This is a genomic window from Enterococcus hulanensis (genome assembly GCF_005405485.1).
GTDB classification, from domain to species: domain Bacteria; phylum Bacillota; class Bacilli; order Lactobacillales; family Enterococcaceae; genus Enterococcus_A; species Enterococcus_A hulanensis.
On record NZ_BJED01000001.1, the window covers coordinates 229,005 to 459,690 of the forward strand.

203 protein-coding genes, 1 pseudogene and 1 other annotated feature (1 of these 205 running past the window's edge) are annotated in these 230,686 nt (G+C 41.6%); of the genes and pseudogenes, 155 read left to right on the top strand and 49 right to left on the bottom strand.

All coding sequences use genetic code 11. The features are described 5' to 3' along the window. The 13 genes from FFR60_RS01090 to hxlB form a co-directional block, all read left to right on the top strand. Positions 1-85 carry the 3' portion of a DeoR/GlpR family DNA-binding transcription regulator gene (locus FFR60_RS01090; protein ID WP_088934948.1) on the top strand. 692 nt of this gene lie to the left of the window's left edge, so the window shows 85 of its 777 coding nt (coding positions 693-777); its start codon lies beyond the left edge, outside the window; its stop codon occupies positions 83-85. Positions 86-117: 32 nt separating this feature from the next. Then, complete coding sequence (gene lacA / locus FFR60_RS01095) at positions 118-546, top strand: galactose-6-phosphate isomerase subunit LacA (protein WP_088934949.1); 429 nt, start codon at positions 118-120, stop codon at positions 544-546. Positions 547-572: 26 nt separating this feature from the next. Next, positions 573-1,088, top strand: coding sequence for a galactose-6-phosphate isomerase subunit LacB (gene lacB / locus FFR60_RS01100; RefSeq protein WP_137662635.1), 516 nt, complete (start codon positions 573-575; stop codon positions 1,086-1,088). A 12-nt stretch (positions 1,089-1,100) separates the two neighbouring features. After that, complete coding sequence (gene lacC, locus FFR60_RS01105; RefSeq protein ID WP_137662636.1) at positions 1,101-2,027, top strand: tagatose-6-phosphate kinase; 927 nt, start codon at positions 1,101-1,103, stop codon at positions 2,025-2,027. Between the two features lie 12 nt (positions 2,028-2,039). Further along, the gene (gene lacD / locus FFR60_RS01110; protein WP_137662637.1) at positions 2,040-3,026 is read left to right on the top strand and encodes a tagatose-bisphosphate aldolase; all 987 of its coding nucleotides are present in this window, start codon (positions 2,040-2,042) and stop codon (positions 3,024-3,026) included. 112 nt (positions 3,027-3,138) lie between these two features. Next, positions 3,139-4,011 (top strand): SDR family oxidoreductase, encoded by an 873-nt coding sequence (locus tag FFR60_RS01115; protein ID WP_249354923.1) that lies wholly within the window; start codon positions 3,139-3,141, stop codon positions 4,009-4,011. A gap of 268 nt (positions 4,012-4,279) precedes the next feature. Next, the gene (locus FFR60_RS01120; protein ID WP_137662638.1) at positions 4,280-6,337 is read left to right on the top strand and encodes a BglG family transcription antiterminator; all 2,058 of its coding nucleotides are present in this window, start codon (positions 4,280-4,282) and stop codon (positions 6,335-6,337) included. A gap of 165 nt (positions 6,338-6,502) precedes the next feature. Then, the gene (locus FFR60_RS01125; protein WP_137662639.1) at positions 6,503-6,973 is read left to right on the top strand and encodes a PTS sugar transporter subunit IIA; all 471 of its coding nucleotides are present in this window, start codon (positions 6,503-6,505) and stop codon (positions 6,971-6,973) included. A 24-nt stretch (positions 6,974-6,997) separates the two neighbouring features. Continuing rightward, positions 6,998-7,294: a PTS sugar transporter subunit IIB gene (locus tag FFR60_RS01130; protein WP_137662640.1), complete on the top strand. Its 297-nt coding sequence runs from the start codon at positions 6,998-7,000 to the stop codon at positions 7,292-7,294. 153 nt (positions 7,295-7,447) lie between these two features. After that, positions 7,448-8,701, top strand: a complete 1,254-nt coding sequence (locus FFR60_RS01135) for a PTS transporter subunit IIC (RefSeq protein ID WP_137662641.1) — start codon at positions 7,448-7,450, stop codon at positions 8,699-8,701. A 15-nt stretch (positions 8,702-8,716) separates the two neighbouring features. Further along, a complete protein-coding gene (rpe, locus tag FFR60_RS01140) occupies positions 8,717-9,361 on the top strand; it encodes a ribulose-phosphate 3-epimerase (RefSeq protein ID WP_137662642.1) in 645 nt (214 codons plus the stop codon). Positions 9,362-9,440: 79 nt separating this feature from the next. Next, positions 9,441-10,193, top strand: coding sequence for an SDR family NAD(P)-dependent oxidoreductase (locus FFR60_RS01145; RefSeq protein WP_137662643.1), 753 nt, complete (start codon positions 9,441-9,443; stop codon positions 10,191-10,193). A 16-nt stretch (positions 10,194-10,209) separates the two neighbouring features. Then, on the top strand, positions 10,210-10,761 hold the full coding sequence (hxlB, locus tag FFR60_RS01150; RefSeq protein ID WP_137662644.1) for a 6-phospho-3-hexuloisomerase: 552 nt from the start codon (positions 10,210-10,212) through the stop codon (positions 10,759-10,761). Between the two features lie 89 nt (positions 10,762-10,850). Here the strand turns inward: hxlB and FFR60_RS01155 are convergent, their stop codons facing one another. Then, the gene (locus tag FFR60_RS01155; RefSeq protein ID WP_088934953.1) at positions 10,851-11,381 is read right to left on the bottom strand and encodes a hypothetical protein; all 531 of its coding nucleotides are present in this window, start codon (positions 11,379-11,381) and stop codon (positions 10,851-10,853) included. 348 nt (positions 11,382-11,729) lie between these two features. Here FFR60_RS01155 and FFR60_RS01160 point away from each other — a divergent pair, with 348 nt between their 5' ends. The 12 genes from FFR60_RS01160 to FFR60_RS01220 all read left to right on the top strand — a co-directional run bounded on the left by FFR60_RS01160 (position 11,730) and on the right by FFR60_RS01220 (position 24,865). Continuing rightward, on the top strand, positions 11,730-12,398 hold the full coding sequence (locus FFR60_RS01160; protein ID WP_137662645.1) for a response regulator transcription factor: 669 nt from the start codon (positions 11,730-11,732) through the stop codon (positions 12,396-12,398). Beyond that, on the top strand, positions 12,389-13,480 hold the full coding sequence (locus tag FFR60_RS01165; protein WP_088934955.1) for a sensor histidine kinase: 1,092 nt from the start codon (positions 12,389-12,391) through the stop codon (positions 13,478-13,480). Before FFR60_RS01160 ends, FFR60_RS01165 begins: the two co-directional genes overlap by 10 nt. 53 nt (positions 13,481-13,533) lie before the next feature. After that, complete coding sequence (locus FFR60_RS22875) at positions 13,534-14,793, top strand: ABC transporter permease (RefSeq protein ID WP_249354924.1); 1,260 nt, start codon at positions 13,534-13,536, stop codon at positions 14,791-14,793. Next, positions 14,790-15,464, top strand: a complete 675-nt coding sequence (locus tag FFR60_RS01180) for an ATP-binding cassette domain-containing protein (RefSeq protein WP_137662646.1) — start codon at positions 14,790-14,792, stop codon at positions 15,462-15,464. Before FFR60_RS22875 ends, FFR60_RS01180 begins: the two co-directional genes overlap by 4 nt. 48 nt (positions 15,465-15,512) lie before the next feature. Further along, positions 15,513-16,988 (top strand): FtsX-like permease family protein, encoded by a 1,476-nt coding sequence (locus FFR60_RS01185; protein ID WP_137662647.1) that lies wholly within the window; start codon positions 15,513-15,515, stop codon positions 16,986-16,988. Between the two features lie 14 nt (positions 16,989-17,002). Then, on the top strand, positions 17,003-17,677 hold the full coding sequence (locus tag FFR60_RS01190) for an ABC transporter ATP-binding protein (RefSeq protein WP_088934958.1): 675 nt from the start codon (positions 17,003-17,005) through the stop codon (positions 17,675-17,677). Then, positions 17,670-19,079 (top strand): PASTA domain-containing protein, encoded by a 1,410-nt coding sequence (locus tag FFR60_RS01195; protein WP_137662648.1) that lies wholly within the window; start codon positions 17,670-17,672, stop codon positions 19,077-19,079. The genes FFR60_RS01190 and FFR60_RS01195 overlap by 8 nt, the downstream gene beginning before the upstream one ends. 206 nt (positions 19,080-19,285) lie before the next feature. After that, positions 19,286-19,660 carry a hypothetical protein gene (locus FFR60_RS01200; RefSeq protein WP_088934960.1) on the top strand — a complete coding sequence of 125 codons (375 nt, stop codon included), beginning with the start codon at positions 19,286-19,288 and terminating at the stop codon, positions 19,658-19,660. A 268-nt stretch (positions 19,661-19,928) separates the two neighbouring features. Beyond that, complete coding sequence (locus FFR60_RS01205; protein ID WP_088934961.1) at positions 19,929-20,789, top strand: PRD domain-containing protein; 861 nt, start codon at positions 19,929-19,931, stop codon at positions 20,787-20,789. Between the two features lies 1 nt (position 20,790). Continuing rightward, a complete protein-coding gene (locus FFR60_RS01210) occupies positions 20,791-22,635 on the top strand; it encodes a beta-glucoside-specific PTS transporter subunit IIABC (protein ID WP_137662649.1) in 1,845 nt (614 codons plus the stop codon). A 15-nt stretch (positions 22,636-22,650) separates the two neighbouring features. Then, positions 22,651-24,084 carry a family 1 glycosylhydrolase gene (locus FFR60_RS01215; protein WP_137662650.1) on the top strand — a complete coding sequence of 478 codons (1,434 nt, stop codon included), beginning with the start codon at positions 22,651-22,653 and terminating at the stop codon, positions 24,082-24,084. Between the two features lies 1 nt (position 24,085). Continuing rightward, positions 24,086-24,865 carry a histidine phosphatase family protein gene (locus FFR60_RS01220; RefSeq protein WP_088934964.1) on the top strand — a complete coding sequence of 260 codons (780 nt, stop codon included), beginning with the start codon at positions 24,086-24,088 and terminating at the stop codon, positions 24,863-24,865. Between the two features lie 45 nt (positions 24,866-24,910). On the opposite strand, the gene FFR60_RS01225 is transcribed toward FFR60_RS01220, so the two are convergent. Continuing rightward, on the bottom strand, positions 24,911-25,528 hold the full coding sequence (locus tag FFR60_RS01225; RefSeq protein ID WP_088934967.1) for a hydrolase: 618 nt from the start codon (positions 25,526-25,528) through the stop codon (positions 24,911-24,913). 68 nt (positions 25,529-25,596) lie between these two features. Further along, a complete protein-coding gene (locus FFR60_RS01230) occupies positions 25,597-26,466 on the bottom strand; it encodes a LysR family transcriptional regulator (RefSeq protein ID WP_137662651.1) in 870 nt (289 codons plus the stop codon). A 109-nt stretch (positions 26,467-26,575) separates the two neighbouring features. Between FFR60_RS01230 and FFR60_RS01235 the strand changes: the two genes are divergently transcribed. The 3 genes from FFR60_RS01235 (at position 26,576) to FFR60_RS01245 (ending at position 28,470) form a co-directional block, all read left to right on the top strand. After that, positions 26,576-27,136, top strand: a complete 561-nt coding sequence (locus FFR60_RS01235; protein WP_137662652.1) for a sugar O-acetyltransferase — start codon at positions 26,576-26,578, stop codon at positions 27,134-27,136. Positions 27,137-27,204: 68 nt separating this feature from the next. Further along, positions 27,205-27,945, top strand: a complete 741-nt coding sequence (locus tag FFR60_RS01240) for an SDR family oxidoreductase (protein ID WP_137662653.1) — start codon at positions 27,205-27,207, stop codon at positions 27,943-27,945. A gap of 51 nt (positions 27,946-27,996) precedes the next feature. Then, positions 27,997-28,470, top strand: coding sequence for a cyclophilin-like fold protein (locus FFR60_RS01245; RefSeq protein WP_171004839.1), 474 nt, complete (start codon positions 27,997-27,999; stop codon positions 28,468-28,470). Positions 28,471-28,606: 136 nt separating this feature from the next. On the opposite strand, the gene FFR60_RS01250 is transcribed toward FFR60_RS01245, so the two are convergent. Beyond that, positions 28,607-29,200: a histidine phosphatase family protein gene (locus tag FFR60_RS01250; protein WP_137662654.1), complete on the bottom strand. Its 594-nt coding sequence runs from the start codon at positions 29,198-29,200 to the stop codon at positions 28,607-28,609. 536 nt (positions 29,201-29,736) lie between these two features. On the opposite strand from FFR60_RS01250, the gene FFR60_RS01255 reads away from it, so the two are divergent. The 5 genes from FFR60_RS01255 (at position 29,737) to FFR60_RS01275 (ending at position 35,376) form a co-directional block, all read left to right on the top strand. Continuing rightward, positions 29,737-30,120 carry a hypothetical protein gene (locus tag FFR60_RS01255; protein WP_088934972.1) on the top strand — a complete coding sequence of 128 codons (384 nt, stop codon included), beginning with the start codon at positions 29,737-29,739 and terminating at the stop codon, positions 30,118-30,120. Between the two features lie 42 nt (positions 30,121-30,162). Further along, positions 30,163-30,834 carry a DUF2922 family protein gene (locus tag FFR60_RS01260; RefSeq protein ID WP_137662655.1) on the top strand — a complete coding sequence of 224 codons (672 nt, stop codon included), beginning with the start codon at positions 30,163-30,165 and terminating at the stop codon, positions 30,832-30,834. 194 nt (positions 30,835-31,028) lie between these two features. Beyond that, the gene (locus tag FFR60_RS01265) at positions 31,029-33,002 is read left to right on the top strand and encodes a HelD family protein (RefSeq protein ID WP_137662656.1); all 1,974 of its coding nucleotides are present in this window, start codon (positions 31,029-31,031) and stop codon (positions 33,000-33,002) included. Positions 33,003-33,012: 10 nt separating this feature from the next. Then, positions 33,013-33,768: a MerR family transcriptional regulator gene (locus FFR60_RS01270; protein ID WP_137662657.1), complete on the top strand. Its 756-nt coding sequence runs from the start codon at positions 33,013-33,015 to the stop codon at positions 33,766-33,768. 189 nt (positions 33,769-33,957) lie between these two features. After that, positions 33,958-35,376 carry a glycoside hydrolase family 1 protein gene (locus FFR60_RS01275; protein ID WP_137662658.1) on the top strand — a complete coding sequence of 473 codons (1,419 nt, stop codon included), beginning with the start codon at positions 33,958-33,960 and terminating at the stop codon, positions 35,374-35,376. A 92-nt stretch (positions 35,377-35,468) separates the two neighbouring features. Here the strand turns inward: FFR60_RS01275 and FFR60_RS01280 are convergent, their stop codons facing one another. Beyond that, positions 35,469-37,505 (bottom strand): FAD-dependent oxidoreductase, encoded by a 2,037-nt coding sequence (locus FFR60_RS01280; protein WP_137662659.1) that lies wholly within the window; start codon positions 37,503-37,505, stop codon positions 35,469-35,471. Between the two features lie 142 nt (positions 37,506-37,647). Between FFR60_RS01280 and FFR60_RS01285 the strand changes: the two genes are divergently transcribed. Beyond that, positions 37,648-38,616, top strand: coding sequence for an AraC family transcriptional regulator (locus tag FFR60_RS01285; protein ID WP_137662660.1), 969 nt, complete (start codon positions 37,648-37,650; stop codon positions 38,614-38,616). A gap of 53 nt (positions 38,617-38,669) precedes the next feature. Here the strand turns inward: FFR60_RS01285 and FFR60_RS01290 are convergent, their stop codons facing one another. After that, entirely contained in the window at positions 38,670-39,284 is a 615-nt protein-coding gene (locus FFR60_RS01290) for a GNAT family N-acetyltransferase (protein WP_137662661.1), read from the bottom strand. Positions 39,285-39,384: 100 nt separating this feature from the next. Here FFR60_RS01290 and FFR60_RS01295 point away from each other — a divergent pair, with 100 nt between their 5' ends. The 21 genes from FFR60_RS01295 (at position 39,385) to FFR60_RS01395 (ending at position 69,076) form a co-directional block, all read left to right on the top strand. After that, complete coding sequence (locus tag FFR60_RS01295; protein ID WP_137662662.1) at positions 39,385-40,368, top strand: helix-turn-helix domain-containing protein; 984 nt, start codon at positions 39,385-39,387, stop codon at positions 40,366-40,368. Between the two features lie 327 nt (positions 40,369-40,695). Then, positions 40,696-41,139 carry a PTS sugar transporter subunit IIA gene (locus FFR60_RS01300; RefSeq protein WP_137662663.1) on the top strand — a complete coding sequence of 148 codons (444 nt, stop codon included), beginning with the start codon at positions 40,696-40,698 and terminating at the stop codon, positions 41,137-41,139. A gap of 25 nt (positions 41,140-41,164) precedes the next feature. Next, positions 41,165-41,449 carry a PTS sugar transporter subunit IIB gene (locus FFR60_RS01305; RefSeq protein WP_137662664.1) on the top strand — a complete coding sequence of 95 codons (285 nt, stop codon included), beginning with the start codon at positions 41,165-41,167 and terminating at the stop codon, positions 41,447-41,449. A 26-nt stretch (positions 41,450-41,475) separates the two neighbouring features. Then, complete coding sequence (gene ulaA, locus FFR60_RS01310) at positions 41,476-42,738, top strand: PTS ascorbate transporter subunit IIC (protein WP_137662665.1); 1,263 nt, start codon at positions 41,476-41,478, stop codon at positions 42,736-42,738. Positions 42,739-42,798: 60 nt separating this feature from the next. Continuing rightward, a complete protein-coding gene (locus FFR60_RS01315; protein ID WP_137662666.1) occupies positions 42,799-43,422 on the top strand; it encodes an SIS domain-containing protein in 624 nt (207 codons plus the stop codon). Beyond that, positions 43,419-44,327: a 4-hydroxy-tetrahydrodipicolinate synthase gene (gene dapA / locus FFR60_RS01320; protein WP_137662667.1), complete on the top strand. Its 909-nt coding sequence runs from the start codon at positions 43,419-43,421 to the stop codon at positions 44,325-44,327. The genes FFR60_RS01315 and dapA (FFR60_RS01320) overlap by 4 nt, the downstream gene beginning before the upstream one ends. Next, positions 44,315-44,944 carry a bifunctional 2-keto-4-hydroxyglutarate aldolase/2-keto-3-deoxy-6-phosphogluconate aldolase gene (locus FFR60_RS01325; RefSeq protein ID WP_137662668.1) on the top strand — a complete coding sequence of 210 codons (630 nt, stop codon included), beginning with the start codon at positions 44,315-44,317 and terminating at the stop codon, positions 44,942-44,944. The genes dapA (FFR60_RS01320) and FFR60_RS01325 overlap by 13 nt, the downstream gene beginning before the upstream one ends. 21 nt (positions 44,945-44,965) lie before the next feature. After that, entirely contained in the window at positions 44,966-47,044 is a 2,079-nt protein-coding gene (locus FFR60_RS01330; RefSeq protein WP_137662669.1) for a BglG family transcription antiterminator, read from the top strand. A gap of 130 nt (positions 47,045-47,174) precedes the next feature. Further along, positions 47,175-47,576, top strand: coding sequence for a VOC family protein (locus tag FFR60_RS01335; RefSeq protein ID WP_088934984.1), 402 nt, complete (start codon positions 47,175-47,177; stop codon positions 47,574-47,576). 165 nt (positions 47,577-47,741) lie between these two features. Further along, positions 47,742-49,274, top strand: coding sequence for an AcpB/EbpR/MafR family transcriptional regulator (locus tag FFR60_RS01340; RefSeq protein WP_137662670.1), 1,533 nt, complete (start codon positions 47,742-47,744; stop codon positions 49,272-49,274). 111 nt (positions 49,275-49,385) lie between these two features. Then, complete coding sequence (locus tag FFR60_RS01345; protein ID WP_137662671.1) at positions 49,386-55,553, top strand: SpaA isopeptide-forming pilin-related protein; 6,168 nt, start codon at positions 49,386-49,388, stop codon at positions 55,551-55,553. 292 nt (positions 55,554-55,845) lie between these two features. Beyond that, positions 55,846-56,616 carry a Cof-type HAD-IIB family hydrolase gene (locus tag FFR60_RS01350; RefSeq protein WP_137662672.1) on the top strand — a complete coding sequence of 257 codons (771 nt, stop codon included), beginning with the start codon at positions 55,846-55,848 and terminating at the stop codon, positions 56,614-56,616. A gap of 95 nt (positions 56,617-56,711) precedes the next feature. After that, complete coding sequence (locus FFR60_RS01355; protein ID WP_137662673.1) at positions 56,712-57,959, top strand: MFS transporter; 1,248 nt, start codon at positions 56,712-56,714, stop codon at positions 57,957-57,959. A gap of 190 nt (positions 57,960-58,149) precedes the next feature. After that, a complete protein-coding gene (locus tag FFR60_RS01360) occupies positions 58,150-58,554 on the top strand; it encodes a pyridoxamine 5'-phosphate oxidase family protein (protein ID WP_137662674.1) in 405 nt (134 codons plus the stop codon). 223 nt (positions 58,555-58,777) lie between these two features. Further along, positions 58,778-60,454: a potassium-transporting ATPase subunit KdpA gene (gene kdpA, locus FFR60_RS01365; protein WP_137662675.1), complete on the top strand. Its 1,677-nt coding sequence runs from the start codon at positions 58,778-58,780 to the stop codon at positions 60,452-60,454. A gap of 15 nt (positions 60,455-60,469) precedes the next feature. Then, positions 60,470-62,500, top strand: a complete 2,031-nt coding sequence (gene kdpB / locus FFR60_RS01370; protein WP_137662676.1) for a potassium-transporting ATPase subunit KdpB — start codon at positions 60,470-60,472, stop codon at positions 62,498-62,500. 15 nt (positions 62,501-62,515) lie between these two features. Next, entirely contained in the window at positions 62,516-63,046 is a 531-nt protein-coding gene (locus FFR60_RS01375; protein ID WP_137662677.1) for a potassium-transporting ATPase subunit C, read from the top strand. Positions 63,047-63,111: 65 nt separating this feature from the next. Continuing rightward, positions 63,112-65,682: a DUF4118 domain-containing protein gene (locus FFR60_RS01380; RefSeq protein ID WP_137662903.1), complete on the top strand. Its 2,571-nt coding sequence runs from the start codon at positions 63,112-63,114 to the stop codon at positions 65,680-65,682. 10 nt (positions 65,683-65,692) lie between these two features. Further along, positions 65,693-66,385: a response regulator transcription factor gene (locus FFR60_RS01385; protein ID WP_137662678.1), complete on the top strand. Its 693-nt coding sequence runs from the start codon at positions 65,693-65,695 to the stop codon at positions 66,383-66,385. A gap of 224 nt (positions 66,386-66,609) precedes the next feature. Further along, positions 66,610-67,131: a class I SAM-dependent methyltransferase gene (locus tag FFR60_RS01390; RefSeq protein WP_137662679.1), complete on the top strand. Its 522-nt coding sequence runs from the start codon at positions 66,610-66,612 to the stop codon at positions 67,129-67,131. A 148-nt stretch (positions 67,132-67,279) separates the two neighbouring features. Then, a complete protein-coding gene (locus FFR60_RS01395) occupies positions 67,280-69,076 on the top strand; it encodes a heavy metal translocating P-type ATPase (protein WP_137662680.1) in 1,797 nt (598 codons plus the stop codon). A 62-nt stretch (positions 69,077-69,138) separates the two neighbouring features. Here the strand turns inward: FFR60_RS01395 and FFR60_RS22795 are convergent, their stop codons facing one another. The 4 genes from FFR60_RS22795 to FFR60_RS01415 form a co-directional block, all read right to left on the bottom strand. Further along, positions 69,139-69,705, bottom strand: a complete 567-nt coding sequence (locus tag FFR60_RS22795) for a hypothetical protein (protein ID WP_212741891.1) — start codon at positions 69,703-69,705, stop codon at positions 69,139-69,141. Between the two features lie 55 nt (positions 69,706-69,760). Next, a complete protein-coding gene (locus FFR60_RS01405; protein ID WP_137662681.1) occupies positions 69,761-71,194 on the bottom strand; it encodes a sensor histidine kinase in 1,434 nt (477 codons plus the stop codon). Beyond that, positions 71,191-71,874 (bottom strand): response regulator transcription factor, encoded by a 684-nt coding sequence (locus FFR60_RS01410; protein ID WP_137662682.1) that lies wholly within the window; start codon positions 71,872-71,874, stop codon positions 71,191-71,193. Before FFR60_RS01410 ends, FFR60_RS01405 begins: the two co-directional genes overlap by 4 nt. Before the next feature lie 100 nt (positions 71,875-71,974). Further along, positions 71,975-73,390, bottom strand: coding sequence for a phospholipase D-like domain-containing protein (locus FFR60_RS01415; RefSeq protein ID WP_137662683.1), 1,416 nt, complete (start codon positions 73,388-73,390; stop codon positions 71,975-71,977). A gap of 420 nt (positions 73,391-73,810) precedes the next feature. Here FFR60_RS01415 and glpO point away from each other — a divergent pair, with 420 nt between their 5' ends. From glpO to FFR60_RS01465, 10 genes are all read left to right on the top strand, one after another. After that, positions 73,811-75,619 (top strand): type 1 glycerol-3-phosphate oxidase, encoded by a 1,809-nt coding sequence (gene glpO, locus FFR60_RS01420; protein WP_137662684.1) that lies wholly within the window; start codon positions 73,811-73,813, stop codon positions 75,617-75,619. Positions 75,620-75,639: 20 nt separating this feature from the next. Next, the gene (gene glpK / locus FFR60_RS01425; protein ID WP_137662685.1) at positions 75,640-77,148 is read left to right on the top strand and encodes a glycerol kinase GlpK; all 1,509 of its coding nucleotides are present in this window, start codon (positions 75,640-75,642) and stop codon (positions 77,146-77,148) included. Positions 77,149-77,244: 96 nt separating this feature from the next. Further along, positions 77,245-77,967 carry an MIP/aquaporin family protein gene (locus FFR60_RS01430; RefSeq protein WP_137662686.1) on the top strand — a complete coding sequence of 241 codons (723 nt, stop codon included), beginning with the start codon at positions 77,245-77,247 and terminating at the stop codon, positions 77,965-77,967. 63 nt (positions 77,968-78,030) lie between these two features. Then, positions 78,031-78,570, top strand: a complete 540-nt coding sequence (locus FFR60_RS01435; protein WP_137662687.1) for a GNAT family N-acetyltransferase — start codon at positions 78,031-78,033, stop codon at positions 78,568-78,570. Between the two features lie 23 nt (positions 78,571-78,593). Next, the gene (gene dhaK / locus FFR60_RS01440; protein WP_137662688.1) at positions 78,594-79,577 is read left to right on the top strand and encodes a dihydroxyacetone kinase subunit DhaK; all 984 of its coding nucleotides are present in this window, start codon (positions 78,594-78,596) and stop codon (positions 79,575-79,577) included. A gap of 95 nt (positions 79,578-79,672) precedes the next feature. Continuing rightward, complete coding sequence (gene dhaL, locus FFR60_RS01445) at positions 79,673-80,251, top strand: dihydroxyacetone kinase subunit DhaL (RefSeq protein WP_088935005.1); 579 nt, start codon at positions 79,673-79,675, stop codon at positions 80,249-80,251. Next, positions 80,244-80,612: a dihydroxyacetone kinase phosphoryl donor subunit DhaM gene (dhaM, locus tag FFR60_RS01450; RefSeq protein ID WP_088935006.1), complete on the top strand. Its 369-nt coding sequence runs from the start codon at positions 80,244-80,246 to the stop codon at positions 80,610-80,612. Before dhaL ends, dhaM begins: the two co-directional genes overlap by 8 nt. Before the next feature lie 160 nt (positions 80,613-80,772). Beyond that, positions 80,773-81,939, top strand: a complete 1,167-nt coding sequence (locus FFR60_RS01455; RefSeq protein ID WP_137662689.1) for a M20 metallopeptidase family protein — start codon at positions 80,773-80,775, stop codon at positions 81,937-81,939. A 4-nt stretch (positions 81,940-81,943) separates the two neighbouring features. Next, on the top strand, positions 81,944-83,158 hold the full coding sequence (locus FFR60_RS01460; RefSeq protein ID WP_137662690.1) for an MFS transporter: 1,215 nt from the start codon (positions 81,944-81,946) through the stop codon (positions 83,156-83,158). A gap of 199 nt (positions 83,159-83,357) precedes the next feature. Next, complete coding sequence (locus FFR60_RS01465) at positions 83,358-84,914, top strand: C39 family peptidase (RefSeq protein WP_171004840.1); 1,557 nt, start codon at positions 83,358-83,360, stop codon at positions 84,912-84,914. 47 nt (positions 84,915-84,961) lie between these two features. On the opposite strand, the gene FFR60_RS01470 is transcribed toward FFR60_RS01465, so the two are convergent. Together FFR60_RS01470 and FFR60_RS01475 are read right to left on the bottom strand one after the other, a co-directional pair. Then, positions 84,962-85,654 (bottom strand): DUF2461 domain-containing protein, encoded by a 693-nt coding sequence (locus tag FFR60_RS01470; protein WP_137662692.1) that lies wholly within the window; start codon positions 85,652-85,654, stop codon positions 84,962-84,964. Further along, on the bottom strand, positions 85,644-86,498 hold the full coding sequence (locus FFR60_RS01475) for an RNA polymerase sigma factor (protein ID WP_137662693.1): 855 nt from the start codon (positions 86,496-86,498) through the stop codon (positions 85,644-85,646). The genes FFR60_RS01470 and FFR60_RS01475 overlap by 11 nt, the downstream gene beginning before the upstream one ends. Positions 86,499-86,681: 183 nt before the next feature. Between FFR60_RS01475 and FFR60_RS01480 the strand changes: the two genes are divergently transcribed. The 12 genes from FFR60_RS01480 (at position 86,682) to pnuC (ending at position 98,126) form a co-directional block, all read left to right on the top strand. Continuing rightward, the gene (locus tag FFR60_RS01480; RefSeq protein ID WP_137662694.1) at positions 86,682-87,056 is read left to right on the top strand and encodes a GntR family transcriptional regulator; all 375 of its coding nucleotides are present in this window, start codon (positions 86,682-86,684) and stop codon (positions 87,054-87,056) included. Further along, the gene (locus tag FFR60_RS01485) at positions 87,056-87,901 is read left to right on the top strand and encodes an ABC transporter ATP-binding protein (protein WP_137662695.1); all 846 of its coding nucleotides are present in this window, start codon (positions 87,056-87,058) and stop codon (positions 87,899-87,901) included. Before FFR60_RS01480 ends, FFR60_RS01485 begins: the two co-directional genes overlap by 1 nt. A 1-nt stretch (position 87,902) precedes the next feature. Further along, positions 87,903-88,559 (top strand): ABC-2 transporter permease, encoded by a 657-nt coding sequence (locus tag FFR60_RS01490; RefSeq protein ID WP_137662696.1) that lies wholly within the window; start codon positions 87,903-87,905, stop codon positions 88,557-88,559. A 375-nt stretch (positions 88,560-88,934) separates the two neighbouring features. Next, positions 88,935-91,706 (top strand): sigma 54-interacting transcriptional regulator, encoded by a 2,772-nt coding sequence (locus tag FFR60_RS01495; protein WP_137662697.1) that lies wholly within the window; start codon positions 88,935-88,937, stop codon positions 91,704-91,706. Between the two features lie 81 nt (positions 91,707-91,787). Continuing rightward, positions 91,788-92,207: a PTS sugar transporter subunit IIA gene (locus FFR60_RS01500; RefSeq protein WP_137662698.1), complete on the top strand. Its 420-nt coding sequence runs from the start codon at positions 91,788-91,790 to the stop codon at positions 92,205-92,207. Positions 92,208-92,228: 21 nt separating this feature from the next. Continuing rightward, positions 92,229-92,699 carry a PTS sugar transporter subunit IIB gene (locus tag FFR60_RS01505; RefSeq protein WP_137662699.1) on the top strand — a complete coding sequence of 157 codons (471 nt, stop codon included), beginning with the start codon at positions 92,229-92,231 and terminating at the stop codon, positions 92,697-92,699. 19 nt (positions 92,700-92,718) lie between these two features. Continuing rightward, a complete protein-coding gene (locus tag FFR60_RS01510; protein ID WP_137662700.1) occupies positions 92,719-93,507 on the top strand; it encodes a PTS mannose/fructose/sorbose/N-acetylgalactosamine transporter subunit IIC in 789 nt (262 codons plus the stop codon). Further along, positions 93,491-94,318, top strand: coding sequence for a PTS system mannose/fructose/sorbose family transporter subunit IID (locus FFR60_RS01515; protein ID WP_371852603.1), 828 nt, complete (start codon positions 93,491-93,493; stop codon positions 94,316-94,318). The genes FFR60_RS01510 and FFR60_RS01515 overlap by 17 nt, the downstream gene beginning before the upstream one ends. Positions 94,319-94,333: 15 nt before the next feature. After that, complete coding sequence (locus tag FFR60_RS01520) at positions 94,334-95,389, top strand: SIS domain-containing protein (RefSeq protein WP_137662701.1); 1,056 nt, start codon at positions 94,334-94,336, stop codon at positions 95,387-95,389. A gap of 19 nt (positions 95,390-95,408) precedes the next feature. Continuing rightward, positions 95,409-96,413 carry an SIS domain-containing protein gene (locus FFR60_RS01525; RefSeq protein ID WP_088935019.1) on the top strand — a complete coding sequence of 335 codons (1,005 nt, stop codon included), beginning with the start codon at positions 95,409-95,411 and terminating at the stop codon, positions 96,411-96,413. Between the two features lie 207 nt (positions 96,414-96,620). Beyond that, positions 96,621-97,328 carry a deoxynucleoside kinase gene (locus FFR60_RS01530; protein WP_137662702.1) on the top strand — a complete coding sequence of 236 codons (708 nt, stop codon included), beginning with the start codon at positions 96,621-96,623 and terminating at the stop codon, positions 97,326-97,328. Between the two features lie 54 nt (positions 97,329-97,382). Further along, on the top strand, positions 97,383-98,126 hold the full coding sequence (pnuC, locus tag FFR60_RS01535; RefSeq protein ID WP_137662703.1) for a nicotinamide riboside transporter PnuC: 744 nt from the start codon (positions 97,383-97,385) through the stop codon (positions 98,124-98,126). 56 nt (positions 98,127-98,182) lie between these two features. Here pnuC and FFR60_RS01540 read toward each other — a convergent pair whose 3' ends face one another. Further along, positions 98,183-99,085, bottom strand: a complete 903-nt coding sequence (locus tag FFR60_RS01540) for a hypothetical protein (protein ID WP_137662704.1) — start codon at positions 99,083-99,085, stop codon at positions 98,183-98,185. A 217-nt stretch (positions 99,086-99,302) separates the two neighbouring features. Here FFR60_RS01540 and FFR60_RS01545 point away from each other — a divergent pair, with 217 nt between their 5' ends. Further along, complete coding sequence (locus FFR60_RS01545; protein WP_137662705.1) at positions 99,303-100,760, top strand: ATP-binding protein; 1,458 nt, start codon at positions 99,303-99,305, stop codon at positions 100,758-100,760. A 114-nt stretch (positions 100,761-100,874) separates the two neighbouring features. Next, positions 100,875-102,590, top strand: a complete 1,716-nt coding sequence (locus FFR60_RS01550) for an ABC transporter ATP-binding protein (protein WP_137662706.1) — start codon at positions 100,875-100,877, stop codon at positions 102,588-102,590. A gap of 46 nt (positions 102,591-102,636) precedes the next feature. On the opposite strand, the gene FFR60_RS01555 is transcribed toward FFR60_RS01550, so the two are convergent. From FFR60_RS01555 to FFR60_RS01580, 6 genes are all read right to left on the bottom strand, one after another. Then, positions 102,637-104,184 carry a bifunctional metallophosphatase/5'-nucleotidase gene (locus FFR60_RS01555; RefSeq protein ID WP_137662707.1) on the bottom strand — a complete coding sequence of 516 codons (1,548 nt, stop codon included), beginning with the start codon at positions 104,182-104,184 and terminating at the stop codon, positions 102,637-102,639. Positions 104,185-104,273: 89 nt separating this feature from the next. Next, positions 104,274-105,077: a metallophosphoesterase family protein gene (locus FFR60_RS01560; RefSeq protein ID WP_088935026.1), complete on the bottom strand. Its 804-nt coding sequence runs from the start codon at positions 105,075-105,077 to the stop codon at positions 104,274-104,276. A 1-nt stretch (position 105,078) separates the two neighbouring features. Then, the gene (gene phnE / locus FFR60_RS01565) at positions 105,079-105,861 is read right to left on the bottom strand and encodes a phosphonate ABC transporter, permease protein PhnE (protein ID WP_137662708.1); all 783 of its coding nucleotides are present in this window, start codon (positions 105,859-105,861) and stop codon (positions 105,079-105,081) included. After that, positions 105,858-106,637, bottom strand: coding sequence for a phosphonate ABC transporter, permease protein PhnE (gene phnE / locus FFR60_RS01570; protein ID WP_088935028.1), 780 nt, complete (start codon positions 106,635-106,637; stop codon positions 105,858-105,860). The genes phnE (FFR60_RS01565) and phnE (FFR60_RS01570) overlap by 4 nt, the downstream gene beginning before the upstream one ends. Next, entirely contained in the window at positions 106,609-107,400 is a 792-nt protein-coding gene (gene phnC / locus FFR60_RS01575) for a phosphonate ABC transporter ATP-binding protein (protein ID WP_137662709.1), read from the bottom strand. Before phnC ends, phnE (FFR60_RS01570) begins: the two co-directional genes overlap by 29 nt. Positions 107,401-107,459: 59 nt before the next feature. Then, a complete protein-coding gene (locus FFR60_RS01580; RefSeq protein ID WP_088935030.1) occupies positions 107,460-108,386 on the bottom strand; it encodes a phosphate/phosphite/phosphonate ABC transporter substrate-binding protein in 927 nt (308 codons plus the stop codon). A 194-nt stretch (positions 108,387-108,580) separates the two neighbouring features. Between FFR60_RS01580 and FFR60_RS01585 the strand changes: the two genes are divergently transcribed. From FFR60_RS01585 to FFR60_RS01635, 11 genes are all read left to right on the top strand, one after another. After that, a complete protein-coding gene (locus FFR60_RS01585) occupies positions 108,581-109,261 on the top strand; it encodes a cyclic nucleotide-binding domain-containing protein (protein ID WP_088935031.1) in 681 nt (226 codons plus the stop codon). Positions 109,262-109,424: 163 nt separating this feature from the next. Then, the gene (locus tag FFR60_RS01590) at positions 109,425-110,477 is read left to right on the top strand and encodes a BMP family ABC transporter substrate-binding protein (protein ID WP_137662710.1); all 1,053 of its coding nucleotides are present in this window, start codon (positions 109,425-109,427) and stop codon (positions 110,475-110,477) included. 94 nt (positions 110,478-110,571) lie between these two features. Beyond that, positions 110,572-111,402, top strand: a complete 831-nt coding sequence (locus FFR60_RS01595) for an AraC family transcriptional regulator (RefSeq protein ID WP_137662711.1) — start codon at positions 110,572-110,574, stop codon at positions 111,400-111,402. 182 nt (positions 111,403-111,584) lie between these two features. After that, a complete protein-coding gene (locus FFR60_RS01600) occupies positions 111,585-111,734 on the top strand; it encodes a bL35 family ribosomal protein (RefSeq protein ID WP_137662712.1) in 150 nt (49 codons plus the stop codon). A 145-nt stretch (positions 111,735-111,879) separates the two neighbouring features. Then, the gene (locus FFR60_RS01605; protein ID WP_171004841.1) at positions 111,880-112,308 is read left to right on the top strand and encodes a hypothetical protein; all 429 of its coding nucleotides are present in this window, start codon (positions 111,880-111,882) and stop codon (positions 112,306-112,308) included. A gap of 356 nt (positions 112,309-112,664) precedes the next feature. Continuing rightward, the gene (locus FFR60_RS01610) at positions 112,665-113,147 is read left to right on the top strand and encodes a PTS sugar transporter subunit IIB (RefSeq protein WP_088935034.1); all 483 of its coding nucleotides are present in this window, start codon (positions 112,665-112,667) and stop codon (positions 113,145-113,147) included. A gap of 47 nt (positions 113,148-113,194) precedes the next feature. Then, complete coding sequence (locus FFR60_RS01615) at positions 113,195-113,986, top strand: PTS mannose/fructose/sorbose/N-acetylgalactosamine transporter subunit IIC (protein ID WP_137662713.1); 792 nt, start codon at positions 113,195-113,197, stop codon at positions 113,984-113,986. After that, positions 113,967-114,809: a PTS system mannose/fructose/sorbose family transporter subunit IID gene (locus tag FFR60_RS01620; RefSeq protein WP_371852613.1), complete on the top strand. Its 843-nt coding sequence runs from the start codon at positions 113,967-113,969 to the stop codon at positions 114,807-114,809. The genes FFR60_RS01615 and FFR60_RS01620 overlap by 20 nt, the downstream gene beginning before the upstream one ends. Positions 114,810-114,891: 82 nt before the next feature. Continuing rightward, positions 114,892-117,075: a glycoside hydrolase family 31 protein gene (locus tag FFR60_RS01625; protein ID WP_137662715.1), complete on the top strand. Its 2,184-nt coding sequence runs from the start codon at positions 114,892-114,894 to the stop codon at positions 117,073-117,075. 30 nt (positions 117,076-117,105) lie between these two features. Further along, positions 117,106-118,137 (top strand): LacI family DNA-binding transcriptional regulator, encoded by a 1,032-nt coding sequence (locus tag FFR60_RS01630; protein WP_137662716.1) that lies wholly within the window; start codon positions 117,106-117,108, stop codon positions 118,135-118,137. Positions 118,138-118,174: 37 nt separating this feature from the next. After that, the gene (locus FFR60_RS01635) at positions 118,175-118,594 is read left to right on the top strand and encodes a PTS sugar transporter subunit IIA (RefSeq protein WP_088935038.1); all 420 of its coding nucleotides are present in this window, start codon (positions 118,175-118,177) and stop codon (positions 118,592-118,594) included. A gap of 57 nt (positions 118,595-118,651) precedes the next feature. Here the strand turns inward: FFR60_RS01635 and FFR60_RS01640 are convergent, their stop codons facing one another. Further along, positions 118,652-119,119 (bottom strand): Rrf2 family transcriptional regulator, encoded by a 468-nt coding sequence (locus tag FFR60_RS01640; protein ID WP_137662717.1) that lies wholly within the window; start codon positions 119,117-119,119, stop codon positions 118,652-118,654. A 106-nt stretch (positions 119,120-119,225) separates the two neighbouring features. Between FFR60_RS01640 and FFR60_RS01645 the strand changes: the two genes are divergently transcribed. Continuing rightward, positions 119,226-120,071, top strand: coding sequence for an SDR family oxidoreductase (locus FFR60_RS01645; RefSeq protein WP_137662718.1), 846 nt, complete (start codon positions 119,226-119,228; stop codon positions 120,069-120,071). Positions 120,072-120,243: 172 nt separating this feature from the next. Here the strand turns inward: FFR60_RS01645 and FFR60_RS01650 are convergent, their stop codons facing one another. Both FFR60_RS01650 and FFR60_RS01655 read right to left on the bottom strand, forming a co-directional pair. Next, positions 120,244-120,909, bottom strand: a complete 666-nt coding sequence (locus FFR60_RS01650) for a response regulator (RefSeq protein ID WP_171004846.1) — start codon at positions 120,907-120,909, stop codon at positions 120,244-120,246. Positions 120,910-120,944: 35 nt separating this feature from the next. After that, positions 120,945-122,468, bottom strand: coding sequence for a Spo0B domain-containing protein (locus FFR60_RS01655; protein ID WP_137662720.1), 1,524 nt, complete (start codon positions 122,466-122,468; stop codon positions 120,945-120,947). Positions 122,469-122,615: 147 nt separating this feature from the next. Between FFR60_RS01655 and FFR60_RS01660 the strand changes: the two genes are divergently transcribed. Further along, positions 122,616-123,968 carry a 2-hydroxycarboxylate transporter family protein gene (locus FFR60_RS01660; RefSeq protein WP_371852617.1) on the top strand — a complete coding sequence of 451 codons (1,353 nt, stop codon included), beginning with the start codon at positions 122,616-122,618 and terminating at the stop codon, positions 123,966-123,968. 23 nt (positions 123,969-123,991) lie between these two features. Further along, a complete protein-coding gene (locus tag FFR60_RS01665) occupies positions 123,992-125,167 on the top strand; it encodes an NAD(P)-dependent malic enzyme (protein ID WP_137662721.1) in 1,176 nt (391 codons plus the stop codon). Positions 125,168-125,257: 90 nt separating this feature from the next. On the opposite strand, the gene FFR60_RS01670 is transcribed toward FFR60_RS01665, so the two are convergent. Next, a complete protein-coding gene (locus FFR60_RS01670; RefSeq protein WP_249354926.1) occupies positions 125,258-125,857 on the bottom strand; it encodes a uracil-DNA glycosylase family protein in 600 nt (199 codons plus the stop codon). Positions 125,858-126,065: 208 nt separating this feature from the next. Between FFR60_RS01670 and FFR60_RS01675 the strand changes: the two genes are divergently transcribed. The 3 genes from FFR60_RS01675 (at position 126,066) to FFR60_RS01685 (ending at position 128,467) form a co-directional block, all read left to right on the top strand. Further along, positions 126,066-127,127, top strand: a complete 1,062-nt coding sequence (locus FFR60_RS01675) for an ABC transporter permease (protein WP_137662722.1) — start codon at positions 126,066-126,068, stop codon at positions 127,125-127,127. A gap of 69 nt (positions 127,128-127,196) precedes the next feature. After that, positions 127,197-127,898: an ABC transporter ATP-binding protein gene (locus FFR60_RS01680; RefSeq protein ID WP_137662723.1), complete on the top strand. Its 702-nt coding sequence runs from the start codon at positions 127,197-127,199 to the stop codon at positions 127,896-127,898. Between the two features lie 32 nt (positions 127,899-127,930). Further along, positions 127,931-128,467, top strand: a complete 537-nt coding sequence (locus FFR60_RS01685; RefSeq protein ID WP_137662724.1) for a TetR/AcrR family transcriptional regulator — start codon at positions 127,931-127,933, stop codon at positions 128,465-128,467. Between the two features lie 44 nt (positions 128,468-128,511). Here the strand turns inward: FFR60_RS01685 and FFR60_RS01690 are convergent, their stop codons facing one another. After that, entirely contained in the window at positions 128,512-129,153 is a 642-nt protein-coding gene (locus FFR60_RS01690; RefSeq protein ID WP_137662725.1) for a hypothetical protein, read from the bottom strand. Between the two features lie 322 nt (positions 129,154-129,475). Between FFR60_RS01690 and FFR60_RS01695 the strand changes: the two genes are divergently transcribed. After that, complete coding sequence (locus tag FFR60_RS01695) at positions 129,476-130,054, top strand: TetR/AcrR family transcriptional regulator (RefSeq protein ID WP_137662726.1); 579 nt, start codon at positions 129,476-129,478, stop codon at positions 130,052-130,054. A 4-nt stretch (positions 130,055-130,058) separates the two neighbouring features. Continuing rightward, complete coding sequence (locus tag FFR60_RS01700; protein ID WP_137662727.1) at positions 130,059-130,658, top strand: hypothetical protein; 600 nt, start codon at positions 130,059-130,061, stop codon at positions 130,656-130,658. A gap of 52 nt (positions 130,659-130,710) precedes the next feature. Here FFR60_RS01700 and dapD read toward each other — a convergent pair whose 3' ends face one another. From dapD to FFR60_RS01720, 4 genes are all read right to left on the bottom strand, one after another. After that, positions 130,711-131,412: a 2,3,4,5-tetrahydropyridine-2,6-dicarboxylate N-acetyltransferase gene (gene dapD, locus FFR60_RS01705; RefSeq protein WP_137662728.1), complete on the bottom strand. Its 702-nt coding sequence runs from the start codon at positions 131,410-131,412 to the stop codon at positions 130,711-130,713. A gap of 51 nt (positions 131,413-131,463) precedes the next feature. Continuing rightward, positions 131,464-132,219: a 4-hydroxy-tetrahydrodipicolinate reductase gene (gene dapB / locus FFR60_RS01710; RefSeq protein ID WP_137662729.1), complete on the bottom strand. Its 756-nt coding sequence runs from the start codon at positions 132,217-132,219 to the stop codon at positions 131,464-131,466. Continuing rightward, positions 132,220-133,110 carry a 4-hydroxy-tetrahydrodipicolinate synthase gene (dapA, locus tag FFR60_RS01715; RefSeq protein ID WP_088935048.1) on the bottom strand — a complete coding sequence of 297 codons (891 nt, stop codon included), beginning with the start codon at positions 133,108-133,110 and terminating at the stop codon, positions 132,220-132,222. Between the two features lie 291 nt (positions 133,111-133,401). Continuing rightward, positions 133,402-134,037: a hypothetical protein gene (locus FFR60_RS01720; RefSeq protein ID WP_137662730.1), complete on the bottom strand. Its 636-nt coding sequence runs from the start codon at positions 134,035-134,037 to the stop codon at positions 133,402-133,404. 403 nt (positions 134,038-134,440) lie between these two features. Between FFR60_RS01720 and FFR60_RS01725 the strand changes: the two genes are divergently transcribed. From FFR60_RS01725 to FFR60_RS01750, 7 genes are all read left to right on the top strand, one after another. Beyond that, positions 134,441-135,583: an aminotransferase class V-fold PLP-dependent enzyme gene (locus FFR60_RS01725; protein WP_137662731.1), complete on the top strand. Its 1,143-nt coding sequence runs from the start codon at positions 134,441-134,443 to the stop codon at positions 135,581-135,583. 6 nt (positions 135,584-135,589) lie between these two features. Beyond that, on the top strand, positions 135,590-136,654 hold the full coding sequence (gene yedE / locus FFR60_RS01730; RefSeq protein ID WP_137662732.1) for a YedE family putative selenium transporter: 1,065 nt from the start codon (positions 135,590-135,592) through the stop codon (positions 136,652-136,654). Between the two features lie 21 nt (positions 136,655-136,675). Then, entirely contained in the window at positions 136,676-136,909 is a 234-nt protein-coding gene (locus FFR60_RS01735; protein ID WP_137662733.1) for a putative Se/S carrier protein, read from the top strand. A 163-nt stretch (positions 136,910-137,072) separates the two neighbouring features. Continuing rightward, positions 137,073-137,726 carry a response regulator transcription factor gene (locus FFR60_RS01740; RefSeq protein WP_249354927.1) on the top strand — a complete coding sequence of 218 codons (654 nt, stop codon included), beginning with the start codon at positions 137,073-137,075 and terminating at the stop codon, positions 137,724-137,726. Beyond that, the gene (locus FFR60_RS01745; protein ID WP_137662734.1) at positions 137,707-139,068 is read left to right on the top strand and encodes a HAMP domain-containing sensor histidine kinase; all 1,362 of its coding nucleotides are present in this window, start codon (positions 137,707-137,709) and stop codon (positions 139,066-139,068) included. The genes FFR60_RS01740 and FFR60_RS01745 overlap by 20 nt, the downstream gene beginning before the upstream one ends. 123 nt (positions 139,069-139,191) lie before the next feature. After that, a complete protein-coding gene (locus tag FFR60_RS23060) occupies positions 139,192-139,314 on the top strand; it encodes a hypothetical protein (protein ID WP_283205000.1) in 123 nt (40 codons plus the stop codon). An 18-nt stretch (positions 139,315-139,332) separates the two neighbouring features. After that, positions 139,333-140,142, top strand: a complete 810-nt coding sequence (locus FFR60_RS01750) for a metallophosphoesterase (RefSeq protein ID WP_137662735.1) — start codon at positions 139,333-139,335, stop codon at positions 140,140-140,142. Positions 140,143-140,205: 63 nt separating this feature from the next. On the opposite strand, the gene FFR60_RS01755 is transcribed toward FFR60_RS01750, so the two are convergent. Beyond that, positions 140,206-141,129 carry a LysR family transcriptional regulator gene (locus tag FFR60_RS01755; RefSeq protein ID WP_137662736.1) on the bottom strand — a complete coding sequence of 308 codons (924 nt, stop codon included), beginning with the start codon at positions 141,127-141,129 and terminating at the stop codon, positions 140,206-140,208. Between the two features lie 135 nt (positions 141,130-141,264). On the opposite strand from FFR60_RS01755, the gene metE reads away from it, so the two are divergent. The 6 genes from metE (at position 141,265) to FFR60_RS01785 (ending at position 148,698) form a co-directional block, all read left to right on the top strand. After that, a complete protein-coding gene (gene metE / locus FFR60_RS01760) occupies positions 141,265-143,508 on the top strand; it encodes a 5-methyltetrahydropteroyltriglutamate--homocysteine S-methyltransferase (RefSeq protein ID WP_137662737.1) in 2,244 nt (747 codons plus the stop codon). Between the two features lie 3 nt (positions 143,509-143,511). Beyond that, entirely contained in the window at positions 143,512-144,369 is an 858-nt protein-coding gene (gene metF, locus FFR60_RS01765) for a methylenetetrahydrofolate reductase [NAD(P)H] (RefSeq protein ID WP_137662738.1), read from the top strand. Positions 144,370-144,426: 57 nt separating this feature from the next. Continuing rightward, positions 144,427-144,650, top strand: a binding site (T-box leader). A gap of 45 nt (positions 144,651-144,695) precedes the next feature. Next, complete coding sequence (locus tag FFR60_RS01770; RefSeq protein WP_137662739.1) at positions 144,696-145,895, top strand: MalY/PatB family protein; 1,200 nt, start codon at positions 144,696-144,698, stop codon at positions 145,893-145,895. A 1-nt stretch (position 145,896) separates the two neighbouring features. Next, on the top strand, positions 145,897-146,994 hold the full coding sequence (locus tag FFR60_RS01775) for a PLP-dependent transferase (RefSeq protein ID WP_137662740.1): 1,098 nt from the start codon (positions 145,897-145,899) through the stop codon (positions 146,992-146,994). 14 nt (positions 146,995-147,008) lie between these two features. Beyond that, positions 147,009-147,911: a LysR family transcriptional regulator gene (locus FFR60_RS01780; protein ID WP_137662741.1), complete on the top strand. Its 903-nt coding sequence runs from the start codon at positions 147,009-147,011 to the stop codon at positions 147,909-147,911. A 67-nt stretch (positions 147,912-147,978) separates the two neighbouring features. Beyond that, the gene (locus FFR60_RS01785; RefSeq protein WP_137662742.1) at positions 147,979-148,698 is read left to right on the top strand and encodes an alpha/beta family hydrolase; all 720 of its coding nucleotides are present in this window, start codon (positions 147,979-147,981) and stop codon (positions 148,696-148,698) included. A gap of 57 nt (positions 148,699-148,755) precedes the next feature. Here FFR60_RS01785 and FFR60_RS01790 read toward each other — a convergent pair whose 3' ends face one another. Beyond that, complete coding sequence (locus tag FFR60_RS01790) at positions 148,756-150,804, bottom strand: VWA domain-containing protein (RefSeq protein ID WP_137662743.1); 2,049 nt, start codon at positions 150,802-150,804, stop codon at positions 148,756-148,758. Positions 150,805-151,179: 375 nt separating this feature from the next. Between FFR60_RS01790 and FFR60_RS01795 the strand changes: the two genes are divergently transcribed. Beyond that, complete coding sequence (locus FFR60_RS01795; RefSeq protein ID WP_137662744.1) at positions 151,180-151,563, top strand: hypothetical protein; 384 nt, start codon at positions 151,180-151,182, stop codon at positions 151,561-151,563. Positions 151,564-151,616: 53 nt separating this feature from the next. Further along, positions 151,617-152,294, top strand: coding sequence for a DUF2922 family protein (locus tag FFR60_RS01800; protein ID WP_137662745.1), 678 nt, complete (start codon positions 151,617-151,619; stop codon positions 152,292-152,294). 136 nt (positions 152,295-152,430) lie between these two features. Here FFR60_RS01800 and FFR60_RS01805 read toward each other — a convergent pair whose 3' ends face one another. Continuing rightward, positions 152,431-153,339, bottom strand: coding sequence for a tyrosine-protein phosphatase (locus FFR60_RS01805; protein WP_137662746.1), 909 nt, complete (start codon positions 153,337-153,339; stop codon positions 152,431-152,433). A 617-nt stretch (positions 153,340-153,956) separates the two neighbouring features. Between FFR60_RS01805 and srtB the strand changes: the two genes are divergently transcribed. From srtB to FFR60_RS01890, 18 genes and pseudogenes are all read left to right on the top strand, one after another. Continuing rightward, positions 153,957-154,625 carry a class B sortase gene (gene srtB / locus FFR60_RS01810; protein WP_137662747.1) on the top strand — a complete coding sequence of 223 codons (669 nt, stop codon included), beginning with the start codon at positions 153,957-153,959 and terminating at the stop codon, positions 154,623-154,625. Continuing rightward, positions 154,588-155,235 (top strand): hypothetical protein, encoded by a 648-nt coding sequence (locus FFR60_RS01815; protein WP_249354928.1) that lies wholly within the window; start codon positions 154,588-154,590, stop codon positions 155,233-155,235. Before srtB ends, FFR60_RS01815 begins: the two co-directional genes overlap by 38 nt. 26 nt (positions 155,236-155,261) lie before the next feature. Next, positions 155,262-164,501 carry a DUF6531 domain-containing protein gene (locus tag FFR60_RS23225; protein WP_137662749.1) on the top strand — a complete coding sequence of 3,080 codons (9,240 nt, stop codon included), beginning with the start codon at positions 155,262-155,264 and terminating at the stop codon, positions 164,499-164,501. Between the two features lie 13 nt (positions 164,502-164,514). Next, positions 164,515-164,925: a hypothetical protein gene (locus tag FFR60_RS01825; RefSeq protein WP_137662750.1), complete on the top strand. Its 411-nt coding sequence runs from the start codon at positions 164,515-164,517 to the stop codon at positions 164,923-164,925. A 348-nt stretch (positions 164,926-165,273) separates the two neighbouring features. After that, entirely contained in the window at positions 165,274-165,588 is a 315-nt protein-coding gene (locus FFR60_RS01830) for a hypothetical protein (protein ID WP_249354930.1), read from the top strand. Positions 165,589-165,853: 265 nt separating this feature from the next. Next, positions 165,854-166,579, top strand: a complete 726-nt coding sequence (locus FFR60_RS01835; RefSeq protein WP_137662751.1) for a hypothetical protein — start codon at positions 165,854-165,856, stop codon at positions 166,577-166,579. Between the two features lie 58 nt (positions 166,580-166,637). Next, positions 166,638-166,751: pseudogene (locus FFR60_RS22800) on the top strand (IS6 family transposase); the annotation flags it as partial. A gap of 336 nt (positions 166,752-167,087) precedes the next feature. Then, positions 167,088-167,336, top strand: a complete 249-nt coding sequence (locus tag FFR60_RS01840; RefSeq protein WP_137662752.1) for a CPCC family cysteine-rich protein — start codon at positions 167,088-167,090, stop codon at positions 167,334-167,336. Between the two features lie 218 nt (positions 167,337-167,554). Further along, complete coding sequence (locus FFR60_RS01845; RefSeq protein ID WP_137662753.1) at positions 167,555-167,809, top strand: DUF1129 domain-containing protein; 255 nt, start codon at positions 167,555-167,557, stop codon at positions 167,807-167,809. A gap of 138 nt (positions 167,810-167,947) precedes the next feature. Beyond that, the gene (locus tag FFR60_RS01850; protein ID WP_137662754.1) at positions 167,948-168,340 is read left to right on the top strand and encodes a hypothetical protein; all 393 of its coding nucleotides are present in this window, start codon (positions 167,948-167,950) and stop codon (positions 168,338-168,340) included. Between the two features lie 101 nt (positions 168,341-168,441). Beyond that, a complete protein-coding gene (locus tag FFR60_RS01855; RefSeq protein ID WP_249354931.1) occupies positions 168,442-169,209 on the top strand; it encodes a hypothetical protein in 768 nt (255 codons plus the stop codon). 223 nt (positions 169,210-169,432) lie between these two features. Beyond that, the gene (locus tag FFR60_RS01860; RefSeq protein ID WP_137662755.1) at positions 169,433-169,660 is read left to right on the top strand and encodes a PspC domain-containing protein; all 228 of its coding nucleotides are present in this window, start codon (positions 169,433-169,435) and stop codon (positions 169,658-169,660) included. A gap of 454 nt (positions 169,661-170,114) precedes the next feature. Then, a complete protein-coding gene (locus tag FFR60_RS01865; protein ID WP_137662756.1) occupies positions 170,115-172,082 on the top strand; it encodes a BglG family transcription antiterminator in 1,968 nt (655 codons plus the stop codon). Positions 172,083-172,215: 133 nt separating this feature from the next. Continuing rightward, positions 172,216-172,692 (top strand): PTS sugar transporter subunit IIA, encoded by a 477-nt coding sequence (locus FFR60_RS01870; protein ID WP_137662757.1) that lies wholly within the window; start codon positions 172,216-172,218, stop codon positions 172,690-172,692. A gap of 2 nt (positions 172,693-172,694) precedes the next feature. Next, positions 172,695-172,988 (top strand): PTS sugar transporter subunit IIB, encoded by a 294-nt coding sequence (locus tag FFR60_RS01875; protein WP_242551129.1) that lies wholly within the window; start codon positions 172,695-172,697, stop codon positions 172,986-172,988. Positions 172,989-173,009: 21 nt separating this feature from the next. Further along, the gene (locus tag FFR60_RS01880) at positions 173,010-174,401 is read left to right on the top strand and encodes a PTS transporter subunit IIC (RefSeq protein ID WP_088935073.1); all 1,392 of its coding nucleotides are present in this window, start codon (positions 173,010-173,012) and stop codon (positions 174,399-174,401) included. 123 nt (positions 174,402-174,524) lie between these two features. Beyond that, positions 174,525-175,670 (top strand): galactonate dehydratase, encoded by a 1,146-nt coding sequence (gene dgoD / locus FFR60_RS01885; RefSeq protein ID WP_137662758.1) that lies wholly within the window; start codon positions 174,525-174,527, stop codon positions 175,668-175,670. 13 nt (positions 175,671-175,683) lie between these two features. Next, on the top strand, positions 175,684-176,316 hold the full coding sequence (locus tag FFR60_RS01890) for a bifunctional 4-hydroxy-2-oxoglutarate aldolase/2-dehydro-3-deoxy-phosphogluconate aldolase (RefSeq protein WP_137662759.1): 633 nt from the start codon (positions 175,684-175,686) through the stop codon (positions 176,314-176,316). 277 nt (positions 176,317-176,593) lie between these two features. Here the strand turns inward: FFR60_RS01890 and FFR60_RS01895 are convergent, their stop codons facing one another. Continuing rightward, entirely contained in the window at positions 176,594-178,027 is a 1,434-nt protein-coding gene (locus tag FFR60_RS01895) for a 6-phospho-beta-glucosidase (RefSeq protein ID WP_137662760.1), read from the bottom strand. Beyond that, the gene (locus FFR60_RS01900; protein ID WP_137662761.1) at positions 178,017-179,312 is read right to left on the bottom strand and encodes a PTS sugar transporter subunit IIC; all 1,296 of its coding nucleotides are present in this window, start codon (positions 179,310-179,312) and stop codon (positions 178,017-178,019) included. Before FFR60_RS01900 ends, FFR60_RS01895 begins: the two co-directional genes overlap by 11 nt. 86 nt (positions 179,313-179,398) lie before the next feature. Here FFR60_RS01900 and FFR60_RS01905 point away from each other — a divergent pair, with 86 nt between their 5' ends. Continuing rightward, positions 179,399-180,244 (top strand): MurR/RpiR family transcriptional regulator, encoded by an 846-nt coding sequence (locus FFR60_RS01905; RefSeq protein WP_137662762.1) that lies wholly within the window; start codon positions 179,399-179,401, stop codon positions 180,242-180,244. 347 nt (positions 180,245-180,591) lie between these two features. On the opposite strand, the gene xerS (FFR60_RS01910) is transcribed toward FFR60_RS01905, so the two are convergent. Then, a complete protein-coding gene (gene xerS, locus FFR60_RS01910) occupies positions 180,592-181,701 on the bottom strand; it encodes a tyrosine recombinase XerS (protein ID WP_137662763.1) in 1,110 nt (369 codons plus the stop codon). Between the two features lie 218 nt (positions 181,702-181,919). Here xerS (FFR60_RS01910) and FFR60_RS01915 point away from each other — a divergent pair, with 218 nt between their 5' ends. The 5 genes from FFR60_RS01915 (at position 181,920) to FFR60_RS01935 (ending at position 188,534) form a co-directional block, all read left to right on the top strand. Next, positions 181,920-182,969: a bifunctional transcriptional activator/DNA repair enzyme AdaA gene (locus tag FFR60_RS01915; protein WP_137662764.1), complete on the top strand. Its 1,050-nt coding sequence runs from the start codon at positions 181,920-181,922 to the stop codon at positions 182,967-182,969. Between the two features lie 205 nt (positions 182,970-183,174). Then, complete coding sequence (locus tag FFR60_RS01920) at positions 183,175-185,391, top strand: hypothetical protein (RefSeq protein WP_137662765.1); 2,217 nt, start codon at positions 183,175-183,177, stop codon at positions 185,389-185,391. 252 nt (positions 185,392-185,643) lie between these two features. Further along, positions 185,644-186,285, top strand: a complete 642-nt coding sequence (locus FFR60_RS01925; protein ID WP_137662766.1) for a TetR/AcrR family transcriptional regulator — start codon at positions 185,644-185,646, stop codon at positions 186,283-186,285. Positions 186,286-186,400: 115 nt separating this feature from the next. Next, positions 186,401-187,639 (top strand): MFS transporter, encoded by a 1,239-nt coding sequence (locus tag FFR60_RS01930; RefSeq protein WP_137662767.1) that lies wholly within the window; start codon positions 186,401-186,403, stop codon positions 187,637-187,639. Between the two features lie 139 nt (positions 187,640-187,778). Next, positions 187,779-188,534 carry an alpha/beta fold hydrolase gene (locus FFR60_RS01935; RefSeq protein ID WP_088935088.1) on the top strand — a complete coding sequence of 252 codons (756 nt, stop codon included), beginning with the start codon at positions 187,779-187,781 and terminating at the stop codon, positions 188,532-188,534. Positions 188,535-188,609: 75 nt separating this feature from the next. On the opposite strand, the gene FFR60_RS01940 is transcribed toward FFR60_RS01935, so the two are convergent. Continuing rightward, on the bottom strand, positions 188,610-189,461 hold the full coding sequence (locus FFR60_RS01940) for an alpha/beta hydrolase (RefSeq protein WP_137662768.1): 852 nt from the start codon (positions 189,459-189,461) through the stop codon (positions 188,610-188,612). A gap of 155 nt (positions 189,462-189,616) precedes the next feature. Here FFR60_RS01940 and allC point away from each other — a divergent pair, with 155 nt between their 5' ends. From allC to arcC, 7 genes are all read left to right on the top strand, one after another. Further along, a complete protein-coding gene (gene allC / locus FFR60_RS01945; RefSeq protein WP_137662769.1) occupies positions 189,617-190,846 on the top strand; it encodes an allantoate deiminase in 1,230 nt (409 codons plus the stop codon). A gap of 15 nt (positions 190,847-190,861) precedes the next feature. After that, on the top strand, positions 190,862-191,647 hold the full coding sequence (gene allE, locus FFR60_RS01950; RefSeq protein WP_137662770.1) for a (S)-ureidoglycine aminohydrolase: 786 nt from the start codon (positions 190,862-190,864) through the stop codon (positions 191,645-191,647). A gap of 21 nt (positions 191,648-191,668) precedes the next feature. After that, entirely contained in the window at positions 191,669-192,733 is a 1,065-nt protein-coding gene (allD, locus tag FFR60_RS01955) for an ureidoglycolate dehydrogenase (RefSeq protein ID WP_137662771.1), read from the top strand. A 19-nt stretch (positions 192,734-192,752) separates the two neighbouring features. Beyond that, the gene (fdrA, locus tag FFR60_RS01960) at positions 192,753-194,510 is read left to right on the top strand and encodes an acyl-CoA synthetase FdrA (protein ID WP_137662772.1); all 1,758 of its coding nucleotides are present in this window, start codon (positions 192,753-192,755) and stop codon (positions 194,508-194,510) included. Between the two features lie 14 nt (positions 194,511-194,524). Then, positions 194,525-195,787: a YlbE family protein gene (locus tag FFR60_RS01965; RefSeq protein WP_137662773.1), complete on the top strand. Its 1,263-nt coding sequence runs from the start codon at positions 194,525-194,527 to the stop codon at positions 195,785-195,787. 13 nt (positions 195,788-195,800) lie between these two features. Continuing rightward, on the top strand, positions 195,801-196,676 hold the full coding sequence (locus tag FFR60_RS01970; RefSeq protein WP_137662774.1) for an oxamate carbamoyltransferase subunit AllH family protein: 876 nt from the start codon (positions 195,801-195,803) through the stop codon (positions 196,674-196,676). A 77-nt stretch (positions 196,677-196,753) separates the two neighbouring features. After that, positions 196,754-197,692, top strand: a complete 939-nt coding sequence (gene arcC / locus FFR60_RS01975) for a carbamate kinase (protein WP_137662775.1) — start codon at positions 196,754-196,756, stop codon at positions 197,690-197,692. Positions 197,693-197,722: 30 nt separating this feature from the next. Here arcC and FFR60_RS01980 read toward each other — a convergent pair whose 3' ends face one another. Continuing rightward, a complete protein-coding gene (locus FFR60_RS01980) occupies positions 197,723-199,357 on the bottom strand; it encodes a PucR family transcriptional regulator (protein WP_137662776.1) in 1,635 nt (544 codons plus the stop codon). A gap of 124 nt (positions 199,358-199,481) precedes the next feature. Between FFR60_RS01980 and FFR60_RS01985 the strand changes: the two genes are divergently transcribed. From FFR60_RS01985 to FFR60_RS02005, 5 genes are all read left to right on the top strand, one after another. After that, positions 199,482-200,693, top strand: a complete 1,212-nt coding sequence (locus tag FFR60_RS01985) for a pyridoxal-phosphate-dependent aminotransferase family protein (protein WP_137662777.1) — start codon at positions 199,482-199,484, stop codon at positions 200,691-200,693. A 164-nt stretch (positions 200,694-200,857) separates the two neighbouring features. Next, entirely contained in the window at positions 200,858-202,102 is a 1,245-nt protein-coding gene (locus FFR60_RS01990; protein WP_137662910.1) for an MFS transporter, read from the top strand. A gap of 272 nt (positions 202,103-202,374) precedes the next feature. After that, entirely contained in the window at positions 202,375-203,856 is a 1,482-nt protein-coding gene (allW, locus tag FFR60_RS01995; protein WP_137662778.1) for an allantoin permease, read from the top strand. Positions 203,857-203,883: 27 nt separating this feature from the next. Then, the gene (gene allB, locus FFR60_RS02000) at positions 203,884-205,248 is read left to right on the top strand and encodes an allantoinase AllB (RefSeq protein ID WP_137662779.1); all 1,365 of its coding nucleotides are present in this window, start codon (positions 203,884-203,886) and stop codon (positions 205,246-205,248) included. A 76-nt stretch (positions 205,249-205,324) separates the two neighbouring features. Next, positions 205,325-206,578 carry an MFS transporter gene (locus tag FFR60_RS02005; RefSeq protein ID WP_137662780.1) on the top strand — a complete coding sequence of 418 codons (1,254 nt, stop codon included), beginning with the start codon at positions 205,325-205,327 and terminating at the stop codon, positions 206,576-206,578. A 77-nt stretch (positions 206,579-206,655) separates the two neighbouring features. On the opposite strand, the gene FFR60_RS02010 is transcribed toward FFR60_RS02005, so the two are convergent. Both FFR60_RS02010 and FFR60_RS02015 read right to left on the bottom strand, forming a co-directional pair. Further along, positions 206,656-208,263: a PucR family transcriptional regulator gene (locus FFR60_RS02010; protein ID WP_137662781.1), complete on the bottom strand. Its 1,608-nt coding sequence runs from the start codon at positions 208,261-208,263 to the stop codon at positions 206,656-206,658. Positions 208,264-208,313: 50 nt separating this feature from the next. Further along, positions 208,314-209,072 (bottom strand): IclR family transcriptional regulator, encoded by a 759-nt coding sequence (locus tag FFR60_RS02015; protein ID WP_137662782.1) that lies wholly within the window; start codon positions 209,070-209,072, stop codon positions 208,314-208,316. Between the two features lie 177 nt (positions 209,073-209,249). Here FFR60_RS02015 and FFR60_RS02020 point away from each other — a divergent pair, with 177 nt between their 5' ends. Genes FFR60_RS02020 through FFR60_RS02040 form a run of 5 tightly spaced genes read left to right on the top strand, consistent with a single transcriptional unit; the run spans position 209,250 to position 214,403 of the window. After that, positions 209,250-210,920 (top strand): thiamine pyrophosphate-dependent enzyme, encoded by a 1,671-nt coding sequence (locus tag FFR60_RS02020; protein ID WP_137662911.1) that lies wholly within the window; start codon positions 209,250-209,252, stop codon positions 210,918-210,920. A 36-nt stretch (positions 210,921-210,956) separates the two neighbouring features. Further along, a complete protein-coding gene (locus FFR60_RS02025) occupies positions 210,957-211,859 on the top strand; it encodes a sugar phosphate isomerase/epimerase family protein (protein WP_137662783.1) in 903 nt (300 codons plus the stop codon). Between the two features lie 18 nt (positions 211,860-211,877). After that, a complete protein-coding gene (locus FFR60_RS02030) occupies positions 211,878-212,831 on the top strand; it encodes a D-2-hydroxyacid dehydrogenase (protein ID WP_137662784.1) in 954 nt (317 codons plus the stop codon). Between the two features lie 54 nt (positions 212,832-212,885). Beyond that, positions 212,886-214,028 (top strand): glycerate kinase family protein, encoded by a 1,143-nt coding sequence (locus FFR60_RS02035; protein ID WP_137662785.1) that lies wholly within the window; start codon positions 212,886-212,888, stop codon positions 214,026-214,028. 15 nt (positions 214,029-214,043) lie between these two features. Continuing rightward, complete coding sequence (locus tag FFR60_RS02040) at positions 214,044-214,403, top strand: cupin domain-containing protein (protein ID WP_137662786.1); 360 nt, start codon at positions 214,044-214,046, stop codon at positions 214,401-214,403. Between the two features lie 48 nt (positions 214,404-214,451). Here the strand turns inward: FFR60_RS02040 and xerS (FFR60_RS02045) are convergent, their stop codons facing one another. The 11 genes from xerS (FFR60_RS02045) to FFR60_RS02095 all read right to left on the bottom strand — a co-directional run bounded on the left by xerS (FFR60_RS02045) (position 214,452) and on the right by FFR60_RS02095 (position 228,916). Then, positions 214,452-215,594: a tyrosine recombinase XerS gene (gene xerS, locus FFR60_RS02045; protein WP_137662787.1), complete on the bottom strand. Its 1,143-nt coding sequence runs from the start codon at positions 215,592-215,594 to the stop codon at positions 214,452-214,454. 1,112 nt (positions 215,595-216,706) lie between these two features. Further along, positions 216,707-219,280, bottom strand: coding sequence for a LuxR C-terminal-related transcriptional regulator (locus FFR60_RS23165; protein WP_137662788.1), 2,574 nt, complete (start codon positions 219,278-219,280; stop codon positions 216,707-216,709). 47 nt (positions 219,281-219,327) lie between these two features. Beyond that, entirely contained in the window at positions 219,328-220,293 is a 966-nt protein-coding gene (locus tag FFR60_RS02055; protein ID WP_137662789.1) for an ABC transporter permease, read from the bottom strand. Further along, the gene (locus FFR60_RS02060; RefSeq protein WP_137662790.1) at positions 220,290-221,033 is read right to left on the bottom strand and encodes an ABC transporter permease; all 744 of its coding nucleotides are present in this window, start codon (positions 221,031-221,033) and stop codon (positions 220,290-220,292) included. Before FFR60_RS02060 ends, FFR60_RS02055 begins: the two co-directional genes overlap by 4 nt. A 21-nt stretch (positions 221,034-221,054) precedes the next feature. Next, on the bottom strand, positions 221,055-221,990 hold the full coding sequence (locus FFR60_RS02065) for an ABC transporter ATP-binding protein (protein WP_137662791.1): 936 nt from the start codon (positions 221,988-221,990) through the stop codon (positions 221,055-221,057). Positions 221,991-222,151: 161 nt separating this feature from the next. Continuing rightward, positions 222,152-222,568: a DUF3788 family protein gene (locus FFR60_RS02070; protein ID WP_137662792.1), complete on the bottom strand. Its 417-nt coding sequence runs from the start codon at positions 222,566-222,568 to the stop codon at positions 222,152-222,154. Between the two features lie 51 nt (positions 222,569-222,619). Then, entirely contained in the window at positions 222,620-223,513 is an 894-nt protein-coding gene (locus tag FFR60_RS02075; RefSeq protein WP_137662793.1) for a helix-turn-helix transcriptional regulator, read from the bottom strand. Between the two features lie 110 nt (positions 223,514-223,623). After that, a complete protein-coding gene (locus FFR60_RS02080) occupies positions 223,624-224,370 on the bottom strand; it encodes an ABC transporter ATP-binding protein (RefSeq protein WP_088935098.1) in 747 nt (248 codons plus the stop codon). 5 nt (positions 224,371-224,375) lie between these two features. Next, on the bottom strand, positions 224,376-226,694 hold the full coding sequence (locus FFR60_RS02085) for an ABC transporter permease (RefSeq protein ID WP_137662794.1): 2,319 nt from the start codon (positions 226,692-226,694) through the stop codon (positions 224,376-224,378). A 33-nt stretch (positions 226,695-226,727) separates the two neighbouring features. After that, positions 226,728-227,360, bottom strand: a complete 633-nt coding sequence (locus FFR60_RS02090; RefSeq protein ID WP_137662795.1) for a TetR/AcrR family transcriptional regulator — start codon at positions 227,358-227,360, stop codon at positions 226,728-226,730. A gap of 182 nt (positions 227,361-227,542) precedes the next feature. Continuing rightward, on the bottom strand, positions 227,543-228,916 hold the full coding sequence (locus FFR60_RS02095; protein ID WP_137662796.1) for a M24 family metallopeptidase: 1,374 nt from the start codon (positions 228,914-228,916) through the stop codon (positions 227,543-227,545). A gap of 174 nt (positions 228,917-229,090) precedes the next feature. Between FFR60_RS02095 and FFR60_RS02100 the strand changes: the two genes are divergently transcribed. Then, on the top strand, positions 229,091-230,644 hold the full coding sequence (locus FFR60_RS02100) for an AcpB/EbpR/MafR family transcriptional regulator (protein WP_088935102.1): 1,554 nt from the start codon (positions 229,091-229,093) through the stop codon (positions 230,642-230,644). The last annotated feature ends 42 nt before the right edge of the window (positions 230,645-230,686 follow it).

Here is a 230,686-nt window from a genome sequence, read left to right on the forward strand (position 1 = left end):
CAAGATTGATGCACTATTTACGGATTCTACTCTTTCAGCCGAACTGAAGAGTTATTATCAGCAATACACCAAGATCATTCAGTAAAAAAGGGACTTTATTAAGAGGAGGAAATAGCAATGCGTGTAGTAATTGGTTCAGACAATGACGGCATGAGATTAAAGGAAGTGATCAAGGCAGACTTGATCGCAAATGGATTTACAGTAGTAGACAAAAGTGAGACTGCTTCGGAGGATTTCGTGGAATCGACGTTGGCAATCGCCAATGATTTGAATGAAAACGAAGGCAGCTTAGGCGTAGCCATCGATGGGTATGGGGCCGGCAGCTTTATCACAGCAGTCAAAGTCAAAGGCATGGTGGCAGCAGAAGTTTCTGACGAACGTAGTGCCTACATGACAAGGGAACACAATAATTCCCGCATGATTACCCTAGGCGCAAAAATCGTTGGCGATGAACTGGCTTTGAATATTGTCAGAGAATTTTTACAAGCAAATTATGACGGCGGCCGTCATCAAATTCGGGTCGATATGTTAAATAAAATGGCGTAGGAATCAACGTTGAAAGGATGAATAGAATGAAAATCGCAATCGGCTGTGACCACATCGTCACAGATACCAAAATGGCAGTATCAGATTTCTTAAAAGCAAAAGGACATGAAGTGTTGGACATGGGGACCTATGACTTTACCCGGACGCATTATCCGATTTATGGGAAAAAAGTTGGGGAAGCCGTAACGAATGGCGAAGCGGATCTAGGTGTCTGCTTATGCGGCACCGGCGTTGGTATCAACAATGCCGTCAACAAAGTTCCTGGTATTCGCAGTGCCTTGGTGCGTGATATGACCACTGCTATGTATGCCAAAGAGCAATTAAATGCCAATGTGATCGGCTTTGGCGCCCGGATCACAGGAGAGTTCCTGATCTGCGACATTTTGGAAGCTTTCATTAATGCGGAATATCAAGAAACCGAAGAGAACAAGAAATTGATCGCCAAGATCGATCATGTAGAAAAAGCCAGCGCTGATCAAAGTGATCCGCATTTCTTCGATGAATTTATCGAAAAATGGGATCGCGGCGAATACCACGATTAAGAGGGCAGACGAATGATTCTAACAATTACGATGAATCCTTCGATCGACATTTCCTATCCGTTAGAGGCGTTCAAGCTTGATACTGTCAATCGGGTAAAAAATGTTCGCAAAACGGCTGGCGGCAAGGGCTTGAATGTTACCCGCATCTTAAAACAATTAGAGGCGGAAGTGACAGCCAGCGGTATGATCGGCGGATTTTTAGGAGAAGAGATCAAAAAGGACTTGGATCATAATAAGATCCCACACGACTTTTTGCCCATCAGCGGTGAAACGCGCAATTGTATCGCGGTGCTCCACGAAGGACAACAAACCGAAATCCTAGAAAGCGGTCCGGTCATCTCTGAAACAGAAGCGGCGGCGTTCTTAGAGCATTTCGCACAATTAGCGGAAAAAGCCGATATTCTTTCTTTTTCAGGCAGCTTACCAGAAGGCTTGCCGACAGATTTTTACAGTCAGATGCTGCAAGTCTGCGGCGGAAAACCAGTTGTATTGGATTGCTCCGGCGAGGCGTTGAAGGAAGTGCTCAAAGGTGCGGTGAAACCGCGCTTGATTAAACCAAACACCGAGGAATTGGCTGGTTTATTAGGACGAAGGGTTTCTAGTGATGCAGCTGAATTAAAGGCGGCCTTACTTGATCCGCTGTTCGCAGATATTGAATGGATCGTTGTTTCAATGGGCGGTGAGGGTGCATTTGCGAAGCACCATGATAAATTTTATCGCGTTACTATTCCTAAAATCGCGGTGGTAAATCCGGTTGGCTCCGGCGATGCGACGGTAGCTGGCTTGACTGCCGCGATCGAAAAGGGCTGGTCCGATGAAGCAATCTTGAAGCAAGGCAATGTGCTAGGCATGTTAAACGCACAGGAAGCCACCACAGGGCATGTTGAATTAGCCAATTATCAAACATTATTCGACCAAATTCAAGTAGAGGAAGTATAGGAGGATATGGAAATGAACGAAGAAAAACGTCAATTTATCAAACAATTGTGCAATGAAGATGGTGTGATCGGAGCTTTAGCTATCGATCAGCGTGGAGCCTTGAAGAAGATGATCACGAAATTCAAAGGCAGCGACGCCGAAGAAGCAGAGATCATTGAATTTAAAGAAATCGTTTCCTCTCAATTAACGAAATATGCCTCATCGATTCTATTAGACCCAGAGTATGGTCTGCCAGCGGCTGGTGTCAGAGCTGAAACGGCTGGGCTCTTGCTGGCGTATGAAAAAACCGGCTATGATGCTTCAACTCCTGGCCGTTTGCCCGATCTATTATCGATTTGGTCGGTCAAACGCTTGAAAGAAGCTGGCGCGGATGCCTGCAAATTCCTGCTTTACTACGACGTGGATGAATCTGACGAGATCAACGACCAAAAGCATGCCTTTATCGAACGAATCGGTTCGGAATGTCAGGCGGAAAATCTGCCTTTCTTCCTAGAACTGGTTTCCTATGACGCGAATATCTCAGATGCGACCTCAAGAGAATACGCGATCAAAAAACCACATAAGGTGATCGAAATGATGAAGGAATTTTCTGATCCGCGTTATGGTGTCGATGTGCTGAAGGTAGAAGTTCCTGTCAATATGAACTATGTGGAAGGCTATGCGACAGGGGAAGTCATTCATACCAAAGCCGAAGCTGCGAACTTCTTCAAAGAGCAGTCGGAAGCCACGAACCTGCCATTTATTTTCTTGAGCGCTGGTGTAAAGGCAGAGCTGTTCCAAGAAACACTGCGTTTCGCGAAAAATGCCGGCTCAACCTTCAACGGCGTACTTTGCGGCCGGGCAACTTGGGCTGACGGAGTAGAAAGCTACATCGTGGATGGCAAAGAAGCAGCGGTGGAGTGGATGAATACCCAAGGACGCAAAAATATCGAAGAGCTAAATGCCGTATTGAAAGAAACAGCTACCCCAGTGGACGTGTTAGCTGCAACATTGTCATAAGAAGAGGGGAATATGGGACCATGGACGAAAAATGTTCATGGTCTTTTTATATAATTATTTCCTCGAAAAAGCCAGCAGTGCTAAAATAATAAGTAAGGGGATACAAAATAAAATGGAAAGCGAGATGAACGAAATGATTTTAGTAACATCGGCGGCGGGCAACACAGGACGGATCATGGTGCAAAAGTTGGTAGAAGCAGGTTTTGACGTATTGGCGACGGATATCGATCCTAGGGTGAAAAAACTGCCGGGGATCAAAAAGGCTATGGTAGGAGATTTGACCGACTTTTACTTCCTTGATGAAGTGATGGAAGATGCAACGATGGTCGTCTACATTCCGCCTTTGTTCTCACCCGAAGAAACCTTGATCGGTCAAAAAATAATCGATAAGGCAATCGATTATGACATTGAGCACTTCATTTTTGTTTCTGTTATCCACCCAAACTTAACCAGCCTGATGCAGCATATTGCCAAACGCGATGTGGAAGAGCAGTTGATCTATAAAGGCATGGAAATTGAATTTTCGTACACGATTTTACAACCAATGCATTACATGCATAACTTCGATCCGCTGCTAGTCGCGAAAACCAACGAATATCGAATCTTTTACGATCTCGACAGCCCAGTCGGCTATGTCGCAACGGAGGATGTTGCCGAAGTAGTCATAAAAATCTTGAATGACCCTGAAAAACACAACAAGGCGACCTACGAATTGGTCGGCACGGAGGCCTATACGCCAAACGAGCTGGTCGATATGTTTAACCAGATAACAGGGAAGAAGGCGAAGGCTGTGTTCCTTTTTATCGATGAGTTCTTAAATGAAATCGATGCGACGGACCTCTATGTGCGAGCAGGCTTTAGACATTTAGCCTATGCGTACACATCTTGGGGATTAGACGGCAATACCAATGTGTTGACGTGGCTGCTTGGACGTGAACCGACTAGTTTTGAAGAGTATGTCAAAATGAAATTGAATAAGAAATAAAAAATAGGCTGAGACGATTTTGTCTCAGCCTTTAAAGTTGTTGTAAGTTTGTTTTGAGCATTCGCCTCAAAACAAACAGGAATTCTTGTTGTTATCTTTGTGAATTGCTTTTTTAAAATCAAACGCAGATCATTTTCCACTGCTCTTAAATACGCTTAGCAAACGACTCCATCCCAATCCGTAAATTTCTTTTTACAAATTTTGTGTGAAAAAAATTCGCTTTCTTCTGTAGGAGCGCTTATTATTTTTATGAGAGGAGTTGATGTCGGTGAGTGATCGCAATCTAGACATTCTGCAACAGCTAATTAAGCAGAGAAGTATCAAAGAGTCCGAGCTTTCTCAGTTGTTTGATCTGTCAGCAAGACAATTATCGTATAGTATCGATTCGATAAATGAAAAATTGTCAGAAAATCATCTGCCTATCATTGAAAAACGTCAAGGTTGTTATTATGCGAAAAATGAGGCTGCAGAATATTTAACTATCCAGCAATCAATTCAGGATATAATTTTTTCCAAAGAAGATCGTATATATTTACTTATTATTATGATTCTTGCACGAACTGAGGAATTGTCATTAGATCATTTTTGCATTGAATTACAAATTAGTAAAAATACAGCATTGTCAGATATTAAAAAAGCAAAAGAACATTTGACAAAGTATCAGCTAAAGATTGAATTTTCTCGGAAAAAAGGATATGTAATTTCAGGAAACGAGTGGGATAAGCGAATTGTCCTTTTCCACGCTATTACTAAAATCTATAAATATTATGGCGAAAAAGTGACGGAGGAGTTGCTGGAAGGATCAAAAAAAAATCTAGAACAGGTTAAAAACGATGTATTGAAAATCGAGAAATACATCGGTGTCAAATACACGGATGAAGATTTTTATCCGCTGATTTACTTCATTGCCTCGTTGTTTATCCGCATTGAACGAGAGCAATTGATCGATGGCTCCCGAATCGGTGACCGCGAAGAAATCGAGCGTACCAAAGAATATCAGTCGATTTCTTACATCACAACTGACTTTCCAAAATTACCGGATGCTGAAAAGCTTTTTATCGCTTTACAGTTATTAAGTTCAAATATTCGCAACAAAGGGATGGTTTCAGAAAAAGAACTGCCTCTATTAGCAAATTCTCTATGGGAATTTTTAATAGAGTTTGAAACCAATACTTTCTTGGTGCTGTCTGACAAAAAGGACCTGCTGAAAAAACTCTTGAATCATTTTAAACCTGCTTATTACCGAATTAAATATGATCTCTCGACGGAAAATGTTTTGTATGACAAGATTCGTTCGGAGTACAAAGTTCTCCATGATTTTGTTCGCCAATCAATCGGTCCGCTAGAAGAATTCTTTGAAACGGAAATTGCGGATGAAGAAATTGCCTATATCACGCTGTTTGTCGGTGGGCATTTGATTGGTAATGACCACAATGACTTGGAAGAGAAGATCATTAAAGCGGTGATTTTATGTCCTAATGGAATATCCATGTCCAAATTGATCGAGAAAAAATTAAAGGAAATTTTTCCCGAGTTTCTTTTTTATCCAACAAATTCAGTACGAGAGTATAAGAGCTTCGTTTTACCTCATGATATCGTTTTTTCAACCGTACCTGTTGAATCAGAGAAGAAGGTTTATTTAATCAGTGAGATACTCAGTAAAGGTGAACAATTAAGACTGCGGCAAGATGTGATCAAGGATTTGTATCACTTGGACTTTTCGGGGATTCGTTCGACCGACATATTAAATGTCGTCAAACAGTACGTGACTGTGAGCAAGAAAACAGAGACCAACGTTTTAGAGGCGTTGGATTCACTCCTGCTAGGTGAACAAAAAAGAACGAATGATGAAGGAATGGGTTCAAAAAGCGAATTGTCCCAAGTTATTATAAAGGAAAACATTCTGTTTATTGAAGATGAGGTTACGTGGGAAACGCTATTACGCAAAGCGAGCCAATGCCTGATTGAGCAAGATATAATTTCCTCAGAATACACCGATGCATTGCTAAAGGAATATCGTGATCAGCCAGCTTATATCATGCTGCGACAACGAATTGTTCTACCACACTTAGATCCTACGCTGATCGAACAAAAATTGGGCGTATGTTTCATTGTCTTAAAACAAGGTCTAGAATATCAAGACCAGAAGATCCATGTAGTGGCTCTTTTGACGACACCAGATAAGACGAGTCATTTGACGATTTTGTATCATATCAATCGAATGGCAAAGGACGCTGAATTTATTGAACAATTAATTGCTTTAGAGGACGAAATAAAAATCACAGAGGCGATTCAAGGATTTGCTTCAGATCAAGAGTATCAATAATGAAAAAAGTGACGCAAAAAGCGCCACTTTTTTTATTCATCACAATCGACCTCTTCAAACGAACATTATTTGGACAAAACGCAGATAGAATTATTTTTTTGAAGCACTTATGATTGAACTAAGGAGTTAGCAACTAACTCGAATATCAAAAAAGGAGTAGGATACATGCTAAAAGATTATGTGAAAGAAGAATTGATTTTTCTTAATCTGACCGTTTCTAATCGAGCCGAGTTATTTAAAAAGCTTTCCACGCTTTTTCTTGATAAAGGATACGTAAATGAAGGTTTTTATGATTTTATTGTGGAGCGCGAGGAAAATTATCCAACCGGATTGGATTTAGAGACGCATACGGTCGCCATTCCACATGGAGATCCAGAATATATCGAACAATCATTTATTTCAGTCGTGACGTTGACTCGGCCAATCAAAATGAAAAAGATGGAAAACGCTGATGAAGAAATCGATGTCGATTTGTTTTTTGTATTAGGTTTAAACGATGGGACGCAGCATTTGCAGATTTTGAAACAAGTTATTGGATACATTCAACAAGAGAAGTTTGTTCAATCAATGAAGGAGGCGAAGACATCTGAGGAAGTAATGGAAAAGCTCAGCGGTTTATTGGCTGGAAAAAAATGAAATAACCTAGAGGAGGAAACAGAGATGAAAAAAGTTAGTATTTTAGTTGCCTGCGGAAGTGGTGTCGCAACATCCACAGTTGCAGCAGATGAGGTCAAAGCATTATGTAAAGAAAACAATATTCACTTTAGTCTAAGTAAGTGCAGCATGACAGAATTACCAACACAAAGCCAGAATGCCGATATCGTCCTGACCACAAATAATTTCAAAGGAACTTTAGATGTACCAGTCATGAGTATTATGGGTTTTGTAACGGGAATCAACGAAGCGAAGCTAAAGAAGTCTTTAGTAGAAAAGCTGGAAGAAATCCAAAACGCATAAAAAAAGTATACTGTCCCACTTTTGCCTGAGAAACGAAGTGGAACTGTATACCTCTATAAAACATGTACTCATTTTAACATATTAAGAGAAAAAAAGTACCTCAATGGTATTTATTGGAAAAGAGATAGATGAGATGGGAGTAAGGAGAATAATATGAATAATTTAATTGAGATTGTACAAACAATCACAGGAATGGGTGCTTCAGCAATTTTACCAATCATTATTACTATTTTAGGATTGGTTTTCAGGATGAAATTAGGCGATGCGGTCAAAGCAGGGTTAACAGTCGGTGTTGGATTTATTGGATTGACCTTAGTGGTGGGCCTTTTGAACACCTCATTAGATCCAGCGGTAGATTATTATTCAAAGATGGGTTCAGGCTTTACGATCACTGATATTGGTTGGCCAGCAGTTGGTGCGGCTTCGTGGATGGCACCCTTTGCCGGACTAGCGATCCCAATCGGGTTAGTGTTGAATTTACTATTGGTTCGTTTGAAACTAACGAAAACTTTGAACGTTGACATTTGGAATTATATGCATTTTCTAGTACCGGGTGCGCTGGCCTATTTCATTTTTGATAATTTCTTTATTGGACTTGCGGTGACAGTTGCTTTATCTGTTTTGGCACTTTTCGTTGGTGATTGGGTAGCACCGTTGTGGCAGGAATATTATGGTCTAGAAGGAACAACTTGTACGACGATTATTCATACAGGATGGACCTTTGTAGTAGCGTGGCTAATGAATAAAGTGATTGATTTTATTCCAGGGCTGAACAAACTGGATGTTAGTTTAGAAGGAGTAAACAAACGAATTGGTGTAATGGGAGAACCTGTAATTATCGGGACAATCGTTGGGGTTCTTTTAGGAGTATTAACTCGTCAAGGAATTACTGAGATCATTCCGATGGGGATGGGAGTTGCTGGTGTTATGGTATTAATGCCGCGCGTTGTAAGTGTATTGATGGATGGGCTGTCTCCAATTGGAAAAGCAGCGAAAGACTTTATGCAAAAACAAATGGGTGAAGATGCTGACTTAAACATTGGGATGGATGTTGCTCTAGGATTAGGTGATCCAACGACAACGACAGTTACCGTGATTTCGATTCCATTAGTAATGCTGTGTGCTCTTGCTTTACCAGGGGTTAGAACGTTCCCAATCGGTATCTTGATGTCGATTATTTATATGTCAGTGATGACTGTCATGGCTAGCAAAGGGAATTTACTGCGTTCTATCATTACAACAGTTCTATTCTGTGTAATCGTGTTATATCTTGGCGGTTATGTCGCACCGGGGGCTACGGAGATGTTAAACGGTGCCGGTGTTGGTTTGAAAGGTCAGGGAACTGACTTCGTATTGACTGGTCCATGGAGTATTCTAATGTATTGGTTGAGTGCAGTGTTTGGTTAAAAAGGAGAAGACAATATGGCACAAATTTTACCCTCGATTTTTGGTGCAGATATTATGCATTTACAAGATGAAATTGATTTTTTGGAAAGAGAACAAACAAAGCTATTACACGTAGACTTGATGGATGGCAATTTTGTCTCTAATATCGCTTTTGGTCCAAATCAAATCGCTGAAATGAAACAGCATTCAAAAATGCTTTTTGATGTTCATATGATGGTCGACCATCCGCTGGATCATCTAGATGATGTAATCGCAACAGGTGCAGAGATGATTTCTGTTCATTATGAATCAACACCGCACGTCCATTCAATGCTTCAAAAGATTCGTAAAGCTGGCCGTAAAGCCGGTGTAGTGATCAATCCGGGTACTCCTGAAGCAGTTTTGGAATATCTGCTAGATGAGATTGACTACATTTTGATCATGACCATCAATCCCGGGCAACCTGGACAGACCTTCATTCGTAAAAGCTTGGAGAAAATCCGCAACACGAAAAAAATGATTGGTGATCGTAAAATTCAAATCGAAGTTGATGGTGGCGTGGATAGAGAAATTGCTAAGGAATGTGACGCAGCAGGTGCTGAACTGATCGTTGTAGGTGGAGCATTATTTTCAGGAAACAAAGAAGAACAATACAAAGCACTAAAAGACGCAGTTAAATAGTTAGTTCTTGATACGATTCCCACTTTTATGATTAGTGGGAATCGGAATTAGTATGTATTAGAAATGAGGAGAAGAATTAATGGAGAATTTTGAAGGAAAAGTAGCTCTGATTACAGGAGCGGCTCACGGAATTGGTAAAGGTATCGCAGAAAAATTTGCGGCAGCTGGTGCTCATACAGTGATTGTAGATTATAACCCCGAAACGGGAACAAAAACAGCAGAGGAAATTACAAAAAAACATGTTAAATCATTGTTTATCCAAGCAGATGTCTCGGATCCACAAGCGTTGGTCACTGCTCGTGAAATAGTTTTCAAAGAGTTTGGTCGAATCGATATCCTAGTCTTAAACGCTGGCGTTGCTTTTGCCAATAAGATGAATGACATCTCATTTGAGGAGTGGAATAAAACGCTAAATATAAATTTAACAGGATTATTCAATACAGTTAAGGCCTTTTACAATGATTTTCTAACAAACAATGGCTCGATCGTATATATTAGTTCAGGTTCGGCGTTGAGTGGAACAGGCGGCGGCGTTTCGTATCCAGCCTCTAAAGCAGGCGGGGAAGGGTTGATCCGAGGATTAGCAAAAGAGCTTGGTCCAAAGGGGGTCAATGTCAATGCTATTGCACCACGCTTAATCGATACAGGCGAAATGATGCGCGTTAACTATCCTACACAAGAAAGTTTGGATGGAGTCCTTCAAAAAATTCCTGTTCGTCGACTTGGTACGATCGAGGATGTTGCAAACCTGGCATTTTTCTTAGCAGATCCAGCGAACTCATATATCCAAGGTCAAACCATTTTGATGGACGGTGGTCGAACGATCGCGTAAAGGAGAAACTAATCGAATGAAAAACTATACACTAGATATTCTGAATGAACTGACTCAAAACGTGAAAAAAGTTGATTCAGATGAAATTGAAAACTTCATTAAGCAAATCAATTCTGCCAATCATATTTTTTTAAATGGGGCGGGACGTTCTGGAATCGCTATTCAGGCTTTTGCGAATCGGTTAATGCATCTAGGATTTTCTGTTAGTTTAGTTGGCGAAATCAGTTCGCCGCATTCAAAAGCAGGGGACTTGCTGATAATCTGCTCCGGCTCAGGAGAAACCGGCAGTTTGAAAAGTTTAGCTAAAAAAGCAAAACAAAGTGGAGTGAAGTTAGCGTTAGTAACGATGAAAAAAGATTCGACAATTGGTCGTTTAGCCGATGTAGTATTAGTGCTTCCGGGAACAACAAAAGAAGAGAATAAACGTGATGATGCTTTTGCTCAACCGATGGGGTCAGCTTTTGAACAACTAGCCTTTCTAACCTTTGATGGATTGGTTATGAACTTGATGGATGATACCGAAGAGTCGTCTGAGACGATGTTCGCCAGACATGCAGATTTTGAATAGAAAACAAATCCTCTAAGTGACTAGACTTAGAGGATTTTTTGTTAAAAAACCGCCTACCCAGTAATGGCAAGCAATTCCGAAAATTCTTATTATTGCAGCTTATCATAGGCGTTGAAAGCAACCCCTTCGTCCTTCCAGCCAACCTTGATTAAATGATCCCGTTCACTCTTGAGCAGTGTGAAGTGATGCGCGCCCGCTTTAGCGTTTGGATTATAAAGGCGATAGACTGGTTGCCCCTTACTAAAAGGCATGTGGAACCCGATATTATCATCGTGCCAGCCGACTTTCACCAAATACTCAGCTTCGCTAGGATCTGCGGTGTAATGATGGTCTCCAGCGTTAGGGTTGTACACGCGGCTAACGTACGCAGTTTTTTCAGTGGTATAGCCTTGACCGTAAAAACCGATGCCTTCGTCTTTCCAACCATAATTAATTAAGGTAGCGCGCTCAAAATCACTCGGAGTAAACAAATGCTCACCTGAGTTGGGATTATATAGCCGATTGATCGCAACTCTTGGAGCTTCAGCAGCCGCTGCTTTTGAACTTAAACCAAAGGTACCCAGTACACAAACACCAACGAACATAATCATCATGATAATCGATAGCTTCTTTTTCTTCATTCTTAACTCCTCCAATTTCATCTTTGAATGAGTGACGTTTCCAAAAATATTCTACCTGCTAAACGAATTTGTTCAATCAACAACAAAATTTCTTTTCTCTATCTAAAATTATAGCATATTGCTTTTATAAATTAATTTATTATCACTAAATATATTAATTTGACTGATAATTAAATACTGATGGTTCAATCAACAAAAAAATTTAAGCGATCATTGACACTGATAATAAGCTGTTTTTGACAAAAATCTCAAAATCTTCACAAAAAGGAAATGGACTTTATTAAACAGTCTGTACTATTCTAAAAAGAATAAGAAAGATTATTTTATCCAAATGAGGAGTGAAGATAAATGCGTGTATTGGTGGTCGAGGACAATCGTGAATTGGCTTTGTCGGTGAAAAAGGGACTAGAGCAGGAGAATATTTCGGTGGATCTGGCCTATGATGGCGAGCTGGGGGAAGAGAAGGCGTTTGTGACTCCTTATGACGGCATCTTGCTGGATTTGAATCTTCCTAAAAAGGATGGTCTAGCGGTTTTGCAGAGTCTAAGAGATTCCGAGGTGGAAAGTCCGGTCATCATCATTACTGCGCGAGATGAGATTGAAGAGCGGGCGAAGGGGCTGGATTTTGGCGCAGATGATTACTTGGTGAAGCCGTTTGAGCTGTTAGAATTGAAGGCGCGCTTGCGGGCAGTGATTCGACGGTATCATGGTCGCGCATTGCCGCAGATTGCGATCGGAGCGTTGATAGTTGACCCTGTTTGTCGGAAGGTCAGTTATCAGAAAAAGGAAATTTTACTGAAGCCGAAGGAATTTGATATCTTGCTGTGCATCGCGCAGCGACATCCCGCCGTGGTTTCGTCAGAGGAAATTTCTGAGCATGTTTATGATGAGGATTTTGACCCCTTTTCCTCGGTTTTGCGGGTCCATTTGGCTCGTTTGAAGAAGAAATTAGCTGAAGGGGCGGAAAAGGAAGTCTTGAAAACAATTCGAGCAAAGGGGTATCAATTATGCGACTAAATTTTAAAATGACGGTAACAATGCTGACCTTCTCACTGCTGATAACCGGCGTGATTTTAGCGAGCTTTTTCTTCCTGCGCAATAATGTGGCGAGTGTCAATATCGCTTCTACGCTAGGTGACGATATTTATTTTACGGAAGCGAAGATTCATTCGACTTCAGACGAGGATATCTCGGTGACTGGAAAAAAGGGACAGCTGTTGAGTACTTCGATGCTGGACAAGGCTTATCAGGATGAATTGTTTAAATATTTGCCGGCGATGGTCTTAGTGATTTGTTCGGCGGTTTTGTTGCTGACGTTTTTACTGTGGCTGGTGCTGCGGAAAATCTACAGCAATCAAATATTGGCCATCACCCACGATCTGAATTTCATTGATCAATTACCTAAAAATACCGTGAAGGACGAGGTGCTCAGTGAGGCCTTCAATAAATTAAAGGATAAATTTGACGGTCATTTAGAGGATTACCGCCGTTTGAACAGCTATCTGACTCATGAGCAAAAGAATGCCATCGCGATTTTACGGACGAATCTTGAAATCGAGCGCCAACAGGCCAATCAGGGAAATCTCGCACTATTGGATCGGCTGACTGACAGCATCGACGATATCCTGACGCTATCTAATAACACCGATGATCTAGGAGATGAGGTCGTGGATGTTTCTTTAGTCTGTGCTGAGGTGTGCGATGCCTATAAAAAGAATTATCCGGATTTGCTTTTTGAGTTCAACGAAGAGGAGACTACGCTGATTCAAGGGCGTGACCGTTGGATTTATCGCGCCGTTTCTAATTTAGTCGACAATGCAATCAAATATGGCGAGGGCAAGCTGGTCACTGTTACGATCGCAAACAAAAATGGAAGTGTGGTCATTCAGGTCAAGGATCAAGGCATCGGTATTCCCCAAGCGAAGCAGGCGGAGGTCTTTTCTCATCATTATCGAGTGAATGGACTAAAGCAAGACGGCTACGGTATTGGGTTGTCGGTGGTGTCGCATGTCTGTGATTTATGTCGCGGCTTTGTTTATTTAGAAAGTCAGGAAAAACAAGGCTCGGCGTTTTATTTGAGTTTTCCCAGTGTGGGTTAACATTCAGTTAACAGAGGATTTGCTACGATACGCTCATAGGAGGAGAGAAAGCGATGATCATCATCCGACATGCTTGGCTAAATCTTAAACGCAATCGTTTCAGTCATATGAAACTAGGCAGCTTTATTTTTCTGCTTCTCTTGATCGTCTTTTCGTTGGTGCAAATCTATCAGGTAGCGACGGGCTATTTTACCGATTACCGCGAGCAGGCAGCAACAGTCGTCAAGGGCGTGCAAGATTTAAATCAAACAGGACAAGCAATTTCATTAAAAAAAACCGATTATGAAAAATTGAAAGATCTACCTTACGTAAAAAAGAGTCAATTAAACGGGCAGGGTATTATTTCGTCGACCTTGGTTCCGCCTAAAAATCAAACAATCACTAATTACTCTAGTTTCTCAACAAATCAAACGAATGGGAGCTATTCACCAGTGACCATGCTGGACAACGATTCTTTAAAAGTACTTTTAACCGCTAAAAAAGAAAAGCTCCAAGGAACATTACCGCTGGAAAAAGACACCTGTGTCATTAGTCGGACACTGGCCAAAGAAAATAAGCTAAAGCTGAATGATACCATTTTGCTGGGAAATAAAGGACAAGAGCAAAAAGTAAAAATTGTCGGTATTGCAGAATTTTCAACGACCGACCAGATTTGCACCAGTGATTCCGTATTGATTAACTGGGAAACTGCCGCGGCGATCCAGCAAAATATCATCCAGCCGGATACGACTGTGATGTTTCAAATGACCAGTAAAAAGGCACTAAAAAGATTCGTAAAAGACTTTAAAAAAACAAAATCTTTTGAAGAGTACACATTAATTACTAAAAACTGGTCGCAGGGCTTGTTACAGTCAGCGAAGGATACTTTGGATTTAGTATTTAACGGCTTGATCGTCGCCCTGATTTTAGGCATCGTTTTGATCGCGGTTTTCTATCAGCTAAACATCAAACGGCGGCAAGATTTTTATACATTGTATTTGATGGGACTTGATCGCAAGACATTATCGCTTAGCAGCTCGTTGGAAAATTTGATACTGATTTTAGGCCTCGGACTGATGGCTGCTTTTACCTCGCAGCGGTTAAGCGGGTGGATTACTGGCGAGTGGCTGATTCAGCTTCAAAAGAATCTAGCAGAGCAGGAGCCTTTTATAGATTGGGTACTGCCTCATTTCGAGCAAATTTCTGCGACTAGCTGGTTAAATTACATCGGAATGATTTTTGCGGGCGCTTGTCTGTTTATCATGCTTTTGCTGGTGAACCTCCGCATCGCTCAGATCATACGTGAGCCGTTACAGGAGGTGGCGAGAAGATGAGCGAATGGATATTGGAAGCGGCGGATTATCGCTACGAGCATTCAGAGATAAAAACACTGGATAGGATTGAAGGCAGCTTTCAAACAGGAAGAAGCTACCAGTTTTTCGGTGATCCCGGCAGCGGAAAAACAACCTTATTAGCACTTTTTGCCGGATTGGCAGTTTGTACAAAAGGGTCGCTAATGTATGACAGACAGGAAATTGCTTCTCTTGAACGCCATCGTTATCGCGGATGTGAGGTCGCTTGTTTGTTTCAAACCGGCAGCTTATTAAAGGATTCGCCCATGGCAAATTTAGAGATGGAGGTCTTGCTTTCTGGTGAGAAGCCGGAAAAAGAGTCGTTGAAAAGCCTGCTGCTGTCGGTTGGGTTGGCAGAAAATCAGTTAAAGCTTCCCACCAATAGATTATCCGAAAGCGATCGCCAATTAGTGACTTTAGCCAAGCTGATGACCAAAAGCAAGGCCCAGCTGGTTTTAGTCGATGAACCGGAAAAAGTCTTTAGCGAATGTGGAGTTTTATTTGCCATGGCTAGCCTTAGAAGCTATTGTTTGCAACAGAAAAAATGCCTGATCTTTACCACTCAATCAACACAATCGGTTAATTTTGCGGATGAATTATGGGGACTTAATGGAGGGAAGTTACTCTTTATTAAGGAACAACGCCCCAGCTAAGATCGCGCTTTCCAACCATCCAAGTTCTTTAATAGGAAGGATACTACGATGAATTATTGGAAACGAGCGAAGAGCAGTATTTTTAGAACCAAGAGCAAGTCAGTGATTTTATTTGCTGTCATTTTTGTTTTAGGAAATGTGATTGCCGGAGCGATCGCTATTCAACAGTCAACAGCCAATGTTGAGAAAAAAATGAAGCAGCAGCTGGGAGCGACCGTCGCCCCAGAGTTAGATTTGAATAAATTATTGGAGCAAAGCGAAAATGGGGACACTCAGGCCTTGACGCGACCAGAAAATCTAAAAGAGGAAACCATCAAAAAAATGGGGAGTTCTCCCTATGTGAAGGACTATGACTACAGCTACCTAGCTTATTTGTATGTTAAAAAATTCAAAACCTATGAAATGAAGCAGCAGGGGAATGTCCAGTTTTCAACGGGCGAATACAAAACAATGAGCCTAAAGGGCAGCAACAGCAGCGAACCGATGGATTTTAAAAATAAGAAGGTCAAGCTGACGGATGGACGAATGTTGACAAAAGAAGAACTTGCCGGCAAAAAGCCGGTCGCCTTGATCTCGAAAAAGGTAGCAGACGAGAATGGGCTGTCTGTCGGCGATCAAATGGTCCTGGATACCGTCAGCTTGATACCAAAAGAAGACGGCACGTTGGATTCACAGGATTCGACGGAGCATGCGGTCAAAATCGTCGGTCTGTTTGAACCAATTAAACTGGAAAAAAAGAAAAGTGATGGAAAAAATGGTCAAGAGTCGATGAACCAGCAGATTACCGAGATGGAGCTGTATAATACTGCCTTTGTCTCTAACGGTCTGGTTCGTGAAATCAATAAAATCGAGGCAGAAAATCAGCCATCTGATTCAGAGGAAGAGATGCAAGAGGAAGTTGCGCCGATTTTCACGCTGAAATCACCAGACGATGTAGAGGCCTTCAAAGCGGAAATCAAACCGCTACTGCCGGAAGGATACAAAGCGGTTGCCTCCACTGATGAGTTTGACAAGGTAGGTGCCAGTGTCAAACGCCTGTCAAAAATTTCCGGCTATGTCGTATTACTAGCGGTTTTGGCTTCATTATTGATCATTTCATTAGTCGTCGTGCTCTTTATGAAGGATCGCCGTCACGAATGGGGCATCTATCTATCCTTAGGAGAACAGCGAAAAAATATCATGAAGCAGGTCGTCGCGGAAATATTTGTGATCAGTCTGGCTGCATTATTGCTCTCGCTTATCTCAGGGAATGTTTTAGGGAAAATAGTTTCGGAATCGTTGCTTGCGGGCGACACGATGGATCAAGCAGCGCAAAATGTCGGAAATCAAGTGGTCTCGATGGGAGGCGCTTCAGTTCTGGGGTCTTCACTTTCAAATCAGGATGTGCTAAGCAACTATGAAGTCCGTTTTTCACTCACGTACATTGCGACTTTCTTGATCGCCGGACTTGGGACGATTCTGTTAGCAGCTATTTTACCGTTGACCTACGTGATGCGGTTGAATCCGAAGAAAATCATGATGTAGAAGGAGAGAAGACGATGACAATTTTAGAGGCAAAAGATGTAAGTTATTTCTATCAAGATGGTGAAAAGCGTCGGATGATCCTGCAGGACACTTCGGTAAAATTTGAAAAGGGACGTTTTTACACGATTTTAGGTGAATCTGGTTCGGGCAAAACCACCTTCTTATCACTGATCAGTGCTTTGGATGCACCGAGCTCTGGTGAAATTTTATATAACGGCGAAGACATCAAACGGATCGGCTATGAACGCTTTCGCCGCGACGATGTCAGCATCATTTTTCAAAATTACAATTTGGTCCCGTATTTGACTGGACTGGAAAATGTATTAGTCGCAATGTCGATCACCGATAATGAAATGCCAAAGGATACTACGGAAATCGCGTACAACCTTTTAGATTATATCGGAATCACCAAAGCTAAGGCGGATCGGTTAGTCAATCAGCTTTCCGGCGGAGAACAGCAGCGAATCGCTATCGCCCGAGCTTTGGCAACCAATGTGGACATCATATTAGCGGACGAACCAACGGGGAATCTGGATGTGGGAATGGAGGAAGAAATCGTGACGATCTTCAAGGAATTAGCGACGATCCACAACAAATGTGTGATCGTGGTGACCCACTCGCGAGAAATTGCGGAACAATCAGACGAAACCTTCTATTTAAATCAAGGTGAGCTGCTGCCGTATGAGTGATTTTCTCTCGAATTTCAACAGCGATAATTATGACCGCCGCAAGGAAGAAAAGGAACCGCGCGAGCCGGATAAAAAAATAACCCATGAATCGAAGCAGCCAACCCTTTCCGCTGAAGAATCTCTTGAATCACAAACTAAACGAAAAATGCGCTCCCAGCAAGAAGCGACAGAGCTGGAACTTTCTTATCAAAAGCAGAAAAAAAGAAAACGTCGCATGATTCTCTTCGCTGTGGTCGCGGCATGTGTGCTGTTGGGGATCGTTTATTATCAGCAGACCCACGTCAAGGTACCGAATTTTGTAGGGAAAAACCTGACGGATGTGCAGGTCTGGGCTTCGGAGAATAAAGTAAAGCCCAAGATCAAACAGACCTATGATCGGGGAAAAGACGCCAATACGATCTTGGCGCAGGAACAAAAAGCCGGATCGCGAGTCAAAAAAGGCGGCGTATTAAACGTAACCAACAGTTTAGGAGCCGATCCTGAAGAGAAAATTCCGCTTCCTGATTTTATGAAGATGAAAAAGACTCAGGCAGAAAGATGGATCAAAGAGAACAAAGCCGAAAATCTTTCTCTGATTGAAGAATACAGCGATACGATCGAAAAAGGTCAGCCGCTCCGTTCTGAAATTGCCAACGCGGAAGTCACACCGGAAAATTACCGAAGAAAAGATGCCGCCAAAGTTTATTATTCAAAAGGGCCACAGACTTATCAAAAAGACATCAAGGTCCCAGACTTTCAGCGCAAGCCCCGCAGTGAGGTGGAAACGTGGGCGAAAAACAATGAGATCGATCTAACCTATGAGGAAAAAACCTCCAATGAGATTCCAGCGGATAATATCATTGACCAAAGTATCGCCAAAGACGAAAAAATCGCGAAAAAGGATAAAATGTCGGTCACTGTCTCATTAGGCAAAGGCTATGTCGTTCCGAATTTTTCTGAGTACAGCTTGGAAGATGCGAGTACCGCATTAGAGGGAGTGCAGGTACAGGCCAAAGGAGTCTATACGGATAATCTGCCTTATGGTCAATTAATCTCGCAAAGTGTCGAAGCGGGAAGAGTCTTGAGTGCCAAGGATGATTTAACGATCAAGGTTCTATACTCATTAGGTCAGCCCTACATGAAGGATTTGCGGGGGACGATGGTGGAAGGCGGACTGCAAAAATACTTCCACGATGAGTTCCAATCAAAAGGCGCGAACATCAATTATGTCATTCGCCATGTCGATTCAGACCAGCCAAAGGGAACAGTGGTAGGCATGAGTCACTTTAGCGATTACGTTCCGTTAAATCTGACCGTATCGATCGATATCAGTCTAGGCAATCTCGGCTCGGCCCCTACGAGCTTCCCGAATAATAATAATGGGGGCGATAACGGAGAAAATCAAGAAACACCAAGCGAATAGTTGGTTTTTAGCAGAGAATCCTGCTGTTCTATAACAAAACCATAAATTAAATTAGTATAAAATTGAATAACTTTTATAAACTCATTCGATAAATTGACGAATGAGTTTATTTGTGTTGGTTAATAAATAATTATTTGTGTTATAATGAGAATTATATAAATATTAAAATATCATTTGTTTGAATTTTTAAAATGGAGGCATTAAGCATGGATGGAACAACCAAAGAACAAGATAAGATTCGCAGAGGGACGCTGCTCATTTCACTTTTATTGCTAGTATGCAGTTTGGGAAGCTACTTCGTCTATCAGCATTTTTATCAGCCAGAGCTGCATGTGTCTTTTGTCAGCAAGAAAACTTTGCCGAATACTGGAAGTGTAAAGGACCCGGAAGATAAAAAAGCTAAAAATGTAAACAATTATTCAGCCAGCAGGAAAAACCAGCCCAATAGCACCTTGGAAAAAGAGCTGGAGATTGATCCGCTTAACCCGCTAATTGATAAAGAAAATTCGGAAAAAACGGTTCCTAGAAGTCCTTCTTCTAAAGTTTTTAAATTGAGTGACGAAATCGAAAGTTCGTACTAGGATTTGGACTTTTTAGAACAATCTGGAAACGTGAGGGCCATGCGTTTTCCTTAAAAAAATCGAGGCAGGGAAAATACTAACGAAAAGAAAGCGTTGACATTGTGATTTTCCTCCTTTACAATAATGATGAGAAAACTTAAATCAAAGCAACGGTGGTAGTTGCTGCTTTGAGTATGTTACTGATAATGCAGGCAGAACTCAAATTACCTTGGGATAAATACGCTATCCTTAGGTAATTTGGGTTTTTTTGTTTGAAAGGAGGGAAAGCATGATCATCAGTCAAATTTTGAACAATAATGTAGCCATTGTAAAAAAAGGGAGCAATAACCAAGCTCGCGGAAACGAAATCATAGTTTACTCTAAAGGCGTCGCTTTTAAACACAAAGCCGGCGACAGTATCGGGGAAAAAGATATTCAAAAGACCTACGTCTTAGATTCACATGATAAATTGGAGCACTTCAGCTATTTACTTTCTAACACTAAAGACGAATACCTTCAGATCGTAACCAAGACGATTGAATATGGTGAGGAAGTTATTCAGCAGGATGTTTCCGATTATCTCTATTTAGCCTTGCTGGATCACATCGATTTTGCCATCAAACGATTGCAAAAAGAGCAAATCGTCAAAAGTCCACTGGATTGGGAGGTCCGCAAGTTTTATCCGGAGCATTACCAAATCGGGCTTTACGCGGTGGGATTGATCGAAGAAACCACAGGCTTAGACTGTCCCCCAGAAGAAGCCGTCTCCATCGCATTGCATTTTATCAACTTACAGACCAAAGGCAGTGAGGACGATAATATGATGCGGATGATGGAAGCGGTGCGGAACATCTTATCGATTATCAAATATCATTATCGCTTGGATTTTGAAGAGGAGAGTATCAATTACATTCGCCTTGTCACGCATCTGCAGTATTTTATCATTCGGATGTTTAAGAATGAGACATTTACCTCAAATGAGACTGAGCTTAATCGGCAAATTCGCAAACTTTATCCAGAAGCATACAGCTGTGTCAATAAGATTCGCATCTATGTCAGAGACACGTTTGAAAAAGAATTATCAGATGATGAGGAGGCCTACTTAATGCTCCACATCCAACGAGTTACAAAACGAGAAGAGGAGAATTAAGATGAAATATCAAGAATTTTGCAACCAGCTGATCGAATTGGTCGGCGGTAAAGAAAATATTCAAAGCGTGACGAACTGTATGACGCGCTTACGTTTTAAATTGAAGGACCGCAATCTTCCTAAAACAGAAGAAATCAAGGAGCTGCCTGATGTGATCGACGTGGTCTCAAATGATGTGGCTTATCAAGTCATTATTGGTACTCAGGTACAGGACATTCGTCCAGAGATGAATCAGATTTTAGGCTTAGGCGGAGGCGAAGTTAAATCTGAAGCTGGGGAAAAAGAAAAATTCGTGACGATGGCCTTACGAATCTTGTCTGAGGCGATGGGTCCGATCTTGATTCCCATCATGGCAGCCGGGCTGATAGCCGGAATCTTGTCTTTGCTTTCTTTGACGGGATTAGTATCGGCGGAAAGCTCGACCTATATGATCCTAGATGCGATTCGGCAAGCAGTGTTCTTCTTTTTACCAGTGTTGATCGCGATTTCTTTTGCTCGACGCTTAGAGGTCAACGAGTATCTGGCGGTCACAGTCGCATTGACCTTAATGTCTGATGCGATTAATGGCGCGAAGGGACTGGATTTTCTGGGCTTGAGTTTACCAGAGACCACTTATTCAAATTCCTTTTTCCCAATTATTTTAAGTATCATCTTCATGAAATATGTTGGGAAATTCCTAGAGAAAATCATGCCGAAAGCGCTGCAATATTTCTTCAATCCGGTATTAATCTTGATTATTACAGTACCGGTAACGCTGATTTTATTCGGACCTTTAGGAACATATATCGGCGATGGCTTGAACTTTGTCTTTGATTTTGTTGGAAATACCTTGGGCAGCTGGAGTGTTGTAATGCTCTATGCCGCGTTACAGCCATTCTTAATTACGATCGGTGCAGGGAATTTTATTATTCCGATCTTTATGAATTCATATGCGACTCTAGGCTATGACGCTGTCTTTACCGCAGCTTGGATCATTTCTGATATCGCAGTATGTGGTGCGGTAATGGGCTACTTCTTCCGCTCAAAAGACAAAAAGCAAAAGCAATTGTTTGGGACGACGGCTTTCAGTGCGTTCATGGGTGTAACTGAACCGGCTATTTACGGAGTGTTTGTTAAGTATCGCCGGCCATATATCGCTGTCATGATCGGTGGCGGACTGGGCGGATTGTTCGCCGGCTTGATGAAGGTTGTTGGGTATGCGCCGGTTGGTTTGTTCGGGATCGCCTCATTTATCGGTAAAGATAATTACAGAAACTTCTATATGATGTTGATTGCAGTCATTATCGGTTTTGTTGGAGCTGGGATTGCCGCCTTTATTTTAGGAATTCCAAATGATGAAAAAGCCAAAGAAAAACAAGCGAAGCCAGTGGAAACAGATGCCGAAGCAGTTACAAAATTATTGATCAAAGCGCCGGTCAAAGGCAAAAACGTCGCATTAAGCAATGTGAATGACAAAGCCTTTTCTTCATCCGCGCTAGGAAAAGGGCTGGGGATCGAACCAGAAGAAGATACGATTCATGCACCGGTCAACGGTGAAGTCGTAAGTTTATTCCCAACCAATCATGCCATTGGGATCAAAACCGAATACGGCGTGGAGATTCTGATTCATATTGGGATCAATACTGTTGAATTAGATGGTGATTATTTTGAAGCGTTTGTTAAGCAAGGGGATCAGGTTTCGGCCGGCGATCCAATCCTGAAGGCTGATATGGCCGGGATTCGCAGTAAAGGCTACGATCCAGTCGTGATCACAGTCATCACCAATACAGCGGATTACTTAGATGTTTTGCCAACCAGTGATTTGAGCTTGAATAGTAAAGAAGACTGCCTGACAGTCGTTGTCTAAAACGGAGGGAAAAAAGTGACAAAATTAGCGAATGATTTTTTATGGGGCGGCAGCATCGCCGCTCATCAATTAGAAGGTGCTTGGCAAGAAGGCGGTAAAGGACCAGCGATTATGGACTTTGCCACATCAGGCTCAGCGACGACACCGCGAGAATATACCAAAACGATCGAAGCAGGTCGGCACTATCCTTCACATGAGGGGATCGATTTTTACCATCGCTACAAAGAAGACATCAAGCTATTTGGCGAGATGGGCTTTAAAAGCTTGCGGATCTCGATCGACTGGTCGCGGATTTATCCAAACGGCGACGATGCCGAACCGAACCAAGCAGGGATCGAGTTTTATCAAAATGTTGTGGACGAGCTGCTGAAGTACAACATTGAGCCGATCGTTACCCTCTATCATTTTGAGCTGCCGATGAATTTGGTGCACAGCTATGATTCTTGGAAGAGTCGACAAGTGATTGATTTTTATTTGAAATATGTCGAAACAATGGTGGAGGCTTTGAAGGGCAAGGTCAAATATTGGGTGACCTTCAATGAAATGAACCATATTGATCCGCAAACCGAAGCGTCGGATATGTTCACTTATATTTTGGCAGGACTAAAATACAGCGAGCTTGAAGGAAACAAAAAGGAAATTTTGGCAGTCGTCGGGTACAACATGACATTAGCCGGTGTCAAAGCTACAAGATTGATTCACCAGCTTGATCCGCAAAGCCAAGTCGGCTGTGTTTTCGGTATTACGCCAACGTATCCAGTGAATTGCGATCCTATCAATGTCTTGAATGCCTTTAAGGAAATGGATCGTGATTTTTACCAGATCGATGCGATGTGTTATGGCGAATTTCCTAAGTATAAGTTGCGGGAATATGCGGACATGGGCTTTGATATCGGGATGACCGAAGAGGATAAGCAGGCATTTGCGGAAGGAAAACTCGATTATATCGGCATGAATTACTATATGTCGGATGTGGCCCACTATGAAGGCGGCGATGATGACGAGGAGTCGTTGTTCGGCGGTGTTCAGAATTCTTTCCTTGAGAAAAGCAAATGGGGCTGGGGGATCGATCCAATCGGTCTCAGATATTTACTGAATTATACTTATCGCAGATATGGTCTGCCGATCATTATTTGTGAAAATGGCTTGGGGGCTGTCGATGAAGTTGGCTCAGATGGCGTAGTTCATGATGATTATCGAATCGACTTTTTACAAAAACATCTCAGCGAGCTGAAAAAAGCTGTCGAAGAGGACAAAGTCGATTGCTTTGGCTACTTGATGTGGGGGCCGATCGATCTCGTCAGTGCAACGACTGGCGAAATGAAAAAACGCTACGGCTTCATTTATGTCGATAAGCAGGATGATGGCACGGGCGATCTGACGAGAACGCCGAAAGACTCATTTTATTGGTATAAAAATCTGATCGAGACGAATGGGGAGGAATTGTAAAATGAAAAAAGTATTTGGGGCGTTGTTAACCTGTTTATTAGGCTTAACGTTGATTGGCGGATTGACTAAAGGTGTTGAGGCCGAGGCAGCGAAGAAAAATGATGAAGTCACGATTTACTTGATCCGTCATGGGAAGACCTTCTTCAATACAACTGGTCAGGTTCAGGGATTCGCGGATTCCCCATTAACCGACAAGGGGATCAGTCAGGCGAAAAAATTAGGTGCAGGGTTGAAGGATATCAAGTTTGACTTGGCCTATTCTAGTGATTTAGGGCGTCAGCGCAATACCGCCAAGCTGATCCTTTCAAAAAATGACCATAAAAAACCGAAATTGGTCGAACACGACGGCTTTAAAGAGTGGAACTATGGCGGTTATGAAGGAAAAACCGATAAAGAAATGTGGACCCCAATCTTTGAAGCGAACGGCTTCAAGCTGGATGATGACTGGTCGGATTATGACAAGCTTGTCGAAAAAATCGGTGACGACGGCATCGCAAACACGATCGCAGAAAATGATCCGCTGAAAGCAGCTGAGAATTACGATGAAATCACCACTCGCGGACAAGCAGCGATGGACAAGGTAGTCAAAGATGCCAAGAAAAAGAATGCGAAAAATGTCATGATCGTATCCTCAGGCGGCATGATCCCGACATTGCTAGAGCTGCTGGTTCCTGACGAGTACAACGGTGAGATGCTGGATAATTGCAGCGTGACAACACTGAAATACAAAGATGGCAAGTATACGCTGGATAAGATTGGCGATACACAGTATATTGAATAGAAGCAAAATCCCTTCACTGAAAAAAATCAGTGAAGGGATTTTTTGTTAACGCAAATTAGAAAAAGCGCCGAACTTCGTCATCAATTCATCGAAGCCTGGAACGGTTTCTTCGCGATTCCAATCGCGTTGCAATTCGCACGCAAGCTGGGCGATGGAGGTCAGTTGCGCACCGGCTTGTTCGACGCGGCGCAGGGCTGTTTCATGAGCGATCGGTGAGGTTCCGCCGACTGCATCGACGATTGGATAAACTTCGTAGCCTTCCTTCAAAGCGTCCAAGGTTGGGAAAGTTAAACAAGCTTCGGTCCACAAAGCAAGGATCAAGATTTTTTTCCGACCAGTTGCTTTAATTGCTTCATTATATTCTTTGTCTTCCCACGCATTGATGGAGCTGCGGTCATAGGACGGTACATCTTCGCCGACAGCTTTCTTCAAAACAGGGATCGTATCGGTATTCCAGCCTTTTTCAACATTTACCGTTGAAAGGACGATCGGGATATTATAAAGTTTCGCCAGCTCGATCACAAGTTCCGTATTGCGGATCAATTCGGAACGATTCATGGAATTGATTGAGTTGATCTGAGTCGGTTGATAATCGATCACTGTCAACACCGTATTTTCTGGTGAAAGTAATTCATCTTCCGTTCTTTTCGCATAGCTAGTCATTCTATTCACTCCCTCAAATTAATACCTTCATTCTACTGCTTATTCCAAAAAATCACGAAGATTTCGTTTTATTGAATCTGCATCAGCTTTTCAAGAAAGAGGCTTCCCGCATTTGAGAAAATTTGTTTTCTTTTCCAGATAATACTGATCCTAGAAGTGAGGGCTGGTTCAAGAGGAATAAAGACTAAGCCGTTATTCTGGGTATGAATGATTCCATCGATACAAAAGGCAGCACTTTGTCCTTCTTTAACTAATAAGGACGCGTTGTAAAGCAAGTTATAGCTGCCGATAATATTAAAATTGCTTAAATTACCGCCTAGCCATTCTGACAGTTGATTATTTACCAGCGTTTGATTAGAGATCAGCAAGGCATGATCCTTCAGCTCCTGTGGCGATACGGTCTCTTTTCCTGCCAGCTCATGCTTTTCATTTACTAAAATACCCCAGCGATCCGCAACCGGTAGGGAGAGGTATTCATACTTTTGCTTCTCAACCGGATCGATAACCAGCCCAAAATCCAACAGGCCCTTATCGATCTTATCCTTCACATCGTCAGCGTTGCCACTGTACATATGAACATTGATATCCGGATATTTCTCCATCAAGTCATTCAGGATCACCGATAGAAATTGAAAGGCTTGTGTTTCACCGCCGCCTATCAGGATATCTCCGCCGATGACTTCATTCTTTTGAAGGTTCGCTGTTGTGGTATCTACCAGTGACAGAATTTCCTTGCCGCGATTTTGCAGGTAGACGCCATCTTCCGTTAAAGAGATTTCACGATTTCCGCGAATGAAGAGCTGAACACCTAATTCTTCCTCCAAATCCTTTAATTGCTTCGACAAAGTAGGCTGAGACAGGTGGAGAACGGCCGCGGCTTTACTGATGGTCTTTTCTCTGGCAACGGTTAAAAAGTAATTCAATACACGTAATTCCATGCTCTTCCTCCTATAACTAAAAGCGATAGCTGCCTATTCTATATAAGTATTAGTCATTGCAAGTATAGCGAAGTATACTCTAATCAGCAACTAGAGGAGGGCAGAGACAATGATCAAACATGAATTATTAGCGAAGATACAAAGACAAGAGATTTTGCCGGGATCATATATGTATGATGAGATCCATAGGCTGAAGGCTGATAATGAACGGCTCGTAGTGGAAATGAATCAGCACTATCAGACTGCCGAAGAAATGCGAGCCTCATTAGAAAAAATCACTGGACGAGCGATCGATGCTTCTGTAACGATTTCTCAGCCGTTTTATACAGATTTTGGCAAACACATTTCTTTTGGAAAAGATATTTTTATCAATCAAAACGTAACCTTCGTTGATTTAGGCGGGATCGTGATTGAGGACCATGTTCTGATCGGTCCTATGTGCCGGATTATTTCCGTCAACCACCTGATTGATCCTACTAAGCGCAGAGGTCTGTCGGTAGCTGCGGTCAAGATCGAAGAAAATGCTTGGCTGGGTGCCAACGTAACGGTTCTTCCTGGTGTGACCATCGGAAAAAATGCGGTCATTGCTGCGGATTCGACCGTCACAAAGGATGTACCAGACAATGTGATTGTCGCCGGAACGCCAGCTAAAGTAATCAAAGAAATTTAACTTTGCGAAAAGTCAGAAGTACTGTACAAATCTAAAACCAGCTACTAAAAATGAAAAGGGGAAGAACAATGACAGCTATTTCAGAAAAAGTAATTATTATTATGGGCGCATCATCAGGTATTGGAGAAGCCACCGCGAAACTATTAGCCAGTAAAGGCGCAAAGCTTGTCCTAGCAGCTCGCCGGGAAGAACGCATCAAAGCTTTAGCGGATACATTAGGCAAAGATGTTTTTTATCAAAAGGCTGATGTGACCGATCGGCAACAGGTCCAAAGGGTGATTGATTTGGCACTGGAAAAATTCGGCCGAATCGATGTGATGTATAACAACGCCGGGATCATGCCGCAGGGAAATCTCGCGAAATTAGAGTATAAGAGCTGGCAAGAGATGCTAGATATCAACATTATGGGTGTGCTGAATGGAATCGGGGCCGTTTTGCCGATCATGCAAAAACAACAGACAGGATTGATCATTTCGACAGACTCAGTGGCAGGACATGTCGTCTATCCGGGTTCAGCCGTTTATAACGGAACAAAATACGCAGTCAGAGCGATCATGGAAGGCTTACGGCAGGAAGAGCTGGATAACGGGATTCGTTCGACGATTATTTCGCCGGGAATGGTCGCCTCTGAATTATTCAGTACCGTCGGCGACGAATCGACAGAGGCAGCGCTGCGAGAAACGGCGGGAAAGGCCGGCTTTAGTTTATCATCAGAGGATGTGGCGCAGGCAGTCTTGTATGCGATCGAACAACCGGAGCATGTGACGATCAGCGAGGTCTTGTTGCGTCCGGCCAAGCAGAGTATTTAATTAATATAGAAGCTTTATAGAAGCTTTCAAGTGATAGCGGAGTTGATGGAAATGACATTCCTCCAAAGATTCTTTTTGATCGGAATAACGGGAGTTTGTTTGAGCGCTTTTGCCGGCTGCTCTTCACCCGATTATTCGCGGACGAACGAATCAACAGCATTCAGTAAAGAGGAGAACGAAGAAATCATGCGATTACGGATCAACGGGGACGAATTCCAAGTAAAGCTAGAGCAGAACCAAACGGCGGAAAAATTACGAATGATCCTGCCGAAAAAATTCAGGATGCAAGACCTGCATCAAAATGAAAAATATTATGATCTTCCTCAAAGTCTTCCAACTAATGCAACGCGAGTTGGGAAGATCAAAGCAGGTGACGTAATGTTGTACGGAGATGACACTCTAGTTATTTTTTATCAATCCTTTGAAACTAATTTTTCGTATACAAGGATTGGTCGAATCGTTGAGACACAAAATCTGGCAGAGCGGTTTGGGATAGATGAAATCCAGATCGAGAGAAGTAAATGATATAATAAAGGAAAAGTTTCCCTTAGCAAAAGTAATGATCTACTCGTTTTTCGTAAATGTTTAAGCAAAAAAGCGTCTGACTCAATAACTGAGTCAGACGCTTTTTGCGCACATTATTACTTGGTGGAATTGTTATTTATAAAATGCTTTTTCTCGTTGCCGGATCAATAATGTCCTCTAGTTGAAACTTCTCGTCTGCATAATTTAGGATAAAGATCGCGCAATTTGGAAACGCACGAACCAATTCATTGCCGTCGCCTTGCCAAATCGTTTGAAGAAAGCTGATGCAGGCTCCGTTATGGGAAACTGCTAAGACATTCTGATGATCGTCTTTAGCCATGATTTGATGCAGGGCAGCCGTGATTCTCTTTTGGACCCCAGACATGGATTCGCCGCCAAACTGAAGATAGAAGGAATCGAAGTATTCCGGGCCAAGGGGTTGTAAAAACTGCTGCTCGCCCTCAAAGGAGCCGAATCCCATTTCTTTTAGTTCCTTCAGTCGTTGATAATTTTTACTGCCAGTTACGATCTCCAAGGTATCACAGGCACGCTCTTGTGTAGAGGCGTACAGGTGGTCGAATTGAATATTGCGATCTTGAAAATATTCTCGTGCTAAACGGGCTTGCTGAATCCCTTTTTCTGTCAAAGGAGAGTCGCAGGCTCCTTGAACTTTTTTCAATTGATTGAATAATGTTTCGCCGTGACGCATCAAAAATAGCTTCTTAGTCATTTTTTCCTCCAGTTCATTCATTACTTAAATACTATCAAATAGAAGTTAATAACGCATCCTTATTTGTAAAAACATTTGATGACTTGAAAATAGGCTATCGATAGCGGTCGGAGTACATGAAAATAAGGTGCCCTGATTTTCTCGGTGAAACAACCTTCATCATTTTGTAGAGAAGGAGTGAAATATGCAAATTCACAAAGTAGTGAGAATTTTGAGTGATTCATTTAATGAATGAAAAAAAGCGCTGGATGGCGTGTTATCAGCTTATTTAAGAGTTTTTTGTGCGTGGAAGATATTGTTGTTTTTTCGCGTATACGCCGTTTAGATGATAGTTTTTTTTCTAATTTTTTAATCAAAAATATCAAAATAAAAAAGTTTCTTTTTTTTGTTTTGCTGAGCGTTGACATTACGGTCTTGTTCATTTGTGAATTTCCCAATTTCAGCGAAATAAAAATTTTCCCGTGTTGACAGCATTTGCAGATTAGGATTAAAGTCTAGGTGTCGACAACGAAAAAAAGTAGAAAGGATATTACAAGATGAACGAGCAATTATTCAATGTACGCCAGATTTTTAATTTAAAACCCAAGACGCTCGAAAAGCGCCTTACTAATTTTTATCAAGAGACCCGTGATGAGAAAAGCACACTTAAATATTTAATTGCGATTCAAGTTCGTGATGAACTGGGCGTAGCGGATCTTTCATTTTTTATGAAGTCGCTTGTCCGCGACATTTTCTTAAAAACAAAAACTACCAGCGCTTTGCGCCGTTATTATATATATTTCAAGGAATACTTTGATGCAAAAGAATGGAAGCAGTTAACGATCCGCCTATTTTCTCTAAAGGATGTCGTCGTTAATAAATTAAAAGCTCTCTATACTCAATTTATTGAAGGACCCTTACAAGGGCTAGCTGGGTCTTGACGAGTATGATCAGAGGAAAATCGCTAAGCAAGGAGGCAAAAGATGCGAAAAGTAGTCGCTGTATTTGAAAATAGCCTAGGCAAAAAACATCACTGGAGCATGGATGAGCCAGCTTCAAATAAATCACCGAAAGAAATCAAAGCAGCGCTGGAGAAAATTACGACAATGAACTTGTTCGAAAAGGGGACGACAAGATTATTTCAAAAAGTTGTTGGGGCCAAATTTGTCGAAGTGACCGAAACACCGATATTTGGCGAGGTAGATGAAGCGGTTATGCCGGAGTGGTCTGCCCAATTTGCGGCTGACACAATCTCTGCTTATAAGATAGAAGAAAATTCCACCCTTGAAGTGTCTAAAAAGGGTTTTACGATACGGATTGCTGATGAAGGGGAAGCGGGTATCACCCAGATGGAGCTGGATTTTCCAGCAGAAGCAGATATTCTCACGATGTCGGAAGCTGAATTAACAACGATGGTTGCGGAGGTTTTACCGGAGCAGACGGTCCTAAAGGGGATTTCCTATGAAGAGCTGGAAAAACCAGCGCTGGCGTCATTAATTGCAGAAGCATCTGAGGGAGAAAATGTGGTCTGCACAGAGATAAAAGAGGAACCCAAAGCCAAAAAAGACGATCAGGAAATAGTCAAAAAGAGGAGAAGCAAACCGATCAATCATAAGCTGTTAGAACGCTTTAACAAGTATAAGCCTAAAGAATAGAGTCCGATCGGATCAAAATCCAACGTTGGTATTCGATCAATAGATAATTGAATAGGCTTATTAATAGTAGAGAAACGAGTTGTACCAGATATCTCTCGTTTATTTGTGCTGTTCTTTTATTTTCGAACCCTCCACTATAACACCAACCCTAAGTCCCTCTGCTAAGATGGAGACTGACGAAAGGGGAGGATTGGATGATATCAACGACTGAAGAGCACTATTTGACAGAGGTTACCAGCAAACTAAAACAAAAGATCAAAGAAGTTGAAGCGACGTTGGATACCAATGAGGCGAATTACAAAGAGCTGAAGCATTATACGATCGATTATAAAAATGAATTGGACAAATATGAAGTTTACAATCACCAGCAAAACTTGAAATTTATCGACAGTCGAAGCGTTTTGGAAGCAAATGTGCTGAAAAAGCTGAATTACCAAAAAGAGACACCTTATTTCAGCAAGATCGCTTTTCAATTTGCCGAAGACGACGAGTCGGAGGATTTTTATATCGGCCGTTACGGCTTTGCGGATCAGTACGGTGAACAGTTGATTTACGATTGGCGGGCACCGATTTCTTCGCTTTATTATGATTTTTCTCTTGGTGAGGCCTTTTACGAATCCCATAATCAAAAATTCCACGGAAAGCTGCAGTTAAAGCGGCAATTTGAAATTAAGAACGGTCGAATCAACTTTGTGGTGGATACTAATGATGCTATTAACGATGAGCTACTTATGCGAGAACTTGGCAAAAGCACCTCCAATGAAATGAAGACCATCATCCACACGATTCAAAGGGAACAAAACGCGGCGATTCGAGATACCAAGACCAAGAATCTGATCATCCAAGGTGTCGCGGGTTCGGGGAAAACGTCGATCGCGCTTCATCGCATGGCCTATCTGCTTTATCAGAAGAAGGAGGAATTGTCCGCGTCGGATATTTTGATCGTATCGCCGAATCAGGTGTTTGCGGATTATATTTCCACGGTTTTGCCGGAGCTGGGTGAAGATGAGCTGCCGCAAGTCGATATTGTCAGTCTTGCGACGCTGTTCATTGATGAAAAATATTGGATAACTAATCGTCAAGATGAGTTGAGAGAGGTCCTAGAAAATTCCAGTTCGCAGCAGGCAAAGAATTACCGCTATAAGCAATCAAAAGCCTTTTTTGAAAAGCTGCAAAGCCACGGCGAAGAGTTGAAGCGCCAGCTTTTTGCGGCAGAAATTAGGATCGATGATCAAAGGATCTCACCAGCAGAAATCAAGCGAGTCATCGATCAGCAGCCGGAGCAAAGTTTGTTTGAGCTTATCCAAGAGCTTTCTAGCTTCTTTAGTAAACGGGTATCGGAATTGCGCCGCGAAAAATTTGCCAAACAGCTAGAGCTGTACTTCAAGAAAATGATCCATACCACGGGCAGTTTAACCGACTACTACAAATTTTTAGCCGCAAACAATTTGGAATATGCCAAGAAAAAGCATGTTATCAGCTATTCCGATTTGTTTCCTTATTTATTTTTTAAAATAATGATTGAGGGGATCAAGCCCAATAAACAGGTTCAACATTTGGTGATCGATGAAATGCAGGATTATTCTGTCCTGCAGCTTTCGGTGATTGATCGCTTGTTTCCTTGTCAAAAAACGATTTGCGGGGATGTTCATCAGATGCTTGTTTCCACTGATGACGATTTTCTCGGTGAGCTTCAGACGGCACTTTCCAAGACGCGCTTGCTGAAATTCGTTACCAGCTATCGCTCAAGCTTTGAAATCATGGAATTTGCCAAACGCTTTATTGACGACAGCGAGGAAATCCAGCCGGTGGAGCGCCATGGAAAAGAAGTCGAGGTGCACGCCTACAATAGAGAATATTTAGCTAAAAAAATCAGGGATTTCAACGCAAGCGACCATAAATCTTGTGGTATAATTTGTCAGAATTGGCAGGAAGCAGCGAAGATCGAAACTGCTTTTCCAGAGGAGCAGCTGGTTCGTTTTGAAAAGGACACGAAGAAAATTGCGGAGGGGATCATTTTAACCACGCTGCAATTTGCCAAAGGCTTAGAGTTCGATCAGGTGATCTTGCCGGATATTCGTTCTCGCCAGCTGAAGGAAAAAAGCAACTGCCTGTATACCAGCTGCTCCAGAGCCTTGCATGAACTGACACTTTTAGTTAAAGATTGAGGAAATCAAGATGAAAACCTATAGTACCTCCGAGGTAGCAAACATTGTCGGACTACATCCGAATACGATCCGTCGTTACGAGGAGTGGGAACTGATCCCCATTCCTCCTAGGGCGGAAAACGGCTACCGTGTTTTTACGGATTATCATATCGAGACGATCAAAATCGCTCAAGTCGCCTTTCAAATCGAGGTGCTGCAATCGGGGCTGAGGCTGACAATGGTGGAGATGGTCAAGGCAGTGGCGCGCTATGATTTTGAAGAAGCGCAGTCTTTGCTTGATCGTTATCTGGAATTAGTCGATCAGGAAATCGCCGATGCCCATGACGTGATCAACGTAGCAGAAGAGCTGCTTGCCGGCAAAACGGAAGACGAACCGCTTTTACTTACCAGAAGCGAGGCGGCCGAGTATTTAGGTGTGACCTCTGAAGCATTGCGAAATTGGGAACGAAATGGGCTGCTTACGATTAAAAGAAGCAAAAATAATTATCGAACCTATGATAATGAAGACATCAAACGCCTAAAGATTATTCGTACTTTAAGGTCTGCGAAGTATTCCTTGGCGGCGATTTTGCGCATGCTGAATGCGATCGATCAGGAAAAGCAGGATACGATCAAAACACTGCTTAATCCCACCGGTCCAGATGACAGCATCATCACGGCCTGCGATAATTTAATCGACTCGCTGGAAAAGGCCAAAAGCAATGCACGGGAATTGAAAACGCAAGTGGCGGAAATGCAGGAACGTTTTTTCAATCAGAATCATTAAAAAAGCGTTTGCAACTTTTAATTACGTAGTGGTATAATTCTTGTGGAATGAAATATAAATGGATAGTGATTGCTTAGAGCAAGCTAAACCTGTTGATAAATCGAGCGTGAGGAGCGCTTTATTTGTCGACAGGTTTTTGACGTTTTTAGGAGCAATCACCCAAAATTTGAATGAAGTGAGGAAAAACAAATGGCATTTTCAAAGGATTTTTTATGGGGCGGCGCAACAGCAGCCAATCAATGTGAAGGGGCTTGGGACGTAGACGGCAAAGGGGAAAGTATTCCTGATCATATGCGTGCCGGCGGATTGCACAAACATCGGGTGATGACGCCGACGATCGAACCAGACGGCTATTATCCTAATCACGATGGGATCGATTTTTATCATCGCTATCAAGAAGACATCGCGTTATTTGCGGAAATGGGCTTTAAAGTTTTCCGTTTGAGTATCGCTTGGTCACGGATTTTTCCTAAAGGCGATGAGACGGAACCAAACGAAGCGGGTTTAGCTTTTTACGACAGGGTTTTTGATGAATGTAAAAAATATGGGATCGAACCGTTAGTGACGATCAGCCATTTTGAGTTGCCTTATGCGTTGGCTGAAAACTATGGCGGTTTCGCAAATCGCAAGACGATTGACTTTTTCGTAAACTATGCGACGACCTTATTCGAGCATTACAAAGATAAAGTGAAATACTGGCTGACCTTTAACGAGATTAACTTCGGCACGTTACCTTTGGGAGGCAGAAATCTATTAGGGATCTTGGATGAAGAGGACGATGAAGCGCGGCGTTTCCAAGCTTTGCATCACATGTTTATCGCCAGCGCCAAAGCCGTGAAGATCGGTCATCAGATCAATCCTGATTTCAAAATCGGCTGTATGCTGGCCTACATGACCATGTATCCGCTGACCTGCAAACCAGAAGATGTTTTGGCTAATCAAGAGCTGGTGAAAAAGCTGAATTGGTTCTGCGGCGATGTCCAAGTGAAGGGTAAATATCCTTATTATATGAAGAATTATTTTGCGAAGCATGATATTCAGCTGGAATTTGCAGCAGGCGATGAAGAAATTTTGAAAGAGGGCACCGTTGATTACTATACCTTCTCGTATTACATGACTAGCTGTGTGACGGCGGATCTTGATGAAAACGGCGACCGCGTCGGCGGTAATTTGTTTGGCGGCGTGAAAAATAATTACTTAGAAACGAGTGAATGGGGCTGGCAGATCGATCCGGTCGGACTGCGGTTCACCTTGAATGAATTATACGATCGCTATGAAATTCCGTTGATGATCGTGGAAAATGGTTTGGGTGCGGTCGATCAGGTTGAGGCCGATGGTTCGATCCATGATGATTATCGCATCGATTATGTTCGTCGGCATATCGAGGAAATGGGTAAAGCGGTGGAAGACGGCGTTGATCTGATTGGTTACACGCCTTGGGGCTGTATCGATTTGGTTTCCGGCGGAACAGGTGAAATGTCGAAACGCTACGGCTTCATTTATGTGGATAAAGATGATGAAGGAAATGGAAGCTTTGATCGCAGCCGCAAAGACAGCTTCTATTGGTATAAAAAAGTGATTGCGACTAATGGGGAAGATTTAGCATAATAAGACAAAAACCGAGAAGTTCTAGCGACTTGCCAGTAAAATTATAGACAAAAAAATTCCAAGCTCAACATCCGAGCTTGGAATTTTTAGATTTACACATTCATAGCCGCTTCATAGGCTGCCCAGATGGCATCCATGACATTGGTTGGTTTCTTGGCATCGCCGATCAAGTGGACATTCTCGGCTTGGATCGCTTGATAAAGGGCATCATCTGGAGTGTAGCCAACAGAAACGATGATGTCATCGGCTGGAATTTCATGTGCTTTCGGCATACCTTGAACGCCTAGAGCGAACATGTGCTGAGCGCGATTTGCGACGTTCGGATAGTTCTTGACCGTCTCTGTCACATAGGCGGTGCCGTCAGTGAATTTATCGACCACCGAATTTTTCAAGACTGTGACTTGATAGTAATCCAACAGCTCCATCATCATATTGTAATTGGCTGCGGATAAACCAAAGGCGTTCAAAATCGTTTCGCTGGCTTCAACGATCGTCACTTTCTTGCCTTTTTTCGCCAGATCGTAAGCAATTTCGCAGCCAGTCAAGCCGCCGCCGACTACCACCACATTTTCGCCTGCGATTTCTTTATAACGCAGCGCTTCAATGGCGTAAGTCACATGCTCATCTTCAAATCCAGGAGTAGCTAAGCGGCGTTCGTTTGCGCCGGTAGCAACGAAGATTTCATCGTAGCCCTTTGTTTGCGCCTCAGTGATTTCGCTGTTCAGCTGAACATTTATTTCCAGATCCTTCATTTGTTTCTTGTACCAAGCCAACAGCTGGCGATCGTCTTCTTTGAAATCAGGTGTTGCTGCGGCTACGAACACGCCGCCTAGCTGATCGGTTTTCTCAAATAAATCAACCGCATTACCGCGAATTGCAGCAACACGCGCCGCTTCCATGCCGCCGATCCCGCCGCCAACGACTAAAACTTTTTTCTTCGTTTCAGCAGGAGTCAAAGCGTAGCTCTTTTCCCGACCGCAGGCAGGATTAACCGCACAAGAAATATCCTTGAATTGGAAAATCCGTCCCAAACAGCCTTGATGGCAATAAATACATGGCCGAACATCGTCCAAGCGGCCGTCCGCAAATTTATTTGGTGCATATGGATCAGCCAGCAGCGGCCGTCCCATCCCCATGACATCTATTTTTCCGTCGGCGATCACTTGATCGGCCAAGGCCGGATCATCGAATCTGCCGGCACAAGCCACCGGAATAGAAACAACTTCCTTCACCTTCATCACATCTTCTAAATTGCAGGCTTTCGGCATATACATTGGCGGATGTGCCCAGAACCAGGAGTCATAGCTGCCGTTGTCGCAGTTCAGCATGTCATAGCCGAATTCTTCTAGCTTTTTCGCAACGATGAAGGATTCTTCATAATCACGGCCTTTTTCCTCGAAGGTCTCACCGGGAAGCGCTCCGCGGTTAAAGTCTTTCACATAGCTTTTGACACTGTAGCGCATGGAAACAGGGAAGTCCTCTCCGCAGGCTGCTTTGATGGCTTCAACGATTTCTTTGATGATTCGCAGACGATTATCTAGTGAGCCGCCGTATTCATCGGTCCGTCGGTTAAAGAAGGAGATGGCAAATTGATCCAGCAAATAGCCTTCGTGAACCGCGTGGATTTCAACGCCGTCGCCGCCAGCTTCTTGCACCAGTTTGGCGCCTTTGGCAAAGTTTTCAATATATTCCTTGATCTCTTCTTTGGACATACCGCGATCAGTTTTCGTCGGGTCCCAAACGTTTTGGATCGGAGCAGGAGCGGGGCAGATACCAACTAAGCCATGATTCGCCCGCCCAGTCAACGCAGTCAATTGAACGAATACTTTTCCGCCAGCCTCATGAACGCCATCCATCAAATATTTCATCTCTCTGACATAGCCCTCGGGATTGCTTAAAATACAAAAGCCCATATTCGCCACCACCGGCATCAAACCGGTAATGATCAATCCGGTGCCGCCTTTAGCTCTTTCAATGTAGTAATCGGCGCCTTCTTTAGTGTAGGCAACAGTCTCGGTACTCAATAAACGGGGCGAGAACACACCCATCGGCATCATTGCGATCCGATTGGGAATTTCAACAGAACCAACCTGCAGCGGGGAAAACAAATGCTTAAAATTTGCGGACATAGAACAATTCCTCCTTCATTAAATATAGTTGTGAAAAATTGAACAAATAGTATAATTTAAGTATAGGATATCTGATGAAGAACGCTATGATTTTGGCGCCCGAGGAATATAACTATTACGCGAGGGGAGCGGAAAAAAGCAGATGACAGAAAGAGGAATTCATTGCACACGATTTTCTAAATCACAGGATTATTCAAAGGGCTTGTCTCAGTTGAATTACCGCTACACGATCAATAGTCCCCAAGAAACCCTGTCTGTTTCCAGAATTTATCAATTGGACCGCATTGTTTTGACCCACAGTATCGTCGATCGTTCCCAAGGAATTTTCACCCGCTGCACCGAGGAGCAAAAAGGCTACTTAGGCTTTCGTTTTATCCGAAATGGCTTTGAACGGCACACAGATGGCACAAACACGAGTATTTTAAAGGATTATACGATCGGTATTTTCGATTTGCGGGCAACTAGCAAATACCAACGGGAAAAAAAGACGGAAGGGATCAATCTCTTTATTCAGCAGGATTGCCAAACAGAAAAGCTGCTGCCTGATTCAATGACCAGTCGGATCATCGATGCTGAAAAGGGGATGGGCCGAGTTTTATTAGAAATGATTTTTCAGATCGCCGAACAATTTTCCGCTTGCTCAGAAGAGGAAAACCGCTTGCTGTTAAAGCATTTCATCCAGCTCTTTTGCGAGTGGCTTTCCGAGACTGCACCTTTTTTAGAACGCAAAAATTACAATGAGCTGCTAGTGATCGCGACCGATTTCATGCGGAGAAACTTGCAGGACGATCGTCTGACGATCGAACAAACCGCCGACTATTGCCAGACCTCGATCCGCACGCTGCAAAAAGTTTTTCAAGTCGCTGATTTTTCCTTTAGCCAATATTTAAATGACCTGCGCTTGACGACGGCCGCGATCCGTTTGTATCAGACCAATGATTCGATTACAGCAATCGCCTTTCAATGCGGCTTCAACAATTCCGCCTATTTCAGCAAGCGATTCAAAGAAAAATATCACCTCTCACCCAACCAATATCGCAAGAAGATGCAGACGATGCCCAAAGCCGCCGATTTGGCAGACTGCCCCTTGTCAGCGAAATTTATTAATTAGATAAAAAAGGAGAGACCTGCCAGGATTTGATTGGCAGGTTTCTCCTTTTTAACTCAAGTCGCTCTTTTAATGAAGCAATATTCATCAAAGGGAACACTGGAGCTGTGATGAAATTCGACCAATTCAAAGCCGAAGTGCTGATAAATCGGCACATTTGCCTCACTCATTGTTTCAAGAACAATATCCATGTTCTTTTTTTTACACTCCGCCATAATCGGCGTCAGCATCTCACGCAAGAGTCCAGTCCCTTTAGCCTCTTTCGCCACGGCGATCTGGGAGATATAATAGCTGTTTTTTGAGTATTTCTTATGCCATGGGAGCGAGTAATGGATTTCTCCGATCTGCTTATTTTTTCGCATAAACTGCTTTTGCTCCTTTTTCGGGATCGTCCTGATGATTTTCCGAACTGGAAAGGAGCAGATAATTTGCCGCATCAAGGTAAAATCCTTTGAGGGAATTCCGCTGATGAGCCCCGCAAGCGGTTCGCCGTATAAACGAATTTCCCCATATTTTATCAACAGCGGCAGCTCTGCGATAATGAGCTTTTTGAGAAATGCTTCTTGATCCTCCATACCGTCCGTTAAAAAAGTAAAATATTCAAGCTTTGAAAAGCGTTCGTAAATAAAATCAGTCATAGCTGGTAAGTCATCGATTGTCGCCAGTCTCATGTGTGTCCTCCTAAAATTCAACTTGTTCATTCAGTATAGATAACATACACTGAAATAAAGCGGAAATTCTACTATAGTGGAATTTGAAGGAGGGAAAACGATGGAAGGAAAAATTTTTCGGGAGCTACGCAAGGATCGCGGGCTAAGCCTGCAGGACCTAGCCGATGAGATCAACAGTCGTTCCTTTATCAGTAAGTTTGAAAAGGGTGATTCGAAGATCAGCTTTCATCGGTTGGAGCATTTATTGGAGCGGCTCAATGTTTCAATGGAAGAGTTTCTTTATTTGCGAGCAAAGAGTCGCGGCGATGAGCCTTACGAATATCTTTCTGATCGTCCTTTTTACATGACCGGTCAATTTACCTATTATTTGAATCAAATTTTCAAATACAATAGAAAGACGAATGAGTCGCGGGATTTTTCCAGAGGAATCCAACAAATGGATGCACTGAAAAAGAACTTCAAGCACCAAACGCAGGGCGATGAGTTCTTGTTTCTTTTATGTCAATTGCTGAGTTTAAATTATCAGTTGAATGATGATCGGGATCAGGGGAAGACCGCAGTGATTGATGAATTATTCGCGGAGCTTCATCAACTGTCAAAGCCGGTTGTAAACCATCTCTATAATGTAGAAAATTGGGGCGTCTTCGAAGTGCAGATCTTCCGCTTTTTTCAATTCAGCTTTCCAGTCGAAACAGTCCATCAGTTGTTAAGAACAGCCGTTTCTCGAACACAGAAGGAAGCAGGCATTCAAATTATGCAGCAAATGAAGTTTGAATTATTATTCGGGTCCTGTTCGACGTTCATAAACTTTCGGAAATTGACATGGGCAAAAGAAGCGCTGGCAGAAGCCGAGACATTGCTTTATGATCAGGGTGATTTATTAAATAATACGAAGCTGCTTTTTTATCAAGGGTGGGTAAAAATCATTTCCGGCTCACTTGAAACAGGAAAACAAAACTGTGAACAGGCGATCTCAATTTTTCGCATCTTAAAGCAGCCTGGATCTCAACAGGCCTGCGAAGAGATGCTGCGGGGAATTCTGATCAATCAAGAAAATCCCAATAATTGGTTCGTTTTTTCATAGGAATGGTTAAGCGATCATCTTTAAAGAAGCCGGAGACTAGCTGATGAATAATTGGCTGGTCTTTTTGTTTTGCCGAAAATCAATTTTTCTAAACGAGTTAGACCAATCTTTCTAAATCTTCCATAAAAAAGTGAACTGCTGATCAAAAAAAGTCGCGTAAAACGACAGAATAAAAGGCTTTTCCGCATATGTTATCGATTTTTCGGTCAATCGGTTCAGTTCTTCTTGGCTTGTCAAAATAAAGCGAACCGACTTGGGATTGTAGATGTATCCGTTATCAAATATAGTGAGGATGTAAAGGAAAACCACAAGAAAGAGGTGAACTAAGTGCTGCAAGAAAGCATCGAAGAATCCTATATCCAATTGGATGTAGAAGCGGAAAATTTTGAAGAAGCGATCAAAAAATCCTTTGATCCATTAATCGAAAATGACGCTGTAACAGATAAATATGTTGAAGCGGTCATTCGAATTTATCAAGAGACGGGCCCGTATATCGTCATTACAAAAAATATCGCCTTGCCTCACGCACCCGTAGAGGATGGGGCCAACAAATTAGGTTTAGGGTTTGTTCGATTGAAAGTTCCAGTTGTTTCAGGGCATAAAACGAATGATCCTGTAAAATATCTTTTTCCTCTCAGCGCTAAGGCGAGCAATGATCATATTGAGCTGCTGTCAAAGCTGGCGGATTTGTTAAGTCAACAGCGTTTCATTGAATTTTTGGAAAAGGTGTCGTCAAAAGAAGAGTTTATTAATTATTTTAACCAGCAGTAGTTACTTAGAAAAGGAGCGAGTAAATATGTATAAAGCACTAGTAGCATGTCGTGCAGGAGTAGGTTCAAGCTTGATGTTAAAGATCAAAGTCGCCGAAGTAGTCAAAACCAATGATTTCCCCATTGAGGTTGAGCATTCATCACTTGATGGTGTTCCGGGTTTTAACGGAGAAATGATTATTACGTTACCCGATGTTGCTGAGGAATTGGTCCAAAAGAATCTGCCTTACAAAATAATCGGGATCGGCAATATCGTAGACAAAAATGAGATCAAAACAAAATTAGAGGCGGCCTTAGCTGAATTAGGGTAAGGAAGTTCATGGGAGGGAAATAAAAAATGGATTTTATGATCAGTTTCTTAAGTACACCGGCGGTCATGCTAGGGATGGTAGCGCTGATTGGTTTAGTAGCGCAGAAGAAAAGCGGGACCGAGGTACTGACTGGTACGTTTAAAACAATTATCGGGTTTCTAGTCTTCAGTGCCGGCGGGACGATCATGACCGGCGCGCTGCAAAACTTCAACCAATTGTTTCAAACCGGATTTCATATCCAAGGAGTTGTTGCTTCACCCGAAGCGGCAACCGCATTGGCTCAAACTGAGTTCGCCTTTGTGACTAGCTGTACCTTAATTGTCGGTTTCGTCATGAACCTGGTAATTGCCAGAATTACACCATTTAAAAACATCTTTTTTACAACAGGGCATAGTTTATTCTTCGCTTGTGTGCTTTCGTTGATTCTGAAAGCGCATCATATAGCGGATATTCCAGCAATTGTTATTGGCGGTTTATTATTAGGTTTCTTCTCGGCGGCCTTGCCAGAATTGTGTCAGCCGTTTATGCGTAAGATCACTGATAGTGATACGACCGCGATCGGTCACTTCAATATGATCGGTTATGCCTTATCTGGATACATCGGGATGCTTTTCAGCAAGCACAAAGAGAAAACAACCGAACACATCAACTTCCCTAAATGGTTGTCATTTTTCCGGGATTTCTTAATGGGTGTCTCAGTTGTCATGCTGATCTTGTTCTATGTTTCCGCACTAAAAGCCGGTCGTCCAGCAGTTGAAGAATTGGCAGGTACGCAGCATTGGTTAGTCTTCCCATTTGTACAAGCCTTTACATTTACTGCTGGCATGTCGATCTTGATGACAGGTGTACGGATGTTCTTAGCAGAAATCACGGCAGCCTTTGTCTCAATCTCTGAAAAATTTATTCCAAATTCTCGTCCAGCCTTAGACGTGCCAACGGTCTTTCCTTTTGCACCAACAGCTGTAATCGTCGGCTTCTTATCTTCTTATACAGCAGGCTTGATTGGAGTATTCATCATGGTAGCACTGAAATTTCCGGTAGTCATTATTCCAGCGGCTCACATTTGCTTCTTCTCAGGGGGAACCGCAGGGGTCTTTGGAAATTCTACTGGCGGATGGCGGGGAGCTGTTGTCGGATCATTTGTGATCGGCTTGCTGCTAGCTTTCTTACCGACGGTTCTCTATCCATTATATGGAACGTTGGGAATCGAGGGATCAACCTTCCCGAATATCGACTATAACGTGATGGGAATCTTGTTAGATAAAATCTTGTCACTATTTGGCAGATAAACCGTACAGACTTAGTGGGAAGCTGCTAAGTCTGTTTTCAAAAGAGGAGCGATCAAATAAATGGAAATCACCACAAAAAAACTGGATGCGTATATCGATGTACTTCAGCCGGAAATCAATGCGTATATCAATCGGCTAGACAAAGCAAAAGTAGTGGAGGCCTGTGAAGTCATTTCAGAATCAAAAAGAAATCACGGACGAGTTCATATCACTGGCGTAGGAAAACCAAGCCATGTGGCAGAATACATCGCCGCCTTGAATTCATCGGTCGGCACACCGACGTATTATTTAGATACAACAGAAGCGATCCACGGCTCGGCCGGACAAGTATTGTCAGGAGATGTAGTCATCGCCATTTCAAACAGCGGACAAACCGAGGAGCTGAAACGAACCGTTGAATCCTTAAAGCGATTGGATGCCAAAATCATTGGCGTCAGCGGTGGAGAAAACTCTTGGCTAAAGGATCACTCGACAGTTTTTCTTTTAGCAGGTGTCAACCAAGAAGGCGATGACCTGAATAAGCCGCCAAGAATCTCGATCATTGCAGAGATCATTGTATTACAATGTCTCTCGATTTTGTTGCAGCAGGAAGAGCAGCTTGACTTAGAAAAATATTATCAGTGGCATCCGGGCGGAGCATTAGGCGCATCAATCAAAAACTTGAAAGAAGTTGGCACGCAATGAAAATCACAGGAATAATCACAGCCATGGTCACACCCTTGTCAGAAAACGGCATCGATGAAGCGGCGACCCGCAAGCTGGTTAATAAATTAATTAATGACGGGGTCCACGGATTATTTATTTTAGGAACGAATGGGGAGTTTTACGCACTTAGTGAGGAAGAAAAGCTGACGCTGGTAAAAATAGTTGTTGATGAAGCCGCTGGGCGTGTCCCGATTTTTGCCGGCTCCGGCGGTATCTCCACCGAAGCGGTTATCCAGCTGACAAATCAATTTGCCGAACTCGGAGTAGATGCTGTTTCTATCATTACGCCTTATTTGATCAAAATCAACGATGAAGAATTGATTCAGCACTATCAAGCGATCGCCGCCAATACGAATTTGCCGATCATTTTATACAACATTCCGGCAAATACCAAAATTTCGATCAGCGAACAGGTTTTTAAAGAATTAATCAAAATCCCTAGGATCGCGGGAATCAAAGACAGCAGCGGCCAATTGGAAAATATCCAGATGTATCTGGATTTGAATGATCGAGCAGATTTCTCGGTTCTGGTGGGATCGGATTCCTTGATTCTTCCAGCTTTACAAAAGGGCGCAGATGGTGCGGTAGCCGCTACTTCCAATGTTTTGACTAAGACGGATTTAGGCATTTATCAAGCATATTTAGCCAACGATCTGGAAAAAGCAGCACGTCTTCAGGAAAGTATCAATGATTTCCGGCGCGTCTTAAAGCTCGCGACAGTTCCAAGCGTTTTGAAGTATAGCCTAGGATTGACCGGGATACCTGTTGGACCGCCGAAAAGTCCGGTTCGAGGAGTAACGCCTGAACTAGATACTGAGATCCGCAATACGTTAGCTCTATATAAAGAAATAGAAGGGATGGAAAAGCTGTCATGCAAAAATTAGCGACCTTATCACGAATTTATCAAGAAAAATTGATGGCGATCATCCGAGTAGAAACGATCGAACGAGCACAGGAAATTGTCGACGGCTGTCTCGAAGGTGAAATCTCCTGTTTAGAAATAAGCTATACGAATAAAAATGCCGGCGACATCATTGAACAGCTGAAGACGATCTACCAAGATAAAATCGTGATCGGCGCTGGAACGGTACTTGACAGTGAGACTGCTCGTCACGCACTATTAAAGGGAGCAGAATTCATTATCGCGCCGAACTTCAATCATGAAGTGGCAAGATTATGCAATCGATATCAAATTCCTTATATGCCCGGCTGCACATCAATGACAGAGATCGTTGAAGCTCTTGAAGCGGGAGCAGATATGGTCAAGGCCTTTCCTACATCCTCGTTTGTCGGTCCCAAAGTCGTTTCCACCATCAAGACACCGATGCCGCAGGTTCCCGTGCTTTCCTCAGGTGGGGTTACGTTGGATAATGTTGCGGATTGGTTACATGCCGGTGTGGATTGCATGGGTATCGGCACCTTATTATCAAAAGGGACACAGGCAGAAATTGCTGAGAATGCCCGCAGGCTGCGCCAAAAAGTTTCAGAAACGTTAAATTAACCAAAGACAGGAGGAAACGATATGCAGAAAATCGACCAGAGAACACGGCAAGTATTGATTAAGCTGATTGAAAAGCCTGTCATCTCACAAAAAAACTTGGCGAATCAGCTAAAGCTGTCTAAAGTTCAAATCGACTATGTGATCACAAAGGTCAATGAATCATTAACTGATGAAGGACTTCCTCCTGTTTGGTTTGATGGAAATTATTTTCATTTGGCAGATAGCAGCCGTTTGTTTTTAGTTGATTTCTTTTCTAGCGACAAGGTCTACCGCTATTATGAAATGGATATTGGCGAGCGAAAAAAATATATTTACCTGATGCTTTTCTACCATTGTGAAGAATACCTGTCGGTCAATCATTTTTTAGAGGTTTTGGAGGTAGGCAAAACTACCTTTATTAATGACCTAAAAAAGGTGGAAAAAGAATTAGAAACTCTCGCGATCAAAATAAAATATGATCGAAGAAACGGCTACTATCTGTCAGGTGATGAGGCTGTCTTGCGATACCATTTAATGAAGCTGGTTTTAGAGGATCTGCGTTCGGATAACGGCAGCTTTCTTTGGGATTATTTTCTCTTTAATGAAAGTGCGATCGAAAAAGAGCAGATGTTCCAGCAGATCGCCGCAGAGCTAGAGTACTACTCGATTGTACTGGTGGAAAATCGGCTGCTTGAATTCAGCTATATGCTGATCTTTTTGCTGCCGCGATTAAATAAAGAGTGGACAGAGTTTTATGACCGCTACAGCTTTCAGACCTTTTATCAGACGAAAGAATACGCCTTTTCTCAAAGTTTGCTAGAAAAATTCTCGGTGGAAAATAAATACGCGGCGCTATATATCTGCGGCTGGATGCTGGGTATGGCAATCGGCAACGCCGACGAGAGGACACCGGATTACTCGATTATCAATGAACTCGTCGAACGCATTTTTGACCGTTTCGAGCAGCTATCAGGCATTCGTTTCAAGGAAAAAAGTGTAGTAAGAAAACAATTATACAGCCATTTTCGACCAGCCTATTATCGGTTGTTTTTCCATCTGCCGATCATTAATCCATTAAATGAAAAAATCATTCAAGAATACCCCGATCTGTTTCAAATCGTTAAGGAAACAATGAAGCCAATCGAAAATTTATTCGGCACCTTGATACCTGATGAAGAGATTTCTTTTTTGACGATCCATTTTGCCTCCTTGATCAATGACAACGACGAGTATCAGGTTAAGCGAAAGGTCGGTATTATCGTATGTCCCAACGGAATAGGCAGTTCAGCAATTATTTATAACGAATTAAAAAATCTATTTCCCGAGATGATTTTTATTGGACCAATCGAAACCAATGAAATCTATCAAAAGAAGCAGGACTATGACATGATCTTTACGACGGTTCCCAATATGCGGCTGTATTCACTGAAAAAGCCTGTCTACACGGTCAATCCGATCATGTCGATCGATGAGAAGTATAATTTAGTCCAAGAGGTCCAAAATGGTACGAGAAATCTTTCAAATGACTATCAATTTGAGGAACTGCTGTCAATCATCAGCAAACATGCGAAAATCAATGATGAAACCGGCTTGCGAAAAGAACTGACCAAACACCTAAGACAACCAAACGCGATCAGCACGAAAGGACGTCCGGCGAATAGGGAGGAAAAAACCGATTTGAGTCTATCAGATATTTTATCTCCGGATTTCATTCAGTTAAAGCTTTCGACGAATAGTTGGGAAGAAGCCTTTTATGTCGCTGCTACACCTTTAATTGATGCAGAGATCGTGAGCCGCCGCTATATTGATAAGATCATCCAAACGACTTATGAAGAGGGACCGTATATGGTTATTTCTCATCATGTGGCATTACCCCACGCGCGGCCGGAGGATGGAGCGAAAAAAGTAGGCCTGGGAATCACGGTTTTGGATAAGCCAATCAAAATTTTAGGACAAACACCGATGAAATATATTTTTACTTTGGCAGCAGTAGATAATAAGCGGCATTTGACTGCTTTAGCCGAGCTCGTGTCCTTGATTGACCAGCCAGATTTTTTCCAAATGCTGGATCAGACAAACTCACCCGAGGAAGCCTTTCAATGGATTTTAGATTTTATTTAAATCAAAGACAGTTGTGTACAATAATCTAGCACAGCTGTCTTTTTTTCTCGTTACCTTTTCTACAAGCGCTTTCTTTGCCATAATCCCATCCATCTTGCATAATGGACGAAAACTTAAAGGAGTGAGCAAGATGGCAACGATGGTATTTGTTAATTACCCGGTAAAAGATGTAGCGGCCTCTACCAAATTTTATGAAGCACTTGGTTTTAAGAAGAATGAAGATTTCTCCAACGAACAGTCCAGCTCCATGATGTGGGATGATCATTTTTGGATCATGCTGCTGAATCATGATTTTTATAGTCAATTTCTAAAGGATAAAAAAATTACTGACACAAAAGGACAAAGTGGCACACTTACCGCATTTTCGGTTGAAAGTCCCGATAAAGTAAAACAAATTGCGGAAGCAGCGAGGGCTAATGGCGGAGATTATTTTTCAGTAGACATGGGTATTGAAGAAGATCAGATGTATAGCTTGGAAGTAACCGATCTGGACGGCAATCAGTTTGAACCGGTTTGGATGGCGGAAATCTAAGCAAAAATCACGGAGCAATCCGTGATTTTTTTTGCCTAAAAGGTTTCTAATGAATTATTGAGGGATCTTCGAGCGTTAAAATACCATTTTTCTCATTTTTTTACTATTCTTAATAAATAATAGAAGAGAGAGAATGCAAAGAATCTCTAGGGATGGGATGAGTAGATGCTTACAACAAAAAAAGATTTTTTTGAGGAGCTGTTTGATCGCGGGACGTTTCATCAACGCCGGATGGTTTTATTGCTCAATGATCGAAATGGCCGGTGGGTCACTCGCGAATGGCTGAGTGAGAAGCTGGGATTGAGTAAAAGAATGACTTTAAGTGTCATCAGCAGTCTGGCTGAAAAAATCGCTGATCTGCCCTCAGAAAAGTTTTCTTTTCAGCAATCTAAAGGCAAAGGTGTTCGGCTAGTTGTCGCCTTAGATGCGGATGTTTACTACCTCGTAACGGAGATCGTGCGAAACTGTTCGACGGTGGTTCTGTTAAGGGCGTTAATTGTCGGGGAATTTGACAGTGTCCGAAACTATGCCATGCAGCACTTCATCAGCGAATCCACGGTTCGTCGAGATTTAACTAAGGTCCAAAGGCTGCTGGCGCGCTATCAGCTCGAGGTAGAAAGAGAAAATTTCCAATTGCAGGGAGAAGAGTATCAGATTCGGATGTTTATGGTGATCTTTTTCTGGAGTATCTATCGCGGAAGCAGCTGGCCGTTTAGCTATGTGGATGAACAACTGATCGATGATTATGTCGATGAAGTGCTGAATAGTGAATTTACCGTGTATCCCAATATCCCTTATACGTATAAAAAGCAGTTGGCCTATATTTTTGCGGAGACAATTATTCGAACAAGAAAGGGCAATATTTTAAAGATGCCCGCTGAACTGGAGAAACAAATAACCGCGAATGCGTTGTACCCGGGATTCGAACGAATCATGAGTCGGCATCAAGGGACGCTCAATACAAAGCAAGCGGAGATTCCCTTTTTCTTCTTAGTTTGGGTGTCGATGTCTAAAACCATTGAAGTGTTTAAAGAAGCGATCGTGGATGATTTATTTCAGCAGCAGCAGAATCAGGAGACCGAGATTTTTAAGGCAACAGAATTAATGCTTGCTCGCTTTCAAGATGAGTTCTTTCCTATTAAATATGAAGATTATTTGCGTTTTCGCAATTATATTTTAAGCAGTCATTTCTTTGCGATGTACTTTAAAGGCTTCAACACAGATATGACCGGGAATACCTATCACTCGATCTTTGCTGAACGCTACCCGCAATTGATCGAAAAGACTGATTGCTTTGTGGAAGAACTGTATGCGGAATCTAAAAACCCTATTTTCTTGGAAAAAGAATTCCTATTGATCCCATATTTAAAGAATATTTTATTTTTTGATGCTCCATGCAAGTACGAGGTTCCGATGACGATGTTAGTTGAAAGCGATATGCCCAGCCTGATGACCAAAAGCTTCATTCGGCAATTACGCGGCTATTTCAGCTATTTATATAATGTAACGATCACTGATATTTTTGAGACGAGCAATCAGCATGCGGATGTCTTATTAACTACCGGGATCTTGAAGGATTTGAAAAAGGCCTACTCTGAGGCGCAGGTGGTAGTTGTCAGTAAAAAGTTATCAATGACAGATTTAGCACGAATCAATCAGGTACTAGAAGAAATATCAGCAGAAAAACGAAAAAGCTAGTTTTTTGCTTTTCAAAAAACGTTCCAGAACGGCGCACTTTTTGAAAATTACACCAAAAAAAATTTGGTATAACTGAAACTAGTTGAAAAAAATGACGTATGAGGTGTGAAAATGTTAAACAAAAAAGTCTTCGAAAAGCTCATCTACAGCTTTATGACTGTGTTGATCCTGATTAATTCGCTGACACCGTTAACCGCTTTGGCAGAGACGACAAATCAGCCTGCTTTGAAGCTTGAAAAAATCAGTAAAGGACAAACGGACGATCAATTAGATGTGGTGATTGTGACTGAAGGGGATCAAGGAAGCGAGAAAATCACTGCTTCTCAACCTGTGATTCAGCAAGCAGTTTTGGAACAAGCCGGAAAGTCGCTTCCGCTCACAGTCGAGAACGAGCAAACGATCGTTGTACCTATTTTGGCAACTGGAAGTGGAACCCTTCATTTAACAGTAAAAGATCCAAATGGACTGACGACATTTGAGCTGCATCACCAGCAGCAAAAGCTTTCCTATGAATTTGAACAAAAACCGGAGCAGACTTCGGATAAAACCATCGAAAGCACTGAAGCCAGCAGCACAGAAAAAACGGCAACGACTAGTTCGCTAAAAGAAGAAACCGCAAGTTCAGCAGCTGGAAACCAGTCGCAAACTTCAGAAACAGCGAAAAATGAAGCTGATAAACAAAAGAAAGCGGTCCGCGCAGAAGGTCCGACCGACATTCGCGAGTATTTTCCAAATGGCGACGGCACAATCCTGACCGAATCAAATCTGGTTTATTTGAATGAAAATGGTGATGTGGTTGAGCCGCCGGTAACGGCTGAAACAACTGTACGGATTTTCTATTCATGGAGTATCCCAGAGGATGTGCGTCAGCAAATCGAGCCTGGTGATTACTTTGATTTCAAATTGCCGGAAGAATTGCGGCCAAAGCAAGTTCAAACCGGTGAACTAAAAAATAGCGATGGAGAAGTTTACGCCAAATATACGATTGATTTAGACGGCAATATTCGTTTTGAGTTTACTGAAGAGGTGAAGAATCAAAGCGACATCAATGGAAACTTTTTCTTTGATACAGAATTTAAAAAGGAGCACATTGACGGACCGGGAGATATCACGATTCATTATCCTGTCGAAGACGACCTGCCGCCAGTAGATATTGAAATTCGCCCCAATACCAATCAATCGATCGACAAGGAGGGTCATTTCGATCGTACCCCAAATCCAAGCAGTGTAGAGTGGACCGTAGACTTTAATCAATCAATGAATCATTTGGACGAACCGACGATCACAGAAAAATGGCCGGAAGGAATTGAGTACAAATCGGTCAAAGTCATGGAACTGGTCATGAATCTAGATGGTACGGTCAAAGAGGTTGGGCGCGAGCTTAATCCAGACGAATACACAGTGGATGCAAATGGCAACGTAACAATCTTGGGAGAAACCAATAACGCCTATCGGTTAGTCTATCAAACGGACATTAGTGATTCTGCGAAGCCAGATGAAGGCGGAAAGGTCAGCTTTACCAACAACGCGCAGCTGACAGATAAAAATAATGATGACGGGATCGATGCGAAGGCCACGGTCACCACTAATTTTGGCAAACCAGTTGAAAAAGACATGGTGGGCTATGATCCCAGCAAACAGGAATTTGAGTGGGCGATCAAGTATAACTATAATGAAAAGAAAATTTCGAAAGACGATGCGATCATCACAGACACGATCAGCAAGAATATGGATCTCGTGGACGGCTCGATAAAGCTTTATCCGATTACCTTTGATGAAAACGGAAAAGAAGTTAAAGGCGAACCGCTGTCTGAGGGAACGGATTATGTGTTAGAACCAAATCACGATGGTGAAGGCTTTGTTATCAAATTTTTACACGACATCGATGGTGCGGTAAAAGTCGAATACAAGACGACAGTCAATGGAATCGTCACTGATCCGACACAAGTCACGAACAATGTGACGACTGGTACTGGAAATACCGATGGCGATAAAGGAACGGCTCAGCAGCAAAATGTCATCAAAGACATTACCGATATAAATTATGCGGATAAAAAGGTCGGCTGGAAGATCAGCGTCAATAAAAACCACTATCACATGGAAAATCTAATATTAACCGATACCTATACACCAATCCCTGGGTTATCCATGGCGATTAATGATGATTTGACGCCGGATTTTGAGATTCGCGATGTTACTAAGAATCAAGTGTTGGTACCTGGTCAGGATTATACGCTGGAATTGTTGACAAATAGCTCCGGTACGAATGAGATCGGCTTTAAAGTCGTTTTCAACGGAGATTATAATCCGACTGACTCAGAGCTGGAGATTAACTACCATACGAATTTTGATGTCAGTCTGTTAGATCCTGTAAATCCCAACATGGACCGCTTCAAGAATAATATGCAGGCTGACTGGAAAGATGAACACGGCGGCAAGCATACATCTGATGACGATAAGGATTTTAAACCAGAGGACCCCTTCCAATTAAATGCCCAAAAGAGCGGTATCTATAATGCTCAGACGAAACGAATTAAATGGACGATCGCGGTCAATCACAGTCGTAACATTTTAAATAATGCTCAATTATTAGACCAAATAAAAGAAAATCAAGACTATGTTGCAGGGTCAGTCAAGGTCTATGAAGCAGAAGTCAGTAAAGACGGAACCGTGGTCAAGAAAGAGCCAGAAACAGTGGTTAATGATGAGATGAAACAAATTGAGGAGCCAAGCAGTTCCAATGATCAGACCTTGCAGATTGATTTTCCCGATAATGTAGATAAAACCTATTTGATCGAGTTTGAAACTTCTGTTGAAGGAAAAATCATCGCTGGCTCTAACCAATATACCAATGTCGCTCAATATGAAAATGATGGGGATGAGCGCGATGTGATTGGAGAGGTCGGGATCAAAAATGGCGGACAGTATGCTCAAAAGACTGGTGCACAGGATAGTGAAGATCCCGATTACGTCAATTGGCAAGCAGTCATCAATCCGTCGCAGTCGACTTTGGATCATGTCGTCATTAAAGATGAACCTTCAGACAATCAAGTGATTGATCCAGATTCGATTAAATTATATGAAACTACCGTAGCAGAGGATGGAACGATCACCCCGAACTATGACAAGCCGCTGAAGGAAAAAACGGATTATACCATTGACGTGACAACTGATAACGAGACCGGGAAACAGGTCATGACGATCCAGCTAACTAAAAAGATCGATACAGCCTATCAGTTGGAATATCGCAGCTACATCACTTCAACTACTAGCGGGAATAAAGATACCGTTTCAAACAAAATTACGGTCTCAGGCGACAATGAGCAAACAATCTCAGGCGGCGATGACAAAGACGTCACCGTGGAGATCAACCATAGCGGCGGTTCAGCAACTGGTAAAAAAGGGAAATTAGTGATCCAAAAAACTGAAGCGGACGGAAAAACACCGTTAAGCGGAGCCAAGTTCCAGCTTTGGAACACGACTAAGACCCAGCTTATACGGGAAGGCGAAGTAAACGAGAGTGGTCAAATCATTTTCGGCAACCTGCCCTATGGCGAATACCTGCTGATTGAAACGGCTGCACCAAAAGGCTTTACGATTTCAGATGATTTGGTTGATGGCCGCCGTATCACAGTGGATGATAAAACATCGGCAGAAAACGCGGCAGCCTTAACGATTCCAAATGAACGCAATAAGGTCATTTTGCAAAAGACTGACGAAAACGGCGAGCCCATCAAGTTTGGCGGCGATATCCAAACCGGGGCACGATTCAAGCTGGAACATTTCAGCAATTTAATGCCGAATCATTCACTTTGGGAACCTGTGGAATTAAATCCGGATCGATTAAATAGTGATGGGCTTTTAGTAATCGATAGCTTGCCGCTTGGTCTTTATCGTATTACCGAGATCGAAGCCCCCAACGGATATATTTTGAACAGTGATCCAACCGTATTCGTGGTTTACCGCAACAGCAATCACCAAATACCGACGATTCATCTGGATTACAAAAATTACCAAGGCTCCGCTGAACTTATCAAAAACGACAGCGAGGGCAATCCGCTGGCAGGAGCCGAGTTCGACGTGATCGACAGCACCGGTAAAAAAGTGAACCAGCAGCCATTAGTCTCACAGGCAGACGGAAAAGTGACTGTGACGGGATTAGCACCTGGCGATTACAAGTTTGTCGAAACCAAAGCACCAAATGGCTATGTCATCAACACTACAGAAGTCCCCTTCACGATCGAGGAGACTTCTCATGACAAACCTGAAACCGTGACGACTCAGCCAGATGGCTCAGCACTAGAATTAACCAACTATAAAGGTTCTGTAGAATTTGTGAAAAAGGACCAATCGGGCAAGCGATTAGAAGGCGCGGAATTTAATCTGCTGGATAGCAACGACAACAAAATCAACCAAGCGCCAATTAAGTCAGACCACGAAGGAAAGGTGCATGTTGATAATTTAGCCCCAGGCAATTACACCCTTGTTGAAACGAAGGCGCCAGAGGATTACTTAATAAACGAAAAGAAAATTCCCTTTACGATAGATGCCTCGCATAAGGGAACAATATCGACGATCGAATTATCAGACTTTATCAACTACCAAGGCGCATTCCAGATCGTCAAACGCAATACAGATGGCGAAGGATTGGTAGGTGCCGAGTTTACCCTTTATCAAGAAGATAAAACAACCGTGGTACAAAAAGCCGTCAGTGATAAAAACGGAACAGTCACATTTAATGATTTAGCGCCGGGAACGTATTACTATCAAGAAACCAAAGCTCCGACAGTGGCGGATGGCTCTGATTATGTGATCAATCCAGCGTTAATCAAAGTTGTTATTGATGATCGTGCAAACGGCAAACCAGAGATCGAAGAATTAGGAGATTTTCAAAACTTCCGCGGAAAAGCACAAATCACCAAAGTTGGTGACGGTGGCTCGATTGCTGGCGCTGAATTCAAGCTGTTCCACATTGAAAATGGAGATCAGAAATATGTAAGAACGATCGTGGTACCTGAAGATGGAATTTTAGATATTTCTGGTTTAGGCGCTGGCTACTACATGTTAAGAGAAGCTAAAGCAGCTCCCGGTTATATTGTTAATGAACAACCGATTTACTTTGTCGTAAAGGAAAATGCGGATCAAGATCCTAATGTTGATAATCTTGACTTCAACAATTACGAGTCCGGCGTGGTTGGTCGAAAAGTAAATGAACAGAAGGAAGCCTTAAAAGGGGCAGAGTACCAAGTTTATCGAGCAAACGCCCAGAATCAGCCAGAAGGTGCGCCGCTTACAGTGAAAGATCGTGAGGGCGATGAAATCACTAAAGTCACCACTGACGAAAAAGGCGAGATTTACTTCCAAGGTTTAGAACAAGGCCGCTATGTCCTTGTTGAAACCAAAGCACCGGAAGGCTATATCTTGGATACCAAGCCTCATCCCTTTGAAATCACAGGCCAGATAGGCAAACCAGACAAAGTTAGTCTGGGAGATTTCATTAACTATCGTGGTTCTGTTACAGTCACGAAAAAAGGTGAAGATGGCAAAGTGTTGCAGGGCGCCGAATTTGAAATTCAGGACGACAAGGGTCAGGTCCAAACAGTCCTAAATTCAGCAGGCAAAGAAACTAAGAAACTTACTTCGGACAAAGACGGAAAAGTTTTTGCTACTGGATTGGTTCCTGGTGAGTATCAATTAGTCGAAACAAAAGCACCAAAGGATTATTTGTTGAATAAGAAGAAAGTTTTCTTCAATGTTTCGGCGAAAGCATCAGATAAACCAGAAACGATCGTGTTAGCTGACTTTATCAACTATCAAGGCTCTGTGAAATTACAAAAAGTTTCGCAATCAGATAAAGCTTTGGCGGGTGCGGACTTCGGCTTGTATCACGCAGACGGCCAGCAGGTTGATGAGTATACTTCTGATCAAAACGGTCAAATCTCAGTGACGGGACTTTCACCCGGCGACTATTACTTTAAAGAAGCAAAAGCACCGACAGGCTATACCATAAGCAAGGAAAAGCGTGAGTTTACCATTTCTTCTGCTAAAGAAAATCAACCAGCGACAGTCGATGCAGGAAAATTTGTGAATAAGGAAATTCCAAAAGCACAAAATTCAGCCAAATCAACACATCGATCCAGCGGGTCAAGTCGTCCTTCGGGAACAACAACAGGAAGTTATCCGAAGACGAACGATACTCGCAATCCATGGTTACTGGCAGCAGGGATTGTTGTCATCATCGCAGCTGGAATTCTTTATTTCCGAAGAAGGAACAAATAATTAAGAAAGGACCAAGCACTGTTTTCGCTGCTTGGTCCTTTTAGGTGGTTGCTTCTTGCTTTCACCTCATGGTATGATTTTCGTTGAACTGGAAAACTGGAGCTAGGGTTCCGCTCAAACGAGGACTGCGACCGAGGGCTTCATCTTTTATCAAATGTAAAAGGCACCTATTGATATAAAAAATCCGAGGGGAAAGGTTCAGTGTATTTGTGATGCATTGACTTTTCCTCTTTTTGTCTACCTAGAAAATGTCTTTGCATCCTTTAAAATAAATTTTGGAAGGATGATCTGTATGAAGAAGTTGGCTTTTTTTGATTTAGACGGGACTTTATGTAATGGGGGAAGCCTGCAAGTAGAGCAGGAGGTGATTGCAGCTTTTAGCAAGCTGAGAGAAAATGAGGTCTTGCCGATTATTGCGACAGGACGCAGCTATTATGAAGTGAAGGAGTTGTTAGCAGTGCTGCAGACGGAGCATTTCATTTTATCAAATGGCTGCTACGTTCGTTTCGAAGGAAAAACGATCCAAAATGCCAAGTTCTCTCAACCAGAGATCGAGGCCGTTTTGACGATCGCTGAAAACAATCGGCTAACCGCTGGATTTTTTAACCAACAAGGGTTCGCGATTACCAATTTGTCGGAAGTTGTTAAGGAGCATGCAGCTTATATGGGTCTCTCAGACGTTCCAGTTTCCGCGAATTTCTATCAAACGAATCCGGTCAATTTTATGAATCTCTATCTGGCTGCTGAACAGGAAGAAAAACTACGTGACGAGTTGAACGCCGTGGCGGATATCGTTCGCTTCGCTCCTTTAGCAATCGATGTGCTGCCGAAAAATGTTTCAAAAGGGACAGCGATCCAAAAACTATTGGATTCGATGGCTGGTACGCAGCTTGAAACCTATGCCTTTGGTGATCAAAATAATGATTTGAGTATGTTTCAATTAGTCGATCACGGGATTGCGATGGCACAGGGTACAGATGAGCTGAAAACTTCGGCCAGTTATGTGGCACAAACAGAGAATGGGGTCTTAGAAGGGCTAAGGCATTATGGGTTGATTTCTTAGTTTAGGATTAGAAAATAATAAGGCTTTAGGCTGATGTTCTTAGATTAAGATTTCGTTAAGATAAACATATCAATTAAAAGAGAGTGGGTAAAAGTGTGAAAGGGAATAAACAAAATATTACATTTTTAATGTTGGGGCAATTTATTTCAGTGTTTGGCGGGGCAATTTTACGATTTGCTTTGTCGTTGTTTGTATTAGATGTTACAGGAAGAGCAGATATTTTTGCGACAGTATTGGCGATTTCAAGTATTCCGGTACTATTTGCGCCGATCGGCGGTGCGATCGCGGATCGTTTTGATCGGAAAATGTTGATGGTGCTTATGGATGTCGCCAATGCGATTATCGCCGGATTGCTCTTTTTAGTAATCGGAACTTCAGAATCCGTTTTGGCGATCGGCTTTTTGCTTTTCATTTTAGCGATTGTCGGAAGCTTTGATACACCTGTTGTAGGAGCCAGTATTCCTTTGTTGGTAGAGGAAAAGGATTTAGAAAAAATCAATGGCTTATCTAACGGTATTTTACAATTGTCAAATGTAATTGCGCCGATCATTGGCGGGATTTTTTATGGATTAGTTGGTGCAAACATGCTGGTCGGCAGCAGTATCTTCTTCTTCGCAGCAGCGGCGATCATCGAAAGCTTCTTGAAGATTCCATTTGAAAAACGCGAGCAATCACCGGGAACGGTCTTAGAGATTTTAACGGCCGACTTAAAAGATGGCTTTCGAGAAGTAAAGAACAATCAAGTGATTTTTAAGACCATCATTATGGCTGCGTCGATCAATTTTGTGCTGACTTCATTTTTCATCGTCGGCTTGCCGGTGATTTTGCGAATGACGCTGCAGGTAAATGATACGATGTACGGTGTCGGGATGGCAGTCTTTAGTCTATCAAGTATTATTGGCGCAGTTTTTGCTGGCCCGCTGACTAAAAACTTGAAGTTCAATAATTTTTACCGGACCTTTATGTATTCAGGGATTGCTTTATTGGTCATGAATGTTCTTTTGAGCATCACTGGCACCGGCGTCGGCTTTATGATCGTCATTTTGATGGAAATCGTGATCGGGATGATGCTTAGCGCGATCTCTGTTTATATGATCTCGTTGATTCAGCGCATCACTCCTAAAGAAAATTTGGGAAAAATCATGGCAACCGTAATTGCGGTTTGTCAATGCGCGGTTCCCCTTGGTCAATTAATGATGGGTCTATTGTTCAAGCAAACGAACGCTTCGATCTTTGTGCCGTTATTACTGATCAGCGGATTAGTACTTGTAATCTCTTTTGTTTGCTTCAAGCTGTTCAAAGAAACAAAGGACAGCGATGTCTACAAAACAGTCAAAGAATAATTAGCAAGCACGCCAGTTATCGAAGCTGGCGTGCTTTTTTGTTTCAACCTTAGAAAAAATTTGCGAAGTCCTTGATGCCAGCCGGGCGATATTCTGATCTATCAAAAAGAGTGAGCAAGATAAGTTTATGGCTTATCTTGTTTTTTTGCTTTGTTTTTGAAATACTGGATAAAAAGCAAAGGAGCAGGAGATGGATTACGAAAAAGAATGGGTACGGTTGATGGAAAATGGGAGTCTTTGTTTTTTAGGATCAGTCACACAAGAAGGGTTCCCAATGATTCGGGCGATGTTGAAGCCGATAAAAGTGGAGGAAAATACGTTTTATCTTCACACGAATACTTCTTCCAATAAAGTAAAGCAATTCTTGGATAATGCTAAAGCCTGTTTGTACTTTTATGATGCGGCCGCATTTACTGGGATCAGCTTGCTGGGAGAGATGCAGGTTTTAACGAAAGAGCATGAGAAAATTGAGTTTTGGCAGGATGATTATCAGGTTTATTATGAAAAGGGCGGCGGGATGCCGGATTTCACCGTTTTGAAATTCACTTGTGAACATGGGGAGTTTTACCAGAATTTCAACGTTACCACATTTTAAAATTTCAAATAAAAAGACCATATAAAGATAGTGTAAAGAAATGAGGGCAAGTTTCACACTATCTTTAGGTCTTTTTTTTTATGCTTACAGGGTAAAGGATAGCGGGGCGCTTTTTAGCGGACCGATTTGAAAGGAAGAGAAATGAAATGACGATTATTTTAGGATTGATTGGCCTCTTATTAATGAGCTATCTTTTCTGGTTTTTATTTAAGGGGGAAGAGCTATGAGCAGTGTAATTTATCAAGGATTATTTTTCCTATTTATTTTATTAGGTTTGGCCTTGCCGTTAGGCTGGTACATCAAGGAAATCATGCAGGGAAAAATTCCCAAAGGTGTCCGCTTTTTACGACCGGTCGAGGAGCTGTTTTATAAAGCGATCGGTCCCATCAGCAAAAAAGAAATGTCGGCAAAACGCTATGCGATGAATGTGGTCATGTTAAGTCTTTTTTCTTTTATCTTGCTAGTCGTACTCTTAATGACGCAGCATTTTCTGCCGGGTGGTTCGGCAGTAAAAAATTTATCGCTGCCTTTGGCCATTAATACAGCAGCAAGCTTTGTGACGAACACCAACTGGCAGGCATACGCTGGTGAGACGACCTTATCAAACGCATCGCAAATGTTTGGTTTGACCGTTCAAAATTTTGTATCGGCAGGCGTTGGGCTTTCTGTCTTGGTGGCGTTGCTTCGCGGACTTTCACAGGTGAGAAAGAAAGCTTTAGGAAACTTTTGGCAGGATTTGACTCGCAGTTTAGTCTATATCCTGCTTCCGTTAGCAATGATTTTTGCGGTTCTATTGATTTCGCAAGGAACGGTCCAATCCTTCAAAACAGGAGCAGCTTATCAAGGGTTGGAAGGAAAAAGTCTCTGGTTGTATTTGGGACCAGTCGCTAGTCAGGTTGCGATCAAGCAGTTAGGTACCAACGGCGGCGGCTTTTTCGGCGCCAACTCGGCGTATCCTTTCGAAAATCCGACACTGTTTTCTAACTTTTTAGAAAACATTGCGATTCTGCTGATTCCAGCGGCGTTGATCTTTGCCTTTGGTTTTTGGGTCAAGGAGTGGAAACAAGGTCGGACTATTATGGTCGTCTCTTTGTTTTTCCTATTACTAGCTTTTATCGGTGTGGCATTCAGCGAATATTATGGACCAGAATTTGCACGAGTGCTTGGCTCCACCAATTTGGAAGGAAAAGAAATCCGCTTCGGTGTCGGCTGGTCAAGCTTATGGTCGGTGGCAACGACGGCAGCCTCGAACGGCTCTGTCAATGCGATGATGGATAGCTTTACTCCGCTTGGCGGTGCGATCCCGCTGTTTTTGATGCAGCTGGGAGAAATTATTTTCGGCGGAGTCGGCAGCGGACTTTATGGGATGCTGGCATTTTTACTGTTGGCAGTCTTTATTGCCGGACTTTTAGTCGGCCGCACACCGGAATACTTAGGAAAGAAAATCGAAGCCTTCGATATCAAAATGGCCAGTCTGGTGATCTTAACACCGTTGATGCTGACGCTTTTTGGAGCGATGGCATTGGTAGTACATCCTGATGTGCTGGCTTGGCTGACGAATCGCGGACCTCATGCCTTCAGCGAATTGCTGTATGGCGCAACGTCATTAGCGAACAATAATGGTAGTGCGTTTGGCGGCTTATTAGCAGATACGCCATTCCTAAATATTTTAGGCAGCTTAATGATGGTCATTTCCCGCTACTTGCCGATCGTCGCGATCCTGTTCTTAGCCGAAAACATGGGAAGTAAAAAGAAGGCGGCTTTAAGCTCGGGGACATTATCAACAGTCAGTCCAACCTTTGTTTCCATGCTGATTATTGTTATTTTGGTGATTGGCGCATTAAGCTTCTTGCCAGCCTTGGCGCTTGGCCCAATCGCTGAATTCTTTACGATGAAATAGATGGAGTGAGTGAAAATGAAGAAAATCTATCAATGGGCAGCGGGCCAATCCTTTAAGAAATTAGATCCGCGCCAACAAATCAAAAATCCTGTAATGTTCGTCGTCTATCTAGGCGCGATCATCACTACGGTATTATGCTTCTATCCAATGCGTGTACCGATGTGGTTCAGCATTTCGATAACTGCTTTTCTCTGGTTGACGCTGCTTTTCGCCAATTTCGCCGAAGCTGTGGCAGAAGGACGAGGCAAAGCCCAGGCCGATAGCTTGAAGCAGGCCAAAAAAGAAGTCATGACGTATAAAGTTACGAGTCTAGCCGATATCAAAGACGAAAATTTCACAGAATTGCGTTCTTCTGATTTGAAGCGGGGCGACTTGGTTTATGTCCGCGCTGGAGAGCAGATTCCAGCTGACGGCGATGTGATTGAAGGTGCCGCTTCGGTGGATGAGAGTGCCATCACCGGTGAATCAGCGCCAGTGATCCGCGAATCTGGCGGCGACCGCAGTGCAGTAACTGGCGGTACGACTGTTGTATCTGATTATTTGGTGATTCGGGTAACTTCGGAAAACGGTCAATCCTTTTTAGATAAAATGATCGCTATGGTAGAAGGTACCCAACGAAAAAAAACGCCGAATGAGATCGGATTGCAGATTTTTTTGATCACCTTGACGATTATCTTCTTAACCGTGTCCATCACATTGGTACCCTTTACCGCCTTCAGCAGTCAGCTATCAGGAAAAGGGGAAGCCTTATCCATGATTATTGTGATTGCTTTGCTGATTTGCTTGGCACCGACAACGATCGGCGCCTTGATCTCTTCGATCGGTATTGCCGGCATGAGCCGTTTGACTAAAGAAAACGTAATTGCTATGAGTGGTCGTGCGATTGAAGCGGCAGGTGACGTGGACGTTCTTTTACTGGACAAAACAGGAACCATTACATTGGGAAATCGCCGGGCGAGCGAATTTTTGCCAGTCCATGGTGTCAGTGAAGAACAGCTTGCCGATGCGGCACAATTATCGTCCTTAGCCGATGAAACAGCGGAAGGTCGCAGTATCGTGATCTTAGCCAAAGAACGATTTAATTTGCGGGAAAGAGAATTTCAGCAATCAGAAGTTAAATTTATCGACTTCAGTGCGAAAACACGAATGAGCGGGATTGATTATCGCGGAGATGAAATTCGTAAAGGTGCCGCGGATACAATGAAAAAATATGTGCAATCTAAAAATGAAGTCTATCCGCCGGAATGCGACACGATCGTGGATAAAATCGCTCGCGCAGGCGGGACACCATTAGTCGTCGTGAAAAATAATCGCGTGATGGGCGTTGTCTACTTGAAGGATATTGTCAAAAATGGTGTGAAGGATAAATTCGCCGATATGCGCAAGATGGGGATCAAGACGATTATGATCACTGGAGATAATCCTTTGACCGCAGCAGCGATTGCGGCGGAAGCGGGCGTGGATGATTTTCTAGCCGAAGCAACGCCTGAAAATAAAATGGACCTGATTCGCGACTATCAAGAAAAAGGTCATTTAGTAGCAATGACTGGCGATGGTACTAATGATGCACCGGCATTGGCTCAGGCGGATGTAGCGATGGCGATGAATACCGGAACTCAAGCGGCAAAAGAAGCCGGAAATATGATCGACTTGGATTCCAGTCCAACCAAACTGCTGCAGGTAGTTCAGATCGGTAAACAATTATTGATGACGCGCGGTGCCTTAACGACCTTTAGTATCGCCAATGATATCGCGAAATATTTCGCGGTGATCCCCGTGTTGTTTTACAGTATTTATCCGCAATTGGATCGCTTGAATATCATGGGATTAGGCAGTCCTTTAACAGCGATTCTGTCGGCGGTCATTTATAACGCGGTGGTCATCGTAGCCTTGATCCCGCTAGCATTAAAAGGGGTGAAGTATCAGGAAAAACCTGCCAGTCAAATTTTACGGCATAATTTGCTGATCTATGGACTTGGCGGAATCATCGCACCCTTTATCTTTATCAAGGTCATTGATGTGATCCTTTCACTGATTATTTTATAAAAAGGAGCAAGAACAATGAAAAAAAGTATTCTAGGCAGCTTGCGTTTTCTGATTTTGAGTTTGATTGTCTTTGGCGGACTGTATACTGTTGTGGTCACCGGCATTGGCCAATTATTCTTTTCAGAGCAAGCCAACGGCAGCCAAGTGACGGTGAATGATCAGGTCGTCGGGTCGAAATTGATCGGCCAGGACTTTGATCAAGACAAGTATTTTTCTGGTCGCAGCGAAAAAGTTAGCCAACTTTCGCCGGTTTCAGCGGAGCAAAAGCAATTGGTCGAAAAACGTACAGCGGCCGAATTAACGAAAAATCCAACAGAAAAAAGAGTTCCAAACGATCTCGTAACGGCTTCTGCCAGCGGCGTGGACCCGGATATCAGCTTGGCAGCGGCTGAATTTCAAGTTGCTCGGATTGCCAAGGAACGCGGACTGTCTCAGCAAGCAATTCATAAAGTCATCGATGAGCATAGTCAGAAGGATTGGTTTTCTGAACGAAAGTATGTCAATGTTTTGCAGTTGAACCTCGCATTAGATAAACTAGAGGCATAATACCAAAAGATTCTCTAACCACTTGGTTAGAGAATTGTTGTGCATAAAAGAAGGGAGGGGCGATGATGCAAGCAACAGAGGAAAAACAATTAGGCGATGGACGACGGGGACGGCTGCGAGTATTTTTCGGATTTGCGGCAGGTGTCGGAAAAACGTATGGGATGCTGGCAGAAGCTCATGAGTTATTGCTGATGGGGAAAAATGTAATGGTCGGCTACATCGAACCTCATGATCGGCCGGACACTAATCGATTATTAGAAGGACTACCGCAAATTCCGCCGAAAAAAATTTTATATAAGCAAATGATCTTAACGGAGCCGGATATTGATCGGATCATTCAGCAGAAGCCTGAAATTGTTCTGATCGATGAACTGGCACATACTAACGCGGAAGGGTCGCGAAATCGTAAACGATATCAAGATGTGGATGAACTGCTGAATGCGGGCATCGATGTTTTCACCACGGTCAATGTTCAGCATATCGAAAGCCTGAATGATATCGTTGAAGAGGTTACCGGAATCGAGGTCAAGGAAACCGTGCCGGACACCTTTTTGCAGCGGGCAACGATAAAAGTGATCGATGTGGAACCGGACGAGCTGATCGAACGCTTGGAGCAGGGAAAAATCTACGCCAATGAAAATGCCAGACGGGCGTTGAGAAACTTCTTTATCCCGCAAAAGCTGGATCAGCTGCGGGGCTTAGCGATTCAACGAGCATCGGATCATATTAACCGGATCAGCGGAAAAACGATTGGGATTCAAAGTAAATTACTAACAGTGGTGAACGATGCTTTTCCTAAAATGACCGAAAAATGTATTCGCTGGACAGCGCGTTTGGCTCAAGGATTAGCTGCGGAGTGGACGGTAATTCAGGTTCGCACTCAAGAAAATACACCTACCAACATTCCTTTGGCGGAAAAATTAGGAGCCGAGGTGATCAGCATTGAGGAAGATGACAGCTTTGAGACGATCGTTGAATTTGCCAAAATGACCGGGGTCACCGATATTATCATGGGAAAGAATCTGCGTCAGCCTTGGTATGAAAAGATTTTTACCGAAGCTTTCGATGATCGCTTGCTGAAGCGCTTGAATGATACGGAGCTCCATTTGATTCCCTTTAGTGAGGAAAAGCAAACCTGGTTCTTCAAGACCCGCAAGGTGATCGAAGGTGGAGGAAAAGATTTCGGAATTGCGATCGGTGCCGTCATCTTAGCGACGATCGTGACGGAATTAATGCAATACCTGCATATCGGTGATCAAAATTTGATGCTGATTTATATTTTCTTCATCTTATTAGTAGCTCGAACTACCTCCGGCTATTTTTGGAGCTCACTTTCTTCTATATTAGGTGTCTTGTCTTTCAACTGGTTTTTTGTGGAGCCCTTGTATTCACTAACGGTCTACAAGCAAGGCTATCCGATCACTTTATTGATCATGCTGGTGGTCGCGCTGATGATCAGTAATTTGATGGTTCGTTTGAAAAAACAAGCCGACAGTTCGATGGAAAAAGAGCATCAGATGGAAATTTTATATGAATTAAACAAACAGTACGTTTTAGCAGAAAGCCGAAAACAGATTCTCGATATTTCTGCGACGTATTTATCACGATTGCTAGAACGGGAAGTGATCATTTTTGATCGTTTGTCGAAAGTAGAGAGTATTCATTGTGTCGCTGAAAAGCAAACGATTTTGGCAAATAAAGATGAAGCAGCCGTTGCCTTTTGGGCTGCAAAAAATCAAAAAGAAGCCGGCAATGGCACAGATACCTTGATTGGTGCCAAAGGATTTTATCTGCCGATCATCGCAAGCGGAAAAACATTAGCGGTATTAGGCATTGAACGAAATGCCAATCTTGAACTGGAAAATGATCAACTCAACTATTTGAAGCTGGTATTGACTCAGATCGCCGTTATTTTGGAGCAAACGGAATTGAAGGAAGAAAAAGAACAAGTCGAGTTAGAAAACGAGCGGGAAAAAGTTCGCAGCAATCTTTTACGAGCAGTTTCCCATGATTTACGAACACCGCTGACAGTAATCTCAGGGATTGCTGAAACATTAGGCGTCGGAACTGATTTAAAAGAAGAGACACGTCAAAAACTATTAAAGGATATTCAAGAAGAGTCACAATGGCTGATTCGCATGGTTGAAAATTTATTATCGATTACCCGTATCAACATGGATACGATGAAGGTCACGAAAACGGCTGAACCGGTGGAAGAAATCATCGAAGCGGTTTATAAGCACTTAAAAAAAGTTTATCCTGATGGTCAAGTCGAGATTCAACTGCCGTCAGAGGTCATTTTTATTCAAGCAGATCCTATTTTGATCGAGCAGGCATTATTCAATCTGGTGGAGAATGCCTTTCGTCATGGAGAAAAAAATCAACCGGTCCAACTGATCGTTTATCAGGAAAAGGGACAGACAGTCTTTGAAATCGAAAATCACGGCGAAATGCCATTGAAGCAATTTCAAAAAATCCAGTCAAACTTAGCTAGCGCAAATGAAGTCCCGGTAGATTCAAAAAATGGCTTGGGAATCGGCTTGAGTATCGTCAAAACGATCATCCATGCTCATAATGGCAAAATGGAAATGACCGTGGGTGCAGGCAAGACACTGGTTAGAATTTATTTGAAGTGAGGGGATGTTTATGAAGCAATCCATTTTATTAATCGAAGATGATCCAAATATCACGGATTTTATGGAGGTCGTTTTAGGGCAGGAACGCTATCAATTAACGGTCGCCAGTACAGGAATGGAAGCATTGACCGCTTTTCAAACAACAACGATTGATTTGGTTCTGTTAGACTTGGGGCTGCCTGATATTGACGGGATCGATCTGCTGAAAATTCTTCGCAAACGAATGCACCTGCCGATCATTATTATCTCTGCCAGAAATAATGAGGAAGAAAAAGTGAAGGCGCTGGATTTAGGGGCAGATGACTATGTGACCAAGCCATTTGGTACGAATGAGTTACTGGCGCGGATTCGCACAGCCTTACGCCATCAAAACGTTCAGACTGAAGCATTAACCATTGTAGAAAATAAAAATCTGAAAATCGATTTCGAAAAGCAATTGGTTTATAAGGACAATCATGAGATTCATCTGACTAAAAATGAATATCGCATTTTAGCGCTGATGTTTCGCCAATTAGGCAAGGTAGTTACTTATCAAACCTTAATGACAGAAGTCTGGGGACCTTATAGTGATGATTCCCAAACACTGCGGGTAAATATGTCCAACATCCGCAAAAAAATCGAACAGGATACGTTGAAGCCTGAATACTTGATTACGGAGATCGGTGTAGGCTATCGCCTGCGAGACCATCGATCGGAACAATAAAAACATCGCCAACTAAAAACCAAACGATCAAATACTTGAGAAATTGAACGTATTTTGATTGCTTGGTTTTTTATTATCCCTTCTTTTAGTACACTAAGATAAAAACAGGGGAGGTGTCCATCATCATTTTCTTACTGATAGTTATTTGCGGACTTGCTTTATATTCAATTTTCAAAAGTTTAATCAGACAATCAAAAAATCCTAGTGGAAAGATCGGCACTTGGATGATGCGAATATGGAATCGCGCATATTTACCAATGGTTAGTTGGACATTAAGCTTTGTGAACAAGTCGACGCCTAAAAATATTTTAGATATTGGCGTTGGAAACGGCGCTTCAACCAACTATCTTCATCAACATTTTCCTACTAGTCAAATCTATGGCATCGATTTTTCCAAAACAGCGATTCTCGAAGCCAGCAAGCATTATTCAGCCTCAGCGACTTTCGAAGAAATGAACATCGACAAAACCAAATATCCGTCAGATTTTTTTGACTTGATTTTTGCCTTTCAGACCCATTTTCACTGGGAACAGCTAGATCAAGCATTGATGGAGATAGAACGGATTTTAGCGCCAAGCGGAGAATGTTGGATTGCCTGCGAACGTTCTAAAGTAAAATATTATTTGCCAGATTTTGCAGAGGTCGACAAATTTCAAATCTATTTAGCAAATTTAGGACTTGATTTAGTTGCCAGTCATCAAACGAAGGACTGGATTTGCTATCGAATTATGAAGTTATCTAGTTAAAAATATAAAGCGCTTAATTATAGTTATTTTAAAGTGAGGGTGAACGTTTATAAGCTGTTAATGATTATCTTTCTCATTAAGGTGTTCTTATTTTCAATTAGAATATCAGAGTGCTAATCTGATATTGAAGAAAATTGGAGGCGCTCGTATGAGTAATATAAAGAAGTTTTTATTAACTGTGATGATCGGGATCGTCGCATTGATTTTGGAGTTTGGCTTTCATCAGAATCGCCTAGCTTTTTGGTTAGTGGCTATTGTTGGTGGGATCATGACAGTCACTATGCTGATTGGAATGATCGAGACATTGCGTTCTGGAAAATATGGTGTAGATATTTTAGCGATTACCGCGATCGTGGCTACACTCTTAGTTGGTGAATATTGGGCAAGTCTGATGGTTTTGATTATGCTAACTGGCGGCGACAGCTTAGAAGATTATGCCAGTCATCAAGCGAGTCGCGAATTACGGTCGCTTTTAGATAATTCACCGCAAACTGCGCATCGAATCAAAGGTGAAGAGATCACTGATCTTGCGGTTGAAGAAGTCGAAGTTGGTGATTTGATTTTAGTAAAACCCGGAGAATTAGTGCCGGTTGATGGACGAGTCGTAGAGGGTGAATCTTTTGTGGATGAGTCGTCATTGACAGGAGAATCTAAGCCCATCGAAAAGAAACAAAATGATGAATTAATGTCTGGCTCAATTAATGGTGATGCAGCCTTGCGGTTTAAAGTAACGAAGGCAGCCAAAGATAGTCAATATCAGACATTGGTAAAACTAGTCAAGGAATCAGAAGCAAAACCGGCTCACTTTGTCCGTTTGGCTGATCGTTACGCGGTCCCTTTTACGATCATCGCCTATGTAATTGGCGGTGTCGCTTGGTTTGTTTCAAAAGATCCGGTTCGTTTCGCAGAAGTGTTAGTAGTCGCTTCTCCATGTCCGTTGATTTTGGCAGCACCAGTGGCATTAGTTGCGGGGATGAGCCGCTCAAGCCGAAACGGAATCGTCGTGAAAACTGGAACAACGATTGAAAAATTAGCAAACGCAAAAAGCATCGCCTTTGATAAGACAGGGACATTGACAGAAGGCAAACTCTCAGTAGAAGATATCAAGGATGCTTCTGATCATTTTTCAAAAGAAGAGTTGATCACCTACGCGGCCAGCGGCGAACAGGAGTCTAGTCATATTTTGGCTCGTTCATTAGTCGCCTATGCAAAAGAAAAAGAAATAAATTTGTTCCCTGTAACTGAGTTGGAAGAAATCACAGGTCAAGGAATCCAAGCAAAGGTAAATAGCAAAAACATTCGCGTCGGGAAAGCTTCTTTTGCCGGTTCCCCAATTGAATTAACGAATGAACATACGGCAGTCTATGTTTCCATCGATAATCAATATATCGGCTACATCACATTTACCGATATCGTTCGCAAAGAATCCGCCGCTACCATCAAAGCGTTGAATGACTTGGGAATTAAGAAAACCATCATGCTTACCGGTGATCATCAATCGATCGCTAATCAAATCGCCCATGAGGTAGGAATATCAGAAGTGCATGCAGAATGCTTGCCGGAAGAAAAGATTAATGTATTAAAAACGTTAAATGACGAAGATCGACCAGGAATTATGGTAGGCGATGGCGTGAATGATGCTCCTGCGTTGGCAGTGGCAGATGTCGGTATTGCGATGGGTGCTCATGGTTCAACCGCAGCCAGCGAAAGTGCTGATGCCGTAATTTTGAAGGACGATCTAAGTCGAGTGTCAGAAGCTGTCCGCTTATCGCAAGATACGATGCGGATCGCTCGTCAATCCGTATTGATCGGACTCGTGATTTGTATAATTTTGATGCTAATTGCAAGTACCGGTGTCATTCCAGCATTATTAGGTGCAGCCTTGCAGGAAGTGATTGATACTGTGTCAATTTTATCTGCTTTGAGAGCCAGAAAAGATAGGTAGTCGTTCACTATTACAATAGAAGAAACCAGCAAAATTTCACGTCGAAATTTTGCTGGTTTCTTTTAATGGTGCCGATTATGATGACCGGTCGTTTGTTGCGGCGTGTAATTGTGATGAACACGTTGCTGCTGTTGGACAGCTTGTTGCTGGGCTGCTTGTTGTTGGGCTGCTTGCTGTTGAGCTGCTTGTTGCTGAGCAGCCTGTTGCTGAGCCGCTTGTTGCTGAGCCGCTTGTTGCTGAGCCGCTTGTTGTTGAGCCGCTTGTTGTTGGGCCGCCTGTTGTTGAGCGGCTTGTTGTTGGTCTGCCTGTTGTTGGTCTGCCTGTTGTTGAACTGCTTGTTGCTGAGCCGCTTGTTGTTGGATATCCTGTTGTTGAGTTGCTTGCGCTTGTTGCGTATTTTTCTGCACGTGTTGATAAGCGACTTTCGTGGCTGGTTGTTTGCAATATTGATCTAGGATGCGATTTTGTAAAACAGCACAATTTTCCGCTGGCTTATAAATATTGTTAATCGCATGATAATGCATCTGGTTGAGTAGGTGGTGCTGATTTGCAGCTTCGGCTTTCGTTCCCGAAAAACTTAAAACGCCCGCGAAGACCAACAAACTAATTGCGAGTTTCTTTTTTCCCATATAAATCTCCTCCTCAACTATAGAATAGAAGGAAATTATGGCAAAAGTGTGACAATTAAAGACTAGGCAGCAAAATCGTGATTTTAAATTTATTTTGATCCGTTTCTGCATAAATCTCACCTTGGTGACGCCGAATGACTTGCTTTGCGATGGCTAGGCCAAGACCTGTTCCTGAAATTTGATTTCGATTTCCTCGCTGAAACGAATCAAAAAGGCGAGAGACATCCGAAATTTGCTGATCTAAAGAATTTTCAATCGTAATGGCTAAAAATTTTTCCTGCTCAGCAATTTTCAACTCAATAACAGAATGGGCGGGTGCATATTTATTTGCGTTATCTAGCAGAATTTTCAATGCTTGCGTAATTCTCAAATAATCGCCGTGAATCATTTTTGGTTCGGTCAATTGGTTAGCTAGGTGCGCCTGCTGATTCTTTTCTTTTAATGGCAATCGATAGCTGCGCAAAGCATCCTCAATACAATCTAAAGGATTGATCGTTTCTTTATGCAGTTGAAATTCCGTTGATTGCAAACGGCTCAGCTCTAATAAATCATTGACTAAGCGTTCCAAATCCGTACTTTCCACTAAAAGCTGCTTTAAATACGCTTTTTCTTCATCGGTGGTCAGCATTCCTTCATTGATTGCCTCTAATGAACTTTTAATCACCATGACCGGTGTTCGTAATTCATGAGAAATTTGCGAGAGGAAATCTTTTTCCGCCTGTTCTTTGCCTTCACGCGCCTGTTTAGCTTCGGCCAAGCGATGACACAAGTGTGTCAACTGGTCACCAAGCTCCTGCAGCTCGTCGTGAGTGTTGATTTCAAGCGGTGCCTGATAATTTTCCTGCGTTAATTGGTCTGCGTAATTTCGCATATCTTCAATCGGCTTAACGAATCGTTTTGAGAGCCGCCAAGCCAGCAAACTCGCAATTAAAACAGAAGCCAGCAAGCTCATTATCAGCATCAAATAACCTGACAACTGATTTTTATGAATAGCATCGACTTTTGAATGCATCAATACGACACCCTCAACTTCACCATCTGAAAGAATCGGAGTGACAACGCTAAGCTCCTGCAATTGGAAAAACTTACGGCTTTTTGCGACCTGTATTTTTTTGGTGCGAAAAGCTTTATCAACGGACTTATTCATCCCAGCAGGTACTTGCTTTTGATTATGATGAGCATAATCGATCAGTGAGTCCAGCTGTTCATCTAAAATCCAAATATCTTCTCCTGCAATTTGATTCAAAAAACGCAAAAAAGCCCCATATCCATTTGACCCGCTTCCATGATTCGAGTGTACCAGCGGAGCATCCGCAAAATAATCCGAGAGTGTGTTGCTGATTAATTCACTGCGATGGGTCATTTCCTCAAGATGGAGATCCTCTGTTTGTTTAGCAAAAAGAATCCCAAAGAAAAAGGCAATCATCAGCGCAAAAACCAGCAAGAGTGCCACAAATTGTTTAATCAGACGAATCGTAATTTTTTTCATGGCGTGACCTCGATGCGATAGCCAGCTCCCCAAACGGTTTCGATTTGACAATCATCAACTCCGGCATTTTTCAATTTTGCCCGCAGCCGTTTAATATGACTGTCGACGGTGCGGCTATCGCCATAATAATCATAGCCCCAAACAGCATCCAGCAGATTATCCCGGGTAAAGACCTTGTTCGGGTACTTTGCGAATAACACAAGCAACTCAAATTCCTTTTTAGTCAATTTAATTTCTTGATTGTCAACGATTGCTTGGCGATTTTCCAGCAGCAGACGTATAGAGCCTAAGTTCAGGGATTTCGTTATGGTTCCTTTTTCAAAATCAATCCGCCGCATGATCGCTTTGATCCGATAGAGGACTTCCTTAGGCGAAAATGGTTTGATAATGTAATCATCCGCGCCAACTTCTAATCCTAAAATTCGATCGGCATCCTCAGATTTAGCGGTGATCATAATAATCGGAACAGTTGATTTTTCGCGAATCTGTTGGCAAATATCAAAACCATTCACATTGGGGAGCATAATGTCCAAAAGAATAAAATCGACCGAATGACTATCAAAGTAGGGGAGAGCGTCTTTTCCATCGTAAACTACGGCAGTTTCATAATCGGCTTCATTTAAGTAACGAGTCAAAACTTTGACGATTTGCTGATTATCTTCAATAATCAAAATTTTCATGGCGGCCTCCTTGCGCTTAAAAAGTATTACTTCAATTATAACGTAATTCAATAGTAGAAAGTGGGCACAATAAAACAGCACAAAACCGTTTTGCGCTGTTTTATAAAAGAAATTCCAAAGGTTTAATGATCTTACTGATCAGGTTCAATAGTTTTTGCTTTGTAGGATGAACGATTCGGCGATGCTGGTCGCTTTTTTTATAGGTGGTTAGATTTTTGACCTGCAGACTTTCGGCTTGATACTCCTGCATGATCTTTTCCAGCTGGTCATGGAAGCCAGGACTGTCAATAAATACCATATTTTCGCTGCTTAAAAAAGTCGAGCGAGAATCCAGATTAAAGGAACCGACGGCGCCGATCGTTTGATCCAGCAGCAGGGCTTTATGATGAAGAGAGCCATCTCCTTGATATTCCCAAATCTCCATTTGCTTCAGCAGGTCCTCTTTTTGCCGTAAATAACCCGCATAAGCGAACAGGTTTGGCGAAGTGGCTGCTGAGTTGGTAATCAAAGTCAATTTATCAGGCAGCTGTTTTGTTTGAAATTGCTTCATTTTATCTGAAATGATGACATAAGGGCTTTGTAAAGTTGCCTCTTTGGATTCTTTGACAAAGCGAAGGAGCTGCTGCCAGAGTACAGGTTTTTTAACTAGTTTCCCAACTGGGTTATGGATCAGCATTCCCGCATTGATTGGATGAAAATCCAACGTTGAGAGAATTTCCTGACGCAGGATATTTTCGTGTCGATTATTCGCTTTGCGGATTTCATTTGCTAAATTGCTTAGTGCCTTTCCAGTAAATGGACGTGAAGAATGTGATCTATCATAGGTATAAGGGGAGTGCCAGAGCTCATTGAAGTATATTTTTCCTTGTTTGATCAAAGAATTTTTTGATGAGGGACCATCTTTTTTAATAATCAAATCAAAGTCATAGGTTGCCTCATAATCTTTTGATTTCAACATGAAACGATTGCCGATATTTTTTCCAGATGAAATAAAATAATTATCGTCAACTAGAATCAATTTATCGTGTAAAATATTATTGATTTCCCACGGCTTGAAAAGATTCAGACCACCGATTGTTCTCACTTCAATATTTTCTTTCTCACGAAAGATTTCGAAAGGAATCCGACTCGTGATACTCATTTCTGTCGCCAAACCATTTAAAAGCAGCTTGATTTTTACACCGCGTTGCGCAGCCGCTAACAATTTTCCCACAATAATCAGTCCGCTATCATCATCAGAAATGGCATACTGGGAGATGGACAATGATTCCTTAGCTTGATCGATTAATTGGCAACGCAAGGCCAATGCTTGATCCAGCTTAGCAGTGACACAAACAGATTCATTTTGAAATTTATGATTATACAGTGATTTCAGAGATTTCGTCGCATCTTTTTCAGCATCTTTAGCAACCGCGTTAATCTGATGAATATTGTAAAAACAGACACACAAACCAAAATAGAGGAAATAAATCAGCAGAACGATAGTAAATTTTTTTAATAAAGAGAAGGCTCTCATTCGATCATACCCCCAGTCAAAAAAATCATATCTCTATATAAATAGTTTATCATATAAAAATTTTAGGCGGGTAATCGTGAAAAAAACGATGTAAGCAAAATAAGACAGTCATTCGGTCTAATTGAGCAATAATTTACAATCCAAATTTTTTGAAAGCGTTTTTTGTTATGATACACTGATTTTGTAAGTTCTAATAAACCATTATTTGTTCTAAAAAGGGGATGTTTAACTTCACAGCTCATTTTTAAGTCAATTCCATAGAGAAATAATTCATTAAAACGGAACGAGGTTGCCAGTCCAACTTTTCGCAGTTAATCAAAGTCAATCCAAACTATGAAACAAAAGTTTAGTTGGAAGAGACAATCAAACTATTTTTCTCCAAGAAAAATAATTCATTATGAAGGAACGAGGTGTTTATCCATGTTTTCTTTTCGAGAGCGATCGAAAATGATTCAAAAATTGAGTGATCAGACCTTTGATTTAGTAATCATTGGCGGTGGGATCACTGGAGCGGGGGTAGCGTTGCAGGCAGCGGCATCAGGATTATCGGTAGCGTTACTAGAGATGCAGGATTTTGCGGAGGGGACTTCTTCCCGATCCACCAAGCTGGTTCATGGCGGATTACGTTATCTTAAAACCTTTGATGTCGAAGTAGTAGCCGATACGGTTAGTGAACGTGCGATTATTCAGGGAGTTGCTCCGCATATTCCGAAAGCGGACCCAATGATTTTGCCAATCTATGATGAGCCAGGCTCAACCTTTAATCTATTCTCTGTCAAAGTGGCGATGGACCTGTATGATCACTTAGCAGGAATTACTGGCGGTAAATATGCGAATTATATGTTGAGTAAAGAAGAAATTTTGGAAAGAGAACCGCAACTGGCATCAGATGGATTATTAGGCGGTGGTGTTTATTTAGACTATCGCAACAATGATGCTCGTTTAGTGATTGAAAATATCAAGCGAGCAGTCGCTGACGGCGCAATTGCTGTAAGCCGCATGAAAGTAGAAGAAATCGTTCATGATGATCAAGGAAAAGTCTCTGGTGTGAAGGCTAAAGATGTATTAAACGATCAAATAGTTACTATTAATAGTAAATTGGTTATCAATACAACCGGTCCATGGTCAGATATCGTGAACAAGCTGGATAAAAAAATCGATCATAAACCGCATATGCGTCCAACGAAAGGTGTTCATTTAGTTGTTGACGGAGAAAAACTGAAAGTTCCGCAACCAACATATTTTGATACTGGCGAGAATGATGGTCGAATGATCTTTGTGATCCCTAGAGAAAGCAAGACGTATTTTGGTACGACTGATACAGACTATCAGGGAGATTTTAATCATCCAACGGTTGAACAAGAAGATGTTGATTACTTATTGAAAATCGTCAATCGCCGCTATCCAAAAGTAAATCTGACGGTAGAAGATATTGAAGCTGCTTGGGCTGGTTTGCGTCCTTTGATCAGTGAAGCAGGCGGCGATTACAATGGAACGAAAAAGGAAAAAATCAGCGACGAGAACTTCGAGAAAATTATTCATGCAGCTGAAGATTACGCCAATGGCAAGCAGTCTCGTTCTGCAGTTGAAAAAACGATTACGGACGCGGCCAAAGAGGAACCGAAAGATAATCCATCCGCAGTTTCTCGCGGCAGTGATTTGACGATTGCCGACGATGGACTCTTGATTTTATCTGGCGGCAAGCTGACTGATTATCGCTTGATGGCGACTGGGGCGATGAAGAAAATCATCTCTTTATTGTCTGATAGCAAATTTGAATTAGTCGATTCAGAAAAATACCCAGTTTCCGGCGGAGAAATCGATGCAAAGAACGTTGATGAAGAATTAGAAAAAATTGCTAAAAAAGGTGAAGCGCAAGGCTTAAATGCTGAGGACGCCAAATATATCGCAGAACTTTACGGATCAAACGCGGAAAAAGTTTTCGCTTTGAAGGATCAGGAAAGCTTCGCAGGTCTTTCATTAGCGGAATCAATGTGCTTACGTTACTCAATGGAATCAGAAATGACCTTGACACCGGTGGATTATTTATTGCGCCGAACCAACTATATGTTGTTTATCAGTCATCGCTTGATGGAGATCAAAGATGCCGTCGTGGATGCTATGGCAGATAACTTTGAATGGGATTCCGCAACAAAGGAAGCCTATCAATCTGAATTAGAGCAGCAAATCAAAGAAACCCAATTAACGGATTTAAAAAGCACTAAATAATATATAAAAGGAGTGGGAACATGGAGTCTTATATCATGTCAATCGATCAAGGAACAACGTCAAGCAGGGCAATCGTTTTCGACAAAGCAGGTAAGGAAGTAAGTTCTTCTCAGAAAGAATTTACGCAGCATTTTCCAAAACCAGGCTGGGTAGAACATGATGCAAATGAGATTTGGAACTCAGTTCAATCAGTTATTGCAGGGGCTTTAATCGAAGGCGGATTGAAACCAGATCAAATTGAAGGAATCGGTATTACCAACCAACGTGAAACAACAGTCATTTGGGAAAAAGAAACCGGCCATCCAATTTATAATGCAATCGTCTGGCAATCAAAGCAAACTAGTGATATCGCTGATGACTTGAAGGAAAAAGGTCACTCAGAAATGATTCAGAAGAAAACGGGATTATTGATCGATTCTTATTTCTCAGCAACAAAGGTTAAATGGATCTTGGATCATGTTGAAGGTTCACGTGAACGGGCAAAAAATGGCGAATTATTATTTGGAACAATTGATACATGGCTCGTTTGGAAACTGACAGGCGGAGAAGCTCATGTGTCTGACTACACCAATGCCAGCCGGACTATGATGTACAACATTTATGATTTGAAATGGGATCAAGAGATTCTAGATCTATTAGATATTCCGAAAGAAATACTGCCAGAAGTTAAATCCAATTCAGAGATTTATGGACATACGGCTGATTATCATTTCTATGGAAATAAAGTTCCGATTGCCGGTATGGCAGGTGACCAGCAAGCCGCTTTGGTGGGACAGTTGGCCTTCGATAAAGGGATGGTGAAGAACACTTATGGAACAGGTGCCTTTATCGTCATGAATACGGGTGAAGAACCAATTCTTTCTGAAAACGGATTATTAACGACTATTGGCTACGGTATTGATGGCAAAGTAACTTATGCTTTAGAAGGAAGTGTTTTCGTAGCCGGGTCTGCGATTCAATGGCTGCGTGATGGTTTGCGGATGTTCCAAAAAGCGCCGCAATCTGAAGATTACGCAAAACGTGTAGATAGCAGTGAAAATGTGTATGTCGTTCCAGCCTTCACGGGTCTTGGTGCACCTTATTGGGATCAACAAGCACGCGGTGCGATTTTCGGATTGACTCGGGGAACAACGAAGGAACATTTCATTCGTGCAACCCTTGAATCATTAGCTTATCAAACGGCCGATGTTGTAAAAACTATGAACAAAGATTCTGGTACAGACATTAAACTATTGCGTGTGGATGGCGGTGCATCGAAAAATGATCTATTGCTGCAATTCCAAGCAGACATTTTACAAACACCAGTTGAGCGTGCACCTTATCTGGAAACCACTGCATTAGGTGTGGCTTATCTAGCAGGTTTGGCGGTCGGCTATTGGAAAGATGTCGATGAAATCAAGAAATTTGCTGCTGATGGTCAACGCTACGAACCAGAAATGGATAAAGATGTGACCGAGGATCTCTACAAAGGCTGGCAAGAAGCCGTTCAAGCGACGATGCAATATAAACATCAACCAAAGGAAAAATAAGTTAATACGTCAGCTGCACAGCGCAACTAAGTTTTTATGAGAGAAAAAATTTACTGAGCAGCTGACATAGTAACAAAAATTAAAGGGGATGAGTTTATGGACACGAGTATGTCAACGCAGGTTATCGGTGAAATTATTGGAACGATGGTTTTAGTATTACTAGGTGATGGTGTCGTAGCTGGTGTAAGTTTACGCAAAACGAAGGCAGAAGGAGCCGGCTGGATCGCGATCACATTAGGTTGGGGTGCTGCTGTTACGATTGGTGCTTATGCTGCAGGCTACATGTCATTTGCCCATTTGAACCCGGCAGTTACGATCGGAATGGCGATTGCCGGAAAAATTGGCTGGGATATGGTTGTTCCTTATATTCTGGGTCAAATGATCGGTGCGATTATTGGGGCAGTTTTAGTCTATATTCACTACTATCCCCACTGGAAAGAAACCAAAGATCAAGCCACAATTCTAGGTGTATTCTCGACTGGTCCCGCGATTCGCAGTTTAGGTGCTAACTTAATTAGTGAAATCATTGGAACGTTCGTGTTGGTTTTTGCATTATTGACCTTTGGCATGAGTAAATTTGGCGATGGACTAAATCCAATTGCTGTCGGCATTTTGATTTTAGTTATTGGGTTGTCCTTGGGTGGTACTACTGGTTATGCAATCAATCCAGCTCGGGACTTAGGTCCGCGGATCGCCCATGCATTCTTACCGATTCCTAATAAAGGCGGTTCTGACTGGGGTTATTCATGGGTTCCGGTCGTTGGTCCAATTATTGGCGGGATTTTAGCTGCGTTGTTGTTTATGGCTTTACCAATATAAGTTTTTTAGGGTAATAGAATTTGTCTATTACCCTAGTGTGTTTTTAATGCAGAATGAAATTTTATGAAAGGAACGAAAACGATAAGAACAAAACGACTAACCATTAGAAGATTTGTGCCAGGCGACTGGTCTGATTTATTGGAGTATCTATCAGATCCGCGGGTGGTGAAATATGAGCCCTATGAACCGATCAATCAGGTGCAAAGTATTGAGATCGCTCAGAATCATAGCGAGTCTGAGGTGTTTTGGGCAGTGTGCCTGAAAAATAAAGTGATCGGCAACATTTATCTTGAGGAAGTCATACAGGATAGCTGGGAAGTCGGATTTGTCTTTCATTATGACTTCCAACATCAAGGTTATGCCTATGAAGCTGTTTCGATGATGATTGATCGAATCTTCGCACAAGGAGCGCATCGAGTTTTTGCGGAATGTCATCCGGATAATCAAGCTTCTTGGAAGTTATTAGAAAAATTGGGCTTTAAAAGAGAAGGTCATTTAAGAAAAAATATCTTCTTCAATCAAGCTGCAGACGGTACGCCGCTTTGGCAGGACACGTATGTGTATGGTTTGCTGAGAGAAGATTATGAAGGAAAAAATACCTGAAGCGAACTAAGGAGGAAAAACAAGTGAAAAAAATAATCAATGATCCGAAAAATGTCGTGGAAGAAATGGTCAGTGGATTAGTTGGCGCGTATCCAGATTATGTGAAGCAAGTTCCTGAAACATTAGTTGTTGCCCGCAGTGATGACTTTGATCAGGTCGCATTGGTCAGCGGCGGGGGCAGTGGTCATGAACCGTCTCATGCCGGCTTTGTAGGCGATGGCATGTTGAGTGCTGCGGTGTGTGGTCAGGTCTTCACTTCACCAACACCAGATCAAATTCACGAAGCGATTAAGGCAACGGACAAGGGCAAAGGGACGTTGATGATCGTTAAAAACTATTCTGGCGATGTGATGAACTTTGATATGGCAAAAGACTTGGCTGAAATGGATGATATCGAAGTAGATTCGGTCTTAGTGGATGACGATATTGCCGTTGAGGACAGCACATATACACAGGGGCGCCGCGGAGTTGCAGGAACAGTGTTAGTGCATAAAATTTTAGGCGGTATGGCCCGTGAAGGAAAATCAGTTTCAGAATTGGCTAGTTATGGTAAAGAGTTAGTGAAGGACATCAAAACAGTAGGGATCGCTTTATCTGGCGCGACCGTTCCAGAAGTTGGCAAGCCTGGTTTTGTTTTAGCAGATGATGAAATCGAATTCGGTGTTGGGATTCATGGCGAACCCGGCTATCGTCGAGAAAAAATCAAACCGTCTTACGACATCGCCAAAGAAATTATTGGCAAATTGAAAGCCGAATTCAATTGGCAAAAAGGCGATAAATACGGATTATTTGTCAATGGCATGGGAGCCACACCATTGATGGAACTATTTATTATGTTCAATGATGCGAAGAGTATCCTTGCCGAGGAAGGAATTGAGCTTACTTTTAATAAAGTCGGCAACTATATGACTTCTCTTGAAATGGCAGGCGCATCAATCACGATGATCAAATTAGATGATGAACGCTTACGATTATTAAATGAGCCGGTTCACACAATCGCTTGGTAATTATCGCAGGCAGAACAAAAAATATTTAAGGCTGTCATTTCGAATAACTTACGTCAGAATGATAGACGATATTAGCACGAATAGGGAGGCACATCATGTTTACACCAGAAAATTTGCGTAAAACATTAGAATTATTCAATGAAAAGATTCAAATCAAAAAGGATTATTTAAGTGAACTAGATACACCGATCGGCGACGGCGACCACGGGAATAATATGGCTCGCGGCATGGACGCGGTAATGGCGGCGGATCTGTCTGGCGAGCTGCCGGATATTTTCAAAGCAACTGCCATGGCGCTGATCAGCAAAGTTGGTGGGGCATCAGGTCCTCTATATGGAACAGCTATGATGGAAATGATGAAGGCCAGCAAAGAGACAAGTGATCCAGAAATGCTGCTGAAGGCAGCCATCGCTGGTATCGAAAAGCGTGGAAATTCGACGGCCGGAGAAAAGACTATGCTAGATTTATGGGTACCTGCAGTCGAAAATTTAAATAACGGTACTTTGAACCCAGCAACGATCGAAATTCTTGTTGAAACAACAAAAAATATGAAAGCAACAAAAGGACGTGCATCCTATGTCGGCGAGCGTTCGATTGGTCATATTGATCCTGGTGCAATGTCGTCAGCTTATTTCTTTGAGTCGATGATCGAGGCAGGTGTTTTCAATGAGTAGAGGCGTCGTATTAGTTTCTCATACGAAGGAAATTCCCGAAGGACTGAAAAGATTGATTGGTGAAGTCGCGAAGGATGTTCCTGTTACAACTGCCGGAGGTTTGGAAGATGGCGGTATTGGGACATCGATGGAGCGAATCTCACAAGCCATCGAGGAAAATTCTGCTGATGAGTTATTAGCTTTTTATGATCTTGGCAGTGCAAAAATGAATTTGGAAATGGCTATTGAAATGACAGATAAAAAGGTTACACTATTTGATACCGCCTTGGTCGAAAGTGCTTATACTGCTTGCGCCTTGTTGGCAGCCGATGCCAAAGAGGAAGAAATTGAAAAACAATTAGCAGAATTGAAAATAAAATAGTCTTTTTAAATAATTTGAAGAGTCAGGTGAAACTGGCTCTTTTTTTGTTTAAAATTACACCTAAAATGAAAACATGCTGTTTTTTTTTTGCGACCTTTCCAAAAAAAAAAATTATTAAGATCGATATTATGCTATCCTCTTTTTCAAAGGGGGAATCAAAATGACCAAAGAAACATCAATGCAACAAGAATTGGTAGAAATCCGTCGCCACCTGCACCAAAATCCAGAGGTTGGAATGGATCTGCCGGCCACTAAGAAATTCGTTTGGCAAAAATTAGTGGAGTACGGGTACGAGCCGCAAGCTTGCGGTCAAATGGGTATCACATGCACCATAGGCCAAGGAGAGCGAGTATTCTTATTGCGAGGAGATATGGATGCGCTTCCATTGACGGAAGACAACGATCTGCCTTTCCGTTCAGTAAATGGTGCAATGCATGCTTGCGGACACGATATGCATACCACTATGCTATTAGGCGCTGCGAAAATTTTAAAGGAACGAGAGAACGAATTGAAAGGTATTGTGAAATTACTTTTCCAACCTGGGGAAGAAATTTTGCAAGGAGCGAAGGATTGTATAGACGCTGGTGTATTAGAGAATCCTAAGGTTGACGCCGGAGCAATGATTCATGTCTTTCCGTTTAAAGATTTGCCATTAGGAAATGTTTTTGTAGCACCAGCTGGAACCTTTATGGCCAGTGCGGATTGGTTCGAAATCAAAGTTCAAGGTGTTGGCAGCCATGGCTCAATGCCGGAGGTTTCGATTGATCCAATCAATGTAGCTACCAAAATTTATGATGCACTGCAAACTCTTTCTGCTCGGGAAATTAGTTCGGCTGAACGTTTCGTATTAACGATCGGTGAATTTGTTGGCGGTACACCAGGGTCTTCAAATGTCATTCCTAATTCAGCATTTATGAAAGGAACACTGCGGACGTTAAAAGAAGAAGTCCGTCAGCAAATCAAGAAAAGAATGGTAGAAATTTCTGAAGCGATTGGACAGGCCTTTGGAGCAAAGGTCACGATCGATTTCACGAATGGCTGCTGCAGTAATGAAATTGATCAGAACGTAACTGAGACTGTCAAGGCCGGATTAGAAAACGTCTTTCCTTCAAATGTTTTAAAACAATCGCCTATGGCCGTGCCGATGATGGGAAGCGAAGATTTTGGCGAAATCAGTCATCAAATCCCAACTACAACAATGTTTATTACAGCTGCAGATACAGAATTAATGCTACACAATCCAAAAATCGTCTTAGATGAAAGTGTATTAGAATTTGGTGCAAATGTTTATGTCGAAGCTGCCTTGAGCTATTTAGAAAGCGTCTAAGCCTATGGGTAAAAGTAAAATAAATCGTTCGTTGATCTTGATATTTCTAGGCTATACTTGTGTTTATCTTGATAAAAATATTATCAGTTTGTCAGTAATTCCGATTGCACAGGATTTAGGAATTGATGCAGGACAAAAGGGATTGATTTTGAGTGCCTTTTTCTTAGGTTATACGCTATTTCAGATTCCTTTCGGTTTTTTAGGCAATCGTTTGGGCAGTCGTAAGATCATGATTTTTGCGGTATTCTTGATCGGACTTTTAATGATTTGCTTAGGAATGGGATTTTCCTTTTTATATTTACTGTTTGTTCGTTTTGCCGCAGGCTCATTTGCACATGCTGGGTATCCGTCGGCGGTCAGTGCCTTCGTGACAAAGGAAGTGGAGCCAGACAAACGAGGTCCGGTTCAATCTTCTATGATCGCATCTTCTGGTTTTGCCGGGATCGTCGGCCCAATATTGGTCGCCCCGTTATTAACCTTAGTAGGCTGGAAAATGACGTACTTTATTTATGGCGGGATCGTAATAGTGATTGGACTATTGATGATCAAAGGAATTCCAAAATCGTCGGGAAAGCCAATCGTTTCTGCTAATCAAGCAAATATTTCCTTCTTTGAGGTGATTAAAGATCGAAATGTTTGGATCATGGTATTTGCGGCCTTTTTCATTAATGCGGCTGTCTACGGCATGACCGGTTGGATTGCTTCCTATTTAGTAGATGAATTTAGTTTGACGATGAATAAAATGGCGATGATGAGTGCGTTGATCGGTTTGGTAATGATGATTAGTGCGATGTTTGCCGGTTCGATGATTGGTCGCTATTTTAAAGATCGAGAAAAGCAGGTCATTTTAGTTGCATCGACAATGGGGGCAATAGTCGCTTTCTTGCTGGCTAGAAGTCACTCTTTAGTTTTAAGTATGATTTTTTTGGCAATCGCAGTGGCGGCAGCCAGTATCAGTTTCGCTACGCTGATGAGTTTGCCAGTGAAGCTTTTTGCTGAACGAGAAGTTTCTACTAAATATTCGATTATTAATGCGATCGGCGTTTCCGGCGGCTTCTTTGCACCAATGATCATTGGCTGGCTGGTTAATGCGAGTGGTTCCTACGGTGGAGCATTCAGTTTTATTGCCTTAGTATTTATTTTGGCTGGGATTGTTTCACTAGCTATTCAGACCAAAGATACTAAAGAGGCAGCCGTGGAATTAGAGCATCAAAAATAAGAAGAGATATTTATTTTCCTGAAAGTCATCAGTTATTCTGATGGCTTTTTTTATTACAAAATTATAATAGGCATTCTTAATAATAATTATCTGTAAGATTGAATAGTAATTTGCTAGAATATACTTGTGTTAATGATTTTTTTACAGGTAGATAAAAAAGCTATTTATAATTAATTCGAATTTTTTAAGGAGGATGAGAATGGAAAAGAAACGCTTTAAAATGTATAAAAAGGGTAAAAATTGGTTGATCGCTCCAATAATTTTTTTAGGAGTTTTAAGTGCGATTGGGTTTGCCGCCGATAATACTGAAGTGCATGCGGATGAAATCGAAACACCGCAAGTTCAACAGGTTGTCGAGGAAGTACCAGTTAGTTCAGAATCATTGGATGTTCCAACAGAAAAAGTAAGCGCTCCATTAAGCGAGGATGAAGTAAAAGACAATCCGGCAAATGAATCTGTTCAAGCTGTGTCTGAAGAAGCTGTTTTATCCCAAGCAGAGCTTGCAGCAAATGTTGCTGAAGAACAGGTTAACACTCAAGCACAGAACAGCGATGAAGCAAAAAATCCAAAAACAGAAGAATCAGTCGAGGTTGAAACTACTGAACCAACTGATGAGGTTCAAGCAGAAACTGCAACAAGTTCTGAGAAGACTGTCGATGTTCCAGCAAAAAGTGCTGCGACTCAAGCAAGTCAGCCAGCAGAAAAACAAGCAACAAGTTCCTCAACCCAAGCGACGACACAATCTTCACCGGCTGCGGCCAGCAGAGCCGCAACAGCCAAAGCTGCGAGGATCGCGATCTATCGTGTGTATAATCCGAATTCTGGTGAACATCTTCATACGATGAATGCTGGTGAACGTGATTACTTAGTCCGACTTGGTTGGCGCAATGAAGGTATCAGTATGTACGTTGACGGAACAGGGAATGATTTGTACCGCTTATACAACCCGAATTCTGGTGAGCATTTCTATACTTTAGGCGCTAAAGAGCGGGATAATCTGAAAAAACATGGTTGGCGTTATGAAGGGATTGCTTGGAAAACACCGAAATCCGGTCAGCCGATGTATCGTGTGTTTAATCCCAATGCCCGCGGTGCTGGCTCGCATCATTACACGATGCTTTTAAGTGAAAGAAATGATTTGGTCAAAAGAGGTTGGCGCAATGAAGGAATTGCTTGGTATACTTCAGGCGGTTCACAAAGTGTGGCTTCTTACGTTTTATTAAACGCGCCATATATCAATCAAAATAGTAGTGGCTATCCGATGGGGTGTGAAGCGGCGTCACTCTTGCAGGCTTTGCAAAAGAAAGGCTACGCTAAAAACTACAATCTGAAAAGCTTTATCAAGGAAATGCCGTTATCGTCTAATAATAATCCTAATAATGGATTTGCTGGAAAGCCAGACAAAATCATGAACAATGTTTATCAATCAATTTATGCAAAACCATTGGCGCAATGGGGAAATAAATATGGAAAAGTTGCCGACATTTCTGGCAGTTCCGTTGAAACATTGAAGGATGAATTACGTAAAGGCAATCCAGTCGTTGTTTACGTGACCGGTAATTACGCGAAGCCCGCTTATGGAAAATATTGGTGGGGAACGGGAATCGATAATGCGCATATCGTCACCTTGGATGGTTTTAACGAATCGAACAATACCTATCACATCTCTGATCCGAATTCTGGGAAATACTGGGTATCCGCCAGCAAGTTCGAAGCAAGTTATAATTTAAGAAAATCCGCCGTAGTGGTGAGATAAACAGACAGCCAACCGTTTAGCAAGCGGTTGGCTGTTTGTTTCTTAACTTACTTTCGTTCGGGGAAATGAAAATCCTTTAGTGCAGAATTTAAAAAGTGATTGAACTCTTTCATCAATAGAAATTTTTCAACGGTTTCTTGAACAAAATCGTCTGATGTGAGAATTTCCTGATCGCTTATGTGAAGTTCCAGATACATATTCTTGAATTTCAGATATTCAGCAATCGGAGAATCTGCATAAGATTCATATCCTCGCGGCATTCGTTTTAATTGCTTACCCATCACATGGTAATATTTTTTGAATTCTTTTTTTTCGATAATAGCTAAAAATTCTGTCTCGTGTTCGATCAGAGCTTGGCGAATCAGGTCGGTGGCTTCAGAAAACATATCCGCAAATAAACCACCGCCTAAGAAGGACTGATTGTTTGGTTTCAAAAAGATGAAATAGCCGCAAGGGATTGGCGCTTTTCCATTTGGTCCGATATGGGCACGGAAGACAGGATTATAGGGTGATTTATCGTGACTGAATCGGGTATCACGATTCAGTTTGAATGTCAGCTTTTTCGCTGGAACCAGAGGGATTTCCGGATCTTTTTCATGAAGCTGCTGTGAAAGAGTATCGATTAATTGATTAAATTCTGCGACTGCGTTCATTCGTTCTTGTTTTGTCTCGTGAAACCATTCCTGATGATTATTTTGCTCTAGTGCCGCCAAGTAGTTAAACATTTTTTCATAGGTCATAAATAGCCTCCTCGGTGATTAATTCTGATAATTGTTTTGACTCCAGCAATTCCTTCAAAAATTTCTGAGGGTCAAAGGGTGATTGGTAGTGAGTCAAAGTTTCAAATAGAAGGGTTTGCTCATCTAAAAACTCCATATTGCTTTTTTGCTGCATAATTTCTGCCAGATCCAATTTTTTTAAAGATGAATAATCGAGTTGTGACGGGTTGAGTCGCTTTTGCTGAATCGCAAAAGGGATTCTTTTTTTGCAATCGCAGCTTCCGCCAGCAACTCCGCAATAGATATTCAAAAAATTTCCCATTCTGATTCTTATGCGGGAAAGTTTTTTCCGATAAGTTGCAGGGGACATCTGGAGTAAATCGCCAGCTAGCTGACTCTTCATTTTAAACATCGTCCCTAAGATGAAAATACACCGATCTTGCGGACCGAGACATTGCAGCATGATATTGGTACATGAGAGCTTCAGTTCTTCAGCCAATTCTGTTTCTTCTAGCTCGCAAAATTGCTGGTCAAGCTTTGGAATGGGCTGCTCAAGATCCTTCCCCATAAGATCAAAGGTCAGTTGTTCGCGAAACGCGCGTTTTTTGTGATCATTGATCAGATAGTTGACTGCGATCCGGTAAACCCAAGTATTAAAACGGCTTTGCTGATTAAACGATGACAGGTTCGTGACAGCTTTTAGTAATATTTCCTGTGTGGCATCTTCAGCGTCAAAAACATTTCCCAACATTCGTAAGGAAAGATTGAATACGCTGTTTTTCACCTCCGCTAGTAAAACTGCCAGCGAATCGGTATCTCCATCCAATGAAGCTTGGATTAACTGTTTTTCTGGATTCTCTTCCATTTTTTTACCTCCTTTACTATTTAGACAAATAAAGCGGTCGGGTGTGACCGGAATTTTGAAATTGCTATCTTTATTTTGGCAGATTCCTTTGGTGCTGACTATAAAAAATAGAAGCAAAAAAAATTCGGACATTGACAACTGATATACACTGTTATACACTGTTTACGAAGAGGTGAATTGGTCATGAAATTAATTATTCAACACTCATCGATGACGCCTATCTACGAGCAGCTGGTAGAACAGATAAAAGGAGCGATTATTAAAGGTGAGCTGGAAGAAAATGATCCATTGCCTTCGGTTCGGTCTTTGGCAAAAGAGCTGAAAATCAGTGCGTTGACAGTTAAAAAAGCCTATGACGCGTTGGATCAAGAGGGGATGATCGCCACAGTCCACGGAAAAGGAAGCTTTGTTTGCGGGGTTAATCCATCATTGAAATGGGAGGAACAGCTCAAAGCGATCCAAAACGAACTGGAAGAAATAGTCACGAAGGCACGGCTGGTAGGAATGAGCGATCAAGACTTGAAGGAACTGATGGAACTAATACTGGAGGGATCATAATGCTTACACTAAAAAATGTAAAAAAAGACTATCAAGATTTTCAATTGGATTGTTCTTTGACCCTTTCTAAAGGGCAAATCGTCGGATTAGTTGGACGAAACGGCGCGGGGAAAAGTACAGCGTTCAAAATCGCTCTGGGGTTGATTCCTCATGAAGGAGGAACTGTCGAGCTTTTCGAGAAGCCCATCGATAAAATTACGGATAAAGATCGGCAGCGCTTGGGAATTTCATTAGCTGAATCAGGTTTTAACGAACTTTTTTCGATCAAAGAGATTACTTCCATGCTGCAAAATTTCTATCCTCAATTTGAAAAAGATTTTTTCTTAGCTAAATGTGAGGATTTTCAGCTTCCTTTAAACAAACCGGTGAAGGATTTTTCCACCGGAATGAAGGCTCGGCTAAATGTCTTGATCGCGATCAGTCACAAAGCAGAGCTGTTGATTTTGGATGAGCCGACTGCTGGCTTGGATGTTATTGCTCGCGGAGAAATATTGAGTCTTTTGCAAGAGTACCTTGAGCAAGACGACTCCCGCAGTATTTTGATCAGTTCACATATTTCAACAGATTTGGAGCAGCTTTGCGATTCTTTGTATTTTATTGATCAAGGAAAAATTATTTTGAATGAAGATACAGATGTCTTATTAGACGAATATGGTATTCTAAAAGTGACGGCCGATCAATATACTGATCTGGATAAGGCTTATATCGAGAAAGCTTTTCCCGCCAGCTTTGGGTATCAATGTTTGACGAAACAGCGCCAATTTTATCGTGAAAATTATCCGGAGGTTGTGGTTGAAAAAGCCAATATTGATGAAATTGTTTTAATGATGATGGGAGGAAATTAAAATGAAAGGGTTGTATGTGAAGGATCTCCAATTACTGGCAAAACAAAAATTATTTTTCTTAGCGATTATTTTTCTGACGGTAATGAATTCTTATAATCTTGAAAGTTTGGCGATCGTACCGGCTTTGATGCTCTTTTTCTTTGTTACATTGATTTTTACCACGGTTACTTATGATGAGATGAATCATGGTCTGGCGTTTTTGTTTACATTGCCAATCTCGCGAAAAAAATATGCTTTACAAAAATATTCGTTAGCGCTTATTAGTTCAATTTTGGCTTTAGTGATTTCTGTGATAATTGTTTTTAGCATGACGGGGATTCAAGGGAAAACAGTTAATTTAGAAGAATTTTGGTTTACTTTAGTCAGTCTTTTCATCGTCGGCTTATTTTACATTAGCTTGATGATGCCTGTTTACTTCAAATTCGGGGAACAGAAAAGTCGAATGATCATGATTCTTCTGATGGCTGTGATTTTCTTTTGTGCTTACTTAGGCAAATCAGTGATCGCAAGATTAGGGATCGATCTAAATGCGATTTTACAGCGAATCTCTGATACGCCGCTTTGGTTAATGCTGACAGGCGGAGTTGTTGCAGGAGGAGTAGTCGGTGTTCTTTCTTATCTGCTATCGCTTAAAATTCTTGAGAAGAAAGAGTTATAGCCAGTTCAGTCATCTCGTAATATTTTAGTGAATTTCAAATAGGTCTATGTACATTAAGTACAGGACCTTTTTTTTATTTTATTAATTTGAGGAGCATTGTCTACTATTTAGTATAAAGAATAAATTTACTCAACACTCTCCCCAACAGTCTAAAAGTTCTTTCGAAGTGTTGAACTTTTTTTCTTTTTTCGCATAGTGTCTAAAAGGGAAAATCACAGACACTGCTTGGCACGCGGATTGCTTACTGTATAGTAGAAAGCTTCGTTATAAATAACAGTGGAAAAGGCTTTTTTCGATTTTTTTAATTTTGAATTAAAAAAGATAAGATTGACTTTATTCTGGCTTTTTTTAATATAAAGGGAAGGGGGAAAGTCTATGAAAGAGGAATTATTGAATTATTTGAAGAATCAAACAGCTTTTCTCAACTTAGATGATTTAAGCGAATTGTTTACCGCTTCAAAATTGGCGGAAATTTTTAAAGTAAAACGAAATACGGTAAGCCAGTATCTGAATCAGCTGACTGAAGGTGGGCAGCTAGTGAAAATAAATTCGCGGCCGGTTTATTATTTTCACAAAGGGGCTTTTGAAAAGCAGTTCTTTGCTTTGAACGAAAATTATTATGAAAGCGTTCAAGCTGTGTTGGCCGAGCAGCCGATGTTCGGCCAGGAACAGGATTTCTTTTCTCTCTTGATTGGTCATGATAAGAGCTTGAATCGCGTGATTGATCAAATCAAGGCAGCGCTAAATTATCCGGATGGCGGCTTGCCTGTATTGATCAACGGGGAGAGCGGTACCGGGAAAAGCTATTTAGTAAAATTGATCCATCATTATTGCATTCAAAAGGAGCTTCTGCCGGAGGATGCGCCGTTTATCACGTTAAACTGCGCTCAATATGCCAATAATCCAGAGCTATTGACCAGTAATCTGTTCGGCAGTGTCAAAGGTGCTTATACAGGCGCCGATTCTGATCGAAAAGGGGCTTTTGAATCGGCGGATGGCGGAATTTTGTTTTTAGATGAGGTTCACCGCTTGAATGCTGAAGGACAGGAAAAGCTTTTCACCTATTTAGACCAAGGTGAAATTTATCGTATGGGAGATACGAATCATCCGATTAAGGTTCGCACGCGATTGTTTTTTGCGACAACGGAAGATTTGACGAGTACGTTCTTAAATACATTTATTCGGCGGATTCCGATTCAAGTAACGATTCCAGCCTTGCAGCAAAGAGCGAGAAACGAGCGCTTGGAACTGATCTATTCCTTCTTGATCAGCGAGCAGGCGAAAATCAAACGTGAGCTGATAATTACAGGGCAAACGCTGGAGCTGTTAGCCAGCGGGAATTTCAAAGGCAATATCGGTGAGCTGAAAAATATTATCAGGGTCATGGCAGCGAAGGCTCTGTCTGAAGCTAAGGATAGTCAGCAGATCAAACTAACGATTTATCATCTGCCTGAATCACTGCTTTCTATGAATACTCAAAACTTGCAGACATCACTGCCGGAGGAGGTAGTGATCCATAGTGATTCCAGACTAGATAATTTGATGCTGAAAAATACGCAAAGTCAAAAACGAGTGGAAGATTCGTTTACTAAAATGATTCTGGAATATCAGAAATCTCACGGTGAGCTGAATGACTGTCATTTGAAGCTGAAGGAAATCGTGGATCAGTTGTTTGATTACCTGCTGTTTGAAACGGATCGCCAGCAAAAGCATGAGATGCTGCTTTATTTGACTCAATATGTTCGGGAAACCTTTCGGCAGATGGAAAGCGCCTATCAAATCAAGTTTAATGGAAACAGTGTGTATGCGGTGGGCTACTATCTGTTTCAAAGAGGCGCCAATCGCTGGTTTCCGGAGGACAATCAAATCATGGAGCTGATTCGTCAGCTTGAATTACAGATTTCGGAGGCTTATCCTGCCAGTTATCATTATGTGCAGCGAATCCTCGAGCTATGCAGACCCAAGATCGATATCGAAATATCAGCGATGGATCGAATCGTTTTGACCTTGTACTTGAAAAAGGCGGATTGGACAAAAGAACAGGGGATGGCGAAGGCCGTGATTGTGGCTCATGGCTATGCGACTGCCAGCAGTATCGCCAATGTGGCAAATCGCTTTTTAGGCAAAGATATTTTTGAATCCTTTGATATGCCGCTGGATGTCACACCCCAGCAAATCGCCGAAGAAATATTGGATTATAGTGAAAATAACGATATTTCCAATGGATTAGTGATTTTAGTCGACATGGGCAGCCTCAAGGAAATTTACCAATATTTTCCTAAGCAGATCAATGTACCGATCGTTATCATGAACAATGTCACCACCCCGCTGGCAATTGCGATTGGAGAAAATATCAAGCACCAGCGAACATTAGCGGAACTCGCCAGTAAATCAGCGGCGGAAGCGACTTTTGACTGGGAAATTATTTATCCAGAGGAAAACCGGACCAAAGCGTTATTGACCACTTGCCAAACAGGCATTGGAACGGCGACTCAGATCTGTCATTTACTTGAGAAAAGTCTGCCTGGCACATGTGAGCTGAAGATACTGCCGTATGAATACCGTGTCTTGGAAGAAAAAAAGCTGGATGAGACAGTTTTTTCTATCTATGACGTTTTAGGGATTATTGGAACTGATGATCCGAAAATTCCAGAGATGCCGTATTTATCATTGGAGGAATTAATCTCAGGGGATGAACAAAAAGTATTAACCGAATGGCTGGCGCCAGTGATGACAGCAGAGGAAAATCAGATTTTCAATACGAATGTGATTCGTAATTTCTCTCTGGAGAAGGTGATCGATTCAGTGACGATCCTGGATACGGACAAAGTCATGAGTGAAGTGGATCTCTTCATGCGCGATTTGGAATTAGCTGGGAGAATCCAGCTTTCGAACGCCAAAAAATTGGCGCTGTATGTTCATGTCAGCTGTTTGATCGAGCGCCTGATCCGAAATGTGCCAATCGAAACCTATGAAGGTTATTCCGATTTGTATCAGTGTCAAAAAGAACTGCTGGAAATCATCAAACAGGCCTTTAGTGTCATTGAGAAGGATTATAGTGTCACGATCCCGGATTCTGAGATCGCTTATATTTTTGATATTGTCTATAAAAATGCAGATACATCCATGACAGATGAAGAGTTTTAATAAAAGCAGGCGGTGCGCCACTAAAGTTGGCACACCGCTTGCTTTTATTAAGGTGTAGAGGAGATTGAGAGGTGAATAGTATTGGAAAGAAAGCTAGTTCTAGCGTCACATGGGAAGTTAGCGTCGGGAATAAATTCTTCTTTGGAGCTGATTTGCGGAAACCAGCTTGCGATTGAAGCGCTGGATTGCTATTTGACGGAAAGCTTTGATTTAGAAAAAGAAGTAAAGGAACTAATGGAGCGTTATCGAGAGTATGAATTAGTGGTCGTAACGGATATATTCGGCGGCAGTGTCAATAATGAATTCTTAGCACATATCGATCGGTCAAATTTTTATTTGGTAGCTGGGATGAATTTACCATTTTTGGTGGAATTATCCATGCAGCTTCAGCAAGCGGAATCACTTCCGAAGCTGATTGAAATGTCATTGGAAACATCCAAGCAGTCGATTCAATTTTGCAATCCGCTGATCAGCGGTGAATTAGAAGAAGAGGAATTTTAATTAAAAACGGAGGGATAAAAAATGATTTTATTAACAAGAGTGGATCATCGTTTGCTTCATGGGCAAGTTGCTTTTTCGTGGACACAGGGCTTAGGGGCCGATTGCATTTTGATCGCCAATGATGATGTTCCGGTAAATGAGCTGCGAAAAACGACCATCAAACTGGCTAAACCGCAGGGCGTAAAATTAGTCATTAAAAATATCGAGGATTCGATCGCGGCTTTACAGAGCGGCGTCACAGATAAATACAAATTATTTATCGTAGTGGAATCAATTGCCGACGCAAAAAAACTAGCCGACGCTTATCCGCAGATCCAAAAAATCAACTTAGGCGGAATCAAAGCCAAAGAAGGAACGCGAAGTATCGGAAAAGCAGTGAATGTTTTGCCTGAAGAGGAGACGTTACTGATGGAAATGGTGGATAAAGGGATCGAAGTTGAAATCCGACAAGTCCCGACAGATAAAAAAGTGGCTGTTACTGAAGTTCTTTAAAAAGAAAGGTTGAAAAAATATGCTCATTCAAGCAATTTTACTTGGAGTGGTCGCATTTATCGCTCAGTCTGAGTACGCGTTAGGTACCTCTTTGTTATCTCGTCCAATCGTTACGGGGTTATTTACCGGGATCGTATTAGGGGATATCAAGGCTGGCATTATTATGGGAGCGACATTGGAATTAGCATTTATTGGTTCATTCTCTGTAGGCGCAGCGATTCCGCCGGATGTTGTTACAGGCGGTGTTTTAGGAACGGCTTTTGCCATTACGGCTGGTGCCGGTACGGAGACTGCTTTGCTGTTGGGGTTACCGATTGCGACACTGACATTGATTTTGAAAAATATTTATCTTGGGATCTTGATTCCGATCATGAACCAAAAAGCTGATAAGTACGCGGAAGATGGAGACTATAAAGGCGTTGAACGGATGCATTTGACGGCCGGTTTTGGACTTTCTTTGATGCTTGGTCTAGTCGTGATGATCTCATTTATGGTGGGTAGTAAGACGATCGGTAATTTATTGGATATGATTCCTGAATTTATTCAGCACGGATTATCTGTTGCGACTGGCTTGATCCCGGCACTAGGGTTTGCAATGCTTGCTCGCTTGCTGATCAACAAACAGGTTGCGCCATACTTCTTCTTAGGCTTTGCGCTGGCTGCTTATTTAGAAATTCCGGTGACGGGGATCGCTATTTTCGGTGCGATCGTGGCAGTCGTTGTCGTAAATATTATGAACGTGCGTGGTGCGCAGAATAATACTGCGCAAACTTCAACCGGGGAGGTAGTGGATGATGATGACTTCTAATGAGAATAATGAGTTGAAAATCACTAAGAAGGATTTGAGTAAAGTGTTTTGGCGTTCATTCCAAATGGAGTTTTCTTGGAACTACGAACGACAAATGAATCTGGCTTATTGCTACGCGATGATTCCTATTTTGAAGAAATTATACAAGACCAAAGAAAGTATGTCTTCGGCATTAAAGCGTCATTTGGAGTTCTTTAATACGACACCGCATATCGTGACCTTGATCTTAGGGATCAATGCAGCGATGGAAGAGGAAAATGCGAATGATCCGAATTTTGATGTTTCGACGATTGATAACATCAAAACATCTTTGATGGGACCATTAGCTGGGATCGGTGATTCGTTCTTCTGGGGAACCTTGCGTTTGATCGCTACTGGTGTTGGAACTTCATTAGCGATGCAGGGAAATATTTTAGGTCCGATCTTGTTCGTGCTGATTTTTAATATCCCTCATTTATTGTTCCGCTATTTTGGCACGAGCTGGGGCTATAAACTGGGTACCGGCTTCTTAAAGAAAATCCAAGAAAACGGCATGATGGGCAGCTTGACACTTGGTGCTTCAATCATTGGTTTGATGGTGGTCGGCGGTATGACAGCCTCCATGATCGATATCAATATTCCTTTGAAGATCGGTACAGGTGAAAATGCGGTGACAGTCCAAAGTATTTTTGACGACATCGTCCCAAGAATTCTATCACTGGGTGCCTTTGGAGCAGTCTTCTATTTACTGAAAAAAGAAGTCAAAGCTCTGACGATTTTATTAGGCTTAGCTATTTTCGGAATCCTGGGCTCATGGATCGGCTTCTTTTAAAAATGGAGGGATAGTATGGCAACGATGACGATGCTTGATTATATCAATCAAGAGCAAGAAGCATTGACGAAGATTTTGAATGACTATGATTTTTCTAGTGATCTCAAGCTTGCGAAAATGGACACTGTAACAATTTTAGCGACCGGCTCTTCATATAATGCGTGTCTATCTGCTAAGATAGCTTTTGAAAAAATCGCGGATGTCAGTATCACAATTGAAGAACCTTATAATTTCAATCATTATGGTCGATTAATAAAAAGCACCGACACGATTATCGGTGTTTCTCAAAGCGGCAAAAGTGCTTCTACTATCGATGCGATGAAGAAGCTGGCTAATAGCAAGATTCAGCGGATCGTTTTGACAAGTGATGGAGAGAGCCCGATTGCTCAGGTCGCTGACCAAGTGATTGATCTGAATATGGGGATCGAAACGGTCGGTTTTGTCACGAAAGGTTTTTCGGCAACGGTCTTGCAGCTGATTTTGCTGGCGATCAAAGTCGGGGTGTCTAAAGCCCAGATCGATGAGGGCCGCTTGAAGAAATTAAAGCAGGAGCTGCATGAAATAATCAGCAATATTCAAAGTGTGATCGACCAGTCCAATGGCTTTTTTGAAAAACATGAACAGCTATTAAAACTTGGCGGACGCTTTGTCGCATTGGGTTATGGTCCGAATTGGGGAACAGCGAAGGAATTTGAAACGAAATTCACCGAGACTGTTCGCAGGCCGAGTCAAGGCTTCGAGCTGGAGGCTTATATGCACGGTCCTTACTTAGAGGCCGATTGGGAACATACACTGTTCTTTATTGAAACGCCAAGCAGCAATCAAGCTCGATCACAAGCATTGGCAGATTATATGAATGAATATGTTGGTACTGTTTTGAAGGTGACGACAGAAAAAAGCTCTGATCAGAATGTTTTGGGCTTAGCTGTTAGCGTTTCGGAGATTTTTTCTCCATTATTATTGATCATTCCATTTCAGCTGCTGGCTTATCGTACGGCAACGGCGAAGGGAATTGATTTGAGCAAACGGATTTTTGATGATTTTGATTCAGTATTAAAAAGTAAAATATAAATTTTGAGGAGATAAGAACATGTTGAAATTTAATGAGCAGCAGCAGATTGACGATATTCAAGGAGCATTAGAATTACGTCCGCAGGTAGAAAAAATTATTGATGAGGTTTGGGAAAAAGGCTACGACAATATTTATTATCTAGGCATTGGGGGAACTTATGCCTCAGCTATGCAGGCGGTAACGTATATCAATGGACGCAGTGATCTGCCGGTCTACGTACAGCATGCAGCGGAGTATTACACTACTGGCAACCGCAGACTGACTAAAGATTCGTTGGTGATTCTTTCTTCGGTGACTGGGACAACGGAAGAAGTCGTGAAGGCTGTCGCTGAAATCAAAGAAGTTGGAGCAACGCTGCTAGGCTTTGTTGATACAGCTGGAACAAGCCTTGCTGAAAGCTGCGATCATGTGATTACGTATCCAGCTCCGGGAACAGAACAGATCAAATTCTTTATGGCAGCTGATCGCTTAATGCACAATAATGGGGATTTTCCTGACTATGCTGAATATTATGCCGAATTAGAAAAATATTTACCAAAAGGGTTAGTTGAGGCTGAAAAACAAGCCGAGGACTTTGGCCGAGAATTTGCTGAAAAACATCGCCATGATGACATGCATTATTTTGTTGGAGCCGGCAACCAGTGGGGCGCAGTTTATTCATACGCGATGTGCTATTGGGAAGAACAAAGCTGGCTGCGCTCAAAATCGATCCATGCTGCAGAATTCCTGCACGGCACCTTAGAAATTGTAGATGAAACGACGCCGGTAACCTTGTTCTTAGGTGAAGATGAGCAACGTCCATTAGCGGAACGGGTGAAAAATTTATTGCCGCGGATTTGTGGAAACTATACGTTTATCGATTCAAAAGATTATCCAATTGAAGGCATCAGCGAAAAAAATCGCGGTCGAGTGTTGCCGCATCTATTGATGCACTGTGTAACACAGCGTATCGACGCACATGTTGAGAAATTGAATTGCCATCCATTAGATATTCGTCGTTACTATCGTCAATTTGATTATTAAACATTGAACCTCTTTGCGAAAGCGAAGGGGTTTTCTTTTGTGATTGGGCAAGAAAGCACCTTCATTATCTTGAATCCGACAACACTATATATGGTATTGTTTTTTCGCATATAACTAAAAACACACAAAATCTAGTCTTTACTTCCCGGAGAATTAGGAGTACTATTATCAAGGATTTGAAAGAAAAATTTAGTTTACTATGAAGGGATGGATGAAACGATGCTACTTATAGCTGGCACGATCGGCGCGGGTAAAAGCAGCCTGACAGATATGTTATCGCAGGAAATGAACTCAAGGCCATTTTACGAAAATGTGGATGACAATGAGGTACTGCCATTGTTTTACTCGAATCCAGAAAAATATACTTTTTTGCTGCAGATTTTTTTCTTAAATAAACGCTTCTTGGCAATGAAGGATGCGTTGAAGCAGGCCGATAATGTATTGGATCGTTCGATTTATGAAGATAGTCTGCTTTTTCATTTGAACGCTGACCTGGGCCGAGTGAACAAAGAAGAAGTTCTGCAATACGATAATTTGTTAGATACGATGTTAAAGGAATTGGAGCTTGCCGCACCGAAAAAAAGACCGGATTTATTGGTTCATATTAAGGTTTCTTTCGATGTGATGTTAGAACGGATCGAAAAACGCGGTCGGGACTATGAACAGATTGCTACGAATCCTGAGCTTTTCGATTATTATCGGATGGTGAATGATCGCTATGAAAAATGGTACGACAGCTTTACGATCTGTCCGAAAATTCAGATCGACGGCGACCGCTATGATTTTGTAGCTGATCCGCAGGCGGCTGAAACTGTCATCAAGCAGATTAAGGAGGAAACAAACAAATTAAATTTGTTGGAGTTTAAGAACTCTAATTATTATTCAAAGGGAAATATTGAAAAGGGGATTTTTTAGTAGTTCTATTTTTCTGAACAAATAAAGAACGACCGTTTTTAGAAGGAGTCAATCATGTTAAATTATTTCAAGTTTTTACTTCACCAATTAAAAGGCTGGCCGCAGCAAAATTATTATTTATTTTTCTTTAGTCTGGGCTGTCAGGTGATGACCTTAGTCAATCGGCCGATCACACTGCTTACGGTGATCACATTTATCGGAACGACTTTAGGTGTATTATGTATTCTTTCTATTAATGCGGCGAAATCGGTCAATGGTATTTTAGGAATCATTTCTGCGATCTGCTTTATTTATGTAGGGTATTCGGCAAAAAATTATTTAAGCATCGGCGAACAGATTGCTTATATGATCACGTTGGATATTCCTGTCTTGCTAAGTAAAGAGTGGAATCACAATATGGCGGCGAAGATCCGCAAGTTTACCGGAAAAACGTGGTTCACAGCAATTATCAGTACGATCGTGGTCTATTTTGTTTCGGGCTTTTTGATTCAGCGCTTTACGGATGATCCGCGGCCTTGGATCGATGCGATTGCTTTTTCAATTAGTTTGAGCGCGGGAATTATCAGCTTTCTGCGCTACAATAATCAATATTTCTGGTGGCTGGCTTCTGGGCTTGCGCAAATGGTTCTTTGGTATATGTCATTCAGACATGGCTCGGCAAGCTTGGCGATGTTCGTCAACAGTTCGGTTTATCTGATCAATGATGTGCTGGCCTTCACTGTTTCGCCTTGGTACAACAAGAAGGAACGGGAAAGAATGCAGCGGATGGAAGAAGAGTATTATCATTTGAGTCACTAATTTAAATAGAATAGAGGACAATGACCGTTTTTTCACGTCATTGTCCTCTATTTTTGTCATTCATCAGCTAACAGCCAGTCAATTTCGTCGGTTATCCAGGCTCCGGGTTTCTTTAGTTGATCAAAGGGCACCCATGAGCTTTTCATAAAAATCTTTTCCGGATGCCAATTACCATTATTCAGCTGCTTGGTTTTCAAAAAATCCTTAGCAGCCTGACATTCCGGCCGATCCAGCAGCTTTTCCTGCTTGATAACACCTAAAACCTCGATAATATTGGTTCGATAAGGGTAGGGATAGAAGAGTGTAACTAAATCATTATATAAATAGTCTTCGCTGTTCTGGTGAAAAATCACACGATGGGCCAAAATATAATCCAACCCCTGTTTCAATTTTGCTTGAAGCCCTGGAAAGTCGCCGTATTTAGCAGCGTATTCCGAAAGCGCCTTGACTGATTTTACCAAGCCGTCATAGCAAGGAGAATTTCCGACACATCCGCCAAAGCGCTGAAAAAGGTCTTTGCCCTGCCAGCTTGACGGTTCAGCCTTAGCAAAAGGAAAGTAGGAAATGATCCACTGAATACCATTTTCCGCCCACTCTTTTTTACCGGCACGAAGAAAAATCAGGGTACAAAGCGCATTATGGCAGGCTAAGACGCCTGCTTGTTTCCCAGTTAATGAGAAGCCTTCTTCAAAATTGGTATGAGTATACAAGGTGTCCAGCATTGTCTGAACCTGATCCAAACGTTCAAAATAAGGAATCTCTGAAAGCTCGATCAATAAAAATTCCAACTTCCGCAGACCAGTGAAGGTATCCGTTCGGAAAGGCTCAGCTAAAATTTGTGCGATGACCTCTGAATTTTCTAAGTAGGACTGAATTTCTGCTGATTCAATCGAACGCTGATCTCTCACAGCTTTTTTTAATCGTAATGCCGTATCCAATGTTTGTTTTTCATTTATCACACCAACACCTCACATTTATTTAAAATTACTTCAAGTGTAGCATGCAGCCGGAAGATAGAAAAGCTGGTTTGGTTTGTGATACTAAAGTTAATAGTTTTTGGCAAGATAAACCTTTATTTAAATAGGAATATTCTTTGAAATTTCAATGAATAATGAGATTTTAATTTGATAATAAGTTATTGTAAGGGTAAACAGAAAATGATAAAAGAGGATGAACATGAGGTATCTATATCAGCAGCTGCTGGCTTTTTGGCTTATTATTATTTTGACGATAATTTTAATTGGTGTTTCCTTTACAAATATCAATAAACGGACGCTGATCAATCAAAATTATAATCAGATTTGGGGCTATCTCCGCTCTGTCGGCAATATTTTAAGCAAACCAGAAACCAATGATTTTGATAATTCCTATAATTATTCGCATCCGGAAGAGCATTTGATTAATTCCTTACATTATGCTGAAACGATTTTAGCGGATCAGAGTATCAACTTTGTCTTTGTCGATAGCCAAGGAACGGTTATTTATCCCGATTATATTTCTACTGTTTCAAAATCTATATTAGATAGTTCGGATCGGCAGCAAATCAAGGAAGGCTTCCCGATTAACAAAACTATCAAACGCGATCTAGACGGCAAGCCCAAGCAAACCTCTTATGTATTGGCAAAAGTTGATTTGTCAGAAAACGTTGAGGGTGTTCTAATTGCCTCAAAGTCAGCCAAGGATTTGGAATACAGTGAAAAATTAATTTCGGATAATTTGCTGAAGGGTTTTATTATTTCATCATTATTTGGCGGGGCGATCAGCTTTGCGCTGGCAGCTGGACAAGTCAAAAAAATCAATGATTTAAAGCGGGCGGTCAATCAAATCGCAAATGGAAATTACGAAATCGAGATCGAAGAGAAAAATAATAAGGACGAGTTTAATGAGTTGGCCCATGATTTCAATAAAATGACGGTAGCTTTGCAGGTGAACGAGATGGAAATCATCCGGCAGGAGGAATTGCGGAAACAGTTTATGGCCAATACTTCCCATGAAATGCGGACGCCATTGACGACGATCAAAGGGTTATTGGAGGGCTTTGAATATGGCGCGATTCCAGAAAGCCAAAAGGGAAAAGCTGTGTCATTGATGCAAAACGAAACGGATCGTTTGATTCGCTTAGTGAAGCAGAATTTAGATTACGAAAATATCAGAAGCCATCAAATCACTTTGTCTGAGACTCATTTTGATGCTGCTGAGGAGATCAAAAATATTGTCGCTCAATTAAGTAAAAAGGCAGCTTCGATGAATGATCAAGTCATTTTATTAAATGAAGGACCGATCGAAGTTTTTGCGGATCGCGATCGCTTCATTCAAATCATGGTAAACATTATTCAAAATGCCATCCAGTTCACTGAGGACGGCGAAATAAAGGTGGACATCAAGGAAACCGATAGCGATGTGATTATCTCAGTTGAAGATAACGGGATCGGAATGACGGAGGAGGAGCAGAAAAATATCTGGGATCGCTATTACAAAGCCGACCCATCCAGAAAAAATACAAAAATAGGAGAGTCAGGGCTTGGCTTGTCGATCGTGAAGGAATTAGTGCGGTTGCATAACGGTTCGATTGAGGTGGTAAGTCAGAAAAATGAAGGAACCACTTTTGTTGTTCGCTTTCCTAAAGAGGTTTAGTTAATATGAAATAAGATAAAGGCTGTTGATACGATCGTATTGACAGCTTTTTTAGCGGAAAAAATTTGCTGAGTATCTGTTATACTTACTTAAATAGAAAAAAGGAGTTCAAAAATGTTAAAGCGTTTTTTTAGTTATTATCGTCCGTATAGAGGACTGTTTATTTTAGATTTCACCTGTGCGGTATTTGCTGGATTATTGGAGCTGGCGTTTCCTGTTGCGGTGAATCAGGTCATTGATAAAATTATGCCGCAAAAGGAGTTTCGGATTATTTTGCTGGCTTGTTTGGCGCTCTTTTTATTTTATGTGTTAAACACGATTCTTCAATATATCGTGGTGTTTTTTGGACACAAATTGGGCGTCAACATTGAAACGGATATGCGGCGGGAGTTATTTGCCCATTTGCAGACCCAGCCCTATGAGTATTACGACAATCAAAAAACAGGAAAATTGATCAGCCGGCTGACGACGGACCTGTTTGAAATTTCCGAGGTTGCTCACCATGGTCCAGAAGATATTTTTATCACGATCATGACGCTGGTCGGTTCCTTTTTATTAATGCTCAACACCCATGCGAAATTAGCCCTGGCCACTTTTGCCGTATTGCCGCTGATTACGATTGCTTTAGTGTTTTTTAATAAAAAGATGACCAATGTAAATACGCGGATTTATGAAGATTTAGGAGAATTCAATGCGGGCGTTGAAGCTTCTGTCAGCGGGATTCGTGTAACACAATCCTTTGCCAACGAAGAATATGAGTATCATCGGTTTGGCGGCTTGAGCGAGGCCTATCGCAAATCGAAAATCCTGTTTTACCGAATCATGGCGATCAGCTCGGCCTATAATTATTTATTGATTCGGTTAATTAATTTGTTTACGCTGATTTTTGGTTCGTATTATGTGATTCAAGGGGAATTGACAAACGGACAATTTGTTGGGTTTATTTTGCTGGCGAATGTTTTTGTGCGGCCAATCGAAAAGGTCAATAATATGATCGAAAGTTATCCAAAGGGCATCGCCGGCTTTAAAAGGCTGACGGAAGAATTGGACAAAAAGCCGACTATTATTGATCAGCCTGATGCGATAGACGTGACTCATTTATCCGGCGACATCCATTACGATGATGTGTCGTTTTCTTACGCTGATGGGAAAAAAGTGCTGAATCATATCAATCTTTCGATTAAAACAGGAGAGACGGTGGCTTTCGTTGGACAAAGTGGATCAGGGAAAACGACGTTGTGTAATTTGCTGCCGCGTTTTTACGAAGTGACAGGTGGCGAAATAACTATCGACGGCATTCCGATTCGCGACATGACACTGACTTCTTTGCGCAACCAAATCGGCATCGTGCAGCAGGATGTTTTTCTATTTCCGGGAAGTATCCGCGAAAATATTGCTTATGGACGTTTAGATGCGAGTGAAGAAGAGATTCGGCCCGCGGCCAAATTGGCGCACCTTGATGTTGTCTTAGAACAAATGCCGGAGGGAATCGACACGCAGATCGGGGAACGGGGCGTTAAACTCTCTGGTGGTCAAAAACAGCGGGTCGCGATTGCCCGCATGTTCTTGAAAAATCCGCCGATCTTGATTTTAGATGAAGCGACCTCGGCGTTAGATACCGAAACGGAGCAGGTGATTCAGGAGTCCTTGAACTCGTTAGCCAAAGGACGAACGACAATGATCATCGCTCATCGATTAGCGTCGATTAAACACGCGACTCGGATCGTGGTTGTCAGCTCTGAGGGAATCTTAGAGCAGGGTACTCATGAAGAGTTAATGGCAAGAGGCGGCGCGTATCGTAATTTATACGATGCTCAATTTAGAAAATAAAAGCAGCAGGCGAAAAACTTTTTGAAGGTTTTTCGCCTGCTGTTTTTTACAAAATCACGTTAAAATTATGATCGACTTCAGCCTTGATTATTGGATGCTTTTTCAAATACTCCGCAATCAATTCCGTCATGTCGATTTGGATTTCCCGTACGATTTTATCTGCGCCGAACATTTCGTAGTTTCCGCCGCCGATTGCACGGTATTGATTGGTTACCAGTTCAAATTCTTGTTCAGCGGTAATGGGGTGACCTTGGAACGACAGCTCCGTAATTCGCTGTCCGGCTGGTTGATTCATATCGATCGTGTACTGAAAGCCTTCATACATATCATAATTATAGTATTGCGGTTTAGGCTGGATATACGCCGGATTGAAGACAATCTGGTCATTTTCCACGGCGAGATAGTTGGCGGATTGTTCCAACGCCGCTCGCAGTTCGGCACCGTTGACCTTAATGACGGCCAATGTATTTGGATAGATATAGTTAGTAATGACATCTCGCATCGTGATCGTTTTGCCAAAGCCTTTGCCTTCATTATTGAACAGCGCAGTGCCGGAAATCTCCGCTCCGCTGGCAGATAATTGCACCCGATTGATAAATTCGACATAGGGGTGTTCTTCCAAACGTGCCTGCATTGGGTCCGTGATGCGCATGTCGCCTTCAACTTCTCCTAAGGTTTGATCCAGCCAATGCTCCAATTCTAATTCCAGCGGTTCGATCGCCGAGAGAATCTGCGGATCGGCTGCCACATTTTCGACAGTATGCAAGGCGGCGTGACTATCAACGATCATGACTCGATCACCATTTTTTTCAATCGTCAATTGGATTTCTCCAATGTGATTGCCTCGGTAGCCGGGCTGGACGACTGGAATGCCATTGATTTTTGCAGCGATCGTCCGGTGCTGATGACCAGTAAAAAGGGCATCGATGCCCTCAACTTCCTGTAAAAGTTTGTAGCCCTCATTTTCTCCTGTCAAAGCTTCGGTTGCTTCGCCCGTTGTCAGATCCTTTTCGAAGCCGCCATGATAACTGACGATTACTAAATCTGCCTGCTGGTTTAAAAGCGGAACATATTTCTTGGCTGTTTCAACGATATTCGCAAAAGTTAAACCTGCGAGAGTTTCCGGTTTTTCCCAGTGGGGGATGTATTCTGTGGTTAAGCCTAAGATGGCAATTTTTATTCCAGCCTTTTCAATAATTGTGTAGGCTTGGCCGAAATAGGGCTGTCCAGCTTCATTTAAAATATTTGCGGCCAGTACTGGTGCATGATAACTTTCAATGGCTTCCTTTAAATAATCAATGCCATAGTTAAACTCATGATTTCCGATTACTTGAACATCATAATCCATCAGATTAATCAGCTTCGTCAGTTCTTTAGCAGAAGATTTCTCTTTGGCAAGATAATAACTCAACGGGGAGCCTTGAATGAAATCACCATTCTCGATTGCAATTACCGGTCCAGCGGCTTGCGCTCGTAATTCTTTTAGTTTAGCAGCAACTTTGGCAGCGCCAAATGCTAGATTTTGCTTACCAGAATAATCGGTCGGATAAACGTAGCCGTGCATATCGCTGGTTTCAAGAAAAGTAAGTTTCATGCTTATGTCTCCTTAGTTATCATATGTATTAACTCTGCATCAATGACACAGAAGAGGCCGAAGCATTCGCTGCGATCGGCCTCATTAAGTTATTTAGTCATATGCAGTGTTTTTAGCACATGACCTGGAATAAAGTTCTCTGATGTTTGCTGGATCACTCTTCCTTGTTGGAGCTGGTAAAGATTGTAGCCATGACGCTCCTCAAAACGGACAAAGCCGCCGCCTTCATCTTCACCGACAAAGGACATACTGGACACCGTAAAATAGGGAATGCCGTTAATTTCATCACTGAAAGTATGATGGGTATGACCATTCAGGATACAGCGAATATCAAAAGGCGCGATCAGCTCCAGAAATCGTTCAGTCCCCGGCCAATTCGAAATACTGCTTTGCTGCGGCAGCAAATGATGGTGGGTGACTATTACGATTGGCTGGTTTTTCACTTGCTCCAAGGTTTTCTCTAGCCATTGAAATTGACCTTCATCAACAATACCATCGGCATAGCCATAGCATGAGTTGTCGAAGGAAATCACTGTGAAGTCGGGCAGCGTCACTACTTGATTGTATGGCGCGGAAGAAGCTTCCTCCGCGCACCAACCGACTCTGAAATGTTCTTTGATATCGTGATTTCCTAGCGTCACAATGATTTCGGTATCGCCTAATTGGTGTTTCAGCCACTTCCGTAAATAACGATAATCTTCTATTTCGCCGTCTTCTGTCAAATCTCCACTGATGACTACTAGATCAAGCGTGGTCTGCTGCTGCAGGTGTGTCAAACATTTTTCCAGTGGAATCAATGGATTCTGCATCTTAGCCAGCATGCCTTTATAGCCTTCATCACAGGCCTCGTACTTTCTGCGAAAATGTATATCTGATATGTGCAATATATTCATGTTATCTCAATTTCTTTCTTATGATTCCGGTTATTTGGTCCAAAATAAACACGGTAACAACGACACCGATCAAAATAATGCTGACCTTGCTCCAAGAACGGGTTTGAATCGCAAAAATCAGCGGTGCGCCAATTCCGCCAGCGCCAACGAGACCGAGGGTTGCGGCACTACGGACAGCAATTTCAAAATGGTTCAATGCTAAGGAACAATAGATCGGCATTAGGTAGGGAATGCGGACATAAAAAATCGTCTGCCAAAAATTTGCGCCTACGGCATGCATTTCTTCAACCAGCCGTTCATCCATCGCTTCCATTTCTTCGGTAAATAATTTTCCCAGCATTCCGATTTGATGAACACCGATCGCCATTACTCCGGCAAAAGGACCTGGACCGACTACTTTGACGAAAATAATCGCAAACACCAATTCAGGGAATGCCCGCAAAACATTACAAATGAATTTTCCTAATTTCGTTACCCAAGGATGCGCCTGCCACAAGTTCGCTGCGCTGATCAAAGTGATAGGAATAGCTAAAACTGTCGCAATCATTGTTCCTAAACAAGCGATCCCGATCGTCAGTAAAAGCAGACTCATCAAATCTTCGCCGCTGCCGTCATAGAAAAAGCCCCAGTCAGGCTGTCCTAAACCGCGCAGAACGTCCATTCCCATCGCAGGGGAGAAGGTACTCAAGCCGGAGTAGTCCAACGTCGCCGCTGATAGCACAACAAGAATGACCAATACGACCAGCGAAACGATCGTCTTTCTATTCATCTCGCGAATCATCATAGCAGGGACCTCCTAACACGCTCGCTTAATTTATCAACGATAGCGACCGTAAGTAAAATCGTCAGAATAATAATCGACACCCGCTCATAATTCAATAAAGCCAGCGATGAATTCAAAATAACGCCAATCCCGCCGGCACCAACATAGCCAAGAACGGTAGAAGCACGAACATTGACCTCAAACGCGTAAAACGCATAACTGGCAAATTGACTCAACACTTGTGGAGTAATCGACCAGACAGCGATCTGCATTTTATTGGCGCCGACTGCCGATGCAGCTTCGATCGGACCGAAGTCGATTGTCTCGATTGCTTGGAACATTAATTGCGACACCATGCCAAAGGTGAAAACAGCGATAGTCAAAACACCTGTCGCTTCACCGATTCCAAAAATAGCAACAAAAAGTGCAGCTAACAGCAGCGTAGGGATCGTACGAACCAAGCCTAAAAGAAACCGGAAAATAGTCGACAGCCACCGGTTTTCAGTCACTACGGTCGTTGCTAAAAAACTCACTGGAATCGCAAAGAGCAGTCCAATGACGGTTCCTAGTAAGGACATCTGCAATGTTTTAACCATCGGTTCTACCAATTTAGGCAAATAGCTGAAGTCAGGATGGATAAATCGTGATAAGAAAGCCGTCATTTGGCTGGAATTATTGAAGACCTGAGAAAAATCAGCGGTCGTGATCCATGCACTTCCTTGAAAGCAAGCGATTAGAAACAGCAGAATAAGCAGGTGCTTATACCATTTAAAGTGAACGGTCTCTTTCAAGCTCATTGATTTCGCCTGCCTTTTCTTCAAAAATTGCTTTGCCATAGATCTGATTCAAACGTTCATCGGTCAAGGCCGCGGGTGATCCGTCAAAGACGACCTGTCCGGCATTCAAGGCGATCACGCGTGTCGAAAACTCACGAGCAAGCGGAACCGAATGAAGATTGACGATGACCGTCTTATTCATGGTTTGATTGATTTTTTTCAAATCCGCCATGACTTTTTGCGTCGTGATCGGGTCCAAAGAAGCTACCGGTTCATCTGCTAAAATAATGGGCGCCTGCTGAACTAATGCGCGGGCAATCGACACCCGCTGCTGCTGACCGCCGCTGAGCTCGTCGCTGCGGGTCTGCAATTTGTCTGACAAGCCGACTGTTTCCAACGCTTCTTTTGTTTGCTGGTAGTCTTCTTTGGTAAATAGTCCGAAAATACTTTTCCAAGTCGAGTAATAACCCAAGCGTCCGGACAAGACATTCTTCTGAACGGTACTGCGTTTCACCAAATTAAAGCTTTGGGAGATCAAACCGATTTGACGGCGGATCATGCGCAATTCTTTTTTATTTGCTTTTGTAATAGAGGTCCCGTTGATACGAATATCGCCTTTGGTGGTGCTGACTAAACGATTGATGCTGCGCAGCAGGGTACTTTTTCCCGCACCGCTCAATCCGATAATGGACACAAATTCGCCATCTTCAATGGTTAGATTGATATCCTTGAGACCAACGACACCGTTGGGATAAACCTTCGAAACATTGTCAAAAATTATCATTATCTATCTCCGTTTTTTAAAGTGCCAGTGAATAAAATTCACTGACACTTATTAATCTCTTAATCCGCTGCTTTTTTCGTGTAATCTCTGATTGTATCGTAGGCAGAGTCCGCAGCTTCTTCATAACCTTGATGTCCCCATAAAGACATGGCTTCCGCGCCGTCTTCATCATCCTTCATATTAAGGAAGGTTTTCTTGATTTCTGCTTTTAAGTCCTTGGACATATCTGGTTGAACCGCGATAGCATCATTTGGAATGTCGCCTTCAGTCAAATATAGGACCTTCAAGTCTTTAAATAAATCATTATCAGAAAAACCTGAGGCAAAGACATTTCGCGCGCCTTCAAAAACAAAGGCCGCATCCATTTGTTTATTCAATACAGCAGTAATTTCACTTGGGATATCATTAACAGTAGTCATTTTCGCATCGGTCGTAGGATCTACACCAGCATCTTTTAATTCCGCCACAGGATAAATATAGCCGCTGGCCGAGTTAGGACTTAATGTAGCGATATTTTTTCCTTTAAGATCAGTCAATTTGGTCATATCACTGTCCGCACGAACTAAAACTTCGCCTTTAAAGGTATTGGTCAATTTATCTTTTAACGGCAAGCCGGTTTCTTGATCGTAATCACCAAGCTGCGAGGTCAAAATCGCTTCAGCAGCCTTAGCATCTTTTGCTTGTACATAAGCGGCAGGGGGCATGATACCAACATCCACTTGACCAGAAGACATCGCTTCAACGATTGTCGAATAATCTGTCGCCAGCGTTACTTCTACTTCACGATCTAATTTTTTCGATAAGTATTTGGCGAAAGGTTTTGCCTTGGCTTCCATACTGCCGTCGTTGTTCGTCGGGACAAATTGTACGACCAACTTTTCTTTCGTGTCTTTTTCTGAACTGCTTGTTTTACCAGAACCGCACCCAGCTAAAGCCGTAAGTAACATCACTCCGATAAACCCTTTTGCTAACTGTTTGAACTGCATTTTTCTCCTCCTATTGGATGTAATTTCTACTACGTCTAAATCATAGCAAGGAATCAAAAATAATGAAGTGACGCACGTCCTATTTTACACAATTTTTACATACAATTTACAATCAAACACAATGGATTGTTCGTATTGAGCATGAAATCATTATAAGCTATAATGAAGAAAAACTCTTAGAGGTGGTTCTTTCCATGAAAAAAATTCAGGATGCCGAGCAGCTTTCTGCTTATATCGAGCTGCATCATTTGCAAGAATATATGGATTCAGATCTTTTGACGATGGCTTCTTTGCACTATTTCGAAAAGGAAGAGCACCTCATTCATGCGGGAACGGCATCTGATTATTTGTACTTTTTAGTGGAGGGTACGGTTATGGTTTATTCTTATTCCTCAGATACGCAAAATATTTGTATCGATCATGCCAAGCCCGCGACACCAATAGGGGAGGCCTCTTCCTTATGGGGCTTATTGCCAAAAAGCAGTGTGAAGGCTGTATCGAATTGTATCTGCCTCAGTATTCCGTTAAATAAGTACCGTACTCAGCTGCAGCAGGATGTTCGCTTTTTACAGAATATCTGCCAGCTATTGAGTTATCGGCTAAACTCAGGAATTAATCTGGCGAATTCATTAACGGAGCCCGTGGAGACCCGCTTGGCGAAATTCATTTTGACGAATCACGAAGACGACCGTTTTTCATTTCGCCTGACAACTTGCGCGTCTATTTTAAATGTCAGCTATCGCCACCTTTTACGAACGATCACGAATTTTCGAGAAGCGAATATTATCGAAAAAAAGAAAAACTATTATTTGATTCATGATTTTGATGCGCTGGAGGATTTGGCTGAAAACCTCAGTAATCCTGCTCGACCATAAAAACTAAATAGATCAACCACTTAAATCACCTTGAGCATTCTTGCAGGGTGATTTTTTATTTTGAGAAGAAGCGAATCTGCCGAAAACAGATAGTGTTCGATATATCGGTATGCTATACTTTTAAAAGTTATAAGTGTCAAGACACAAAAAGGAGAGAAGAGTGTTGAAAAAATTTCTGGTATCATTACTATTTTTAGCTTCATGTGCAGTTTTGGTTGGCTGTTCACAAACGGGTGGAGAGAAAAAAGCCGAAAAGGAAACGAGTAAAATTGCGTTGGTCTTAGGATTTGGCGGAGTCGATGATCGTTCCTTTAACCAAGCTAGTTGGGAAGGGCTTGAAGCTTGGGGAAAAGAAAAACAGCTGACGGCGAAAAAAGATTTTACGTATATCGAAACGAACAATCCTGAGGACAATAGTACCAATATCGATCAGGCGATAAAAAACGGCTTCACTACGATCATCAGTTTAAGCTATTTGCAAGCGGAAGAATTAAAAAATGCCGCAAAAGCCAATCCCGAATTGAATTTTGCCTTAGTAGATGGCGAAATTACAGGTAAAAAGAACATTTCATCAGCCACCTTTAAAGATCAGGAAAGTGCTTATCTAGCGGGTTTAGCTGCTGCCTATACGACGAAAAGCAATAAAGTTGGTTTTATTGGCGGAATGGAGGGCCCAGTCATTCAACGCTTCCAAAGTGGATTCGAAGCTGGAGTGAAGGCCGGTGCGGATGCTCAGAATAAAGAAGTAGCAGTGAACGTTCAGTATGCAGCCTCCTATGACTCGCCGGATAAAGGCAAAGCCATCGCCGCTTCGATGTATAAAGATGGCGCAGATATTCTATACCAAGCTGCCGGAAGCACAGGCGCCGGCGTGTTCCAAGAAGCGAAAGCCCGCAATGAAAATGATTATAGCAAAAAAGTCTGGGTCATCGGTGTGGATCGGGACCAAGAAGATGAAGGAGACTATAAACTAGAAAATGGAGAAACGGGGAATTTCACGCTAACATCTACGAAAAAGAATGTCGGAGCCGCGGTCAAAGAATTTGCGGAAACAGCCTATAACGAAAAATTCCCGGGCGGCAAGCATCTGACTTTTGGTTTAAAAGAAGAGGGCGTCGATCTGACAAAGGGACAATTATCCGATGAAGCAGCCAAAGCTGTTGCAGAAGCGAAGGAGAAAATTATCAGCGGCGAGCTGACTGTACCGGAGAAATAATCTGGTTTTAGCAAATGTTTCCCAATAAAAGATTCGGCAGAGAGATTGATTTCTTGTTAAAATTGAGAGAGAAATCAATCATGGAGGCAACGTAATGGACAAGAGAGCATTAATAAACGATAGCATCGACTATATTTTGGCTCATTTAGCTGAACCGCTTACGATTGCCGATGTGGCGAATCAGCTTTCTTATTCGAAGTATTATTTTTGTCGAACCTTTAAAGAGGTGACGGGTGAGAGTGTCTATTCGTTCATCAAACGAATGAAGATCGAACAAAGTGCGATTGATTTAAAGCTGAAAAAAGACAAGCAAATCTCGGAGATTGGGCTGGATTATGGGTATAGTGCGTCAAATTATAGTTCTGTATTTAAAGAATTATACGATCAGTCGCCGGTAAATTTTCGCAAAGCGATCAAGGCCAACAAAGTGCCCAACCCCTTCAATCCGCAAAAACAAGAGACGTTGTCTTCTTATGAAGCCTATCAGCAAAAAATTGAGATTCGCGAATTAAACGACCTGTTAGTTGTTTTTGAACGGAAGCTCGGCAGCTATGTCAACTTGAAGCAGGAGTGGTCAAGCTTTATCGCCGAGAATGCTTATTATGATGAAACGTCGGTGATGATTGAAAAATATTATAACGATCCTTCTTTGGCGATTTTTGATAATAGCATTTGCGATCTGTGTTTTACGGTGGATGAGGTTTTCGCTAGTGAGAATACAAAGGTCATCGAAGCTGGAAAATGCGCGGTCTTTCCTTTTCAAGGAACGATTGAGGAAATCTTTTCAGCTGCTCAAGGGCTTTTTACCATTTGGCTGCCGCAAAGCGAATATCAAATGAAGGAAAATTACGGCTTGAATATTTATCGCAGGATTGATTGGGAAGCAGGTTATGTTCAAATGGATATTTGTATCCCGATAAAATAGAGCAAGAATTCAGAAGTTTATCAAACGATTCTTTTTTACAATAAGATTATCGAAAGCAGATAATTTTGTTGCAGAAGAGAATCTTTTTTTATCTAAAGGGGGCTTGAAGATGGAAATGGTGATTCCACCTTATCTTGGGTAGTAGTTTTTTAAAGTGAATGGATGCTAAAAGGAGTTAACGAATGCCTAAGATGAAATCACACAGCGGCATAAAAAAGCGCGTAAAGCTGACCAAGAATGGCAAAGCCAAACGACATAATAAGGGAAAGAACGGCTCAAATTATGTTGATCATGCGGATATGCCTGCTGTGAAAAAAGGATTATTGAAGTGAAATTATTTCTAAATGAATACTAGAAAGTCCATCAAGTGATCGCAGGATGATTTCTTGATGGATTTTTTATTGTTTTCATTTGTTGGATTATATCTGGATGATTTATCGTATACTGGTTTTATAGGTTATATAAAAGGAGATTACTATGATAAATTTTACCAAGGCCACCGCTATTTATACGCTTATTTATTCGATCATCAGCTTCATCTTGCTAGTCAGTGTCGGCTTCTTTACGGTCGCTTCACGAGGTATGCTCATTTTGACGCCATTCATCGGATTGCCATTTTTTATTGGCTTTCTGCATATCGTCGGATTTATTTGTGAGATTATTTGCTTCCGGTTAAATAAGGAGTATCCAGAAAAAAGAAGATGGGTGCTGATTTCATTGATTTTTTATATCGTAGAAATTTTTGCTCTGTTTCTGCCATTGATCGCTGGCCTTCTGAAAATGAATGCTTATCTTATACAAAGTATCATTCTCTTTGCGATGGGGAGTATTCCTGTCACCAAAGTTTGTCTGCTTACCCTTTCAATTATTATTTTGGTGAAATTTAGAAAGCAAAAGGTGAGCTAATATATTTACCGAAAAAATGCTTGAAGAGTTAATTTCAATAAGCGACAGTTTTCATTTAAGAAAACTGCCGCTTATTTTGATGCAGATTTCAGTTTTTGTGGTACTTGAAAAACTGTGAATATTTTCGAAATAATGGATTATTAAGTTTTACGTTAAACTAAAAATATTTGTTTTTTTATGGAGCATCGATTTATTGATAAAACCTTATTTTTCGGTATTTAAGTAAAAATATCCAATTTTATTCAAAGTAATATAAAGAATTAGCAGGTGTTTTTACTTGAATAAAGGGTTTTCATATTTTATAATAACCTCATAAATAGTTTAACGTTAAACTAAAAAATAAAGGAGAGATTGTTATGCCGATTGCTGTAGCTAGGATTGATCAAAGAATGATTCATGGGATTGTTGTGAATCAGTGGTTCGCCCATCTTCAACCGAAACGATACATGGTAGTGGATGATCTGGTTAGTCAGGATGAAGTTCAAAAAGCCGCGATGCGCTTATCAAAACCAACAGGAACGGGTATGAGCATTATTAATACGGAAAAGGCAATTCAGAATTTTAAAAATGGAAACTATGATTCGCAGAAAGTTTTTCTGATTGTTCGTCAGCCTGAAACAATTATTCGTTTTTTAGAAGAAGGGATCGAGATTCCAAGAGTTGATTTAGGAATCATGTTTGATGCAGAAGGAAAAGAAAAAATTTCAAAATTCATTTCATTAACTGAAAAAGAAAAAGACGAGCTGGAAACGATCAAACGATTAGGCGTTCCTGTATTTGTAAAATATGTACCGGATGATCAAGATGTGCCTTATAGCAGTTCTTTAGTTTATAAATAGAATGAAAACGCTTCGCTAAATAAACTTGAAAAAAGAGAGGGATAACAATGCCGGAATTTTTACAAAATATTTTAATTATACTTTTGGCCGTAGTAATGACATTGGATGTACAAGGAATCGCCGTGATAACAGGTTTTCCTGCAATTATTGGATTATTTGCTGGTTTGATTATGGGAGATATGCAGACGGCGATGATTATTGCCGGCACATTTCAATTAATGAATTTAGGAGTTGCTGGTTTGGGCGGCTCGTCCGTTCCAGATTATGGGCTGGCAACGATTATTGGAACATTTGTCGCAGTCCGAACAGGGATTGGAACTGGTGCCGCTTTAGCAGTTGGCTTGCCAGTTGGGATGTTAGCGATTCAGCTAGACGTGTTAGTAAAAATGATCAATACAGGTTTTGCTATGAAGGCCAGAGAGGCCGCTAACGCCGGTCAATTCAAAAAAATGAATTTCTGGTTATGCGTGGGACCATTATTTTTTGCACTGAAACAAATTATTCCAACGACAATCATGGTGTTCTTCGGAACTGGAGCAGTTGAGCTTATTTTAAAGGTGATTCCAAAGTGGATGACCAATGGCTTGAATATTGCCGGCGGGATGCTACCGGTCGTCGGGGTGGCACTGCTGCTTCATTATATGCCAACCAAAAAATATTTGACCTTTTTAGTTGCTGGCTTTGTCTTTTCAGCGTATCTAAATTTGCCAGTCTTAGCAATTGGCCTATTAGGTTTTGGTGCCGCTTACTTGATTTTCAATATTGAAATGAACAAATCGGCTGCAGCCGCAAATGGTGCGGTCAATACTCAAGTGGAGGGTGATGATTATGATGAATAATACGGAAAGTCAAGCAGTGAATCAACCAATTCTTACGAAGAAAGAGCGCCATAGAGCAGCCTTGCGGTACATGTTTATGGGAGTAAACAATTTTAATTACGAAACACAGCAAGGACCAGCAGTTGTATTTTCCTTGAACAAGGCGCTAAGAAAAATTTATCCCGATGATAAGGATTATATCGAATCGTTAAACAACCATTTTAAATATTTTAATACCACTACAGCCATGGCAAATATCATCCTTGGTGCCAGTCTGGCGATTGAAGAACGTGATGGTGGGAAATCGATCGAGTCCGTTCAGTCACTGAAAACTTCTTTAATGGGACCGTTTGCTGGAATCGGAGATACGTTGATTTGGATTCTAATCCCGACTATTTTGGGTTCGATTTCTGGTTATATGGCTTTGGAGGGGAATCCAGTCGGTGCGATTATCTGGCTTGTGTTCAATATCATTTTTGCCTTTGTAAAATTAAAGCTTTGGGATCTGGGCTATTCATCAGGGGTGAAGCTGGTTACAACGTTAGGTGAAAAACTGGCGATCTTTACTGAAGCGGCCTCAGTCATGGGCTTAACAGTCGTGGGTGCATTGATATCTACAGCAGTAAAAGTACAAACAGGGCTAACGTTTAAGACTGGAGCAGTCAAACTGGCGCTTCAAGCCGATGTTTTGGATAAAATCATGCCAGCACTATTACCAGTTTTACTGACGGTACTAGTTTACAAATTGATTGGAAGTAAACGATGGACAACGACGAGAATCATCGTGCTGCTGATCGTACTTTCAATGGTAGGCGCTTTTTTAGGAATTTTGACACCAGCTTAATAAAAATCAAAAAATTATAACGAATCATCGAAAATGGGATCGTGCATCTCATATTTGATGAAGGACTCTAGGAGGATAACAAATGAATATTATCCAAGGAGCGGACTATCGCTTCACGGTAATTACCAGCAAATTATGTCGCTTGGAATACTCGAAAACGGGTGTTTTTGAAGATCGGCCGACTCAATTCGTTCAAGAAAGAGATTTTGGCAAAGTAGACTATACGGTGAAAGAGAATAGCGGCGGACACTTAGTGGAAATTGAGACGGATTCCTTCCATTTATATTATGATGGCGGAGAATTCAATGGCTCAAATCTCTATATTGATGCCAAGTATAACTATGGAACGTATTTTTCTAGATGGTATTTTGGCGAAAAGGATAAAAAAAATCTACTAGGAACAGTTGAAACTTTGGATAATGTGGACGGAGCGATTCCGTTAGATCCAGGGATTCAAAGCAAAGATGGATTCAGCTACATTGACGATACCGACTCCTTCGTGCTCTTAGAAGATGAGTTCGCACCGCGAAATCCTCAAGAAGTTGACGGCTATTATTTTGCTTACGGTCGGGATTATCGTAAGGCGCTTCAGGATTACTACCGTTTATCTGGAAAAACCCCATTGATCCCGCGCTATGCTTTAGGGAATTGGTGGAGCCGCTATTATAAGTATACTCAAGCTTCCTATTTGGAATTAATGGATCGCTTTGAGGAAGAAGGAATCCCTATCAGTGTTTCTGTAATCGATATGGATTGGCATAAGACCGAGATTCCGAAACGTTTTGGTTCAGCTTGGACAGGTTATTCTTGGAACAAAGAATTATTCCCTGATCCCAAGGCCCTATTGACAGAGCTGCATCAAAGAGGCAAGCATGTAACCCTGAATGTTCATCCCGCGGCGGGGATTCGCGCCTTTGAAGACAGCTATCCTGCGGTCGCAAAGCGGATGGGTCTTGATCAAGTTGCTGAAGAGCCAGCGAACTTTGATTTTAATAATCCCTTATTTAGAGAAAGCTATTTCACTGATGTCCATCATCCGATTGAAGAACAAGGCGTGGATTTTTGGTGGGTGGATTGGCAACAGGGAGCTAGTCGCGATAAAACCAAAGTAGAGCCACTATGGGCATTGAACCATTATCATTTTCTCGATAATAGTAAACGACATGGCGGCGATGGCCTGTTGCTTTCACGTTATGCCGGACCAGGATCGCATCGCTATCCGCTAGGTTTTTCTGGCGATAGTCAAATTACTTGGGCATCGTTAGCATTTCAGCCTTATTTTACAGCGACAGCGACAAATATCGGCTACACTTGGTGGAGTCATGATATTGGCGGGCATTATCGCGGAGCCTATGATGCAGAATTATCCTTGCGTTGGCTGCAATTTGGTGTGTTCAGTCCGATCAATCGTCTCCACAGCTACGATAATCCTTTTGTTGGGAAAGAGCCATGGAATTTCCCGCTTCAAGTTGAACATGCGATGAGTAATTTCTTGCGACTTCGTGGAGAGCTGATCCCGTATCTTGATACAGCGAACTATCATACAAGCATCTCAGGAAGAGCGTTGATCGAACCAATGTATTATCAATATCCTGAAGAGCGCGAGGCTTACAATTTCCCAAATCAATATCTATTTGGGAGCGAAATGTTTGTAGCACCGATCACGACACCGACTGTGGCTGACACCCAGATGAGTATGGAGGAAGTATGGCTGCCTGAAGGGGGTTGGTACGATTTCTTTACTGGTTTAAGATATCCCGGCGGAACGAAAATCAAGGTCTGTCGCGATTTTGATTCTATTCCAGTCTTTGTTAAAGCCGGCGGAATTATTCCATTAAGCAAAGATTACATGGGTGATCCCGAAATTCTGCCGAAGAAAATCAGTGTCCAAGTCTTTCCGGGAATGGATAATGAGTATTCAATGTTTGAACACGTTGAATCAAAAATTGCTGAGACTGTTTTCCATTATGATGATAAAATGAAAGAGTTGACTTATACTGTAAATGATCCAGAGGGTCTGATTCCGGAAGATCGAACGATTGAAATCGTTATTCATAATACCGAAGAAAATCAAAATGCCCAAGTGGAAGCACAAATTATGAAAAAGCTTCAATTTACAAAATTGGATTATGAGAAGAAAAAAGAAATATTCCGTTTTCTACCGACCGCTTTTTCAGATTCACGAAAATTCTCAAGCTACATCGAAACACTTGAGAATCCGGCGATTCGGACTATGCTGATGGAAATGTGCTATTTAATTGAGTAATAGAACCCTAATGAGGAAGGTTGGTTATTGATGAAGGTAACTATAAAGAAAATTGCCGAAGAGGCTGGAGTGTCCGTGACAACTGTATCGAATGTCATTAATAATCGCTCCCATCGAGTTAGTAAAGAAAAACTCGCGTTGATCAACTCAATCATAAAAAAATACAATTATACCCCCAATTTGAATGCACGTTCTTTGGTCAAGGCACCTAGTAAATTAATTGGTTTGATTTACTATTCAAAGCGCCACAGCAAAGATATCGTCAATCCCTTCGTCTCCGAAATCTTGTCAGGGGTCGAATATGAAGCGAAAAAACAAGACTATTTCGTGCTGTTTCATAATGTCCAAAATGTCGAGGACCTGATCAAGATCCAAACGAACTGGCAGTTTGCTGGCTTCGTGATCGTGGGAGTTCCCTCTAATTTATTCAAAGAGATTGATTCATTGCTGGAAGTTCCTGTGGTTTATATCGATACGGTCTTGGATGCCCCTGATCTTAGAACGGCTTTGTCTAATCCCAATACGATGTTTGTTAATACCGAGGACGCAGAATTAGAAGCGATCGCGACAAACCATTTGATTGAAAATGGGCATAAAAAAATTGGCTTTGTTTCAAGAGGCTTTTTGGAAAATGAACCAAGTGTCAATGAACAGCGGTACGCAGGTTATAAAAAAGCCTTAACGGAAAACGGCATCTCCGAATTGCATAAGATCGAGCGCTCAAAAGAGATCGGTTTTGAAGTCTATCTTGAGGTTCTAAAAAATTTGACAGCAGTAGTTGTTTCTGAAGATTTCTTGGCGATTGAACTGATTAATTTTTTAAAGGAGCAGCAGATTGAATTATCAGTCGTTGGTATTGATGATATCGCCTTTGCATCGTTAGTGGAACCGCCGCTAACAACTATTCGAATTGACCATACAGAAAAAGGGGTGATTGCGATTAACAAATTGATCGCAAATATTTCTGAAAGCTTTACTGGACAATATACGAGCGTCAATGGTGAATTAATTACGCGCCAATCAGTGAAAAATATAAATGCTTCGGCTGAGCTGAAGGAGTAAACTGCATGAAGAAAAATCATGAGAGGTAGAAGGAACGATGAGAAAAATTATCTTTGCGAGCCACTTGAATTTTGCAAAAGGGTTGGAAGAAACGGTAAAATTTATTATGCCGAATTCAGCCGAGATTGTTACGATTGCGGCCTATACGCAAAATATCCCTGTTGAAGAAGAAATTGCTGTACAACTGGATGACTTGACGGAAGAGGACGAGGCAATCATTTTTACCGACCTTTTAGGCGGCTCGGTCAATCAAGCATTTGTCCCGTATCTTTCTAATCCGCATGTCCATGTTATTACAGGAATGAACTTGCCGTTGATCATCACTGTATTGCTTGGCTTAGGCGATGAGTATGTCGAGCCAGCTTTTCTGGAAAAAGCCATTCAAGAAGGCCAAGAACAAATAATCTATGTAAATTCCTACTTGGCTGCTCAAGGCCTTGATGATGAGGATGAATAATTGGGAAATAAAAATGTGCGCTTCCGTTTTGCGGAAAGCACACATTTTTTTGCCGTTTCATAGAAAATTTTTTAAAACAGGTTCATTTTCAGGTCTTTTTTCTATTTCCAGCTTTGCGATTTTATGGACCAAGCTATCGAGGGTGATCCCGTTCATTTCTTCTTCTACTTTTTTCTGCAGCTCATCGTATTTTTCATTTAACACATCCTGAATGTTTGCACCGACGATACAATCAGGATTGGTTTTCGGATCGACTTGGATCAGGTTGGTATTGCCCTCGATGCTTTTATAAATATCTAGCAGCGTGATCTCTTCGGGGCGTTTTGCCAGAGTCGGATTCGGTTTTCCAACTTGTGTAATGATCAGACCAGATTTTTTTAATTGACTCATGATTTTTCGAACATTTGCCGGATTCGTTTCGACACTTCTAGCGATCATTTCACTAGATAGGCCATCGGTTCCTTTATAGATTTCGATATAAGCAATAATATGGATAGCATCACTGAATTGTATCGAATATTTCATTTTTTTCGGTCCTTTCAAAATTTCTCTCTTGACATATCTTATCATACTACTTATGATTAAAGGTGTAAATTATAAATATACAGCTAAAAAATAAGGAGTGGATAACATGAAGTATTTAGTAACAGGAGCAACTGGTGGATTTGGTAGTTATGCGTTAGATTTTTTGAAGGAAAGTGTGCCGACTGCTGACATTTATGCCTTAGTACGAAGCGAAGAAAAAGGCGCAGCTTTAAAAGAAGCGGGTTTGAACATCCGCATTGGTGATTATGCAGATAAGGAATCAATGAAACAGGCGCTGGAAGGAATCGATCGTTTACTATTTGTTTCTGGGGCTCCGGGGAATCGTCAAGAAGAACATGCCAATGTAGTGGAAGCCGCAAAAGAAGCCGGTGTTGCTTACATCGCTTATACAAGTTTTGCTGGTGCGGATAAAGCAACCAGTCCTTTAGCAGCGGACCATATCTTTACTGAACGATTGATCGAAAAATCAGGCATCGCCCATACTTTTTTACGGAACAACTGGTATTTAGAAAATGAAATGCCGATCGCTGGCGCGGCCTTGAATAATGGAAAATTTGTTTATGCGGCTGAAAACGGAAAAACTGGCTGGGCACTGAAAAGAGAATATGCGGAAGTAGCCGCAAAGGCGTTAGCTGGAACGGAATATCCAGCGATTCTGGAACTCTCTGGCAAACCGGTAAGCTATGATGCATTGGCAGAAGCTTTGAAAAAAGCGACAGGAAAAGATTTTGAAGTGGTAAGATCAGACGATCAAGGCTTTATTGATAATTTAGTTGGCAGCGGCATGCCTCAACCTGTGGCAGAAATGTTCTTGTCCTTCCAATACGATATAAAAAATGATCAATTGGATGTGGTGTCTGACGATTTCGAAAAAGCACTCGGCAGACCGTTAGTCAGCTTGGAAGCAGGCTTCAAAGAGCTGCTCGCTTAACAATCGTAAGCGTGAACTGATGTCAGAGAAAAATTAAGGCGTTGGTATCTTGTAGAAGGAACCAATAACTAACTTTATCAATTAGAAAAACGCCTATTCCACATTTGGGATAGGCGTTTTAGACTGAAATCTTGATTCATTTTTGAATCAAGATTTTTTTGCAATTAAGAACTCATAGCGATCGAAATGCTTTATAAGGACGACCGACTTTAGTGTAGATCGTTTCAGCTTTTAACTGTTGTGTTTGATCTAAATGACTGATGTATTTTCGTACAGAAACATGGGACAAGCCACAGTGATCAGCCAGCTCTTGGATCGTGAAGGGCTGCTTTATTTCATTGATTACTTTCAAAATATGCTCCAAGGTATCGACAGACAGTCCTTTTTCCAATTCTTCAGAAGGGGCGGCTGTTGATTTTTTTATCAAAGAATCAATAGTTTCTTGGCTGACTTTCGCAGTTTCCAGCTGCTTCTTTTTCTCTTGAAAAAGCGCAATGCTCTGTTTGAAGCGATCAAAGGTAAAGGGTTTGATCAAATAATCAATCACCCCCAGATGCAAACCTTCTTTTACACTGTGAGCCTCGTTGGCAGCAGTGATCACGATCACTTCATGCGATGTTTTACAGATCCGAAGATTGCTTAAAATATCTAGTCCGTTGCCATCTTTTAGATGAATATCTAATAAGATCAAGTCGATCGCTTTATATGCTAAGAGATTTTCCGCATCTTGAACAGTAGCTGCAGAGTAGATTTCTTGGAAGAGGTCTAGTTTTTCCAAGTAATTTCGATGAATAAATTCAACCATCGGATCATCTTCAATAATCAGTACATTCATAATAAGGACTCCTTATTTATAATAGTTGGATCACCATATCATTCGACTAAATACTTTGTTTCTAAGCTAATCGTGATCGTTTCCTGAGTCGTTGTCAGTTGGAACTTGCCTTGACAATCTTCTACAAGTTGAAGGAAATAGTTCTCAGCAAAGACTGCTTCAAGATTTGCGATTTCGTGTTCTTGTAATTGGATCTGGTAACGAGTTTTCAATTGCTCATTATGATATTCAATATCCATCAGTATTTCTGCAGGCAGCGGGCGTTGAAGTAAGGCATGATGGATGTAGCGATAAACATTGATTAAATTGGTCGTTTGTTCCTGAGTAGCGGTTTTGGGAATTTCTGGAGAAATATCGATCAGCAATTGCGTTTTTCGTTCCGCAAATTTCTCGCGTTCACCAATAAAGAAACCGGCGATCAGGGGATTTCTCACTAAGACAGATAAACGGTGAGAAAATTCTTTTTCAGGTTGTAAAATGTCGTTCAAATAGATTTTTAATTCCTCATAATTCTCCAAATCAACCAAACCATAAATAACGTGCAGTTTATTCATAGATTCATGTGACTGACTTTGCAGCGCAGAAGCATAGGCGGTCGTATTAGCCAACTGGTCGGTGACAAAAAGGGATTCAGTTGCATTTCTTAAAAATAAGATAGAGCCGACTTCTTTTTTGTGAACAATAATCGGCGCGACTGAGAACAGGTAATCTTGACCATTCTGGCGATAAAGCTGCTGGACTGACCGATTGAAATCCACTTGCCCTCTATCTACCAATAGCTGATCGATTTTTTTCCCCGTCAAGCTATCATTATTTCCGCTGAGCAGATGATACATTTCAGTAGCAGCGATATTGGCAAGCTTGATAGTATCCTCAGTATCAATTACTACCACAACATCTTTTGTTTCGTCCAGCATCGCATTTCTTTCTGTTAATAAGCGCGAGATTTCTTTTGGCTCAAGATTCAATAATTGCTTCTTCAGGTAATAAGCCACGATTGACGCCACCAGCAACCCAGTACCGATGCTGATTAGTAGAGCGATTGTATACTGTTGACGAGAATTTTCAATCAACTCGGTCAAAGAATCCAGCTTGATACCTAAAGCAACAACACCAATTTGTTTTCCGTTTTCATATACAGGTACAAAGCCGCGCAGCGAACGGCCCAACGTTCCTTCACTAATGGACACATGAGATTTCCCGTGCAGTGCTTCCACTTCATCGCCGCCTTCAAAATGTCCGCCGATCTTGCTCTCATCAGGGTGAGTGAGCCGGATGCCATCCATATTCATCAACACGATAAAGTCCATTTGATGAATTTTTGCGACGTTTACGGTATAACTTTCGGTTTTATCTGAAAAGGTATTTTTTAATAAAGTTTGCTTGATCGCTGGTTCCAAAGCAAGCTGTTTTCCGACTGACAGTAAAAGTTTTTCCTCTCTTTTTTGGACAGTCTTCGCGTCTTGATACAAGATCACCCCATACAGAATCGTATTAGTGATTAATAAGGTCGATATAAAAATAATCGATAGTAAAGCCCATAGGCGTAATCCCTTTTTCATCTTCTGTTCCTCCGAAATAAGTATAGCATAGGCGGTTAAACGGACGAATGCTTAAATTAATTGAGTTACTTAAATAAGTTGAATAATCTATCTAACTATTCGGAAACATCTTATTCTGAAAACGTAAACAAATAAGGAGGAAAAAGCATGGAGAAAAATTTCAAGAGTTCCAGTGTAAACATGACACATCCAAAAGACGGGGTTAAGACTCAGTCCTTGATCGAAAAATGGACAAACGTAAAGGTCGGCTCGGTATCATTACCAGTATATGTTGCTTTGTCGGCGGTTATTTTCGTCACTGCTTTGGCGCAGCAGCTGCCAGTCAATATGCTGGGTGGTTTTGCGGTGATCTTAACACTTGGCTGGTTATTAGGAACGATCGGTGCAAATTTGCCCTTTATTAAAAATTTTGGCGGTCCAGCAATATTATCTCTTTTAATTCCATCGATCTTGGTATTTTTCAATTTGGTCAATCAAAATGTATTAGACTCAGCGAACATATTAATGAAGGAAGCGAACTTTTTATACTTCTATATTGCTTGTCTAGTTTGCGGCAGTATTTTAGGAATGAATCGCAAAATGCTGGTGCAAGGTTTGATGCGGATGATCGTGCCAATGATGATGGGGATGATCTTTGCGATGGGTGTCGGCACTTTAGTCGGCGTGCTAGTTGGATTTGATTGGCAGCATGCATTGTTTTACATCGTTACTCCTGTGTTAGCCGGCGGTATCGGTGAAGGAATCTTACCGTTGTCGATCGGATATAGCGCGATCACGGGTGTTGGAAGCGAACAATTAGTGGCACAGCTGATTCCAGCAACGATCATCGGAAACTTCTTTGCGATTATGTGTTCAGCGTTGCTGTCACGCTTTGGTGAAAAACGTCCTGAGTTTTCTGGTCAAGGACAGTTGGTCAAAGTCGGTGATGCGGATGATATGGCAGATGCTTTAAAAGAAGATAACTCGCCGATTGATGTGAAATTAATGGGGGCCGGCGTGTTGACGGCTTGTACGTTGTTTATCGCAGGCGGCTTGCTGCAGCATTTCACGGGCTTCCCTGGTCCAGTCTTGATGATTGTGCTGGCGTCATTGTTGAAATACTTGAATGTGGTACCGAAAGAAACACAACGCGGATCAAAGCAGTTATATAAATTTATTTCCGGCAACTTTACTTTTCCATTGATGGCAGGCTTAGGCTTGCTTTATATTCCACTAAAAGATGTGATCGGTACATTAAGCTGGCAATATTTCATCGTGGTGATCAGTGTCGTCTTTACGATTATCGTGACTGGTTTTGTTATCTCACGCTTTATGAATATGAATCCGGTTGAAGCTGCTATCATTTCAGCGTGCCAAAGCGGAATGGGCGGTACCGGCGATGTGGCGATCTTAAGTACAGCAGATCGTATGAACCTGATGCCGTTTGCACAAGTAGCGACTCGCTTAGGTGGTGCCATCACAGTGATTGCAATGACAGGGATTTTACGGATGATCTTCTAAAAAAAAGAAAAGAGGAATAAAACATGTCAAAAGATGTAAAAGAACTCGCTTTAGAACAAGCAAAAAAGTATGGCGGAAAACTAGAAGTTGTCTCAAAGGTAACAATCGATGATCGCACAGATTTAAGTATCGCCTATACTCCGGGAGTTGCGGCGGTTTCTTCTGCAATCGCCAAGGATAAGGATCTGGCTTATGAATTAACAACGAAAAAGAACACGGTTGCTGTTATCAGCGACGGATCGGCTGTACTTGGTTTGGGAAATATCGGCGCAGAGGCAGCAATGCCGGTTATGGAAGGAAAAGCTGCTTTGTTCAAACGGTTTGCCGGTGTTGATTCGGTTCCTTTGGTTTTAGACACACAGGACACAGAAGAAATCATTCAAATCGTGAAGGCATTGGCACCAACTTTCGGCGGTGTAAACTTGGAGGATATCAGTGCACCTCGCTGTTTTGAAATCGAGCAGCGATTGATTGAAGAATGCGATATTCCGATTTTCCATGATGATCAACACGGAACAGCGATCGTTGTGTTGGCCGCTTTGTTCAATAGCTTGAAGCTGATCGGTAAAACACTGGAAGAAGTCAAAATCGTGGTGAACGGCGGCGGATCTGCCGGCTTATCAGTTACGCGGAAATTTCTGGCTGCGGGTGCTAAAAATGTTACTGTAATAGACAAAAGGGGTATCTTAAATGCAGAGGATGCAGCAGAGTTGCCAGAACATCATGCTGCAATTGCACAGGTGACAAACTTAGATCATCAGTCTGGAACATTGGAAGACGCGCTGATTGGTGCAGATGTGTTCGTCGGAGTCTCAGCCCCGGGAGTGCTGAAGCCAGAATGGATCAAAAAAATGGCAGGAAAACCAGTTATCTTTGCGATGGCCAATCCAACACCGGAAATCTTTCCTGATGAAGCACTGGAAGCAGGTGCGTATATCGTCGGGACTGGCCGCAGTGATTTCCCGAACCAAATCAATAACGTTTTAGCCTTTCCAGGGATTTTCCGTGGGGCATTAGATGCGCGTGCCAAAAAAATTACTGTGGAGATGCAGATTGCTGCAGCAAAAGGTATTGCCAGCTTGATCCCGGATGAAGAGTTAACCACAACGAATATCATTCCTGATCCTTTCCAAGCAGGTGTCGCTAAAGTGGTTGCGAAATCCGTTAGTGATGCAGTGTATTCAACAGTCGAAGTATAAAGAGCAGCAGGGTGCTTTCCGATTTGGAAAGCACCTTTTTCGATGGATTAAAAAAAGCCTGATAGTTTCTATCAAGCTTTACTAGCTTCCTTAGTCCGAAATTATCTCAAACATAATCGCTAGATCTTCTGCTGCCATTTGGACTTTTGATTTTTCAATCAAAATATTTTTACCGGTCATGATGTATGAAGGCATGATTCGGATAGTTTGATAAAAAAGCTCACTGTGGCGCAGCTTGTAGGTAGAGATTGCCGGGACGGCATTTTTCTTGGTAGCTTTTTTAGTTATTCGGTTAAAGCATTTCTTTGCGACATCCCCCATCAGCATAATGACTTTGACATTTGGAAAAAGCGCCAACTCTGTTTCCAAATAGAGGAGACTTCTTTCGATAGCGGCATTATCGATTGTCGTTTCGGTCTTAGGTGTTTTGACCGCGTTGGTGATATAGATTCCATGCTCCAAAATTTCCTGAATGTTTGTGACCTCAATGCCGGCCTTTTGAAATAAAGGGATCGTAGTTTCCAGATAAGCAGCGTCTTCTGATCCATAGAAATCATTTTCAGGATAAGCGGGGACCACCTCGTTGATCATGATTGCTTTGACTGACAGCGGATCGATCGTAATATCGTTCAAACGAATCTGGTCGTCTGCCTCAATCATTTTTTCAATCTCCTGTTTAATATTCATCATCTAACCTCCTTTAATTTCAGTTTACAATACAAATCTTGACAAAGGATGTCCAGTTTCTCTTAATTTACAGAATAATCCGGTCCATTTGCAAAATGACTAGAGGAGTTCGAAGGAGAATTTTTTCCAATTCGCGCCAAGCAAATTATTTTCCTAAAAAAATTAATCGTGTTACCGTAATTTTATCAAGTGATAAGTGGAGGTCATAATTATGTTTTTAGCGATAAATGAAATCAAACATTCCAAGCTGCGCTACACATTAGTGATGGGCGTGATGTTTCTGATTGCCTATTTGGTGTTCTTTTTGACGGGGTTAGCCTATGGGCTGGCGCAGGACAATCGGACAGCGGTAGATAAATGGAATGCGGATAATATTCTTTTGACGGAAGAGGCGAATAATAATTTAAATATGTCGATGATCCCGTTGAAAACCTTTGATGAGGTGAAAGCAGATAAAAAAGCATATCTTGCCCAAACAGCCGGCGTCATAAAAGGGGATAGCGGAGAAAAAATTGATGTTAGTTTTTTCGGAATCGACAAGGATCAGTTTTTAGCGCCAAAGCTGACCAGCGGAAAAATGTTTTCTTCGGATGATGAAGCCGTCGCTGATATTTCGCTGAAGGATGAATATAATTTGAAAATCGGCGAAACGGTTAAAATGGCTGGCAATGATAAAACGTTGAAAATCGTTGGCTTTACAGATAATGCGAAATTTAATGTAGCCCCCGTGCTTTACACAACGATCGGAGCATATCAGGAAATCCGGTTTGAAACACAAGGAACGAGTGGAAATACACGGATCAATGCGATCATCACTCGCGGGAAAGTGCAATCAGTTCCCGATGACTTAGATAAAATCAGCATCAAAAGCTTTATCAATGATTTACCGGGCTACAGCGCGCAGGTGTTGACGTTTGGATTTATGATCTGTTTCTTGATCGTGATCGCGGCCATCGTGATCGGTATTTTCATCTACGTATTAACGATGCAGAAGGCAGAAATTTTTGGTGTGATGAAGGCACAGGGGATTTCCAGCCGTTATATTTCAAATTCGGTGATCGCCCAAACCTTTTTACTAGCGACAGTCGGGGTTGTGATTGGGTTAGGCGCCACGTTAGGAACAGCCTTGGTATTGCCGGATGCAGTGCCATTTCAGGTTAACATGCTGTTTTTTGGCAGCATTAGTATCTTGATGATCTTAGTCGCATTGATCGGGGCGTTCTTCTCAGTACGAACCATCGTTAAGATCGATCCATTGAAAGCAATCGGCTAGGGCGTCTGTCCAACTTTTTGCCGTTTCATAAAGCAGGATGTGTCATTCTAGTTAGTAGGAGGAAAAAGCATGAGTGCAATTGAATTTAAACAAGTAGAAAAAAACTTCAAAGATGGCGACTCGACGATCGAAGCGTTAAAGGAAACGAACTTCTCAGTAGAAAAAGGGGAGTTTGTCGCCATTATCGGTCCTTCCGGGTCTGGGAAAAGTACATTTTTAACGATCGCAGGAGGTTTGCAATCACCGTCTGCCGGCGAGGTGTTGATCAATGATGAAGACTTTAGTGAAAAAAAAGAAAAGGAACGGGCCAAATTACGCTTTAAAGAAATCGGCTTTATCTTGCAGGCATCTAACTTAGTCCCGTTTTTAACAGTTAAAAAGCAGCTGAAATTAGTCGATAAGGTCAGTAAAAACGATAATTCAGCCGTCGCAGAAAAATTATTTGACCAGCTAGGAATCGCCAGCTTAGAAAATAAATATCCCGAAGAGCTTTCCGGTGGGGAACGGCAGCGCGTAGCGATCGCCCGTGCTTTATATCATGATCCAACGATAATATTAGCAGATGAACCAACCGCCAGTTTGGATTCGGAAAAAGCATATGAGGTCGTTAAGATTCTAGCCAAAGAAACCAAAGAAAAAAATAAGGCGACGATCATGGTGACTCATGACACGCGCTTAGTGAAATTCTGTGACCGAATTTTAGAAATGAAGGATGGCAAATTGGAAGAAAAAGCAGTTTCCCCAGACGAGCAACAAGCAGATAGCGTATAATGGTTGTACCAAAGAAAAAATGAGGCGATTCGATGTATGAAGAGATTTTGGATGTTGCCGAAGAATTATTTATGAAACAAGGGTACAATGACACATCTACTCGGCAAATCGCGAAGATTCTGGGAATTACACAACCAAACATCTATTATCATTTTAAAAACAAAGAAAATATTTATTATCAAGTGATGCAGCGATTAGCAACGGAGGTCGGGGAGAATTTGCGCGAGTTATCCGCAAAGAACACCAACTTCGAAGAGAAAATCATGGCGATGGCTTTCTATCTCCAGCAAAGACATCCATTCAGTCTGTTTATGATGATGCATGATATTCAGCATACGCTGAATCCAGAAACAGCAAAAAAGCTTTTTACTCTCTGGAGTGATTCTTACAAGAAACCGTTTTTAGATGTTTTTGAAAACGAAACGAAGATCAGAGCTTCCCTCGATGCAGAATTTGCGGTTCGTCAATTATTTATTTTAATCTCGGCTTATTTGGATGCACCAAAAGAAGTCCGAAAAGATAACTTGGAACAAGCAATAGCGATCTTTTTCCACGGCGTCTTGAAATAAATAGCAAAAAAATCCCGCCATCAAATCAGATGGCGGGATTTTCATTATGCTAAGACAGCTGCGATCATATCTGGTAATTCTTTTTTCATTACCCGTTTTGTCGATAGGGCATCTGTGTAAGTGATCGTTTGATCGGCCGCGACCGTTGCTAATAATTGACGGTCTTTTTTAGGCGGGTTGTAGAAAACTTCGATTGCTTGGTCTGCATCAGACCATTCGGCAGAATAGTTTGATTTAGACTTCAATGATTGATTCAATGCTTCTGCCTGTTCAGCAGTTACACCAGCGCTCGCCGAGTCTTTGACTACATCAGCCAAGATATCTTGAGCCAGTTCAGCTGCTTTGTCAGTGTCTTCATTAGCAGCAGGTGTTGCAGATTTGAAGCTTTCTGACCATAAGTTGTAGATGCTGTTAGTCAATTGATTCAGCGTGTTGGTTTGCGGTTTTTGAATATGTGCATCGACCAATTCTTTGAATGAGCGGTCTTGCTCGGCACTTTGGATATGACGTGTTTTACCGTCAGGAGTTTTTTCCTCTAGGTGGAGCTGATGCGGTTTAGCCTTGTCAAAATAGATTTTTACATCACTGTGGATGTGATTTGCCAGAGTTTCTTCCACTTGGGCAAATGTTTTGCTGATTTGTTTGTTACGAAGCTTGATTGATTTTTTAATACTTTTTAAATTCACGAGTATTTTTCAGTCACTTTCTTTTAAGAGTTGTATTAATCGTTAGTATTATAGCATACTTCGTGAAAAGTGCAGTAGGAATAAGAAAAAAGCTGTTATTTGATTCAGACAAATCTCATTTTGTATTGTTTTGATAAGAATGAATCCGGTTTTATCAAAACAATCTCGGTTCTCATTTCGAATGAAATAAGAAATTTAATCAAATAGAATTGAGCGTACTGAGGATTTTCTTCCTTAGATTTTTTATTGTTTCAAAAAGATATCGACATATTGAACAACGTTCAGTATAATGTGGTTGAACATTGTTCAGGGAGGTGGCAGTATGGCTGAGAAAAATAGTCTTAAAGAAACCATTATTCAGGTTACCACAGAGTTAATCGAGGAAAACGATGGGAAAATTGATCGAATTACTGCTCGAGTAATTGCAACACGAGCAAATATCGGATTAGGTTTGATTAATTATCATTTTGGTAGTAAAGAGAAGCTGATTGCGATTTGTGTTCAGCGGATTATTGGTGAGGTCATTTCTAATTTCGATACGACAAAAGTTTATTTAACTGACAAGGAGCGTTTAACGGCTTGGGCAACACATGTATTCAATTTTTTGTTTGAGCATTCGGCGATTGCCAAAATATCTATATTATCAGATCTGCAAAATTATACGCCAAAGAGCAATTCCGCATTCACTCAATACGGTTTTAGGAATGCTTTGACGAGTACTTCTGATGAAAGGGATAAAGCATTCCTTTCTTTTGTACTTACGGCTGCAATGCAGGTCGCTTTTTTAGGCTGCGAAGCGGTGAAGGATTTACTTGGTTATGATTTTGAAAAAGTCAGCGATCGAGAAGCATATATAAAAAAGTTAGTTAGCACAATGTTAGCAAATATCGAAAGGGAGTGATTGATTGAATAGAAAAATTGCGAAGCTTTCATCCTTGGTAAATGTATTTGCTGTTTTTAGTTTTGCACTAGCAATGCTTGCTGGGTCGGATTTTTTCAGTTATTTTAGTGCCATTTTTATCGCTTTTAGTTTTGTGCCGATGATTAGTTCGTTTTGTTTTTTTGCAACGAGTGATGTGAAATTGGCGGGGTATGTTTCAGTAGGTTTTGCGATTGTGTACGCTGTATTGATTTTGCTGGTTTACTACGCGCAAATTACTACTGTTCATGCAGGGGGATTATCGCATGAGGCTTTAACACTACTTGATTTTCAACAATTTGGTCTCTTTTTCAATTATGATATGCTAGGTTACAGCTTGATGTCGCTGGCTACTTTTTTTGCGGGATTGACGCTGGATGTTCAAGGTAAAGTGGGTAAATGGCTAAAAGCAATGTTGCTTGTTCATGGGATTTTCTTTGTCAGCTGCTTTTTTATGCCGATGTTTGGTTTATTCAAACCGGATATGGCAGGCGGTGATTGGATCGGAATAGCCGTCTTGCTAGTCTGGAGTCTCTATTTTATCCCAATAGGAGTCTTATCGTTTAAGCATTTTTCTAGAATTTAGGGCTAAATAAAAACAGTAACGAAATTGAAAATCCATTTCGTTACTGTTTATTTTATCTCAAATCATCTAAAAATTCGGTTTTTCCTGGATCGATTTCATCTTTCATTTTGATGATCTTCGCAGGAGTTCCAGCAACGACTGCTCCGGCAGGGACATCTTTAGTAACGACAGCGCCAGCTGCAACGACGGCATCTTTTCCGATATGGACACCTTCTAAAATAACGGCATTGGCACCAACTAAAACATTATCCTCCACCACAACTGGTGAGGCACTAGGCGGTTCAAGTACACCGGCCAACACAGCTCCTGCACCAATATGAGCATGTTTTCCAACAGTTGCACGTGCGCCTAAGATAGCACCCATGTCGATCATGGTGCTTTCACCGATTGAAGCGCCAATATTAATGACCGCTCCCATCATGATGACCGCTTTATCACCAATTTCTACACGATCGCGGATCAACGCACCTGGTTCGATCCGGGCATTGACGCTTGAGATATCCAGCATCGGGATCGCTGAATTTCTGCGGTCATTTTCAACATGCACTTCAATGATTTTTGCTTGCTGTTCATTCAAAACTTCTTGTACGGCCTGACTTTCACCAATCAAGATCCAGGTCTTTTCTTGTCCGAAAAATTGAACCTTTTCTTTTGCGATACCGGTTAAGTCACCTTGAACATAGGCCTTAACAGGCGTCATTTTTTCGGCGTTTTTGATATATTTTGCAATTTCATAGGGATCGGTTAAAGTCATCAAATTCCTCATTTCTTGTGTCAATGTAATTCTTTTTAGCTCAAGGGAAAATCAACTTTCGTCGATTAATTTCTCCATGTCATACAAGCCGGTGGTCTTATCACTGACGTATTTTGCTGCTTTTACTGCGCCGCTAGCAAAAATATTACGCGATAAAGCCAGATGATTCAACTCAATCACCTCGTCAGGACCTGCATAGATCACTGTATGTTCTCCCGGAATCGTTCCGCCGCGAACAGCGTGAATGCCCAACTCCGATAAAGGATTTTCTAAATCATTGCCATGCCGGCCATAAATGTAGGTTTTCTTTTCTTCCACCGCGTCGTTGACTGCATCGGCCAGTAAAAGCGCCGTGCCGCTAGGAGAATCCTTTTTCTGATTGTGGTGTTTTTCTACGATTTCGATATTGAATTCATCCTCTAAAACAGGGGTGATCTCACGAATCGCTTTGGCTAATAAATTGATTCCTAAGGACATATTCGCTGAGAAGAAAACGGCTGTTTGTTCCGCAGTTTTTGCGATTTGCGCCTTGATTTCATCCGTCAAACCAGTCGTAGCTACAACCACTGGTATTTTTTTGGCCGCGGCATAATCCAATACCGCCGGCACTGCGGAATAGTGAGAAAAATCAATGATGACATCCGCCGCGACCTGACAATCAGCAATGGATTGATAAGCAGGGAAGTCCGCTTCAAAATCTTCCCGATCGATTCCCGCAACGACTTGCATTTCAGGCTGTTGCGCAATCATTGTCTGCAGGACTTGGCCCATTCGACCATTGGCGCCGCTTAAAATAATATCGATCATTTAGTTAGCGACCTCCAGACCGTATGCTGCCATTTCCTTTTTCAAGCCTTCAACTGTTTCTGCTTTAGCCGCTGAAAGAGGAAGGCGGAAGTTCGGTTCGATTTTGCCTAATAGGCCGACGCCTGTTTTAACTGGAATTGGATTCACTTCGCAGAAGATCGCATGGATCAAAGGCAGCTGTGCCAATTGCAGTGTTTTAGCCAACGGGAAATCACCGTCTAATAAGGCTTGAGTCAGTTCATGTGTTTGGCGTGGTGCGATGTTGGCAATTGTTGAGATCGAACCTTTGCCGCCAAGCGCCATGATTGGCAGAACTTGATCGTCATTGCCGGAATAAATCGTGAAATCATCAGGCATGATGCGTGCGATCTCAGCAATCTGGGAAATATTTCCGCTGGCTTCTTTGATGGCTACCACATTCGGAATCTCTGCTAAGCGTTTAACCATTTGCGGTGCGATATTCATATTTGTACGTGAAGCGACAGAGTATAAGATAATCGGCAGTTTCACGCTTTGTGCGATTTTTTGATAATGTAAGAATAGCCCTTCGTCTGATGCTTTATTATAGTAAGGAGTCACGATCAATAAGGCATCGGCACCGACTTTTTCCGCACCGGTAGACAATTCGATGGCGTGCTGCGTATCATTTACACCAGTTCCTGCGATAACTGGGATGCGTCCGTTGACCTTTTTGACGACCGTTTCAATCACAGCGATATGTTCGTCATTGGCTAGGGTAGAGGCCTCACCAGTAGTTCCGCAAGCGATGATCGCATCGGTGCCCTCGCTGATTTGCCATTCGACTAATTCCTCTAACTTCTTATAATCAACGGCACCATCGGCTTTCATTGGGGTAACTAATGCAACACCTGATCCTTCAAATATTCTCAAGAGAAACAACTCCTTCTTCTTTTTTTCAAAGCCTTTATAAAAGGTCCTTAATAGTAGAATTATATCCCAATTATTAACGTATGCCAACGAAAATCTCATGAAAATTTTAATCAACAGACCACAAAAAAGCAGAGACATTCATGCCCCTGCAGCTTTAACCGATCCATCAGCCATAAATCTACACTAGCAATCACCAGATAAAAGGTCCTGATCTTAGAACAAAAAAGTAGGTAGAAGACCAGCGTACCTATGAATAAACAGCTAAGCTAAAAAACTTTTCTTCTATTTATATTAAAGAATAAATGCAATTGCCACAAAAAGATACGTCCAGCGCAGATCCTTTTGACAAAGAAGAAAGATGAGCCCAGCTACGAAGGCGAAAAAGATCGTGTACAATCCACCGGTGAATCCCTGCAACAGAAAATGAATCAGTCCCCATGTGATAGCCAGTAATAATCCACCGCTAGGAAAACGGTCCGATAAGCCAAACTGCGCTTCGAAAAATTTCTGTCCAAAGGCGATCACCAATACGATCAAGCTGCATTCTGCTAAATAATACAGCGTCCGAAAAACAAACGCACTCAGGCTTTTCTCTAACTCCCCATTAAATTCAACAAGGGGTTTGAAGCCGCCGAAACCAAGCGAAGTGACAATGATCACTGTAACTACCAGACCGATGATCAGCAGCAGCCTATTCTTATCAAGGGGCTGGATCACACTAAAGACATCAAAATCGAACCGCTTCTTTGCATAATGAACTAAAAAGAGCGAAACGCCCAACCATAAAAGAGCGGTCAAAATCGCATTCATCGTCAAACTCAAGCCGTTGGTTACCATACCAAGAATCAATTCCAAACTAAACCCCGCAAAAGCATAAAGTGCCAACCATAGAAAATCGATCGGTGAAATCTTTTTTCCCTTTTCCAAAATCATACCTCCACTGCTTTTTTATTAAGTTTATCAATTAGCAATAGAAAGTTCACTAGAAAAATGAAAAACAGCAGAGGAAGAGGCTGTTCTCCGGCTAATAGAGAAAAATAGTTAAAATGTAATTATTCAACGCCTATACCAATATAGAGAAATAACGTATTTCACCTTTACTTTAGCAGGGACTATCCGCTACACTTATATTGTGATTCGTTGAACGATGTTTCTCTTTTGTGTTAAAAATGTTTGGGGGTGGGAACGATGCAGAAGTCTATAACTGCTTTTACTTGACTGTGAGAAAGTCTCTACTTAGAAGTTTCTAAGAAGCACTTTATGTTTCCTGCTCAAACTAGTCGTTCCCATGCTAATTGGGAACTGTTTACAACAAGAGGAGAAATGAACAATGATTTATTTAGACAACTCCGCAACAACATTAAAAAAACCGGAGGCTGTGATTCAGGCAGTGACAACGGCATTAACTCAATTAGGAAATTCTGGTCGAGGGGTTCATGAGGATTCGTTGAAGTCGTCTGAGGTGATTTTTCAAGCGCGCCAATCCTTATGCCAGCTGTTTAATGGCGAGCAGGCGCGGCAAATCGTTTTTACTTCAGGTGCGACTGAGAGTTTGAACTTGGCGATTGAAGGATTACTTACTGGATCGGATCATGTGATCACAACTGCATTGGAGCATAACTCTGTTTTGCGTCCGTTATACCGGCTGCAAAAGGAAAAAGGGCTCGAGGTAACGATTATTCCGGCAGACAAAAAAGGGACGCTGGATTATGCTGCCATTGAACTGGCGATACAAGAGAATACCAAAGCAATTATCGTGACGCATGCTTCTAACGTAACCGGCAATGTAGTCGATTTGAAAAAAGTTAGTGACATCTGTCAAAAGCATGGTATCTATTTAATTGTCGATGCTTCGCAATCTGCCGGGGTTCTGCCGATCGATGTTCAAGCGTTAAAAATTGATCTTTTGTGCTTTACGGGACATAAAAGTCTCTATGGACCACAGGGAACCGGCGGACTTTACGTGCGCCCGGGAATTTCGTTGCGCCCTTTAAAAGTCGGCGGGAGCGGTATTGATACCTTCAATCCTGAGCATCCAGCCATGATGCCCACAGCTTTGGAAGCTGGGACTTTAAATGGTCATGGGATTGCTGGTTTAGGAGCTGGCGTTGATTATTTGCTTGACGAAACGCTTGAAAAGTTGAATCAAAAAACGCGGCAGCTAACACAACTTTTTTATCAAGAAGTTTTAACGATTGCTGATGTGATCGTTTACGGCGACTTTTCCGTAAAAGAGCGTTGTCCGATCGTGTCGCTGAATCTTGGTCAAAGAGACTCGGCGGAGATTAGTGATTTATTATCTTATGAATATGGGATCGCCACTCGCTCTGGCGGTCATTGTGCACCGCTGATGCATGAGGCATTAGGAACAAAAGAACAAGGAGTTGTTCGGTTTAGTTTTTCCTCCTTTACGACTGAGTTTGAAATTTGGGAAGCAATCAAGGCTTTACAAAAAATTAGTCAAAAGGGGTAATAATCAATGGCAAATAAGAAAATGTATTTGACGACAGGATTGGGATTTGGACTCATTGCGATTATGCTTGCTTATTTTGGTAATCCGGCAAATATGGCGATTTGTGTGGCTTGTTTTATTCGAGATATCGCAGGCTCTGCGAAGCTTCACGGAGCACTGCCTGTTCAATATTTAAGACCTGAAATAATCGGGATCATCTTTGGTGCGATGCTGATGGCGATTCCGCGAAAAGAATTCAAAGCCAGAAGCGGTTCTTCTACTGGAACGCGGTTTTTACTAGGCTTTATGATGATGATTGGTGCATTGGTATTTCTCGGCTGTCCGCTACGCATGGTTCTGCGAATGAGCGGCGGCGATTTGAATGCTTATGTGGGCTTAATTGGTTTTGTTGGCGGTGTATTTACCGGAAGTCTGTTTTTGAAAAAGGGCTATACGTTAGGCAAACCACAGGATACAAAAACATCTAGCGGCTTTATGGTACCAGGCTTCTTCTTAGCATTGTTCGTATTATTTTTAATTGTTCCGTCACTCTTTGCGATGAGTAAAGAAGGTCCAGGAAGCTTTCATGCACCTGTTATGATTTCATTGATCGGCGGGTTGGTTTTTGGCGGTTTGGCACAGCTGTCAGCGATTTGTTTTTCTGGAAGTATCCGCGATGTCTTTTTGATGAAGAACTTTAATAGAATCACTGGTGTACTGACACTGTTTGTGGTGGTTTTGATTTATAATGTGGCAACGGGGAATTTTAATTTGAGCTTTGCGAATCAGCCGATCGCTCATACAGAACATCTATGGAACATTTTAGGCTTGTATGTGGTTGGTTTTGCTGGTGTGCTGCTGAGCGGTTGTCCGTTGAGACAGTTGATTTTAACTGGTCAAGGGTCTTCGGATGCCGGTGTCACGGTGATTGGGATGCTTGTCGGTGCAGCTTTTGCCCATAATTTCGGTCTGGCTTCTTCTGCGGAGGGAACGACTGATTTTGGACGGATCGCGATCATTTTATCAATCGTTTTACTTTTTATTATTGCCTTTACAAATTTAGGCAAGAAAATGGAAGCTTCCGCAAAATAGTGAGGTAAGGAGAGATTTGTAGTGTCAAAGGAATGGCTAGTCGTGACTTTCGAAACGGAATATGATGCGCTGCAATTTTCAAGCTTGTGCAAGCAAACTAAGATCGAGGGACGATTGATGCCGATCCCTCGTAAATTATCAGCAGGCTGCGGCATCTCGTGGCGTTCGGAGGTGAGTCTTGAGGAACCGATTCAAGACTTGATTCAGCAGCACTCAGCCGATCTTTCCTGTGAAGTCATAAAAATCGAACTTTAGTCATCAAAGTGATCCGCTCTTAATTGAGCAGGATCACTTTTTTTATTTTTTAGGTAATTCATAAGATTACGATGACTTGCTTTCGAAAAGATTGAAACGGGAAGACCATAGAGCTATCGTTACATCTGATAGTGATTACTCACAAGCAGGAATGAGGGGTTGATTGACATTGAAGATTTTGTTATGCGAAGACGAAGATAAGATGCGCGAATTATTGAGAAAGTTTTTTGAAAAAGCCGGCTATACAGTGGTGGAAGCCAGCGATGGCGAAACAGCGTTGGAAAAATTTTATGAAGAGAGCTTTGATTTGGTTATTTTGGATTGGATGATGCCAAAAATGAACGGCATAGATGTGGCAAAGAGCATGAAGCGTGAGCGCAATATCAAAATTTTAATGCTGACGGCCAAGAATCTGCCGGAAGATGAGGTGCAGGCATTGCTGACTGGTGTCGATGATTATTTGGCGAAGCCGTTTCATGCGCAGGTCCTTTTAACACGGGTCGCAAAATTATTGGGCGTGATCCATCAGGATATGAATCAGCCGCTCGTCTTTATCCCGAATGAAAAACGTGTCCTGTTAGATGGAGTGCAGCTGAGTTTAACTAATCGGGAGTATGATATGCTGTATTATCTGTATCAGAATCAGGGATTGCCTTTGACGCGCGAGCAGATTCTGTTGGCTGTTTGGGGCTTAGATCACGAGAACGATGAAAGGACCATCGACAGTTTTATTCGTATTTTGCGTGAAAAAATAGGCAAAGAATTTATTCAAACTGTTTATGGGATAGGGTATCGGCTTGAACTTTCAAAAAAGTAATTTGACACGGGCATTTATTCAACGCGTCGCCCTTATTTTTATTCTGCTCTTTTTGTTTATTACGCTCTTTTATCGCTGGGGCTTTCCGACTTATTATTATTGGAAAATGGAGCAGCCGGTCAAAGAAGCTCAAAAGCTGATCCAAACAGGACAAGCGGATAAGATACCTGATGATCTTGTCGTGGTAGCGGTGGATAACCAGACTTCTGTCTCGGAAGAAGAGCTGACCAGTGATATTACTTTTCGCTTGAATCAAGAGGGGATCGCGCTTAATCGATTTTGGATCGATCAAACTACTACCGAGGCGGTAAAAAAAGGGCGATCGGTCCAACGGCTGTATAGCCAGAATCGTCAGCGCAATGATTTTTATACGATCTTCTTTACGCAAGGGCAGATGTTTTATTTAATCGGGACCAGTATTCCCGATTTTCAAGCCGCGATCCAAACGCTCTTTCCGATAGTAATTGCGGCCACGATTCTCTTTTTGGGATTGCTGTTTGGTTTGATCGTCCTTTTGGTAAGAAAGCAGATTATCGAACCGATCCGCCGTTTGGAACAGACGACCCGAACTATTTCTAAATTGAATTTTGCCGCTTCCGATGTTCAGGAAGAAAATGAACTAGGCAATTTGAGTCAATCAATTAATCAGATGAAACGCTCGCTTTCGCAGCATGAAATGGAAATGCTGGAACGCAACGATCAGTTGAAGGCATTTTCGTCTAATTTGGCGCATGAATTAAAAACACCTTTATCCGTGATGCAGCTATTAGTTGACGGTGAAAAGCTGGGATTAGAAAATCCGACATTTTTGGCAGATCTCGATCAGCAGCTAGTCAATATGAATGAATTGGTGGTCAACCTTTTGGCCTATAGTCAGCAGATGAAGGAAACGATTCAATTTGAAGAAATAGCGATCAAGCCTTTAATCGAAAAAGAACTGGTGCAGCAACAATTGATCGATCAAAAGTTTACCAGCGAGCTTGAGGTGGAGGATTGCCAGCTTGAGACCAATGAACAATTGATGCGGATGGTGTTGTCGAATTTATTGACAAATGGCATGAAGTACAGCTTGGATAAGCAAATGCGGATCATTGGTAAAAAGCAGGGGGAACAGTATCAGTTAATATTTGTGAATAAAGCCGCGGAAATGTCTCACAAGCAATTTTCACAGTTGGCAGAACCCTTCGTTGTCGGTGAGGAATCGCGTAACAATCATTTGTCAGGCACTGGGCTGGGGCTTTCAATTGTGGAACAAACCCTAAAACTACTGGGAGGAGAATTAGCGCTGCAACAGGGCGATCATTGCTTTATTGCAACCGTTGTTCTGCCAATTGAGGACTAAAAGAAGATTTATAGTCGAATGAGCACAGATTATCGAAAGTGATAGTCCGGTGTTTGTTCGATTTTTTTTTGCACAGGTTTTGCATAATTGTTTTATATTCTTTTTCTGCAAGGAGGAGAATATATGACGAATCAAACGAAAAGAAAAGTGATTATCGGATTCTTGACAGCCGCTTTGTTCATTTCAGGAGGAATACTGGCGGTAATAACGATCCATCAAATAAAAAATTGGCTCACATTAAAATAGATAAAGAGGGAAGAAATTATGTTAAAAAAATTTTTATTAGGAATACTGTGCGTGCTGCTGTTTATTCCTGTCTATGCATTCAAAATCGAACCAAACTTGGTGGTGGTTCACCGCTTTCAGCTAGGCGACACCTCCCTACCGAAGGAATTAAAGGTGCTTCAGCTTTCCGATATTCAAGTCTCCGAAAACTTTGCCACAAAACGCTTAGATAAGGTGATTCGCAAAGCCAATAAAGAAAAGCCGGATGTGATCGTGTTTACCGGAGATTTGTTTGATAATTACGCACAATACAATCACGAACAGGAAATTATAGATAAGCTTAGCCAAATGAAGGCGACGATTGGGAAATATGCCGTTTGGGGCAATCATGATTATGGCGGGGGAGCCGCGAGAATTTATGAACGAGTCATGAATGCGGCAAATTTTGAAGTGTTGAAAAACGCAGGTGAAACGATTTCGTTAGCCAATGGGAAAAAAGTTTTTATCGGCGGTCTAGATGATTCTCTGTTAGGTGCGCCTTCCATCGAAGAAACCTTGAGTTATCGCCAAAGATACGATTACTCCGTTTTACTTACTCACGAACCGGATGTAGCCGATGGCTTTATCGGAACCAATACGCAATTAGTATTAGCCGGTCACAGCCATGGCGGTCAGGTGCGTCTGCCATTTTATCAAGTAAAAAACGTTCTCGCCGAAAAATACATTCGCGGAATGTACGAACTTAGCGATCACACGAAATTAAACGTGAATACAGGCTTAGGCACGACAGCGATCCATGCTCGAATGGGAGTACCGCCGGAAATTTCCGTTTTTCAATTACACTTTTAACAGCAATAACCAAAAAATGCAGCTTGATTCTCAAAAAGAGAAGGTGAGCTGCATTTTTTTTGATTACTCAATAATTTCAAAGCCATATCCGCGAATATGCTCCTTCAGCAATTCTAAATAGGTTTGCGCCAAAGGACTGAGCTCTAGCTGCTGCTGTTTGATCCAGCCTAAGGTGATCACGTCGTCGTATTCTAACGGGATTGCGACGATTTTATCGTCGTTCAATTCACTGCTGATGATGCCGGAGCTGATGGTATAGCCGTTTAGTCCGACCATGAGATTGAAGATCGTCGCGCGGTCGCTGACTTTAATGTTCTTTTTGCGATCCCAAGTGCTGAGAATTTCCTCGGAAAAATAAAAGGAATTTGTTTCCCCTTGCTCGTAGGATAAATAAGGATAATCCTCAAGATCGGTCAGCTTTAATGATTTCTTCGCCACTAAGGGATTGCTGCGGCTGACGAAAACATGGGGCTTGGCATCAAACAGCGGAGTGAACACCAAACCTTTTTCCTTGAACAGCTTGGTCATCACCTGACGATTGAAAGAATTTAAGTACAGTATCCCCAGCTCACTCTTAAAGCTGGCTAAGTCATCAAAAATATTCTCCGTTTCTGTTTCCCGCAATGTGAAATTGTACTCATCGGCATGCACCGTGTGCAACAATTCGACGAAAGCATGGACTACGAAGGCATAATGCTGGGCCGATACCGAAAAATTTTGTTTCCGCAGAGGTTCGTTTTTGAATTTTTCCTCCAGCAGATTGACTTGATCTAAAATTTGGCGGCAATAAATCAGAAATTCACGACCTTCAGAGGTGGGAATGATGCCTTGCTTATTTCGCACAAGCAATTGCACATTCATCTCCTCCTCGAGATCTTTTAAGGCATTGGATAAACTCGGCTGAGTCAGAAACAAGGCTTTGGCTGCTTCATTGATCGAGCCTTTTTCGATGATTTTTTCAAAATAAACTAGTTGCTGCAAGCGCATGGCTTCACCTCTTTTTTTAAAGAGTATAACGGAGGTTATAGTTATTGGCTATAACTAGTTATTACTTTTTTCAGTTATTCAAGGAAAAAAAAGCGTGCTATTGTGTTCCATAACACAACTGGAGGAGGAAAATGTATGAAGACAGCGATTATTGGATTTCCTAGAATTGGCGAAAATAGAGAATTAAAATTTGCGACTGAAAAATATTTTAGAGGGGAGCTGGCGATTGACGAGCTGGAGGCTTTTGCGAAGGATTTACGGCAGAAGCATTGGCAGCTGATCAAAAAGAGCGGGATAGACGGGATTCCCAGCAATGATTTTTCTTTTTATGACACGACATTAGATACAGCCTGCCTATTGAACATCGCGCCACAGGAAGTGACGGCGCTAAATTTAACAGAAAGTGAAAAGTATTTTGCGTTGGCGCGGGGCTATCAAGGAGAAAAAGGCGACATCAAGGCTCGGCCGATGAAAAAATGGTTCAACACGAATTATCACTACATCGTACCAAAATTTGAAAAAGAGACAAAGATTTTTGTCAGCGGCGATAAGATTTTTAGGGAATATCATGAGGCAAAGGCATTAGGAATAGAGACTCGTCCAGTAATTGTTGGCCCATTCACTTTGCTGCAGCTCAGCGAGTTTGATCGAGGAGTTGACCGCGAAAAAATTATCGGCGAGTTGATTAAGGCGTATAAAGAAATTTTTGAAAAGCTGGCAGACTTAGGGGCCGAGTGGATTCAATTAGACGAACCTAGCTTAGTGAAGGATGTAACGAAAGAAGAGCTGGCAGAATTTCACGGGATTTATCAAGAACTGTTAGCGGATCAAAAGATAAAAGTCCTGCTGCAAAGCTATTTTGGCGATATTCGCGATGCCTATGACACAGTTGTGTCATTGCCGTTTGCTGGTATTGGTTTAGACTTTGTTGAAGGGCGAAAAACGCTGGGATTAGTCAAACGGGGCTTTCCTCGAGACAAAGTGCTGTTTGCCGGAGTAGTGAATGGGAAAAATATCTGGCGCAATAATTACCAGCAAACGCTTGACGTTCTTAAACAAATCAACCATGACCAGCTGGTATTAACTACTTCATGCTCGCTTTTGCATGTACCCTTTACGACGGAGAATGAAACTTTTTCTGCTGAGATCAACCAGCATTTTGCCTTTGCGAAGGAAAAATTAGCAGAGCTTGTGGATCTGGCGAATAGTTTAGCTGGCTCTGATGAAGCCTTAAAGACGAATCAAGCATTATTTGCCGGAAGCCGCTTCACTGAAAATCAAGCAGTTCAAGCAAAGATCAAGGCTCTAACGGAAAAGGATTATCTTCGCAAGCCTGCTTTTGAGCAAAGAGAAACTATCCAAAACGCCGCATTTGATTATCCAGTATTGCCAACGACGACGATCGGCTCATTTCCGCAGACTAGAGAGGTCAAGCTAACGCGGGCAAAATTCAAACGACAAGAAATCAATGAAGAAGCTTACGATCAATTTATCGCCCAGCAGATCAATGAATGGCTGGAATGGCAGGAGAAAATCGGCTTAGACGTGTTGGTCCATGGTGAGTTCGAACGAAATGACATGGTGGAATACTTCGGGCAAAATTTATCCGGCTACCTGTTTAGCAAAAATGGCTGGGTGCAATCGTATGGAACCAGAGGAGTGAAGCCGCCGATTATTTGGGGCGATGTGGCTCGCGAAAAACCAATCACCGTAAAATGGTCGACCTATGCTCAAAAGCAAACGGACAAAATCGTCAAGGGCATGCTGACGGGACCAGTAACGATTTTGAATTGGTCATTTCCGCGAGAAGATATCAGCTTGAAGGATTCTACTTTGCAAATTGCTTTAGCGATCCAAGAAGAAGTGCTGGATTTGGAGAAGAACGGGATTCGGGTGATTCAAATCGATGAAGCGGCTTTACGAGAAAAACTGCCATTAAGAAAAACCGATTGGTACACAGAATATTTGGATTGGTCCATTCCCGCATTCCGCTTAGTCCATAGCAAAGTGCAGGCGACGACCCAAATCCATACCCATATGTGCTATAGCGAGTTCACGGATATTATTCCGGCGATCGATCAAATGGATGCGGATGTGATCTCTTTTGAAGCATCTCGTTCGAATCTAGCGATCTTAGATGAACTGAAGCAGCAGAATTTCCGAACCGCTGTCGGTCCTGGTGTTTACGACATTCACTCGCCGCGGGTGCCTTCAGTAGCTGAAATCAAGCAGACGATCAGTAAGATTTTGGCGAAGGTTCCTTTAGAAAAGGTTTGGATCAATCCGGATTGCGGTTTAAAAACACGCGGCATCCCTGAAACGACTGCAAGCTTGACCAATATGACAGAAGCGGTGAAGCAAGTCAGAGAGGAATTGTAGCCTATGTCCAGTACACTATCCTTTGAAGTTTTCCCGCCTAATACGCAAATTGGTTCGGAGAAACTTTTCAAAACCTTGAAGGAATTGCAGTTGCTGCAGCCTGATTTTATCAGTGTCACCTGCAGCAATAATCGCCAGACGATCGAAGAAACGACACTGAAGGTTGCTAATTATATCCATCAAGAGCTCAACGTTCCCACGATCGCTCACTTGCCGGCGGCTTATTTGAGCCAAACGCAGTTGGCCGAACTTGTGACGCAGTTAGACCAGATTGGGATCAATCAGATCTTAGCTTTGCGGGGAGATATTCTTCCTGACTTGCCGCCTAAACAGGATTTTACCTATGCTAGTGATCTGATTGATTACGTTAAAAAAGAAGCACCGCATTTTCATATCAGCGGCGCCTGCTATCCTGAAACACATCCGGAATCTCAGAACCGGCTGGAGGATATAAAAAATCTGAAACATAAGGTTTCGGTCGGCTGCGAACAGCTGATTACCCAGTTGTTTTTTGACAACGAATTATTTTATCACTTCCAAGAGTCCTGCTACTTGGCGGATATCAAGGTACCGATCTTGGCTGGGATTATGCCGATCGTTAATCGAAATCAGGCGTTACGCTTGATTAAAACGACGAATACCAAGCTGCCGCGAAAATTTTTAGCCATTTTAGAAAAATATGAACATGACCCGATCGCGCTTAGAGAAGCGGGCTTGGCTTATGCCATTGATCAAATCGTGGATCTGACGACGCAGGATGTTTCCGGCATTCATCTTTACACGATGAACAATGCCGAGGTGGCAAAACATATTTACCACAATACTAAAAATGTGCTGCATGGCGATATTAAGGCGGGGTAATTTCCACTTATCATTTGACATTGATGGCAAAACGATTATAATTAGATAAATTTCAATAATAGAACGTTGAAGAGAAGAGTAATTGACGCTGCTTGATACAGAGACCTCGGCTGGTGAGAAAGAGGACATGGCAAACTCAATGAAGATGAGCTCTGAGTTTTCTAACGGGTTAACGCTTGTTAGACGGCAGTGACCGTTACTTCACCGAGTTTCATTTGGAACTGTCGAGGTATTTTTATAATACGAATTTGGGTGGTAACACGGTCTGATCCGTCCCTTTGTCAATTGACAAAGGGGCGTTTTTTATTTGGAAAAGGAGTGAGCAGATGGAAGCAGCAGAATTTATTCAAACGTATTATCGAAAAAGAAAAGGAACCGATTCTTTAAAGTGGGATGCCTTGGAGGAGCGTTATGGTGCAGCAGATTTATTGCCGCTTTGGGTAGCGGATATGGATTTTTCAGTGCCTGAATCTGTTCAGGCCGCACTGACTGAGAGAATTGATCACGGTGTGTTTGGCTATTCCTTCACGCCGACGGACTATTTTTCAGCCTATCAAGGTTGGCAAAGCCGCCATGAGCAGACTTTATTTCAAGCAGAGTGGCTGCACTTTACCTCTGGTGTAGTGCAGGGCATCTATGATCTGATCGCTTGTTTTACTGCTGAAGGGGATCAGATTTTGATTCAGCCGCCGGTTTATTATCCGTTTTTTGATGTTGTGAAAAATCAGAAGCGGCGCTTAGTAACCTCAGAGCTGATTGAAACCGAAGCGGGATATCGGATCGATTTTGAACATTTTGAAAAACAATTGAAGGAAAACACGATCAAGCTCTTTATTCTTTGCTCGCCTCATAATCCGGTTGGGCGGGTCTGGGAAAAAGCAGAGCTGAGGAAACTGCTCTCCTTGTGTCAGAAATATGATGTGCTGGTTATTTCAGACGAGATTCATTCGGATTTGATTTTGCCGGGGCATACTTTTTGCTCGGCTTTAACGATCGCCGCGGAATTGGACTTCTTGGACCATTTGATCGTATGCAACGCGCCGTCAAAAACGTTTAATTTGGCCTCATTGCTTAACGCGCATATTTGGCTGCCGGCTGAAAATCTACGGAAAACCTATCAAGCATGGCAAGAGCTTCATCGTCAAACAGGAATTAGTGTGCTGGGTCAAATTGCGGCGCAGGCGGCTTACGCAACAGGCGATGAATGGCTGGAAGGACTGCTAACGGTTGTAGAGGGAAATTATCAACTGTTGAAGCAACAATTAACCACGCAAATCCCTAAAATCAAAATCAGCGAGCTTCAAGGAACCTATTTAGCTTGGTTGGATCTAAGAGAGTGGCTGCCAAGCTTAGATATGAAATTTTTTATTCAAGACCAAGCAGGCTTGGCGATCGACTATGGGGAGTGGTTTTCGCCCGAGACAAAGGGCTTTATTCGAATTAATTTGGCAACAAGTACAGAAAATATCGAGACAGCGGTCAATCATTTATTGACGCTCGATCATAAGCTTAAAGGGGGAAATTAACATGGGCTATCACACAGCGACAGAACTGGCACAAATCGGCAATCATCAAGACAAGCAAGCAGGAGCAGTGTCGGCGCCGATTTATTTATCGACGACATTTTCTCATCCGGGTCTGGGCGAGAGTACCGGCTATGATTATACGCGAACGAAAAATCCGACAAGAACGATTTTAGAGGAAGCTTTAGCCAAATTAGAAGGGGGAAGTCAGGGAATCGTCACCAGCTCAGGGATGAGCGCGATCCAATTAGTGTTCAATTACTTTCCGGCGCAAAGTGAATTTTTAGTTTCCCGCGATCTTTATGGCGGCAGCTATCGTTATTTCAAAGAATTGGAACGTCAAAACGATTCTGTCTTTCATTATTTTGATGACTTTACGAGTTTGAAAGAGCAATTGACCGAAACCATCGACGCAATCTTCCTAGAAACACCGACCAATCCGCTGATGCAGGAAGTTTCCATCGCGGATACGGCTAAGCTTGCCCACAAATATCAGGCCTGTTTGATCGTGGACAATACGTTTTCCACGCCGTTAAGGCAGCAGCCTATCAAAGAAGGGGCGGATATCGTAGTTCACTCGGGAACGAAATTTTTAAGCGGACACAATGATTTATTGGCAGGGGTCGTGGTGGCGAAGGAGCCTGAGGTAGGTGAACGTTTGGCGTGGTTAAGCAATACCACTGGACCAACCTTATCAAGCTTTGACAGCTGGTTGTTTATTCGCAGTTTAAAAACTTTGAAAATTCGCTTTGAACAACAGGAACGCAATGCGCAGGGAATCGCTAAAGCCTTAAAATCCTATCCGCAGATCGAAAAGGTGCTTTATCCCGGCATTGGCGGAATGATCAGCTTTTATGTTAAAGATGCTAGTAAAATCGACGCGTTTTTGGCACGTTTGAAGCTGATCACCTTTGCGGAAAGCTTGGGCGGGGTGGAGACATTGATCACCTATCCAACCACGCAAACCCATGCGGATATTCCAGAAGAGGTTCGCGAATCCTACGGGCTGACCACGAACCTTCTGCGTCTTTCAGTCGGCATAGAGGATAGTCAAGACTTGTTAAACGACTTAGTCCAAGGCTTCAGTGCGTTTGATCGTTAAGAAGGAGGGGGCAAATGAACTTACAGCAGTATCGCTATGTTCAGACCATTGCGAAGGTCGGCAGCTTTAGTCAGGCGGCCAAGGAGTTGTTCGTGACCCAGCCCAGTCTTTCTAGTTCCATCAAGGAGCTGGAGAGTGAGCTGGATGTTCAGCTTTTTCATCGATCAAAATCTGGGACTTGTCTGACAGAAGCCGGCAGTGATTTTTTGATTTATGCTAAAAGAATCTTGGCGCAGGTGGAGGAAATGGAGCAGCACTTTTTATTGGGGACTAAGAAAAGCTTTACGGTCAGTTCCCAGCATTACGATTTTCTCTATGAGCCTTTCGTGAAGGTCACAGAAAAATTTCAGTCGGTCTGTCAAAATTTCTATTTGAATGAAACAACAACGAAAAGAATTCTTGAAAGTATTCGCGATTTTGAAAGCGAGCTAGGAATTATCTATCTCAATCCCCAAAGCAAACGCATGCTGGAGCGCTATTTCAGTCAAGAAAGCCTGAATTTTGAGGTGTTGGGAAATTTTTCTACCCATATCTATTTAGGTGCGCATCATCCGCTTGCCGCCAAAAGGATGATCACGAAAGCGGAGCTGTCCGCGTATCCGCAGGTTCGATTTATTCAAGAAGACCACGGCTCAGCCCATCTAAACGAAGACCCGATCGGCGTATCCAAAGAACGGGCGAATTACTATACTAACGATCGAGGAACGCTAATGAATTTATTGGCGGCCTCTGATGCTTATGCCTCTGGGCTGGGAATCATCAGAGGATTAACCAAAGATCAGATCGTCTTGCGCCCCTTGCAAGATGCCGATGTGCATTCCTTGGTGGTCATCACCAATCGAATGCGGAAGCAAACAGAAATGGGAAAATTCTTTTTACAGGAATTAAAGAAGACGCTGCAGGAGGAACAGGGATAGAGGATGAGATGTTTTTGCTGCGAGGTAGAAAATGGTATGATAACGACGAAAGAAAGGAACGATTGAAGTGAAGAAATGGAAAAAAATCCTTCTGATTGTGGTTATCGGACTAGTCGTCGTGATTGGCGGCGGACTGGCATACTTAAAAACGCAGACCTATTCTCCTACAAATAAAGCTGAGCAAATCGCTGAAAAAGCTGAGAGCAGCAGTGATTGGCTTTATTTTCCTGCCGAGGATAAATCCAAGCCAATGATCATTTTCTATCCTGGGGCACTGGTTGCTCCAGAAAGCTACAGCTCGTGGGCGCAAACAGTCGCAAAGGCTGGTTATCCGGTCTATATCTTAAAAATGCCGCTGGATTTGGCGGTTTTGGCACCCAATCGCGGTGAGAAAGTTCTTTCTGAACAGTCGAATCGCGATTATATCATAGGAGGCCATTCTTTAGGCGGTGTGATGGCCAGCCGCTTCGCACAAGAACACGCCAAGCAACTAAAGGGTGTGTTCTTCTTAGCCAGTTATCCAGACGAAAAAGGCAGCTTGGCGGATAAAAATATCCCGGTACTGTCACTGACAGCCGAAAATGACCAAGTGCTAAATCAGGACGCCTACCAAAAAGCTAAAAAGGAGCTGCCTAAAAATACCGATTATCAAGAAATAGCAGGCGGCAACCACGCCGGCTTCGGTTCCTACGGTGCGCAAAAAGACGACGGGAAATCTACGATCAACGATCAAAACCAGCAAGTGGCAGAGCGCTTGCTGAGCTGGTTGAAGAAAACAAACGAGTAAATATGCGACAAACTAAACAACGCCCAGTCAACTCAATTGACTGGGCGTTGTTATTTTCTAATTAAATTTCTTCAAAAGGTAGAGGGAGGCTCCCAGTAAGCTGGTTCCTATAAGCAGCCAAATCTTACTAGCTCGTTCATCATTTGTATTAGGATAACTTTTACCTGATGCACTAGTTGTTTTGCTGACTGCCGGTTTTCTTGACGATTCACTTGTTTCAACGACGGTCGATTCGGTGGAGGAAGCTTCAGATGTACTTGATTCAGAGCTGTTTGATTCGCTAGTAGAACTCTGAGAGGTACTTTCAGAACTACTTGAGTCGGTAGTAGAACTTTCGGAACTGCTTGATTCGGTAGTGCTGGTACTAGTTTCCTTATACGTGTTGATCAGGGTGAAATGATTGTTCTCTTGATTCAATGAAAAATCAAATCCCTCTGGAATATTCACTTCATTGACGCTGTAGCTGATCGTCTCACCAGCATTGTTATATAAAGGCAGGTCATTATTGACTCCTAGAATCGGAACAGTGGAAAGCGTTGCTTTAAAGTTCTTTTCCTTTGTCAGAGAGAGCGTATCCGAAGCTGTCCATGCAGGAGGAGTAACTAGAGGCGTTCTGATTACCTGATAATCTATTTTATCGGGAATGACTGCTTCTGGTGCATCTTTCCATTGTTTCTCTAAACTAAGCTTGACAGTAGGTGCTTTAATAGAAGGGATTGGGAAATCCAAAAGCGACGAACCAGTGCTTGCTGGGTCTAAGGTCGTCCGCTGATTACATAAATACCAGAATTCCCCTTTAAAATCGGTCGCTTCCGTATTCAGTCGAATCTGATAGGTCACAGTAATCAGCTCATTTGCCCCTAGAGCAAAATTTGAAAGTGTGATTACTTGATTTTGTTCATTCACTTCTAAGTTTCTTGTTAGCACCTTTGTTGATTGCCAGTTTCCGTCAGAATCCTTTTTCCAACCAGTAGCTGAGTAATTTGTATCAGAAAAGTTTCCGCTGCCTTGCAGTAGGATATCCTTTCCCATTGGATCAGTTACGGTGCCGTTGGGAATGGTTTTAGTGACCGCGTTTATGATAGTTTTTAGCGCATCACCTAATTCTAGCAGGTTCTCATCGATCGGGCGATAGTGACTTTCTTTGTCCGCGATATTCCGTGCAATATATTCTCCTCTAGCAGTAGGAGCAGTACCGATAGAATAAGTGGTAATTCCAGACTCTTTTAGAGCTACGATCGTTCCTAGCGTAGCATCGGTCACAATTTCTTTGTCAACCTTAGTACCATTTGAATCTGAGATCGTGTCACTAGTATTGAATTTTTCCGAGGTTGTTTGAAAATCCTTCACATAGTTAGCGGTATGGAAGCCGTTATAATCGGTAATTTCACCTGTGTTGGGATAAGACGTTGCACCAACAGCAGGCAGATAGCTGCGATTAGCACTGCCATCACCGATATGAATCAAGATTTTTTCAGCACCTGATCTGCCTTGATTCAATAAAAGTTCCTGACCAGCGATCAATCCTTTTTGGATAAAGGTGCCGGTGTGACTTTGAGCGGTGCTCGTTAAAAAGTTCTGTAATTCATCCATATCGTTAGTAAAGCCATTTGTGGAATACATATTTCTGTTGTAGGCGACAATACCGATTTGAACAACGCCGTTAGACAAGGAGTCCCCTAATTCTGTTCCGAACTCTTGCAGCCCTTTTAAAGTATTGGTCAATTTCTCACCCTGCATGGAAGAAGAGTAGTCGATAACCAGCACAACATCTAAAGGAGGGTGGGGAAGTTGATTTCCTTTGATATCTAAAGTGACATCAAACAAGCCCTGCTTTTGCGGATTCGCTTTAACAGTCTTTTTAACATAGGCTTGATCCTGATAGTTTACAAAGCCTTCAGAATCTACAGGTATTTGGTTAGTGCTGGTATAGCTATAATTATAAGTATCTCCATTTGCCACTCCATTACCGATGTAGTTTCCAGCATTCGTTGATTCATATGGAAAAGGACTCTCGGCAGCTAACACCTTTGTAGAATTGGCAACGAAAATGATAAATAGCACAGTTAAAAATGTCCCGAATAGCGTAAAAAGCTTATTTTTCATAATATTCTCCATCCTCAGCTTCATTATGACTTAATAGTAACATTTATTTTAATAGAACAACAAAATTTGACTCAGGAATCCATTTATAAATGTACATAGAACTGGAAAATGTAAACACATTGGTACAGACCATAACGAAATACTAAATAAAGATCAATAGCGTCAAATGAACAATCTATGATTTTTTTGAAAAGGCATTCATTTTTTTTAGGATGAGGAAAACCTTGATATGACGGCGATTATCTCCTGATAATTACTTTACTTTAATAAATATTAATTTATTGGAGTGGGAAATCTATTGCAAAAGGAGTATTTTGGTGTTGTAGATATCTCAAATGATAATTAATAAAAACTAGCTTGAAAGGAGGAAGACTTTTGAAGGAACACGGACTAAGTAAAGAGCAATTATTCAGATTATCGCGTCGGACTTTGGAAAAACGTATCCGCAATTTTTATTATAAAACGAAAGATGACCAGGCCACCATCGAAATGTTGATCACACTTCAGGTGAGAAATGAATTGTGTGAAGCGGATTTTTCAAATGTACTGCGCGCACTTGTTCAGCATATCTTCTTAGAAACCAGATCGACTGCTGCTATGCGGCATTATTATAGATATTTCTCCGAATATTTTGGAGCAAAAGATTGGCAATTATTATCGGTTAAATTATTCCCAGCGCAAACATTTATCGCTGAAAAGCTGGAGCATGTCTATTCACAAGTCATTAAAGAACCTTTGTCAGGATTAGCAGAATCATGACGGCGCGTTGAGAAAGGAGGTTAAAAAAACAAAAAAGAAAGGGAATGAAGGATATGATAACAACACTTACTTTAGATGCAGAATTTGCAGATAGCAATGGCAAATCCCGTCATCTACGCTTTAAAAACTTTGATCCGACCAAAACGGCGGAACAAATCAAAACAGCTTTAACAAAATTAACGAAGCTCGACCTATTTGAAAAAGATGGGGTGGGTTTATATAAAGAGGTCTTGCACGCGACGGTGATCGAGAAAACCGTTGAAGAAGTTTTTGATGAACGAACACAGGCACAGGACCCATCGATCATGATGATGGAACCTGCGATGGAACTAACAGAGGCAGAACCATTGTCAGTAGAGGAAGAACCGCTGAAATCCGTTCAAGCGATGGCGAACGTAGAGAACAGTCAAATACCACAAGATTTGACCATCACAGAAGCTAGTCCCGAACCTGGTTTATTGATTCAGACTTTTGAGCTTCCTAAAGGGCTCGATCCGTGGTCATTAGATGAAAACCAAGCCATCAGTCTATTGGCAGCCTGTGTGCCGCCCAATGCGACACCACTAAACGTAGAAATCGATGATCAGTCTGTTCCGGCTAGGATGATCATAACAGTGAAGATAGAAGAGGGAGCAGTGACGGCAGAAGTCCCCGTCATTACCCAATCCCCGCCAGAAAAGCCTAAGAAAAAACGCAAGCGATTACTCGATCGAATTCGTAAACGAGAGTAGCCGATAACTTTCACCTCATCAAGAAATCCAACGTTGGTATGAGGTGAAATCGAATCGTTTAACGACTTGCTTACAGAAATTTTTAGCCCGCTTCCTAGCGGGCTATTTGTCATGGAGTTGATTGATACGTCGATAATCAATTCTTTGTTAAATAGATAGCTTTCAAATTGGAAATGTCCTTATTGGTCAGACCCAATCCTTTTTTCAAATAACCATTGACGCCGCCATATTCTTTTTCCATTGTGTCGTAGGCTGTTTGTAAGTAACTCTTGCGAACTTCCATCATGGCCGTAATATTTTCTACTGCCTCCTTATTATCATTGGTTGCTTCCTTGACCTGTTCGATCGATTTTTCGTTTTCTGACTTCCGATATTTATTAGACAACAGATAGTCCTCAAAAATGCTCTTTTTATCCACCCCTAAAGCACTTAACACAAGCATCGTCGCAAAACCAGCGCGGTCCTTTCCAGCGGTACAATGCCAGAGGGTAGAGCCATTTTCAGACGTTAGCAATACATCAAAAAATTTCTTGTAATTCTCACGAGCAGTAGGATCTGTCACGAGTTCTTGATTGATTTTCTCCATGTATTCAACGCCATTAACTTTGTCTAAGTTTTTATAAAAGTCCTCTTGACTAGCTGTAACACCGCTGTCCTTCATCACACCATAGTGAAAGTTTTTGACATTCTCGATTTCCGGATCGGGCTTAGAAGCAACCTCACTATCTGTTCGCAGATCCACGATGTTGGTTAGCTTGAAGTCATTCACCAGCCGCTCTTTATCCAAAGGAACAAGATCAGCCAACTCACCTGAGCGAATCAATTTATTCTTTTTAATACTTGCTCCGTCTTTTGTGACGATGCCACCCAAGTCCCTTGTGTTGGCAGCACCAACCATCACAATTTTTTTACTCGTATTTTTCTCAGAGGATAGCGCCGTTTTCGGTTCACTCGATTTTTCTGCCGCTTTACTAACAGAATATCCGCCCAATAGAATAATCATTGAAGCTGCCACACATGATAAAACCACTTTTTTCACATTCATAATATTCTCCTTGTTATAGGTATTTTGGTTTGTTACAAGATTAAGGATAATCAATGAATGTAAAGTTATCGTCAATAAACTGAAAAGAGTGTGTAAAATTGTAGAAATCAATCAGCTTTAAAAGACTTATTAAACAAATACGAAAGTTTTTTCACACATGAAAATAGGAGTAGACAAATTAATGAAATCAAGTTTGCAAATTCGGAACACTATTAAGTTTTTCCTACAATATATGACCGTTCAAGAGTGGAAATAGACCTTTTGAGGTATTTTGGGTTCCCTAGATAAGAAATATGATAATTTAGAGATGAATACTATTATTTTAATATTTCAAATAATGTTTTTGCAATTTATTTCCCGTCATAAAATTAAATTCTCTTTGATGAGCTAGTTACAACAAGTTAAATTTAAACAAGTAGCTATTAGAGAATCAAGATTGTATCATAGCAAGTAGAATTTCTTAAAACAGAGATATTTTCGTCAAACTCAAAGTTACGCTAACACTAAAGGAACAACGTTGTTTTTCGTTGTTCCTTTAGTTGTAAATAACGATATTTCTAATAAAGTATAAGTTGCTGGTTAGATTGAGAATAGAAAAATATTAGTGAGGTGTTTAGTTGAAAAGGCTTACTTTTTTTGTGCTTTTATTAGGTTTTCTAGGATTTTGTTGGTTCAAATTTACAGATTTTGAAAAGACTCTGTCAGAAAATAAAGAAGGAGGAGAAGTATTCCATAGCAATAAAGATGTTTATGCCTATTTGAAAGTCGATGGAACCAACATCGATTATCCTGTAGCGCAGCATCCAGAAGACGATGCTTACTATTTAAGTCATGATTTTGACAATAACGAAACAGTCTATGGTGCAGTTTTCACTGAACGATTTAACAAAAAGGACTTTAATGATTTTGCAACGATTATTTATGGTCATGCTACTCGAGATGGTTCTATGTTCGGTACCCTTGAACTCTTTTCGGATCGTGCTTTCTTTGACAAAAATACATCGATCATGATTAGAACTGCTCAAGAAACGATTTTATATGAAGTATTTGCTGCATACAGTTATACGGATGAACACCTTTATCACACGTTCCATTTGGACAATAAGGAATCATACAAAAATTATTTGGGAAAAATAAAGGAAATCTCAGCACAACTAAATGGGAATTATCGTGATATTGCACTAAATGAAAACGATAAACTATTAATTCTATCGACTTGTGATGCTGAGAAGGAAGGGAGAAGATTTGTTGTTCACGCGAGGGAAAGAGAAAGAAGCCCTGTTTAAATTTGAGGGCAAGATAAAACCAAAGAATGCCTATTTCTTGATGTACATCGTAGGATTAATGCTCTATGGAATGGGAAGTTACTTGTTTTTAAACGAGATGTTGGTATCAGAGTTTGAGTTGAAAACAGGCAGTCAACTTCTATCCATACTGGGTATTTTATCGATCGTAGGAGGGATAGGTATCCTGATAGGACTTTTTTATCAGTTTTACAAACGCATAGTGTTAAAACAAAAAATTCATGTTGCGTTAAGAAACTATCTGTTGATTGTACTAATTTCTGGCGTTCTTCTTGGATTGTTTGGGGAAATGATTTATCGAGCTACTGATATGAGTTATGACGGAGTAAAAAGTAGTATTTGGATTTTAACTACTTATATACAAGGAGCGGCACGTTTCATTTTTATTTATTACTGCCTCAAACTTCTTGTGGGTGAGCCTTTTGACTGGAAGACTCAATTATTTAAAAAAATGATCGCAGGTGTAATTGTCTTATTGAGTATATCCATAGGGATAAGTTTGGTTTTACCAGTAATTGGTCCGATGGCAATGTTTCTTACCGATTTGATCATTTCGATTGGGATTGTTTACAAGCAATTATTTGATTCTTAAAAAAAGTGTTAGGGGTTGTGTTTGATATGAGGAAAAACTTGAACAAATTTGTGAAGTACATTACTTTATTTAGTTTATTGATGGGAAGTATGCCCATAGCATACGCAGAAGATATTAAAGATGCAGTGGAACAAAGTAAGGCAGAGACTTATTATAATCAGACCGTGGAAAGCGCACAGGAATCTGTAGTTCCTGATGTTGACAACAAAGCCGAACCACCACCTGCTACTGAAGAAACAACGGATACTAGTCAATCAAAAGATGAGTCAGAAGATAAAACTAAAGATTCTTCAGAAGAAAAAGATAAAACCGAAGAAAAAGAAGAACATGAAATTCGGTTGCCAGAAGTAGAAGAAAAGAGACCGAATGTAGAAGAACAATCACTAAAAGAGAAGTATGGAGAACCAATCTCAGAAAATGGGCAGGAACAAATCTATAAAGTGGATGAAACCCATTTTATCACTTATATCAGCGGAGATGTAAAGACTTATAAGGATGAAGAAGGAACGGATTTACCAGTTGATCTGAGTTTGGTCAGTGATACGGCTGATAATGAAACAGTCTTTAAACCTAGTGGCAGTCCGGTAGATGTTGTATTGCCTAGTAAAGTAGATGAAAAACAAGGCATTCAAGTATCTAAAGGCGAAGATACTTTAGAGTTGATACCTAAAGACAAAACTTATGAAAATGCTACGGTAAAGGAAAACGCTCTTCTATATAATAATGTCGATGGGGCAGATGATGTTCAATACACGATTACCGATAATGGGGTAAAAGAAGAAATCATTTTGGAATCGTGGCGTGAAAAGCATCAGTTTACCTATCATTTTTCTGCTGAAAAGTATTCAGCTACTCTACTGGATAATCAAATAATCATTACAAAAAAAGGTAAAAAGAAAGTACTTTTTGTTTTATCGGCACCTTTAATGGTCGATCAAGCTGACGAGACAAGCGATGCTATAAAACTGAGTTTGAAAGAGCAAGATGGTTTATATGAGCTAATGATTGATGCGGATGAAAACTGGTTGAAAGATGAGAAACGAACCTATCCTGTTCGAATCGATCCTACAGTCACTGTTCCAACTGAAAATCTAATTGATACAGTGACTAGTTCAGTTCATGGCACGTATCAAGGGCGCGGTTATGGCTATGTTGGCTATATCACACAAGAAATGACCGGAATTCCCAATGCCAAGGATGTAGGACGTACAAGAATTTATACGAAGATCAATTATGATTTTTCCAAAATTCCTAAAGAAGCGAAAATCGATAATGCAACCTACAATCTTTACCAATATATCAATTACCCGCAAACAAATGCGACTTTCTCAAGCTATAAGCTAAAGGAAGATTTCAATATTAATAATTTAACTTGGGACAACTCAGTTGGTTTGTCACAAGAACCGACCGGAGAAAAAGCTATCAGTGGCGCAAAACACGGGATGCACAATTTTGATATCCGTGATGCTGTGAATAGTTGGGTTCAAGGAACTGCTAAGAATTATGGAATCGTTGTGCAAGCAACAAATGAAAATGATTACGGTGGGGCCTTCTATACCACGTATTCAACTGGAGGGCCAGGACAGATTGATTTTACTCCTGATAAACGCCCAAGTATGACAATCAACTGGTCAATTCCCGATCCAGTAGATATCAATTATCCAATTAAGGATACGACGGTAGCGTTGCGCTCAATGATGTTAACTGCAAAATCAGGGAAGTTACAATTTCAAGGTGTCTTTGCGGACGGGCTCACCACTCCTAATGCAATCGTTGATTATGAATTAAGCGATAAAAGTAAGGGATTTGGAGGCCAGTCTTTTGCTAGCTACTCCTACAAGTACCCTAATTCTAGTTTATTTGATTCCTATTTTCCAAATGGGACTACAAAGTACAGTGACAAATTGTCAAATTGGCAAACCGGAATTCCTTTTACCGATCCTACGTTTAATACCGTCTATACAATTGATGCTGAAAGTAAAAAGGATGGGAATACCAGCGGCAAGAAAAGCAGTGAAAAATTCGTTATTTACAAGGTAACCCAATATGATACATTACCAAAGATAGCGGCGTACTATGGTGTTCCATTATCACAAATTGTCTATGATAATCGCGTTCAAGACATGCTGCTGCTTAGTAATAATACGCTCTTTATTCGTAATCCGAAGAAAAACGCTAATAAACCATACAATCCACCGAAGCTTTCCGATGGCTCAAAACAAGACATTGATAGCTTACTGATGGGACGCGGCTTACATTGTGAATTTGGTTTTGAACCGATTAATCTTAACACAGGAAATTTCTATCTCGATCGTACCGATGTTTCTATTCCAGGTTTAACCAGTGATTTTGAAATTACTCGTTCCTATAATTCAAAAGGAGCAGATTTCAATAGTCTTTTTGGCCGCGGTTGGTCCTTTGATTTTAATGAACAAGTAACCAGTGATGAAAAAGGAAACCTTTATTATACTCGAACAGATGGCAGTATTCTTAAGTTTACAAAAGATGGAAATAAGTACGTTGCACCCGAAGGCTATGATTTATCCCTATCGGTAAAAGATAAGGAGACAAAAGAAGCCGATTTTGGGAATGGTAAGGAAAAATATACTGTCAAAGAGTATCAGATCACAGATACTGATAATCAAGAAAAAACCTTCAATTACTTTGGGCTATTGACGAGTCAAAAAGATGAAAAAGGAAACACTACCAAACTCGAATACAATAAGAATGCGCAACTAACAGCTATTAAAGATCCAACTGGAACAATGTATAACATATCTATGAATGATGAAGGGTACATTGGGAATATCACAGTACCGAATGGATCAAAGTTGAGCTATGAATATGATGATGAGGGGCATTTAATTGGATTTACTGATGCCGTAGGTGTGAAAACTCGTTATGAATATAACAAAGAAGGTCTAATGACTGCGTGGTATGACGGAAACGGAAATAAGATCATTGATAATACGTATGACAAAGAAGGTCGAGTTGTAAAACAGGTGGATGGAACAGGCGCCGTTTCGACTTTAGAATACAGCAGCGGTCAAACTCGTACGACTGATGGAAATGGTGATGTCACCACCTATCAGTATGATAAACAATATCGTACAACAGGAATCAGCTATCCTGATGGAACCAATGCTTCAAAAACCTATGATGCAGAAAATCGTTTAACGAGCGAAACGAATGAAGCGGGACAGACATCGAGCTACACCTATGATAAAAATGGAAATATGCTCACGGAGACACGATTTGATGGTGCTGTCAGACAATCAACTTATGATGGGAAAAATCATGTGACAAGCGAAAGTGACTTCGACGGAACGAAAACTTTGTACGCATATGATGGTGCTGGCAATCTTAACTCCATGCAAATAAATGGTAAAGCAGAAGCAACGTTTGGAGTAGATAAACAAGGTCGGATAACTAGTACAACGGATTCTGAAGGGCACAAAACCACCTATAGCTACTCAGGTGCCTTTCTGACTAAAATGACGAATCCTTTAGGCGGCGTAACTACGATTTCCTATAATTCTCATGGTCTTCCTGTCAGCATGACGAATCCTTTAGGGGGAGTAACAAGTTTAACTTATGACAATGAAGGAAGAAAAACGAGCGAAACGACACCCGATGGACAGAAGACCAGCTATACATTTGACGGATCTGGACAAGTAATCGCGCAAACGGATGGAAACGGTGCTACATCTACGTACACATACGATGCGGTCGGAAATATGCTGACGATGACCAATGGTGAGGGCGGCAGCTATTCATATGCTTATGATGGGGTCGGAAATAAAATCAAAATGACTGATCCTGATGGGAATGCGACTACCTATGGTTATGACAAACGCAGTCGGTTGTTAAGTGAGACAGATCCGGCCAGTCAAACATTGTCTTATCAACGAGATAAACTTGGACGATTGCTAAGTGATACCAACGAAGCTGGAAAAACAACGACTTATACAATTGATGAGGTTACCAATCAACCAGCAACCATCACTGATCCATTGAATCAAGTGACGAGTAACACCTTTGATCAATCTGGTAATTTAATCAAAACCGAAAATCCAGATGGTACACAGGTAACAAACGAATACGATGATTTTGGACAAGTAATCAAACATACGGATGAAGCAGGACTTATCACAACCTATGCGTATGACTTAAACGGTAATAAATTAAGTGAAACTATTGATGGACGAACAACTAGTTTCACCTACGACCCTTTGGAAAATGTGACTAAAGTAACGTATCCTAATCAAGAAACTTGTGAGTATACGTATGACTCAATGGGAAATGTTTTAACTTTTATTGATGCCCGAGAAAAGAAAACGACTTATACGTATACAAAAGGTGGTGCTTTAGCATCTGTCACCGATGCGCTAGGCAACCAATCAAAAATCACCTACGACGGAAATGGAAATCAAGCCAGTGTTACAGATGCAGCAGGTTATACAGCTAGCACCACGTATAATACGCATAATCTTCCGGCAGAAGTGACCGATGGATTAGGCAACAAAACCACGTATTCTTATAATCAAATTGAACAAATCACCAGTTCAACCGATGCTTTAGGAAATAAGAAAACCTATTCATATAATGAGTTAGGATATCCAACAGCCATTACTGATGAGAATGGAAATGTCTACAAGCTGTCCTATACACCAACTGCTCAAACAGAAAAAATCGAGAATCCAGATGGTTCGACAATAACGAATAGTTATGATGATCTTGATCGATTAGTGAAGGAGACGCATTCGAATGGACTGGTTTCAGAATATGAGTACGATGCCAGTAACCGAGTGATCCATACGAAAGATAATCAAGGCTTGGATGACACCTATACTTACAACAATCATGGCGAACGATTAACTGAGACAAATAGTCTAGGTGAAATGACGACTTATGAGTATGATTCACAGGATAATGTCACTAAGGTAGAGTATGCGGACAAAACAAGTGAAGCTTTCACCTATGATGAGATGGGAAATATGTTAACCTCAACGGATGTTGAAGGCAAACAGACCACGTATACGTATGATAAAAATGGAAATTTAAAAGAATCAACCGATGCAAAAGGTCGTGTGACTGCCTATAGCTATGACGCAATCAATCAAATTGTGACAGAAACCAATCCTGCGGGAGGAGAAACGACATATACCTATGATGTCTTAGGAAATGTCTCTAGCATCACAGATGAAAATGGCGAAAAAACCAGTTATGGTTACGATGCCAATCAAAATTTGATTTTATACACTGATGCAAAAGAAAATACGACAGCGCTAAAATATGATCCATTAAATCGTTTAGCTGAGAAAGTGAGTCCAACCGGTGCTGTTCAAAGCTATACGTACGATAATCTTGGCAACACGTTAACAGAAACAAGTGGTGAAGGAAATACAACGAATTATAGCTATGACAATATGAATCGCGTGTCTAGTATGATTAAACCAACTGGCGGGGAAATTAAGTATACCTATGACCAAACAGGAAGTCTTTTGTCTGAAACAGATGCAAATGGTCATGAAACGACTTATGAAAATGATCTGTATGGTCAGGCGATTAGCCGAACTTTGCCAAATGGAGCGAAGTACAGTTATGCCTACGATAAACTAGGAAGACTAACAGAACAAACTGCACCTAAAGGATTGTCTCAAGTGTACTCGTATGATGTCTCTGGTAATTTGATCAAACAAGAGGATCAATCGAAACGGGCAACGGAGTATGAGTACGATAAAGCTGGTCGTTTGCTTACAACTAAAGATCCAGCCGATTTGACCACCAAGTTTGAATATGATGAGGCAGGGAATTTAGCACAAGAGATTCGCCCTAGTGGAATTAAAACTAAATACAGCTATGATGTAATGGATCAATTGCAGACTGTTACTCAGCCAACAGGTCGGGAAACAAGCTATGACTATGATCCAGTCGGACAATTAACGACTCGTACGATTAATGGAAAACGAAAAGAAACCTATAAATACGATCCAAATGGAAATCTGACAGAAACGATTAATGCGTTAGGTCAAAAAAGCACGAATAGTTATGATGAAGAAGATCGTTTGATCGCTGAGACGAACACCGCAGGACAGATAACAGCCTATAATTACGATAAAGATGATCGTCTAACCAAGGTTACTTCTAGTGAAGGAGCTATTAATGAGTTTTCTTACGATGGCAATGATAACTTAACCAATGTTACATCAGGTGGCCAAAGGGTAAATAGTTATAGCTATGACAAGATGGATCAGCTGACCGAAGCGATTACCGGGACAGGAGACAAAGCTGCTAAAACAAGTTATGCCTATGATTCAGTTGGAAATGTCACAGAGATTACGAATGGAAATGGCAAAGTCACTAAATACAAATATGATGAATTATCCAATGTCGTTGAAAAAGTGAATAGTTTAGGTGATACCACTAAATACACTTATGATGCTGACAATCGTTTAAACAGTGTTCAACAACCAAATGGTAAGACGATTTCCTATGATTACAATAAATTGGATCAGCTTCTACAAGTCAATTACTCAGAAAAAACTGATGGTACAGTGATGTACACCTATGATGCTGATGGGCGACGAATTTCGATGGATGATCTAACTGGTCAAACGAACTATGAATACAATGATGAGGATGAAATTACCGGGGTTCGCCAAGGTGATGGCAGCTTGATCAAGTATGACTACGATGACTATGGAAACATCAAAAAGATGACCTATGCAGACGGATCAGAGGTCAAGTATAGTTATGATGAGTTGGATCGATTAACGAAAGTCACTGATCAAGAAAACAAAGAAACAACTTACGAGTATGATGATGCTGGTAATATGACCAAGATTAAACGTAAGGATGGAACAATATCTACGTTAACCTATCGTTTGGACAATCGGGTAGAAGAAATCAGCCACCGAAACAAAAAAGGGAAAGTCATCTCCTCTTATCGCTATGACTATGATGCGGATAATTTTGTTTCTGAAGAAGTAATCACCCAAGAGGGCAAGACCGTTGTTCAAAAATACGAGTATGATAGCCTTGGACAGGTCACTCAGATGACTGTTTCTGATAAGAATAAGAAACATGAAATCGCTAGTTATACCTATTCTTACGATCACGCTGGAAACAAACTGACCAGTACAGAAACAATTGATGGAAAGGAACAAACAACAAACTTTACCTATGATGATGATAATCGTCTGTTAAGTATGGAAACTGGCAAAGAATCCATCACGTACGAATACGATAAGAATGGTAATCGAGTGAAACAAAGCGGCACAGATGAAGTGTTGGATTATATCTATGACACTGAAAATCGCTTGCTTGCGGTAAAAGATAATCAAGGACTTCTGTTGGCAGCTCTTTATGACGGTGATGATAATCGTGTGTTCACCGCTAGTCGAACAGAAGACAAGACAGCTTATCAACTCTTTAAACGTAAAGAAGAAAAAGCGAAGAAAACACCTAAATCGACATCGAAGTATCGCTTAGGATCAGGTGATAGAAAATCACCAAAAACTAGTCCGAATGGTGAAGAAAATTCGCTTTTCTGGTATGGATTTTCAGAGAATGTCATTCAAGCACTTTCAAGCTTACCTGAAACAGTCGGAAATCTTTGGATGAAAGTCTTTGATACCGTCTCACGCGCCTATCATCAAAAAATCGCGAAGGATCGGGCAAATAAAGAAGGTATTGTCGTCAATCCGCCAAGTCTCGGCAATCGTCCAGGCGAAGGCAAGGTCACTTATTCTTCTGAGGTGAACGAAGTCTTGATCCCGTACACCACACGCGAAGACACGTATAACTATTACGAAGTCCGAAACTATGTGAATGATGTCAATCAAGAGAATACTCAAGTACTCCAAACCTATGATGACGAAATGAAATCTCGCGAAACGTATACGTACGGAAACGAGCGGATCAGCTATACGAACAATCAAACCAAAGATGAGTACCAATACTTGACAGATGCACGAGGCAGCGTGACCGGTATGGTACAAGACGGTGAGCTGAAGCAAACAAATAGCTATGGCGTGTACGGCGAACCGGAAGAATCAGATGACATCGGAAATCCGTATGGGTATACTGGAGAGGCACAAGATATCACAGGATATAACTACCTAAGAGCCCGTTACTATGATAGTCAAAGCGGCACCTTCCTCACTCAAGATAGTTATGAAGGAGAAGAAGACAATCCGCTTAGTCAAAACGGTTATACCTATGTTGAGAATAATCCGATAAATTACTCTGATCCAACAGGACATAAGAAGAGTTTCTGGGGGAATTTGTGGAACAAAGGAAAACAAGCTGTAAACAAATATATTGTGAAACCAGTTGTGAAAGCCGTGAATAAAGCGAAAGCTTGGGTTAATAACAAGGTAACTGCCGCGAAGAAATGGGGTAGCAATCTTTGGAATAGCGCGAAGAAAGTAGCAAGTAATGTTTACAATAGTGCGAAGAATTTCTTTTCAGGAGGAAGCAGTAGAAAAATGGTTTATGGCCCACCAAATCCTAATGGAACTGGTGGATGGGCTTCAAATTATCCAATAGCAAACGGTTCTCCAAATAGCAACGGTTTCTTAAGCCATACACTACTAGAAGCAAGGAGAGCAGCGAATCGTCAGTTAGAAATTCAACGTCAGTATGCTAAAGCAACAGGTCAAAAGGGGTTACCTAAAACTAAAGAAGGTCAGAACTGGGAAAGGAATAGGAATAACTCTTATATAAATACGTTAACTCACTTCTGTAAAACAGCACCTAAAGCCAAAAAAGATAAACATCAATCTGTAGGAGTTGTTGCACCATCATTAGGAGCGACATTGAATCTTCCTGCTGGAGGTAAGGTGATAGGGAAAACAACTATAAAAATTTTGGGTAAAGTAGTTTGGATTTATACTGTTTTGGATTTAACGAATAAAGCTGTTAATTATATTGAACATGGCGACACGAATGATATGGTTGTTGGTGGAGACATCACACCTAAAGATGTGGCAAACGGTAAAATAAAAGGTTTGTTAGAAAAATCTAAACCGGGAAGAAAGACAAAAGGGAAATCAGAGCAATGGGAGAAAGATGGCGGTTATGATGAAGCACTGAAAGATTTTGATGATTTAGGAGTTAAAAATGTTAAAGATATACCTAGTGGAAAGACAGGAGTATTACCCGATGGAAGGAAAATCAACGTTAGAAATAAGAGTTCGGATGGTCGGCCAACTCTAGAAATACAAGATCCTAAAGGCTCGATTAAAATAAGGTATAAATAATGGGGGGGTAACAATGAAAGAAATTTGGGAAAGATGGACTCCAATTGAATTGGATAAGAATATGTATAAAGCTTCTTACGTTCAACTAATAGATTTTGAAGGACTAGAGATTCATCTAGTTTTTAATGATACAGAAAATTTGTTAAATATTAAATTTGTTCACCCAGTTTTAGCATATCAAAATATTGATGAAGGCCGAAGATTGAAAACACTTGAATATTTGTCTGAAAATTATGATAGTCAATTTTTTACCGACTGGACTCTTTTTGAGGTTAAGAATTCAAGCTATCTGACTTGGTTTCATACTGAGAGTTTTGGCATCAATGAAGATGAAAAAGTTTTTCATTATGTGATTCTTACTGAAAATGATGTTGTTGATATTCTATCGTTGTATAAACCGAGAATAGAAATTACACATAGATAGATTATTTCAAGCAAGGAATCTGTTTAATCATTGAGTTGTGCTTTCTTAGACAAAAAAGAAAGGTAAGCGTACGATGCTAAAGCGTCTCGATGTCCCTTCCACCGACTGCTAAACTTGCAGTATCAACTATCAGGAGGCGTGCTATTATTGCTTATGAAATATCTAATGGTTGGTTTGCTTAACCGATATCGGTGTCAAGGACGGTTTAAAATCCAACAAAAAGGAAGTACTGAAAAAACAAAAATAAGGTATAAATAAAGGAGCAAAATAATGGAAGAACTAACAGGTTATAATTTCCCATTAGATGAATAGTTGGTAAAAAAAGTACAACAGGATGAGAAGGGCACCATGATAGTCTTAGAGGGCAAACATTTTTTAGTAAAAATTCTATTTGGAGGTTTTGTCTATGCCTTGTTATCTTCAGATGAATTTGGACTCCAAAAAAGAAATCATGAATGGTCCAAAAAATTCGGAGAAGAGAAGTTGCTAAAGGAGACGTTTTTCAAACTATCAATTTCAAAGTTTATTGATTTTATTTCAGATCAAACATTTGGTTTCTATGATGATATGGATTTAAAGCATTTTGTTGTATGGACTGAAGACGATACTGTTGAAGTAATTGCACATTATGAGCCACAAATAGAAATTCAGGAAAAGAAATGAGCGTGTAAAATAAACCATGTAAGGGGGCTGTTGCAAAGTTTGAAAATAAACTATACTTGAACGTTTCTGATTGTAAATTAAGCAGGAATGCCCATAATATTTGTATTTCTGTACAGACAGAAAGCCGAAAAGCGTTCCTTCTTTTCGGCTTTTTTGGGTCGCGCTCTCAGCAAGTCGTTAATTGCTAACTGGTGAAAGTTCAGTCTGAGTAAGTACCAGGGTGCTCAGTAGCTATAAGACAGCAGTGAAGCTGGGGAATCAAGTCATGGTGGAAGTAAATGGAAGAAATATAAAAATAAAAGAGATTTCGAAAATGATAAGAGAGAAGGAACCTATAATGAAGATGGGCAACGAATCAGAAATTAACATTCAGGATGGGAAGATCCCTGAATTAGAAAAAATGGATTTTTCATCAAGCAGTTTTGATAATGAGGTTTATAAATTATTTTTCAATGCGGAAGATTATCATGATGTAGTGGTTGAAGCGACAAGGCTTAAAAAAGTTGCTGTATTAGATGTATTTAATGAAACTATGCAGATAGGAGACCCGAGACTTGATCTATTGTCAAATGAATACTTCAGACTAAGTCAAGAAAATAAGTATTTATCTTTTTTTGAGAGAGTATTTGAAATAAATGATAACGAAGCTTATATAGATTTCGCAGGTGAAGATGACAAGAATAAGATAATAGAATCAATAGATAATGATTGCGAGGCATTAGATAAGATAGATAGACTAATTTATATGAATCAAATCGATATATTAAATAATGGTGATAATTATATATATAAGATTGAAAATATAAATCTTTTAAAATTATTAATCAAAGGTTTTCTTCGAGAAAAAATACGGAACAGTTTATACTTTAACTCACATCCTATGATGTTAATCTCCAATTATGACCTGAGTCTTCCAATTATTATTGATAATAATCAAGACAAAGAACTCTATGAAAAAATTGCAAATGAGAACAATCTATTTTTTAGATAATTTAGGGGTTTCAATTGTAACTGTTGGGAATAGCTTTTAGACTATGTTCATTGTAGCGACGACTAAAGGAATTGAAGTTGTTTCTGCGTATACGAAGAAAAGTCGAAGAGAAATCAGTCTCTTCGACTTTTCTCCATGTGAAGCAATTGAACCTCTATTTAGGGCAGCTTAAGCAAATAAATCGGTAAGGGGCATATACTAAAGCGTCTCGTTTTCTCCTTCGCTGACTGCTATAACTGTATCAGCTTACAGGAGGCGCACTATGATGAAGACAATTGGACTGACGGGTTCATAAGATGACAATCGAGTATTCACCTCCAGTCGACTGAGGATATGGACATGGCTGCTCATTAACTATTAAAGCGGAAGAAGGACAAAGCGAAAGGATCGAAGAATTCAAAATCGATTTCGAAGGAAATAGTACTACTAGAACCTACTTTAAGCCAACAGATGCACAAGGATATTTTAATAGACAGCCAGGAAAATGAGAACTATGGAGGAAAGTATAATGCATTATAGATGTTATTGTTGTGGAAACTACACTCTAGAGGACGATAGCGATGATATTTGTCCAGTATGTTGGTGGCAGGATGACATAATACAGAGAGAAGAACCTGACTATACTGGCGGACCAAATCATGGCATAAGTCTTAATGTGGCCAAACAAAATTTTAGATTGTTTGGTGTAATTGATAAGGAATATATAAAAGAAGTCAGGAAACCACTACCCGAAGAATTACCAGAAAATAACATATAGAAAAAACTTAAAACTAGTTTGGCTCGATAGTAAAACGACTCAAAGATAAATAAGAAGTGAAAATCAGTTAATTATTGCTTTTCACTTCTTCCTTTATTGCGTAAATATCCGATGCTGAATTAACAGATTACGAAACTAAGTTATGGCGAAGATTTCTTATTAATGGAGAAAAGATAGTTGCTGAGCTTGTCTATGTTGTTATGATAGTATTTTAGGTTGTGATGCAAAGTTTTTGCAATCACTTAAAAAAATTCTTAGAGAATTCTCCAACACGAGGCGATCAAGAAAGAGAAAGTCAATTAGCAGATTGGTTACGTGAACGAATAATAAAACAAGGCGTTCCGTCTATTGAAATTGATACTACTCAAATAGTAAATAAAGTTGAAGAGTTAGATAAAACCGAGGATAAAAACTCTTTAATTATGTTTGCTATTATAATGATTGTTTTGGTTGCGATAGCTTATTGGTCATAATCAAACTGATTTTGGCTTATTATATTTCGTAATCATTTAAAAAGTTCACAAGAACTTTCAGTTAACCCACGGATAAATGGAAGTAGTATCTGGTTAAGTGTACCAGTAACATTTCAAAATATAATGGTGGTGAATATAGTGAATAAAAGAGAAGTTCATGAAGAGATTCAAAAAATTAATAACTATCTAGCAAAATGTTTATGGATGGATTTTGAATTTGCACAAATCAACTATAATAATATTGTTGCCGCGGGCAGAATAGACACTTCATATAATGATTTCGCGATAAATATCGATTTTGGAATGCCATTTTATATGTCAACTTTATTATCTTGGCATTTAGATGACTCAAAACCTTTTATTGAGCTTGTGACGGGTGAAGAAGAACGAGATTTTATTGAAAAATATCAAGTTGAACTGGGAAACTATATTTTTAAAATCAATGCTGAAGATTTTGATACAGCGCCAATTTTTATTGCGAGTCATAGAATAAAATGTGAGCTAGTAAATGAACATCCTTTTGGGAAGTGATATTAGGTGAAAGAAACACAATAGGTTAAGGTCAAATTTCTTTTTCAATGAAAAAAATATAATTGGACAATTAGAGAATCAGAAATTAGGAGAAAAAATTAATGAAAAAGTGGATTGTTTTATTTTCGATGGCAGTGGTTTTAGTTGGTTGCAGTGCTACTGAGGAGAAGAAATCGAATAATGCAGATATAAGAAAAGAGTTTAGTTCTTCAGTAGAGGCTCCAGCAATCAAAACCGAGGTAGATCAAAGTTCGGGTCTTTCTGATTATATTGAAGGAAAAGCAATATCAGAAATAAAAGAAGTCGTCTCAATAAGAGAAGATGGATTTAAGGATGAAGTTACGATAGAGGGGAAAGAGTTCAATTTAGCAATTCCGTCATCACTTACCGACAAAAAACTGAGACTTAAAGTGGCGCTTAAAAATGGAAAGAAATTCAATACAGTAATTAAACTACCAAAGAGGGCAAGCATTGATTCTTATAAGAATTTTGCTTCTCAAATGAACAGAAATATGAATGACATTAATGATAAGGTCAAGACTAATTTTCCTTTAACTGTAAAAAGGGAAACACTTATCGCTGCTGATGAGAACAATGCTCAAACTTGGATTCACGTTTTGGATGGAGAACTGGTTGGCTTAAGTATGATCGGTTCAGAAGATGCAGGGGACGAACTGGCAACAATCATTTCATCTTTTATAATGATCTATGAAGTGGATAACGATAAAGTGTTTTCAGCGCAGAATGATTTTTCAAAAACGGGTGAAAAAACAAGTGTTACCTCCAACGGCTATATGTTTACATTTGATCATAACGATGAATACTTATATATCGATATAATCAAAACGACTAAAAACATGGAGATTTGATTTAACAATTTGTAAAATTCAGCTTAGTTAAACTCAGACTAAATGACTACAGCGAAAATCCTCCTTCGGCCCTATGACTAAACTTCAAACCTCGTGCATAATATAGACATAAGATAAAAACACATCGCGAGTGGAAAAATCAGGAATTCAATAATTGGGTCGAGTTCCTGCAAAATCAAACTTGAATAATCAAATTAGGAATAGGAAAAGGGAGAGAATCAAAATGAAAAAAATGTTGACAAAATCACAAAATGATCGGGTATTTACAGGGACGTTAGCTGGTATTGCGGAGTATTTCGGGATTGATCCTACGGTTGCTCGTATTCTCTATGTATTTGCCAGTCTTACATTTATTGGCGCACCAATCATTCTCTATATCGTCATGTCATTACTGATTCCAGCAGCGGAGCATACTGATTATCAATCAAGCTTTTCAGATTGCGGCGCATAATCTGGATAAGCCATAGCAAAAAGTAAACGGAGTCTTCTCCGATGTACAACTACAAAAACAAACAGGATAAAGTTATCACTAGTCTTACAGAGTGTATAACTTCAAAAAAGATCGTACGAGCTTAAATTTTTAAGCGTGTACGATCTTTTTCTGTGTTCACTTTATTGTATTCGCAACAGTATTTACAGCGATTTTTTATTTTTAGCAGATCAATATGCTCTATAATAATAGTGAATGTGTGCATTCCTTTTTTGCATAGGGAGCTGTTAACTATCGTCAAATTATGAGATGCTTAAACTTAGCTATAATAACTATTAATTTAAGAGGTTGGAGTTTTGGAATAGAGGTCTACTATTGAAGCTATTGAAGAACTTATTTCCACTAAAAGCCTATTGATTGTAGAAGTTTTTTTGAAGTACTATTTTTTTAAGTATACAAATTGAAGGGGATAAAGATGAGTAAAATGCAGCGAATTTTGCAAGTAGCAACCTATTTGCTTGAACAGCCGAAAGAAGAATACACGAACTCGCGAAAATTAGCTGAGCTTACCGGCGTTTCTACCAAAACGGTCTTAAAAGACTTGAAGTCCCTTGAAATCAGAAAAATATTGGGAAATGCGACCATTGAAAGAAAAGAGCATGTGGGGATTCGTTTAATCGCCAGCAGCGACCAGCGAAAGAAATTAGCCAATACCTTATATGAATTATTGCGGACAGACAAATTACTCTTACCCTCAAGTCTGGTGGATTCGAATGATTTTGAGAAGATCTGTTTAATTTTGCTGCAATCAAAAGACGGGGTGAAAAAAGAGGAACTAGCCGCCATTTTATATCGTGATTCCAGTAATCTGGATGCCGTAATTAAAGAAACGGAGCGTTTTGTTGCGCAATTTGAGGTCACGCTTTCAAAGAATCGAGCCAGCGGGTTTGAGTTAGCGGGCAAGGAAGAACGGATTCGCGAACTTTTTCGGAATATCATTTTGCAAAAAATCATCATTGATAAGCCAGATCAGCTGGGGCATCAAGCTTCCGGCATTTATTTGCCAATCAAGAAACGATTAAAAAAGATTTTTGATCATACGATTCTTGATTTTGCTATTGATATGATCGATAAGGCCGAACTCAATCTAAATGAACGTTTTACCAATTATGATTATGAGATTTTGGTCACTAAACTGTGTATTAAGATCAGTCGAATGAAACTAGGGAAGTTTATTCAGACCGATAACGCGATCGACGAATCGATCCGCGAGCATTTGGTAGCTCATTTGATCATCTTTCAAATTGATGAGGTGTTCAATTTGGAGTACAGCCTTTATGAGCACAAGGACTTAACGGAAATTATCTTATCGACTAGGCGGATCAATCAAAAGACAAAAGAAGACGCGGTTTTATTGGATGAGCAGGTCTTCCATGAATTTATCTTATTTGTTGAAAGCGGGCTAGGTGTTGAGCTGACGAGTGATGAAGAACTGAAAAAGAATCTGCTGGATCATATCTTGCCGGCTATCAGAAGGGTGCGCTATGGGATTCAAATTGAGAATCCTCTGCTGAAACAAATTCAGCTGCAGCATACCGATGTTTACGTGTCAGTATTGACTGGTATCGGGATCATTGAAAAGGCCGAGGAAATTAGTTTTAATGATGCGGAAATTGGGTTTGTCTGCCTGCATATTATTGCGGCTATGAATCGAAATTCGCAACAAGGATATATTAAGACGATTTTTGTCTGTGATGAGGGGCAAGCGGTCACTTCTTTTTTAGCCAGCAATATTCAAAAAGCGTTCCCTGAAATTAAAATCATCGAAAGAGTTTCCAGTGACAAGCTTTCTCCGCAGTGTAATGAGGCAGATGTAATCTTCAATGCCACCTCTGCCATCATCCGCTATGAGAATGTGCCTACTGTGAGTGTCACTGAGCTGCTGAACGAGGGCAGTATGAGTGACATCGGCAATTGGATCATCAACAGAGAATATGAAAAGTTAGCAGGAAGTGCCGATACTTTGAAGGACAGCTTCCTTTATTATCGGGATCAACTGTCTACGAAAGAAGAACTGATTACTAAGTATTCTGCCTTATTGGAAGAAAAGGGCTTTGTCGATAAAGACTTCGGCCCATCAGCTTTAACGAGGGAACAAACGATACCGACCACTTTAGGCAGAGGGATCGCATTGCCTCACGGGTCATCGGATCATGTAATTCATTCGTGTATTCTGATAATAAAGTTAGAACAAACAATCGAATGGAGCGGTCATCAGGTTGATCTGGTCTTTTTGACGGCGGTCAATCAGAAGGATGTCGAATTTCACCGAAGCTTCTTTGAACAACTATTTAAGATTATTTCAAATGAATCCTTATTAAATGAGATCAAATCGATCGTTGATGTTGAAGCCTTGAAGAAGATCTTGTTTCCAACTAAATAGAATTCGTATTCTAGGGAGACAGTTCCACAATCAGATTATTTGTGGAACTGTTTCCCTTAAAACGTCTATTGATAGTGGAAGCTCAACTTAGCTAAGATTTATTTGTAAGAACAAGCAGAAAAGGAGGTTTAAGATGGGTGATATCGCAAGTCTATTGAATCGCGATCTTGTTCATTGCCAGGTGGCTGCAGCGGATAAAAACGAGTTGCTGAAAAAGATGTCCACAGCGATGCATGAACAAGGGTATGTGAAAGAAGGCTATATAGAAGGTGTGCTGGCCAGAGAAGCAGCTAGTCCGACTGGTCTGCAATTAGAAGTTTACGGCTGTGCCATTCCACATAGTGAAATGAGTTATGTGAACAGACCCGTAATTTCGGTAGCAACATTGTCAAACGCGGTGACATTTAATCGAATGGATGACTTTAAAGCAGTGGTGGATGTACGTTTAGTCTTTATGTTGGCGGTTGATGAGGGATTAAAGCAAGTAAATACCCTGCAGACATTGATGCTTCTCTTGCAGGACAATGAAAAGGTAGCAGAATTAGTGCAAGCAACGAATTCAGATGAAATATTAAACGTTTTTGATACTTTAGAAAAGGCAGGTAAATGATTATGGAAAAGAAAAATATTTTAGTCGTATGTGGAAATGGTGCAGCAACATCAACGATGGTCTTACAAACCTTGAAAGAAATGTTTGATGAAAAAGGGGTGCGGGTTGAACTGGCACAGAAGAAAGTACAGGAAGTCAATGAATTGATCAAAGATGATTATTATGACATGGTCGTCTCTACCTCGGGGACCGATTTTGTGAATCCTCATAGCATTCCAGTATTCAGCGGGGTTCCGTTGCTGACGGGCCTTGGAAAAGAGCAAATGTTAGACGACGTTTTAGCCGCTTTAAAATAGGTTTAAAGGAGGAGTTAAAAAATGGAGCAGTTTATGGAAACATTTAAATTTGTGATGAGCAACTTTGGAGCGGCGATCATGCTGCCGGTGCTTATCTTTGTCGTTGAACTATTTTTAAGGGTACCGATCGCAAAAGCAGTCAAATCTGCCATTTACATCGGTATCGGCTTAAATGCACTGATTTCAATTTTGAATCCATTCTTCTTAGGTCTGATGGGCGGCGCTGTGCAAGACATGGTTACTTCAACGGGCATCGAGCTGCCGTATTTAGATACAGGCTGGGGAATCTTGTCGGCATTAAGCTATTCGACTTCGATTGGAGCGGCGATCATTCCGGTGGGCTTAGCAGTGAACTTCCTGTTATTGAAGGTCCGCCTGACGGATACGTTAAATTTAGATATTTGGAATTATTGGGTCCTTGCATTTACAGGTAGTTTAATCTACTACCAGCATGGCAGCTATTTTCAAGGTTTAGCCGTTGCAGTTGCGCTTGAGATCGCGCTGCTTTTATTGGCAGATTTCACTGCGCCGATTTGTCAAAAATTCTTCGGCTTGCCGAATATTTCAATCTCTCATATTACCTTCCATGGCGGAACAATCGTGGCGATGATTTTACGAAAACCGCTTGAGCTGCTTGGAATCACGAAAATTAAAGCAAACTCCGAAGCGATTCGCTCTAAATTAGGGCTGTTTGGCGATCAAATTGTTGTGGGATTCTTAGTAGCTGTGCTGATTGGGATCGTTGCTTGGTTTAATCGTTTAGCCGATTTGGAAACTTGGTCAAATATTTTGAAACTAGGTGTGGGGACAGGAGCATTTATTTATCTGTACCCTAAAGCAACAGCAGCCTTGCTGGAAGGGTTCCGCACGCTAAGTGATCGTGTCCGGGAAGTGCTTCAGAACAAAGGGAACGATCGCACCCTTCATTTCGGAATGGACGGCGCATTAACTGTCGGTCATCCGGATGCTATTACGGTGGGATTATTAACGATGATCACAACGGTGGCTTTGATCTTTTTATTACCGGGCAATAAGTTTCTGATGCTCGCTGATTTAGGCGTAACACCGTTCTTTTTAGCAGCTGGCTGTGCGGTAGTCATGAAAGGCAACATCATTGCTTCTTATATCTCGACCACAGTTGCCGTAATTTTAACGTTGTACGGATCAACGATCATTTCTCCAGTCTTTGCTGGAATTGCCGGTTCGATGGGCTTTGATATGGCTGATACGGGGGCTGCTCAAGTAGGAGCGGATCAACGTCCGCTGCAATCTTTGTTCTATTTCATCGGACAAAGTCCTGTGCTTGTTGCGATAGCTATTGCGGTGATTTTAGGAATCATGTATGTCGTTAAGAAAAAGCCTGCAATCAGCAACTTCATTTTAGGCGTAGAAGAACCAGCCGAAGAGGCGTAGCAAGAACCTTGGGCGGGTCTATTAAAGACTTGCCCCTTTTATGTTGGGAGGCTCTTATGGCACGTCTGTAATATGATCGCCGTACTAAGCAGCAAATCTTATGGAATAAGGAGCACGCGATAAATGAAAATTGTAGATATTGAAGTATTTAAAGTAAAACCCCGTTGGATTTTTGTGAAGGTCAATACGGACGAAGGAATTTCTGGTTGGGGCGAATGTATCGGTGGGACAAGAACCGAGACTGTCGTCAACTGTATTAAGGAAACAAGCGAGTATCTGATAGGAAAAGACCCGATGGAAATTGAGCGCCACTGGCAGTTAATGTACCGCTTCTTCTTCAGAGGCGGCCCCGTCCACATGACGGCTGTTTCGGGTATTGAGATGGCGTTGTGGGACATCAAAGGAAAATATTACAATGCCCCAGTCTATGATTTACTGGGGGGAAAAGTGCGTGATCGCTTGATGGTCTACTCTTGGATCGGCGGAGATCGGCCAGATAAAGTTGGCGAAGATGCCTTGGACCGCCGTTCACGCGGCTTTAAGGCCGTAAAATTGTTGGCTACTGAGGAAATGCACTACATTGACAGCTACGACAAAGTAGAGAAGGTATTGAACAATATGCAGGCGATTCGCGATTCAGTCGGGATGGACCTGCAAGTCGGGATTGATTTTCATGGACGGGTCCATAAGGCAATGGCCAAAACCTTGATTAAGGAGTTAGAAGCTTTTAAGCCGATGTTTATTGAAGAACCCGTCCTGCCGGAAAATGAAGAAGCCTTTATCGATCTCGCCCAACGAACGAATATCCCATTAGCCACTGGCGAAAGACTATGCAATCGTTGGGATTACAAGCGATTAATAACCAGCGGAGCAGTCGATATTATCCAACCAGATGCCGCTTTGTGCGGAGGAATCTTGGAGACCAAAAAAATCTGCGCAATGGCTGAAGCCTATGATATCGCAGCGGCACCTCACGCGCCATATGGGCCAGTTGCTCTAGCCGCGACATTTCAAATTGATGCCTGTACGCAAAATGTTTTCATCCAAGAGCAAAGTCTCGGCATTCACTATAATAAAGGCTTTGATCTGTTAGATTTCGTGAAAAACAAAGAGATTTTCCACTATATCGACGGGTTTGCAGAAGTACCGAAAGGCCCCGGATTAGGAATTGAAATGAATGAAGAGCTGATTCGAGAAGTAGCAGTAGACGATTTAAGCTGGTCAAATCCAAAGTGGAAAAATTACGATGGGACCATGGCTGAATGGTAAGGAGCAATTGCAGATGAAGGACTTAGAAATTTTACAAAAAATGAAACAGAAAAAAATTTGCGGAATCATACGAAAAGTCACGGCAGCAGAAGCGCAAGAGATCACCGGGGCATTAATAAATGGTGGTGTGTCAATCATCGAAGTGGCTTTTAACACTCCGAATGCTGCTGAAATCATCGCTATTTTGAAGCAAGAGTACGGTGACGCTGTAATTATTGGCGCAGGAACCGTCCTGGACACAGAAACTGCCAGAAGTGCCATCTTGGCAGGCGCCGATTTCATCTTGTCGCCAACCCTTCATATAGATGTAATTCGAATGTGTCAGAAATACAATGTTCTTGCCGTTCCAGGCGTGTTTACACCATCAGAAATTATTCAAGCCTGGGAAACCGGCGCAAGAATTGTCAAAGTTTTTCCAGCGGTTACCTTAACACCTACGTTTATCAAACAAGTCAAAGGGCCGTTAGACCAAATTGAAATCATGGCAGTAGGTGGGATCAACGAAGAAAATGCGGCGGACTTTCTTCATGCCGGAGCCTGCTGTGTAGGCGTCGGAAGTGATATAGCCGGATTAAATCTGTTGCACCAAGGTGGAGCTAGCCTAGTCTCCAAAAAAGCTAAACAGTTGGTGCAGCAGATTATATAATAACTGATTAATAGATCAAGCGTTGCTGGGAAATCACGAAAGGTTTCTCAGCAGCGTTTGAACAATGATATTCTTTTCAAATGAAATTTTTAACGACACTCAACGAATGATACGCTCCCCAAAACTAGGACTTAATTATTTCTTTGACCTAGTTAGGGGAGCGTATCATTGATTGAGGATTTTTGTGTTTAAATGGATTTATTTTCGGGAAGTTTCAGGATAAAAGGGGAGGAAAATCCAACCCTTGATCCGAAGTCTACCTGAAGCTAAAGAATTTCTATTCGTAGGTCAAGTTTTCACCATTAGTGAAGATGACTTGTTTATACCATTCAAAACTGCGCTTTTTGCTTCTTTTCAAACTACCTTGTCCTTTATCGTCGCAGTCAACGTGGACCAAACCATAACGTTTACTCATTTCACCGGTACTAGCTGAAACGACATCAATCCACCCCCAAACCGTATAACCTAATAGATCAACGCCGTCTTCGTCTACCGCATTTTTCATTTCTTGGATGTGTTGTTGCAAATATTTAATGCGATAGTTATCAATTATTTCACCTTGTTCATTGGGGATATCTTTAGCACCAAGACCATTTTCAACGACGAATAAAGGTTTTTGGTAGCGATCGTACAAAGTGTTCATGGTAATCCGCAGTCCTAATGGGTCGATCTGCCAGCCCCATTCGCTAGAGGAAAGGTATGGATTTCGCAAAGAAACAGCTAAATTGCCTTCTGTCGTTTCGTATTTTCCATCTTCGCTGCTGATACATTTAGAGGAATAATAAGAAAAGCCGATAAAATCAACTGTGTTGTTTGCCAAAATTTCTTCATCCTCAGGAGCTTTTTGAATCGTTAGACTATTTTTTTCAAAATATTTCAACATATAAGTTGGATATTTCCCTCTGATTTGAACGTCGGTAAAAAAATATCCTTTGCGATCGGTTTGTTTGGCTAGCCAGACATCTTCAGGCTTGCAGCTGTAAGGATAAGTATCACCAGCAGCCAACATACAGCCGATTTGATTACTCGGATCAATTGTACGAGCTAGTTTAGTTGCAAGAGCACTAGCGACCAATTCATGATGTGCTGCTTGGTACTTTACTTGGTCTTCGTTGTCTCCAGGTTCAAAAACTAGACCTGCGCCTAAAAAAGGTTCACGTAAAATTACGTTTATTTCGTTAAAGGTCATCCAATATTTCACCAGTCCTTTATAGCGTTCAAATAACGCTCGGCAAAAGTTTAGATAAAAATCGATCATTTTTCGATTACGCCAAGATCCATATTTTTCAATCAAATGAACTGGACAATCAAAATGAACAATTGTCACAATTGGTTCGATCTGATATTTTTTACATTCACTAAAAATATTTTCGTAAAATTTCAAGCCAGCTTCATTTGGTTCTTCTTCATCGCCATTTGGAAAAATTCTGCTCCAACTGATGGATAAGCGATAAACTTTAAATCCCATTTCAGCCATTAACATAATGTCTTCATGGTAGCGATGATACATATCGATTCCTTGGTGGGCCGGGTAATAGTGATCTTTTTCAAATGTTAGACTTTTTTTCTGACCTTGAGAGATTGCTCTACGATCAGGTCCTAAAGGCAGCAAATCGACATTTGCTAAGCCGCGATCGTCCAAGGAGCTACCGCCTTCACATTGATTGGCGGCTGTTGCGCCGCCCCATAAGAAATTATTTTTAAATCCCATCTTCAACTCCTATTCCACCACTGACAAGCGATGATTCCTCGGTATTTTTGGATTCCTTTTGCTCTTCTTGGTAACTAATTGCATCTAATTTGCGTGCAAATGGGAAATAGACTATGAAGGACAAGCCTAAAATGAGTAATTGCAATAGTGCAGTTCGCCAACCGCCAACTAAAAATCCAGAGATGATTGGCGGCGTAGTCCACGGAACAATAATGCCGCCATATAAAGGACAAATCCCTGTGTAAAGTGCGACATATTGAATAATCGATGACAGGATCGGCATCAAAATAAACGGAATACCTAGAATTGGATTAAGCACCACTGGAGTTCCAAAAAGAATTGGTTCATTTACATTGAAAATCGATGGAAAGAAGCCTAATTTTCCTAGTTCTTTATACTGAGCAGATTTTGCAAAAAAGACAAAGTATAAGACAAGTCCTAAAGTAATTCCAGATCCAGAGATGGTTAAACATTGATCCCAGAATTGCTGAGTAACGATGTGACCGCCGTTTTCTAAAGTTAAGGCTTTTCCGGCATCTAAAATTTCCTGATTAGCTAGTGAATTTGCTGTTAAGAGTGGCAACACAACACCGTAGACGATCGTTGCTCCGTGGATTCCAAAGAACCAAAGAAAAGGAACCAAGCCGGCAATGATGATCGCACCAGCAAAACTATCTGTTAATCCTTGTAATGGCGTTTGTAGCACCCGATAAATCCATTCAACAAAAGTAGTATTGAAAGCAAGTTTGAAGATTCCATAGACAATCGCTGAAATTCCTACCATGATACCGGCGGGCATTTTGATACGAATATCGCGTTTCATTAAGAAACAATAGCCGACACCAACCAAGAGACCTACAATAATGGCACAAACCATTCCTTTTCCAGATGTCCAATCTTTAAAAATGACATTGACCAACTCACCTTGTTCGTTCGTAACAGTCGAAGGTTGCAGAAGAATGAAGCAGGCGAGGCTGATGATCGCTGCACCAAAAGACTCATAGCCTTCATTCTTCACATACGTATGAGTAATTCCCATAACTGCTACCAAGGCCATTAAGTTAAAAGTTGCACTATAAGCTTGGGTCAAAATGTCAGCTAAGCCCGAGGAGGTCACTGCTTCTGCGATTGAAGGAATGGGAATATTGGCTAATAGTAGAAAGATTGTTCCGACGATCAATAAAGGCATTGAGAATAGCAGACCATCTTTTAATGCTCGAATCCCTTTGCTATTAACAAAAGTCATAATTGCTGGCATCATTTTTTCATTAAACACTTTTTTCATTTTTAACATCCTTTCGTAAAAAAACTCGTTTCCTGAATAAAATTTTCCAATGGTATAATTAAGGAAAAAATTGGAGGAACAGATCAGTGAAATTACTTCGCGAACTGAAGAATACTAATAAATTTTCGGAATCTGAAAATCACATTGCTGGATATTTGTTGGAGCATTTAGATACTTTGAGCAATTTAACATTAAACAAGCTAGCCGCTGAAACGTTTACGAGTCAGGCGACTGTCAATCGTTTTTGTAAAAAAATGGGTTTTCGTGGTTTTTCCGACTTTAGGCTAAAGCTTTCGCAAGAAGCTGCTTTATCTCAACGAGTCGCAGTTTTACCAACGGAAAATTTGATTGATGCGGCAGATTCCTTGAATATTATTAGTGGCAAAATCTCGTCGTATTTTATTAGTGCGATCGAGGAAACACGTAGTTCATTGGATTTGATACAGTTAGAAAGAATTACTGAGCGTATTATGAGCAGTAAACGGATTGATTATTTTTGCTTTGATGATAATTTTTATATCGCCGAAAATATCACTTCAAGTTTTATGTCCGCTGGAATCCATACACTGTCTTTCAGCCAAAGTAATCTGCAGTTTCTACAATCGATTATTATCGAACCAAATGATGTCGCGTTCATTTTTAGCAAGAGCGGTACAAATAAGAAATTGATTGAGATCATGAAGCTGTTGAAAGCCAAAAATATTTATACCGTTCTGTTTACACCAGTTTTGGACTCACCATTAGCAATGCTGGCAGAAGAAGTTGTCTATGTGGTTAATAATGAAAATTTTCTTGATCTTGGCTATTCATTATTCAGTGTTTCTCTCCATTATTTACTAACCATTTTGGCGGAGGCAATCTTGGCGAAAAATACCAAGAAGGCTAAAATGATCGATCAAGTGTATAGTGATATTGCTGAAAAATTTTATTGATTATTCCTCCTTTTCTTTATTAGGTCCCATTGTTTAGCGCTTACATAAAGTATATGTATTTTGACAGAAGCAACAAGATGATTTCCTGATACTGCAAGATAAGTATCAGCTTTTTTAAGGAAAGCTAGTGTTTGGTTGCGAGTTTTCTATCATCGATGTTATTGAGCACAAATAGAATGTTTGACTGAAGATGATCGAGAGTTATTCATTTACTTTTTAATCTGTAAGATGTTGAGTTGGAGTAGTGATTATTAAAAAATGATCAATCTGAAAAAGACAAATAAAGAGCAACCTCAAACATCATTGAGGTTGCTCTTTGGTTACTTATTTAGTTACTTTGCTTATCTTCACGTCCATAAATCATTCATCGCATCGCGTTTTTGCTTTCCTGCGATATGTGTATAGACGGTTGTCGCCGAGGTGCCGGATTGTCCCAGCTGTTCTGCGACTTGAACGAGCGAGTTGGTTTTGCTGTATAATTGGGTCGCTACTGAGTGGCGCAATTTATGGGGTGAGATTTTGATTTTGAAGGCTTCTGAATATTTGCCCACCATGGCCTCGACGGCACCGCTGGCAATTCGTTTGGCCTTCCCGCGATAGCGAGTCAGAAAAAGTGCTGTTTCATTCTCGTCTGGCTGATAAAGCTGATTCCGTTGTGTCAGATAGTCGGTTAAATATTCGATAGCGATGGAGGAAATGACTACCATATCCCATTTTCCGCCTTTACGATAGACCCGCGCTTCTCCGGCATTCAGATCAAGATCCGACACATTCATGTTCACCAGTTCAGATAAACGCATGCCGGTTCCCAGAAAAAGCCCGATAATCGCCAGATCCCTCACTTGGTTTTTCTTAAAAGCAGTGATCGCCTGGCGAGATTCCAAGGTATCGATATAACGCTTTTCGACAAAATCCAGAAAGTCCAAGGCTTCTTCATCCAAGAAGAGTTTCTTCTCAATTGCTGCCCCGCGTTCGGCCATCGTTTTATTATCCTTGACATTTGCGACTTTTCCCATCATATTGTGTTCAAGATAAGGTTTGCCGGTCTTGCGGTCGATCGCTTCACTTAGATAGCTGAAAAGTGAGCGCAAAGCAGTAACGCCCCGTTGAACGGTAGCATTTTGCCGCAAGGGGAGAGCTTGTTCGTTTTCTTCCAGTCTTTTTTTGGTGGATTCCTTTAAGATTTTCGGCGCCTTCACCAGATGGGCTTTATAAAATTCCAAATCTTCCGGCCAAAGTGCCGCAAATTCTGCCAAAGTGATCTCGGACAGCTTTTCGGCTGAGGAAAAGCCTTCTTGGATCAGCCAAGTCAAAAAGCGTCGGTATTCCTTGGCGTATTCATATAAGGTGATGGAAGAATATTGATCACCGCTCTTTTTTCGAAAATAATTTTGGACGAACCAGGGGAAAAATTGGATTTCCTCCTGCATCCGTCGATTGGCTTCTTGTTGATTCATGGCTGCCAACTCCTTTATAACTAAAAGTATAAGACAGTGACGATTCGTTGTCAAACAACAGTTATTTTATGAATGCCAATTATCTATGAAACAATCCGATAAATCTATTGTTCGTTATTTAATACATACTGAAAATAAAAAATAGTTGTTCATTTTTCGAAAGATATTCTTAAAAATCAGAGGTATACTTTAAGAGTAAAGCAGGGGAGGGAGTACTCATGATTACTTCAAAGAAAAAACAGGAAGAGTATTATCAGGCATTAAAGGAAAAGGACCGAAATTACGATGGCATCTTCTTTGCCGGTATCAAAACGACCGGGATTTTCTGTCATCCTACATGTCGTGCTAGAAAACCAAAGTTCGAAAATTGCGAGTTTTATCCGACAGCAGAGGAGGCCTTGTTAGCAGGCTATCGGCCATGCAAAATTTGCCAGCCACTCTCGTTTCCGCAGGCGATCCCGGACGAGGTTCAATTATTAGTCAATGCAGTGGAGGAACATCCGGAAAAGCGTTGGAGGGAAACTGATTTTTCTGCGATTGGCTTGAACTCGGCGACGGCCCGCCGAAAATTTAAAGAGGTCTACAATATGACCTTTGTTCAATACGCACGAGCTCGCCGGATGGGCTTGGCCTTCAAAGAAATCAGCCGCGGCAGCAAAGTGATCGATCAACAGCTTGAATTAGGCTATGAATCTTCCAGCGGATTTAATGATGCTTTTACCCAAATTATGGGAAATCCTGCGAAAAAAGTCGCGGCACGACCATTGAACGCATCGTTTATTTCGACACCGATCGGACGAATGCTGAGCCTGAGCGATGATGAATACTTATATTTATTGGAGTTTGAGGATCGTCGCGGTTTGGAACGAGAGATCGAGCAGCTGCGGGTAAAATATAATTTCCGAATCATTTACGGTCAAACGATTATCAATCAGCAAGTGGAACAACAGTTGGGCGAGTATTTCAGAGGCGAACGGACAGAATTTTCATTGCCGCTGTTTTATGATGGTTCACCTTTTCAAAAAGAAGTCTGGAAAATCCTAGAAACGATCCCCAGCGGTGAGACTTTGAGTTATCGCGACATCGCACTGCGTTTAGGTGATAAAAATAAGGTGCGGGCAGTTGGACGGGCGAATGGCACGAACAAAATCGCGATCGTCATTCCTTGTCATCGCGTCATCGGCAGTGACGGAAATTTGACCGGCTATGCGGGCGGCTTGGAACGGAAACAATATTTGCTGGAGCTGGAAAAGAAAAGTAGAAAATAGGAATATCGTTGGAAGAAAGATGGGCGCTCAGTCTGTCTTTTCTTTCAACCTTTTTTTATGATTGATCCTCGAATCTTTACTTAAGATTTCTTTAAGGGAAGTTGGTTAAGTTGAGTTTAGAAAAAGTAACACGAATAACCAACGTATCATCGCTTGTGAACTCAGTTACGATTTTCTGCGATGATCATCCTGAGGAGGAGAAGTAATGAATAAAAAAATAGCTTTAATAGGTATCACTGTTATCACAAGCGTCTTATTGTTGGGAGGCTGCAACAGCGCCGATACGACCACGGTAAGTACCAGTGAAGAAGAAGCAAAGACAGAAGAAAAAGAAGAAACAAAGGAGAGCACGGCCGAATTAAAGGATGCAGCAAGCAAAACGAGCATTGAAGAAGCCTTGAATTTGAAAAACAATGAAGGGCAGGAGTGGACGTATACGAAGGATGATGATGCCTGGGTCTTGACTTCGGTCACTACGGTCACGAATCCTGAGATTGAAGATCAGCAAGGCGTGTCAGTCTGCATTCCGGGTGCTTACGTTACAGGGATCGACACGAATGATGACGGAACCGCCGATATTACTAATGACAGCTATTCCGAAGCGGTCAAAGGCTCATTGGTGATCGACTATGACGCTAAAGTCACCAGTACCAACGGACAAGTCTACACTGCCAAGACAGCTCCGGTTATTTTAAATACTGGGGCAGCCGGCTACAGTTCGTCCACCAACTCTGACGCCGCGACTACCTATGCCAGTGATGGCTATATCAACGTTGCCTGTGGGAATCGCGGAAAACAAGATACTGCCACAGACGAAGCAGGAGAAACATATTATACTGGCGATGCGCCATTATGCTTAGTGGATCAGAAAAATGCGGCTCGCTATGTCAAATACAACATTTTGCTGGGAAATCTGCCCGGCAGTGCTGACTATCTTGTTTCTACCGGAGGATCGGGCGGCGGTGCTCATGCGACTATGTTCGCGGCGACTTCGAACAATTCTGATTATTACGATTATGAGATTGAAGCCGGAGCAGTCGGCGTTTACGAAAACACGGACGGCACTTACTCCACCACAGTCAGCATCAATGGAGAAGATCAAGATCTGTCAGATGGCGCTTGGGGCTGTATCGCTTATAGTGCTATCACGCCTTTAGCTGAGGCCGATGCTGCGATGGGCTTTGAGTATTTCTTAGATAGTACGTATGAGTTCGGCAGCACCTTCCAAAGTCAATTAGCCGAATATCTGTCAACAAGTTATATGGATTATATCAATGATCAAAACCTCTCTGTGTCAGAAGCTGAGATCGGCTTTGATCTAAATGGTGATGGTGATAAGAAAGATACTGTGAAATTATCGATTAAATATGACTTAGAAAAATACCCTGAAACAAATGGCTATTACGGGACTTATTTGGATCTGTATCTGGCGGAATTTACGGAAAATCTTCAATGGTATTTAGACAATCTTGATTATTCGGAGGGCTGGACTTGGTTCAAGGAAGATGGAACAGCGCTAAGCAATGAAGAAGTCGCGGCCATGAGTTCTGAGGATCGATCAACGGCGTTTATTGAAGGACGCTATGCGAAGAGTACAAGTACCGAAAACGGACCTGGCGGAATGGGCGGTCCTACAGGCGGAGGACCAACTGGAGGAATGCTTGGTGGAGCTGGCATGCCGAACATGCAGGGTGGGGCAGATGCAGTCGGAACACCAGATGCCGGCACTTCACAATCCGCAACAGGCGGTGTTGATTCTGCTAACTATGAGACTTTTGAAGAAATGCTGGAAGCTTATAAAACCGATATTGCAGAAATCGAAGCAGGGGACAAATATGGAAACAATCTTGTCGATCTGTACAATCCGCTGAATTATATTGACGCAGAGGACACTGAAAATCCAACATGGTCCAAGATTGTCATGGGCGCTGCTGAGGGCGATATGTCAATGTTTACATCCTTGAATTTGCAAATTGCTTGGTTGAACGCAGGAGTGGATGCGACGATTGAATGGCAATGGGACGGCGGTCACGTACCATCTGAGGTGCTAGGCAATTCCTTCAGTCTCTACGTTGATCAAATGTATGGAGAATATGTTGACGGCGCAGCTGAAATTAAAAAAGCTCAAGCAGAACCGCAAACCGAAAATGGCACCGATACAGAAGCAACCGGTACTGATATCAGCAGTTGGATCAAGTATAGCGATACGAGCAACATTTCCTTCTCATTAGCCGATGCCGCTAACTATCGAACGGAAAACGCTAAAAAAGCCATTCCAGGCTTTGATGCGATTGATTATGGTCAAGAAGATTATGTATTTGGCAGCTCAACCAAGGATGCGCGCCACTGGAATAAAACCCTATTAGATATTTTCACTGAAAATAGTGAACAGCTTTCTCCTTTATTTAATAAGAGTGAATAATAGAAAGATTCCTCAATAATTATTTATGTAAAAAAGTAGAGCTAGTTGAAGGATTACCTTTCAGCTAGCTCTTTTTATGTAAATCGGCACGGGGAGTGAAAGGGCAGCAGCCGGGTCATACCAGAGATAAGCGGACTATTAATATCGCAAATAAGATATTTCAAAAAACAATTATTAAAAACCGTTTGACAATTAGCCCAAACCAGTCTATAGTCTTAAATAGATACCGGTGGTATGTTGGGAGTTGAGAAAATGCCGCGAGGAAAAAATCCGGAAGAAACCAGACAGAAAATCTTAGACGTTTCGAAAAAACTTTTTTTAGAAAAGGGCTACGACAATACCTCCATCCAAGACATTGTAAATGGTTTAGGGGGAATGACTAAAGGAGCGATCTATCAGCATTTCAAATCCAAATTTGAGATTTTTGAAACGATCATTGAACCGGCCGAAACTGCCGAAGAAAGCTTGAGGAAGCATAAGGGGGACACCGGGATGGAAAGGCTGCAAAGTGCGATCTTAGACGCCTTTACAGATTATTCCCGCATGAAGCTGAATTATTCAGCCGCTGTGACGCTGCGCAGTCCGCGTTTTATCGGTGAACAGTTTATCGAGATGTTTCAAGTAGTGATTCCTGAAATCAAGAAAATCGTGGAAGAGGGAATAGCAGACGGATCGATCGAGACAGAGTATCCTGAAGAGGTCGCAGATGTTTTGATGATGAATCTGAATTCCTGGATTGGGCTGCACCTCACCGTTTTTACCGAGGAACAGCTTAAACGAAAGGTTCTTTTCACCAAGAAATTGTTCGACGGTATCGGTATTCCGATTTTCAATGAAGAGATTATGACAGAAGCCTACAAAATGTTTGAGTATATTAAAAAAGATAGCAAATAATCAGCTATTTTTTTTAAACAAATAGATACCAACGGTAGGTATGTAAATGTATTATTTGAAATGTCACTAGTTTTTGAGGTTGTCGCTTAAGTATCAGGAAAGCAGGGAGTTTATTATGAGAAAAAATAAAAATTTTAATTTACTAATCGGGAGTCAATTATTTTCTGTTTTAGGAACGACGATCGTTCAGTTTGTCATTTCTTTGTATGTATTAGATATTACGAAATCGGCTTTGACATTTAGTGTGATTGCTTCACTATCGATCATCGGACGACTGATTTGTTTACCATTTTGCGGAGTATTAGCAGATCGTCTGCCAAAAAGAAATTTAATGCTGCTGATGGATTGTCTGTATCTGGTTTTATCCGTAGGGCTCTTTTTAGTCACTCGACTAGCTGACCCAGTGACAGCGATTGGCATTCTGACTGTCATCATCGGTATGGTTTCGGCCTTCGAAACCCCCGTGGTACAATCGGCCATCCCAGTGATTTGTACAGAAGAGGAAATTCCGCGTGCTAATGGCATTATTAGTTCAATCGGAACGTTAGGGACGGTATTGGGGCCAATCATTGCCGGAATTATTTATCGATTTGATGCTGTTTATCAAATTTTCGCAATTACTGGGGGACTATTTTTGATAGCAATTCTTTGTGAAGTCGTATTAAATATCCCTAAGCAAACGCAAGCTGCTATGAACGGTACGCTTTTGCAGGTCGTGGTTGGTGATTTAAAAGAAGTGACTCATTATTTAAAAGCTCAAAAGGTCATTGTTAAAGTAGCCATCGTGGCTTTTCTGTTAAACTTTTTCTTAGCTTCATTCATTCAAGTAATCATTCCATATGTTTCACGAATCCAGCTAGGCGTCAGCGACGCGCAGTTTGGTTTAATGAATACCATTTTAGCCATTGGAAGCTTGCTGGGGACTGTCATTTACGGCATCATTGCCAATCGACTAAATGAAACAAGTATTTCTAAAAATTTGATTTTAGTCGCGATCTTATTTGGCTTATTGGTCATTCCATTTGGTTTGATTCAGGATCCGACGTTAGCTTTTTGGATCATGACGATCATCGTCGCAAGTGCAATGGGTGTGGTCACAGTCGCTTCAGTCCAATTGATCGTTTATATTCAATTGGTTTCTGATAAAGCGTTGCTGGGTCGCATCATGTCATTGGTCATGATCGTAACAACATTGGCTATTCCTTTAGGGCAAGTCATGTATGGTGGTTTTGCGGCCACGGCTTCGACAGAAATGCTGCTGGTTTTGATTGTTGCCACTTCACTTGTCACTGTTTTGATCGCAATCTTTTCAATCAGAATCTTCAAACAAATGCGGGTAGAAAACGAAGTGTAATGGGACTCGCAGCAAGAAAAAATCTTTAATTCATTTTTTTAATATTTCCTAAGAATTATTATTGAAGCCAATGATCCTTATCGTTGGCTTTTCTTGCTATACTAAAAATGAATGGATTAAGCTTTAAGGAGGGATTGTAATGAGTTTCTTTAGCTACAAAGGAAAGAAAATTTTTTACGAGACAATCGGAGAAGGAAAGCCGCTTGTATTTTTGCATGGAAATACCTCGTCTTCAAAGTTATTTACTCCTATGCTGCCTCTTTATAAGAACTTTCAAGTCATTTTGATTGATTTTTTAGGCTATGGCCAGTCCGATCGGTTGGATAAATTTCCCACAGAACTTTGGAAAGATGAAGCCCGTCAGACGATTGCTTTACTGGAGCATTTAAACCTGCGTGATGCCAATTTAGTCGGAACTAGCGGCGGCGCTTGGGTAGCCATCAACACAGCTTTTCTAAGACCCGATCTTATTGCGACCGTCACCGCCGACAGCTTCGACGGACGAACATTTCATGACGGCTTTGACGAAGCATTATTAGCCGAACGTTCATCAACAATGGCCGATCCTGAAGCCTCAAAATTTTATCATTGGTGCATTGGGGAGGACTGGAAGGAAGTGGTCGAAAGAGACACAGACTCTATGTGGCGCTTGATCATTTCCCGAAGAGAGCTGTTCTTTGATTCCCTGCAAATCTTACAAGCACCATTACTTCTGACCGCTACAAAAAGAGATGAAATGATTCGGCCCAATATCGAAAGGGAGTACCAAGCCATCGTTGGCGAAGTTGTTCAAGGACAATTCAAAATCTTTGAAAAACCAGGGCACCCGGCCATCGGCTCCAGCGCCGAAGAAGTTGCAGCGACCATCAATCAATTTATCGCGGAATATAGTTGATTAACAAGCATTAAAATAAAAGTTCCAATTTTACTATATATAATAGTAGAATTGGAACTTTTTTTGATTCAAAAATTACTGTCCATCTTGTATTTGATCATTGAGCCAGCTAATCAATTTTTGATAGACCTCGGTCGCCACTGAGTTTTCCTCTCTGTCAAAATCATGTTCGACCAGATCCAATTCTAGGAATAGGCAATGTTCAACAGCTTCTGATAGTTGTCGCGACGAGTCGATCGGAACATCGGGATCTTTCTGACAGTGAGCCATAAATACAGGCGGAAACTCTTCCAGTTGCTCAGTATTGACTGTTAGTTTATTCGTGATTGGACCTAAATAGCTGAGCCAATTTCCATATTGTCTAGCAGACAGATACAGCGAAAACCGTTCTGCTAAACTGCCATCTATTGTTGGTCTTTTTTTGATAGATTGCTGCGCGATTAGAGGCGGGACTTTCGGAAAACGTTGATAAAAAGCACTTGGCAAAACAAAATCCGAATGGTCAAAATGATGATACCCGTAAAAACGGATCAATCCCCGCTGGTGTTCATAATTATTAGTAGTTAAAATGGAAGCTAAATAGCCCCCAGCCGATCGTCCGAATAAGAAAAAATCCGGTTCTGATAGCTTCAATTGAGTCTGATAATTTTCTAAGAACCACCTGACAGCCTCTTCAAGACAATCAACTATCTCAGACAACGGTATCTCCGGCGCCAACGGATAGTCAAACGACAAAACATTCAATCCACTTTCTAAAAAAAGTTCAAGATAGGGCTTAGGAAGATCCTCCCGCTCACCAAAAAGAAAGCCGCCGCCATGAAAATAAAGAATCGTTCTATTTTTTGCAGCTGTCTTAGCAGCCGGAAAAAAAGAAGCCTTTAACGAGAGCTGCTCCCAATTTTTATAGATAAAACACTGTGTACTCATAAAATCCCTTCCTTCTATCCTAATTATAGAAAATCATTTGAAGGTAATTCACAGTGCTTTGGCACAAATGAATATCAATTTTTGTCACTTATGAACAATGAACTTCGAACTATTAGCGCTTACAATGAGTTTACTAATCAAAGGAGGTCTATGGAATGACTTTAGAAAAACGTTTAGATAATAATATCAAGGCATTGTCACAGATAGGTAGTGATCCAACAGGCGGCATGACGCGGCTGCTCTATTCAGATTCTTGGTTAGAGGCACAAAAATTTGTTGAAGGTACCATGCAGGAAATCGGGCTGGAGACTTCATATGATGAAATCGGAAATTTATTTGGCCGGGTGACTGGAACAAAATATCCTGAGGAAACGATTCTTTCTGGTTCGCATATCGATACCGTAGTCAACGGCGGGACGTTAGATGGTCAGTTCGGCGTAATGGCCGCTTATCTTGCAGTTCAGCAATTATTAGAAACCTATGGCAAGCCTTTGCGTTCATTAGAAGTTATTTCAATGGCCGAAGAAGAAGGCAGTCGTTTCCCAACAGTCTTCTGGGGCAGTAAAAACTTCGTCTGCGAAGCGTCCAGAGAACAGGTGGAGGATATTGCTGACTCTGAAGGATTGAAATTTGTTGATGAAATGCGTCGTCAGGGCTTTGACTTTGCCAAAGAAGCAAAAACCAGACGCGACGATATCAAAGCGTTTGTTGAGATCCACATTGAACAGGGAAATGTTTTAGAAAATGAAAAGCTGCAAATCAGTGTCGTGAACAATATTGCCGGGCAAAAGCGTTACACCTTTGTGCTAAGAGGCGAGGCTAATCACGCGGGCACAACACCAATGGGCTACCGCCGCGACGCAGTTTACGGCTTCTCCAAAATTTGTTCGGGGATTATTGATCGGGCATTTGCAGAAGGCGATCCGCTCGTGGTTACTTTTGGCAAGGTTGAGCCTAAACCGAATACCGTTAATGTTGTACCCGGCGAAGTATTATTTACGATGGATTGCCGTCATACTGATGCCAATGAGCTGAACAGATTCACTAAAGAAGCTGAAGCATATATGAAAGAGGTCGCTAGCGAGCTGGGATTAACCTTGGAGATTGATCTTTGGATGGATGAAACGCCGGTTCCAATGAACGAGAGCGTTGTCGAAGTAGTCGAAAAAGCTGCAAAAACTAAAGAAATGAAATACAAGGTGATGCATAGCGGAGCAGGCCACGATTCCCAAGTCATTGCACCGCATTATCCAACCGCGATGATTTTTGTACCAAGTATCAAGGGAATCAGCCACAATCCAGCAGAAGCGACGGACTTAGCAGACCTTGTTGCCGGAGTGGAGGTTTTAACACAGGCACTCTATGAGTTGGCATACAAAGAGTAGGAAAGAGGAGAAAAAATGGGTTACAAGAATAATAATATTGGCTATATCGATGGCTTACTAGAATCAAGAGCGGTCATCAAAAAAAATAATTACGCTGTCCTTCCCCATGAAGGATTGGTCAACAACGTCATTCCAGGATTTGAGAATTGTGATTGTTCAATCTTAGGCTCTCCGAAATTGGGTGCCAGCTTTGTAGATTACATCATGACTTTCCATAAGGATGGCAAAAATGAACTGGGCTTCGGCGGCGAAGGCGTTGAGACCTTAGTTTACGTAATCGATGGAAAGCTGAAGGTAAGCGACAGCAAAGAAAGTCATACCGTAATCTCTGGCGGTTATGTTTATTTACCAGCGGGAGAAAAAATGTTTTTAGCAAATGCCCAAGAAGAAGATACCGAATTCTTCTTATATAAAAAGCGTTATCAGCCACTAGCAGATCATGATGCTTATAAAGTAGTCGGCAATGTAAATGAACTGGAGCCAATCCATTATGAAGGAATGACCGATGTCCTTCTTTGGGATTTTTTACCTAAGGACCTTGGCTTTGATATGAATTTTCATATTTTATCTTTTGAACCCGGCGCAAGCCACGGCTATATCGAGACGCATTATCAGGAGCACGGAGCTTATCTGCTTTCTGGAAAAGGTATGTACAATTTGGATAATAATTGGCTGCCGGTGGAAAAAGGGGATTACATCTTTATGAGCGCTTATGTTCATCAAGCGGCTTACGCAGTCGGAAGAGATGAGCCGTTAAAATACGTCTACTCAAAAGACTGCAATCGTGACCCTGAAATTTAAAAAAAGGAAGTAGTTTGTACGATGGAAGAAACAATGACTGTTCAACCAGCAAGATTACACGAGTTAATTCAAGATAAATTAATACAGGCCGGTTTAAAAGAGACGCATGCCGATACGGTGGCAGAACATTTAGTTTTTGCGGATGCTTGCGGCATCCATTCACACGGTGCGGTACGGGTAGATTATTATGCGGAACGTATCGCTAAAGGCGGAGTCACGCTTGATCCCCAGATTACCTTTGAGCGGACTGGCGCAAGTACGGGGATTGTTCACGGAGATAATGGCGTTGGACAATACGTAGCGCTTCGAGCCTTAGAGTACGCGATTGATCAAGCCAAAGAATCCGGTGCAGCAATCGTGGGTGTCAAACGGATCAGTCATTGCGGCGCACTTTCCTACTATGTAAAACGTGCAGCCGAAGAAAATTTGATCGCCATTTCCATGTGCCAATCTGATCCGATGGTGGTTCCGTTTGGCGGTTCGGAAAATTATTTTGGAACCAATCCAATCGCATTCGCGGCGCCTAGGGAAAATGGAGCACCGATTGTTTTTGATATGGCAACCACGGTTCAGGCTTGGGGGAAAATATTAGACGCTCGTTCTAAAAATCAAGATATCCCGGATACTTGGGCGGTTGATGCGAACGGACGCCCCACAACGAATCCTCATGAAGTCAATGGCCTGCTGCCGATGGCTGGACCAAAGGGATTTGGCTTAATGATGATGGTGGATGTCTTATCCGGCATGCTCTTAGGTCTGCCATTTGGAAAAAATGTTTCTTCTATGTATAGCGATCTGACTGAAAAAAGAAATCTTGGGCAATTATTTATCTTGATTGACCCGAGACGTTTTACAGATCTGCCAAGCTTTAAGCACAGTATCGAAACCATGATTGAAGAATTACATGACATCGCTCCAGCAACTGGTTTTAATCAAGTCTACTATCCAGGTGAAACCAATCAAGTCAAATACGACCAGTATATGACTGAGGGAATTCCTGTTGCGAAACAAGTCTTAGATTATTTGGAAAGAGATACGATCCATTTTGATCAATATGGAAAAACTGGAAGTTTTGCAACTAAATAAAAGAGAGTGAGGGAATCAAGTGTTACACACGATTATTCAAAAAAATAGTTATCAAGATTCGATCGTATTGATGTTACTAACTAATCGATTAAATACGCTGGCTGGAGTGACTAAGGCTTCAGTTATGATGGGCACACCTGCTAATAAAGATATTTTTAAAACTGGCGGACTGTATACTTCAGAACTTGAAGAAGCATCCTCCAATGACATGGCGATCGTTTTAGAGATTGACGGCAAAGACGAGCAGCTGATCCAAGACGTCTTAAACACGATCGACGAATTTTTAGCCGAGCAAAGCAAAGGCGGAAACGATAAAGGAACGGAAACTGTAAAAACTTGGGATAAAGCATTGGAACTCGGTGAAGACGCTCACGTTGCAATCTTTTCAATTCCAGGCACACACGCAGCATTAGAAATTGAACATGCTTTAAATGAAGGCAAGCACGTTTTCTGTTTTAGCGACAACGTAGCACTAGAAGATGAAGTCCGATTGAAACAAATGGCTCATGAAAAAGGGCTATTGTTGATGGGACCAGATTGCGGTACAGGGATTATCAACGGTATTCCTGTAGCCTTTACGAATGCTGTGCGCAAGGGAAGTATCGGAGTCGTAGGCGCTTCTGGCACAGGTATCCAAGAAGTAACAACATTGATTCATAAACTTGGCGGCGGCGTAACTAATGCGATCGGAACCGGCGGACGCGATTTGAAGGCCGAAGTTGGCGGAATCACTTTGAAGGATAGCGTCGCAACACTGGAGAATGATCCTGATACAAAAGTGATCGTCGTGATTTCAAAACCACCTGCACCAAGCGTTCGTGATGAGGTGCTTGATTTATTAAGAAGTTCTTCAAAACCCGTCGTGACTATTTTTCTAGGAGAAGATCCGACTGATCACGAAGAAAATCTCTATCGGGCCTATACCTTAGAAGAGGCAGCCGAAATTGCTGTGCAACTGATGCACGGCAAAGAAGTAGTAGAAAAAAATACTGCGTTAGAAGATCCATGCTATCAATTTGCCGCAGGACAGACCGGAATCAAAGGACTATACTCTGGCGGAACCTTAGCCTATGAAGCGGCCATGTTAATGAAGCGTGCACTTGGATTGAAGGATGAAAAAGAAGCAGAAGCTGGCTTTATCCTGAAGGATGGCGTTCACGAGATTATTGATTTGGGCGATGATATCTACACCCAAGGAAAGCCGCATCCTATGATCGATCCAAGCAAACGACAAGAAATGCTGGCTCAAGCCGCGGATGATCCAACTACTGCAGTGATTTTGCTAGATGATGTGCTGGGCTACGGCTCTCACGAAAATATGGCAAAGGAATTAGCTCCAACGATCAAAGAGATCAAAGAAAAGGCAGCCTCAGCCGGCCGTGAATTAGTCGTTATCGCAACAATCGTCGGTACGGATGAAGATCCGCAAAATATGGCTGAACAGAAAAAAATATTAACAGAAGCCGGAACGATCCTTTGTAACAGCAATGCCCAGGCAGTGAAACTAGCTTTAATAATACTTGGTCATCCGTTAACTCTTCCGGAAAGAAAAGTCTTACCGAAGAAATCCAGCGGCAAAGCAACAGTAATTCCTTCCAAAGAGATGATGCGCTTGCTGACCAATGATGCCTTCATCAATATTGGCTTACGCAGTTTTTCCGATGCGATCACAAGTCATAACGGCAAGGCGGTTCAATTTGATTGGCAGCCGGTTGCTGGCGGCAATATCACCTTGCAAAAAGCATTACAGTTTTTGAATAAAGCAGAATTGAATTAGGGGGAGAATGAAAAGTGTATAAAACAATTGATGAAGCAAACCAAGCGGTCGCCGCAAAAATTGTAGCCGGTTCTCCTTTCTTATTAGATGTAGTACCTGCGAAGTCAGTAATCACTGAACTAAATGAAGGCAAGGTCTTGTTACATGCCGGACCGCCGATTCGTTACGATCAGATGATCGATCCGATCCAAGGAGCCTGCGTCGGTGCAGCGCTGTTTGAAGGATGGGGCGAAACAGAAGAAGAGGTGCGCCAGCAATTAACATCTGGCGAAGTAAAGCTGATTCCTTGTCATCATGTTGATGCAGTAGGTCCAATGGGAGGAATTACCTCTGCCAATATGGCCGTATTGGTAGTAGAAAATAAAACTGACGGTAATCGAGCGTACTGCACGATGAATGAAGGAATTGGTGCAGTATTACGCTTTGGAGCTTATTCAGCTGAAGTGGTCGATCGCTTGCACTGGATGAAAAATACTTTAGGTCCCGTTTTGAGTGCTGCCTTGAAAACAATGGAAAACGGCTTAAATGTCAATGTCTTAGTTGCCAAAGCGATTTCAATGGGGGATGAATTCCATCAAAGAAATATCGCGGCATCGCTGGCTTTCTTAAAAGAAGTTGCTCCGGCTATCGTTTCACTTGAGGGCTTCGAAAAGGAAAAACAAGAAGTCATTCAATTTTTAGCTGATACGGATCAATTTTTCCTAAACATCATGATGGCTTCAGCCAAAGCCGTGATGGATGGTGCCAGAAAAATTCAAGAAGGAACGATCGTTACAGCGATGTGCCGCAATGGCTATGAATTTGGAATCCGGATCGCAGGGATGGGGGACGAATGGTTTACCGGTCCTGTTAATACACCAAAAGGCTTGTACTTCTCAGGATTCAGCGAAGCAGACGCCTCACCGGATATGGGGGACAGTGCGATCACAGAAACCTTTGGTGTTGGCGGCATGGCGATGATCGCAGCTCCGGCAGTTACTCGTTTTGTCGGCTCCGGCGGCTTTTATGATGCCTTAAATACTAGTAATGAGATGACTGAAATCTGTATCGACAGCAACCCGAATTTTCCTGTCCCAACTTGGGATTTCAAAGGAATCTGTTTAGGGATCGATGCGCGAAAAGTAGTGGAAACGGGTATTTTACCAGTAATCAATACTGGAATAGCCAATAAAAAAGCTGGTTTAGGACAAATTGGAGCGGGGACTGTAACACCGCCGATTGATTGCTTCGAGAAAGCCGTTTTAGCTTATGCCAAGAAATTAGGATTCAACGAATAAGGAGAGAAATGCGATGCTGATAGAGGCCTGCTGTTTTGATCAAGAAATATATAATCGTTCACTTCCCAAAAGCTGGTGGCGTGTTCACAGCAAATTTGGCAGCAGCTTTAATATTCAAGACGAAACGGGCCAGCATTTAGCTGTCGTTTCGACTGAACAAAGCGCTGTGGTCCCAAACGGAATCTACTTAAAAACAGCAGATTTCAACACACTGTCAGCAGAAATAAAGATCGACGATTGTTTAATTATCCAAAATCAAACTCTTCGATTTGGAAAAAGCCAATTACTCTTATCTGGAAAAGGCTATCAGACATTTCAAAGCCAACAAACAAATAGGATTGAAGAATCCGTTTGGACCGATTACGAATGCTGCATTCGAAGGCTTGCCAAAGAAACCGGCTATCAGGAAGAATTGAGTTTGATTTTCTCTAGTAATCATCGATTTGTATCCGCAATTGATGATTTGTGTTCTGAACAGCTGTCTCAGCAGCGGCAAGCACTGCACTTTTTAATCGGACGAGGTCCTGGATTGACGCCTTCTGGAGATGACATGATTATCGGGCATTTCGCTGCTCGCTCATTAATGGGGAAAAATAATCAGAAGCTGCAAACCTACTTGCGTACCAAAATGACTGCGGTAGAAGACTTGACCACTGATGTCAGCAAGCATTATCTGCTGTGCAGCTTGAATCAGCGCTTTAATCAATCTGTTTTAAGCTTGCAAGAAGCTTTGTTGACTCCAAACAGTCAGCTGGAAAAAGCTATCCAAACTGTTTTGAAAACAGGACATACTTCAGGGGCCGATTTTTTAGCAGGCTTTACTAGAACTCTTTATTGGTTCAATGAAGCTGATGGAGTGAGCAATAAGAAAATTTACGGAATAAATTAACTGCTTTGGAATTTAGCAAAGGCATGGATACCATCATGCCTTGCCTTAGCAGTATTCAAAAAAGTAGGAGGAAGAACATGGCAAATCGTGTAGTGATTGCTCTTGGCGGGAATGCCATTTTAAAACCAGGTCAAGCTGAAACAGTCGAAGCACAATTAGAAAACATCAAAATAAGTGCTGAAATGATTGCAAAAATTGAAAAGCTTGATTATCAGATCGTGGTGACTCATGGGAATGGGCCGCAAGTAGGAAATATTCTACGGCAAAATGAAGAAGCAAAAGACATTGTACCGCCATTTCCTTTAGATGTCTGCAACGCAGAATCTCAAGGATTTATCGGTTACTTAATGGAGCAAACGATCAAGAACAAGATCGAAGAAGAAGGTTTGACTAGCGGAGTCGTGACTCTTTTAACGCAGGTCGAAGTGTCTGCAGACGACGAAGCCTTCCAAAAACCAACGAAACCAATCGGCGTCTTTTATTCAAAAGAAGAGGCGGAAAAAATGTCACGAGAACGCAATTGGAAGATGATGGAGGATGCTGGTCGCGGTTATCGCCGAGTTGTACCATCGCCTAGACCTTTAACGATCCATGGCGTGAACTCGATTGTAAACCTATTGAACCAGAATACCATCGTAGTGGCTGGCGGAGGCGGAGGCATTCCGGTTTCCAGAAATGAACATGGCCATCTAAATGGAATTGAAGCTGTTATTGACAAGGACCGCACTGGTAAGAAGCTCTCTGAGCAAGTCGATGCCGACGTCTTCATGATGTTGACAGACGTTAGCAATGTATACATTAATTACGGCAAACCAAACCAAGAAAAATTAGAGACGATCACACCGGAAACTGCCCAAAAACATTTTGAGGACGGTCATTTTGCTGACGGCAGCATGGGACCGAAGATTGAAGCAGCGATTCACTTTGCGCGCCAAGGTAAAACCTCAATCATTTGTGCATTGGAAGAAGCAGACCAAGCGTTATTAGGCAAAGCAGGTACACGAATAGTTGGGTAAAACGCCCACTTTTCGTGTACCTAAAGGTGTTTATAAATTATCTTCCTCTGAAAGCTCTAAAGCCAAACGCAAATCAAGACTGACTCCGGAATCATGGATATTTTTTCCGATAATCTCATTGCATTGATCGATTCGGTATTTAATCGTATTGCGATGAACGAACAATGCTTTGGCTGTCCGTGCAATTTCACAATGAAAATCGAGGTAGTATTTCAAGGTTTTTCGCAGTTCAATCAAGGAGTCCTCTTTGGGGTAGGCAAGATCCTTTAACGTGATCTCACAAAAATAGGTAATATCCGAAGGGCCCATCTTCTCGAAAAGACTGCGCATGCCTTTTTGCTGATATTGATAGGTTAAAGGAACCGTTGAGAGCAGCTGCATCTCTTCGAAAGCCGTTTTTGCTTCAATATAAGATTTCGCAATATCATCAATGGCGTCGTAAATCGTCCCTATACCGAATCTCAGTTGGATTTCTAACCGATCAAACAAATCTGTAGCAACCGCAGTTAAGATATTTTCCAGATTTTCCTGCTTGTGCTGCACCAATATGACATAGTGAGCCGTATCTTTGACCTTAAATAAGGTGACATCCTTGATATGATGCTCAAGCTTATCGCTTAGCCAGTTGAAGCCTAATTGACTGACTTCTTCTTGGTATCTGATTTTCGAATAATGCTGTTCCTTTTGCTGGCAAGCGACATAAACTACGCGATAATGCCGTGCTTTGACAAGTCCATAAGTCGCACCTGAATCCAGCCAATCACGAGGTTCTTGGTTCGGTGCCTGCTGTATCTCGATCATGCGGGTCAAAAAATCCGTTTTCAAAACATCATAAGATTCTTGAATTTTTTGATTTTTATACAGCATAAAGGACAATACTAGGGCCGCTTGCTCCAAGGCAAAATTTGATACGGGATAAGGAATTTTCTCTGGATTAAGAATAACTAAAGAGTGAGGAAAATAGTGATTCGGCTCCACAGAAAAATAGGAGACCAAAAACGTTTTCTGATCCAAATCCTTGATCAAAGTGGAACCTTCCTTCTTATTTACGAAATTAGGGTCTTCCAATTTGAGTTGATCAATATAGTATTCTGCGGGTTTAGTCGTTTTTGAAAAATGTTTTGATGCCGCATGAACACGCTGATAAGGGTCTACCAAAATCACAGGAGTATTGATTAACCGACCAAAATCAGAAATAAAGCGTGCGATGCTTACGTCGTTTACCAGCATATTGGAAAAACGGCGTTGGATATCTAGAGCATAGTTTAACTGCTCCGTCTGTTTATCCCACAACAAATTCAGCATTTGATGGAGCAAACTGCCTAATGGGATCGAAATCGGGATTTGAACGATCGGAAACTGCTTTTCATTAGCATAATCAATGACCTGCTGTTCGATTTCATCAATGAAGCGTCCGACCTTGATACCTAGTCCGGCCGCATTTTTTTCCTGAAGCGAATCAATCAGCTCAAATATTTTGCTTTGATCATCACGGTAAATCATCGCGGTAGTCAATAGAAAGGTTTTTTCAGGAATATAGAAAGAAATATCTGGCGTTTCACTGATTTCAATGCTGTCTACCTGCAAGTTTGCGTAATCAGGATTGGTTAGCAGGATCAAGTCAGAAAAACGCGGAATTTGTAATAAATCAAGTATTGTTCTCATAGCATCCTCCTAGCTTAAAGTATATTCAACGCAGCGGGGATTAACAAGAGCGAGTTAGCTATTTTAACCATTAGAATTAAGTTTTTGTGCAAAACAAACAAATAAAAGAAAAAGAGGGATTTTTATGTTTTCAGAATTAGTAATACCAAGCCGCACGATTATGACACCCGGACCTGTCGAAGCTCATCCAAATGTTTTGAGAGTGATGAGTTCAACGATTTTAGGTCAGTTCGATCCAGCCTTTTTAACAATCATGGATGATGTCAAAGAAATGATCAAAGTACCCTTTGGAACAAAAAATGAGCAGGCTTTTGCCATCGATGGAACATCGCGCTCTGGTTTAGAAGCTGCATTAATCGCTTTGATCGAACCAGGCGATAAGGTTTTGATTCCTGTTTATGGCCGCTTCGCGTATTTACTAGGAGAAATTTGTGAACGGGCCAAAGCCGAAATCAAGTATCTCGAAAAAGATTGGACCGCGCCTTTTGAGCAAGCTGAGATCATCCAAGCAATTGATGACTTTGAGCCAAAAATCGTTGCGATGGTTCACGGTGAAACTGCTAATGGACAAATGCAGGCGTTGGATCAAATTGGGGTTGCTTGTCGTAAAAGAGATATCTTCTTTGTAGTTGATATGGTCGCGACTTATGGCGGTGTGCCGATTTTTGTTGATGACTGGTGCGTCGATATTGCGATCGGCGGAACGCAAAAATGCGTCAGTGTGCCATCAGGGATGTCCTTAATTACTTATAATGACCGCGTGGAAAAGGTTCTTACCACCCGTTATCAAAAAGAGTTAGGGCTAAGCAAAGTGGATCGCAATGAAAACCATATCAGCAGCAACTATCTAGATTTAAGTCAGCTGCAGCGCTACTGGAATACTGAGCGTATCAATCATCATACTGAAGCAACCACTATGATCTATGCCCTGCATGAAGGTTTGCGGACAATGATCAATGAGGGGATCGAAAATGTCTGGGCTCGTCATAAATTGAATGATGAAGCGATCGTAGCAGGGATAAAAGCGATGGGGCTAGGTTTCTTCGGTAATATGGAAACAAAAATGCCGACAGTTACACCGATCTTGATCCCTGAAGGGGCAGATGACGGAGAAGCGATCCGCAATATGCTGCTAGAAGTGTTTGGCGTGGAAATTGCTTCATCCTTTGGTGATTTGAAGGGAAAAGTTTGGCGCATCGGGAATATGGGCTACAGCAGTCGCCGGGAAAATGTTCTACAGGTATTAGGCGCTTTGGAGTCTGCGTTGATTTATTATGGCGCGACAATCAATAAAGGTGAAGCAGTTAAGGCTGCCTTGAAGGTTTATGAAGTGTAACTAAAGCGATACGAAAAATTTGGTTAGTTTGCACAAAATTTTTTTTACATTTGTTTCAAGTGTCAATGTATCTAACCATACAAAATTTTACAATGAGGATGGGCAATGAAAAGGGATACATTGCCTATCCTATAATTATAAACGAACGTCATGGAGGAAGAATGATGGAAATGAATAAAGAACGAATCGGTATGGAGTATTGGAAGAAAATCATTATTTTACTTTGCTCTGGGTGGGTATCGATTTGGATTTATCGCTCAGCATTATCACCAGTCTATCCACAGATCAATGCCTCATTAGGAGGAAACGTTTCAGATACAGCTTTAGGCTCCATCTCGAGCTTCTATTTCTTGGGGTATGTCATTATGCAGATTCCTGCTGGTTTTTTAGTTGATAAGATTGGGAAAAAGAAAGTACTTATTCCAGGATTTATATTTTTTGCTTTAGCAGCATTCATAATTTCCCAAGCGTCAACGATTTCGATGATTTATCTTGGCAGTTTTATCGCAGGGATCGGCTGCGGATCTTTCTACGGCTCTGCCTATTCGCTGACTTCGCAAAATATTCCAGCGGAAAAGAAAAGCTTTTCTACGGCGATCGTTAATAGCGGCTCTGCCGTTGGATCAGGGCTGGGGATGATCCTTTCCAGTTACCTGGTTGTTCAATTAGGTCTTCCATGGCAAATCATGATGTACATTTCAATGGCAATGACCTTAGTGATGTTGGGCGCCTTCAGTATTGTTATTCGCAGCAATAAAGATGATGTAGCCTTCAATCAGCCGAAAGAAAAAGTGGAAGAGAAGCCGAAAGAGGCTGTTTCAATGAAGTCACTGTTATCACCAGCCATGCTGTTTACCTATATTTTGTATTTTGCTACGTGTTACGCGTATTACATGACTGTTACTTGGTTGCCGAATTTCTTAGGAACAGAACGGGGATTTCAAGGTGCCGCTATCGGATTTTCTTCTTCTCTAGTAGCGTTCGCATCGATTCCTGGAGCATTGTTCTTCAGCCGCTTAGCCGACAAATATATGGATAAAAAGGTTCGCTTTATCGTCATTTTAGAGATCTTAGCGGCAGTGATGCTGCTGATTACGGTGCAGTCTTCAACCTCGACCTTTTTGATGATTGCATTAATCATGTACGGATTCTTAGGTAAATTAGCTGTTGAACCGATCATTATTTCTTGGTTAGGGGAGAATGCGCCGCAGGTCGGAATTGGAACGACATTAGGTGTGTTTAACTTCTTTGGAATGATGTCTTCAGTTATTGCTCCAACCTTGACCGGATCGATCTCAGATGCTACAGGCTCCAAAGTGATGGGCTTTTACATTGCGATCGTTCTATTGATCGCAGGTTCATGCCTATTTCTACTATCCAATCTTAGAAAAGCAAATAGCCAGCTATAAACCTTTATAAAAAAGATACGATACAAATGGACCTATTTAATATTTAGTGAAGTATTAAATAGGTTCCTTTTAAAAAAAGCGTATGTTTACATAACTATTATTTTTAGTGCTTTAACTTAGTCACAACAGTCTGCCGTTTGATTGTCTATCCTGTACAAAACGATGTAAGCGCTTTTGTAGGTTCAGCCAATGCGTTGAGTTTTTGAAACGCTTACACTGTTGGTAACAAAAGTTATTAAAGTCAAGTTTCAGAGGAAAAAGGAGGCGCAATAGTGGAAAACACAGATTATCAGGTTTCAGAAGAAGAAGTTGCCCGCTTTAAAGAGCGAGGCTACAACGATGACATGTTGCCTAAGACACCAGAGAAGCGAAATATGGGAATGAAAAACTATTTTACTCTTTGGATGGGCTCCGTGCACAATATTCCTAATTATACTGCGGTCGGCGGATTTTTATTCTTAGGTTTATCACCGATCAATGTCATGATGGCATTAGTTATCAGTGCGCTAGTCGTTGCTCTTTTCATGACGATGAATGGGCGGGCGGGATCGAAATACGGAATTCCCTTCGCACTTCATTTACGATCGACTTATGGTGATGTTGGGGCAAAGCTGCCAGGATTTTTACGTGGGTGTGTAGCAGCGATTGCTTGGTTTGGGTTACAGAATTATACAGGTTCTCTTGCACTTTTAGTATTGATTGGAAAAATTTGGCCTGGCTTTTTAGCACTCGGCGGATCAACCAGCTTTTTTGGAATCGGGATTCCCGGCTTGATTGCCTTTACCCTTTTCTGGGCGATCAACATGCTGATCGGCATCGGCGGCGGCAACATCTTGAACAAGTTTACAGCGATTTTAAGTCCGCTCATTTACATCGTATTTGGCGGGATGGCAATCTGGGCGATCCGAGCTGCTGGCGGGATCGGCGCTATCATGTCCTTTGACACTAGCGGCGTAACGCAAAGCATCAATCCCGTTTTCGCTTATTTTATGATCATTAATTCAGTGTTAGCCGTTTGGGCGGCACCAGGAGCGAGTGTTTCTGATTTTACTCAAAATGCCAAGTCCACTAGAGATCAAACGATCGGGCAGATGGCCAGTTTACTTGTCGCTTACTTGATCTTTGCTTTTTCAAGTGTCGCAATTCTGATTGGCGGATCAATTCATTACGGAATCCAAGAATGGAATGTGTTGAACATTGTTGAGAGATGGGATAATTTCCCAGCGGTTATTATTGCGATGACCGTCTTCTTATTAACGACGATCTCGACAAATGCTACAGGGAATATTATTCCGGCCGCGTACCAGCTTTCAGCCTTATTCCCGAAAAAGGTCAATTATAAAAAAGGCGTCATCATCGCCAGCGTGATCAGCTATGTGATCATGCCCTGGAAATTAATGGAAAATGCCGACAGTATCTTCATTTTCTTAAACTCGATTGGTGCAGTTTTAGGACCCGTCGCCGGCGTTATGATCGCTCATTACTTCTTCATCAAAAAGCAAACGATCAATTTGGATGCTCTTTACATTGATCCAAAAGAAGACAATACCAAAAATGTTTATCGCGGATTAAATCGGCAGGCCTACATCGCAACGATTATTGCTTTAATCGTTTCATTAAGCGGGCAATTCATTCCAGCTTTGCAGGCAATTTCAAATGTATCATGGTTAGTTGGTTTTTCTTGCGCATTTGTTATCTATTTCGTTTTAAGGAAATTAGGCTCTAAGGATGCAACCGAAGAGGCTTTTGATTAAATTATTTTAAGAGAGGATGAACACAGAATGAATCATGATTTAGTTATCAAGAACGGCCTAGTAATTTTAGAAAATGGAGAAATTGAAACAGATGTCGCGGTCAAGGATGGGGTCATTGTTGCCATCGGGAAAGATCTAGAGGGAGACAAGATCATCGATGCTGCTGGCTTGGTTGTCAGTCCGGGAATGGTGGATGCTCATGTGCATATCACAGATCCTGGCGGCGGGTACCGCGATGAGTGGGAAGGCTACGTAACCGGTACAGCTTCATGTGCGAAAGGCGGCGTTACTTCATTTATGGAGATGCCATTGAACCAAGTCCCTGCAACGACAGATGCTGAAAGCTTGAACATCAAATATGAAGCAGGCAAAAATAAGCTGCGTTCAGATGTCGCATCTTTTGGCGGTTTGACTCCGTTAAATCTCAAAGGCGGGATTCAAGAGCTGAAAGATGGCGGTGTAGCAGCATACAAATGCTTTATGGCGACCTGCGGTGATCGTACTATCGATGGCGATTTTATGAATGTCGATGATTATTCTTTATATGAAGGAATGAAGCAAATTGCTGAAACGGGCAAAGTGCTGGCAATTCATGCTGAAAATGCAGCGATTACTGATAAATTAGGCGAAATTGCGTATAAGAACGGTGAAACAACGCTGAAGGCTTATGTAGAAAGCCGTCCAGTATTTACAGAAGTAGAACCGATTCGCCGCGCGATCCTTTTAGCAAAAGAAACCGGCTGTCGAATCCATATCTGCCATGTGGCTTGCCCAGAAGGCGTAGAAGAAGTAACTAAAGCGCGCGCTGAAGGTGTGGATGTGACGTGTGAAACGTGTACTCACTATTTATACTTCCATACTGATGAGTTGGATGCTATTGGACCAGTAGTGAAATGTTCACCGCCGATCCGTGATTTGGATACTCGCGAAGCAATGTGGGAAAAAGTATTATCAGGTGAAATCTCATTTGTTACATCTGACCATTCACCTTGTACACCAGATTTGAAGGACAAAGAAAATGCCTTTGAAGCTTGGGGCGGTATCTCAGGTGTACAAAATAATGTCGACGTTATGTACGATGAAGGGGTTCAAAAACGCGGTATGAGTCTGAAAATGTTTGCGGATATCATCGCAGCAAACCCAGCGGATCGTTATGATTTGGGTTCTAAAGGCCGGATCAGTATCGGTAAAGATGCCGACTTTGTGCTGATCAAGCCAAATGCGCCATATACTTTAAAAGCTGAAGATTTAGAATACCGCAACAAGATCAGTCCTTACATCGGACGTGAAATTGGTGCGCAAGTTGTTCAAACTATTTTGCGAGGCGAATCAATTTATAGCCAAGCAGATGGTGTTACTGCAGAATTTCCTGGTGCGTTTATTAAAAAATAGCCATCAGCAGCTTCGATGGACTGTGCTGAGCTAAGTACAGTCCATCGAGATTTTTGATTTAAGGGAGGACGTAAAAATGGAAGAATCAGTAACAAAAAAGCGAGCTCCCTATTGGAAGCAGATTATCTTTGTCTTGACTGCAGGGTGGATCGTGATTTGGATTTACCGGATGGTTTTGACGCCGATCTATCCGATCATCAGCGACTATTTTGGCGGAGCAACAGATTCGGAATTAGGCACAATTTCAAGCTTTTATTTTTTAGGCTATGTGAGTATGCAGATTCCATCAGGGATTCTTGTAGACCGCTTTGGCAAAAAAAGAATCCTGATTCCCGGCTTTTTGCTTTTTGGAATAGGGACATTGATTGTCGGGACTGCTGCTAGTTTGTCGACGGTCTTTATTGGCAGTGTGTTGGCAGGGTTGGGTTGCGGAACTTATTATGGTGTAGCGTATTCTTTAACCACTGAATATGTGCCCGCAGATAAAAAAAGCCTCGCAACGGCCATCGTAAATAGCGGAACGGCTGTCGGAAGCGGGTTAGGTTTGATTTCTTCGAGTTTTTTAGTTGGTGAGGGAATCTTACCGTGGCAATTCTTATTATTTATGACCGCAATTTTGATCGTAGGAATGCTTGTGGTCTTCAAAAAGTTTATTCGTGAAAAAAAAATCGTTAGTAAACCGGAAGCTGCCAGCACCTCCCAGACAAAAGGTTCCATCAAAGATCTCTTTAAGCTGCCGATGATCGCAGCGTATGTCCTGTATTTCGCCACCTTGTATACTTATTATTTAATTGATACCTGGCTGCCTAACTTTTTAGAGACGGAACGAGGCTTTCAAGGGACTGCGATCGGGATTGCTTCTTCGTTAGTCTTTTTTACGGCAATCCCGGGAGCGCTGTTTTTTAGTCGAATGGCTGATAAGATACCTCATAAGAAAACAACGATCATCATCCTGTTGGAGCTTTTAGCTGCCAGTGTCTTGTTCCTGACTATCACGACGTCTAATCAAACGTTATTAGTAGTAGGGATTATGGCTTATGGCTTTTTAGGCAAATTAGCGGTGGAACCGATCATCATTTCTTGGTTAGGGCAGTTCGCACCAAAGAAGAGTGTCGCTACTACTTATGGCGTGTTTAATTTCTTTGGGATGTCTGCTTCCGTTCTGGTGCCATCGGTTACTGGATTGATTTCTGATGCGACGGGCACAAAGGTGTATGCCTTTTATTTAGCCATCGGGATCATCTTTGCCGGCACACTCGTATTTTATCTGATCAATAAAGTCTGTCAGAAAAGAGAAGAAAAAGCAGAAGTAACTGAATCAACCTGCTAAAAATTGTAAATTAAATAGACTACTAGGTTGCGGGTGCTTAACCCTCAGCCCAGTAGTCTATTTAGTATTCCTTTAAATTAATTAGCGTCCGGCTCGGATAGAAATAGGGCCACGCGCAATTGCAGTGAAAATTCCGGATCATTGATGCCGGTATTTAAGAGTTCTTCGCATTTTTTGATTCGGTATTTTACTGTATTGCGATGGATAAACAGCAGCTCGGCCGTTTTGGTTATTTCACATTGCATATCCAAATAAGTCATCAACGTTTTTCTTAGTTCTTTATCTTGTTCGTTGTCTGGATAGGCTAGATTTTTCAAAATGGAAACACAGAAATAATGCATATCCTCATTTGAGACATTCTCTGTGATCCGTTTGATTCCTTGAATTTTATTGTAAGAGACAAATGCCGTTTTATCCTCCGATTCTTCCAATGCCTGCTTGCTTTCAGTATAGGAAAAGTGCAGGAGATCGATATTATTCACCGGATCACCAATGCCGAAGCGTGCATACACGCCGAACAGTTCAAATAATTGTTGATGAATGTCTTCCAAAATTGGAAGGATCTCAGTTTTTTTCTGAATGACAAAGATCCATTGATTCAATTGCTCAGTAGGAAACACCATAATATCTTTGTATTCAGCTTCGACGCGTAGAAACAAATAATCATAGGTCAGTGCATCCAACTCTTTAGTATAAAAATGCTGCTCTTTTTGAATGAGGGCTTCGATATAAACTACGCGATAATAATTGGAACTCAAATTAGGAAAATGCCGCTTGTATTCTAACCAATCCGTATCCTGCGAAGCGGTCTTCCGATTCAGTAGATAGGTGAGAAAGCTGCGGCGCTCTGCTCTTTTTTCATTTAACAGCGTCTGTTCCTTATAAAGGGCCAAGGTCAACACCGTTAAGGATTGCTGGATGGCAAATTGGGAGAACGGATAAGGCAGCTCATCTGGATCAAAAATGATCAGCATGTAAGGCAAATAACGATCTGAACTGAGGGGAAAGATATTAATCAGCATTTTTCCCTGTTCCGTATCAACTAAAAGTCGTTCACGGCGTTTCGCTTTCTGACATTCGCGGACTTTTTCCAAGAATGCTGCTTTTTTATTTTTCAGCATATCAAGATTGGAATAGGGCATTTGAGAGCTGACAATTTCTCCAAAGGGATCAATCAGCAGAACAGATTGTTTAATCATCGAACTGAGCTCTTTCACCAACGTGTCAACCGAAGCTCCGCGGATCATTAAATTGACAAATTTCTGCTGGATCTCTAAGGCAAAAAAGATTTGCTCCGTCTGGTCATGCCACAAAAAGCTAAGCAGCTTATGAGAAATATCTCCCAACTGATGACTAACAGGAATTTGCAGAATCGGAAAATTCAATTCGTCAGCGACCACTAATACCTGAGGATCAATTTCAGTTAAATAGCGCCCAACCTTGATCGCTAATCCCGCAGACGGCACTTCAGCCAGGGAGCGAACCAAATTACATAACCCTTGCGTATCATCGCGAAATGCCATGGCCGTGGTCACTAATAGGGCGTTTTTTTGAATGTAGTAGGAAACGTCTGGTGTTTCGAAAATTTCAATCGTATCCAAAGGCCGTTCTAGGTCAGCCTGTTTATTCAGTAACGATAGTTCAGAAAAACGTGGAGTCTGAAGGATTTCTTTGATTGACGTCATATTCTTCTCCTATTTTCTTGATTGTTTTGCTTCGCTGATTGTCTAAAAAATTACAGGCAGAAATTCTGAGTGACATGCTTTAAAACTTCGACTGTTTGGCTGATTTTTTCACTGCTGGCACGAATCGAAGGCATGGAAACGCTGAGTGTCGCAAGCAAAGTCTGCTGTTGATCCATTAATGGAATCGCAACACATTTCACACCCATCTCGCATTCTTCATCATCCATCGAAAATCCTTGTTCTTTGACTTTACGCAGTTCTTTTTTCAGATCGGCTGCAGTTATTATTGTTTGGTCGGTCAAGGAGACTAATTGGGTTTGAGCTAAATAATGATCCAGTTCTTCTTCCGTCATTTTGCTTAAATAGAGCTTCCCAGCACCAGTGCAATATAAAGGTGCGCGTTTTCCGATTTTTTGTGTGACGTTCAAAAGATTGTCCTGACTGTCGATGGATTCAATGTAGACCAGCTCCTGTTTGTCACAAAGAGACAAACAAGTGGCTTCATTTAGTTCACTCGAAATTTGCTGCATATATGGTCGAACTAAAGAAACAATATCGTGGCTGATCGTCGTACTGTTGGTGAGCAATTTGAATTTTAGAGTCAAGGAATAATCTGCTGTTTTAGGGTTCTGCTGAGCATAGCCCATGGTCATTAAAGTATAGAGAAGCCGCGATGCTGTAGCCTTTGGCAGGTTTGTCTGCTTTGAAATATCATTTAGCGACATTGGGCTTTCGACTGCCGACATATTCTCAATAATCGCGAAGACTTTTTGGACCGAATGATTAATCTTAAGCTGCTTTTCTTCCATATTAGAAGCTCCTTTTAAATTTTGATATTTTCTATGTTTGTCCAAAATGAACAAATCGATTTTCCGCCTGACAAAAATACAGCGTTTACATTGTTCGGCTATTGCTCACATGGTAACATGCAATAAAGTGAAATGCAATATCACATAGTGAAATACAAAAAGGAAGAAGGAATGGATATGAAAGCAGCAGATGCGATCGTTCAGATTATGGTAAAGGAAGGAATTACAGACGCATTTGGTATTCCAGGTGCAGGGATCAATCCTGTCTACAAGTATTTAGAAGATGCGCCCATCGAACATTTTTGCATGCGCCATGAAGAAGCTTGTATGCATGCGGCGGATGGTTATTATCGTGCTTCCCACAAGATCAGTGCAGCACTCTGTACGTCAGGCCCTGGAGCGACCAACTTTGTTACCGGATTATACACGGCCCATATTGATTCTATTCCAGTTTTAGCAATTACAGGTCAAGCCAATAGCTGGCAAATGAAGCAGGATGCCTTCCAATGTGTAGATATGGAAAGCATCGCGAAAACGGTTTGTAAGAAAGTGTTCTGTGTTCTAGAGGCTGAAAAAATTCCTGAGATCATGCAGGAAGCTTTCTATCTAATGCGTAATGGAAAACCTGGTCCCGTTTTGCTGGATCTGCCGTTAGATATTCAACAAGCCGAAATCGACTTTGATATTGACAGCTATCAGCCAGCCGAAAAGGAAATCGTTAAACCTGAAATATTTGAGATTCAAAAGGCCTTAGACATGATCCAAAAAGCTCAAGCACCGATTATCATTATGGGCGGCGGTGTGATTTTATCTCATGCAGAAAAAGAATTAATTGAATTTGCGGAGCTTTTAGAAATCCCCGTGATCACTACTTATATGGCCAAAGGCGGTCTGCCGGAAGAGCATCCGCTAAATGCAGGTCACGCTGGAATTCAAGTCGGTCAGCCGATCGGCAATAAATACTTCTTGGACTCTGATCTAGTAGTCGGAATCGGTAATCGTTTCACTGATCGCCACACAGGTAACTTGGCGGTTTATCGTGAAGGTCGTCAATTCATCCATATCGATATTGAGAAAGGCCAAATCGGAAAAGTCTTTGATCCTGATTTGGGCATCGTTTCAGATGCGAAAGAAGCTTTAACTGCTTTGATAGCAGAAGCAAAAGCTCTTGAAGCAAAACCAATCAATCCAAAACGGGCTGCTGATTTACCAGCTGCCAGAAAAGAATTGGCTCGCAAAACAGACTTTGACAGCCGCCCAATGATGCCCCATCGTGTGTTCCACGAAATGAACGCTGCCTTTGATGATTCGACCATGTTTACAGCCGGCTGCGGGATCACTCAAATCTGGAGCGGACAATTGCAAAAAATCAATCGTTCGCGCCGTTACTTGCCATCAGGCGGTGCAGGAACTTTAGGCTATGAAGTCCCAGCAGCTTTCGGCGCAAAGGTGGCCGATCCTGAGGCACACTCAGTGACTGTATTAGGCGATTTTGGTTTTACCTTTATGGGGGAAGAGATTGCGGTGGCAGCGGCCTTCAAGAAACCAATCATCGTGATCATTGTCAACAATGCCTACCTTGGCTTGATTCGTCAAAATCAAAAGGGAGCTTACGGCTTTGAATATGCTGTCGACATGCCTTACAACCAAGACGGCACGATGGATTATGTAAAAGTCGCGGAAGGTTTCGGCTGTGTCGGCGAACGTGTCTTTACCCCTGATGAGCTAAAGGGCGCGTTCGAGCGGGCGAAAAAAGCTGGAAAAACTTATGTGATCGATGCGATTTGCAAGCCTGAGCAATTGTGCGACATGGGAAATGCCTTGGACAACGTGAAATCATTTGTTTAAAACTCAAAAAACAATAAGGAAAGAGAGTGAAGAGAAATGAAAGAAAGTATTCATAAATATTTTGATATGGGATTGATTCAATGGATGAGCTATCCGCCGCAAAAATACCCGTTGTTAGATACATTAACTAAAGTAGCTCGTGATCCATATTTTAACGCGATCGAAATGACTCAAGTAAAAGAGGATCAAGAACGGGAAAATGCCCGCGATATTTTAGCTCAAAGTCATATGCGTGTGTGTTATGGTGCCCAGCCGCGACTGTTAGGACCCGGTTTGAATCCCAATGCGATCAATGAAGAGGATCGGCTGTTAGCAGAAAAAACATTATTGGAAGCCATCGATGAAGCTGAATATTTAGGAGCGAAGGGCATTGCCTTTCTTTCTGGCAAATGGGAAGCCGCCACGAAAAAGGAAGCTTATCAACAATTATTGAAGACTACTCGCAACTTGTGCAGCTATGCTGCGAAAAAGGACATGATGATCGAATTGGAGATTTTCGACTATGACATGGATAAATGTTCCTTGATTGGTCCAGCTCCGTTAGCGGCGCAATTTGCGGCGGATGTTTGCTTGACCCACAATAACTTTGGTTTAATCGTCGACTTGTCGCATTTTCCGACTACTTATGAAACCAGCAAATTTGTCATTCAGTGTACGAAACCTTACATTACTCATTTGCATATTGGCAATAATGTGGTTAAAGAAGGCTGCGAAGCCTACGGTGATCTGCATCCACGCTTTGGCTATCCTAATAGCGCGAACGATGTACCAGAATTACTGGATTTCTTCCAAGTATTGAAAGACGAAGGATTTTTAGATGCGAAAGCGCCGATGGTTCTGTCGTTTGAGGTTCAGCCAAGACCAGATGAAGATGGCGATATCATTGTTGCCAACACGAAACGGGTCATTGAACGTGCATGGGCGTTATTGGAAGACTAACAGGAAAGGAAGAAACTTATGAAAATCGTTGTTTTAGATGGGTATACAGAAAATCCCGGCGACTTGAGCTGGGATACGTTAGGCCGCTTAGGAGAATTAACCGTTTATGATCGCACACCTCAAGATCAAGTCATTGAGCGCATCGGAAATGCCGAGATCGTTTTAGTCAACAAGGTGCAAATGACTAAAAAAATCATTGAACAAACAACTAGTGTTAAATATATCGGTGTTTTGGCAACTGGCTACAATGTTGTGGACGTAGATGCTGCTAAGGCAAAGGGCATCACCGTGACCAATATTCCGACGTACGGAACAGACGGCGTCGCTCAATATGCCATCGCACTCCTTTTAGAGCTTTGTCACCGCATCGGGGATCATTCCAATACAGTTTCCGCAGGCGACTGGACTAATAATCCCGACTGGTGCTACTGGAACTCACCCCAAATGGAGCTGGCTGGTAAAACCCTTGGCATCATCGGTTACGGGCGAATCGGTCAAAAAGTAGGCGCAATCGCCAGTGCCCTTGGCATGAACGTTCTTGCCAATGACCGAGGGAAAAAACAAGACACATCTGCTGGAGCCAAATTGGTTGACTTGGATCAATTATTCAAGGAATCCGACGTAATTTCTTTACACTGCCCGTTATTCCCGGAAACAGAAGGAATCATCAACAAGGAAAATATCGCGAAGATGAAGGATGGCGTGTATATCATCAATGATTCTCGCGGACAATTGATCAATGAAGCCGATTTACGAGATGCTTTGAATAGTGGAAAGGTTGGCGGCGCGGCAGTCGATGTCGTTTCAACTGAACCGATCAAGATGGATAATCCTTTACTAGAAGCGAAGAATATGATTATCACCCCTCACATGGCTTGGGCTTCTCGTGAAGCACGCTCGCGCTTGATGGATATCGCTGTCGAAAATGTCGAAAAGTTTCAACAGGGTACACCAATAAATGTTGTGAGCTAGTAAGCTAAGGGAAATGATACTCAGCTTATGAAAATACGAATAAGGAGGAGCGTTATGAAAATAGTAATCGCGATGGACTCCTTCAAAGGCAGTGCCAGCTCATTAGAAGCTGGTGCTGCTGTAAAAAAAGGAATCCAGCTTGGGATGAAGCAGCCGCAAGACATCGAGATTTTACCTGTAGCCGATGGCGGAGAAGGTACCGTTGAAGCCTTCATCGCAGGTACCTCCGGTTCAATCAAAACAGCCGAAGTAACCGGCCCGCTCGGAAAAAAAGTAACCGCCCAATATGGCTGGTTAAACGATCAAGCGATCCTCGAAGTTGCAGAAACATCAGGGATCACACTAGTAAAGAAATCAGAACTAGATCCTTGGCAGGCGACTACCTACGGATTGGGCGAACTGTTGAAGTCGCTGATCAAAAATGGACAAAGAAACTTTTTGATCGGTTTAGGCGGCAGTGCGACAAATGATGGCGGTCTGGGAATGCTGCAGGCTTTAGGTTATCGCTTTTTAAAAGCGGATGGGAAAGAAGTCTCTCGAAGCATTTGTGAAATAGAACACATTGCAACAATTGATGCTTCGCAGGTACCAAAGGAATTAAAGGAATGCCGGTTTACTATCGCAAGTGATGTGACGAATCCTTTATGCGGTGAGCGCGGTGCCACAGCAGTCTTCGGTCCTCAAAAAGGAGTCACGTCAACCGATGTAGCTAAGCTCGATGTACGGCTGCAGCATTTTGCCAAGATTACAGCGGATTATTTGAAAGAAGATTTCTCTCACACAGCGGGAGCTGGAGCGGCCGGCGGATTAGGCTTTGCCATTCTTGCCTATTTAGGCGGGGAAATTTTTCCAGGCTTCCAATTATTAGCAAAGGAAAAAAGCTTTGAAGAAAAAATTCAATCCTCTGATCTCGTAATCACAGGTGAAGGACGATTAGACGCCCAATCAGTCATGGGAAAGGTGCCGTCTTCCTTAGCCAAGATCACTCAAAAGTACAACAAGCCATTGATCGCGATCGTAGGCAGCACCTCCGACGATGCTTATCAATGCAACGACCACGGAATTGATGCTTTCTTTTCGATTATTCATCGGATTGGCACCGAAGAAGAACTTTTACAGCCGTCTGTCACAAAAGAAAGTATCCAGCAAACAGCAGAACAATTGTTTCGCTTTTACGAAAAAATGAAGTCGCTTTAAGGAAGGATGAGTAGTATGTCAAAATCTAAAATTGAAGAACGATTATTTAAAATAGACGAAGTTGCTTGTTTTGATCCAGCCGAAGGAAAAAAGAGCTTCTTTTACGAAACTGATAAAACAGCCGGCGCTTTATGGTGCCTAGAACCGGGGCAGACTGTCTTTAAACACTCTCACACAACATCAGATGACCTGTGGATTTGTATTCAAGGTACCGGGACCTTCTATCCAGGCTTTGATGAAGAAATCGAAATCACGAAAGGCGATCTGATCATTTCGCGGCCAGGCGAGCAGCATGGCATGAAAAATACCGGCGATGAACGATTTATTTTTGTGGGAGTAGCTGGACCGCACCCAATGGATTTGATTACACATTAGCAGACAATACACGAAAGAGGACATTCCGGGTGGGAATGTCCTCTTTTTTTACGTCCACAAATCATCAATCACTGAACGTTTTTCTTTTTTGACGATATGGGTATAGATTTCTGTCGCGGATGTGCCGCGCTGGCCTAAGATTTCGCTGACGGTTTTGAGATTTTTCGTCTTTCGGAAGGCCATCGTGCCGACACTGTGGCGAAGCTTATGGGGAGTCGTGCGTTTGCCAAAAGCGGTGGAGTATTTGTCGATCATTTTTTCGATTGAGCCGCCTTCCATTCGTTTGGCGATATTTTTGTGTTTGGTTAGAAAAAGGGCCGGCACGGAATCATCTGCATTGTATAGATTTTTTCGCTGATCGATATATTCCTGAATATAATCGATAAAAATCGGTGAGATCATCGCATGGTCCATAGTATCGCCTTTGCGCTGAACCTGGATATACAAGCCATCGTAATTGAGATCACTAACGTTGGTATTGACTAATTCAGACAAACGGATGCCTGATCCAAGAAACAGTGCTAGGATCGCCGTGTCCCGGATGCGATTTTTTTCATAGGCGGTCTTGGCTTGACGCGAGGTCAAGGTATTGCCGTAGCCTGAATAAACGTATTCGACAAAATCGATCGCATCAGAGTCTAGGTAGAGCATTTTTTCTATTTTATCTTTTCGTACAGCATCAGAAGCATCCACACCGCCATTTTCAATATTAACCATGATATTTCTTCGAAGCATTGGCCGAATAATATATTCACCGGTCTTTTCATCAAATTCTTCGATCTCTTCATTTGTTAAATATTTAAAAAGGGAACGAAGGGCAGTGATACTTCTTTGTACGGTAACCTTCAAGCGGTGGGTATTTCTTTCGCTCAAGGGAGATTGAGAAACATCGTTTTCTGACTTTCCTTCAAACGTTCGTTTAGGGGATTGATTTAAAAAGGACTTGTATAAAACAATTTTATCTTTGTTCAGTCTTTCAAAATCTTCTAAGCAAATCTCTGAAATAGCATTCACACTAATTATATTTTCGGAAGAAAGCCAGCTGAGAAAGCGCCGATATTCTTTGGAGTATTCATACAACGTATTGGTTGAACGAGGGATGGCTTCCAAATACAAGAGGTATTTTTGGATGAAGTCGGGGAGCTTTTCGAATTCTTTTTCATATCGTTCTCTTAATAGTTCACGACTCATGGGATTCAGTCCTTTCGATTTTTTTAGTAGGAGAGAGGTGAAACTCTCTATCTATACTATAATAGGTATATACCAATTTGTCAATTATAAAATAACTTAAACCTAAAGAAGGTTAGGCAAGAGGCATTAAACAACAGTTTATATATTACTGAAAAATGGTTCTTTTTATAAAGCATAAAGAACACTCTAAAAACATAAAATAACTTATAAACAATAAAAGGAGAGACGCAGCGAAAAAATTTTTTAATTGGTAGCGAATTCAAATTGGCTTTGATCGATACATTTTTACAGATTAAGCATTTGATTTGATTGGAATTTTCGCCAAAAAGCATTGATTTATCAGCTAATCTGACGAACTAAATGAAAAATAATCGCTGAACTGAGGTTGATTTACTTAATGATTAAGGAACTTCGCGCATTCAACAAAAGCATTTATCAGTGCTTAAAAGGCGTATTTTAGTCATATTTAGATCAGCTAGACAAATAAAAATCTATGCTTTCGGGAAAATAGATATTGTTACGAAAACATGATTTCTTATTAATACCGGCTTCAACCGCTGAATCCAGGATAACTTGCTGCGTTTCATCTAAGCTTGCTTCCTTTATTACAGTTCGATTATTACAGTCCGATTATTAACAGCCGTCAGATTCATGTTCGACCTTGTCAGTCTCGTTTTGCTGTTAAACGTCGTTCTGTGATCAGCTGATACGCACAATCATACAACCAATCAAGTGAACTCGTGTTAGATTGCTCGTGTCGATACGTCATTGATATTACTGCCGCTTAACGTTTGAAAATTGATTTGGACTTTAGGTTTCATCCGCCTCAGTTAAAAAATAAACTGCTGAAGCTTTTTTGTAATGCGCAAAATATATTTCATAAAAAGCTATGATCATTGATTTGATCGAATCCGCGGTTTAATCAGCTCTTCTTTTTTACTTGCTTTATGGTTTGAGAAAAACTAACATTATTCTCAAACCATAAACAAGCACTATCATCTCTTCATAACCAATCAACTGACCGAATTAGCTGGTAAAACTTTTTTATCTGTGAATGCAGCAAAAAAACAATCCATAAAAACATAATGAAGCTTACGTTCTTATGGATTGTTTTAAAGTAATTGCAGTTGTTTGGCTTTATCGACTGCGGTAACTCGTGAGTTGACTTCTAATTTGCGATAAATGTTCAAGATATGTGTTTTGACGGTTGCTACCGAAATAAACAGCTTATCAGCGATTGCTTTGTTCGTGAGTCCTTTTGCCATTTCAGCTAGAATTTCGATTTCTCGTTCGGTTAACAGCGAATGCGAACTGGCACAGCATAAGTCGATTATCTTATGATGAAATGCTCGTTCTCTTGGTTCTAGATTGGCTTCAATTTCCGTCTTCAAGCGCTTTATAAGCTCCTCGATTTCTTGCCGGAAGAGAAAAAAGTCATTAAGAATCTGATTTTCACTACTATAATAGAGGCATTCATAATAAATATTGAGCAGCTGTCTGGTATGATTCCCCTTCAGCTTTAATAAGACTGAAAGTTTTAGCAGATTTGCCTCAATTATTTTTGAATAGATCCGCTGCTTTCGACTTTTTTCCAAAATCTGATCCGTTATTTGCAGACAATCTTGAGAGTCCCCTTTTTTTAACAAGATCATGGCATAAAATAATTGATAAGCCATATTGTGAAGCTCGGGATGCTGTTGGAAGGTCTCGATAAAATTTTCCTCATAATAACCAGGCAGCTGACCTGCTTTTAAGGCATATTTCATAATCCCAGATTGCGTAAATGGATTACTATAGCTTCCGGTTGCACCAAATTCCATTTCTTTAAAGGTTTGCCAGCCCTGTTCTTCATCGCCGGAAAGATAATATAGTTCTGCCAAATTATACAAATAAGACGCGCGCACATGGGGATGTTTGTTCGTATTCGCCTTTTGCAAGGTTTCTGCTGCGGCTTCTAAATTAAGCTGCTTCAAATGAATGCCTGTGATGGTGATATAAAAACTGACTTGATAGTTCTCCTTCATCTTTGAATTAAAGCCCATGCCGTCTAATTTCTGGTGAACCTTTGTCAGGATCGCCAAGCCCTTGTCCAACTCCCCCGTCTCTTCGTAAATTTGAGCGAGCAGGGTTTGATTGAAGTACATTAAGAAATTATTTTTGCTTTTCTGATTCAGTTTTGCACTCGCCTCAATAAATTGTTTGGCTTGCTGATAGTTTTCTTTAAAAAAGAGAATCATCGCACTTTTCAAAAAAATCAATGCCTTGGAAACATCATCCAATTTCAATTGCTCGATTTCCTGAATCGTATTCGGAGTTTGCGACGTGGTTGTATAATCAGAACCCAGCATTAATTTAATTCCGCTCAAAGCCCGAATTTCTTTTTGATCTGGATATTTCGTTTCCAGCTCATCGATCAATTCATAGCAGTTGTCATATTCAAGATTGGAATAGTAATAGACAAACTTTTGAAAAGCAAAATCAATGTTCGTCAAAGCGACTTCTTTAGGAATTTGCTCGATATAATAGATTCGCCGAAAGGATTGTTCGTTTTCCACGATCAATTTCATCAATGGCTGATACTCCCCCAGCTCAAATAATAAGGCCACCCCTTCATCTAAATAGCCATCCGTGATAAACACTGACGCGGTTTGTTTTTTTACGTCGGTCCGATGTTGAATAGGTAGTGACTGGAATTCTTTCACCAGATACTCTTTAAGGATCGGATGAAAAGTATAGCGCTGCTCTTCATTATCAATACAGGTGATCATCAGATTCTTTTCCTGCAGGCTCTCGATCATTGACGAGAAATCAGTCGTTGGAAAAATTTGCTGACTTAGATTGGGATAGATAAAGGGAAAATTGCCGGAGATTACTAAAAATTCCTGTTCTTCCTCCGATAAATCCTCCAATATCTCTTTTGCTAAATAATCCGAAAGAATTTTATTTTCGAAGCTGATCTTTTGCGCTTGCGGCTGATTGATTTTTTTAATGGCGATCAACAGCTTCAAGCCGCCGATCCAGCCCTTCGCCGTTTCAAGTAAATAGCGTGTGGTTTCTTGCGAAAGCTCTTCACGCGAATTTTGCTGAATAAAGGACCGGCCTTCGTCATCAGATAAAAGAAAATCTTCTTCGCGAATATACTGAAGCTGCTCCGCCAGCAAAAATTTCGTTAAGTATACATCCGGTTGGTGTCTGGTGGTTATGACCACATGCAAATTTTCTGGCAGCTCTTCTAGGAATAGCTCGAATGAACGAAGAACTTCCTTGTTTTGAACCGTATGAAAATCATCCAAGATGAGATGATCGCTTGTCTCCAGCGTCAAACTGTTCACTAAATAAGAAACAAATTCTTCGATATTTTCAGGATTCATACTGGTTTGAAAATAAACCATCAGTTCTTCTCTCATTGAACCTAATTGCTTCTTCAACGCTTCAATCAGGTAGCTCCAAAAAACGACAAGGTGGTTGCAATCCTCATTAAGTGTCAGCCATTGCCAGTGATCCGCCGGCAATTGGTTAAGTGCTTCTCGAATAGCCGTGGTTTTTCCGTGCCCTGCTCCGGCCTCTAAAATCATCAGCTTTTTTTGCAGTCCTGTTTGGATTTTATCGGCCAAGCTTTTTCTAGTAACAGATTTTTCAAGTGTTTCTGGTGCTTTTACGCGATTAGCTGATAAGTGTTTTCCCATAAAGGTTTTCCTTCCACGAATAAATTACCCTTAGTATATCAGTTAATTTAGCTGCGAACATATTCTTTTCTGGTTTTAAAAACTGCAATACTCATCAATACCAGACTGAAACCAACCAAATAAAACAGCCGCTGAAAATTCCCGCTATAACTTTGCCCAGCTTCAATATTATGGACGAGCTCCAAAAATTGTTTTTGCGGCAGCCAATGAATCACGCTGTTAAAGAATTTATTGCCGTTATCTAGTGAAAAGAAGCTGCCCGATAAGATGGTAGTGATCATCATGATCATCGACCCCAGCATGCTCGCGCTATCTGCTACTTGGAAAAATGAAGCGTTGCAAATCGAAAAAGCTGTCGCAAATAATGCAATCACGCCGAGCAAAATCGCGTAATTCACTATGGAGAGCCCGATATCAGTCAAGCCAAAGAGGGAAATCCCTCCAATGATCAAGAGATTCGGAATGAAAAGCAGCAGCCAAGAAAACAATGAATAGTTCACGAACAATTTAGTAAAACTGATCGGTGTGGTGGTGATTCGTTCCATAATATGCTTTTCTTTATCCTCACTGAACATCAGCATATTAGTTACGCTGGACATCAGCACAAACATCAGCATATAGCCGATGATCTTACTGCCGATTCCCTCCCCACTTTTTTCACTGGTTTGGACAGTCTGCGGATTTTTAAGATACTCTGTTAACTCTTTTTTATATTTCTCACCCTTGAATGTTGTGATTATCGGTGTACCGCTCCGCATGTCAACGACCGCATCATAGGTGCCTAAGGCGAGAGCGGACTTTTCAGGTTCTTTGGATAGGTGCTCGATTTTGACGGTATCGGAAACAAGTTCCTGCTTTTCGGCGCCGATCACCCCGATTTTTGTCGAAAAATTCCCTTTACTGCTGACAAAAACGGCTAGAAAAATCGAGACTAAAATCAGCCCTAGCATGACGAATAGCCGTGCTTTGTTTTGCCAAATTCTGGCCCAATCATTTTTCAGCATCGCGATCATACGTATTCCTCCCCTCTAAAAAGAATGATTGACAGCCCTAAAATCAAAATAGAACTAATCAGCAGCAGCGAAAAAACTGGAAAAAAGCTTGCTGTGTTCTGATCGTAAATCATTTCAAAGACAGCTTGCGCGACTTTTGCGGTAGGCAGCCATCTGCTGATTTTGACAAATGTCTCTCCCAAATTAGCGATGGGAAAGATAAAGCCTGAGAGCATTGCCAACGCCGCAGTCAAAATACTGAGGATTTGATTGGCAACTCCTTCACTTTTAAAAATGCAGCACATCAAAACACCGATGCAGCTGAACAGTAGATTCATTCCTATAAATAAAAGCCAGATTTGCAGCAGGTTTTCCGAACCAAATCTGATATGAAACAGCAAATGACAAATCACAGCGGCGATAGTATAAAAGATCGTCGTGAAAATAAAGGTCGCCACAACCTTGGAAAAGGGAATAAACCAATTGCGAATGGGTGAATAAACGATGCGCAGGTTCGCCTGCTTGATTTTTTCTTCCATAAAACTGTTCGCAGAAAAAGTCGCCGCATACATTGCCGAAAACAACATAAAAGTGACACCGTAATAATCATAACTCGTAAAATAGTCGCCATATAAGCCTTCTGTTAGAAATCCTAAGATGGCTACTAGTAATAATGGGAACATCAAGCTGAAGAATATCCACATTGGATTTGTTAATAGATTGAGCGTGTCACGCTGAATAATTCTAACTAGTCGATACATCAATTTTCCTCCTTTAACCACTTAATCTCTTAAGGAGCGTCCCGTTAAATCCAAGAAGATCGTTTCCAGATTGGCTTCTTGCACAACGATGTTTTGGATTTTCTGCCGCAGCCTGATCAGCTTAGCGATGATATGATCGAGATTTTCAATTCCCTTGATCGAAGTAATCATCAGCTCGTCCTCATTCAAGGAGACCTCTTTTACTCCTTCAATTTGATAAAAGGCATCTGCTGAAATTTCTTTTGAATCACTGATCTCAATCGTGATTTTTCGTTCATCATTTTTTTCCTTTAATGCTTCCTTGGTTCCTTCTGCAATGATTCGGCCATGATCCATGATAATGATCCGAGAAGATATTTCTTCTACCTCTTCCATATAATGAGTGGTATAAAGGACGGTCATTCCCTTCAGCTGCATTTTTTTGATTGCGTTCAAGATGTGATTTCTGGATTGAGGATCAATTCCTACCGTTGGTTCATCCATAATCAGCAGCGCCGGCCGGTGAGCGATCGCACAGGCGATGTTCAATCTTCGCTTCATCCCGCCGGAAAAAGTCGCGACCTTTTCCTTCCGATGTTCATTTAGTCCGACTGATGTTAAGGCAAACGCAACGCCCGCCTCCAGCTCTTTTCCCTTTAGCCCATACAAAGATGCAAAAAACTGCACATTCTTTTCAGCCGTCAAGTCTTCATACAGAGCTAAGTCTTGCGGAACAACCCCCAGCTGTTGCTTAAAGCCTTGCAAATTTTGATCGATCGGCACGCCATTACAGGTCACTTCTCCGGCATCATACCCAAGTGCGCCGCACAAAATGTTGATCGTCGTACTTTTTGATGCGCCATTCGGTCCTAAAAGACAAAGAATTTCTCCTTCATATATCGCAAAGGATATTCCGTGAATAACCTGCTTATCTTTGTAGCTCTTTGCTAAATTTTTAACTTCTATTAATGATTTCATAGACGCTCTCCTCCTTACATACCTATTGTAGAAAAAGCACCTCTTTAATCCTATCCACCAGGTGGTTGATATTTGAACATGATTTCGGTCTTTGTCTAAAAAAATGCAAAAAAGTGCTGGAGGGTCGATAACTCAACCTCTCCAGCACTTCCGATTTATGCTTATTTTAGTTTTTTCTTGAAATTCACTAATTCAATGGCTGTTTGCAAACTGGCTTGACCTTGGATCGGGATCAATACCGTGTTTAACTTGCCGTTTTTTTGAATAGACGCCTCGTTGGCTTCGAGCTTGGTGAACAGTTCATTTGCGACCAGCTGCGGCCACACGCGTTCACTGAAAAAAACGGTCACCTTTACACCAGTCTCCCAAATCGAGATCCAGCCGAGATTTTTCTTTTTGAATAGTATTTTGCTTAACCAGTTGTTGCCATCTTTGTAATAGTTCCAGTCTTCCATGTAGGAATTTTCGTGCAGCTTCGTTAAAAGCTGCTGGTAAAGACTAAGATTTTCCTTCGATAGGTGCTTGGCTAAGTTCTCAACGGTAGGAAATTCAGCTTGATCTTTTAATATTGGTTTCATTAAAATACCTCCTTTAATGTCAGTTTAGCAAGTAAAACTCGTCAGCGAATGTCAAGTTCGGTATTTGTTCAACAGCTTTTCAATCCGTTCAGCCATTTTATTGCGATAGGTTTGCGGTTCTAATATTTCTAAATGATCACCAAATGAAAAGAGATAGTTCATGGTTGATTCGTCATCCGCAAATTTAATGACTACGACCGAGCTTCCGTCTTCGTTTTGCACGATGTCATTAAATTCTTCTTGTACTCGATACGCCGCTCCGGCATCAAATAAAAGTGTCAGCTCGACCACCTTTTTCGGCGGTGTCGGCTTTTCTGAGAATACTTTAGCGGGCGCGGTTCGTTTGAATGTTTCGTCTAGGAGGTTTAATTCCCGTATTCGGGAAATTTTGAAGAGTCGGTCATTTTCTCTTAAACGACAAAACGCGTAGAGGTACCAAGCCTTATCGCGAAAAACTAATTTTAGCGGCTCCAATTTTCGTTCAGTAAGTTGTCCTTGGTTGCTTAAATAGTTTATTTGGATCACTTTTTGAGACAGGATTGCTTCCTGAAGCTTGTCAAAGAAATGATTGCGCAAGCCGGTCCAGTCGGAAAAATCGATCTCCAGCCAGTCCAAACGTTCCTTTTGAAAAAGTGTGCTTAATTTTTCAACTAATGAACTCGTGGCAGCGCCCTCAGTCAGATTCAGGTTTTGGAGAGCGATCAGGATCGCCTTTTGTTCTTCATCAGAAAATAGCGTCTTGTCCATAACATAGTTTTCCTGAATAAAGATGCCGCCGCCTTTTCCTCTGACTGCATAAACCGGAACACCCGCCGCACTCAGCGCGTCAATATCACGATAAATCGTGCGGGCAGATACTTCGAATTTTTCAGCCAGCTCCGGTGCCGTCACCGACCCATTTTCTAATAGAATAAAAAGAATCTGCAATAGTCTGCTTTCGATCATGTGATGCCCTCCCCTCATTAACTAGCATATCATGCAGAAGGCAGTTGATAAAAGACAAAAAAGAACTGCGTTAGGTGCTTCAACGCCGTTCCTTTTGTCTGATCCAATAATTAAATCTCGATTTCCCGCATTTTCTCGGTAACCTTTACCATTCGTTCCTCCAGATTTTGTTTGTCATCTGGTGAAAAATGGAGTTCGCTCACGATCTGGCCGTCACTCATGAACAGAACACGTTGAGTTTGAGCAGCGACTTTCGCGTCATGGGTTACTAGGCAGACTGCTGTTTCCTGTTGATTGATCTCAGCTAGGATGTCCATGATTTCTTGTGCTGACTTGGAGTTCAAGGCTCCTGTCGGCTCATCCCCGAAAATAATTTGCGGATCGCCCATCAGTGCGCGGCAGATTCCGGCCCGCTGCAATTGCCCCCCGGAGACTTGCGTAATATCTCTTTGCTCTAAGCCGGCGATGCCCATTCTCTTCATTAATTCTTGGCCTTTTTCCTTCAAGGCCTTGGCTTGCTTTTCATTGCCTTTTTGGGCGGGTAAAACGATATTGTCTAATACATTTAGATTTTTTAACAGCGTCGGCTGCTGAAAAACAAAGCCCATTTGTTTTCTTCGCAGGTCGGCTAAGGCATTTTCAGAAAGAGCGGCTAATTCTTTGCCGTCAAACTGAACGCTGCCGGCATCGATCTCATCCATCCCGCTTAAAGCAAACATCAAGGTAGTTTTTCCTGAGCCGGAAGGTCCCATGATAGAGACAAATTCACCGGGAGCGATCTCCACAGAAACATTGCGCAGGACTTTTTCTTGTCCAAAAGATTTTTCAATATTGGTTCCAACAATCATTTTTTTCATCGTCATCATTCCTTTATATTATCGCTGATTTTTATTTTTTGTAATGAAGCGGTCGCTAGCGTCGTTGCCAGCAAGGTTACCAGCAGCATGCCTAACGGACATAAGACAAAGCTGACCAGCGGATTAATCGTAAAGCGGAAGGTAGTGACACCCATCATAGACATGGCGATACCCGCTACCTGTCCTCCCAATGTACTTGCCAGCAGGGTTCCGATAATCGTCCCTAATACGACGATCACCAAGGAACGCATAAAATATTGCTGGCGAATATCGCGGCTGGTAAAGCCTAGCGCCTGTAAAACGGCGATCTCGTGGCGATCTTTTGCCAGCAGCATCTTGATAAACAATAATACGATTAAGGCGGTGATGACTAATGCCACGATCACTGCCACTTTCGCAGCGGTCGCGACTGTTTGAATCGTTGAACCAAACGTCTGCTGCATGTAATGCTTGATATCTGAAACCTTGGCATAGTTGAATTTCGAACTGTATTCTTTGGCTTTTTCACTTGGTGTAACGCTGCCCTTCACATTTCCGCTGATCGTACACCACATTGTCGCAGCTTTTTGATCGGTGAACATGGCTTTGGCGGTCTTGCCGCCATTGGTAACGTCGGAATAAATGCCGCAAACCTTCAGCTTGCGATCGCCTTTTGAGGTTCGTACCGTCAATGTACTATTTAAGGGTTTTTCCAAGTCATCAGACAGCGAACTGGATAAAGCGATCTGATTGGTTTTCTGCGGTGCTTCGCCTTCGGCATACTCGACTGGAAAAATCGTGTGATCGCCGAGTTCGATCTTCAACTGATCCTCGGCCTTGCCTTTTTTGATTAGCGAAAAAGCTTTGGTAGTCAAAGCAACAGATTTACTTATTTGTTTGTCCTGATTCAGCGTGTCCATGATTTCTGCGGTTTTCTCAGGAATATTTTTTGTTTGCTGGATATCTAAACGCAGATCGGATTGCCCGATTCCCATGTAACGCGAGAAGCTTTGAGACGAAACTGTACTATATAAATTCTGCGGCAAAATCAAAATAAACGAAGACAGCAGTAGCACTGTAAACAACGTCACATACAATTTTTTCCGCGACAATACATCCTTGATCCCTAACAGACCATTCACTTTCGGGAAGGAACGCCCAGCAATTTTCAGCCCTTTGCCGCCGCGAACCTTCTCTTGCGAAGCGCCAAAACGAATCGCCGATGCGGCAGAAATTTTACGGAAACGGCGCAGCACTAGATTGACATACAATAAAACGCCAAAGAAAATCAAAACCGTCCCTAAAAGACCAACAAGCATGGACAATCCCTGATTCCCGCTCTTACCCATATACAGCTGGATGTTTTCCAGCAGAATACCGCGAAAAGCAAACGAAAGCAGATAGCCCAATAAACAGCCGACCAATCCGATCGCCGTATATTTCGCTAAATATAAACGCTTGATATCTGAATTTCTTAAACCGATTGCTTTTAACACACCAATCTCTGGATAGTCGTCCTCAATTTTTGATAATAGCGTAAAACGAATGCACAAAAAGGCCACCGCTAACATCAATAAGCTGACAAGTAAAATAATAGCGATCATAATGCCGTCGGATAACGCATTCATCATGCGGAATAAGGTATGCGTCAAGGCGGGACCATTGGCTGGCAGCTCTGCTTTGATATACGCCTTTTCAAAATCACTGATTTTATCAAGATCTTTTAAGCGATATTCGATCAAGTATTCGACGTTGCCGAATTTTTCCAGCATTTGATAATCCTTTTGATTCACAATGAAGCGTTTCGACGAAGAAAGAGACGCGTTCATCTGAGAATCCCGCAGGAAGCCGGCGACAATTAACTTATGTCCCTTTACCTCCAGTAAATCTCCTTTTTTCGCAATTCCTTCACGCTCATAAATGATCGGCAAATAGACCTCGCCGACCTTTGGCTGAATGATCTGATCGTTCGTATCAACTAGAAAATCAAATTTTTTACTTTGAACCGAAAAACCATTATCCTGAACGCTGTCCGTCATTGGCTTTCCAGCGATGAACAGCTCTGTATTATCGACATTTAAAAAATCCAAAACCTGCCAATCCGCCAGATTCGGCTGCGATTTCGCAAAGTCCTCCATTTTTCTTTGGTCGATCTGCCCTGAATGCATTTGCATGAAATGCGGTGTCTTTGCCCGCTCCATCATCCCATCGATCGAGCCGTCCAAATTGATGACTAGAATTGCGGCTAACGAGACCAGCATTGCGGTGATCGCAATAAAAATCGTCGTTGCCGCTGTCACCAGCTTACTTTTTTTGATGTCATTTGTAATTAACCTGCCATACATATTACCCGTTCCTCCTTCATTTTCTCCCACATATTAATCAAACATGCCCTCCATTTCTTTTGCTAAAAGCCCTTCTTCGACACCTAACATTCGTTCTAAAAGATAAAAGAAGCCATTTACACGCTGCACTTTCATTTCTTCGCTTGATGCTAATTCCTGCGCATCAAAAACGGTATTGGCATAAATCATGGCCATTTCCACCGCTTCATAAGGATATTCTGTCTGAAAGAGTCCCTGTTCAATCCCCTCTTCCACAATTCTCGTCAGCACCGGCGTGATTTCCTTTACCACTGCTGCTTGAACCTTTTGATGCATCAACGCGTTTTGCGGTCGATGGACAAAATCCATCATGTCTTGGCCTTCCTCCGCTGAAGTATCCAAACGCAGTGCAAGGACGGTTTGAATAAAGCGTTGAAAAATGGGAAGCGATAAATCGTCTGCCGCCTGTTTAGCCGCTGTAAACAATTCATTGGTCGTTCGTTCCACTAAGGCATCCATGATTTCTTCCTTTGATTGAAAGTGATAATACAAAGTTCCTCTGGCAATTCCTGCTTGAGCAATAATTTCTCCAGTGCTGGTTTGATCAAATCCCTTTTCGGCAAAAAGCTTGCCGGCAATATCCAGAATTTCATTTTTCCGCACCGTTGGATCCTTTGATACACGCATTCTTCTCATCCCTTTTCTTTTTTGACCGACTGCCTGTCTAATTAAACTATAACAAATTTATAATGAAATGCTTAAACTTTTAACAAAATCAGTCTAAAGTATTAGTCCTTAAACTTTAAAATTTTTGTATAAAATGAAAAAAATCCCCAAAGGACTCTCCCTTGAGGATCTTATAACTTAGACTATTTAGCTGATAAAGCTGACTCTTTATTTAGGAAAAATGGGCGATAATAGGCCGCCGCATTGCTCATTGGCAAGACTTCTTCACTTAACTTAATTCCGATTTCTTCTATTAAATAGCTGCGGCGTGCTTGCATGCGGGACCACATCTCTGGATACTCGTTTTGAATAACAGCACGCAGATGTTCATCTGCCAAAACGACACCGCCTTCACAGCTGGCACCAGAATAGCCTGGAACCGAAGGAATGATATCGAATTGGAAAAGCATGCCGCTTTTGATTTTTTCGCTTGAATCAGGATAAATCGGTGAAGCCAGCCACTCTTCATCTCCGCATAAATGACCGGGATTCAAATGCCAGCCATACTGCTCTTTAGGTAAGACTTCTTCGATTTTATCGTATAAATCTGCGCCCGGCATATCGATCGCGATGGTCTCGAACCAAGTCTTAACTGCATTGAAGTAAGGTTTCGCGACACGATCCAGATAATCCTGTTCCGCTTCAGGTAATTCTTCGCTGGTGTGAACCGCGTAACCGCCGCGACTTTGCAGACCGCCTTTATAGCCGCTGGTCATGGAAATTCGATCCCCCAGCTGGATTTTCTTCCCGGTCGGATATAGGTTTGCTTTCTCAAAACGCGCGCCTGTTGCCATGATCGTTACGACACTCGGCGTTTGACCAAAATCATTCAGATAGGCGCCGATCTCCATTTCGCTTTTTCCGACTGCCAATTGATCCATAGCGTTTAAGATACAATTTCCAGCAAGCATGGCGCCAAATTCGTAGTGGGCGATCTCGTTGGCGTTGTTGGTTGTGCGCAGACCGTTTTCACCGATCATCAAATACGCCGCATTCTTAAAGCTTGCTTCAGGAGCCGCTTGTTTTAGCCCGTCAACTAAAAAGTATGGCAGGTCATAAAGAGCAGCGTTGTCATCATGCTGGCTGGTGAAGTTCTTCCAGCCGATCAAGCCAATCGAAGCAGCCTGATCAAGCTTAGTTTGCTTCAAAATCGCCGGCACACTTAACGTTGTTTCCATCGGTTGATTCGGCAGTGAAAAATGCGGCAGATGGACTGCGGTCGCCGCGATCCGGGCAAAAGGAACCTTATTCAGATTTTCGTTACCTAAAACTAAGTAGGCTTCACCGGATTGATGAATGACCAATAAGGCTTCTTCAAAGCGCGGGACAAAGCCGGTGAAATATTCAAAATTACCGCCATGCTCCAGATCGGCATATATCACGACGGCATCAAAATTATCTGCCTGGATTTTCTTTAATAAATTCGCTTTGCGGATGTCCATTGTTTCATCAGTCAGTGGGACTGGCAGAACGTCTTTATCTAATTGGGGTGCTGCTGTTTTTTGTAAGTTAATCACGATTGTTTCGCTCCTCCATTTTTTTCTATCATACCATAGCAATCAGTAAGAAAATACGTGAAATAATTCTTCATTTTTGACAATTTTCCCTATTATCTAACTAAATGACTCGCTTTTTTTGAAGAAAATCGGTAAAATTGTAATGGAAAATAATTATTTTGAAAGGAGTCAAATATGAAACAATTACTTAACTCCTCTACTAATCGACGAATCCAGTTCGTTGAGTTTTTGGATCAGCTGCCTTCTTGGTGCGATATTAAAGAAGCCGCCAGAACCGTTGATTGCTCTGTCAAAACGCTTCTTTCTGACATTGACTTTATCAATGAGTTTTGGGGGGACTATATTTATATCGAGTATTCAAAATTTCAGGGTGTCCGCTTAAACAACATTACCTCCAATAAGCTTGGGAATGTCTATGGCAAGATTTTCCAAGAATCCCTTGAGTTTCAGTTTTTGGAAAAAATGCTGTATGAATCGAATCAAGATGCGGACTACTGGATCAATGAATTGTTCATGAGCGAGGCGTCGTTTTATCGGATGGTCAATGCTTTAGAAGAGTTTTTAAAGCGGCGCGGTCTGCAATTGGAACGTTCGCCCTTTCGAGTCGTCGGACCTGATGAACGCTGGGTGCGTTTCTTTTACCAGCAGTATTATACGGAAGCTTATGGGGTCAACCAATGGCCTTTTACACTAAATCATGAAGAAACGACATGTTTCATCATGCGTACCTCGACGGATTTTGACGTCTCCTTAGACGATCGCGAGATCCAAGAGGCCGCTTATTTATTTATGGTGACTCTAAATCGCATGCATCAAGGGTTCTATTTACCGGAAAGCGTCTATGAGGAAGAAGACGACACGATTGATAAGGTCTTAGATTTCAGCCGGCCCTTTGCGGAGCATCTGCTAGCTGGAACGGACTTCAAATTACCGCAAAAATGGTATAAGGAAATCAGCCGAACGGTTTACCATGAATTTTATAACTGGGACAATCCGGAACAAATCGTGCGGATCAACAGTAAGATCGACACCTTCTTGAAAAATATCTCGCAGGCGATCGAATATCCGCTGGAGCGTGATGACAAACGAAAAATCATGCAGGAGATGATGTCTTGGTATGTGGAATATAACTTCTATCCTTATCGCCAGATCATGCTGTTTGATAAGCATCAAAAGTTCGCCCGTGAAATCCAGCTAGTCTACCCGATCTTCTCTTCCTTAGTCAAGATTCACTTGAAGGATATCGAGAAGAAATCGCCGGAGCTGTGGACCGACATTCGTCTGAACAATGTCTTTTTCGTATTAATGAAGGAATGGTCTCATTTGCCGGTGCACTTAGAGAAATTACGCCGAAAAGTCACGATTCTGGTAATCAGTGATTTAGGTCGGAAGCATGCGGAGATGCTGCAGGACTTTTTGATCGCTAATTATAGTAAGCGGATCGTCGTTGATACCTTCAAAGAACCAGTTATTGCAACCGGACCCGATGATTTCGAAAACTTTGCTTCATACGACATTGTCTTGAGCAATAATCCGATCGATGGGTATGATAATGACAATGTGCTGATCGTAAACAATTTCTTCTCGGCCTCCGATCGTGAGAATCTTTTAAACCTAATCGTTGCAGTGCAAAAAAATTCGGCCCGCAAGCATCTGAAGGAGCTGGGCAATCTGAAGTTACGGACCGCCCAAGAGATCTATTTCTCTGAGAAAATAATGAATCAATAAGAAAGGCTTCGCGAACTCGCTCAGCTTTTGAGCAATAAGACC

Excerpts from the sequence above, each read along its gene's own strand:
- glpO (WP_137662684.1), top strand. The coding sequence starts at position 73,811 with ATGTTTTCTTTTCGAGAGCGATCGAAAATGATTCAAAAATTGAGTGAT.
- FFR60_RS01390 (WP_137662679.1), top strand. The coding sequence starts at position 66,610 with ATGATGCGAATATGGAATCGCGCATATTTACCAATGGTTAGTTGGACA.
- FFR60_RS01580 (WP_088935030.1), bottom strand. The coding sequence starts at position 108,386 with ATGCAGTTCAAACAGTTAGCAAAAGGGTTTATCGGAGTGATGTTACTT.
- kdpA (WP_137662675.1), top strand. The coding sequence starts at position 58,778 with ATGAGCAGTGTAATTTATCAAGGATTATTTTTCCTATTTATTTTATTA.
- FFR60_RS02075 (WP_137662793.1), bottom strand. The coding sequence starts at position 223,513 with ATGATCGAAAGCAGACTATTGCAGATTCTTTTTATTCTATTAGAAAAT.
- metE (WP_137662737.1), top strand. The coding sequence starts at position 141,265 with ATGAAGACAGCGATTATTGGATTTCCTAGAATTGGCGAAAATAGAGAA.
- FFR60_RS01605 (WP_171004841.1), top strand. The coding sequence starts at position 111,880 with ATGATAAATTTTACCAAGGCCACCGCTATTTATACGCTTATTTATTCG.
- FFR60_RS01890 (WP_137662759.1), top strand. The coding sequence starts at position 175,684 with ATGAAGGACTTAGAAATTTTACAAAAAATGAAACAGAAAAAAATTTGC.
- kdpB (WP_137662676.1), top strand. The coding sequence starts at position 60,470 with ATGAAGAAAATCTATCAATGGGCAGCGGGCCAATCCTTTAAGAAATTA.
- FFR60_RS01775 (WP_137662740.1), top strand. The coding sequence starts at position 145,897 with ATGGGCTATCACACAGCGACAGAACTGGCACAAATCGGCAATCATCAA.
- FFR60_RS01990 (WP_137662910.1), top strand. The coding sequence starts at position 200,858 with ATGGAAATGAATAAAGAACGAATCGGTATGGAGTATTGGAAGAAAATC.
- FFR60_RS01375 (WP_137662677.1), top strand. The coding sequence starts at position 62,516 with ATGAAAAAAAGTATTCTAGGCAGCTTGCGTTTTCTGATTTTGAGTTTG.
- FFR60_RS01260 (WP_137662655.1), top strand. The coding sequence starts at position 30,163 with ATGCGAAAAGTAGTCGCTGTATTTGAAAATAGCCTAGGCAAAAAACAT.
- FFR60_RS01235 (WP_137662652.1), top strand. The coding sequence starts at position 26,576 with ATGATCAAACATGAATTATTAGCGAAGATACAAAGACAAGAGATTTTG.
- FFR60_RS01870 (WP_137662757.1), top strand. The coding sequence starts at position 172,216 with ATGGGTGATATCGCAAGTCTATTGAATCGCGATCTTGTTCATTGCCAG.
- lacB (WP_137662635.1), top strand. The coding sequence starts at position 573 with ATGAAAATCGCAATCGGCTGTGACCACATCGTCACAGATACCAAAATG.
- FFR60_RS01925 (WP_137662766.1), top strand. The coding sequence starts at position 185,644 with ATGCCGCGAGGAAAAAATCCGGAAGAAACCAGACAGAAAATCTTAGAC.
- arcC (WP_137662775.1), top strand. The coding sequence starts at position 196,754 with ATGGCAAATCGTGTAGTGATTGCTCTTGGCGGGAATGCCATTTTAAAA.
- FFR60_RS23165 (WP_137662788.1), bottom strand. The coding sequence starts at position 219,280 with ATGGGAAAACACTTATCAGCTAATCGCGTAAAAGCACCAGAAACACTT.
- FFR60_RS02085 (WP_137662794.1), bottom strand. The coding sequence starts at position 226,694 with ATGTATGGCAGGTTAATTACAAATGACATCAAAAAAAGTAAGCTGGTG.
- dhaL (WP_088935005.1), top strand. The coding sequence starts at position 79,673 with ATGTTTACACCAGAAAATTTGCGTAAAACATTAGAATTATTCAATGAA.
- FFR60_RS02040 (WP_137662786.1), top strand. The coding sequence starts at position 214,044 with ATGTCAAAATCTAAAATTGAAGAACGATTATTTAAAATAGACGAAGTT.
- yedE (WP_137662732.1), top strand. The coding sequence starts at position 135,590 with ATGGCAAATAAGAAAATGTATTTGACGACAGGATTGGGATTTGGACTC.
- dapB (WP_137662729.1), bottom strand. The coding sequence starts at position 132,219 with ATGATCGATATTATTTTAAGCGGCGCCAATGGTCGAATGGGCCAAGTC.
- FFR60_RS01330 (WP_137662669.1), top strand. The coding sequence starts at position 44,966 with ATGCAGAAAATCGACCAGAGAACACGGCAAGTATTGATTAAGCTGATT.
- FFR60_RS01220 (WP_088934964.1), top strand. The coding sequence starts at position 24,086 with ATGAAAAAAGTATTTGGGGCGTTGTTAACCTGTTTATTAGGCTTAACG.
- pnuC (WP_137662703.1), top strand. The coding sequence starts at position 97,383 with ATGTTAAATTATTTCAAGTTTTTACTTCACCAATTAAAAGGCTGGCCG.
- FFR60_RS01160 (WP_137662645.1), top strand. The coding sequence starts at position 11,730 with ATGCGTGTATTGGTGGTCGAGGACAATCGTGAATTGGCTTTGTCGGTG.
- FFR60_RS01585 (WP_088935031.1), top strand. The coding sequence starts at position 108,581 with ATGAAAAAAATTCAGGATGCCGAGCAGCTTTCTGCTTATATCGAGCTG.
- FFR60_RS01455 (WP_137662689.1), top strand. The coding sequence starts at position 80,773 with ATGACCAAAGAAACATCAATGCAACAAGAATTGGTAGAAATCCGTCGC.
- FFR60_RS01435 (WP_137662687.1), top strand. The coding sequence starts at position 78,031 with ATGAAAGGAACGAAAACGATAAGAACAAAACGACTAACCATTAGAAGA.
- FFR60_RS01315 (WP_137662666.1), top strand. The coding sequence starts at position 42,799 with ATGGAAATCACCACAAAAAAACTGGATGCGTATATCGATGTACTTCAG.
- FFR60_RS01290 (WP_137662661.1), bottom strand. The coding sequence starts at position 39,284 with ATGAGACTGGCGACAATCGATGACTTACCAGCTATGACTGATTTTATT.
- FFR60_RS01825 (WP_137662750.1), top strand. The coding sequence starts at position 164,515 with ATGAAAGAAATTTGGGAAAGATGGACTCCAATTGAATTGGATAAGAAT.
- FFR60_RS01750 (WP_137662735.1), top strand. The coding sequence starts at position 139,333 with ATGTTAAAAAAATTTTTATTAGGAATACTGTGCGTGCTGCTGTTTATT.
- FFR60_RS01505 (WP_137662699.1), top strand. The coding sequence starts at position 92,229 with ATGATTTTATTAACAAGAGTGGATCATCGTTTGCTTCATGGGCAAGTT.
- FFR60_RS01615 (WP_137662713.1), top strand. The coding sequence starts at position 113,195 with ATGCCGGAATTTTTACAAAATATTTTAATTATACTTTTGGCCGTAGTA.
- FFR60_RS01900 (WP_137662761.1), bottom strand. The coding sequence starts at position 179,312 with ATGAAAAAAGTGTTTAATGAAAAAATGATGCCAGCAATTATGACTTTT.
- FFR60_RS22795 (WP_212741891.1), bottom strand. The coding sequence starts at position 69,705 with ATGGGAAAAAAGAAACTCGCAATTAGTTTGTTGGTCTTCGCGGGCGTT.
- FFR60_RS01245 (WP_171004839.1), top strand. The coding sequence starts at position 27,997 with ATGACATTCCTCCAAAGATTCTTTTTGATCGGAATAACGGGAGTTTGT.
- FFR60_RS01430 (WP_137662686.1), top strand. The coding sequence starts at position 77,245 with ATGGACACGAGTATGTCAACGCAGGTTATCGGTGAAATTATTGGAACG.
- FFR60_RS02035 (WP_137662785.1), top strand. The coding sequence starts at position 212,886 with ATGAAAATAGTAATCGCGATGGACTCCTTCAAAGGCAGTGCCAGCTCA.
- FFR60_RS23060 (WP_283205000.1), top strand. The coding sequence starts at position 139,192 with ATGACGAATCAAACGAAAAGAAAAGTGATTATCGGATTCTTGACAGCC.
- FFR60_RS01185 (WP_137662647.1), top strand. The coding sequence starts at position 15,513 with ATGAATTATTGGAAACGAGCGAAGAGCAGTATTTTTAGAACCAAGAGC.
- FFR60_RS01670 (WP_249354926.1), bottom strand. The coding sequence starts at position 125,857 with ATGATGAATATTAAACAGGAGATTGAAAAAATGATTGAGGCAGACGAC.
- FFR60_RS01835 (WP_137662751.1), top strand. The coding sequence starts at position 165,854 with ATGGTGGAAGTAAATGGAAGAAATATAAAAATAAAAGAGATTTCGAAA.
- FFR60_RS01940 (WP_137662768.1), bottom strand. The coding sequence starts at position 189,461 with ATGAGTACACAGTGTTTTATCTATAAAAATTGGGAGCAGCTCTCGTTA.
- FFR60_RS01345 (WP_137662671.1), top strand. The coding sequence starts at position 49,386 with ATGTTAAACAAAAAAGTCTTCGAAAAGCTCATCTACAGCTTTATGACT.
- FFR60_RS01380 (WP_137662903.1), top strand. The coding sequence starts at position 63,112 with ATGCAAGCAACAGAGGAAAAACAATTAGGCGATGGACGACGGGGACGG.
- FFR60_RS01465 (WP_171004840.1), top strand. The coding sequence starts at position 83,358 with ATGGAAAAGAAACGCTTTAAAATGTATAAAAAGGGTAAAAATTGGTTG.
- FFR60_RS02090 (WP_137662795.1), bottom strand. The coding sequence starts at position 227,360 with ATGCGTGTATCAAAGGATCCAACGGTGCGGAAAAATGAAATTCTGGAT.
- FFR60_RS01675 (WP_137662722.1), top strand. The coding sequence starts at position 126,066 with ATGTTTTTAGCGATAAATGAAATCAAACATTCCAAGCTGCGCTACACA.
- FFR60_RS01155 (WP_088934953.1), bottom strand. The coding sequence starts at position 11,381 with ATGAAGAAAAAGAAGCTATCGATTATCATGATGATTATGTTCGTTGGT.
- FFR60_RS01265 (WP_137662656.1), top strand. The coding sequence starts at position 31,029 with ATGATATCAACGACTGAAGAGCACTATTTGACAGAGGTTACCAGCAAA.
- FFR60_RS01805 (WP_137662746.1), bottom strand. The coding sequence starts at position 153,339 with ATGAATGTGAAAAAAGTGGTTTTATCATGTGTGGCAGCTTCAATGATT.
- FFR60_RS01635 (WP_088935038.1), top strand. The coding sequence starts at position 118,175 with ATGAGAAAAATTATCTTTGCGAGCCACTTGAATTTTGCAAAAGGGTTG.
- FFR60_RS01485 (WP_137662695.1), top strand. The coding sequence starts at position 87,056 with ATGCTTACACTAAAAAATGTAAAAAAAGACTATCAAGATTTTCAATTG.
- FFR60_RS01230 (WP_137662651.1), bottom strand. The coding sequence starts at position 26,466 with ATGGAATTACGTGTATTGAATTACTTTTTAACCGTTGCCAGAGAAAAG.
- FFR60_RS01895 (WP_137662760.1), bottom strand. The coding sequence starts at position 178,027 with ATGGGATTTAAAAATAATTTCTTATGGGGCGGCGCAACAGCCGCCAAT.
- lacD (WP_137662637.1), top strand. The coding sequence starts at position 2,040 with ATGAACGAAGAAAAACGTCAATTTATCAAACAATTGTGCAATGAAGAT.
- FFR60_RS01115 (WP_249354923.1), top strand. The coding sequence starts at position 3,139 with ATGGAAAGCGAGATGAACGAAATGATTTTAGTAACATCGGCGGCGGGC.
- FFR60_RS01490 (WP_137662696.1), top strand. The coding sequence starts at position 87,903 with ATGAAAGGGTTGTATGTGAAGGATCTCCAATTACTGGCAAAACAAAAA.
- FFR60_RS01520 (WP_137662701.1), top strand. The coding sequence starts at position 94,334 with ATGGCAACGATGACGATGCTTGATTATATCAATCAAGAGCAAGAAGCA.
- xerS (WP_137662763.1), bottom strand. The coding sequence starts at position 181,701 with ATGAATCAACAAGAAGCCAATCGACGGATGCAGGAGGAAATCCAATTT.
- FFR60_RS01145 (WP_137662643.1), top strand. The coding sequence starts at position 9,441 with ATGGAGAATTTTGAAGGAAAAGTAGCTCTGATTACAGGAGCGGCTCAC.
- FFR60_RS01530 (WP_137662702.1), top strand. The coding sequence starts at position 96,621 with ATGGATGAAACGATGCTACTTATAGCTGGCACGATCGGCGCGGGTAAA.
- FFR60_RS02010 (WP_137662781.1), bottom strand. The coding sequence starts at position 208,263 with ATGACGTCAATCAAAGAAATCCTTCAGACTCCACGTTTTTCTGAACTA.
- FFR60_RS01495 (WP_137662697.1), top strand. The coding sequence starts at position 88,935 with ATGAAAGAGGAATTATTGAATTATTTGAAGAATCAAACAGCTTTTCTC.
- FFR60_RS01470 (WP_137662692.1), bottom strand. The coding sequence starts at position 85,654 with ATGACCTATGAAAAAATGTTTAACTACTTGGCGGCACTAGAGCAAAAT.
- FFR60_RS01595 (WP_137662711.1), top strand. The coding sequence starts at position 110,572 with ATGGACAAGAGAGCATTAATAAACGATAGCATCGACTATATTTTGGCT.
- FFR60_RS01880 (WP_088935073.1), top strand. The coding sequence starts at position 173,010 with ATGGAGCAGTTTATGGAAACATTTAAATTTGTGATGAGCAACTTTGGA.
- FFR60_RS01225 (WP_088934967.1), bottom strand. The coding sequence starts at position 25,528 with ATGACTAGCTATGCGAAAAGAACGGAAGATGAATTACTTTCACCAGAA.
- FFR60_RS01510 (WP_137662700.1), top strand. The coding sequence starts at position 92,719 with ATGCTCATTCAAGCAATTTTACTTGGAGTGGTCGCATTTATCGCTCAG.
- FFR60_RS01875 (WP_242551129.1), top strand. The coding sequence starts at position 172,695 with ATGGAAAAGAAAAATATTTTAGTCGTATGTGGAAATGGTGCAGCAACA.
- FFR60_RS01625 (WP_137662715.1), top strand. The coding sequence starts at position 114,892 with ATGAATATTATCCAAGGAGCGGACTATCGCTTCACGGTAATTACCAGC.
- FFR60_RS01275 (WP_137662658.1), top strand. The coding sequence starts at position 33,958 with ATGGCATTTTCAAAGGATTTTTTATGGGGCGGCGCAACAGCAGCCAAT.
- FFR60_RS01770 (WP_137662739.1), top strand. The coding sequence starts at position 144,696 with ATGGAAGCAGCAGAATTTATTCAAACGTATTATCGAAAAAGAAAAGGA.
- FFR60_RS01335 (WP_088934984.1), top strand. The coding sequence starts at position 47,175 with ATGGCAACGATGGTATTTGTTAATTACCCGGTAAAAGATGTAGCGGCC.
- FFR60_RS01325 (WP_137662668.1), top strand. The coding sequence starts at position 44,315 with ATGCAAAAATTAGCGACCTTATCACGAATTTATCAAGAAAAATTGATG.
- FFR60_RS01790 (WP_137662743.1), bottom strand. The coding sequence starts at position 150,804 with ATGAAAAATAAGCTTTTTACGCTATTCGGGACATTTTTAACTGTGCTA.
- dapA (WP_137662667.1), top strand. The coding sequence starts at position 43,419 with ATGAAAATCACAGGAATAATCACAGCCATGGTCACACCCTTGTCAGAA.
- FFR60_RS01560 (WP_088935026.1), bottom strand. The coding sequence starts at position 105,077 with ATGAATATATTGCACATATCAGATATACATTTTCGCAGAAAGTACGAG.
- FFR60_RS01935 (WP_088935088.1), top strand. The coding sequence starts at position 187,779 with ATGAGTTTCTTTAGCTACAAAGGAAAGAAAATTTTTTACGAGACAATC.
- FFR60_RS01165 (WP_088934955.1), top strand. The coding sequence starts at position 12,389 with ATGCGACTAAATTTTAAAATGACGGTAACAATGCTGACCTTCTCACTG.
- FFR60_RS01610 (WP_088935034.1), top strand. The coding sequence starts at position 112,665 with ATGCCGATTGCTGTAGCTAGGATTGATCAAAGAATGATTCATGGGATT.
- lacC (WP_137662636.1), top strand. The coding sequence starts at position 1,101 with ATGATTCTAACAATTACGATGAATCCTTCGATCGACATTTCCTATCCG.
- phnE (WP_088935028.1), bottom strand. The coding sequence starts at position 106,637 with ATGAGCTTGAAAGAGACCGTTCACTTTAAATGGTATAAGCACCTGCTT.
- FFR60_RS02030 (WP_137662784.1), top strand. The coding sequence starts at position 211,878 with ATGAAAATCGTTGTTTTAGATGGGTATACAGAAAATCCCGGCGACTTG.
- FFR60_RS01865 (WP_137662756.1), top strand. The coding sequence starts at position 170,115 with ATGAGTAAAATGCAGCGAATTTTGCAAGTAGCAACCTATTTGCTTGAA.
- FFR60_RS01930 (WP_137662767.1), top strand. The coding sequence starts at position 186,401 with ATGAGAAAAAATAAAAATTTTAATTTACTAATCGGGAGTCAATTATTT.
- FFR60_RS01860 (WP_137662755.1), top strand. The coding sequence starts at position 169,433 with ATGAAAAAAATGTTGACAAAATCACAAAATGATCGGGTATTTACAGGG.
- allD (WP_137662771.1), top strand. The coding sequence starts at position 191,669 with ATGGAAGAAACAATGACTGTTCAACCAGCAAGATTACACGAGTTAATT.
- FFR60_RS02025 (WP_137662783.1), top strand. The coding sequence starts at position 210,957 with ATGAAAGAAAGTATTCATAAATATTTTGATATGGGATTGATTCAATGG.
- metF (WP_137662738.1), top strand. The coding sequence starts at position 143,512 with ATGTCCAGTACACTATCCTTTGAAGTTTTCCCGCCTAATACGCAAATT.
- FFR60_RS01855 (WP_249354931.1), top strand. The coding sequence starts at position 168,442 with ATGAAAAAGTGGATTGTTTTATTTTCGATGGCAGTGGTTTTAGTTGGT.
- lacA (WP_088934949.1), top strand. The coding sequence starts at position 118 with ATGCGTGTAGTAATTGGTTCAGACAATGACGGCATGAGATTAAAGGAA.
- dapD (WP_137662728.1), bottom strand. The coding sequence starts at position 131,412 with ATGACTTTAACCGATCCCTATGAAATTGCAAAATATATCAAAAACGCC.
- FFR60_RS01640 (WP_137662717.1), bottom strand. The coding sequence starts at position 119,119 with ATGAAATATTCGATACAATTCAGTGATGCTATCCATATTATTGCTTAT.
- FFR60_RS01125 (WP_137662639.1), top strand. The coding sequence starts at position 6,503 with ATGCTAAAAGATTATGTGAAAGAAGAATTGATTTTTCTTAATCTGACC.
- FFR60_RS01385 (WP_137662678.1), top strand. The coding sequence starts at position 65,693 with ATGAAGCAATCCATTTTATTAATCGAAGATGATCCAAATATCACGGAT.
- FFR60_RS01915 (WP_137662764.1), top strand. The coding sequence starts at position 181,920 with ATGATTACTTCAAAGAAAAAACAGGAAGAGTATTATCAGGCATTAAAG.
- FFR60_RS01665 (WP_137662721.1), top strand. The coding sequence starts at position 123,992 with ATGTCAAAAGATGTAAAAGAACTCGCTTTAGAACAAGCAAAAAAGTAT.
- FFR60_RS01250 (WP_137662654.1), bottom strand. The coding sequence starts at position 29,200 with ATGACTAAGAAGCTATTTTTGATGCGTCACGGCGAAACATTATTCAAT.
- FFR60_RS01395 (WP_137662680.1), top strand. The coding sequence starts at position 67,280 with ATGAGTAATATAAAGAAGTTTTTATTAACTGTGATGATCGGGATCGTC.
- FFR60_RS01285 (WP_137662660.1), top strand. The coding sequence starts at position 37,648 with ATGACAGAAAGAGGAATTCATTGCACACGATTTTCTAAATCACAGGAT.
- allC (WP_137662769.1), top strand. The coding sequence starts at position 189,617 with ATGACTTTAGAAAAACGTTTAGATAATAATATCAAGGCATTGTCACAG.
- hxlB (WP_137662644.1), top strand. The coding sequence starts at position 10,210 with ATGAAAAACTATACACTAGATATTCTGAATGAACTGACTCAAAACGTG.
- rpe (WP_137662642.1), top strand. The coding sequence starts at position 8,717 with ATGGCACAAATTTTACCCTCGATTTTTGGTGCAGATATTATGCATTTA.
- FFR60_RS01405 (WP_137662681.1), bottom strand. The coding sequence starts at position 71,194 with ATGAAAAAAATTACGATTCGTCTGATTAAACAATTTGTGGCACTCTTG.
- FFR60_RS02015 (WP_137662782.1), bottom strand. The coding sequence starts at position 209,072 with ATGGAAGAAAAGCAGCTTAAGATTAATCATTCGGTCCAAAAAGTCTTC.
- FFR60_RS01840 (WP_137662752.1), top strand. The coding sequence starts at position 167,088 with ATGCATTATAGATGTTATTGTTGTGGAAACTACACTCTAGAGGACGAT.
- FFR60_RS01475 (WP_137662693.1), bottom strand. The coding sequence starts at position 86,498 with ATGGAAGAGAATCCAGAAAAACAGTTAATCCAAGCTTCATTGGATGGA.
- FFR60_RS01525 (WP_088935019.1), top strand. The coding sequence starts at position 95,409 with ATGTTGAAATTTAATGAGCAGCAGCAGATTGACGATATTCAAGGAGCA.
- FFR60_RS01195 (WP_137662648.1), top strand. The coding sequence starts at position 17,670 with ATGAGTGATTTTCTCTCGAATTTCAACAGCGATAATTATGACCGCCGC.
- FFR60_RS01695 (WP_137662726.1), top strand. The coding sequence starts at position 129,476 with ATGGCTGAGAAAAATAGTCTTAAAGAAACCATTATTCAGGTTACCACA.
- FFR60_RS01800 (WP_137662745.1), top strand. The coding sequence starts at position 151,617 with ATGATAACAACACTTACTTTAGATGCAGAATTTGCAGATAGCAATGGC.
- FFR60_RS01200 (WP_088934960.1), top strand. The coding sequence starts at position 19,286 with ATGGATGGAACAACCAAAGAACAAGATAAGATTCGCAGAGGGACGCTG.
- FFR60_RS01545 (WP_137662705.1), top strand. The coding sequence starts at position 99,303 with ATGAGGTATCTATATCAGCAGCTGCTGGCTTTTTGGCTTATTATTATT.
- FFR60_RS01550 (WP_137662706.1), top strand. The coding sequence starts at position 100,875 with ATGTTAAAGCGTTTTTTTAGTTATTATCGTCCGTATAGAGGACTGTTT.
- phnE (WP_137662708.1), bottom strand. The coding sequence starts at position 105,861 with ATGATGATTCGCGAGATGAATAGAAAGACGATCGTTTCGCTGGTCGTA.
- FFR60_RS02070 (WP_137662792.1), bottom strand. The coding sequence starts at position 222,568 with ATGAAACCAATATTAAAAGATCAAGCTGAATTTCCTACCGTTGAGAAC.
- FFR60_RS01270 (WP_137662657.1), top strand. The coding sequence starts at position 33,013 with ATGAAAACCTATAGTACCTCCGAGGTAGCAAACATTGTCGGACTACAT.
- allE (WP_137662770.1), top strand. The coding sequence starts at position 190,862 with ATGGGTTACAAGAATAATAATATTGGCTATATCGATGGCTTACTAGAA.
- FFR60_RS01410 (WP_137662682.1), bottom strand. The coding sequence starts at position 71,874 with ATGAAAATTTTGATTATTGAAGATAATCAGCAAATCGTCAAAGTTTTG.
- FFR60_RS02055 (WP_137662789.1), bottom strand. The coding sequence starts at position 220,293 with ATGATCGCGATGCTGAAAAATGATTGGGCCAGAATTTGGCAAAACAAA.
- FFR60_RS01340 (WP_137662670.1), top strand. The coding sequence starts at position 47,742 with ATGCTTACAACAAAAAAAGATTTTTTTGAGGAGCTGTTTGATCGCGGG.
- FFR60_RS01255 (WP_088934972.1), top strand. The coding sequence starts at position 29,737 with ATGAACGAGCAATTATTCAATGTACGCCAGATTTTTAATTTAAAACCC.
- FFR60_RS23225 (WP_137662749.1), top strand. The coding sequence starts at position 155,262 with ATGAGGAAAAACTTGAACAAATTTGTGAAGTACATTACTTTATTTAGT.
- FFR60_RS01980 (WP_137662776.1), bottom strand. The coding sequence starts at position 199,357 with ATGAGAACAATACTTGATTTATTACAAATTCCGCGTTTTTCTGACTTG.
- FFR60_RS01680 (WP_137662723.1), top strand. The coding sequence starts at position 127,197 with ATGAGTGCAATTGAATTTAAACAAGTAGAAAAAAACTTCAAAGATGGC.
- FFR60_RS01415 (WP_137662683.1), bottom strand. The coding sequence starts at position 73,390 with ATGAGAGCCTTCTCTTTATTAAAAAAATTTACTATCGTTCTGCTGATT.
- glpK (WP_137662685.1), top strand. The coding sequence starts at position 75,640 with ATGGAGTCTTATATCATGTCAATCGATCAAGGAACAACGTCAAGCAGG.
- FFR60_RS01210 (WP_137662649.1), top strand. The coding sequence starts at position 20,791 with ATGAAATATCAAGAATTTTGCAACCAGCTGATCGAATTGGTCGGCGGT.
- FFR60_RS01360 (WP_137662674.1), top strand. The coding sequence starts at position 58,150 with ATGGATTACGAAAAAGAATGGGTACGGTTGATGGAAAATGGGAGTCTT.
- FFR60_RS01780 (WP_137662741.1), top strand. The coding sequence starts at position 147,009 with ATGAACTTACAGCAGTATCGCTATGTTCAGACCATTGCGAAGGTCGGC.
- ulaA (WP_137662665.1), top strand. The coding sequence starts at position 41,476 with ATGGATTTTATGATCAGTTTCTTAAGTACACCGGCGGTCATGCTAGGG.
- FFR60_RS01645 (WP_137662718.1), top strand. The coding sequence starts at position 119,226 with ATGAAGTATTTAGTAACAGGAGCAACTGGTGGATTTGGTAGTTATGCG.
- FFR60_RS02020 (WP_137662911.1), top strand. The coding sequence starts at position 209,250 with ATGAAAGCAGCAGATGCGATCGTTCAGATTATGGTAAAGGAAGGAATT.
- FFR60_RS01970 (WP_137662774.1), top strand. The coding sequence starts at position 195,801 with ATGCTGATAGAGGCCTGCTGTTTTGATCAAGAAATATATAATCGTTCA.
- FFR60_RS01350 (WP_137662672.1), top strand. The coding sequence starts at position 55,846 with ATGAAGAAGTTGGCTTTTTTTGATTTAGACGGGACTTTATGTAATGGG.
- FFR60_RS22875 (WP_249354924.1), top strand. The coding sequence starts at position 13,534 with ATGATCATCATCCGACATGCTTGGCTAAATCTTAAACGCAATCGTTTC.
- FFR60_RS01205 (WP_088934961.1), top strand. The coding sequence starts at position 19,929 with ATGATCATCAGTCAAATTTTGAACAATAATGTAGCCATTGTAAAAAAA.
- FFR60_RS01630 (WP_137662716.1), top strand. The coding sequence starts at position 117,106 with ATGAAGGTAACTATAAAGAAAATTGCCGAAGAGGCTGGAGTGTCCGTG.
- FFR60_RS01130 (WP_137662640.1), top strand. The coding sequence starts at position 6,998 with ATGAAAAAAGTTAGTATTTTAGTTGCCTGCGGAAGTGGTGTCGCAACA.
- FFR60_RS01725 (WP_137662731.1), top strand. The coding sequence starts at position 134,441 with ATGATTTATTTAGACAACTCCGCAACAACATTAAAAAAACCGGAGGCT.
- FFR60_RS01190 (WP_088934958.1), top strand. The coding sequence starts at position 17,003 with ATGACAATTTTAGAGGCAAAAGATGTAAGTTATTTCTATCAAGATGGT.
- FFR60_RS02060 (WP_137662790.1), bottom strand. The coding sequence starts at position 221,033 with ATGTATCGACTAGTTAGAATTATTCAGCGTGACACGCTCAATCTATTA.
- FFR60_RS02005 (WP_137662780.1), top strand. The coding sequence starts at position 205,325 with ATGGAAGAATCAGTAACAAAAAAGCGAGCTCCCTATTGGAAGCAGATT.
- FFR60_RS01985 (WP_137662777.1), top strand. The coding sequence starts at position 199,482 with ATGTTTTCAGAATTAGTAATACCAAGCCGCACGATTATGACACCCGGA.
- phnC (WP_137662709.1), bottom strand. The coding sequence starts at position 107,400 with ATGATAATTTTTGACAATGTTTCGAAGGTTTATCCCAACGGTGTCGTT.
- FFR60_RS01600 (WP_137662712.1), top strand. The coding sequence starts at position 111,585 with ATGCCTAAGATGAAATCACACAGCGGCATAAAAAAGCGCGTAAAGCTG.
- FFR60_RS01280 (WP_137662659.1), bottom strand. The coding sequence starts at position 37,505 with ATGTCCGCAAATTTTAAGCATTTGTTTTCCCCGCTGCAGGTTGGTTCT.
- FFR60_RS01295 (WP_137662662.1), top strand. The coding sequence starts at position 39,385 with ATGGAAGGAAAAATTTTTCGGGAGCTACGCAAGGATCGCGGGCTAAGC.
- FFR60_RS01830 (WP_249354930.1), top strand. The coding sequence starts at position 165,274 with ATGATAGTCTTAGAGGGCAAACATTTTTTAGTAAAAATTCTATTTGGA.
- dhaM (WP_088935006.1), top strand. The coding sequence starts at position 80,244 with ATGAGTAGAGGCGTCGTATTAGTTTCTCATACGAAGGAAATTCCCGAA.
- FFR60_RS02065 (WP_137662791.1), bottom strand. The coding sequence starts at position 221,990 with ATGAAATCATTAATAGAAGTTAAAAATTTAGCAAAGAGCTACAAAGAT.
- FFR60_RS02080 (WP_088935098.1), bottom strand. The coding sequence starts at position 224,370 with ATGAAAAAAATGATTGTTGGAACCAATATTGAAAAATCTTTTGGACAA.
- FFR60_RS01180 (WP_137662646.1), top strand. The coding sequence starts at position 14,790 with ATGAGCGAATGGATATTGGAAGCGGCGGATTATCGCTACGAGCATTCA.
- allB (WP_137662779.1), top strand. The coding sequence starts at position 203,884 with ATGAATCATGATTTAGTTATCAAGAACGGCCTAGTAATTTTAGAAAAT.
- FFR60_RS01135 (WP_137662641.1), top strand. The coding sequence starts at position 7,448 with ATGAATAATTTAATTGAGATTGTACAAACAATCACAGGAATGGGTGCT.
- dgoD (WP_137662758.1), top strand. The coding sequence starts at position 174,525 with ATGAAAATTGTAGATATTGAAGTATTTAAAGTAAAACCCCGTTGGATT.
- xerS (WP_137662787.1), bottom strand. The coding sequence starts at position 215,594 with ATGAGTCGTGAACTATTAAGAGAACGATATGAAAAAGAATTCGAAAAG.
- FFR60_RS01920 (WP_137662765.1), top strand. The coding sequence starts at position 183,175 with ATGAATAAAAAAATAGCTTTAATAGGTATCACTGTTATCACAAGCGTC.
- FFR60_RS01240 (WP_137662653.1), top strand. The coding sequence starts at position 27,205 with ATGACAGCTATTTCAGAAAAAGTAATTATTATTATGGGCGCATCATCA.
- FFR60_RS01755 (WP_137662736.1), bottom strand. The coding sequence starts at position 141,129 with ATGCGCTTGCAGCAACTAGTTTATTTTGAAAAAATCATCGAAAAAGGC.
- FFR60_RS01685 (WP_137662724.1), top strand. The coding sequence starts at position 127,931 with ATGTATGAAGAGATTTTGGATGTTGCCGAAGAATTATTTATGAAACAA.
- FFR60_RS01555 (WP_137662707.1), bottom strand. The coding sequence starts at position 104,184 with ATGAAACTTACTTTTCTTGAAACCAGCGATATGCACGGCTACGTTTAT.
- FFR60_RS01480 (WP_137662694.1), top strand. The coding sequence starts at position 86,682 with ATGAAATTAATTATTCAACACTCATCGATGACGCCTATCTACGAGCAG.
- FFR60_RS01660 (WP_371852617.1), top strand. The coding sequence starts at position 122,616 with ATGGAGAAAAATTTCAAGAGTTCCAGTGTAAACATGACACATCCAAAA.
- FFR60_RS01460 (WP_137662690.1), top strand. The coding sequence starts at position 81,944 with ATGGGTAAAAGTAAAATAAATCGTTCGTTGATCTTGATATTTCTAGGC.
- FFR60_RS02100 (WP_088935102.1), top strand. The coding sequence starts at position 229,091 with ATGAAACAATTACTTAACTCCTCTACTAATCGACGAATCCAGTTCGTT.
- FFR60_RS01515 (WP_371852603.1), top strand. The coding sequence starts at position 93,491 with ATGATGATGACTTCTAATGAGAATAATGAGTTGAAAATCACTAAGAAG.
- FFR60_RS01305 (WP_137662664.1), top strand. The coding sequence starts at position 41,165 with ATGTATAAAGCACTAGTAGCATGTCGTGCAGGAGTAGGTTCAAGCTTG.
- FFR60_RS01655 (WP_137662720.1), bottom strand. The coding sequence starts at position 122,468 with ATGAAAAAGGGATTACGCCTATGGGCTTTACTATCGATTATTTTTATA.